The organism is Arthrobacter sp. TJ-170 (assembly GCF_058269305.1).
Genome location: NZ_JBZCNL010000003.1, coordinates 168088 through 376788, shown reverse-complemented (window position 1 = coordinate 376788; position 208701 = coordinate 168088). Strand labels below are relative to the sequence as shown.

General features: G+C 63.5%; 189 protein-coding genes, 6 tRNA genes, 1 other RNA gene, 2 pseudogenes and 1 riboswitch. Of the genes and pseudogenes, 103 read left to right on the top strand and 95 right to left on the bottom strand.

Going from position 1 to position 208701, the window contains the following annotated elements:
- Nucleotides 1-182: hypothetical protein (locus AC4D1W_RS08715; protein WP_490898482.1), on the top strand; the 182-nt coding region annotated here is incomplete at its 5' end.
- Between the two features lie 184 nt (nucleotides 183-366).
- On the opposite strand, the gene glgB is transcribed toward AC4D1W_RS08715, so the two are convergent.
- The 3 genes from glgB to AC4D1W_RS08700 are packed head-to-tail and all read right to left on the bottom strand — an operon-like array spanning nucleotide 367 to nucleotide 7813.
- The gene (glgB, locus tag AC4D1W_RS08710) at nucleotides 367-4032 is read right to left on the bottom strand and encodes a 1,4-alpha-glucan branching protein GlgB (RefSeq protein ID WP_490898481.1); all 3666 of its coding nucleotides are present in this window, start codon (nucleotides 4030-4032) and stop codon (nucleotides 367-369) included.
- Complete coding sequence (gene treS, locus AC4D1W_RS08705) at nucleotides 4032-5798, bottom strand: maltose alpha-D-glucosyltransferase (RefSeq protein WP_490892620.1); 1767 nt, start codon at nucleotides 5796-5798, stop codon at nucleotides 4032-4034. Before treS ends, glgB begins: the two co-directional genes overlap by 1 nt.
- Entirely contained in the window at nucleotides 5798-7813 is a 2016-nt protein-coding gene (locus AC4D1W_RS08700) for an alpha-1,4-glucan--maltose-1-phosphate maltosyltransferase (RefSeq protein ID WP_490898498.1), read from the bottom strand. The genes treS and AC4D1W_RS08700 overlap by 1 nt, the downstream gene beginning before the upstream one ends.
- A gap of 189 nt (nucleotides 7814-8002) precedes the next feature.
- Here AC4D1W_RS08700 and glgP point away from each other — a divergent pair, with 189 nt between their 5' ends.
- Entirely contained in the window at nucleotides 8003-10615 is a 2613-nt protein-coding gene (glgP, locus tag AC4D1W_RS08695) for an alpha-glucan family phosphorylase (protein WP_490898480.1), read from the top strand.
- Here the strand turns inward: glgP and glgX are convergent.
- From glgX to AC4D1W_RS08665, 6 genes are all read right to left on the bottom strand, one after another.
- Nucleotides 10612-12690, bottom strand: a complete 2079-nt coding sequence (gene glgX / locus AC4D1W_RS08690; RefSeq protein ID WP_490898479.1) for a glycogen debranching protein GlgX — start codon at nucleotides 12688-12690, stop codon at nucleotides 10612-10614. The two genes, glgP and glgX, sit on opposite strands and share 4 nt — an antisense overlap.
- 16 nt (nucleotides 12691-12706) lie before the next feature.
- Nucleotides 12707-13699, bottom strand: a complete 993-nt coding sequence (rlmB, locus tag AC4D1W_RS08685; protein ID WP_490892617.1) for a 23S rRNA (guanosine(2251)-2'-O)-methyltransferase RlmB — start codon at nucleotides 13697-13699, stop codon at nucleotides 12707-12709.
- 88 nt (nucleotides 13700-13787) lie between these two features.
- Complete coding sequence (gene cysS / locus AC4D1W_RS08680; RefSeq protein WP_490898478.1) at nucleotides 13788-15236, bottom strand: cysteine--tRNA ligase; 1449 nt, start codon at nucleotides 15234-15236, stop codon at nucleotides 13788-13790.
- 52 nt (nucleotides 15237-15288) lie between these two features.
- Nucleotides 15289-15777, bottom strand: coding sequence for a 2-C-methyl-D-erythritol 2,4-cyclodiphosphate synthase (ispF, locus tag AC4D1W_RS08675; RefSeq protein WP_490892615.1), 489 nt, complete (start codon nucleotides 15775-15777; stop codon nucleotides 15289-15291).
- Entirely contained in the window at nucleotides 15774-16493 is a 720-nt protein-coding gene (ispD, locus tag AC4D1W_RS08670; protein ID WP_490898477.1) for a 2-C-methyl-D-erythritol 4-phosphate cytidylyltransferase, read from the bottom strand. Before ispD ends, ispF begins: the two co-directional genes overlap by 4 nt.
- Nucleotides 16494-16598: 105 nt before the next feature.
- Nucleotides 16599-17081, bottom strand: coding sequence for a CarD family transcriptional regulator (locus AC4D1W_RS08665; protein WP_056546372.1), 483 nt, complete (start codon nucleotides 17079-17081; stop codon nucleotides 16599-16601).
- Between the two features lie 258 nt (nucleotides 17082-17339).
- Here AC4D1W_RS08665 and AC4D1W_RS08660 point away from each other — a divergent pair, with 258 nt between their 5' ends.
- Nucleotides 17340-17882: a hypothetical protein gene (locus AC4D1W_RS08660; RefSeq protein ID WP_490898476.1), complete on the top strand. Its 543-nt coding sequence runs from the start codon at nucleotides 17340-17342 to the stop codon at nucleotides 17880-17882.
- 66 nt (nucleotides 17883-17948) lie between these two features.
- Here AC4D1W_RS08660 and AC4D1W_RS08655 read toward each other — a convergent pair whose 3' ends face one another.
- Together AC4D1W_RS08655 and AC4D1W_RS08650 are read right to left on the bottom strand one after the other, a co-directional pair.
- Nucleotides 17949-18629, bottom strand: coding sequence for a response regulator (locus AC4D1W_RS08655; protein ID WP_490892612.1), 681 nt, complete (start codon nucleotides 18627-18629; stop codon nucleotides 17949-17951).
- Nucleotides 18626-19885: a sensor histidine kinase gene (locus AC4D1W_RS08650; protein WP_490892611.1), complete on the bottom strand. Its 1260-nt coding sequence runs from the start codon at nucleotides 19883-19885 to the stop codon at nucleotides 18626-18628. The genes AC4D1W_RS08655 and AC4D1W_RS08650 overlap by 4 nt, the downstream gene beginning before the upstream one ends.
- Nucleotides 19886-20057: 172 nt before the next feature.
- Between AC4D1W_RS08650 and phoU the strand changes: the two genes are divergently transcribed.
- Nucleotides 20058-20717 (top strand): phosphate signaling complex protein PhoU, encoded by a 660-nt coding sequence (phoU, locus tag AC4D1W_RS08645; RefSeq protein ID WP_490892610.1) that lies wholly within the window; start codon nucleotides 20058-20060, stop codon nucleotides 20715-20717.
- Nucleotides 20718-20795: 78 nt separating this feature from the next.
- Here phoU and AC4D1W_RS08640 read toward each other — a convergent pair whose 3' ends face one another.
- Nucleotides 20796-21551, bottom strand: a complete 756-nt coding sequence (locus AC4D1W_RS08640; RefSeq protein WP_490892609.1) for a phosphoglyceromutase — start codon at nucleotides 21549-21551, stop codon at nucleotides 20796-20798.
- Between the two features lie 80 nt (nucleotides 21552-21631).
- Here AC4D1W_RS08640 and AC4D1W_RS08635 point away from each other — a divergent pair, with 80 nt between their 5' ends.
- Nucleotides 21632-22429, top strand: a complete 798-nt coding sequence (locus AC4D1W_RS08635) for a class I SAM-dependent methyltransferase (RefSeq protein ID WP_490892608.1) — start codon at nucleotides 21632-21634, stop codon at nucleotides 22427-22429.
- A 36-nt stretch (nucleotides 22430-22465) separates the two neighbouring features.
- Here AC4D1W_RS08635 and AC4D1W_RS08630 read toward each other — a convergent pair whose 3' ends face one another.
- Together AC4D1W_RS08630 and AC4D1W_RS08625 are read right to left on the bottom strand one after the other, a co-directional pair.
- On the bottom strand, nucleotides 22466-22786 hold the full coding sequence (locus tag AC4D1W_RS08630; RefSeq protein WP_490892607.1) for a DUF2516 family protein: 321 nt from the start codon (nucleotides 22784-22786) through the stop codon (nucleotides 22466-22468).
- 9 nt (nucleotides 22787-22795) lie between these two features.
- Nucleotides 22796-23944, bottom strand: coding sequence for a trans-sulfuration enzyme family protein (locus AC4D1W_RS08625; RefSeq protein ID WP_490898475.1), 1149 nt, complete (start codon nucleotides 23942-23944; stop codon nucleotides 22796-22798).
- A gap of 165 nt (nucleotides 23945-24109) precedes the next feature.
- Between AC4D1W_RS08625 and tmk the strand changes: the two genes are divergently transcribed.
- The 4 genes from tmk to AC4D1W_RS08605 all read left to right on the top strand — a co-directional run bounded on the left by tmk (nucleotide 24110) and on the right by AC4D1W_RS08605 (nucleotide 27614).
- On the top strand, nucleotides 24110-24757 hold the full coding sequence (tmk, locus tag AC4D1W_RS08620; RefSeq protein ID WP_490898474.1) for a dTMP kinase: 648 nt from the start codon (nucleotides 24110-24112) through the stop codon (nucleotides 24755-24757).
- Entirely contained in the window at nucleotides 24754-25917 is a 1164-nt protein-coding gene (locus AC4D1W_RS08615) for a DNA polymerase III subunit delta' (protein WP_490892605.1), read from the top strand. The genes tmk and AC4D1W_RS08615 overlap by 4 nt, the downstream gene beginning before the upstream one ends.
- On the top strand, nucleotides 25914-27461 hold the full coding sequence (locus tag AC4D1W_RS08610; RefSeq protein ID WP_490892604.1) for an alpha/beta hydrolase: 1548 nt from the start codon (nucleotides 25914-25916) through the stop codon (nucleotides 27459-27461). The genes AC4D1W_RS08615 and AC4D1W_RS08610 overlap by 4 nt, the downstream gene beginning before the upstream one ends.
- An 80-nt stretch (nucleotides 27462-27541) precedes the next feature.
- Nucleotides 27542-27614: transfer RNA gene (locus AC4D1W_RS08605), tRNA-Thr, on the top strand.
- Between the two features lie 42 nt (nucleotides 27615-27656).
- Here the strand turns inward: AC4D1W_RS08605 and AC4D1W_RS08600 are convergent.
- The 12 genes from AC4D1W_RS08600 to AC4D1W_RS08545 all read right to left on the bottom strand — a co-directional run bounded on the left by AC4D1W_RS08600 (nucleotide 27657) and on the right by AC4D1W_RS08545 (nucleotide 38911).
- Nucleotides 27657-28235, bottom strand: a complete 579-nt coding sequence (locus AC4D1W_RS08600; protein ID WP_490898473.1) for a hypothetical protein — start codon at nucleotides 28233-28235, stop codon at nucleotides 27657-27659.
- A 9-nt stretch (nucleotides 28236-28244) separates the two neighbouring features.
- Complete coding sequence (locus AC4D1W_RS08595) at nucleotides 28245-29393, bottom strand: zinc-dependent alcohol dehydrogenase (protein ID WP_490898472.1); 1149 nt, start codon at nucleotides 29391-29393, stop codon at nucleotides 28245-28247.
- 88 nt (nucleotides 29394-29481) lie between these two features.
- A complete protein-coding gene (locus AC4D1W_RS08590; protein WP_490898471.1) occupies nucleotides 29482-31383 on the bottom strand; it encodes an amylosucrase in 1902 nt (633 codons plus the stop codon).
- A 55-nt stretch (nucleotides 31384-31438) separates the two neighbouring features.
- Nucleotides 31439-32482 (bottom strand): lactonase family protein, encoded by a 1044-nt coding sequence (locus tag AC4D1W_RS08585; protein ID WP_490898470.1) that lies wholly within the window; start codon nucleotides 32480-32482, stop codon nucleotides 31439-31441.
- A gap of 115 nt (nucleotides 32483-32597) precedes the next feature.
- Nucleotides 32598-33437, bottom strand: coding sequence for an aldo/keto reductase (locus tag AC4D1W_RS08580; protein ID WP_490898469.1), 840 nt, complete (start codon nucleotides 33435-33437; stop codon nucleotides 32598-32600).
- Between the two features lie 65 nt (nucleotides 33438-33502).
- Complete coding sequence (locus AC4D1W_RS08575) at nucleotides 33503-33961, bottom strand: hypothetical protein (protein WP_490892598.1); 459 nt, start codon at nucleotides 33959-33961, stop codon at nucleotides 33503-33505.
- A 15-nt stretch (nucleotides 33962-33976) separates the two neighbouring features.
- A complete protein-coding gene (locus AC4D1W_RS08570) occupies nucleotides 33977-34624 on the bottom strand; it encodes a bacterial proteasome activator family protein (protein ID WP_490898468.1) in 648 nt (215 codons plus the stop codon).
- A 51-nt stretch (nucleotides 34625-34675) separates the two neighbouring features.
- Nucleotides 34676-34918, bottom strand: coding sequence for a hypothetical protein (locus tag AC4D1W_RS08565; protein ID WP_490892596.1), 243 nt, complete (start codon nucleotides 34916-34918; stop codon nucleotides 34676-34678).
- A 103-nt stretch (nucleotides 34919-35021) separates the two neighbouring features.
- Nucleotides 35022-35198 (bottom strand): YbdD/YjiX family protein, encoded by a 177-nt coding sequence (locus tag AC4D1W_RS08560; RefSeq protein ID WP_490892595.1) that lies wholly within the window; start codon nucleotides 35196-35198, stop codon nucleotides 35022-35024.
- Nucleotides 35198-37495, bottom strand: a complete 2298-nt coding sequence (locus tag AC4D1W_RS08555; RefSeq protein ID WP_490898467.1) for a carbon starvation CstA family protein — start codon at nucleotides 37493-37495, stop codon at nucleotides 35198-35200. The genes AC4D1W_RS08560 and AC4D1W_RS08555 overlap by 1 nt, the downstream gene beginning before the upstream one ends.
- A 131-nt stretch (nucleotides 37496-37626) precedes the next feature.
- A complete protein-coding gene (locus AC4D1W_RS08550) occupies nucleotides 37627-37866 on the bottom strand; it encodes a hypothetical protein (RefSeq protein WP_490892593.1) in 240 nt (79 codons plus the stop codon).
- A gap of 70 nt (nucleotides 37867-37936) precedes the next feature.
- On the bottom strand, nucleotides 37937-38911 hold the full coding sequence (locus AC4D1W_RS08545; protein ID WP_490898466.1) for an NAD(P)H-quinone oxidoreductase: 975 nt from the start codon (nucleotides 38909-38911) through the stop codon (nucleotides 37937-37939).
- A gap of 75 nt (nucleotides 38912-38986) precedes the next feature.
- Between AC4D1W_RS08545 and AC4D1W_RS08540 the strand changes: the two genes are divergently transcribed.
- Nucleotides 38987-39074: transfer RNA gene (locus tag AC4D1W_RS08540), tRNA-Ser, on the top strand.
- A gap of 260 nt (nucleotides 39075-39334) precedes the next feature.
- Nucleotides 39335-43810, top strand: a complete 4476-nt coding sequence (locus tag AC4D1W_RS08535) for an ExeM/NucH family extracellular endonuclease (RefSeq protein ID WP_490898464.1) — start codon at nucleotides 39335-39337, stop codon at nucleotides 43808-43810.
- Between the two features lie 139 nt (nucleotides 43811-43949).
- Here AC4D1W_RS08535 and AC4D1W_RS08530 read toward each other — a convergent pair whose 3' ends face one another.
- Complete coding sequence (locus AC4D1W_RS08530; protein WP_490898463.1) at nucleotides 43950-45866, bottom strand: FAD/NAD(P)-binding protein; 1917 nt, start codon at nucleotides 45864-45866, stop codon at nucleotides 43950-43952.
- Between the two features lie 63 nt (nucleotides 45867-45929).
- Nucleotides 45930-48296, bottom strand: coding sequence for an ATP-binding cassette domain-containing protein (locus tag AC4D1W_RS08525; RefSeq protein ID WP_490898462.1), 2367 nt, complete (start codon nucleotides 48294-48296; stop codon nucleotides 45930-45932).
- A gap of 93 nt (nucleotides 48297-48389) precedes the next feature.
- Here AC4D1W_RS08525 and AC4D1W_RS08520 point away from each other — a divergent pair, with 93 nt between their 5' ends.
- Both AC4D1W_RS08520 and AC4D1W_RS08515 read left to right on the top strand, forming a co-directional pair.
- Nucleotides 48390-50480, top strand: coding sequence for a prolyl oligopeptidase family serine peptidase (locus AC4D1W_RS08520; protein ID WP_490898461.1), 2091 nt, complete (start codon nucleotides 48390-48392; stop codon nucleotides 50478-50480).
- A 64-nt stretch (nucleotides 50481-50544) separates the two neighbouring features.
- Nucleotides 50545-50632: transfer RNA gene (locus tag AC4D1W_RS08515), tRNA-Ser, on the top strand.
- A 98-nt stretch (nucleotides 50633-50730) separates the two neighbouring features.
- Here the strand turns inward: AC4D1W_RS08515 and AC4D1W_RS08510 are convergent.
- Nucleotides 50731-52845, bottom strand: coding sequence for a RecQ family ATP-dependent DNA helicase (locus AC4D1W_RS08510; RefSeq protein ID WP_490898460.1), 2115 nt, complete (start codon nucleotides 52843-52845; stop codon nucleotides 50731-50733).
- Nucleotides 52846-52968: 123 nt separating this feature from the next.
- Here AC4D1W_RS08510 and AC4D1W_RS08505 point away from each other — a divergent pair, with 123 nt between their 5' ends.
- A complete protein-coding gene (locus AC4D1W_RS08505; protein ID WP_490898459.1) occupies nucleotides 52969-54375 on the top strand; it encodes a phosphomannomutase/phosphoglucomutase in 1407 nt (468 codons plus the stop codon).
- Nucleotides 54376-54455: 80 nt separating this feature from the next.
- Here AC4D1W_RS08505 and AC4D1W_RS08500 read toward each other — a convergent pair whose 3' ends face one another.
- The gene (locus AC4D1W_RS08500) at nucleotides 54456-56315 is read right to left on the bottom strand and encodes a phosphoenolpyruvate carboxykinase (GTP) (RefSeq protein WP_490892585.1); all 1860 of its coding nucleotides are present in this window, start codon (nucleotides 56313-56315) and stop codon (nucleotides 54456-54458) included.
- A gap of 293 nt (nucleotides 56316-56608) precedes the next feature.
- On the opposite strand from AC4D1W_RS08500, the gene AC4D1W_RS08495 reads away from it, so the two are divergent.
- Together AC4D1W_RS08495 and AC4D1W_RS08490 are read left to right on the top strand one after the other, a co-directional pair.
- Nucleotides 56609-56684: transfer RNA gene (locus tag AC4D1W_RS08495), tRNA-Arg, on the top strand.
- Between the two features lie 103 nt (nucleotides 56685-56787).
- Nucleotides 56788-58200, top strand: coding sequence for a dihydrolipoyl dehydrogenase family protein (locus AC4D1W_RS08490; RefSeq protein ID WP_490898458.1), 1413 nt, complete (start codon nucleotides 56788-56790; stop codon nucleotides 58198-58200).
- Here AC4D1W_RS08490 and AC4D1W_RS08485 read toward each other — a convergent pair.
- The 3 genes from AC4D1W_RS08485 to upp all read right to left on the bottom strand — a co-directional run bounded on the left by AC4D1W_RS08485 (nucleotide 58197) and on the right by upp (nucleotide 60679).
- A complete protein-coding gene (locus tag AC4D1W_RS08485; protein ID WP_490898457.1) occupies nucleotides 58197-58721 on the bottom strand; it encodes a SixA phosphatase family protein in 525 nt (174 codons plus the stop codon). The genes AC4D1W_RS08490 and AC4D1W_RS08485 overlap by 4 nt on opposite strands.
- A 31-nt stretch (nucleotides 58722-58752) precedes the next feature.
- Nucleotides 58753-59595, bottom strand: a complete 843-nt coding sequence (locus tag AC4D1W_RS08480) for a winged helix-turn-helix domain-containing protein (RefSeq protein ID WP_490898456.1) — start codon at nucleotides 59593-59595, stop codon at nucleotides 58753-58755.
- 448 nt (nucleotides 59596-60043) lie between these two features.
- Nucleotides 60044-60679: a uracil phosphoribosyltransferase gene (gene upp / locus AC4D1W_RS08475; RefSeq protein ID WP_490892581.1), complete on the bottom strand. Its 636-nt coding sequence runs from the start codon at nucleotides 60677-60679 to the stop codon at nucleotides 60044-60046.
- Between the two features lie 22 nt (nucleotides 60680-60701).
- Here upp and tadA point away from each other — a divergent pair, with 22 nt between their 5' ends.
- The 4 genes from tadA (at nucleotide 60702) to AC4D1W_RS08455 (ending at nucleotide 63377) form a co-directional block, all read left to right on the top strand.
- On the top strand, nucleotides 60702-61181 hold the full coding sequence (tadA, locus tag AC4D1W_RS08470) for a tRNA adenosine(34) deaminase TadA (RefSeq protein WP_490898455.1): 480 nt from the start codon (nucleotides 60702-60704) through the stop codon (nucleotides 61179-61181).
- A 96-nt stretch (nucleotides 61182-61277) separates the two neighbouring features.
- Complete coding sequence (locus AC4D1W_RS08465) at nucleotides 61278-61781, top strand: DUF1440 domain-containing protein (protein WP_490898454.1); 504 nt, start codon at nucleotides 61278-61280, stop codon at nucleotides 61779-61781.
- Nucleotides 61771-63237: an SDR family NAD(P)-dependent oxidoreductase gene (locus AC4D1W_RS08460; RefSeq protein WP_490898453.1), complete on the top strand. Its 1467-nt coding sequence runs from the start codon at nucleotides 61771-61773 to the stop codon at nucleotides 63235-63237. Before AC4D1W_RS08465 ends, AC4D1W_RS08460 begins: the two co-directional genes overlap by 11 nt.
- A 50-nt stretch (nucleotides 63238-63287) precedes the next feature.
- Nucleotides 63288-63377: transfer RNA gene (locus AC4D1W_RS08455), tRNA-Ser, on the top strand.
- A 73-nt stretch (nucleotides 63378-63450) separates the two neighbouring features.
- On the opposite strand, the gene AC4D1W_RS08450 is transcribed toward AC4D1W_RS08455, so the two are convergent.
- The 3 genes from AC4D1W_RS08450 to ectB all read right to left on the bottom strand — a co-directional run bounded on the left by AC4D1W_RS08450 (nucleotide 63451) and on the right by ectB (nucleotide 70230).
- Nucleotides 63451-67407 (bottom strand): Pls/PosA family non-ribosomal peptide synthetase, encoded by a 3957-nt coding sequence (locus AC4D1W_RS08450; protein ID WP_490898452.1) that lies wholly within the window; start codon nucleotides 67405-67407, stop codon nucleotides 63451-63453.
- Between the two features lie 133 nt (nucleotides 67408-67540).
- Nucleotides 67541-68962, bottom strand: coding sequence for an aspartate kinase (locus AC4D1W_RS08445; protein WP_490892576.1), 1422 nt, complete (start codon nucleotides 68960-68962; stop codon nucleotides 67541-67543).
- Nucleotides 68959-70230 carry a diaminobutyrate--2-oxoglutarate transaminase gene (gene ectB / locus AC4D1W_RS08440; RefSeq protein WP_490898451.1) on the bottom strand — a complete coding sequence of 424 codons (1272 nt, stop codon included), beginning with the start codon at nucleotides 70228-70230 and terminating at the stop codon, nucleotides 68959-68961. Before ectB ends, AC4D1W_RS08445 begins: the two co-directional genes overlap by 4 nt.
- A 212-nt stretch (nucleotides 70231-70442) precedes the next feature.
- On the opposite strand from ectB, the gene AC4D1W_RS08435 reads away from it, so the two are divergent.
- From AC4D1W_RS08435 to AC4D1W_RS08390, 10 genes are all read left to right on the top strand, one after another.
- Nucleotides 70443-70910 carry a 23S rRNA (pseudouridine(1915)-N(3))-methyltransferase RlmH gene (locus AC4D1W_RS08435; RefSeq protein ID WP_490898450.1) on the top strand — a complete coding sequence of 156 codons (468 nt, stop codon included), beginning with the start codon at nucleotides 70443-70445 and terminating at the stop codon, nucleotides 70908-70910.
- A 104-nt stretch (nucleotides 70911-71014) separates the two neighbouring features.
- Nucleotides 71015-71614, top strand: coding sequence for a hypothetical protein (locus AC4D1W_RS08430; RefSeq protein WP_490898449.1), 600 nt, complete (start codon nucleotides 71015-71017; stop codon nucleotides 71612-71614).
- 81 nt (nucleotides 71615-71695) lie between these two features.
- On the top strand, nucleotides 71696-72424 hold the full coding sequence (locus AC4D1W_RS08425) for a YcnI family copper-binding membrane protein (RefSeq protein ID WP_490898448.1): 729 nt from the start codon (nucleotides 71696-71698) through the stop codon (nucleotides 72422-72424).
- An 83-nt stretch (nucleotides 72425-72507) separates the two neighbouring features.
- Nucleotides 72508-73200, top strand: a complete 693-nt coding sequence (locus tag AC4D1W_RS08420) for a DUF4232 domain-containing protein (protein ID WP_490898447.1) — start codon at nucleotides 72508-72510, stop codon at nucleotides 73198-73200.
- An 84-nt stretch (nucleotides 73201-73284) separates the two neighbouring features.
- On the top strand, nucleotides 73285-77955 hold the full coding sequence (locus tag AC4D1W_RS08415) for an ATP-dependent helicase (RefSeq protein ID WP_490898446.1): 4671 nt from the start codon (nucleotides 73285-73287) through the stop codon (nucleotides 77953-77955).
- Nucleotides 77948-78742, top strand: coding sequence for an Fpg/Nei family DNA glycosylase (locus AC4D1W_RS08410; protein WP_490898445.1), 795 nt, complete (start codon nucleotides 77948-77950; stop codon nucleotides 78740-78742). The genes AC4D1W_RS08415 and AC4D1W_RS08410 overlap by 8 nt, the downstream gene beginning before the upstream one ends.
- 73 nt (nucleotides 78743-78815) lie before the next feature.
- On the top strand, nucleotides 78816-80738 hold the full coding sequence (locus tag AC4D1W_RS08405; RefSeq protein ID WP_490898444.1) for a DUF6541 family protein: 1923 nt from the start codon (nucleotides 78816-78818) through the stop codon (nucleotides 80736-80738).
- A gap of 60 nt (nucleotides 80739-80798) precedes the next feature.
- Nucleotides 80799-81707 carry an RluA family pseudouridine synthase gene (locus AC4D1W_RS08400; protein WP_490892627.1) on the top strand — a complete coding sequence of 303 codons (909 nt, stop codon included), beginning with the start codon at nucleotides 80799-80801 and terminating at the stop codon, nucleotides 81705-81707.
- Between the two features lie 52 nt (nucleotides 81708-81759).
- Entirely contained in the window at nucleotides 81760-82473 is a 714-nt protein-coding gene (locus AC4D1W_RS08395; protein WP_490892567.1) for a DedA family protein, read from the top strand.
- The gene (locus AC4D1W_RS08390) at nucleotides 82364-83722 is read left to right on the top strand and encodes a TspO-related membrane protein (protein WP_490898443.1); all 1359 of its coding nucleotides are present in this window, start codon (nucleotides 82364-82366) and stop codon (nucleotides 83720-83722) included. The genes AC4D1W_RS08395 and AC4D1W_RS08390 overlap by 110 nt, the downstream gene beginning before the upstream one ends.
- Before the next feature lie 49 nt (nucleotides 83723-83771).
- Here AC4D1W_RS08390 and AC4D1W_RS08385 read toward each other — a convergent pair whose 3' ends face one another.
- Entirely contained in the window at nucleotides 83772-84701 is a 930-nt protein-coding gene (locus AC4D1W_RS08385; protein ID WP_490898442.1) for an NADP-dependent oxidoreductase, read from the bottom strand.
- A 147-nt stretch (nucleotides 84702-84848) separates the two neighbouring features.
- Between AC4D1W_RS08385 and AC4D1W_RS08380 the strand changes: the two genes are divergently transcribed.
- Nucleotides 84849-86006 carry a calcium/sodium antiporter gene (locus AC4D1W_RS08380; protein WP_490898441.1) on the top strand — a complete coding sequence of 386 codons (1158 nt, stop codon included), beginning with the start codon at nucleotides 84849-84851 and terminating at the stop codon, nucleotides 86004-86006.
- Here the strand turns inward: AC4D1W_RS08380 and AC4D1W_RS08375 are convergent.
- Nucleotides 85992-87194: an acyl-CoA dehydrogenase family protein gene (locus AC4D1W_RS08375; protein ID WP_490898440.1), complete on the bottom strand. Its 1203-nt coding sequence runs from the start codon at nucleotides 87192-87194 to the stop codon at nucleotides 85992-85994. The two genes, AC4D1W_RS08380 and AC4D1W_RS08375, sit on opposite strands and share 15 nt — an antisense overlap.
- A 41-nt stretch (nucleotides 87195-87235) precedes the next feature.
- Nucleotides 87236-88012 (bottom strand): 3-hydroxyacyl-CoA dehydrogenase, encoded by a 777-nt coding sequence (locus tag AC4D1W_RS08370; protein WP_490898439.1) that lies wholly within the window; start codon nucleotides 88010-88012, stop codon nucleotides 87236-87238.
- A gap of 157 nt (nucleotides 88013-88169) precedes the next feature.
- Here AC4D1W_RS08370 and AC4D1W_RS08365 point away from each other — a divergent pair, with 157 nt between their 5' ends.
- Nucleotides 88170-89261, top strand: coding sequence for a glycoside hydrolase family 76 protein (locus tag AC4D1W_RS08365; protein ID WP_490898438.1), 1092 nt, complete (start codon nucleotides 88170-88172; stop codon nucleotides 89259-89261).
- Here the strand turns inward: AC4D1W_RS08365 and AC4D1W_RS08360 are convergent.
- Nucleotides 89230-89814 carry a DUF2238 domain-containing protein gene (locus AC4D1W_RS08360; RefSeq protein ID WP_490898437.1) on the bottom strand — a complete coding sequence of 195 codons (585 nt, stop codon included), beginning with the start codon at nucleotides 89812-89814 and terminating at the stop codon, nucleotides 89230-89232. The two genes, AC4D1W_RS08365 and AC4D1W_RS08360, sit on opposite strands and share 32 nt — an antisense overlap.
- 42 nt (nucleotides 89815-89856) lie before the next feature.
- Between AC4D1W_RS08360 and AC4D1W_RS08355 the strand changes: the two genes are divergently transcribed.
- Nucleotides 89857-90615 carry a glycosyltransferase family 2 protein gene (locus tag AC4D1W_RS08355; protein ID WP_490898436.1) on the top strand — a complete coding sequence of 253 codons (759 nt, stop codon included), beginning with the start codon at nucleotides 89857-89859 and terminating at the stop codon, nucleotides 90613-90615.
- A gap of 7 nt (nucleotides 90616-90622) precedes the next feature.
- On the opposite strand, the gene idi is transcribed toward AC4D1W_RS08355, so the two are convergent.
- Nucleotides 90623-91165: an isopentenyl-diphosphate Delta-isomerase gene (gene idi / locus AC4D1W_RS08350; protein ID WP_490892558.1), complete on the bottom strand. Its 543-nt coding sequence runs from the start codon at nucleotides 91163-91165 to the stop codon at nucleotides 90623-90625.
- A gap of 35 nt (nucleotides 91166-91200) precedes the next feature.
- Here idi and AC4D1W_RS08345 point away from each other — a divergent pair, with 35 nt between their 5' ends.
- The 15 genes from AC4D1W_RS08345 (at nucleotide 91201) to AC4D1W_RS08275 (ending at nucleotide 104116) form a co-directional block, all read left to right on the top strand.
- Nucleotides 91201-92271 carry a polyprenyl synthetase family protein gene (locus AC4D1W_RS08345; protein ID WP_490898435.1) on the top strand — a complete coding sequence of 357 codons (1071 nt, stop codon included), beginning with the start codon at nucleotides 91201-91203 and terminating at the stop codon, nucleotides 92269-92271.
- A complete protein-coding gene (locus tag AC4D1W_RS08340; protein WP_490898434.1) occupies nucleotides 92268-93182 on the top strand; it encodes a phytoene/squalene synthase family protein in 915 nt (304 codons plus the stop codon). Before AC4D1W_RS08345 ends, AC4D1W_RS08340 begins: the two co-directional genes overlap by 4 nt.
- Nucleotides 93179-94786, top strand: coding sequence for a phytoene desaturase family protein (gene crtI, locus AC4D1W_RS08335; protein WP_490898433.1), 1608 nt, complete (start codon nucleotides 93179-93181; stop codon nucleotides 94784-94786). Before AC4D1W_RS08340 ends, crtI begins: the two co-directional genes overlap by 4 nt.
- On the top strand, nucleotides 94786-95148 hold the full coding sequence (locus tag AC4D1W_RS08330; protein WP_490898432.1) for a lycopene cyclase domain-containing protein: 363 nt from the start codon (nucleotides 94786-94788) through the stop codon (nucleotides 95146-95148). The genes crtI and AC4D1W_RS08330 overlap by 1 nt, the downstream gene beginning before the upstream one ends.
- Nucleotides 95145-95468 carry a lycopene cyclase domain-containing protein gene (locus AC4D1W_RS08325; RefSeq protein ID WP_490898431.1) on the top strand — a complete coding sequence of 108 codons (324 nt, stop codon included), beginning with the start codon at nucleotides 95145-95147 and terminating at the stop codon, nucleotides 95466-95468. The genes AC4D1W_RS08330 and AC4D1W_RS08325 overlap by 4 nt, the downstream gene beginning before the upstream one ends.
- On the top strand, nucleotides 95465-96328 hold the full coding sequence (locus AC4D1W_RS08320) for a prenyltransferase (RefSeq protein WP_490898430.1): 864 nt from the start codon (nucleotides 95465-95467) through the stop codon (nucleotides 96326-96328). The genes AC4D1W_RS08325 and AC4D1W_RS08320 overlap by 4 nt, the downstream gene beginning before the upstream one ends.
- 97 nt (nucleotides 96329-96425) lie before the next feature.
- Nucleotides 96426-97274, top strand: coding sequence for an ABC transporter ATP-binding protein (locus AC4D1W_RS08315; RefSeq protein ID WP_490898497.1), 849 nt, complete (start codon nucleotides 96426-96428; stop codon nucleotides 97272-97274).
- Between the two features lie 49 nt (nucleotides 97275-97323).
- The gene (locus tag AC4D1W_RS08310; RefSeq protein WP_490898429.1) at nucleotides 97324-98322 is read left to right on the top strand and encodes an iron-siderophore ABC transporter substrate-binding protein; all 999 of its coding nucleotides are present in this window, start codon (nucleotides 97324-97326) and stop codon (nucleotides 98320-98322) included.
- 8 nt (nucleotides 98323-98330) lie between these two features.
- Complete coding sequence (locus AC4D1W_RS08305) at nucleotides 98331-100421, top strand: iron ABC transporter permease (RefSeq protein WP_490898428.1); 2091 nt, start codon at nucleotides 98331-98333, stop codon at nucleotides 100419-100421.
- 96 nt (nucleotides 100422-100517) lie between these two features.
- On the top strand, nucleotides 100518-101390 hold the full coding sequence (locus AC4D1W_RS08300) for a VanW family protein (RefSeq protein ID WP_490898427.1): 873 nt from the start codon (nucleotides 100518-100520) through the stop codon (nucleotides 101388-101390).
- Between the two features lie 107 nt (nucleotides 101391-101497).
- Nucleotides 101498-101773 carry a VOC family protein gene (locus tag AC4D1W_RS08295; RefSeq protein ID WP_490898426.1) on the top strand — a complete coding sequence of 92 codons (276 nt, stop codon included), beginning with the start codon at nucleotides 101498-101500 and terminating at the stop codon, nucleotides 101771-101773.
- Nucleotides 101718-102122, top strand: coding sequence for a VOC family protein (locus AC4D1W_RS08290; protein ID WP_490898425.1), 405 nt, complete (start codon nucleotides 101718-101720; stop codon nucleotides 102120-102122). Before AC4D1W_RS08295 ends, AC4D1W_RS08290 begins: the two co-directional genes overlap by 56 nt.
- A gap of 231 nt (nucleotides 102123-102353) precedes the next feature.
- Nucleotides 102354-102605 (top strand): hypothetical protein, encoded by a 252-nt coding sequence (locus tag AC4D1W_RS08285; RefSeq protein WP_490892546.1) that lies wholly within the window; start codon nucleotides 102354-102356, stop codon nucleotides 102603-102605.
- A gap of 73 nt (nucleotides 102606-102678) precedes the next feature.
- Nucleotides 102679-103500: a TspO-related membrane protein gene (locus AC4D1W_RS08280; RefSeq protein WP_490898424.1), complete on the top strand. Its 822-nt coding sequence runs from the start codon at nucleotides 102679-102681 to the stop codon at nucleotides 103498-103500.
- Between the two features lie 382 nt (nucleotides 103501-103882).
- The gene (locus AC4D1W_RS08275) at nucleotides 103883-104116 is read left to right on the top strand and encodes a hypothetical protein (protein WP_490892544.1); all 234 of its coding nucleotides are present in this window, start codon (nucleotides 103883-103885) and stop codon (nucleotides 104114-104116) included.
- A 57-nt stretch (nucleotides 104117-104173) separates the two neighbouring features.
- On the opposite strand, the gene AC4D1W_RS08270 is transcribed toward AC4D1W_RS08275, so the two are convergent.
- Nucleotides 104174-104764: a YdeI/OmpD-associated family protein gene (locus tag AC4D1W_RS08270; RefSeq protein ID WP_490898423.1), complete on the bottom strand. Its 591-nt coding sequence runs from the start codon at nucleotides 104762-104764 to the stop codon at nucleotides 104174-104176.
- A 98-nt stretch (nucleotides 104765-104862) separates the two neighbouring features.
- Between AC4D1W_RS08270 and AC4D1W_RS08265 the strand changes: the two genes are divergently transcribed.
- The 6 genes from AC4D1W_RS08265 (at nucleotide 104863) to AC4D1W_RS08240 (ending at nucleotide 109603) form a co-directional block, all read left to right on the top strand.
- Entirely contained in the window at nucleotides 104863-105402 is a 540-nt protein-coding gene (locus tag AC4D1W_RS08265; protein WP_490892542.1) for an NUDIX hydrolase family protein, read from the top strand.
- 72 nt (nucleotides 105403-105474) lie between these two features.
- Nucleotides 105475-106335: a DUF6707 family protein gene (locus tag AC4D1W_RS08260; protein ID WP_490898422.1), complete on the top strand. Its 861-nt coding sequence runs from the start codon at nucleotides 105475-105477 to the stop codon at nucleotides 106333-106335.
- Nucleotides 106336-106364: 29 nt separating this feature from the next.
- Complete coding sequence (locus tag AC4D1W_RS08255; RefSeq protein WP_490892540.1) at nucleotides 106365-107147, top strand: SRPBCC domain-containing protein; 783 nt, start codon at nucleotides 106365-106367, stop codon at nucleotides 107145-107147.
- A gap of 65 nt (nucleotides 107148-107212) precedes the next feature.
- On the top strand, nucleotides 107213-108466 hold the full coding sequence (gene tgt, locus AC4D1W_RS08250) for a tRNA guanosine(34) transglycosylase Tgt (protein WP_490898496.1): 1254 nt from the start codon (nucleotides 107213-107215) through the stop codon (nucleotides 108464-108466).
- Between the two features lie 200 nt (nucleotides 108467-108666).
- Nucleotides 108667-108909 (top strand): hypothetical protein, encoded by a 243-nt coding sequence (locus tag AC4D1W_RS08245; protein ID WP_490898421.1) that lies wholly within the window; start codon nucleotides 108667-108669, stop codon nucleotides 108907-108909.
- Between the two features lie 160 nt (nucleotides 108910-109069).
- Nucleotides 109070-109603 carry a hypothetical protein gene (locus tag AC4D1W_RS08240; protein ID WP_490898420.1) on the top strand — a complete coding sequence of 178 codons (534 nt, stop codon included), beginning with the start codon at nucleotides 109070-109072 and terminating at the stop codon, nucleotides 109601-109603.
- A 56-nt stretch (nucleotides 109604-109659) separates the two neighbouring features.
- On the opposite strand, the gene AC4D1W_RS08235 is transcribed toward AC4D1W_RS08240, so the two are convergent.
- On the bottom strand, nucleotides 109660-110367 hold the full coding sequence (locus AC4D1W_RS08235) for a queuosine precursor transporter (protein ID WP_490898419.1): 708 nt from the start codon (nucleotides 110365-110367) through the stop codon (nucleotides 109660-109662).
- Nucleotides 110368-110571: 204 nt separating this feature from the next.
- On the opposite strand from AC4D1W_RS08235, the gene AC4D1W_RS08230 reads away from it, so the two are divergent.
- Both AC4D1W_RS08230 and AC4D1W_RS08225 read left to right on the top strand, forming a co-directional pair.
- Complete coding sequence (locus AC4D1W_RS08230; protein ID WP_490898418.1) at nucleotides 110572-111384, top strand: hydroxymethylpyrimidine/phosphomethylpyrimidine kinase; 813 nt, start codon at nucleotides 110572-110574, stop codon at nucleotides 111382-111384.
- A 264-nt stretch (nucleotides 111385-111648) separates the two neighbouring features.
- Nucleotides 111649-115728, top strand: coding sequence for a S8 family serine peptidase (locus AC4D1W_RS08225; RefSeq protein WP_490898417.1), 4080 nt, complete (start codon nucleotides 111649-111651; stop codon nucleotides 115726-115728).
- 95 nt (nucleotides 115729-115823) lie between these two features.
- Here the strand turns inward: AC4D1W_RS08225 and AC4D1W_RS08220 are convergent, their stop codons facing one another.
- Both AC4D1W_RS08220 and AC4D1W_RS08215 read right to left on the bottom strand, forming a co-directional pair.
- On the bottom strand, nucleotides 115824-116369 hold the full coding sequence (locus AC4D1W_RS08220) for a CGNR zinc finger domain-containing protein (protein WP_490898416.1): 546 nt from the start codon (nucleotides 116367-116369) through the stop codon (nucleotides 115824-115826).
- A 35-nt stretch (nucleotides 116370-116404) separates the two neighbouring features.
- Nucleotides 116405-117886 carry a helix-turn-helix domain-containing protein gene (locus tag AC4D1W_RS08215; protein ID WP_490898415.1) on the bottom strand — a complete coding sequence of 494 codons (1482 nt, stop codon included), beginning with the start codon at nucleotides 117884-117886 and terminating at the stop codon, nucleotides 116405-116407.
- Nucleotides 117887-118018: 132 nt separating this feature from the next.
- Between AC4D1W_RS08215 and aceA the strand changes: the two genes are divergently transcribed.
- The 3 genes from aceA (at nucleotide 118019) to AC4D1W_RS08200 (ending at nucleotide 121891) form a co-directional block, all read left to right on the top strand.
- Nucleotides 118019-119341: an isocitrate lyase gene (gene aceA, locus AC4D1W_RS08210; protein ID WP_490898414.1), complete on the top strand. Its 1323-nt coding sequence runs from the start codon at nucleotides 118019-118021 to the stop codon at nucleotides 119339-119341.
- A gap of 100 nt (nucleotides 119342-119441) precedes the next feature.
- Entirely contained in the window at nucleotides 119442-121058 is a 1617-nt protein-coding gene (aceB, locus tag AC4D1W_RS08205; RefSeq protein ID WP_490898413.1) for a malate synthase A, read from the top strand.
- A gap of 137 nt (nucleotides 121059-121195) precedes the next feature.
- Nucleotides 121196-121891 (top strand): DsbA family oxidoreductase, encoded by a 696-nt coding sequence (locus tag AC4D1W_RS08200; RefSeq protein ID WP_490892532.1) that lies wholly within the window; start codon nucleotides 121196-121198, stop codon nucleotides 121889-121891.
- Nucleotides 121892-121945: 54 nt separating this feature from the next.
- Here the strand turns inward: AC4D1W_RS08200 and AC4D1W_RS08195 are convergent, their stop codons facing one another.
- From AC4D1W_RS08195 to AC4D1W_RS08175, 5 genes are all read right to left on the bottom strand, one after another.
- Nucleotides 121946-122620, bottom strand: a complete 675-nt coding sequence (locus tag AC4D1W_RS08195; protein WP_490898412.1) for a LytR C-terminal domain-containing protein — start codon at nucleotides 122618-122620, stop codon at nucleotides 121946-121948.
- On the bottom strand, nucleotides 122613-122912 hold the full coding sequence (locus tag AC4D1W_RS08190) for a type II toxin-antitoxin system VapB family antitoxin (RefSeq protein ID WP_490892530.1): 300 nt from the start codon (nucleotides 122910-122912) through the stop codon (nucleotides 122613-122615). Before AC4D1W_RS08190 ends, AC4D1W_RS08195 begins: the two co-directional genes overlap by 8 nt.
- A 96-nt stretch (nucleotides 122913-123008) precedes the next feature.
- Nucleotides 123009-124085 (bottom strand): multicopper oxidase domain-containing protein, encoded by a 1077-nt coding sequence (locus AC4D1W_RS08185; RefSeq protein WP_490898411.1) that lies wholly within the window; start codon nucleotides 124083-124085, stop codon nucleotides 123009-123011.
- Nucleotides 124086-124342: 257 nt separating this feature from the next.
- Complete coding sequence (locus tag AC4D1W_RS08180; protein WP_490898410.1) at nucleotides 124343-125731, bottom strand: multicopper oxidase domain-containing protein; 1389 nt, start codon at nucleotides 125729-125731, stop codon at nucleotides 124343-124345.
- Nucleotides 125724-126356, bottom strand: a complete 633-nt coding sequence (locus AC4D1W_RS08175; RefSeq protein WP_490892527.1) for a DUF4352 domain-containing protein — start codon at nucleotides 126354-126356, stop codon at nucleotides 125724-125726. The genes AC4D1W_RS08180 and AC4D1W_RS08175 overlap by 8 nt, the downstream gene beginning before the upstream one ends.
- 126 nt (nucleotides 126357-126482) lie before the next feature.
- On the opposite strand from AC4D1W_RS08175, the gene AC4D1W_RS08170 reads away from it, so the two are divergent.
- Nucleotides 126483-127361: a Cof-type HAD-IIB family hydrolase gene (locus AC4D1W_RS08170; RefSeq protein WP_490898409.1), complete on the top strand. Its 879-nt coding sequence runs from the start codon at nucleotides 126483-126485 to the stop codon at nucleotides 127359-127361.
- A 13-nt stretch (nucleotides 127362-127374) separates the two neighbouring features.
- On the opposite strand, the gene AC4D1W_RS08165 is transcribed toward AC4D1W_RS08170, so the two are convergent.
- Nucleotides 127375-127863, bottom strand: a complete 489-nt coding sequence (locus tag AC4D1W_RS08165) for a glutathione peroxidase (protein WP_490898495.1) — start codon at nucleotides 127861-127863, stop codon at nucleotides 127375-127377.
- Between the two features lie 113 nt (nucleotides 127864-127976).
- Between AC4D1W_RS08165 and AC4D1W_RS08160 the strand changes: the two genes are divergently transcribed.
- On the top strand, nucleotides 127977-128897 hold the full coding sequence (locus AC4D1W_RS08160) for an oxygenase MpaB family protein (protein WP_490898408.1): 921 nt from the start codon (nucleotides 127977-127979) through the stop codon (nucleotides 128895-128897).
- A 12-nt stretch (nucleotides 128898-128909) separates the two neighbouring features.
- On the opposite strand, the gene AC4D1W_RS08155 is transcribed toward AC4D1W_RS08160, so the two are convergent.
- Both AC4D1W_RS08155 and AC4D1W_RS08150 read right to left on the bottom strand, forming a co-directional pair.
- The gene (locus AC4D1W_RS08155) at nucleotides 128910-130094 is read right to left on the bottom strand and encodes a fatty acid desaturase family protein (RefSeq protein ID WP_490898407.1); all 1185 of its coding nucleotides are present in this window, start codon (nucleotides 130092-130094) and stop codon (nucleotides 128910-128912) included.
- A gap of 11 nt (nucleotides 130095-130105) precedes the next feature.
- A complete protein-coding gene (locus AC4D1W_RS08150; protein WP_490892624.1) occupies nucleotides 130106-131167 on the bottom strand; it encodes a ferredoxin reductase in 1062 nt (353 codons plus the stop codon).
- 201 nt (nucleotides 131168-131368) lie between these two features.
- On the opposite strand from AC4D1W_RS08150, the gene AC4D1W_RS08145 reads away from it, so the two are divergent.
- Nucleotides 131369-132268 carry a diacylglycerol/lipid kinase family protein gene (locus AC4D1W_RS08145; protein WP_490892523.1) on the top strand — a complete coding sequence of 300 codons (900 nt, stop codon included), beginning with the start codon at nucleotides 131369-131371 and terminating at the stop codon, nucleotides 132266-132268.
- 60 nt (nucleotides 132269-132328) lie between these two features.
- Here AC4D1W_RS08145 and AC4D1W_RS08140 read toward each other — a convergent pair.
- Nucleotides 132329-132413, bottom strand: a tRNA-Ser gene (locus tag AC4D1W_RS08140).
- A gap of 103 nt (nucleotides 132414-132516) precedes the next feature.
- Here AC4D1W_RS08140 and ffs point away from each other — a divergent pair.
- The 4 genes from ffs to recR all read left to right on the top strand — a co-directional run bounded on the left by ffs (nucleotide 132517) and on the right by recR (nucleotide 136961).
- Nucleotides 132517-132613, top strand: an RNA gene (ffs, locus tag AC4D1W_RS08135) — signal recognition particle sRNA small type.
- Nucleotides 132614-132660: 47 nt separating this feature from the next.
- Nucleotides 132661-133581 (top strand): tRNA glutamyl-Q(34) synthetase GluQRS, encoded by a 921-nt coding sequence (gluQRS, locus tag AC4D1W_RS08130; RefSeq protein WP_490898406.1) that lies wholly within the window; start codon nucleotides 132661-132663, stop codon nucleotides 133579-133581.
- A 9-nt stretch (nucleotides 133582-133590) separates the two neighbouring features.
- Nucleotides 133591-136308, top strand: a complete 2718-nt coding sequence (locus tag AC4D1W_RS08125) for a DNA polymerase III subunit gamma and tau (RefSeq protein ID WP_490898405.1) — start codon at nucleotides 133591-133593, stop codon at nucleotides 136306-136308.
- 56 nt (nucleotides 136309-136364) lie between these two features.
- Nucleotides 136365-136961 carry a recombination mediator RecR gene (gene recR, locus AC4D1W_RS08120; protein ID WP_490892520.1) on the top strand — a complete coding sequence of 199 codons (597 nt, stop codon included), beginning with the start codon at nucleotides 136365-136367 and terminating at the stop codon, nucleotides 136959-136961.
- 28 nt (nucleotides 136962-136989) lie between these two features.
- Here recR and AC4D1W_RS08115 read toward each other — a convergent pair whose 3' ends face one another.
- From AC4D1W_RS08115 to AC4D1W_RS08095, 5 genes are all read right to left on the bottom strand, one after another.
- Nucleotides 136990-137640, bottom strand: a complete 651-nt coding sequence (locus AC4D1W_RS08115) for a cyclase family protein (protein WP_490898404.1) — start codon at nucleotides 137638-137640, stop codon at nucleotides 136990-136992.
- On the bottom strand, nucleotides 137624-139006 hold the full coding sequence (locus AC4D1W_RS08110) for a purine-cytosine permease family protein (protein WP_490898403.1): 1383 nt from the start codon (nucleotides 139004-139006) through the stop codon (nucleotides 137624-137626). Before AC4D1W_RS08110 ends, AC4D1W_RS08115 begins: the two co-directional genes overlap by 17 nt.
- A gap of 27 nt (nucleotides 139007-139033) precedes the next feature.
- Nucleotides 139034-139453 (bottom strand): YybH family protein, encoded by a 420-nt coding sequence (locus AC4D1W_RS08105; RefSeq protein WP_490898402.1) that lies wholly within the window; start codon nucleotides 139451-139453, stop codon nucleotides 139034-139036.
- Between the two features lie 153 nt (nucleotides 139454-139606).
- Nucleotides 139607-140728, bottom strand: a complete 1122-nt coding sequence (locus tag AC4D1W_RS08100) for an ABC transporter permease (RefSeq protein WP_490898401.1) — start codon at nucleotides 140726-140728, stop codon at nucleotides 139607-139609.
- Nucleotides 140725-141657: an ABC transporter ATP-binding protein gene (locus AC4D1W_RS08095; RefSeq protein ID WP_490892515.1), complete on the bottom strand. Its 933-nt coding sequence runs from the start codon at nucleotides 141655-141657 to the stop codon at nucleotides 140725-140727. The genes AC4D1W_RS08100 and AC4D1W_RS08095 overlap by 4 nt, the downstream gene beginning before the upstream one ends.
- A gap of 196 nt (nucleotides 141658-141853) precedes the next feature.
- Between AC4D1W_RS08095 and AC4D1W_RS08090 the strand changes: the two genes are divergently transcribed.
- Nucleotides 141854-143140, top strand: a complete 1287-nt coding sequence (locus tag AC4D1W_RS08090; RefSeq protein WP_490892514.1) for an aspartate kinase — start codon at nucleotides 141854-141856, stop codon at nucleotides 143138-143140.
- Between the two features lie 84 nt (nucleotides 143141-143224).
- Here AC4D1W_RS08090 and AC4D1W_RS08085 read toward each other — a convergent pair whose 3' ends face one another.
- Together AC4D1W_RS08085 and AC4D1W_RS08080 are read right to left on the bottom strand one after the other, a co-directional pair.
- Entirely contained in the window at nucleotides 143225-143503 is a 279-nt protein-coding gene (locus AC4D1W_RS08085) for a hypothetical protein (RefSeq protein WP_490898400.1), read from the bottom strand.
- 136 nt (nucleotides 143504-143639) lie between these two features.
- A complete protein-coding gene (locus AC4D1W_RS08080) occupies nucleotides 143640-146696 on the bottom strand; it encodes a S8 family serine peptidase (protein WP_490898399.1) in 3057 nt (1018 codons plus the stop codon).
- Nucleotides 146697-147044: 348 nt separating this feature from the next.
- On the opposite strand from AC4D1W_RS08080, the gene AC4D1W_RS08075 reads away from it, so the two are divergent.
- The 7 genes from AC4D1W_RS08075 to AC4D1W_RS08045 all read left to right on the top strand — a co-directional run bounded on the left by AC4D1W_RS08075 (nucleotide 147045) and on the right by AC4D1W_RS08045 (nucleotide 153253).
- Nucleotides 147045-147965, top strand: coding sequence for a 3-methyladenine DNA glycosylase (locus tag AC4D1W_RS08075; protein ID WP_490898398.1), 921 nt, complete (start codon nucleotides 147045-147047; stop codon nucleotides 147963-147965).
- A 53-nt stretch (nucleotides 147966-148018) separates the two neighbouring features.
- Entirely contained in the window at nucleotides 148019-148600 is a 582-nt protein-coding gene (locus tag AC4D1W_RS08070) for an SSI family serine proteinase inhibitor (protein ID WP_490898397.1), read from the top strand.
- Nucleotides 148601-148793: 193 nt separating this feature from the next.
- A complete protein-coding gene (gene purS / locus AC4D1W_RS08065) occupies nucleotides 148794-149051 on the top strand; it encodes a phosphoribosylformylglycinamidine synthase subunit PurS (protein WP_490892510.1) in 258 nt (85 codons plus the stop codon).
- A complete protein-coding gene (gene purQ / locus AC4D1W_RS08060; RefSeq protein WP_490898396.1) occupies nucleotides 149048-149824 on the top strand; it encodes a phosphoribosylformylglycinamidine synthase subunit PurQ in 777 nt (258 codons plus the stop codon). The genes purS and purQ overlap by 4 nt, the downstream gene beginning before the upstream one ends.
- Nucleotides 149821-152118, top strand: a complete 2298-nt coding sequence (gene purL, locus AC4D1W_RS08055) for a phosphoribosylformylglycinamidine synthase subunit PurL (RefSeq protein WP_490898395.1) — start codon at nucleotides 149821-149823, stop codon at nucleotides 152116-152118. The genes purQ and purL overlap by 4 nt, the downstream gene beginning before the upstream one ends.
- A gap of 102 nt (nucleotides 152119-152220) precedes the next feature.
- Nucleotides 152221-152604, top strand: coding sequence for a DUF1304 domain-containing protein (locus AC4D1W_RS08050; protein ID WP_490892507.1), 384 nt, complete (start codon nucleotides 152221-152223; stop codon nucleotides 152602-152604).
- A 64-nt stretch (nucleotides 152605-152668) separates the two neighbouring features.
- Nucleotides 152669-153253 (top strand): GNAT family N-acetyltransferase, encoded by a 585-nt coding sequence (locus AC4D1W_RS08045; RefSeq protein WP_490898394.1) that lies wholly within the window; start codon nucleotides 152669-152671, stop codon nucleotides 153251-153253.
- Here the strand turns inward: AC4D1W_RS08045 and AC4D1W_RS08040 are convergent.
- On the bottom strand, nucleotides 153199-153765 hold the full coding sequence (locus AC4D1W_RS08040; RefSeq protein ID WP_490898393.1) for a DUF1990 domain-containing protein: 567 nt from the start codon (nucleotides 153763-153765) through the stop codon (nucleotides 153199-153201). The genes AC4D1W_RS08045 and AC4D1W_RS08040 overlap by 55 nt on opposite strands.
- Nucleotides 153758-154153, bottom strand: a complete 396-nt coding sequence (locus AC4D1W_RS08035; protein WP_490898392.1) for an MmcQ/YjbR family DNA-binding protein — start codon at nucleotides 154151-154153, stop codon at nucleotides 153758-153760. The genes AC4D1W_RS08040 and AC4D1W_RS08035 overlap by 8 nt, the downstream gene beginning before the upstream one ends.
- A gap of 61 nt (nucleotides 154154-154214) precedes the next feature.
- Between AC4D1W_RS08035 and AC4D1W_RS08030 the strand changes: the two genes are divergently transcribed.
- A complete protein-coding gene (locus AC4D1W_RS08030) occupies nucleotides 154215-155039 on the top strand; it encodes a DUF1206 domain-containing protein (protein WP_490892503.1) in 825 nt (274 codons plus the stop codon).
- A gap of 28 nt (nucleotides 155040-155067) precedes the next feature.
- On the opposite strand, the gene AC4D1W_RS08025 is transcribed toward AC4D1W_RS08030, so the two are convergent.
- From AC4D1W_RS08025 to AC4D1W_RS08000, 6 genes are all read right to left on the bottom strand, one after another.
- Complete coding sequence (locus AC4D1W_RS08025) at nucleotides 155068-155484, bottom strand: CoA-binding protein (RefSeq protein WP_490892502.1); 417 nt, start codon at nucleotides 155482-155484, stop codon at nucleotides 155068-155070.
- Between the two features lie 13 nt (nucleotides 155485-155497).
- Nucleotides 155498-156517, bottom strand: a complete 1020-nt coding sequence (locus AC4D1W_RS08020) for a helix-turn-helix domain-containing protein (protein WP_490898391.1) — start codon at nucleotides 156515-156517, stop codon at nucleotides 155498-155500.
- A gap of 47 nt (nucleotides 156518-156564) precedes the next feature.
- The gene (locus tag AC4D1W_RS08015; RefSeq protein WP_490898390.1) at nucleotides 156565-157344 is read right to left on the bottom strand and encodes an alpha/beta fold hydrolase; all 780 of its coding nucleotides are present in this window, start codon (nucleotides 157342-157344) and stop codon (nucleotides 156565-156567) included.
- Nucleotides 157345-157356: 12 nt separating this feature from the next.
- Nucleotides 157357-158310, bottom strand: a complete 954-nt coding sequence (locus AC4D1W_RS08010; RefSeq protein WP_490898389.1) for an aldo/keto reductase — start codon at nucleotides 158308-158310, stop codon at nucleotides 157357-157359.
- A 162-nt stretch (nucleotides 158311-158472) separates the two neighbouring features.
- Nucleotides 158473-159969: an HNH endonuclease signature motif containing protein gene (locus tag AC4D1W_RS08005; protein ID WP_490898388.1), complete on the bottom strand. Its 1497-nt coding sequence runs from the start codon at nucleotides 159967-159969 to the stop codon at nucleotides 158473-158475.
- Nucleotides 159954-160211 carry a hypothetical protein gene (locus tag AC4D1W_RS08000; protein WP_490898387.1) on the bottom strand — a complete coding sequence of 86 codons (258 nt, stop codon included), beginning with the start codon at nucleotides 160209-160211 and terminating at the stop codon, nucleotides 159954-159956. Before AC4D1W_RS08000 ends, AC4D1W_RS08005 begins: the two co-directional genes overlap by 16 nt.
- Before the next feature lie 128 nt (nucleotides 160212-160339).
- Here AC4D1W_RS08000 and AC4D1W_RS07995 point away from each other — a divergent pair, with 128 nt between their 5' ends.
- Nucleotides 160340-161386 (top strand): D-2-hydroxyacid dehydrogenase, encoded by a 1047-nt coding sequence (locus AC4D1W_RS07995; protein WP_490898386.1) that lies wholly within the window; start codon nucleotides 160340-160342, stop codon nucleotides 161384-161386.
- Nucleotides 161387-161429: 43 nt separating this feature from the next.
- Here the strand turns inward: AC4D1W_RS07995 and AC4D1W_RS07990 are convergent, their stop codons facing one another.
- From AC4D1W_RS07990 to AC4D1W_RS07965, 6 genes and pseudogenes are all read right to left on the bottom strand, one after another.
- A complete protein-coding gene (locus AC4D1W_RS07990) occupies nucleotides 161430-162446 on the bottom strand; it encodes a magnesium and cobalt transport protein CorA (RefSeq protein ID WP_490892495.1) in 1017 nt (338 codons plus the stop codon).
- 96 nt (nucleotides 162447-162542) lie between these two features.
- Complete coding sequence (locus tag AC4D1W_RS07985) at nucleotides 162543-163223, bottom strand: ANTAR domain-containing protein (protein ID WP_490898385.1); 681 nt, start codon at nucleotides 163221-163223, stop codon at nucleotides 162543-162545.
- An 84-nt stretch (nucleotides 163224-163307) separates the two neighbouring features.
- Complete coding sequence (locus AC4D1W_RS07980) at nucleotides 163308-163559, bottom strand: helix-turn-helix domain-containing protein (protein WP_490898384.1); 252 nt, start codon at nucleotides 163557-163559, stop codon at nucleotides 163308-163310.
- On the bottom strand, nucleotides 163559-164050 hold the full coding sequence (locus AC4D1W_RS07975; protein ID WP_490898383.1) for a DUF2975 domain-containing protein: 492 nt from the start codon (nucleotides 164048-164050) through the stop codon (nucleotides 163559-163561). Before AC4D1W_RS07975 ends, AC4D1W_RS07980 begins: the two co-directional genes overlap by 1 nt.
- A gap of 104 nt (nucleotides 164051-164154) precedes the next feature.
- Complete coding sequence (locus tag AC4D1W_RS07970; RefSeq protein ID WP_490898494.1) at nucleotides 164155-164790, bottom strand: nucleoside/nucleotide kinase family protein; 636 nt, start codon at nucleotides 164788-164790, stop codon at nucleotides 164155-164157.
- Nucleotides 164791-164857: 67 nt separating this feature from the next.
- Nucleotides 164858-166643 (bottom strand): annotated as a pseudogene (locus tag AC4D1W_RS07965) (DUF2264 domain-containing protein).
- A gap of 204 nt (nucleotides 166644-166847) precedes the next feature.
- On the opposite strand from AC4D1W_RS07965, the gene AC4D1W_RS07960 reads away from it, so the two are divergent.
- The 8 genes from AC4D1W_RS07960 (at nucleotide 166848) to AC4D1W_RS07925 (ending at nucleotide 174814) form a co-directional block, all read left to right on the top strand.
- Nucleotides 166848-167270, top strand: a complete 423-nt coding sequence (locus AC4D1W_RS07960; RefSeq protein WP_490898382.1) for a substrate-binding domain-containing protein — start codon at nucleotides 166848-166850, stop codon at nucleotides 167268-167270.
- Nucleotides 167267-167962, top strand: a complete 696-nt coding sequence (locus AC4D1W_RS07955) for a ThuA domain-containing protein (protein ID WP_490898381.1) — start codon at nucleotides 167267-167269, stop codon at nucleotides 167960-167962. Before AC4D1W_RS07960 ends, AC4D1W_RS07955 begins: the two co-directional genes overlap by 4 nt.
- Before the next feature lie 69 nt (nucleotides 167963-168031).
- A riboswitch (SAM riboswitch) is annotated at nucleotides 168032-168129 on the top strand.
- A 5-nt stretch (nucleotides 168130-168134) separates the two neighbouring features.
- A complete protein-coding gene (locus tag AC4D1W_RS07950) occupies nucleotides 168135-168965 on the top strand; it encodes an ABC transporter ATP-binding protein (RefSeq protein WP_490898380.1) in 831 nt (276 codons plus the stop codon).
- 68 nt (nucleotides 168966-169033) lie between these two features.
- Nucleotides 169034-170074, top strand: a complete 1041-nt coding sequence (locus AC4D1W_RS07945) for an aliphatic sulfonate ABC transporter substrate-binding protein (protein WP_490898379.1) — start codon at nucleotides 169034-169036, stop codon at nucleotides 170072-170074.
- Complete coding sequence (locus tag AC4D1W_RS07940) at nucleotides 170074-170976, top strand: ABC transporter permease (protein WP_490898378.1); 903 nt, start codon at nucleotides 170074-170076, stop codon at nucleotides 170974-170976. The genes AC4D1W_RS07945 and AC4D1W_RS07940 overlap by 1 nt, the downstream gene beginning before the upstream one ends.
- Before the next feature lie 11 nt (nucleotides 170977-170987).
- Nucleotides 170988-172928 carry an acetate--CoA ligase gene (gene acs, locus AC4D1W_RS07935; RefSeq protein ID WP_490898493.1) on the top strand — a complete coding sequence of 647 codons (1941 nt, stop codon included), beginning with the start codon at nucleotides 170988-170990 and terminating at the stop codon, nucleotides 172926-172928.
- Nucleotides 172929-172979: 51 nt separating this feature from the next.
- Nucleotides 172980-174323 carry an O-acetylhomoserine aminocarboxypropyltransferase/cysteine synthase family protein gene (locus tag AC4D1W_RS07930; RefSeq protein WP_490898377.1) on the top strand — a complete coding sequence of 448 codons (1344 nt, stop codon included), beginning with the start codon at nucleotides 172980-172982 and terminating at the stop codon, nucleotides 174321-174323.
- Entirely contained in the window at nucleotides 174320-174814 is a 495-nt protein-coding gene (locus tag AC4D1W_RS07925; RefSeq protein ID WP_490898376.1) for a CoA-binding protein, read from the top strand. The genes AC4D1W_RS07930 and AC4D1W_RS07925 overlap by 4 nt, the downstream gene beginning before the upstream one ends.
- Before the next feature lie 13 nt (nucleotides 174815-174827).
- Here AC4D1W_RS07925 and AC4D1W_RS07920 read toward each other — a convergent pair whose 3' ends face one another.
- Nucleotides 174828-175784 (bottom strand): IS481 family transposase, encoded by a 957-nt coding sequence (locus tag AC4D1W_RS07920; protein ID WP_490898492.1) that lies wholly within the window; start codon nucleotides 175782-175784, stop codon nucleotides 174828-174830.
- Nucleotides 175785-176536: 752 nt separating this feature from the next.
- Here AC4D1W_RS07920 and AC4D1W_RS07915 point away from each other — a divergent pair.
- A pseudogene (locus AC4D1W_RS07915) lies at nucleotides 176537-176701 on the top strand (DUF4193 family protein); the annotation flags it as partial.
- 14 nt (nucleotides 176702-176715) lie between these two features.
- On the opposite strand, the gene AC4D1W_RS07910 reads toward AC4D1W_RS07915, so the two are convergent.
- The 12 genes from AC4D1W_RS07910 to AC4D1W_RS07855 all read right to left on the bottom strand — a co-directional run bounded on the left by AC4D1W_RS07910 (nucleotide 176716) and on the right by AC4D1W_RS07855 (nucleotide 187342).
- Nucleotides 176716-176919, bottom strand: coding sequence for a hypothetical protein (locus AC4D1W_RS07910; RefSeq protein ID WP_490898375.1), 204 nt, complete (start codon nucleotides 176917-176919; stop codon nucleotides 176716-176718).
- Between the two features lie 277 nt (nucleotides 176920-177196).
- Nucleotides 177197-177949, bottom strand: a complete 753-nt coding sequence (locus AC4D1W_RS07905; protein ID WP_490898374.1) for an SDR family NAD(P)-dependent oxidoreductase — start codon at nucleotides 177947-177949, stop codon at nucleotides 177197-177199.
- A 22-nt stretch (nucleotides 177950-177971) separates the two neighbouring features.
- On the bottom strand, nucleotides 177972-178958 hold the full coding sequence (locus AC4D1W_RS07900; RefSeq protein WP_490898373.1) for a Gfo/Idh/MocA family protein: 987 nt from the start codon (nucleotides 178956-178958) through the stop codon (nucleotides 177972-177974).
- Entirely contained in the window at nucleotides 178948-179847 is a 900-nt protein-coding gene (locus AC4D1W_RS07895) for a sugar phosphate isomerase/epimerase family protein (protein WP_490898372.1), read from the bottom strand. Before AC4D1W_RS07895 ends, AC4D1W_RS07900 begins: the two co-directional genes overlap by 11 nt.
- On the bottom strand, nucleotides 179844-180395 hold the full coding sequence (locus tag AC4D1W_RS07890) for a VOC family protein (protein ID WP_490898371.1): 552 nt from the start codon (nucleotides 180393-180395) through the stop codon (nucleotides 179844-179846). The genes AC4D1W_RS07895 and AC4D1W_RS07890 overlap by 4 nt, the downstream gene beginning before the upstream one ends.
- The gene (locus AC4D1W_RS07885; protein WP_490898370.1) at nucleotides 180392-181384 is read right to left on the bottom strand and encodes a LacI family DNA-binding transcriptional regulator; all 993 of its coding nucleotides are present in this window, start codon (nucleotides 181382-181384) and stop codon (nucleotides 180392-180394) included. The genes AC4D1W_RS07890 and AC4D1W_RS07885 overlap by 4 nt, the downstream gene beginning before the upstream one ends.
- Nucleotides 181362-182360, bottom strand: a complete 999-nt coding sequence (locus tag AC4D1W_RS07880; protein ID WP_490898369.1) for a Gfo/Idh/MocA family protein — start codon at nucleotides 182358-182360, stop codon at nucleotides 181362-181364. The genes AC4D1W_RS07885 and AC4D1W_RS07880 overlap by 23 nt, the downstream gene beginning before the upstream one ends.
- Complete coding sequence (locus tag AC4D1W_RS07875) at nucleotides 182357-183316, bottom strand: Gfo/Idh/MocA family protein (RefSeq protein ID WP_490898368.1); 960 nt, start codon at nucleotides 183314-183316, stop codon at nucleotides 182357-182359. Before AC4D1W_RS07875 ends, AC4D1W_RS07880 begins: the two co-directional genes overlap by 4 nt.
- On the bottom strand, nucleotides 183313-184173 hold the full coding sequence (locus tag AC4D1W_RS07870) for a carbohydrate ABC transporter permease (RefSeq protein ID WP_490898367.1): 861 nt from the start codon (nucleotides 184171-184173) through the stop codon (nucleotides 183313-183315). Before AC4D1W_RS07870 ends, AC4D1W_RS07875 begins: the two co-directional genes overlap by 4 nt.
- Entirely contained in the window at nucleotides 184170-185105 is a 936-nt protein-coding gene (locus tag AC4D1W_RS07865) for a carbohydrate ABC transporter permease (RefSeq protein WP_490898366.1), read from the bottom strand. The genes AC4D1W_RS07870 and AC4D1W_RS07865 overlap by 4 nt, the downstream gene beginning before the upstream one ends.
- Nucleotides 185106-185178: 73 nt before the next feature.
- Nucleotides 185179-186513, bottom strand: a complete 1335-nt coding sequence (locus tag AC4D1W_RS07860) for an ABC transporter substrate-binding protein (RefSeq protein ID WP_490898365.1) — start codon at nucleotides 186511-186513, stop codon at nucleotides 185179-185181.
- A 40-nt stretch (nucleotides 186514-186553) separates the two neighbouring features.
- Nucleotides 186554-187342 (bottom strand): DeoR/GlpR family DNA-binding transcription regulator, encoded by a 789-nt coding sequence (locus tag AC4D1W_RS07855; protein WP_490898364.1) that lies wholly within the window; start codon nucleotides 187340-187342, stop codon nucleotides 186554-186556.
- 52 nt (nucleotides 187343-187394) lie between these two features.
- Between AC4D1W_RS07855 and AC4D1W_RS07850 the strand changes: the two genes are divergently transcribed.
- Both AC4D1W_RS07850 and AC4D1W_RS07845 read left to right on the top strand, forming a co-directional pair.
- Nucleotides 187395-188036, top strand: a complete 642-nt coding sequence (locus AC4D1W_RS07850; protein WP_490898363.1) for a bifunctional 4-hydroxy-2-oxoglutarate aldolase/2-dehydro-3-deoxy-phosphogluconate aldolase — start codon at nucleotides 187395-187397, stop codon at nucleotides 188034-188036.
- Between the two features lies 1 nt (nucleotide 188037).
- Complete coding sequence (locus AC4D1W_RS07845) at nucleotides 188038-188595, top strand: P-loop nucleotide/nucleoside kinase family protein (protein WP_490898362.1); 558 nt, start codon at nucleotides 188038-188040, stop codon at nucleotides 188593-188595.
- Between the two features lie 545 nt (nucleotides 188596-189140).
- On the opposite strand, the gene AC4D1W_RS07840 is transcribed toward AC4D1W_RS07845, so the two are convergent.
- The 4 genes from AC4D1W_RS07840 to AC4D1W_RS07825 all read right to left on the bottom strand — a co-directional run bounded on the left by AC4D1W_RS07840 (nucleotide 189141) and on the right by AC4D1W_RS07825 (nucleotide 193517).
- Nucleotides 189141-190415: a TRAP transporter large permease gene (locus tag AC4D1W_RS07840; protein WP_490898361.1), complete on the bottom strand. Its 1275-nt coding sequence runs from the start codon at nucleotides 190413-190415 to the stop codon at nucleotides 189141-189143.
- A complete protein-coding gene (locus tag AC4D1W_RS07835) occupies nucleotides 190412-190999 on the bottom strand; it encodes a TRAP transporter small permease (protein WP_490898360.1) in 588 nt (195 codons plus the stop codon). The genes AC4D1W_RS07840 and AC4D1W_RS07835 overlap by 4 nt, the downstream gene beginning before the upstream one ends.
- Nucleotides 191000-191002: 3 nt before the next feature.
- Nucleotides 191003-192034, bottom strand: coding sequence for a DctP family TRAP transporter solute-binding subunit (locus AC4D1W_RS07830; protein WP_490898359.1), 1032 nt, complete (start codon nucleotides 192032-192034; stop codon nucleotides 191003-191005).
- Between the two features lie 127 nt (nucleotides 192035-192161).
- Complete coding sequence (locus tag AC4D1W_RS07825; protein WP_490898358.1) at nucleotides 192162-193517, bottom strand: NAD(P)H-dependent oxidoreductase; 1356 nt, start codon at nucleotides 193515-193517, stop codon at nucleotides 192162-192164.
- A gap of 167 nt (nucleotides 193518-193684) precedes the next feature.
- Between AC4D1W_RS07825 and AC4D1W_RS07820 the strand changes: the two genes are divergently transcribed.
- The gene (locus AC4D1W_RS07820) at nucleotides 193685-194722 is read left to right on the top strand and encodes a LacI family DNA-binding transcriptional regulator (protein ID WP_490898357.1); all 1038 of its coding nucleotides are present in this window, start codon (nucleotides 193685-193687) and stop codon (nucleotides 194720-194722) included.
- On the opposite strand, the gene AC4D1W_RS07815 is transcribed toward AC4D1W_RS07820, so the two are convergent.
- Nucleotides 194719-195039, bottom strand: coding sequence for a putative quinol monooxygenase (locus tag AC4D1W_RS07815; protein WP_490898356.1), 321 nt, complete (start codon nucleotides 195037-195039; stop codon nucleotides 194719-194721). The two genes, AC4D1W_RS07820 and AC4D1W_RS07815, sit on opposite strands and share 4 nt — an antisense overlap.
- 94 nt (nucleotides 195040-195133) lie before the next feature.
- On the opposite strand from AC4D1W_RS07815, the gene AC4D1W_RS07810 reads away from it, so the two are divergent.
- The 7 genes from AC4D1W_RS07810 to AC4D1W_RS07780 all read left to right on the top strand — a co-directional run bounded on the left by AC4D1W_RS07810 (nucleotide 195134) and on the right by AC4D1W_RS07780 (nucleotide 200403).
- Nucleotides 195134-196063 carry an NAD(P)-dependent oxidoreductase gene (locus AC4D1W_RS07810; RefSeq protein ID WP_490898355.1) on the top strand — a complete coding sequence of 310 codons (930 nt, stop codon included), beginning with the start codon at nucleotides 195134-195136 and terminating at the stop codon, nucleotides 196061-196063.
- A 65-nt stretch (nucleotides 196064-196128) separates the two neighbouring features.
- Nucleotides 196129-196701, top strand: coding sequence for a gluconokinase (locus tag AC4D1W_RS07805; protein WP_490898354.1), 573 nt, complete (start codon nucleotides 196129-196131; stop codon nucleotides 196699-196701).
- Nucleotides 196702-197071: 370 nt separating this feature from the next.
- Nucleotides 197072-197524 carry an SRPBCC family protein gene (locus AC4D1W_RS07800; protein ID WP_490898353.1) on the top strand — a complete coding sequence of 151 codons (453 nt, stop codon included), beginning with the start codon at nucleotides 197072-197074 and terminating at the stop codon, nucleotides 197522-197524.
- A 228-nt stretch (nucleotides 197525-197752) separates the two neighbouring features.
- The gene (locus AC4D1W_RS07795; protein WP_490898352.1) at nucleotides 197753-197905 is read left to right on the top strand and encodes a cold shock domain-containing protein; all 153 of its coding nucleotides are present in this window, start codon (nucleotides 197753-197755) and stop codon (nucleotides 197903-197905) included.
- Nucleotides 197906-198023: 118 nt separating this feature from the next.
- Nucleotides 198024-198233, top strand: coding sequence for a hypothetical protein (locus AC4D1W_RS07790; RefSeq protein WP_490898500.1), 210 nt, complete (start codon nucleotides 198024-198026; stop codon nucleotides 198231-198233).
- Complete coding sequence (locus tag AC4D1W_RS07785; protein WP_490898491.1) at nucleotides 198152-198415, top strand: DUF1294 domain-containing protein; 264 nt, start codon at nucleotides 198152-198154, stop codon at nucleotides 198413-198415. Before AC4D1W_RS07790 ends, AC4D1W_RS07785 begins: the two co-directional genes overlap by 82 nt.
- A gap of 668 nt (nucleotides 198416-199083) precedes the next feature.
- Complete coding sequence (locus AC4D1W_RS07780; RefSeq protein ID WP_490898351.1) at nucleotides 199084-200403, top strand: PucR family transcriptional regulator; 1320 nt, start codon at nucleotides 199084-199086, stop codon at nucleotides 200401-200403.
- 81 nt (nucleotides 200404-200484) lie between these two features.
- On the opposite strand, the gene AC4D1W_RS07775 is transcribed toward AC4D1W_RS07780, so the two are convergent.
- On the bottom strand, nucleotides 200485-201696 hold the full coding sequence (locus tag AC4D1W_RS07775) for an acyl-CoA dehydrogenase family protein (protein WP_490898350.1): 1212 nt from the start codon (nucleotides 201694-201696) through the stop codon (nucleotides 200485-200487).
- A gap of 275 nt (nucleotides 201697-201971) precedes the next feature.
- On the opposite strand from AC4D1W_RS07775, the gene AC4D1W_RS07770 reads away from it, so the two are divergent.
- The 8 genes from AC4D1W_RS07770 to AC4D1W_RS07735 are packed head-to-tail and all read left to right on the top strand — an operon-like array spanning nucleotide 201972 to nucleotide 208381.
- Nucleotides 201972-202517, top strand: a complete 546-nt coding sequence (locus AC4D1W_RS07770) for a flavin reductase family protein (RefSeq protein WP_490898349.1) — start codon at nucleotides 201972-201974, stop codon at nucleotides 202515-202517.
- Nucleotides 202517-202909, top strand: a complete 393-nt coding sequence (locus AC4D1W_RS07765; protein ID WP_490898348.1) for a nuclear transport factor 2 family protein — start codon at nucleotides 202517-202519, stop codon at nucleotides 202907-202909. The genes AC4D1W_RS07770 and AC4D1W_RS07765 overlap by 1 nt, the downstream gene beginning before the upstream one ends.
- A gap of 60 nt (nucleotides 202910-202969) precedes the next feature.
- Nucleotides 202970-204184, top strand: coding sequence for a CaiB/BaiF CoA transferase family protein (locus AC4D1W_RS07760; RefSeq protein ID WP_490898347.1), 1215 nt, complete (start codon nucleotides 202970-202972; stop codon nucleotides 204182-204184).
- Nucleotides 204181-204993, top strand: a complete 813-nt coding sequence (locus tag AC4D1W_RS07755) for a citryl-CoA lyase (RefSeq protein ID WP_490898346.1) — start codon at nucleotides 204181-204183, stop codon at nucleotides 204991-204993. Before AC4D1W_RS07760 ends, AC4D1W_RS07755 begins: the two co-directional genes overlap by 4 nt.
- A gap of 51 nt (nucleotides 204994-205044) precedes the next feature.
- On the top strand, nucleotides 205045-205986 hold the full coding sequence (locus AC4D1W_RS07750) for a DODA-type extradiol aromatic ring-opening family dioxygenase (protein WP_490898345.1): 942 nt from the start codon (nucleotides 205045-205047) through the stop codon (nucleotides 205984-205986).
- Entirely contained in the window at nucleotides 205983-206348 is a 366-nt protein-coding gene (locus tag AC4D1W_RS07745) for a hypothetical protein (protein ID WP_490898344.1), read from the top strand. The genes AC4D1W_RS07750 and AC4D1W_RS07745 overlap by 4 nt, the downstream gene beginning before the upstream one ends.
- Before the next feature lie 48 nt (nucleotides 206349-206396).
- The gene (locus tag AC4D1W_RS07740) at nucleotides 206397-206687 is read left to right on the top strand and encodes an antibiotic biosynthesis monooxygenase family protein (protein ID WP_490898343.1); all 291 of its coding nucleotides are present in this window, start codon (nucleotides 206397-206399) and stop codon (nucleotides 206685-206687) included.
- Nucleotides 206688-206734: 47 nt separating this feature from the next.
- The gene (locus tag AC4D1W_RS07735; protein ID WP_490898342.1) at nucleotides 206735-208381 is read left to right on the top strand and encodes a CocE/NonD family hydrolase; all 1647 of its coding nucleotides are present in this window, start codon (nucleotides 206735-206737) and stop codon (nucleotides 208379-208381) included.
- Nucleotides 208382-208445: 64 nt separating this feature from the next.
- On the opposite strand, the gene AC4D1W_RS07730 is transcribed toward AC4D1W_RS07735, so the two are convergent.
- Nucleotides 208446-208676 (bottom strand): integrase core domain-containing protein, encoded by a 231-nt coding sequence (locus tag AC4D1W_RS07730; RefSeq protein ID WP_490898490.1) that lies wholly within the window; start codon nucleotides 208674-208676, stop codon nucleotides 208446-208448.
- Nucleotides 208677-208701: the final 25 nt, after the last annotated feature.

Below are 208701 nucleotides of genomic sequence, written 5' to 3'. Positions count from 1 at the left end.
CAAAATTCGAAACCAGCCAAAAAACCAGCCACCACAAAAAAGCAATGACCAGCAAATCAACCAATCAAAAAACAATCGGTATCAACAAACATGGCACACTATTGAGTTCTCAAACAACAGAAGCACCCGGCACCAAACACAACCCTCAAGGCCGCATCATCGCTCCGGAGCAACTTTTCTAACTTACCCACCAAACCCCACCCCGTCAAATCCACCCTTCACCCACACTGTGTGCCCACCAGAACGAAGCTGGTTTTCGCTAGATGTGGATGTCGGCCGGATCCGAAGTGTTCGTCGGCGCGGATATAAACTGTAGCACCCCGGCGGCCCACTTGTAAATCGGCTGCCGGGGTGACGTTTGCGGGGCTAAACCTGCGTCGGCGTGAGGTACAGGACGCCCAACGGCGGCACCCGCAACTCCGCGTATGCGGGCAGGCCGTTGTGTGCCCCCTCCATCGCCTCGATGGCGCCCATGTTCCCTACTCCCGAGCCGCCGAACTCTTCGGCGTCTGTATTGAGCAGTTCGGTCCACTGCCCTGCCCACGGCATACCTACCCGGTAGCCCTCGTGCGGAGAACCGGAGAAGTTCGCGATGCAGACAACGGGATTCCCCTGAGTATCCCAGCGAATGAAGGACAGAGCGTTGTGAGCGCCGTCGTTCTCGTCGATCCATTGGAACCCGGACGGGTCATTGTCCCGCGCATACAGTGCCGGCGTATTCCGATAGATGGAGTTGAGCGACTGCACCATCTTCTGCACGCCCTTATGCGGGATCGTGTCGGACAGCCACCAGTCCAGGCCATGCTGCTCAGACCACTCCGATTCCTGCGCAAACTCAGTGCCCATAAAGATCAGCTGCTTGCCCGGATGCGCCCACTGGAACGCGAGGTACGCCCGCACGTTGGCCAGTTGCTGCCATCGGTCGCCGGGCATCTTACGAAGCAGCGACCCCTTGCCATGGACCACCTCGTCATGGCTGATCGGAAGCAGGAAATTCTCGGTGTACGCGTACACCATGGAGAACGTCGCCTTGCCGTGATGGTGCACCCGGTTGATCGGATCTTCAGAGATGTACTGGAGCGAGTCGTGCATCCAGCCCATGTTCCATTTGATCCCGAAGCCCAATCCACCCTGCGACGTGGGTCGGGTGACGCCGTCGAACGCTGTTGATTCCTCGGCGATCATCACAATGCCGGGCACGCGCTTGTAGGCGGTGGCATTGACCTCCTGGAGAAAGGAAATCGCCTCGAGATTCTGGTTCCCGCCGAACCGGTTCGGCTGCCACTGACCGTCCTCGCGGGAATAGTCCAAGTACAACATCGAGGCCACCGCGTCCACGCGCAGCCCGTCGATGTGGAATTCCTCGAGCCAGTACAGCGCGTTGGCAACCAGGAAGTTGCGCACTTCGCGTCGGCCGAAGTCGAAGATCAGGGTGCCCCAGTCAGGGTGTTCACCGAGCTGCGGATTGCCGTGCTCGTACAGAGTGTCGCCGTCGAACCGGGCAAGAGCCCATTCGTCCTTGGGGAAATGGGCCGGAACCCAGTCCATGATGACGCCGATACCCGCCTGATGCAGTTTGTCCACAAGATACTTGAAATCATCCGGATGGCCGAATCGGGCTGTCGGCGCGAAGTAGGACGTCACCTGGTAACCCCAGGAACCGCCGAAGGGGTGCTCAGCGACCGGCATGAGTTCAACATGGGTGAACCCCTGCCACCGGACGTACTCGACCAGTTCTTCGGCGAGCTGCTTGTAGTCCAGGCCCAGACGCCATGATCCGAGATGCACCTCGTACACGCTCATCGGACCATTGTGCGGGTCCTTGGCACCGCGTTCCTGGATCCAGGCTTCGTCGCCGAACACGTAGCGGGACTCGACCACCCGGGACCCGGTGAGCGGCGGCACCTCAGTACCGCGGGCCATCGGGTCAGCCTTCTCGCGCCACTGACCGTCTCGACCCAGGATTTCGAACTTGTAGCAGGCACCGGCCTCGGCGCCCGGGACGAAGAGCTCCCAGATCCCGGAGCTACCCAGCGACCGCATGGCATGAACTGATCCGTCCCAGCCGTTGAAATCTGCCTTCACGCGAACCGACTGGGCATTTGGCGCCCATACCGCGAAGCTGACTCCGGAAATATCGCCCAGCGACGACGCATAGCGGCGGACATGTGCGCCGAGCGCGGTCCACAGCGTCTCATGCCGCCCCTCCGCGATGAGGTGCATGTCGATCTCGCCGAGGGTCGGCAGGAAACGGTAAGCGTCGTCCGCCACTTGCGGCGCGCCGTCGTACACCACTTCCAAGCGGTAGTCAGGGACGTGCCCGGGGCGCTCGGGCTCAACAGTGCCGACCCAGATTCCGTTGTGCTCGTGGCTCAGCTCGACCCGGCCGCTGCCCGTCACCACAGTCACGCTTTCCGCGAGTCGGCGAAGGGTACGGATCGTCACATGCCCGTGCTGGTCGAGATGCGCGCCGAGCACAGCGTGCGGCTGGTAGTAACAGCCCTCAGAGACCTGCTGAAGGACGCCGGGATCCACTGGGATAGGACCTCCGAGAGGTGTCTTGGGGTTTGCCTGGTCCTGTGTCACTGCGGTTCCATCCTCCTGCCCATCGGCGTCCTGGCCGGTTGTCTTTTCCTCGGCGGAACCGCCGCCCTTGAGCATCCTTCGAACTGCGGAAACGGGTACATCCACCCAATCTGGTCGGTTTCTCAATTCGTACACCACCTCATAAAGTGCCTTGTCAAGCCACAATGCGCGGAACAGGGCGCTCGCGCGGTCGACCGTCGTTCCGGCTTCAGCCGAATAGCCTTCGAGGAAAGCCGACACCGATTCCACGGCCCAACCCTCGGCGCCCTTCGGCGCAACTGACGCGTCATGGACACCCACGCCGGCCGCGTACTCAAGAGAACGCACAAGCCCGACGACGTCACGGACCGGCACATCCGGCACACTGCGTTCGGCTGCTGGGCGCAGCGGCTCGCCTTCAAAGTCGAGGACCAGCCAGGCGCCGTCCTTCGTTGCAAGGATCTGGCCCAGATGCAGATCTGCATGGATCCGCTGCAGCTCGGGGAGCTTCTTCAGTCCCTTAACTTCACCGATGACCGCCTGGATCTCCGCATCAAACGGACCAACGGCGGTACCTGCTTCACGCCAGGCCCACTCAATGCGGCTGGTCAGGGACTCCCGGAACTCGGCCGCCTCCTGCTTGGTCGCCGGGCGGCTACCGAAAGCTTCAGCGAGCTGAGTATGGACTCGCGCAATGACTCGACCCAGCTCCCCAGCCTCAGTGGCGAAGGAGTCCCCTCTCTCCAGCGCGGTCATGGCCTGCCGCCAGGCATCCTTGCTGCCCGGAAGGAATTCACGGAGCACACTGAGGTGCCCGGTGACCCACTCGCTATCGGACCGCCCGCCGAGCCAGCTGCCCATCACCCAACCGAACGTCTGGGGGACATCCGTAGATCCGGCGTCGGTGAGCTTCGCGCTTACCAGCACGTCCGGACTCTCCCCTGCCGCAAGGACCCTGAAGAATTTCAGGATCATCGGGGTCTCCCCTGTGGAGACAACGACTGAGGTATTCGACTGTTCTCCCCCCAGCACCGAGATGTCCGCCGACGGAGTGATCCCGGCAGTGGATGCAAAACCACCGATCGCCGTGGCTGCGGTTCGGCCGTCTGCCGTCGTGCCCTCGGTCCGGATGAGCTCGAGCCAAGCGGAAACGAACGCCGGGTCATGCGTGCCGTCGTAGACGTATCGACGTCCGAGTTCGGCGTGCTCGATTTCGCCCAGGAGCCCGGCTTCGGCCCCGGGGAGAAGCTCGGAGCGGAAGGAAAGCGGCACATTGACGACGTCGAGTCTTCGTCCCGATTCGACCGAGACCAGGTGGACCTCCAGGCCCGCTTCACCCGTTGGATCCTCAAGCCGGATACCGCCGACGCGGCTCAGGGAGATTTCCCTGCCTTTCGAGGGGAACCAGCGCTGGCTCGGCATCCAGGCTGTGAGCAGGTCTGGAAGGGATGACGTCGATGTGTCCATTACTGTACTGCCTCCGAAATAGGAATTACGGGGATGGCTTCGGTATGTGGAGACGCGACATTGGAGCTCGCCGAACGCAGGCGCAGCCAGTAGAAGTCGTGGCTGCCCAACGTCAAGGTGAGGTTGCCGTCCTCGGCGAAGGCCGGGAACGGTGTACCGCCGAAGAGATCGCGCAGCCCTCTGCCGGAGTACTCGGGCAGGTGCAGACGTGCCGCTACCGGGTGCTGGGAGAGGTTGAACACGCAGAGAATGACTTCCGGCTGCTCGCCCTCGGGGTTCCCCGCCGGGACTTCTCGAATGAAGGCCAATACGGGCTCGGCCTCGGTGGGCACATTTCGATAGGAGCCAAGACCGAAAGCAGGGTGCGATCGGCGTACCGCAAGCATCTGCCGCATCCAGTGCAACAGCGAGCTCGAACTTGCAAGCTGCGCTTCAACGTTGACGTGGTTGTAGTGATACACGAGCGACTGAACCACGGGCAGATACAGCTTTCCGGGATCAGCCGTGGAAAACCCGGCATTCCTGTCGGGGTTCCACTGCATCGGAGTACGTGAGGCATCACGATCCTCAAGCCAGATGTTGTCACCCATGCCGATTTCGTCGCCGTAGTACAGGAACGGGCTTCCAGGCAGCGACAGGAGCAGGGCATGGATCAGTTCCACCTCCGCCCGGGAGTTATCCAGCAGCGGTGAAAGCCTACGCCGGATACCGATATTGGCGCGCATCCTCGAGTCGGGCGCGTACCACCCCAGCATGGCCTCGCGCTCCTCGTTGGTAACCATTTCGAGGGTGAGTTCGTCGTGGTTACGGAGGAAGGTCCCCCACTGGGCACCGGATGGGATGTCCGGCGTCTCTGCCATGGTTTCGATAATCGGTGCAGCCTTCTGGTCACGCAGCGCGTAGAAGAGCCGCGGCATGATCGGGAAGTGGAAGCACATGTGGCACTCGGCGCCGTCCTCATCGCCGAAGTACTCCACCACTTGGTCCGGCATCTGGTTCGCTTCGGCGATGATGACGCGTCCGGGGTAGTTTTCGTCAACCATCGCCCGCAGGTCCTTGAGGAACGTGTGCGTAGCGGGCAGGTTTTCGCAGTTCGTGCCCTCTTCCTCGAAGAGGTACGGGATGGCGTCTGCCCGGAAGCCGTCGATTCCCTGGTCCAGCCAGAACCGCACGACGTCGAACAGCGCCTCGATCACCTTCGGGTTCTCGAAGTTCAGGTCCGGCTGGTGGCTGAAGAACCGATGCCAGAAGAACTGGCGGCGAACCGGATCGAATGTCCAGTTGGACTCTTCAGTATCAACGAAGATGATCCGGGCGTCCTGGTACTTTTCGTCAGTATCGCTCCAGACGTAGAAGTCGCCGTACGGTCCGTCCGGATCAGTGCGCGATTCCTCGAACCACTGATGCTTGTCCGAGGTGTGGTTCAGCGGGAGGTCGATGATGACCCGCACGCCGCGCGCATGCGCTTCGGCGACCAGGCGCTTGAAGTCGCTCAGGCTGCCGAACTCGTCCAGCACATCGTAGTAATCGGCGATGTCATAGCCGCCGTCACGCAGGGGTGACTTGAAGAACGGAGGAAGCCACAGGCAGTCGACCCCAAGCCACTGCAGGTAGTCGAGCTTGTCGATCAGTCCCGTGAAGTCGCCGGAGCCGTCACCGTTGGCGTCCGCGAAACCGCGCACCAACACTTCGTAGAACACTGCCTTGCGGTACCAGTGCGGGTCATGGGCAAGGCCCGGGGCATGCAGCTGAAACGGGTTCGCCACTAATGCGTCCTCCTGACGGAAAGGATGTGTGCCGGTTCCACATGGGCATCCAGCCTGACATAGTTGTGGGCTCCCCACTGCCAACCTTGACCGGTGATGAGGTCATCCACCCAGAAGGTGCCGTCCTCATTCCAGTCGCCCTCACCAAGGCCAAGAGCCTCGAGATTGAGGGATACGGTGCACTCCCGCGCGCTATGGGGATCGACATTGACGACGACGATCAACGTGTCCTTCCCCTGTCCGTCCTCGCCGAGGCCCTCCTTGTGCTTGGAGAAGACCACAGTGGCTTCATCGGTACTGTGGTGGACGGTGAGGTTCTCGAGGTCGCCGAGTGCCGGATGGGAGCGACGAATCTCGTTCAGCCGGGTGATAAAGGGGGCGAGGCTTCGCCCCTGGGCCTCAGCGCCCTCGTAGTCGCGCGGGCGGTACTCAAACTTCTCGTTGTCGATGTACTCCTCGGCGCCGGGGCGGGCCACGTGCTCGTACAGCTCGTACCCGGAGTAAACGCCCCACAGCGGGCTCGCCATGGAGGCCAGGACTGCCCTCACCTTGAACGCCGCAGGTCCGCCGTACTGGAGGTACTCAGTCAGGATGTCCGGAGTGTTCACGAAGAAGTTGGGACGGAAGAACGCGGCAGTTTCCCGGCTGACCTCTGTGAAGTACTCCTCCAACTCCTTCTTGGTGTTCCGCCAGGTGAAGTAGGTGTAGGACTGCTGGAATCCGGCGCGGCCGAGGGCGTGCATCATGGCAGGGCGCGTAAACGCCTCTGCCAGGAAGACGACATCGGGGTGCTGCTTGTTAACCTGTCCAATGAGCCATTCCCAGAACTGGATGGGTTTGGTGTGCGGGTTGTCCACCCGGAAGATGCGTACGCCGTGGCTCACCCACAGCAGGACAATCCGAAGGACTTCGTTGTAAATGCCCTCAGGATCATTGTCGAAGTTGATCGGATAGATGTCCTGGTACTTTTTCGGCGGGTTTTCGGCATACGCGATTGAACCGTCTACCCGCGTAGTGAACCACTCCGGGTGCTCCGTGACCCATGGATGGTCCGGGGAAGCCTGCAGTGCAAGGTCCAGTGCTACCTCGAGGTCCAGTTCCTGCGCCCGTTGCACGAAGGCATCAAAATCCTCGAATGTACCGAGGTCCGGGTGGATTGCATCGTGGCCGCCCTCGGATGCACCAATCGCCCAAGGCGAACCGGGATCTCCCGGGCCGGCGTTCAGCGTGTTGTTGGGACCTTTGCGGTGCGCCGTACCAATGGGGTGGATCGGCGGGAAGTAGACGACGTCGAAACCCATCCGCGCGACTGCGGGCAGCCTCTTGGCTGCGGTGGTGAAGTTGCCCGAGGTCCATTGCCCGTTGGCGGGGTTGTAGGTGGCACCTGCCGACCGCGGGAAGAATTCGTACCAGGAGCCGCGGCCCGCTGCCTCACGCTCCACAAGGATGGGGTACGGGCGCGAAGGCGTCACCAACGCCCGCATGGGCTCACGCTCGATGGCTGCGCGGATGCCGGCCGAGTGCCCGGCGGCGAGGCGCTCGTCAATCGGCAGTTCCCGGTTGCGCAGACGCTCCGCGGTGGCGAGGAACAGATCCCGCTCTTCAGGCGGCCGCGAAGAGGACTGGTTCGCGAAGAGCTCCGCGCCCTCTTCGAGCATCAGCTCGACATCGACTCCGGCGTCGATTTTCACGGTCGCATTGTGGTGCCAGGTCTCATACAGGTCACCCCACCCCTCGATCAGGAAGGAGTGAAGGCCGACGCCGGAAGGTCGGAGAGTGCCCTCGTAGCGGTCTGTTCCCATTCCCAGCGGAGTGAGCCGAACGCGCTGTACTTCCGCCCCTTCGGGATCGAGCAGCACGGCTGATACGCCGAGTTGGTCGTGTCCCTCCCGGAATACCGTGGCCCCCACCACGATGTCCGACCCTGGAATTGCTTTCGCGGGAAAGGTTCCGCCCTCAACCACAGGCGAAACCTTGGTGATGGGAATCCGTCCGAACCGCAAATCTTCATCCATGGATGCGCCTGCCCTTGTACGTGTCGCCTCGCTTGAAGTGGTCACGGGTTAGACGTTATCCATTATTCGCCCAGATTGCTAAGGCGACTTCCTAAAGCGCAGGAGTGTTGCGCTTCACAATGCAAGCGTTTACGGCGATATGAGCACCAGACATACTCCAGCGCTAAAATGTACGCTAACCTACCCAACGTGAAGGCAATCCGTAGGTTTACTGTCCGTACCGTTCTTCCGCCGAGCATCGCTCCCCTAGGCAGGTTGGCCGGCAACCTACGCTGGTCGTGGCACCTGCCCACTGCCCGGCTCTTCCATGACATCAATCCGGAAGCCTGGGAAGCCAGCGGCCACGACCCTGTACAGTTTCTCGGTTCCGTGACCCGGGAGCAGCTGCAGCGCATCGCGGCCAACCAAGAGTTGGTGACGCGCATCCAGGATCTCGGTGATGACCTTGAGAGATATCTCTCCGCACCCCGCTGGTACCAGACACTCGGAGAAGACGCACCGCAGTCCATCGCCTACTTCTCCCCCGAGTACGGCATCAGCGCCGTACTGCCCCAATACTCCGGCGGCCTCGGCATCCTGGCCGGCGATCATCTCAAGGCGGCATCCGACCTCGGAGTGCCGCTGGTCGGCGTAGGCCTGCTTTACCAGGCCGGGTACTTCAAGCAGTCGCTGTCCCGGGACGCCTGGCAGCAGGAAACGTACCCCGTCCTTGACCCCGACGGGCTTCCGCTCACCCTCCTGCGCGAAGATGACGGAACCGCCGCAACCGTAGTGTTGCCGCTACCCAACGGCCGTGAGCTTCGCGCCCACATATGGCGGGCCGACGTCGGACGCGTTCCGCTGCTGCTGCTGGACTCCAATGTCCCGGGCAATGATGAGGCGGCGCGGAACGTCACTGACCGCCTGTACGGCGGCGGCGGTGACCAGCGGCTGCAGCAGGAACTCCTGCTCGGCATGGGCGGCGTGAAGGCACTGCGCATCTTCCAGCGACTTACCGGGATGCCCGCCCCCGAGGTGTTCCACACCAACGAGGGACACGCCGGCTTCCTGGGCATCGAGCGCATCCGTGAGCTCATGGACTCCTCCAGGGACCAGCCGATGTCCTGGGAGGAAGCCCTCACCGCAGGACGCGCGTCCACCGTTTTCACCACTCACACGCCGGTTCCTGCCGGGATCGACCGCTTCGAGCGCGTACAGATCCAGCACTTCTTCGACGCCGGCCTCGCGCCGTCCGTTCCTACAGAGCGGGTTCTGGAACTCGGCGCGGAGAATTACGAGGGCGGTGACGCATCGAAATTCAATATGGCGGTCATGGGGCTGCGACTCGCGCAACGGGCCAACGGCGTCGCGAAGCTGCATGGCGAGGTCTCACGCGAGATGTTCTCCGGACTGTGGCCCGGATTCGATGCCCGCGAGGTGCCCATCACCTCGGTCACGAACGGTGTCCACGTTCCCACCTGGGTGGACCCGCTCATCGCAGACTTCGCCCGGGAAAGCTTCGGAGCGGAGTCGGTACTCGACCCGCAGTGGGCCCGTGTGTATGACGTCGAGGACGCCGACATCTGGCGGCTGCGGCGGATCATGCGATCGAACCTCATCGACGACGTCCGCGCCCGGTTGAGGTCCTCCTGGAAGCAGCGTGGTGCAGCCGACGCCGAGCTGGCGTGGACAGATCACGTGCTGGACCCGGACGTATTGACCATCGGGTTTGCGCGCCGTGTGCCCACCTACAAGCGGCTCACACTGATGCTCCGCGACCCCGACCGGCTCAAGGCGCTTCTGCTCCACCCCACGAATCCCATCCAGCTTGTCATCGCCGGAAAGTCGCACCCCGCCGATGAGCAGGGAAAGCGCATGATCCAGGACCTGGTCCGGTTCACCGACGACCCCGAAGTTCGCCACCGGATCGTCTTCTTGCCGAACTATGACATTGCGATGGCTCGCACTCTTTTCCCGGGCTGCGATGTGTGGCTCAACAATCCGCTCAGGCCGCTCGAGGCGTGTGGCACCTCCGGCATGAAGTCGGCCATCAACGGCGGGCTCAACTTGTCCGTCCTGGACGGCTGGTGGGACGAGATGTACGACGGCGATAACGGCTGGGCGATCCCGACCGCCAACAACGGTGCCTCAGCTGACGAGCGCGATGATATTGAGGCAGCAGCGCTGTACGACCTCATCGAGGAGCAGGTGGCGCCGCGCTTCTACAGCACCGTCCGCCCGACCGCAGCCGGAGCGGCCGGTCCGTCCACCACATCGAACGACGGCGTCCCCCACCAGTGGGTGGCGATGATCAAACACACCATGGCCAAGCTTGGACCGGCGGTCTCCGCCGAACGCATGCTGCAGGACTACGTGGGTCAGCTGTACCAGCCAGCGGCCCGCTCGGCACGGCTAGCGATCCGGGACGGCTACAGCTCCGCCCGGCAGGTGGCGTCATGGCGTTCGAAGATCAAGGACGGCTGGTCCGCTGTGCAGGTTGAGCACGTCGACTCGGTCGGGGTCTCGGAGGAGCCGCAGATCGGTGACTCGCTCACCGTCAACGCGTATGTCTCGCTGGGGAGCCTGAGTCCGAACGACGTGACCGTGGAAGTGGTTCACGGCCGCGCGTCAGAGAACGACGACCTCAGCGAGGTAGCGGTAGCCGAGTTGAAGGTGGAGGAAGACCTCGGCCGGGGCCGGTTCCTCTTCGGCGGTGAGATCCTCATCGACCACTCCGGATCTTTCGGATACACCGTTCGCGTTCTTCCGCAGCACGAGAGCCTCGCGTCCAAGGCCGAACTTGGCCTCGTGGTGAACGCCTAGGCGCGGTAGACAGAAATCGAGTTCGACGCCGCGGTGTCCGTTTCTCCTGCACGGAGACGGGCACCGCGGCGTTTCCCATTGGCGACCGCGGTACTGAAGCGCAGCTCGAACATCTGGTTCTGGCTGTCCGTCGCGCCGAATCCCTGGAGTGCTGACGCGGTGGGGAGGACCACGCGACGGTCCTCCGGATGGCCGTTGACGACGATCAGTCCGTCGATAGCACCGTTCGGCGACCCAAGCAGCAGCTGAACAGTCCGGCTCTCAGGGTCCGACCACTGATCCTGCGACATCGGTTCGCCGTCCGCGTTGAACCACAGCAGATAGGAGGTCTCCTCCCGCGCAGGATAGCCGGCCGGTTGCTCGCTCAGGAACTCCCGCCGAATCCGCAGCAGCTCACCTGTGGCCGTGAGCATGGTGCGGGCCTCATTGTCGTGGTTCCAATGCACCCAGGCCAGCTCGTTGTCCTGGCAGTAGGCGTTGTTGTTGCCATGCTGGGTGCGCCCGAACTCATCACCGGCAGTGATCATCGGGACACCGAGCGCAAGGAGCTGCGTGGCCATCAGGTTGCGGGCGGTCAGGGAGCGGGCTGCGAGAATCTTTTCCTGCTCGGTCGGGCCTTCCACACCGTGGTTATAGCTGCGGTTGTCATTGTGACCGTCACGGTTGGCTTCGCCGTTGTCCTCGTTGTGTTTTCGGTTATATGCCGTGAGATCTGCAAGCGTGAACCCGTCGTGGGCCGTGACGAAGTTGATCGAAGAAATCGCCGTGCGTCCGGAACGGGCAAATACGTCTGCCGAGCCGGCGAGGGAACTTGCGAGCCGTGCCACTGTACCGGCGCGATGCCCTTCGGCCAGGGCGGCCTGGTCGCACAGCCAGAAGTCACGGGCCGTATCCCGGAAACGGTCGTTCCAGTCCGCCCAGCCCTGCGGGAAATTGCCCGTCTGCCAGCCGTTATAGCCTACATCCCACGGTTCGGCTATAAGTTTCACGCCGCTCAGGACGGTGTCTGCGGCGATCGCGATCAGCAGGGGGTGCCGCGGGGTGAACTGATGGCTCTCGTCCCGGCACAGCGCGACGGCCAGATCGAAGCGGAATCCGTCGATCCCGAACTCGTCCACCCAGTAGCGCAGGGAATCCAGTGCGAACTGGATGACGCGCGGTTCTGTGAAGTTGACCGTGTTTCCGCAGCCGGTGGTGTCAAGGTACCGGCCGTCGTCGTTATGGCGGTAGTACTTCATCTCACTCAGGCCGCGCCAGCAGAGCGCGGGTCCGCCCTGCGGGCCTTCGGCGGTGTGGTTGTAGACCACGTCGAGAATGACCTCGATCCCCGCATCATGCAGGAGCCGCACCATGCCCTTCAGCTCGTCCTGCACGGCCTTCGGACCGGCCTCGCGGGCGGACTCGGTGGCGTACTCGGGGTGGGGTGCGAAGAACCCGAGGGTGTTGTAGCCCCAGTAGTTGCTCAGCCCGAGAGGTGCCAGATGCGGCTCGTCAATATGAAAATGGATAGGCAGGAGCTCGACGGCGGTGACCCCCAACTCCGTGAGGTGTCTGATCATCGCCGGGTGGGCAAGCCCTGCGTAGGTACCGCGCAGCTCCTCCGGCACGTCTGGGTGCAGCTTCGTGAGTCCCTTGACGTGCGCCTCGTAGATGACGGTGTCGCGCCATCGTGTATCCGGCCGGCGGGACGAACCCCAGTCGAACGCCGGGTCTACGACGACGGAGAAGTAGAGCGGCTTTTCGCCGGACTGCAAGGTGTCGATGGCGCGTCCGTAGGGATCCAGAAACAGCTGAGACGTACCGGGCCCACCGGATAGCGGCCTGTCCGCAGGCCAGAACGCGTACCGCGACGACTCGTGCATCCCACCTATCAGGCCGTGGTGAACGCCGTCCGTGAAGTCGGGCAGCACGGCGGAGTTCCAGTCGCCGTGGGCGTCCTGGTAGTGGAGGGTTACTGCATCCAGATCGGGGGCGTAGACGGCAACGTTGAAGAGGTCCGGCTGGTTGCCGGTACACCGACTGACCCCCAGCGGAAAGGCCTGGGAACGTTGGGCGATCTCGGTGGTGAGGCTCATGAAGGGGGTTCGCTTCCTAACGGGCTTCGGCTGCCCGCTGACGCGAAATCTCATACAGGCTGATTCCCACAGCCATCGACGCGTTCAGCGATTCCATCGCGGAATCGATCGGGATAGACACAATTTGGTCGCAGTTCTCCCGTACCAGCCGCGACAGGCCCTTGCCCTCCGAGCCGACCACCAGGCACACCGGTTCGACGCCGAGGGTGATCTCGGGCAGGGAAACGTCGCCGTCGCCGTCGAGCCCGAGCACGAAGATGCCGAGGTCCTTGAAGGACTTCAGGGTTGAGTTCAGGTTGCCCACACGTGCTACGGGAACGCGCACAGCTGCTCCCGCGCTGGTCTTCCATGCGGACGCGGTGACGCCGACCGAGCGTCGCTCAGGCACGATGACGCCGTGGCCGCTGAAGGCTGAAACGGACCGGATAATAGCACCCAGGTTGCGCGGATCCGTGATGCCGTCCAGTGCTACGAAGAGCGGCGCCTGAGAAATGTACCCCTTCTTCCATTTGTCTATCGCCTCGCGGGCGAGGTCCAGGCCGTCCGAATACTCGTAGGGTGGGATCTGCAGCATCAGTCCCTGGTGGACAGATCCGTCAGCCAGGCGGTCGAGTTCCGGTTTGCCGGTCTCCATGAGCGGGATGCCCCGCTCCGTGGCGAGCTTGAGGGATTCGCGGACACGGTCATCCACGTCGATGCGGATGGCAACGTGCAGCGCCTTCGCGGGGATACCCGCCCGGAGAGCCTCAACGACGGCGTTGCGCCCGGTCACATATTCCTCGCCGGACTTGGGCTTGGACCGGCCTGATGCAGCCTTGCCCGCGAGCCGCTTTGCAGCGGACCGTTCCGCCAGTTGCTTGCTCTTGTGCGCCTTGTGATAGGGGCGATCTTCAGCCTTCGGCGTTGGCCCCTTGCCCTCGAGCGACTTCCGTCCGTGTCCGCCCGTGCCGATGGTGGGACCCTTCTTGGTCTTGCGGATAGCACCAGGACGTCCGTGGGGGTTGGCCATGGGGAAACACCTTTAGATAGAGGACTTGCGTGAGTCCAGTTTACGCGGGCAAACGCCCTGTCCTTCCCGCTGCCGCTTTCCCAAGCCGTCAGTCGCGCGACAGACTCCAGCGCGCGCCGTCCGCGGAGTCTTCAACGACGACGCCGGCTCCCGTCAGCGCGTCACGGATGGCATCCGCGCGGGCCCAGTCCTTTCCCGAGCGGGCAGCCGCACGCTCAGCCAGCTGGGACCGGATCAGTGCATCGAGGGCAGCATATTCGGGGCTTTCCCCGCCACCCTGAGCCGAACGGGTGTCGTCCAGTCCCAGCGCGCCGGTCATGGCGGTCACTGCGGCGGCTGCGGCGGCCGCGCCGTCGTCGTCCTCGTTAGCCAGTGCGGAGTTGCCGGCACGCACCGTCTCGTGGAGCGCTGCGAGCGCCCGTGGGACGTTCAGGTCATCATCCATGGCCTCGACGAAAGCGGTGGGAAGATTCTGCCAGTCAGCTGCGCCGCCGGCGTAGCCGGACTTGGCGAGGAACCCGTCAATGCGTTCGACGGCGGCGGCCGCCTCCTGGAGAGACGTCGGCCGATAGTCCAGAACTGATCGATAGTGTGCCTGCCCAAGGTAGTAGCGGACTACCCGGGCACTTGCGAGCTGCAGCATCTCGGCGGGGCTGACCGTGTTGCCCACCGATTTGGACATCTTCTCGCCCTCGTAGGTCACCATCCCGTTGTGCATCCAGAACCTGGCGAACGGGTGACCGGCAGCCTGGGACTGCGCCATCTCGTTCTCGTGGTGAGGAAAGCGCAGGTCAAGTCCGCCGCCGTGGATGTCAAACTCGGCACCGAGGTACTTGGTGACCATTGCGGAGCACTCGAGATGCCATCCGGGCCGGCCGGCGCCCCACGGGCTGGGCCAGGCCGCCGTCGTCGGCTCCCCTTCCTTCCAGCCTTTCCAGAGAGCGAAGTCCCGGGGGTCCCGCTTACGGTTGCTGAACTGCGCTTCGACATCCGGCGCCGCCTGCATGTCATCAACGCTTTGGCGGGTCAGGCTTCCATAGGCAGGCCAGGAGCGTACGTCGAAGTAGACGTCCCCGGAACCGTCCGCCGCCGGGTAGGCGTGTCCGCGGTCGATGAGCTGCGCAATGAGCTGGTGCATCTCGGGAATGTGGCCGGTAGCGCGCGGCTCATAGGTAGGCCGCTGCACGCCCAGGGTGTCATAGGCCTTGAGGAATTCCTGCTCGTAGCGGTAGGCCAAAGCCCACCACTCCTCGTTGGGCACGACATCCGGATCCGCCGGCGCTTCCTCGAAGGACGCCTTGGACTTGGCAAGAATTTTGTCGTCGATATCCGTCACGTTGCGGACAACCGTGACGGCGTAACCGCGTACCCGCAGCCAGCGGGTGAGCTGATCGAAGGCGATGGCCGAGCGCACATGGCCCACGTGCGGCATTCCCTGCACGGTTGCCCCGCAGTAGTACACCCGCGCTGCCCCGGGCGTGAGGGGCGTGAACTCACGGACTTCTGCGGTTGCGGTGTCATAGAATCTCAGGCTCACCGACCCAGACTACCCAATCCGGGTTCGCGAACCAGCAGCCGTTACCGGAGGCTTAGGCAACGACGACGACGGCGGTCGCGATCGCCGCGATTCCCTCGCCCCGCCCGGTGAAACCCAGTCCGTCGCTGGTGGTCGCCGACACGGTAACGGGCGCCCCGACCGCCTCCGACAGTACGGCTTCCGCTTCGACGCGACGCGGGGTGAACCTCGGACGGTTCCCCACGAGCTGGACGGCGACATTGCCGACCTCGAAGCCTGCCGCACGCACGATGCGAGCGGCCTCGGCCAGGAGGGTTATGCCGGAAGCGCCCTCGTATTCGGGCCTGTCCGTGCCGAAGTTGCTGCCGAGATCGCCTGTCCCGGAGGCCGAGAACAGGGCGTCCGCTGCGGCGTGGGCTACGGCGTCGCCGTCGGAATGGCCGGCAAGGCCGCGTTCCTGCGGCCATTCCAGGCCGGCGAGCCAAAGGGTTCGCGGCTGGTCCTCAGGCGCAAACGCGTGAACGTCTATACCGATGCCGGTGCGCGGGAGATTGGTGGTCACTGTAGCTCCTGTACGTGTTCGCGTGCCTGAAGAACGAGGGCTTCAGCGAGCATCAGGTCATTGGGTGTGGTCACTTTGAAGGCCAGTGGATCACCCGGGGCAATTGTCACCGGTATGCCGAGGGCCTCGACCAGCATTGCGTCGTCGGTGACGGAAGTGTCGTCCCGCGAGGCCGCATGCGCCGCCCGCAGAGTTGCCGCGTCGAAGCCCTGGGGGGTCTGGATGGCACGCAGTGACATCCTGTCCGGAGTAGCTGTCACCGTGTTTCCTTCCACCACCTTGATGGTGTCGGACACCGGAATTCCCGGTACTACGGCGGCAGCCCCTTGGCGCACGGCCTTCACCACCGCATGAAAGACGTGCGGCGGGGTGAGGGCGCGGGCAGCATCATGAACGAGAACGATGTTCACACTGTCAGGGAGAGCGCTCAGTCCGGCGCGTACGGATTCCGGGCGGCTTGCTCCGCCATCAACGGCGCTGAGGGTGACGTTCGGGTGAACCCGGGCCTCGACAATTGGACGGAGGTTCATGTCGCCGCGGGGGACAACCACCCTGACGTGGCCGGCAGCTGCCGAGGCAAGGACACCGTCCAGCGCGTGCTCAAGCAACGTGCGGCCGGCACACTGGACGAGGGCCTTGGGCATACCGCGGCCGAGACGCGCCCCGGCACCTGCGGCGACCACTATTACGCCAACACATGACGGATCTTCAGACACAGCTTCACCCTACGCGAAGCGTGCAACTGAGTGCGTGCTCGTGACCGGCTCTCGTGAGCAGGCCCAAAAAGGAAAAGGACCGCGATAACGCGGTCCTTTTTCTTCCTAGGAAGCCAGTACTTCGTCGAGTACCGTGGCTGCCTTCTCTTCGTCAGTCTTCTCTGCCAGAGCGAGTTCAGAGATCAGGATCTGGCGAGCTTTCGCCAACATCCGCTTCTCACCGGCAGACAGACCCCGATCGTGATCACGACGCCAGAGGTCCCGAACTACTTCGGCAACCTTGATGACGTCTCCCGATGCGAGCTTCTCCAGGTTGGCCTTGTACCGGCGTGACCAGTTGGTGGGCTCCTCGGTGAATTCAGCCCGAAGTACGTCAAAAACGTGCTCAAGGCCTTCCTTGCCCACAACATCGCGCACCCCTACGAGGTCAACGTTTTCTGCTGGAACTTCAATGGTCAGATCACCCTGCGCCACCTTGAGCTTGAGATACATCTTCTCTTCGCCCTTGATGACGCGCATCTTGATCTCTTCGATCTTCGCTGCGCCGTGGTGAGGGTAAACAACTGTTTCGCCGACCTCAAAAACCATGTGGATAAACCCCTTTCCCGCAGATCAGTTTATCACGGAAACGACACGCCGATTACGCGTTTTCGCAGGTCAGCGGGGCGAATGGCGATCAATTAGCTATCATTCCGCTCTTGACGCAGAGCAGATTTGGTGTATGCAGGGGCGCTGCGGACGGTCATCACCGCACCACCAAGTCCAATAATCGCCGTCATTGCCGATAGGCTGTTCCGTAGCGTTGTCCGTCGGTCCGTGTGACCAGCTACCCCAGGAGTAAGTGCCGTGAAGAGTGCCCCGAAGAAACGAGTACAGCTGGCAGTAGCTGCCGGAAGCGCTGTACTGGCTCTCCTTGGAGCAACCGGTTGTTCCGCCACCAGCCTGCAGGCCACCACCCTCGAGTACGCTGCCTCGGACGGAATTGTGGAAAACGTGGGGCCGGTCCAGCTGCGCAACATCCTCATCATCACCTCCGGTGAGGGCGAACCGGGCACATTACTGGGCACCATGTTCAATGAATCCGATTCCCCGGTCCAGGTCACCATCGACGCTGGGAACGAGAGCTCGCAGATCACCATCGAGGCCAACGGCAAGTACGTCTTCGAAGACGAGGTGGATGATGACGGAACCCTTCGAGACGTCAGTGAAATCCCCGGTGCACTGGTTGACCTCGAAATCACTGTGGACTCGGAGAGCGAGACCTTCCGCGTGCCGGTCCTGGACGGAACGCTTGAGGAGTACCGCGAATTTGTCCCCGGTGGTTTCACCCCGGAGCCTTCGCCCGCTACGGAAGCCCCTGAAGAAGAGGGCGCTGAAGCAGACCACTAGAACTACAACGAAAGGCGCCGGTCAGGGACCGGTGCCTTTCGCGTTTCTACTGCACTTCCACGTTATTTACGGCTCGTACTTGTAACCCAGACCCCGCACAGTAACCAGGTGGCGTGGAACCGAGGGGTCGGGTTCGATCTTCCCTCGAAGCCGCTTGACGTGAACATCGAGAGTTTTGGTATCACCGACGTAGTCAGATCCCCACACCCGGTCAATGAGCTGGCCTCGGGTGAGCACCCTGCCGGAATTGCGCAGCAGCATCTCGAGCAGCTCAAACTCCTTCAGCGGCAACGAAACCTGCGCGCCGTTGACGCTCACCACGTGCCTCTCCACGTCCATGCGCACCGGGCCGGCAGCGACAGTGCTGGAGATCAGCTCTTCCGGCTCGGCCTGCCTGCGCAGGACCGCGCGGACCCGTGCGACCAGTTCCCGTGAAGAGTAGGGCTTGGTGACGTAATCGTCGGCCCCCAGTTCCAGACCCACCACCTTGTCGATTTCCGAGTCCTTGGCCGTAAGCATGATGACCGGGACGCTTGAGCGCTGCCGCAGCTGGCGGCACACTTCCGTGCCGGACAGGCCCGGAAGCTGAAGGTCGAGCAGAACCAGGTCCGCTCCGGCGCGGTCGAACTCAGTGAGCGCATCAAGTCCGTTATCGACGACGACGGCGTCAAAGCCCTCCTTGCCCAGCAGGTAGGACAGGGGGTCGCTGAAAGACTCCTCGTCCTCAACGATCAGGATGCGGCTCACGCTTTCACTCCTTGATTCTGGGCACTGCTGCCCTTGTCGCTCTGCGCACTCTCGTGCTTCTTGCCAACCGGCGACGCGCTTCCGGTGATGCCGGCGGCCGGTCCGGTGTCGGCGTCGTCGTGGTTGTCCTCTGTGGGTTCCATCTCGGGCAGGCGCACCGTGAAGGTGCTGCCCTGGCCCTGCTGCGACCACACTGTCACTTCGCCGCCGTGGTTCGAGACCACATGCTTGACGATGCTGAGGCCGAGCCCTGTGCCGCCGGTCTGACGTGAGCGTGCCGCATCGATGCGGTAGAAGCGCTCAAAGATTCGTTCCTGTTCTTCGGGTGTGATGCCAAGGCCCTGGTCCGTGACGGAAATCTGCGCCAGGCCGTCGCGTGAGCGCAGGCCGACGCCCACCCTGGTTCCTTCCGGCGAGTACCGGATGGCGTTGTCGATGAGGTTTCGAAAGGCAGTCATCAGCAGATCGGGGTCCCCGTACACGGGCGCGTCAACCTTGCCGCCGACCACGATGTCGATGTGTTTGCTTTCGGCGGGGAGTTTGTTGCGGTCCACTGCCTCGGCGAGCACGGCATTGATATTGACCGGCTTCCCCCGGCGTACGACGTCCGTCCCCTGCAGCCGGGAAAGTTCAATGATGTCCTGGACCAGCGCCGAGAGACGGCCCGATTCCTTGTGCATCCGCTGGGCGAATCTGCGCACCGCCACCTCGTCTGACGCGGCGTCATCCAGCGCCTCGGCGAGCAGGGAGATGGCACCGACGGGAGTTTTGAGTTCATGGGACACGTTGGCGACGAAATCGTTGCGAATCTCCTCGGTGCGGGTGATCTCCGTACGGTCATCCGCCAGGATGAGAATATATTCCTCACCGAGCGCGGCAACGCGGGCCTGCACGATGATGGTGCCCTGCCCCAACGGACCGCGCGGCAGTTCCAGCTGACGCTCCTCGATGACTCCGTCACGGCGAACGCGCGCGGTCAGTTCGAGGAGTTCACTATGCACGATTGTGTGGCCCCGAACGAGCCCGAAAGCGTAGGCGGCAGGACTGGCGCGGACCACGCCGTCGATCGCATCCACGATGACGTAGGCGCGTCCGACAACGGAGAGGACATCCGCCGCCCCTTTGGGGAGGACGGGTTCATCGGAGTCGAGACGCGCGCGGCGCTGCACCTCGCTGGCCCGGAACGCGAGGATGCCCGCCACGCCGATGGCGAGGCCGACCAGCCCGGCAACGAGACTCAGCAGTACAGGATCCACGAATCTAGCTTAGGCCGTGGTTGTGACGCCCCTTGCTGATCCGGTGGCTTTGGACCAGTGGTTCAACTAACGTTCACCTAAAGGCGCGTAACAGTTAAGCGGGAGCTGAAAACGTGCTGGACAGGACTGCGCATTTGCGCCCGTTCAGCACCTCAAAGGGAAAGGACGCCACGTGCGTAAGGTTTTTCAGGCGGAGCTTCACCATATCGGCGAAGAACTCATCGAGATCTCGAAGCTGGTTTCAGAGGCCATGCAGAAGGCCACTACAGCGATTGAGGGAGCGGATACCGAGCTGGCGCAGGAAGTCATCGCCGCGGATGCACGCATCGACTTCCTTCAGAACGACCTCGACGAGCGTGCCATCGACGTGCTCGCCCTCCAGGGACCGGTTGCCAGTGATCTGCGCATGATCGTGGGCGCCCTGCGGATGAGCGCGTCACTCGAGCGGATGGGCGACCTCGCCCGACACATCGCCCAGCTCGCCCGTCTTCGTTTCCCGGAGAATGTGATCCCCGAGAGCATCCGGCCCACGTTCAATGAGATGGCTCAACTGGACATCGCGATTGCAAACAAGGTCACCGAACTGCTCGAAACCCGCAATCTTGAGCTGAGCAATGAGATTTACGCGCACAACTCGCGGATCAATGAGCTGCACGCAGGAGTATTCAAGGCTGTTGCCGCCGCCGATTGGAATGCGTCCGCCCCGACCACCGTCGACGTCACGCTTGCCAGCCGCTACTTCGAGCGTTTCGCGGACCACGGCGTTTCCGTTGCCCGGAAGGTCACCTACCTTGTGACCGGGGAATGGCAGCCCAGCGCCCCACTCAACTGACACAACTGATCACCTACGACGACGGCCCGCCTCCTTCCCAGGAGGCGGGCCGTCGTCGTACGGATGTCTGCCTGGCTGTTAGTGCTTGGCTTTGCCCTGGTTGGCGACCGCTTCGATGGCGGCAGCAGCGGCGTCGGCGTCGAGGTAGGTACCACCGGCCTTGACGGGCTTGAGGTCCTCGTCCAGTTCGTACACGAGCGGGATGCCGGTAGGAATGTTGAGTGAGGCGATGTCAGCGTCGCTGATGCCGTCAAGGTGCTTGACGAGCGCGCGGAGGGAGTTACCGTGCGCAGCAATGAGCACCGTCTTGCCGGACTTGATGTCCGCGCTGATGTCGGATTCCCAGTACGGCAGGAACCGGTCAAGCACGTCCTTCAGGCACTCGGTGCGCGGCAGTTTGTCGCCGAGGTCCGCGTAGCGCGGGTCATTGGCCTGGGAGTACTCGCTGGAATCATCGAGGGGCGGCGGGGGCGTGTCATACGAGCGACGCCACTCCATGAACTGTTCCTCACCGAACTCGGCAAGCGTCTGGGCCTTGTCCTTGCCCTGCAGCGCACCGTAGTGCCGCTCGTTGAGGCGCCAGTCGCGCTTCACGTCGATCCAGCTCCGGTCAGCCGCTTCCAGCGCAAGGTTTGCGGTGATGATGGCCCGCTTCTGCCGTGAGGTGTAGACGATGTCCGGCAGGATGTCATGCTCCACCAGAAGTTCGCCGCCGCGTACGGCTTCCTTTCGGCCCAGCTCCGTCAGTGCCACGTCCACCCAGCCTGTGAAAAGGTTCTTTTCATTCCACTCACTCTGGCCATGGCGCAGCAGGATCACTTTGTAAGAAGTCATGGCCCAAGTCTGCCGTATTTGGCCATGAGGGGCACGTAGCCGGCTCCGGAAGGCGGTTTCATTACCCGTAACCTTGAACGGTGCCATTACGAAAGCCCGGAAAGCCGGTGGGAGCCATCACCCGTGGCACCACCAATCCGAACAGGCTGCGGCGCATGGACCGTTGGTTGGCCGGCCCGCAGGCATGGCGTATCCGGGGAGCTGATGACCCCCTCGTTGTGGATCTGGGTTACGGCGCGACGCCGGTCACCGCCGTTGAACTCTCCACTCGCCTGGGTGCAGTGCGTAACGACGTTGAGGTTGTAGGCATAGAGATAGACCCCGAGCGCGTCCGCGCGGCCCGTGCGCTTGAACGGCCTGGCCTGAGCTTCGTGCAGGGCGGCTTCGAGTTGCCGCTGAACGGGCGACGGCCCGTCGTGGTGCGCGCATTCAATGTGCTGCGGCAGTACGGTGAGGACGAATATCTGGCGCACTGGGATCGTGTGCGCGGCGGGCTGTCGAAGAACGGGCTGTTCATTGACGGGACCTGTGACGAGATCGGGCGGCGCTCTACCTGGGCGGCAATCACCGTGGCGGGGCCGCTGTCGCTGAGTATCTCGCTGCGCTTTGGAGGGTTCGAGGTGCCCTCGGATGTGGCCGAGCGGTTGCCGAAGGCGCTGATCCACCGCAATGTTCCCGGTGAGCGGGTGTTCAATTACCTGCAGGCGCTCGACCGGGCCTGGCTTGACGCGGCACCGCTCGGCTCCTTCGGTAACCGGCAGCGCTGGATTCGCATGTGTTCTTCAATGGCCGACGCCGGGTGGCCGCTCCTCGACGGCCCTTCCCGGTGGCGTCTCGGCGAAATCACCGTCGGCTGGGAGGCAGTTTCTCCCGGGTGATTTGAACGGCCCGTATGAGTAACCAGGCTCTTTTGATTACCAGGAGCCGTAAGGTCCGCTGCCCTGCACTTCGCTGACCGCGGGCTTCACGTCCGCGAGGTAGACGCAGGCCGCGATGACGGCCGCGAGCTGCAGCAGGCCGAACAATCCCGCGGCGCCCACCAGGGCGGTGAGAGCGCCGATACCGGCAGCCCCGGCGGTCATGCCCAGCCAAAAACCCTTGGTGCGCTTGAACGTTGCTTCGAAGGACGCGGGCTTGCGCTGCACGCAGTCAGCCAGCGCCCACAGTTCAATACCAAGCGCGAGAAAAGCGAGGCCCTTGAACAGCCAAAACTCGGTCCACAGCACAATTTCCACGGAATCAGCCTAACCGTTATCCGGCGTGGATGAGAGTGCCGCTTCGAGATCCGCCCAGAGATCCTCAACGTTTTCGATGCCGACGGACAGCCGGACCAGCGCCTCCGGAACCGTCTTGGGCTCGCCGGGCTGGCGCCGTCGTCGTTCGATCAGAGACTCGACGCCGCCCAGGGAAGTGGCTGGAAGCCACAGGCGGACGGCTTCAACGAGTGCGTCGGCGGCGTCCCGCCCGCCGGTCGGCTCGATGCTGATGATGCCGCCGTAACCCTTGAGCTGTGCGGTGGCGCGCTCGTGGCCGGGATCTGCGGGCAGCCCGGGGTACCGGACGCGGGCGACAGACGGATGCGCCTCAAGTCGCCGCGCAAGCTCCAGCGCGTTGGCCTGGCTGCGTTCCATCCTCAGCGCGAGGGTACGCAGTCCGCGGAGCGCGAGCCACACTTCGAACGGTCCGGCGATCGCGCCGTGCAGGGTTCTGTAGGAGGCCAACTGGTCGCGCAGTTCGGTGTTGGAGGTGACCAGCGCGCCGAGGACGACGTCGGAATGACCGGCGAGATACTTGGTGACGGAGTGCAGGACGACGTCGGCGCCGTAGTCCAGCGGCCGACACACCAGCGGTGTGTTGAAGGTGCTGTCGACCACGACGACGGCGCCCGCTGCGTGGGCAGCGTCCGTGAGGACCGCTGTCTCGGCGACTTCAAGCATGGGGTTGGTGGGACTTTCCAGCCAGAGCATGTCGGCACCGTCGAGCTGTTCCAAAACCTGGTCAGTGTCGGCGATATCCACCTGTCTGACCGTCAGGCGGGCGCGGGCCTCCTCGGCGAGCGCCAGCGAAACCGACCCACCGTATGCGTGGCGGGGGATGACCACCGCTCCCCCGGTCGGTACCAGCGACAGGGCTGCGGCCGCTGCTCCGAGTCCGGAGGCGAAAGCGAGCGCCGGCAGCGCGGCACCCTCAAGTTGGGCAAGTGCTTCCTCGAAGGGATCCCACGTGGGGTTCGACATACGCGCATAGATGCGGTCGCTCCCGGTGGGCGGTGCGGTCTCGTGGAAGGTGGATGACAGCACAATCGGCACATTGACCGGTGAGTCGTGCTCACGGGACGGGCGGCCTGCGGCCACAGTGAGCGTATCCGGGGCAAGGTGCGCGTGCTGGGTCATTCGATCAGGTTAGTTGGTCCGGGTGGAGGTCTTTCACATCGTGCGGACAGTTATTACAGACTCCTGAACGAAAAACGGCCTCTTGTGGTCCTCTCGAATGCGGGGTGGTCCACAGGCATGAGCTTTGGGGAACGGGTAGGCAATTCAAGTCGGTAGGCTGATTCAGTGACATCTCAGAGCCCCCGCCGCACTGCTGGCATGTTCATTGCCTTTGAAGGCGGAGACAGCGCCGGCAAGTCCACACAGGCTGCGCGGCTCGCTGAGGCGCTTGAGGCCGACGGCCACAGGGTGGTGCGCACCCGCGAACCCGGCGGCACCGAGATCGGCGAGAAGTTGCGCTCCCTCGTGCTTGAGCACGGGCACGGCCACATCGACGCCCGCACAGAGGCCCTGATCTTCGCCGCCGACCGTGCCGCCCATGTGCACCAGGTGATTCTGCCTGCGCTGGAGCGCGGCGACGTCGTGATCTGCGACCGCTACATTGACTCGTCCGTGGCCTACCAGGGCGTGGGCAGGGGTCTGGGTACGGACAGCGTGCTGGACATCAACATCTGGGCCGTTGAGGGGCTGCGCCCCGATCTCACCGTGCTGCTGGACGTTGACCACGTAGAAGGGCGAGGACGTCGAAATTCGACTGCCGCGCCGGAAGACCGCATGGAATCGGAACCCGACTCCTTCCATGAGCAGATTCGGGCCGCGTTCCGGGAGCAGGCGTCGTCGAGCCCCGATCAGTACCTGGTGCTGAACGCCTCCGATCCCCGCGATGAGCTGGCACAGACTATCGCAAGCGCTGCACGGGAACGCCTCACATGAGCGTCTGGACATTCCTGACCGGCCAGGCCGCGGCCGTGGAACAGCTGCGCCGCGCCGCAGCAGCTGAGCAGCCCAACCATGCCTGGTTGTTCACCGGGCCTCCCGGCTCGGGACGTTCGAACGCCGCGCGTGCCTTCGCCGCCGCACTGCTTTGCGACCGTCCGCTGCTGGAGGAGCGCGGCTGTGGTGAGTGCAAGGCCTGCAGGACGGCGTTGGCGGGCTCGCACGCGGACGTCACCAACGTGACCACCGAGAAGGTCACCATCAGCATCGACGAGGCCCGCGAGCTGGTACGAAAGGCACAGGACAAGCCGTCGACCGGCCGCTGGCGGGTCATCATTGTCGAAGACGCCGACCGCATGCAGGAACGCAGCACCAACGTTCTCCTGAAAGCGATCGAGGAGCCTCCTCCGCGCACCATCTGGCTGCTCTGTGCGCCGAGTCCCGGCGACGTACTGGTGACCATCCGTTCCCGGTGCCGCTCCGTCAGCCTCCGCGTTCCACCGGTCGAGGCTGTGACGGACCTGCTGGTGCAGCGGGACGGAATCGACCCGGTCATTGCCGAAGCGGCCGCCCGTGCCGCCCAGAGCCACATCGGCGTGGCGAAGAGGCTCGCCACCGATGTTGACGCCCGAGAACGGCGCAACCAGATCGTGCGGCTGCCACTGAACCTGCGCAACATAGCCGGCGCCATGAAGGCTGCCGCGGATCTGGTGAAGCTTGCCGAGGCCGAAGCGCAGAGCTCCTTCGAGCAGCGGGACGCGCAGGAGAAAGCCGCGCTGCTGACCTCCCTCGGTGCCCCGGAAACCGGAACACTCCCCCCGGCCATCCGTGCACAGGTCAAGCGGCTGGAGGAGGACCAGAACCGGCGGGCCAAGCGTTCCAAGAACGATTACTTCGACCGGGCGCTCACCGACCTCACCTCGTTCTACCGGGATGTCCTCATGCTCCAGCTCGGCACGGGCGGTTATCTGGTGAACGAGCCGTTGCGGCCTGAGCTCGAGCGCTATGCACAGCACGGCACACCGGAACAGACTCTAGGCCGGATCGAGGCCATCAACAAAGTGCGTACCCGGATCGTTGGAACGAATATCGCCCCGCTGCTGGCCATCGAAGCAATGGCTGTCAGTCTCCTGCCAGAGAAGGACCTCTCCGCGTGACTCACTTCCATCCCGTGCGCCGCTCACCCCTGCGCGCGCTGGCAGGTGCTGCCGCCGTCGTTGTCGGCTTGGTGCTTTCAGGCTGTACGGCGGGTCCGGAGACCGGCGCAGTGACCGCGCCCCCTGAAGTGATCGGCGACGTCCCCGAGGATCTTCAGGAGTTCTACTCCCAGGAAGTGAGCTGGGCTGAATGCGAGGACGAACTGGCGTGCGCCACCGTGAAGGTTCCCCTGGACTACAGCGATCCCGACCGGGCATCCATTGACATCGCCGCGATCCGGCTCGATGCCTCCGGTGACGCACAGGGCTCCCTGCTGGTGAACCCCGGCGGGCCCGGCGGTTCCGGTTACAACCTGGTTCGTGATTCGGCGGACTTTCTTCTCAGCGACCGCTTGCGCCAGTCCTACGACGTAGTGGGTTTCGATCCGCGCGGCGTCAATCGGTCGTCCGCCGTGGAATGCCTGACGGACGAGGAACGCGACGAAGCGCGCACTGAGACGATTCCTCCCGAGGCCACCGACGCGGAGGCGCTGGAGATACTCGAGGCGGACTCGGCGGAGTACGCGGACCTGTGCGCCGAGCGAACCGGTGAACTGCTGGGCTACGTCGACACAATCAGCGCGGCGAAAGACATGGACATCCTGCGCGCCGTGGTGGGCGACGAGCAGCTGAACTACCTGGGCTTTTCCTACGGGACGCAGCTGGGCGCGGCCTACGCCGGACTGTTTCCTGAAAATGTGGGGCGCTTTGTGCTCGACGGAGCCGTGGACCCCTCGTTGAGTTCAGCCGAGATCACCGCGGGCCAGGTTGCCGCGTTCGACGAGGCGCTACGGAATTACGTCGCCGATTGCCAGTCGAAGAGTGACTGCCCGCTTCCCGGCGATGTGGAGGAGGGCCTGGCGGTCATCGACGGCCTCTTCGAGTCGGTTGAGGAGAGCCCGATGACCGCGGCCGACGGCCGGATGGTCACGATCGGAACCTTCTTCCAGGGCTTTGTGCTTCCGATGTACGACAGCGCGAGTTGGCCCGCTCTCACAGCCGCGATTGACAAGGCGCTGCAGGGCGATCCGTCTGAATTCCTCCGGTTCGCCGACCTCAGCGCGGAACGCCAGCCCGACGGCGAATACCTCACCAATGCGTCTGCCGCGTTCACGGCGGTGACGTGCCTCGACTACCCGCTGTCAGCAGACCCGGTGGTGATGGAGGAAGAGGCGAAAGCGCTCGAGGCGTCGTCGGCCGTGTTCGGTGAGTACCTCAGCTACGGCGCCCTGGCCTGCAAGGACTGGGCATACGAGCCGGTGCTCGAGCCCTCCCCTGCCAGTGCACCCGGCGCGCCACCCATGGTCGTCATCGGAACCACCGGTGATCCCGCGACGCCCTACGAGTGGTCGCTCTCCCTCGCCGACCAACTGGAATCGGCAGTCCACGTCACGTGGGAAGGGCAGGGTCATACCGCCTACGGTCGCGCCGGCGAATGCATCGAATCGCTCGTCGATGACTTCCTGATCAACGGCACCGTGCCCGCCGACGGCGTCCGCTGCTGATTTTGACCGGTGAGCGCATGCTCTTATAGAGTTGTTCCTTGTGGAATGAGCCTTTGGGTTTGAAGACTTTTCCGCAACCAGCCTCCTTAGCTCAGTCGGTAGAGCGTCTCACTCGTAATGAGAAGGTCGCCAGTTCGACTCTGGCAGGAGGCTCTTTTTGTGCCCTGCTCCCGGCCGCTAAGGGTCCTTCTTCGCCTATCGGCGCCGCGCCAGCTTCCTCGCAACGAGAACGGCCGCGCCGCCCGCCGCTACCCACGGGCCCCCTACGATCAACGGATCCATCCACTGGTGGTTGATGTCCGACCGTTTCACCCCGAAGCGCGATGCGATGCCGTGTTGGCGCTTCTCCGAGAGGATTCCCGTCTGGGTTACGGGATTGTCCGGCCGCGCTGAGGCGAAGGAGCGGAGATGACTCTCCCACGCGTCGACGCGGTCGCCGAGGATCAGGAGCAGCCAGTGGGCAGCACGCCCCTCACCGTAGGACGCATACGCATGGCGTCGAATCATCCCCGAGAGACCCTTGAGCGGGACGGACGTGCCGAAGACCGGCGGAACGATCTCATGTTCAATCGAGCGCTCACGGCCATCCCCGCCGGATTGTTGTTCGGGGAAGTCCCAGTGCGCCCCAGTGGAGAACGGGTCCAACCGCTCCTTCGGATAGGACGGCCGGTCCGCCGGGTCCAGGTCTGCGCCCCACCCAGGAATGCGCGCCCTCAGTTCCTCGCGGGTCTCACGGTCCTTGGGCTTGTTGGCGACGTAAGGCGTTGAGTGCACGGAACTCTCCTAGCTTGCGTTCGGAACGATCAGCGGCTTGATGCAGTTATCCAGCTTGGCTGAGAAGATGTGATACCCCTCCGCGATGTGCTCAAGCGGTATGCGATGGGTGACTATGTCGTTCGGCTTCAGGTAGCCGTTACGAATATGCTCCAGAAGCCTGGGCCACTGCCGTTTGACCGGGCACTGGTTCATCCGCAGCGTGAGCCCCTTGTTGACGGCGTCGCCGAACTTCACAGCACTGAAGACGGGCCCGTAGGCGCCGACTACGGAGACGTTGCCGCCCTTGCGTGCCGAATCGATGGCCCAGTTGAGCGCGATGGGAGACCCGCCTTGGAGCTTGAGCTTTGACGCGGTCACGTGCTGCAGGAAGTTGCCGTCCGCCTCGGCGCCAACGGCGTCGATGACAACATCTGCACCCAGATAGTCGGTAGTCTTCTTCATCTCGACCACAATGTCGTCATATTCGTTGTAGTTGAACGTCTCGGCGTGCGCGAACGTCCGCGCCTTTTCCAGGCGGTACTCCAGTTGATCGATGACGATCACCCTGCCCGCTCCCATCAGCCACGCGGACTTCGCTGCGTAGAGTCCCACCGGCCCCGCACCGAAGACGACGACGGTGTCCCCTTCCACGATGTCGCCCAGTTGGGCACCGAAATAGCCGGTGGCGAGGGCGTCGGTCATGAGGAGGGCGTCCTCATCATCCAGCCACTCCGGAATGAGCGAGGGTCCCACGTCGGCGAAGGGGACGCGGACATACTCGGCCTGGCCGCCGTCGTAACCGCCGCTGGTGTGCGAGTAACCGTAGATGCCTCCCACCGCCGTCGCATTGGGATTGACGTTGTGGCAGTTCGAGAAGAGGCCACGGGCACAGAAGTAGCAGGATCCACAGTAGACATTGAACGGAACCATTACCCGGTCACCCGGGCTGAGGCTCTGCACCGAACTGCCCACCTTCTCAACGACGCCGATGAACTCGTGCCCGAACGTTGTCCCGACACGGGTGTCCGGGATCATGCCGTGGTACAGATGCAGATCCGAACCGCAGATCGCGGCTCTGGTAACCCGAATGATGGCATCGTTCGGGTGCTCGATTGCAGGGATGTCTTTTTCCTCGACGCGGATTTTGTAAGGACCGCGGTAAACCATCGCTCGCATAGTCGCCTCACTGTGGGCTGCTCATCGGAATAGTAAGCATACTGTCGATTGAGTGAGGCCGGTAGCACCGGATGCCGTAAGCGCAGGTTCAGCTCGCCCGGGAAGCCCTCAGCCAAAGGAAACTGCGGGCAGCTAGTTCAAGGCCGGCATCAAGGTGGACCTGGACACCGGCGAGCAGGTTCGCGGCTGTGCCATGGAACCCTGACAGCGTCTCTGCCGAGACCGTCTGGGGATCATCCGCGAAGTTGGCGAGCACAAGGATCACTGTGCCGGCACCCGGCCGCTGGTACCCGAGCACATGCCGGTTTCCGGTGTGGAAGTCCACCAACCGTGTGCCCGTGAACTCCGGTGTGGTTGACCGGACAGCGATGAGCTCCTTCAATCCCGAGTACACCGCACCCTGCGGCGTGTCCGCATCCGTTCGCTTCGCATAATCCTCCGACGGATACTGCGGCCGGTGAACCCAGCGACTGTCCGCCTCATGCCCGGCTTCCGCGGTATATGCGTAGTCGTTTTCCTGGGCCACTTCATCACCGAGGTAGATCAGCGGCAGGCCGCCCGTGCTCAGGATGATGGAATGCGCGAGGAGGATCCGCTCGACAGCAGCGGCTGGTTCCTGCTCCACTCCCAGGAGCGACGCCGTTGTCCCAGAGATGCGGCAGTCGCCCGTCTTGGGGCTGTCCTGGAACGGAACGCCGTGCGCAAAACTGCCCGGGAAGCGGTTGACGTAAAAGGAGTTCAGGAACCGGCGGTGTTCAAACCCGTCGATCCCCAGCTCGGCGGCGTCTTCATCGGCGAAGGTCCAGCCGATGTCGTCATGGCTGCGCACATAGTTCACCCAGGTTGTGCCCTCGGGAAGGTCATGACGGCGTTCGAGCGCCTGCGACAGGAGCGAGGCGTCCCGCGTGGCCAGGGCGTCCCAGATCAACGCCATCTGGAGCGGGTTGTAGGAGAGCTGGCATTCCCCCGGGTCGATGTACTCCGCCACCTGGTCCGGATGCACGATCGCCTCGGACTTGAAAAGCAGCGACGGCGCGGCCAGCCGGCATACCGCGTTGAAGGCCTGCAGGAGCAGGTGCGCCTCAGGCAGGTTCTCACAGGAGGTACCGAGCTGTTTCCAGACGAAAGCAACCGCGTCCATGCGCAGAATGCTGATCCCCTGGTTTGCCAGGAAGAGCATTTCCTCCGCCATCGCCCGGAAGACCTCGGGGTTCGAATAGTTCAGGTCCCACTGGAAGCTGTGGAAGGTGGCCCAGATCCAGCGGCCGTCGTCGAGCTGGACGAAGGACCCCGGGTGATCATCGGGGAAGATCTCCCGGGTGTGGGCCTCGAACGCGTCCGGCATGGTGCGGTCGGGGAAAATCCAGTAGTAGTCGCTGTAGCGGGGATCCCCCTCCGCCGCCTTGCGGGCCCAGCTGTGCTCGTTCGAGGTGTGATTGAAGATGAAGTCGACAACCAGCTTGATGCCTTCACCGCGAAGCTCCGCGGCGAGTTCACGGAGCTCCTCCATGGTTCCCAGTTGCGGGTTCACCTCGCGGTAGCTCGACACGGCATAGCCGCCGTCGGAGTTCGGCTCCGGGGCCAGGAACAGCGGCATCAGGTGCAGGTACGTGAGTCCGAGCTCCTTGAAGTACGGGATGCGGTTCCGCACGCCGTCGAGGTTCTCCGCGTATCTGTCGACGTAGCAAACCCCACCCAGCCTTGTGTTGGACAGGAACGAGGCGGTGTCCTGTTCCTCCTCGCGGTCAAGCAGTTTCAGTTCGGGCGGACGGGTAGCCCAGGAGCGGGCGGCCGACAGGACCAGTTGGGTGAGCTGGTCCAGCCAGTCGCTTCGGTTTCCGTAGAGGGACTCGAAGAGCCGGTACAGTCTCGGGAAGTGGGCGTCGAACCGCCGGTTGAAGTCCAGCCAGTTCTGCTCATCGGACTCGGCATCCGAGCGCACAACCTCCCGTATATGGGTAAACGCGCCATACAGATCCTGATCATCCATGAATGCTCCTCCAGCCGCGGGCAACTGTGCGCTCCATCCTGTCAGACGAGACCCCTTAGCTGCTCAGGATGACGCAGGCCGGAACCGGCAGCGGGAGTGAGTGGACCTTCTCGGCGTGACCGGCGCCGTCGACACGCAGCACATCGAGAGTGGACGAGTACTGGTTCGCTAAGATCACCAAGTCCGCGGCGTCATCACTCGCGGGCACGACCGCGAAATGCCGCGGCCAGGCTCCTCCGACCGGTGTGTCCGACAGGTGAGTCAGCGTCTGCCCGTCCTCCACGGCAAAGACGGCGAGGACGTCCGGGCCCCGGGTTGCGGCGTAGAGCAGGTGGCGCGTTGCCGCAGACGCGCCCACGTCGATGTGGGACGGTTGGCTCGGCTGCCCGTCCGGCACGGAAGTGCCGAGCGCGGGCTGGCTTGAGAGGATCGCCCCGCTTCCGTCAGCGGTGACCACGTGTAGGCGCGAGTCCAGTTCGCCGATAACGACGGCGGCACCTCCCAGCGCTGCCACGTGCCGCGGCCCTGTGCCCGGCGGCAGCACCGCCGCGAGGCCGTCAGGACCGGAATAGGTGAATCTGCGCAACTCGTCAGTGCCGAGGTCGCTTACCCACACCTCGCCGTTCCCGGCGTCATGAATGTAATGCGCATGCGGACCCTCCTGCCGCTCAGTATTGGGACCCGTTCCGACATTGCCGCACACCGCCGGCGCTTCGGCGGGCTCGCCGTCGTCGCTGAGTTCCAGCCGGGTGACGACGCCGTCGCCATAGTTCGCGACCCAGAGCGCTTCCTGCGTAGCCAGAAGGTGGCAGGGGAAGGCGCCGCCGGTAGGCACTGAGCGCAGGCGGGTCAGATCGTGGCCGTCGACGCTGAAGGCGCTCACTTCTCCCTGCTCCGTCTCCCCCACCGCGTACAGCACACGGCCGGAAGGGTGGAGCGCCAGGAAGGAGGGCGCCGTCGTCGTGATAGCGAGCTCCTCGCCGCTGAGCGCACCGCTGCGGCGGTCCAGGTTCACCCGCCAGATACCCTCCCCGGAACCGGGCTCTGCGCCGTCGACGGGGTAGGTGCCGATCATGAGCTGTACGGTGTCGTTGTCCATGGGAACCATTGTTCACACAAAAAAGCGCAGACACCGCATACGTTGAGTACAACGAATGCGGCGCCTGCGCCTTTGGGGAAGAGCTACCGTGCGGCTATGCGCACGCTACCGACGATCAGGCGAAATCCGCGGTCGCAGGGTTGGCGCCCATACGGCCGGCCTCTCCCTTGTCGAGCCCGTTGATCGCTTCGATGTCAGCCTCAGTCAGTGAGACCTCAAGCGCACCCCAGTTCTCGATGATGCGGGACTCAGTCACCGACTTGGGGATGACAACAGAACCGAGCGCGAGGTGCCACGCCAGCACAACCTGTGCGGGAGTGGCGTTGCGCTCCTCAGCGATCCTGGCGAGAACCGGGTCTTCGAGCAGGCCCTTGCCCGATCCAAGCGGCGACCACGACTCGTGGAGGATCCCCTTGTCCGCTTCAAAGGCGCGCAATTCAGCCTGGTTGAAGTACGGGTGGGTCTCGACCTGGTTGATCGCGGGCACGACGCCGGTCTCGTCGATGATTTCCTGCAGCGCTTCGACCGTGAAGTTCGAGACGCCGATGGAGTGGACACGTCCGCGCTTCTGGAGTTCAATCAGTGCCTTCCACGTGTCCACGTACTTGCCCTGCTTCGGCTGAAGCCAGTGGATGAGGTAGAGGTCGAGGGTTTCGAGACCGAGCCGCTGCATGGACTCCTCAAAGGCCTCGAGCGTGCTCTCATAGCCTTGATCGGCATTCCACAGCTTGGTCGTGATGAACAGCTCTTCGGGACTCAGGCCGGAGGCGTCAATTGCGCGGCCTACACCAGCCTCGTTGCCGTAGATCTTCGCCGTGTCGATGTGGCGGTAACCGGCCTTGAAGGCGCGCCCGACGACATCCTCTGCGGTAGCGTCGTCGACCTGCCACACGCCGTAGCCCAGCTGGGGAATGGTTTGGCCGTCGTTGAACGTCAGGTTGGGTGAGGTGCTCATGTATCCCTTTCGATGACTGATTGCTTCGTCGAACAATGCCAACTCATGCCCGGTCCCAAGTATTCCTACTGACCGGATCCTGAGAGCAAACGTTCAGCTTCGGTCACGTCCTCGGCGACTACTTCCGCCCGCCGTCGGACGTTGTCCAGCCCTGCCGAAGCGATGCCCCACCGTTCACCGTCGAGGCGGGCCATGGCCGCAGCTTCTGCTGTGGTTGCAAGCGCATTGCCGGCGCGGGACAGCGCCCGGTGCACCGCGAGAAGGGCACCCGGGATATCCAGTCCCTCGCTCGGGTGCTGTGCTTGTGCTGCCACACAGCACTCGCGCACACGTGGCAGCAACTGGGCCAGCTCGTTGGCGAGACCGGCCAGCTCGTTGTAGACGGCGTCGTCCTCCACACCTTCGAGGATCTGGTGGTAGCGGTCAAGACCGCGCCGGAAACGGTCGTGGGCGCGGCGCCATACCCCTGTGCCGAGCTCGGCATCATCCTTGCGGCCCTGCCGGGCCGCCGCAAAAAGAGCCACCTGCCCTACCTGCGCCTACAGGTATTGGCCCGGGCCGTGGGTGTCCGGTTTCTGGGCCGGACCAGGCCGTGCCCCGGGGGCACGTTTCGGTTCACCGTCTTCGCCCACGACGATGCCTGGAGCAATGACCGTGCCCGCCGGCAACTGCCGCAACTGAAGCTGCGCTGCGAGCTGCTGGTTGGCCATCTGCTGTGCTGCCAGGGCGGTCTGAATACCGTGGAAAAGTCCCTCGAGCCATCCAACCAACTGCGCCTGGGCAACGCGTAGTTCGGCGTCGGTGGGAACGGAGTCGTCGGTGAACGGCAGGTTGATCCGGTGCAGTTCCTGGACCAGCTCGGGGGCAAGTCCATCCTCGAGTTCCTGCACGGACCGCTCGTGGATCTCGGCGAGACGGCTTCGCCCGGCGTCATCCAGCGGGGCGCTGCGCACTTCCTCAAGCAACTGCTTGAGCATGGTGCCGATGCGCATGACCTTGGCGGGCTCGTCCACCAGTTCGGTCAGCTTCGTGGGCTGGCTTTTTTCACTCTGGGAGCCGCCGTCGTCCTTCTGTTCCGGGAGCCCGCGCCCTGCATCCAGTTTTCCGAGGAGGACTGGGCTCTCCTGGCGTTCCTTTGCCGCTTGCTCGGGCGTGACGGTGAAGTGCTCGGGCTGCTGTTCGGTCATAGGTTTATGCTCTCACGCCGGACTGACGCTTCGAGCGGAGCGACCTCAGCGTCAGCCCTCCTCGAGCTCCTCCGCGCGGCGGTCTGCGTACTCACCGGCCGGGCTCAGGCCCGGGACCTGCTGCCCGGCGTTGAGCTGCCCGGACGTGAAGTGGTCCTCGGAGAACTCGGGGCCGCCGTCGTTCTCTTCGGTGGGTACATTGACGTCCTCACGGAGATGTTCGTCGTCGGATGTGTCCGCCGGGGCGGGAACGCTGACGTCTTCGCGGAGATGTTCTGGCAGATTCTCAGTCATTCCTCCAGCAAACCACGCCGGCGTTCGGGGCGCTAGGGACATTGAGCGCAGACAAGGCGGGTCCGACCGCAGTCGAACCCGCCTTATCTTCCGTGTTTCGGCCCTAGCAGCAGCGGCCCTCCGGATTGGCGTCCTGGCGATCAGTCTTGTCACGCCAGAACTGACGCTCCGTCATAGGGGGCTCGCCGCTGTGGGTGGCCGCGTGGTGGTCGAGATACTGCTGGTACGCGTTCTCTCCCATCACACCCTTGAAGAGCCAGATCAGCTCCTTGACGCTCATCAGTGACCTGCCCGTGCCGGTTTCTTGTCCTCCGGCAGCCTTGCCCACTGCGCTTCGAGTTCCTTCTCCGCCGGCGTCGCAATCAGGCTCGCCGGAGCGAAGATGCGCGAGGGGACCGCAGGATCCTCGGCGCTCGGCCCTCCGCCCGCGCGGTACGCCCTGATGGTGGCCATAACCGCCGTAACGATGACGATGATCGCCAGGGTCACGAAGAAGATGGACAGTGTCCCCTGGATGAAGGTGTTGCGGACGACCTTTTCCATCGCCTCGACCGTAGGCGCATTGCCGAAGCTCTCCTCTCCTGCGGCCAGGGCGTTCCGGAACGCCATGTGGTTGGCCCAGTAGCCCACGGCGGGAACCGGCGAGAAGATCTTGAGGAATGACGCCGAAATGGTCACCACTGCCGCAAAGGTCAGCGGCAGCGCCGGGATCCACAGGTACTTGAAGGCGCCCTTCTTCGCACAGATCGCCATGCAGACGGCCAAGGCAATGGCCGCAAGGAGTTGGTTCGCGATACCGAAGAGCGGGAACAGGGTATTGATACCGCCCAACGGGTCCGTAACTCCCATGATCAGAATCGCGCCCCAACCGGCCACCATGATGGCCGTACAGACCCAGGCGCCCACCCGCCACGAGGTGTCCTTGAACTTCGGGACGAAGTTGCCGATGCTGTCCTGCAGCATGAACCGTGCAACCCGGGTGCCGGCGTCGACCGCTGTCAGGATGAACAGTGCCTCGAACATGATTGCGAAGTGGTACCAGAACGCCATCATGCCTGCGCCGCCGATGAGTCCCTGCATGATCTGTGCGATGCCGACGGCCAGGGTCGGCGCACCGCCGGTGCGGGACACGACCGATTCCTCGCCGACGTTGGCGGCAAGGGTGCTCAGCGCCTCAGGGGTGAGGTTCACACCGGTCAGTCCCAGTCCGTTGACGAACGCCACGGCGCCCTCAATGGTGCCCCCGGTTGCTGCGGCGGACGAGTTCATCGCGAAGTAGATGCCGCGGTCGATCGACAGCGCCGCAACGAGGGCCATGATCGCCACGAAGGACTCCATGAGCATTCCGCCGTAGCCGATGAAACGGGTCTGGCGTTCCTTCTCGATCATCTTCGGGGTGGTTCCGGACGCAATCAATGCGTGGAATCCGGAAAGCGCACCACAGGCGATGGTCACGAACAGGAAGGGGAACAGCGTTCCCGGCACAACGGGGCCGTCTGCACGGGTGGCGAACTCGCTCACCGCCGGGACGTTGATCTCCGGACGGATGATCACGATCGCCACAGCCAGCATGACGATCGTGCCGATCTTCATGAAGGTGGAAAGGTAATCCCGGGGAGCGAGCAGCAGCCATACCGGCAGGACAGCCGCGATGAAGCCGTAGATGATGATGCCCCAGGCAATGGTGACGCGATCGAGCGTGAAGAGGGCGACGCCCCACTCGGTCTCGGCAATCCAACCACCGGAGATGATCGCCAGCATCAGCAACGCGAACCCGATAAGGGATACTTCGGACACCTTGCCTGGCCGGATATAGCGCAGGTAAACGCCCATGAACAGCGCGATGGGGATGGTCATCGATACGGAGAACACTCCCCACGGGCTTTCACCGAGCGCATTGACGACGACGAGCGCCAGAATCGCGACGATGATGATCATGATGGTGAGGGTTGCGATCAGGGCTGCGGTGCCGCCGATCAGGCCGAGTTCCTCGCGTGCCATCTGCCCCAGCGAACGTCCGCCGCGGCGCATTGAGAAGAACATGACCAGGTAGTCCTGGACTGCGCCGGCGAAAATCACTCCAAGGATGATCCACATGGTGCCGGGCAGGTAACCCATCTGCGCGGCGAGTACGGGGCCGACCAGCGGGCCGGCACCTGCGATTGCGGCGAAGTGGTGACCGTAGAGCACCCGGCGGTCAGTGGCCGCGTAGTCCTTGCCGTCCGCCTTGTACTCGGCGGGGGTGGCGCGGCGGTCGTTGGGTTGCAGGAGCTTTCGCTCGATGAACTTGGAGTAGAAACGGTAGGCGATGAGGTAGGTGCAGACCGCCGCGAACACGAACCAGATCGCGTTGACCGTCTCACCACGGACGATGGCCAGCATTGTCCAGCTCACGCCACCGAGTAGGGCGATGCCTACCCAAATGGCGATTTTCAACGGCGTCCAGCCGCGATCTTCCTTATCCGGGTCTACCGCGGTAGGCGGTAGGGTCGGATCCTGGACGAGGACCTCTGTGTCCCCGCTCCGTTGGACGCGGCTCGCCCCCGCCTGCCCGCGACCAAACTTGCTCTCACTCATGGTGCTCCCTTGAAGTCGAGTGGATTAACTTCTCGAAGGTAGCAGCGGGGTGAGGTCTACGTCACAGCTTGTTGACGCGTCAGATCGGGGAAGCGCCGAACGGCGCTAACTATGAGGTGAGCGGCGTGCCGTCAGTGAGAGGGGTCATCCCGACCGTCACGGGAGTTGGAACCCTCGCTGAGGCTGGCATGGGTTTCCGTCCGTGGATCGGGCCCTTCTTCGGCGGTGTCACGGGGGCTGCTCTCGACGCCGTCATTCACCTGGTCGGCGAAATTTTCCGCCCAACCCTCGGCGGCGCGTTCCAGGCCCGACTCTTCGTCCTTGCCGTCAGGTGCGCGGTCCGGTTCGCCTTCTGCCCTGTGCTTTGCCATGGTTCCTCCTTGGAATTCCGGTGGGTGCTAGCTTGTCATATCGTCCGGAATCTACAAAGCAGCCTTAGTGTCACTGAAGCGTCAGAAGTATCTTGCCCGTGTGCTCACCCGAGTCGAAGTACTCGTGCGCCTGCGCCACGTCGACGAGGGAAAACGTCCGGTCGACGGGCACGGAAATCGACCCGTCGGCGATAAGGGGCCAGATGTGCTTGTACACGCCGGCCATGATGGCCGACTTTTCCTCCACAGGCCGCGCACGCAGCGTTGTCCCGGTCACGGACGCGCGCTTGGCCATGAGGGTGCCCAGGTTCAGCTCAGCCTTCGCGCCGCCCTGCAACCCGATGACCACGAGCCGGCCCCCGGTCGCCAGCGCCTCAACGTTGCGGCCGAGATATTTGGCTCCCACGACGTCGAGAATCACGTCCGCACCGCGGCCGGCTGTGGCCGAGTCCACCTCCGCGACGAAGTCCTGTTCCCGGTAGTTCACGCAGACCTCCGCGCCCAGGGAACGCGCGAAGTCAAGCTTTTCCGGGGTTCCCGCAGTCACGATGGTCCTGGCGCCCAGCGCGCGTGCAAGCTGGATGGCCATTGTGCCGATTCCACCGGACGCGCCGTGAATGAGGACCGTCTCCCCACTGCATAGTCCTGCAGTCAGGACCAGGTTGGAGTACACCGTCGCCGAAACCTCGGGCAGCCCTGCGGCGGACACCAGGTCCACGCCGTCGGGCACGGGAAGAACCTGCCCGGCGGGGACCGCAACCTGCTCGGCATAGCCACCGCCGGCGAGAAGCGCGACGACCGCGTCGCCGGGTTGAAGATCCGAGGAACCTGCGTCGGCAATTCGCCCCGACACCTCCAGGCCGGGGTACTCGGACGCCCCGGAGGGCGGCGGGTATAAGCCCCTGCGTTGCTGTACGTCCGCCCGGTTCAGCCCGGCCGCAACTACGTCGATCAGCACTTCATCGGCTTGCGGGCGAGGTGGTTCTACAGCCGACACTTCAAGGACGCTCGGTTCACCGAACTCGCGCAGCACTACGGCTTTCATCGTTGCCCTTCCGGATCTACCCAGCTGGTCAGGAGTTTTGTACAGCCTGCTCTGCATGAAACACTATTGCCTTGAGGAAGGTTGTCCGAGCGGCCGAAGGAGCTGGTCTTGAAAACCAGTGGACGGTAACCCCGTCTCAAGGGTTCGAATCCCTTACCTTCCGCATCGAGCTGAGCCGAGCTCACCAGTTGCACCCCGGTCCTTCAGGGCCGGGGTGCTTCTGCGTTATGGGGGCTGCGTCGGTGAGATATGTTCCCCGCGAGGTAACCGCGCGTTCACTGCGGCGTGATTGGCTTGCCGCGGCCGGAATGTCAGCGGCAGTTCCTATAGTCACTTTCGTGGCCAGCTCCGCCGAAGCTCAGCGCCGAAAGCGGGCATCACTCGCGGCCGTAACCCGGCCAAAGCCAAGGAGAAACAGAACGAATGAAAAATTCGTGGAGGGGCGCGCTGTGTTCAGCGCTTTCGGTGGGGCTGCTTGCCTCGCCGATGGCGTTTTCGCCAGCCAGCGCAGAGAAAATCGTCGACGCGCAAGCCGGTGCCGGCGTCGTTATCAATGAGGCATACGTCAACGGGGGCAGTGCCAACGCACCGTTCACCCACAAGTTCGTTGAGCTGATCAACACCACTGACGCGCCAGTGAGCCTCGATGGCTGGTCGCTGCAGTATCGCTCAGCGTCGGGGGCTGCAGCACCGACCGGTGTCGCGCCGTTGAAGGGGACCATCCCGGCGAACGGGCACTTCCTTGTGCAGGGCGGCAGCAACAGCAGCAACGGCGTAGCGTTGCCGATGCCGGACGTATCCAGCGGTGCACTCAACCCGAGTGGTTCCAGCGGAACGATCGTGCTGTCCAACCAGGCCACCGCGCTCAATGAGCTGGCGATGGGCTCCGTTGTGGGAGCGCCGGGCGTCATAGACCTGCTGGGCTATGGCACATCCAACTCTTACGAGACAGCGCGTGAGGAAGGTCCAGCCGGTACGGCGACCCTTTCAATGAACCGCGCGAATGGCGTGGACACCGACAACAATCAAGTGGACTTCACCGCTCTCGACGCCGTAACGCCCACCAACACCGCTGGTGAGACGGCCGGAAGCGAACCCGAGCCACAGCCCGAACCTGAACCGCCGGCTCCCGGTCAGGTCATTCCGATCGACCAGATTCAGGGAACCGGTGACACAACCCCCTACGCGGGCCAGGTTATGACCACCCGCGGCGTTGTGACCGCCGCCTACCCTTCCGGCGGATTCGACGGCTACTACATCCAGACTGCGGGAACCGGCGGAGACCTCGGGCCCGATCATGCAGCATCGGACGGTATCTTCATCTACTCCCCTGCGACGGTTGCTGACGTCGCTGTCGGCGACTTCGTTGAGGTAACGGGCACAGCAGGCGAGTTCTTCAGTCTCTCGCAGATCACGGTGCTCGCCGGCGGAATGAGCAAGCCGGCCGAGGCCGCCGAAGCGGTCAAGGCAGCCTCAGTCGCCTACCCGGCCGATGACGCCGGGCGGGAAGCGTTGGAGGGAATGCTTGTCCAACCGCCCACCGGCTTCACCGTCACCGACAACTATGCGCTGAACCAGTACGGTGAGGTCACTCTCGCCGCAGGAGAAACTCCCCTTGTCCAGCCGACGGAAGTTGCACCGCCGGGAACCGCCGAGAACGCTGCCGTTGCTGCTGACAACGCCGCACGCCGCGTCAAGCTCGACGACGGCGCCACCACCAATTTCCTCCGCGGCGCCATGGATCAGCCGCTGCCCTACCTCACACCGGAGCAACCGGTGCGGGTCAATTCGTCGGCAACCTTCACGGCGCCGGTCGTACTGGATTTCCGCAACAGCTCCTGGAAGTTCCAGCCGCTGACCGCCCTCACCGCCTCAAACGCGGCGGAAGTACAGCCCGTCACGTTTGAGGGAGCGCGTCCGGACGCGCCGGAGAACGTGGGCGGCAACGTCAAGATCGCATCCTTCAACGTGCTGAACTACTTCACCACCACCGGTGACCAGCTCAACGGGTGCACCTATTACGAGGACCGCGCCGGCAACCCCATCACGGTCCGCAGCGGGTGTGACGCCCGCGGTGCAGCAAACGCGGAAAACCTTGAGCGCCAGGAAGCGAAGATTGTTGCGGCAATCAACAGCCTCGGAGCCGACGTCGTGTCCCTTGAAGAAATTGAGAACTCGGCGAAATTCGGCAAAGACCGGGACGGTGCCCTCGCCACGCTAACCGCCGCATTGAATGAGGCTACTCCGGGCGTCTGGGACTACGTTCGTTCACCGGCCCAGCTGCCCGCTATCGAGAATGAGGACGTCATACGCACCGCCTTCATCTATAAGAAGGCAGTCGTCGAGCCGGTAGGCGAGTCGATCATTCTCGATGACAATGTGGCGTTCTCGAACGCCCGCAAGCCGCTGGCCCAGTCCTTCAACGTCGTCGCCGGCGAGGATTCCACCAAGTTCCTCGTGATCGCGAACCATTTCAAGTCCAAGGGGTCGGGCTCCGGGGAGAACGCCGATCAGGGTGACGGTCAGGGTGCATCCAACGCTGACCGTATTGAGCAGGCAACGGCTCTCGTGGCCTTCGCTGACCAGCTGAAGACGGACGCCGGAACCGACAAGGTCTTCCTTGCCGGTGACTTCAACTCCTACTCGGCTGAGGATCCCATGCAGGTCCTGTACGACGCCGGCTACATCAACCAGGGCACCAAGACCGACGGATACTCCTACGTCTTCTCGGGACTCGTCGGGTCCCTGGACCACATTCTTGCCTCTCCCGCAGCTGACGCGACGGTCTCCGGTGTGGACGTGTGGAACATCAATGCGGTGGAGTCTGTCGCGCTGGAGTACAGCCGCTACAACTACAACGCAACCAACTTCTACGAGCCCAACCAGTTCCGGGCGAGTGATCACGATCCCGTGATTGTCGGCTTGAATCTTGCGCCCGCTGACAGCACAACTGAGCTCAACCTCATGGGCATCAATGACTTCCACGGCCGAATCGATTCGAACACCGTGAAGTTCGCTGGAACCATCGAGGAACTGCGCGCCCAGTACGGCGAGGAGAACTCCCTGTTCCTCTCCGCCGGAGACAACATCGGAGCTTCGCTCTTCGCCTCCTCAGTCGCGAACGATCAGCCTACGATCGACGTCCTCAACGCGCTCGACCTCAGGGCTTCGGCTGTAGGCAACCACGAGTTCGACGGTGGTTTCGCTGATCTGAGCGGCCGTGTAGCCAACGCCGCAGAGTTCCCCTACCTTGGCGCCAACGTATATCAGAAAGGCACCACAACTCCCGCCCTTCAGGAGTACGAGATCGTCAACGTGGGTGGGATCGATGTCGCTGTCATCGGTGCCGTCACCCAGGAAACACCGTCACTGGTGAGCCCGGGTGGGATCTCCGATCTTGATTTCGGTGATCCGGTCGAGGCCGTGAACCGTATTGCCCAGAGGATCGAGGACCAGGAACTCGCTGACGTCATCATCGCCGGATACCACGAAGGAGCCGGAGACGGCGCCAGCGGTTCCTCGATCGAAGAGGAAATCGCCGCCGGCGGAGCGTTCGCGAACATTGTCACCGGCACCTCGCCGCTGGTGGATGCCATCTACACAGGTCACACGCACAAGCAGTACGCGTGGGATGCCCCGGTACCAGGCGTTGAGGGTGAAACCCGTCCGATCGTCCAGACCGGCTCCTACGGTGAGTTCATCGGTCAGATCACGCTCACCGTGGACAACGCCACGGGCGATGTTGAGTCGTATACCGCGCAGAACATCGCGCGCACGGCCACCGATCCGGCAACTCTGGTAGCCACGTACCCCCGGATCGCCGAAGTGAAGTCGATAGTGGATGCCGCGCTCGCTGAAGCGAAGGTTATCGGCAGCCGCCCGGTTGGCTCCGTGACCGCCGACATCACCACCGCTTTCGCCGACGGCGCCCGAGACGACCGCAGTTCCGAGTCGACGCTCGGTAACCTGGTCGCCGATTCTCTGCGTGCATCGCTTTCATCTGCTGAGCGGGGTGGAGCGGACATCGGCGTCATCAATCCGGGTGGGCTCCGCAACGAGCTCTACTACGGCGAGGACGGCGTCATCACCTACGCGGAAGCGAACGCGGTCCTGCCGTTCGTCAACAATCTTTGGACTGTCACACTGACCGGCGAGCAGTTCAAGACCGTGCTGGAGCAGCAGTGGCAGCCCGAAGGTGCTTCCAGATCCTTCCTGGCCCTCGGGCTGTCGGACAACGTTTCCTACACCTACAACCCGGATCTCGCAGCGGGCTCCCGCATCACGTCGGTCACCATCGACGGCGCGCCCCTGGACCCTGCCAAGGAGTACCGGGTCGGGACGGTCAGCTTCCTGGCTCAGGGCGGTGACAACTTCACTGTCTTCCAGCAGGGCACCGACGTCCGCGACTCAGGGCTCGTGGACCGCGACGCCTGGATCAGCTACATCGGGCAGAACAGCCCCCTGTCGCCGAGCTTCGACCGTCGGGGAGTGATCGTGAAGGATGCACCGACCACAGTCAAGGCGGGCGACTCCGTCACCTTCAGTGTTGCAAACCTGAACCTGTCCTCGCTGGGCAGCCCGGCAAACACCAGCTTGTCGGCGAGTTTCATTGACGGCGCCGGAAACGTCACCGAACTAGGCACCATGTCCGTCACCGACGGCGCAGCTGAGGTCACCGTTGCAGTTCCCGAGGCAACGCCGGGGGCGGGAAAGATCGTCCTGGTTGCGAAGGAATCCGGCACTACGGTGAATGTTCCAGTCACCGTAGAAGCGGCCGCCGGAACCGAGTGCGTCGCCCCGGTCAAGCCCGAGCGTGGATCCAATGCCGAGAAGCCGAACAGCTTCGGGCAGGCAATGGCCGAGTACCGAAAGTGCCTCGCGGACGCTCGCCGCGGCTAGAACGCAACGGCGGCTTATGTAAAAACTCCCGAACAGAGAAAAGCGCTCCTCCCAATCAGCGGAAGGGGCGCTTTTCTTTTCTCGTGCGCCGGTTGCGGGCCAGCCCGCCGGCCAAGTCGCCAGGGTGACCAGCGGAACGTCAGGAGAGGATCGCCCGTGCGATGTCGTCAGCGTCGCGTAGGGTCCGGCTTCCTGCGTCAAGGGAGGCGCCCGCCTCGGCGGCGATCGCGGTCCCCCACTGGACAGAGGTGAGCTGCAAACCCAGGACGAAGAGATTTTCGTGCGCCAAACCGTTCGCACCCACCGCCCGGTACGGCGGCTTGGTAACGTCGAGGCCGGGGGAAACCTCCGGCACGCCACCCTCGGACATTGTGGTTCGCGCACGCACCAGCCCATCCTCGAGCAGCCGGCGGAGCAGGACCGAACGGTTCTGATCCACCCGGTTGGCCGGCATCATCGCCTCGACGAGCACGCCGGCGTCGTACTTGGTTCCCACCACCCATGGGGAGGACACAGCGAACCTTCCGAGCTCCTTGTTCAGCTCGTACCGCGGCGCCGGACCGGCGAAACGCACGACGCCGGCGCGTGCCAGTGCGGCAAGCTGCTCAATCCGCAGGGCGGGCGGACCACTCGCAAGGCCCTCGACGAGCGGCTCGAACCAGCCCCGTAGTTCCGCGGTCCATGACGCCTGCGTGATACCACCGTCGGAGACGACCTGTTTGATCACTGTACGTCCCGCGTTCATGGCACCGATAGCCATCTTGAGGGGATCATCTTCGCCGCGGTCGGACCCGGCGGCATCCTCTTCGAGATAGTGCAGCACGGCCCGGTTGTATTCCTCCGCTGAGGCAAACCGGTGCCGTCCGAACGGCCGGGCGAGCGCTTCGAGATCCAGCCGATCGGCGAAGGGTACCGCCGCGTCGAGGAGTTGCTCCAGCCGGCCGGGCCATGCAGTGTCGGAGTCCTCGAGCACGTCCTGGAGCGATGTAAGGAAGGTATCCGTCAATCCCGATGTGCGGGCGAGCGTGCTGTAGTAGGCCCAGATGGCGTCACGGTGCAGCAGCGGCCAGAGGTCGTGGTCGAAACCGGGCTGGATCCCGTTCGCCGCGAAACTGCAGGCCCGCTCCAGAGTGCAGTAGCGGAGGCGGACGCTACGCGGAACGTAACTGTCCAGTTTGGCCTTCGCCCGGTACGGCGTACCCCGCCGGGACCCCGCGATGACCAGCGGCTCCCTCCCCGAAGGCCGGTATGTCAGCGCCCGGCCGGCCGGTTCGCCGCTGGGAACAAACGTCCCGCCCCGACCTTCGGTTAGGTGGGTGATGATGTCGAAGAAGTTCAGGCCAAGCCCGCGCACCAACACAGGCTTGCGCGCCGGAAGCCGGTTCCAGTCAGCGTCAGCCGGCACATTCGGCGGCCAGTACTGCAGCCCGAAGCGGGCTGCGCCGTCACGCAGCGCTTCCTGCTCCGGATTCAGTTGCGCGGGGAGATGGCCCAGTGCAAGCACGACGGCGTCACTCATCACCATGCCCCCGTCGCCGAGCTCGACCCGGAAGCCCTCTGACAATGACTCGACGTGCTGTGCCTCGGCGCGGTGCTCGACGACGGAAAATCCGTCACCAAAGCGCTCGGTGAGCGACGCGTAAACCCATTCGAGGTAGCGGCCGTACAGCGGCCGGCTGGCGAAGTCCGCGAAGCTGAGCGACTCAAGCTCTTTCCGGTCCTCATCACCGAGCCGGTCATCCGGTACCGCGGTCATCATCTGCCGCCAGTCGTCAAAGGACCAGGGAACAAGCGACTGCGCGCGCTCCGCGGCAGCCTCTCCGACGGGAACCACGGTGGGAAAGAGCGCCGGGGTGTTCATGAGGAAATGCCGCGACTGGTCAGTACGCCACACGTGCCCCGAACCGGGGTTATAGGGGTCGATCAAGTGCACCGTGGTACGTGGCCGGTGTGCCTTGGGGCGGGCAGCCCAGTTCGCAGCGAGGCGTTCAAGGACGGAAGTGCCGCGCGGACCGGCGCCGATGATGGCTACCTGTACTGTCCGCGTCGCTTCCATCCATCTAGGTTATCGGCCGCACAGGGCGGTCCCGTTCAGCGAAGTCCGCACAGCGGAGCGCGCTCAGCTGCCGCCCACATAAGCTGCCAGATGCTCACCCGTCAGGGTGGGACGGTCACGCTTGTGCCCGTCCACGAGCTCTACCGGCGTTCCCTCGAAAACGATACTGCCGCCGTCGTGCCCGGCCCCCGGACCGAGATCGATGATCCAGTCAGCGTGGGCCATCACTGCCTGGTGGTGCTCAATAACCAGAACCGATTTACCGGAGTCCACCAGGCGGTCCAGCAGTCCGAGCAACTGCTCGACGTCGGCGAGGTGCAGGCCGGTGGTCGGCTCGTCGAGGACGTAGATATCACCCTTCTCCCCCATCTGCGTGGCGAGCTTGAGGCGTTGCCGCTCGCCTCCCGAGAGTGTGGTGAGCGGCTGGCCGAGGCTGAGGTAACCCAGACCTACGTCGGCCATACGCTCCAGAATCTTGTAGGCGGCCGGGGTGCGCGCATCACCGTCACCGAAGAACGCCGTCGCTTCGGACACCGGCATGGCGAGAACCTCGGAGATGTTCTTCCCACTGAGCGTGTACTCGAGCACGGCGGCCTGGAAGCGCTTGCCTTCACAGTCCTCACAGGTGGATTCCATGGTTGCCATGACACCAAGGTCCGTGTAGATGACACCGGCACCGTTGCAGGTGGGACAAGCGCCCTCGGAGTTGGAACTGAAGAGGGCGGGTTTGACGCCGTTTTCCTTGGCGAAGGCCTTGCGGATCGGCTCGAGCAGCCCGGTATAGGTGGCAGGGTTGCTTCGCCGTGAGCCGCGGATGGCAGCCTGGTCGATGACCACAACGCCGTCGCGCTGTGCAACGGATCCGTGGATAAGTGAGCTCTTGCCGGACCCGGCCACACCGGTGACGACGCACAGCACCCCGAGCGGGATGTCGACGTCGACGTTCTGGAGATTGTGCATCGATGCTCCCCGCACTTCCAGAGACTTCCGGGAAGGACGTACAGCCTCCTTGAGCTTCGCACGGTCGTCGAGGTGACGGCCGGTGATAGTGTCGCTCTTCCGCAGCCCTTCCACGGTTCCCTCGAAGCAGACCGTTCCGCCTCCGGTGCCGGCTCCCGGTCCGAGGTCGATGACGTGGTCGGCGATGGTGATCGTTTCAGGTTTGTGTTCCACGACGAGCACGGTGTTGCCCTTGTCCCGCAACTGCAGCAGCAGTTTATTCATGCGCTCGATATCGTGGGGATGGAGACCGATGCTGGGTTCGTCGAAGACATACGTCACGTCGGTAAGAGAGGAGCCGAGATGCCGGATCATCTTGGTTCGCTGCGCCTCACCGCCGGAAAGCGTACCTGCGGGCCGGTCAAGTGAAAGGTAACCCAAACCGATTTCCGCGAAGGAGTCCAGGAGGTGCTGCAGGCCCTTCAGCAGCGGAGCCACCGACGGCTCCTTGAGGTCCCGCAGCCAGTACGCGAGGTCGCTGATCTGCATGGCGCAGACCTCGGCGATGTTCTTTCCCGCGATCTTCGAGGACAGCGACTCCTTCGTGAGCCTTGTCCCCTTGCAGTCCGGGCAGGTCTGGAAGGTCACCGCGCGCTCCACGAATCGCCGCACATGCGGTTGCATGGCTTCCGGGTCCTTGGACAGCATCGACTTCTGGATCTTGGGGATGATGCCTTCGAACGTGAGGTTTATGCCCTCGACCTTGATCTTCGTCGGCTCCGCATAGAGCATCGTGTCGAGCTGCTTCTTGGTGAACTTCGCGATGGGTCTGTCCATCGGCAGGCTCATGCCCTCGAACAGCCTGCCGTACCACCCGTCCATCGAATATCCGGGCACAGTCAGTGCGCCGTCGGAGAGTGATTTGGTCTCGTCGTACAGGGCGGAACGGTCGATGTCGCTGACGTTGCCCATACCCTCGCACCTCGGACACATACCCCCCAGATAGACAGCCTCGCTGACCACGCTCTTCTCCACGCGGCCGCCCTTGTCAGTGGACATGACGCCGCTGGCCTTGCGGGTCGGGACGTTGAAGGAGTACGCGGTGGGTGGACCGACGTAGGGCGATCCGAGCCGGCTGAAGAGGATGCGGAGCATCGCGTTGGCATCGGTGGCCGTACCAACGGTGGAGCGCGGGTTGGCGCCCATTCGCTCCTGGTCAACGATGATCGCCGTGGTGATCCCTTCAAGCAGGTCGACGTCGGGCCGCGCGAGCGTCGGCATGAACCCCTGTACGAAGGCACTGTACGTTTCATTGATCATCCGCTGGGATTCCGCTGCGATTGTGGCGAAGACGAGGGAACTTTTGCCCGAACCTGAAACCCCGGTGAACACCGTCAAGCGCCGCTTTGGAATCTCGACGCTGATGTCCTTCAGGTTGTTTTCCCGGGCGCCCTGCACACGGATCAGGTCGTGGGTATCCGCAAGATGCATAGCCTCATCTAATCAGTTTGTCCCTTCGATGGGCAGACCCTTGTGTAGGGGGCAAGAAAGACGTCCGACCGGCAGGTTGCCTAAGATAACGGTATGACGTCCACCACACAGCGGCATGACCCGGTAATCGACGACGAGTTCCTTTGGCTTGAGGACATCCGCGGGGACAAACCCCTGGAGTGGGTGCGCGACCAGAACGCGGTCACTGAGGGGGTCCTCGTCAACGAGGCGTTCCTGGCCGGGGAACAGCGTCTGCTTGAAGTGCTCGACTCCACGGATCGCATTCCCATGGTGGGCAAGCGCGGCGAGCACTACTACAACTTCTGGCGCGACAAGGATCACCCCAAAGGGCTGTGGCGGCGGACCACCTGGGACAGCTACCTGACCGATGCCCCGGAGTGGGACGTCCTTCTCGACGTCGATGCCCTGGCGGCAGCCGAGGGCCAGGAGTGGGTATGGGGCGGCGCGCTCTTCCTTCGCCCACCTGCCGGCGAGCCATATCGGCGTGCGCTGATTGCCCTCTCCCCCGATGGCGGCGACGCACAGCGCTACCGCGAGTACGACGTCGTCGACCGCTCCTTTGCGGAGGTCGGCTTCGACATCCCGGTGGCGAAGAGCAGAATCAGTTGGGCCGGGCCGGATGCACTGCATGTCGGCACCGACTTCGGGCCGGGGTCCATGACCACGAGCTCCTATCCGCGGACGGTGCGGACCCTGCGCCGCGGTGAGCCGCTGGAAGCTGCGCAGCTGTACTTCGAGATCCCCGAAAACTCGATGATGGCTGCCGTCATGCATGACCAGACGCCGGGTTTCGAACGCGACGTCGCTTCGCACATTGTCGACTTCTACTCCAGCCGAACCTATCTGCGCCGCGAGAACGAGTGGGTGCGCATCGACGTCCCCGACGACGTCAACGTGTCGCTGCACAGGGAATGGCTGTTGCTCCGTCCCCGAACTGATCTCGAACTCGATGGCGTGACCTACCGCGGCGGTTCGCTCCAGGCTGCGCTGTTGGAGGATTTCCTCGCCGGAAACCGCGCGCTGACTCCACTGTTCGAGCCGGATGCGCACACCGCCCTGCAGTCCTGGAGCTGGACGCGCGATTACCTTCTACTCAACCTTCTCAAGGACGTCTCCTCGGAGATCCGCGTGCTCAACCCGGCCGACTCCTGGTCGGCTGAGCTGCTGGACGCCTGCCCGCCCCTGCACTCAGTGGATGCTTACGCGGTGGATGACGAGGATGATGACGCCGGCAACGACTACTGGCTCATCGCGACCGGCTTCCTCACACCGACCACGGTGGTGCGGGGCACCATTGGTGGGGTGCATGAGGAAGTGAAGGCGTCGCCGTCGTACTTTGACGAGTCGTCCTTCACCGTCGAACAGCACTTTGCGGTGTCCAGTGACGGCACCCGGGTGCCCTACTTCCAGGTGGCGTCGAAAGAGCTGGTGCTCGACGGCGGCAACCCGACCCTGCTCTCCGGGTACGGCGGATTCGAGCACGCCATGACGCCGGTGTACAGCGGGGTCACCGGCAGGGGCTGGCTGGAGCGCCGGACCGCTGATGGCCGCCCCGGAGTGTATGTGCTCGCCAATATTCGGGGTGGTGGCGAATACGGACCTGCCTGGCATCAGGCAGCGCTGCATGCCAACCGGCATCGGGCGTACGAGGATTTCGCGGCCATAGCGCAGGATCTGGTGGACCGCGGCATTACGCGCCCGGAGCTGCTGGGCTGCACGGGCAGGAGCAACGGCGGGCTGCTGGTGGGCAACATGCTGACGCAGTATCCGCATCTGTTCGGGGCAATCTCGTGCGGCGTACCGCTGCTGGATATGAAGCGGTACACCAAGCTCTCCGCCGGGTATTCGTGGATCGCCGAGTACGGTGATCCGGACAAGCCGGAGCAGTGGGAATACGTCCGGACGTTCTCGCCGTACCACCGGTTGCAGGAAGGTGTGGCATATCCGAAGACGCTGATCTGGACCGCGACCAGTGACGACCGTGTCGGCCCCGTCCAGGCACGCAAGATGGCGGCGCGGATGAAGGCGCTTGGGGTCGACAACGTGTGGTTCCACGAAGCGCTTGAGGGTGGCCATGCCGGTGCATCGGATAACCGCCAGGCGGCGCGCATGCACGCCATGTCCTACGAATTCCTGTGGAAGGCGCTCACCGGCCAGCTGTAGGGCGGGCTTATTTTGCTCTTGCCCGGAGGTTCTGGGTAGTCTTGGGTGGCTAGTAATAGCTGCTGGAGACGTGCCAGAGCGGCCGAATGGGCTTCACTGCTAATGAAGTGTGGGCCTAAAGCCTACCGGGGGTTCAAATCCCCCCGTCTCCGCGTTGTGAAAAGGCGCCCCGGTTTGGTTACCGGGGCGCCTTTCCTTTTGTCGTCAGCCGGATGTCTAAGGCCGGTTCAGGCTCCACCAGGCCTGCACGTCAGGCCTTCAGCGCCAGCACAAAGGGAAGTACTTCCTTGGCACCGACCTGGCGGAGCGCCCGTCCGGCTACCGTGAGGCTCCAGCGGCTGTCTGCGAAGTCATCGACGAGCAGTACCGGCCCCGGGTTTGCCCCGAACCAGGCACGGCCTTCTTCAGGCACCGCGAACCTGTCCCACACCGAGGCAAGACGGAACGCACTGTTGCCGCCGGAGCTCCCGCTCGGCCACCCCTGGGGCAACTGCAGGGTCCCGAGGTACGGAATGCGGCCGACACCAGCCAGTCCCTCGGCGAGCGAACGGATGAGAAGGGGCCGCCGTCGTGATGGCATGCCGACGACCCCGACCGGCCGGGCGTCCCATTGCCACTCGGACAACACACGAACACAGGCCTGCAGGGTAGCCGGATCCAGGGGTGCGTCCTGGGATGAGTCCGCGAGGAGTTCACGCACCCGGTTTCCCCAGCCGAGGTCCGTCATACGTGCGAGCGCGCGCCCGGCGGAAACCTGCCGGTCTCCAGCGATGCGCCCCTTGACCGGGACGCTGAGCTTGTCCATCCCGGAAGGCCACTGCCCTCTGGGTTCAACGAGAACGCCGACCCGCCCGAGTGCGCTGCCGGCGCTTTCGGACGCGTCGTGGGACACCTCATCCGAGTACCACGGCCCTGCGCAGTTGTCGCATCTGCCGCACGGCGCCGCAGCAGGATCATCCAGTGCTGCGGCGAGGAACTCCATGCGGCAGCCGCCGGTGTTCTCGTAATCGAGCATTGAGTTCTGTTCCTGTACACGGGCCTTGGATATCCGCGCGTAGCGCTCGCGATCATAGGTCCAGGGTTTTCCGGTGGCCTGCCAGCCTCCTGTGACCTTTTGCACGGCGCCGTCCACATCAAGCACCTTCAGAAGGAGTTCGAGCGGCGAGCGCCTCACGTCCACCCGGGTTTCCAATGCCGGTGTGGAAAGAACCGCGCCACCGGCCAGCTCTTCGAGGATGCGCTGGGCTTTGTCTTCAGCGGGCATCGACGACGTGGCGAAGTATTCCCAGATCTCCCGGTCCTCGTTCCCGGGAAGCAGAAGCACATCAGCATTAGGGGTCCCACGGCCGGCCCTTCCCACCTGCTGGTAGTAGGCAACCGGGGAAGATGGCGCGCCGAGGTGAACCACGAAGCCGAGGTCCGGCTTGTCGAAGCCCATACCGAGCGCGCTGGTGGCGACCAGTGCCTTGACCTCGTTGTTCTTCAGGGCCTTCTCTGCCGATTCCCGGTCTGCCGGGTCGGTACGCCCTGTATAGGCCAGCACCGCGTGCCCGCTTTCACGCAGAAGGCGTGCCGTGTCTTCCGCCGCGGAGACTGTGAGGGTATAGATGATTCCGCTCCCGGGAAGATCTCCGAGGTGAGTCAGCAACCATGCGAGCCTGGAACGTGGGCTGGGAAGGCGGAGCACACCGAGCCGCAGTGACTTGCGGGCAAGCTCGCCGCGCAGCGTATAGACGGCAGTGCCGTCTGTGCCGAGTTGATCCTCAACGTCCTTCACCACCCGCGAGTTCGCGGTAGCCGTTGTCGCGAGCACAGGGACGCCCTGCGGCAGCGTAGTAATGAGATCGCGGAGGCGGCGGTAATCGGGCCGGAAATCGTGGCCCCAGTCAGAGATGCAGTGGGCCTCGTCGATCACCAGCAGCCCTGTGCGTCGGACAAGTTCGGGCAGCTGATTCTCCCGGAAGGCCGGGTTGTTGAGCCGTTCGGGGGATACAAGCAGAACATCGAGCTGGTCGGCGTCAAGCAGGGCAGTGATCTCCTGCCACTCCGCCTGGTTCGCCGAATTGATAGCCGCGGCTCGCACGCCCGCCCGTTCAGCCGCCGCAACCTGGTCCCGCATGAGGGCGAGCAACGGGGACACGATGAGGGTTGGCCCAGCGCCTGCAGCACGCAGCAGAAGGCTCGCAACGAAGTACACCGCTGACTTTCCCCACCCTGTGCGCTGGACCACCAGGGCGCGGCGGCCGCCGTTGACCAGCGCCTCGATAGCCTCGAACTGTCCCTCGTGGAAGGCGGCGTCCTTAAGCCCCACGAGCGTTTGAAGAATCGAAAGTGCCTGCTGGTGGAGCGTGGTTGTTTCAGCCATGCGCCCCAGTATGGCAGTTGCTCCTGACGCATTCGCCGCCCGTTTGCGCAGTGTGGAGATCCGCCGTCATCCATTACTCCCCCGCCCATGGAAGGACCGGCCTGAGCAGTTAGACTTTCCAGCGTGAACACAACCATCGACCTTTCCGCATCGTTCAAGGCCTACGACGTACGAGGGATCGTTGGTGAGACCATCACCGTGGAGTCCGTCCGGGCGGTCGGCGCGGCTTTCGTCGATGTGCTGCAGCTCTCCGGGAAAACGGTTCTGGTGGGTGGAGACATGCGCCCCTCCTCCCCCGAGTTCTCCGAGGCGTTCGCTGAAGGAGCGACCACCCGCGGTGCGGATGTCGTGTTCCTTGGCCTGATTTCTACCGACGAGCTCTACTACGCCAGCGGAACCTATAACGCAGCGGGCGTCACCTTCACCGCCAGCCACAATCCTGCTCAGTACAACGGCATGAAGATGTCCCGTCCCGGCGCGGTTCCGACGTCTTCGGAGACGGGCCTCGCCGAAGTGCAGGAACTGGCCGAACGGTATCTGGCGGAAGGCACCATTCCCGTGGCCGACCGGCGAGGCTCCACGTCCTCGCGGGACGTCCTGAAGGACTACGCCGAGTACCTGCGTTCACTCGTGGACCTCTCTGGGAGCCGTCCGTTGAAGGTGGTCGTGGATGCAGGCAACGGCATGGCCGGGCTCACCACTCCCGCAGTACTGGGCGCCGAGTACCTGGACGCGCTTCCGCTGGACATCGTTCCGCTCTATTTCGAGCTTGATGGCACCTTCCCCAACCACCCCGCGAACCCGCTCGAGCCGGAGAACCTGCGCGACCTGCAGCGGGCTGTAGTCAGCAACGGGGCGGACATAGGCCTGGCGTTCGACGGCGACGCCGACCGGTGCTTCGTCATCGACGAGCAGGGCAACCCGGTATCGCCCAGCGCCATCACCGGCATGGTCGCGAGGCGGGAGATCCGCCGGGCGCAGGCGGCCGGGGAGCGGAAACCGGTCATCATCCACAACCTCATCACCTCGCGCGCCGTGCCTGAACTCGTCCGGGCCGAGGGCGCGCAGCCGGTGCGCACCCGGGTTGGCCACTCATTCATCAAGGCCGTCATGGCAGAGGAAGGCGCAGTCTTCGGCGGAGAGCACTCGGCCCACTACTACTTCCGTGAATTCTGGAATGCTGACACTGGAATGCTGGCGGCGATGCATGTACTCGCCGCGCTCGGCGAGCAGGATCAGCCGCTGTCAGAACTCGGCCGGGAATACGAGCCCTACTTCGCGTCCGGTGAGATCAATAGCCGGCTCGATGACGTCGGTTCCGCCACCGCGCGGGTGCGGCAGGAATTCGAAAACGACGGCGTCACGGTGGATGAATTGGACGGTCTCACGTTCACTGCCGAGGACGGCTCCTGGTGGTTCAACCTCCGTGCATCCAACACCGAACCGTTCCTGAGGCTCAACGCCGAAGCCGAAGACCCCCAGACCCTCGAAACCCTCACTGCCGCTGTACTCGAGCAGATCCGCCAGTAGCAGCCGGTCCGGAGAATGCAGTGTGGCCGGCTCCGCGTTCATCGCAGAACCGGCCACACAAGTCACTCAGCACGCGTCCGCTAAACGGCGAATCGCGCCTTGAGCCGCTGCAGCTCACTGGAAAGCTCGTCCGGCAGCGAATCGCCGAACTGCTGGTACCACTGCTCGATTCCTTCGAGTTCCGCTGCCCATTCCTCCCTGTCGACGCGAACCGCCTGCTCGACGTCAGCAGGCCTGAGGTCCAGACCGGTCAGGTCGAGGGAATCCGGCGCGGGCACGTACCCGATCGGCGTTTCGACTGCATCGGCTTCGCCTTCGAGCCGCTCAATGATCCACTTGAGTACGCGGGAGTTGTCGCCGAAGCCCGGCCACGCGAAACCGCCGTCCGCCGTGCGGCGGAACCAGTTCACAAGGAAGATCTTCGGCAATCGGGCCTGGTTCGCCTTCCCGCTGACCTTCAGCCAGTGGCTCAGGTAATCACCGGCGTCGTACCCGATAAAGGGAAGCATAGCCATCGGGTCGCGGCGGACCCTGCCGACCGCGCCGGCAGCGGCGGCCGTAGTCTCCGACGACAGTGTGGAGCCCATGAAGATTCCGTTGGTCCAGTCTCGCGACTCGGTGACCAGCGGGACCGTGGTCTTGCGCCGGCCGCCGAACAGGATGGCCGACAGCTCAACACCCTCCGGATCGTTGAACTCCTCGGCGAGCATGTCAATCTGGTCAATCGGCGTGCAGAACCGGGCGTTGGGGTGCGCGGCAGTTGCGCCCGAGGAAGGCGTCCACTCCTCACCCTTCCAGTCCGTCAGGTGCGCAGGCACTTCCTCGGTCATGCCCTCCCACCAGACACCGCCGTCGTCGGTCAGTGCCACATTGGTGAAGATTGAGTTCCCCTTGGCGATAGCGCGCATGGCATTGGGGTTGGTTCCCCAACCGGTGCCGGGCGCTACGCCGAACAGACCTGCTTCGGGATTGATCGCGCGGAGTTCGCCTTCTTCACCGAAGCGCATCCAGGTGATGTCGTCACCGAGTGTTTCGACTTTCCACCCCTCAATGGTCGGGTCAAGGAGAGCTAGGTTCGTCTTGCCGCAAGCGGAAGGGAAAGCTGCGGAGACGTAGTAGGTCTTGTTCTGCGGCGAGGTGAGCTTCAGGATGAGCATGTGCTCCGCCAGCCAGCCCTCGTCGCGGGCCATCACGGAGGCGATGCGCAGCGCGTAGCACTTCTTGCCGAGCAGCGCGTTTCCGCCGTATCCGGAGCCGAAGGACCAGATGGAGCGTTCCTCAGGGAAGTGCACGATCCACTTCTCGTCGTTGCACGGCCATGGGACGTCCTGCTGCCCGGGTTCGAGCGGCGCACCGAGGGAATGCAGGGCTGGAACGAATTCGGCGTCGAGCTCCGTCAACCGGTCGAGGACCCTTGTGCCGATGGTTGCCATGATGCGCATGGACGTGACGACGTACGCGCTGTCAGTGATCTCCACGCCGAATTTAGGGCTCGAGGCGTCAAGGTGGCCCATGACGAACGGGATCACGTACATGGTCCGGCCGCGCATGGAACCGGCGAACAGGCCGCGAAGCTTCTCCTTCATCGCGTCCGGGTCCATCCAGTTGTTGGTGAACCCTGCGGCACGCTCGTCACGGGAGCAGATGAACGTCTGCTCTTCGACGCGGGCAACATCGGCCGGGTCGGAGAACGCCGCAAAAGAATTGGGGAAGATCTCAGGGTTGAGGCGTGTGAACGTACCTGCGGAGACCAGCTCGTCGGTGAGTTGGTTGTTCTCCTCTTCGGATCCGTTGACCCAATACACCCGATCCGGCTGGGTCAGCGCGGCAGTTTCCTCAACCCAGGCCAGCAGTCCCTGGTGGGTTGTCGGTGCGGATGTTGCTGCATCCCGGTCAGTCGCTCGGTCCGCGAGCAGCGGCTGTCGCGCAAAATCGCCCATTTCTCTTCCCTTCGTTGGGTGGATGGTGTGTATTGATGCTAGGGGTGGGGTCCCGGGCAACTTCCGCGACCGCTCGCTTTTACTTCCGCCCGGATTCGTGGTGATCCGCGAGTTTCTGCGGAATTTGATGGAGCACTGGAACACCTGGTGTGACAAAGGTCACATAGACCGGTCTATACTACCTGCGGGTAGAAAACGCACATCAACGCCAATTAGCATTAGGTTCAGAATGGCTGTAAAGTTATCTACGGCCAAACGGCCATGAAGAAGTCACTAAAATCGGCTTTTGAATTGCGTGCGTAGCTCAACGGATAGAGCATCTGACTACGGATCAGAAGGTTGGGGGTTCGAATCCCTTCGCGCGCACCAGACCAACCGCCCCGGGCAACCGGGGCGGTTCTGCGTTAACCTTCCTGAACAGACTCAAGCCAACTGCTTGCCCAGCCGCGGGTCGGGTGGAAAGCTCAGGACCATGAGCGCTGAGCGAACCACCGACGTCGTCGTTATTGGAGCAGGCGCGGTCGGCGAAAACGCTGCCGCCCGCATAGTCCGGGGTGGGCTCTCCGCCGTGCTCGTGGAGGCCGAACTGGTGGGCGGAGAGTGTTCCTACTGGGCGTGCATGCCGTCCAAGGCACTGCTGCGGCCCGGATCCGCCCTGCAGGCTGCACGTGCTGTGGCCGGCTCACGCGAGGCCGTCACCGGCACGCTGGACGCACAACAAGTGCTCTCCCGACGCAACGAGTTCACGTCCCACTGGGACGATTCATCGCAGGCCGACTGGGTCAACAACACCGGCATCACGCTGATCCGCGGACGTGCGCGCCTGACCGGCGAGCGTCAGGTCGAGGTAACCACCGACGACGGCGCCACCACCCTGGTTGCCCGCCACGCCGTCGTGCTCGCGACCGGATCCACCCAGTTCATCCCACCCATCGACGGGCTTGACGGCCTGAACTACTGGGGCACACGTGAAGCCACGTCCGCCAAGGAGATTCCGGAGAGCCTCACCGTATTGGGAGGCGGCGTCGCGGGAACCGAGCTGGCGCAGGCGTACGCCCGGCTCGGTTCAACGGTCACCCTGGTGGCGCGGAGCGGGCTGCTCGGTAATTATCCGGAACCTGCAGCACGCCTGGTGCAGCAGGGACTGGAGCGCGACGGCGTCACCCTCCATCTGCACACCGACACCGACTCCGTTGCCTACGATGCTGCCCGGTTCCGGGTGAGCCTGGCGGGCGGTGCCGTTGTGGAGTCGGAGAAGCTGCTGGTTTCCACGGGCCGCCATCCGGCACTGGCAGATCTGGGCATCGAGCAATTCGGGCTGGAGCCCAAGGGGATCGATACGGACGATTCCGGGCAGGTCAGGAGTCATCCGTGGCTTTACGCTGTCGGCGACGCCGCCGGGAAGGTTCTCCTCACCCATCAGGGGAAGTACGAGGCGCGGATGACCGGCGACGCCATCGTCGCGCGGGCCAACGGCTTACTCAAGCGAGAGCCGGAACCATGGAGCCCCTTCGCAGCAACCGCGGACGCGTACGCAGTTCCCCAGGTCGTCTTCACCGATCCGGAAATAGCCATGGTCGGCAGAACCCTTGAGGCTGCGAGGACGGACGGGCTGAACGTCAGCGAGACGTCGCTGGATCTTGCGGTCGCCGGATCCTCGCTCCACGCCGACGGGTATGAGGGCTGGGCGCAGATGGTCGTCGACGAGGACCGGAACGTACTGGTGGGCATGACCTTCGCCGGCTCCGACGTCGCCGAGCTGCTGCATGCTGCGACCATCGCAATCACCGGGGAGGTGCCGCTGGACCGCCTCTGGCACGCGGTGCCCGCCTATCCGACGATCAGTGAGGTGTGGCTGCGCCTGCTGGAGAAGTACGGGCTTTAGGCGCGGCGGACTACGAAATCGGTCACGTCGGCATCACGACCGTCCAGCTCCGCCCAGTGGCCGGCATGGTCAAGGACGGTGAGTCCCGCCGTCGGGTAGTGGGTGGCAAGGTCGACGACGGAGTCCTCGTCCGAGTCGACTGACGCGAGCCGCATGGCGAGGTTCTGGATGCCGGGCAGGTGCGCAATAACCAGGACGCTTGTCGCCGTTTCCGGTACGTGGTTGATGACGGCCAGCATTTCGGTAGCGCTCGCCGCATAGAGTTTCGGCTCGAGCCTGGGTGTCGGTGCCTTCTCCCCCAGTTCCTGGCATATCCAGATGCAGGTCTGGCGCGCGCGCAGTGCCGTTGACGTGATGATGAGGTCAGGAAGGGCGTCGTTATCCACCATCCAGCGCCCGATCAGGGGCGCATCCCGATGCCCGCGGGCACTCAGGGGACGCTCATGGTCGCCCACATCGCCATGCCAGTCAGACTTGGCATGGCGCATGAGCATCAGGCGCTTCAGATGGTGCGAGGACATCCCCTCACCCTACTTCGTGCGAAGCGGCAGATTAGATCGAGTACTCCGGAGCGGCCCAGACAACAACCTCGGGGTGCTCGTAGAAGCGGTAACCCTGTCCCCGAACTGTGCGTACGGTGTTGGCCAGCCGACCGAGCTTCGAGCGCAGGCGGCGGATATGCACATCGATGGTGCGCTCATTCGGCACCTCGTCGGCATTGCGCCACAGTCCGCAGAGGAGTTCCTCGCGCCCAACAGTCCGCGACGCATTCTCGACCAGGTAGTTGAGGAGTTCGAATTCCTTGAACGTCAGGTTCAGGATGTCCCCGTCCAGGTGCACTTCGCGCCGCGAAAGGTCGATCAGTACGCCGGTGGGGCGTGGGGCCGGCGGCGGCGTGGGCTGCTGGTCGGTGCGTGGACGGCGATTCACCGTCGGGTCTCCCAGCGCCTGCCGGACAACGTCGATATCAGTGCCGACAGCGTCTGCCGGAGCGAGGGCGACAGCGGCGTGGCTCTGTGCGCCGGGGACAAGGGTGCGGACATATGCCCTCACGTCCTGCGCAAGCTTGCTCAGCGTGGTGTCATGCTCAGCGGCGGTATCCTCATCCAGCGCAACGTAGAGCACGAAGCCGCGTGCGGTTGTGTCACCGGTAACCGGCTGCGGTCCGGGAATCCCGTTGGGAGTGACCACCGGGAGAGGTGCGGTGATGGGCTGCGCATTGTCAGCAGATGATGGTACGGGCTGCAGCTGTCCGTAAGCCGGAGCATATGCGGCAGCAGCCGGCTGACTGTAGGCCGGAAGACCTGGGCGCTGACCGTAGGCCTGCCGTTGAGCGCTGGCCCGGTTCTGGGCGTTGCGGAGGGAAATGTGGACGTATCCGGAAGAAAGGGTCATGTCTAAACAACCTCATGGTGAATCGCCGTCATCACGGCTCGAATGCAGGGGTGTGCCCGGTCGAGATGGAGCTTCTGTGGAGCCCGCCGTTGGGCTAGAAAATGCGTAACAGTGTGGGGTAAGCGGTTACGCGCACATTCGACAACAGCGCGATCCCTGCGCGGACATGATGCCCGAGGAATATGCTGCGGCTGCAGATGCTGCTGAGTTGGTGTTCACAATCCGAATTATTGCACGTAACAATCCGCTACGCACAAGTAACAATGGTAAAGCGTCCGCATTCTGGACTGCGGCTGAAGTAGAGAATTCGTCAACGGCGGCGCGCCGACACCCCACATTCGTGGACGAATCGGGTTCCCTTCCTCACGCAGGAAACAAATGGTCCAAGAAGTGAACCGGTTGCACTGCAGGGTCTCACCCCGTTGCCCGAATGGTGGACAGGGGTGGCCTAGCCCACGACGCCGTACAGGCGGTCCCCCGCATCCCCCAGGCCGGGGACGATGTAGGCGTTCTCGTTCAGCTTCTCGTCAATCGATGCCAGAACTATGGTGACGTTGGCGCCCTCCAGTTCCTGCTTGAGGGCCTCCAGGCCCTCGGGCGCAGCAAGAAGGCAGATGCAGGTTACATCGGCTGCGCCGCGACGGAACAGGAACTTGATTGCTTCACGGAGGGTGCCTCCCGTGGCAAGCATCGGGTCAAGAACGAACACCTGACGGCCGGTCAGGTCATCCGGCAGCCGCTCGGCGTAGGTGATAGCTTCGAGGGTTTCCTCGTTGCGGGCCATACCAAGGAAGCCCACTTCCGCGGTGGGCACCAGGCGCGTCATCCCCTCGAGCATGCCCAGTCCGGCGCGCAGAATAGGAACCACGAGCGGCGTAGGTTTGACCAGACCGGTTCCGACGGCGGTAGTCACCGGTGTCTCGATCTGCACCGGTTCAACACGCACATCCCGGGTTGCCTCATAGGCGAGCAGGGTCACCAGCTCCTCCGTAAGCAGCCGGAAAACCGGTGACGAAGTGTTCTTGTCCCTCAGGACCGTCAGTTTGTGGGACACCAGGGGATGGTCGACAACCAGAACGCGCATTGCTCAAAAGTATCATTGGCACATGCCCGCCCATTCTGCCCCCGCACAGCGGGATCACGCCGCGTGGATGGAGTTGGCTCTGCAGGCGGCCCGGCGCACAGGTGAGACGGCGGATGTGCCGATTGGCGCCGTCGTCGTTGGTCCGGACCGCACGGTACTGGCCACCGGCTGGAACGAACGCGAGGCGACCGGTGATCCCACCGCCCACGCCGAGGTACTCGCGATTCGCCGGGCAGCCGCTGCCCTCGGGGCATGGCGGCTGGAAGGCTGCACGCTCGTGGTGACTTTGGAGCCGTGCTCGATGTGTGCGGGAGCCAGCGTTCTCGCGCGGATCCCCCGGGTTGTCTTCGGGGCATTGGATGAGAAGGCCGGCGCAGCCGGGTCGGTCTTCGACGTTCTGCGTGAACGCCGCCTGAACCACTGGACTGAGGTGTTTCCCGGCGTCCTTGAGGACGAGTGTGCTGCCCTGTTGAAGGAGTTCTTCGCTGTTCGCAGACGCTGACGGCGGTAGCGGCTGCCATCCTGGAAGCTTCCCTTCCATCCTCGTGGCCAACATACTGGAGTGATAAGCCTGCTTATCAACCCGCGGAGGCTCGAAGTGAAGCGACAGAAAAACACGTCCGGTGAAATGATGCGCGGAGCGGTGGCTGGGGCTGCCGGCGTATGGGTGATGGATAAGCTCGGCTGGTTCATGTACAACCGTGAGAATTCGACGGCGCTCAACCGCGAGCACCTCGCACGGATCGGCAACAGGGACGTGGCACATGCAGCGGTGAGGAAAATCGCTCAGCTCACCGGCGCCAACCTGCCCACCCAGCAGCCCAGCGCTCCAGGCATGCTGGTGCACTACGCTCTCGGAGTGCTTCCCGCCGCGCTCTACTGTGTAGCCCGCCATGGGGTCCCGGCGCTGCGTGCGGGCAATGGATCCCTCTACGGATTGGGCCTGTTCGTGCTAATGGATGAAATTCTGGCGCCGAGTCTCGGACTGGCATCGGGGCCAAACAAATACCCTTGGCAGGCACACGCGCGGGGCCTCGTGTCCCATGTTGCGCAAGGCGTGGTGACCGACAGCCTTCTGCGCGTTTTCGACCGTGTCCGCTGACCTCAGTGGCGCCGTCGTCGTCATCACCGGCGCCAGCAGCGGGATTGGCCGGGCCACTGCGCGGGGTTTCGCGAAAGAGGGCGCCCACCTGGTTCTCGCTGCGCGCGGGAACGACAACCTGCAGGAAGTAGGGAACGAGTGCCGTGAGCGCGGGGCCCGCGTGATCTGCCTCCCGACGGACGTCGGTGACGAAGCTCAGGTGGCGGCGCTGATGCAGGCCGCCGTTGATGAATTCGGCCGAATCGATGTCTGCGTGGTGAACGCCTCGGTGTTCGCCTATGGAACTTTCGAGGCCACTCCGTCGGAGGTGTTCAGGAACGTCATCGACACCAACCTTGTAGGCGCTGCCAACACTGCCAGGCAGGCGCTCCCGCAGATGCGGCAACAGGGCACCGGAACCCTGATCTTCATCGGATCCGTCTATTCGAGAATCACCTCTCCGTACGTATCCGCATATGTAGCGGGCAAGTTTGGGCTGCACGGCTTTGTCCGCGTGCTCCGTCAGGAATTGCGCAAGGCCCGCGGCATCCACGTCTGCCTGGTGCTCCCCGCCACAATCGATACGCCCGTTTATCAGCACGCCGCGAACTACACCGGGCATCACGTCCACCCCCTGCCGCCGGTGGTCCATCCCGAGCGGGTGGCGCAGGCGATTCTTCGCAGTGTCAAAACTCCGCGGGCAGTCACCATTGTGGGAGCAGTGCAGCGAACCCTCATACCCGTGCACGCCCTGCTTCCGCGGTTGTATGACCTGTGCGTAGGCCCAGTGATGAACCTCGTTGCCCTTCGCCGTGGCCGCGTAGCTCCGCACCCGGGAACGGTGTTCACACCTGCCCGTGGGGCAAACTCCGTCACCGGCGGGTGGGGCAGGCTGGGACGCCTCCATCGAAGCGCTCCGCCGAAACCGAAAGATCACTCCTCCTCAACGAATCAGCCGCCAACTCATCACACAACTCATCACGAAGGAGCAGCAATGAACTCGCAGCAGGACGGCATGAAGGAACTGGTCAAGATCGTGAAGGATGCGGACATCGCCATCCTGACGACGGTAAACGCTCACGGTCAGCTCGTCAGCCGACCGCTTGCGGTGCAGGACGCCGACTTCGACGGCGACCTGTGGTTCTTCACGGACGACCCCTCCCCGAAGGCGGACGAGATCCGAGCCAACCCTCAGGTGAACGTGTCCATCAGCAGCGGCAAGGGATATGTCTCGATCGCCGGCACGGCCACGCTGACAAAGGACCGTGCCAAGATCGATGAGCTGTGGAGCGCATCCGTGAAGCCCTGGTTTGACGGAAAGAATGACCCGTCAATTGCCCTCATCAAGGTCGACGGCGACACGGCCGAGTACTGGTCTCTGGACACTCCCCGAGTGGTCGCCGCTATCAAGATCGCCAAGGGCATGGTCTCGGGCGATCGCCCCGATCCGCGCAGGAACGACGTCGTAGACCTGTAGTTCCGCTCATTTTGGGAGTGGAGCACCTCAGCCGGTAAAGTGGCACCGTTGGTGACGTGTCCGAGCGGCCGAAGGTGCAACACTCGAAATGTTGTTTGGTGTAAAAGCCAACGTGGGTTCAAATCCCACCGTCACCGCCACGCGCGGATTTTCATCCGCTGAACTGCAGTAACGGGTTCCCCTTCTCGTTGAGCGAGGAGGGGAACCCATTGTTTAAGCGTTGGTCGCTGCCTGAACGCGTAGCTCGTGCCCCGGATTCCCGCCGTACACCGTCCCCGCGGGAACTGTCTGGCCTTTCATCAGGAAGGTGTCCGCCTCAAGTACTGCAGAATCTTTCAGTGTCACCCCGTAATGGACAAAGGCGTTCACCCCGATTGTGCACCCATCACCGATATCGATGCCTTCGACTTTGAAGGCGCCGTCTTCCATTGAGTGGCATTGGAGCGTACTCAGCGTGTTCAGGGTGCAGTCATCGCCAATCGAGACGATTGTCTTCTCGGGGATGGAGCACCCGTCGTCGAACAGTCGTTTACCAACGCGCACTCCAAGGAGCTTCCAGATGAGGTTCTTGAACGGTGTCCCGTTGAACAGATCAAGATAGGTGATGGCGCTGAGCTTCCAGAATCGTTCATGACGCCAAAAGCGCTGGTCATAGATGGAGCAGAACAGCGGTTCCAGACGTCGGAACAACAGTGATGCCCGCTCGATGAAAATAAAATACACAGTGGTGAATATGAGCAGCCCGATGAAGGCCGCTGTTACGACCAGGACGTCGAAGATGTTGTGTAACGCGACGGCGAAAGAGCCCACCAGCAGCGTTACATACGTGAGGATCCACCGGGTCATCAGGAAGATCGCGATGGTCACGCCATTGTGGCGGTTCTTGGCGCCGAGCCGGGTTTTGAACTGCGCCGGTTCGATCCTTTTGAACTCGCTGTCGCGCTGCACCGAGCGGGGAATCTCGAAAGGCGGGGAGCCGAGCAATCCGATACCTTGTTTCTCCGGGCCGTCGATAGGCACCATGACCTTTGTCGCGAGCAGGCAGTTTTCGCCGGTACTTGCGCCAGGGGGATAGACGATGTTGTTGCCGAAGAAGCTGCGTGCCGCGATCGTCGTCGGAGAGACCCTGAAAGAGCTGCTCGAAAAGTCCGCATTCATGATCGAGAGTCCGTCGGCGACCATCGTGCCGCTGCCGATGGTGACGGTGAAGGGATTCTCGTGTTTGAGGGCAACCCCGAAGTTCGAGCCTGTCTGAACCAGGTCGGGTTGCTTGTACCCGATCAGCCGCAGGTAATGCACTATGAGGGAACTGTCTCCAGTGAGCTCCATGTAGAAGCGAAGATTCGTCAATCCCGCGATCATGCCGTGCAGAACGTACGGCAAGCTGTACAGGGGATACACCTTGCCCGGTTTCAGTGCGAGGTTGAGCAGGCGCGGAAGCGTGGACACGACGACAAGTCCGGTGATGACGGCCCCGAAGAAGAGGATGAAGGATATGCCGAGGGCTTCCAGATAGAAGAGCGAGTTTGAGTGGTTCAGGTGGCCGGTGTCCAGGTATGCCGGCAGCAACAACGATATGGCGCCGAGCCCGATCGGACCGATGAGCAGCACACGGTTGATCACCGTGAAAATACTGTATGTAACCCGCCGCCTGGTGCTGCAGCGCACCGGGTTCACGAGCCGGAAGTCGCTGCCGCCTGGGCGGGCCGGGGAACCGCACCAGGATTCGCCCGGCGGGATCGCCTGGGAAGCATGGAGGGAAGATGCGTGCCCGAGTTGCGCCGAGTCTCCGACGGACGACCCGATATCCAGGATTGACGCTTCCCCAACGACGGCGTTTGCCCCTATGGTCACCGGACCAGTTTGAATTTTCCCGCGGTAAGCGCGGTAGCAGGCGAAAGCCGAGTCCTTCCTGATGACTGTTCCTTCACCGATACTCAGAAGATCGGGGCATGCCGGCACGGAGCCGGCGAAGATTGCGACGTTCCGCCCGACTTTCGCACCTAGTGCCCGCAGGTAGACGACGTAGACGGGTGTGCCGATGAACATCACCATGGGGTTGGCCCGGATCAGGGTCTTGACGACCCAGAACCGAAGGTAGCGCAGTGACCAGACGGGGATCTCCTGGACGGTCCACCGTCCCACCAAGAGCCATTTCGTGGCGATGGGCAGGAGAGACAGGACAATGAGAATCCCGATGCTGTAGACCGTAGAGCGCACCAGCACATCAATAGGCGTTTCACCGGCGGACGCATATAGGTACCCCCTGAGCAGGATGAAAGATGCTGCGAAGGTGACCCCCACAAAACAGAGCGCCTGCACGATCCCGCAGATGACGTACTGGGCGGTGGTCGCTGTGGCCACCGGGGTGTCATCGTAGGGCGAACCGTCTGCAGACTCCGCCGGCTCGTCGCCCATCGTGTCGGCTAAAGCGGTGATCGTCGGGTTCAGGTAAATCTCGCGCATGGACACAGGGGGCAACAACGCATTGCGGCGCAGGCGCGCGCAGAAGTGTGCCAACAGAAGGGAGTTGGCACCGAGGTCGTTGAAGAAATGGTCATCAACGGACACCTTCTCGACATGAAGAACCTCGGCGAGCGATTCGGCGAGGGCCTTCTCCATGTCAGTTGCAGGCGCCACATAGTTGTTTTTTCCCGTTACGGTGCGCTCTCCCTTAGGCACCGGAAGGCTCTTCCGGTCCGCTTTGCCGCTTGGCAGCATCGGGATTACGTCAAGCCGGTCCACGTATGCCGGGACCATATACCCCGGAAGGCGCTCCCGCAGAAACTCCCGCAGATCCGCTTCATCCACCGTCGGTGTGTCACGACGCAGACTGTAGTGGGCTGCGAGCTCCACGTAGCCCGGCTCGGGTTCGTAGGTGCTGACGACCGCTTGCGCGATGCCCGGGAACTGCAGCAGAACCGATTCGATCTCAGAAAGTTCGATGCGATAGCCCCGAACCTTGACCTGGGTATCGATCCGACCGAGATATTCGATCTGGCCCTCGTCATTGATCCTGCCCAGATCACCGGTGCGATAGATGCGTCCTGACGGGTTGTCGCTCAGGCTGAGGAAGTCCGGGATGAAGGCCCGCTCGGTGAGATCTGCCCTGTTGACATAGCCACGGGCAAGTCCGATCCCTGCCAGTGCAATCTCTCCGATCTGGCCTTGCGGGACCTCCTGCGGACTCTCGGGCTCAAGGATCACAGCGGAATAGGTAGGCAGGGGTTTGCCAAGAGTTACGGGCCTGTCCGGATCCGCAATAGCCAAGGTGGCGGTCACCGTGGCTTCCGTGGGTCCATACACGTTGAGGAAGCGCCTGCCTGGTTTGTGCCAGCGCACTATGAGGTCACGTGGGCAGGCCTCGCCCGAAACGAGCAGGAACCTTAGATTGGGCAGATCCTCGTCGATTGTGGCCAGCAGGGTTGGCACACAGCACACCGCGGTGATGGAATTCTCACGGATGAATGCCGCCAGGTCGACCCCTAGGAGGCTCGCCCCTTGCGGCTTGGGCACCAGTGTGGCCCCCACCATCCACGGCACCCAGATTTCCTCGACGGAGAAATCGAAGGCGATAGTCATCCCCTGGTAGACGCGATCATCATTCTGCAGGCCATAGACGTTGGAAGCGACCTGCACGAAGTTGCAGATGCTCGCGTGTTGAATCTCGACGCCTTTGGGACGGCCCGTTGATCCAGACGTATAGATGATGTATGCCAGATCATCTAGGTCGCCCACCGAGTGATTCCCGGTCAGACGCGAGGGTTCTTGTTCCTCGATCTGCGAGTCTTCCAGGTCCAGGCAAACGAGCGGGCTGTCCTGCGGTAGCAACTCAGCGAGGTGGGACAACGTCAGGGTCATCGTCACACCAGCGTCATCGATGATGTACTTCAGCCGGTCAGGAGGGAAACCCGGGTCGAGCGGAACATAGGTGGCGTGGACTTTGAGGATTGCAAGCATTGCCGCGTAGGTGCGCCATGGAGCGTCGAACATCAGCGCTACTCGGGACCCGGGGGCAACTCCATGCGCGAGTAGGTACCGCCCGAGCCTGTTGGCGGCCCGGTCGAGGTCTCCGTATGTCAGGGTCATCTCGCCGGCGTCGACTGCCAGGTGTGATTCGCCCAGTGTCCTGGTGATCTGGTCGCATCGGGCTTCGAAGAGAGTATCCAACCGCGCATGCCCGGCTTGTCCGTCCGGACTTGGTGGAAGGGGTGGCAGGACCGGGCGTCGTTTGGAGCCTGTCCTCCACCGGTCAATCGCGGACTGTTGACCGTGGATCGTCGGCTGGCGCCGTGTTGTCGGTTCAGGGGTGCTTGAGCCCACGTGTCTCTCCTGTCTGGGCAACCTGCCCGTATGCCGCAGACAATTGTGCGTGCGCCTTCCCGAGCCCGAATGCCGCTTCAACCTTGCTCACCGCGTCCTCAAGCCGATCGGCCGGGATAACTGCTGAGAGAGACAGCTCCGATGTCTCCACGAGCTGGACCGGGATGCCGGCATCTGAGAGAACTCTCAGAAACGCATAAAGCACGTCCGAGGAGGAACGCAGCCCGAGCCCGGAAACCGTGATCTCGCCCATATGATCCTGAATCAGCACGCGCCGGAAACCGACCGTTGCCTTCATCGCGGTGAGCGTCGCGAGCGCTGCGGGCACGTCGGCGCCCGGAATTATGAACACAACGTCCGAGCTGGAGTGGTTCGCCGTATGGAGAGATTGAGTGATCGTATTGACGACCAGCCCCGATTTAGCCAGGTCCTCAAAAATCCGCGCGGTAACGTCAGGCTTGGCCGGCACCTCCGTAAGCGTCACGGTGGCAGCCGAATTGTTGCTTGTTACGGTGGAAATGACGGGCCGTTCCCTTGCGGACGTGTCGCGGTGGCCGTCGAGGCAGGGTAGGACGAGAGTGCCGGCGGCTTGCGTGAACGATGACCGCACGTGAATGGGAACATCGAACCGGCGAGCGTACTCAACACACCTTAGGTGCAGGATTTTGGCGCCCGAGGCTGCGAATTCGAGCATCTCCTCGCTGGAGAGAACGTCGATCTTGCGGGCAGTCGGCACAATCCGCGGATCAGCCGTGTGGACGCCGTCGACGTCGGTGTAGATCTCACAGAGGCTTGCTTCCAGTGCCGCGGCGAGCGCAACAGCAGTCAGGTCCGATCCTCCCCTTCCGAGGGTGGTGAGCTTCCTCTTCTTCTTGCGGATGCGCCCCTGAAAGCCCGCCACGATGGCGATCCCTCCCTGTTCAACGCAGGCTCGGACGCGGTGCGGTTTGACGTCAACGATGTGCGCATGTCCATAGACATGGTCCGTGATCAGGCCGGCCTGTTCCCCCGTGAAGGTGCGCGCCTTAACCCCCAGGTCAGCAAGAGCAATGGCCAGCAGTGTCATCGGGACAAGCTCACCCGTAGTAAGCAGCGCATCCAGATGCCGCTGCTGCGGATGTTGAGACACACTATGAGCCAGTTCCAGCAACTCATCCGTGGTGTCGCCCATTGCGGAAACGACGCCCACCACCTTGTAGCCAGCCAGGTGCGCGCCTGCAAGCCGCTGAGCTGCGTTGAGGATGCAGGCGGCATCCTTAACTGACGAACCACCGAACTTCTGCACGATCAGGCTGCCGTGCGGAGGGAGATACCTTGACGGCCCCACGTACGGAGGACAGAGAGGCTCCCCGGGATCGTCCGGCGTGCTGATCGGAGCCGACAGATCGATGTCCGTAGTCATCGGAGATCAGCTTTGGCAATCGAGTCACCGGTCACCGACATTGCCGCTTCCGCGAGGATATCCAGTCCGCGCGAGAGGTCCTCGGCAGTGATGGTCAATGGCGGCATTACCTTGACAACTTCATTCTGCGGACCGGAGGTTTCCACGAGCAGACCCGCGTTGAAGGCCTCGGCGGAAACCTTCCGCGCCGTTTCCGGGTCTGGGTAGAAGATACCGGCGACCATTCCGCGCCCGCGGACCTTTGCCCCCTCGGTGCGGGCCGCGATGCCCCCGAGCCGCTCATGCAGTTCTCCTGTACGAGTGGCTATCTCCTCCTGAAGTCTTCCGTCGGCCCAATATTCTTCGAGCGCCGCTGCTCCGGTGACAAAGGCTGGGTTGTGGCCGCGGAAGGTTCCGTTGTGCTCTCCCGGGTGCCAGATGTCCAGCTCCGGCCTGAATAATGTCAGCGCCATGGGGAGCCCGAAGCCGGAGATGCTTTTCGATAGACAGACGATGTCGGGGGTGATGCCGGCAGGTTCGAAGCTGAAGAAGGACCCGGTTCGTCCGCAACCAGCCTGCACGTCGTCGACGATTAACAGGACACCGTGCGCGTGGCATAGTTCCGACAGGCTCTTGAGCCACGTTGCTCGTGCTGCTCTTAGTCCGCCCTCGCCCTGGACGGTCTCGACGATGACGGCAGCCGGCTTGTCCACGCCCGAACCACTGTCCTCCAGGGCCCGGCGCAACCAGATGAGGTCGTCCGCCTGGTCGGGAAGATACCCGTCATACGGGATGCTCGAGGTGTTGTTCAACGGGATGCCGGCGCCCCCACGCTTCATGGAGTTACCGGTTACGGACAGGGAGCCGAGCGTCATCCCATGAAATGCGTTGGTGAAGCTGAGGACGTGGTGCCTGCCTGTGTTCTTGCGCGCAAGTTTCAGGGCGGCTTCCACGGCGTTGGTGCCCGTCGGGCCCGTGAACATCACCTTGTAGTCCAGCCTGCGCGGAGTGAGTATGAGGTCTCGGAAGACTTCCAGGAACCTCCGCTTGGCAGGAGTCTTCATATCGAGTGAGTGCACAATCGCGCCGGACTGCAGGTACTGAATGAGCGGCGCGAGCAGAGCAGGATTATTGTGGCCGTAGTTCAGGGCTCCAGCCCCGGAGAAGAAATCCACATACTCGCCCCCGTCCTCGGTGCGTAAATGGCTTCCCTCCCCATGGGAGAAGACAGTGTCCCAGCTCCGGCAATAGGAACGAACGTTTGATTCCAGGCTTTCGAATATGTCCATCTCGGGTCCCCTTGGTTCGTCAAACAACCTCAAAGTCGCGGTTGATGAGCGATATGTAGGCTCCGGAGAGCCGGTATGCGGCAACAGGCGATGGACCTGCTGTTCGAGGGTGCACGTTCACACTTGTACTGAGAGTGGTGCTTTAATTCTGCGCGCCGGACCTTGGGAAAAGCTTCGATTCGGGCACCCCGCGCCGGCGCTAGCGTTGTCCTATGGCATTACGCGCGCTGGCTGTCGGCCGGAAACATGAGTCCTGGGTGGCTGAGGGCATCGCCCGTTACGAGAAGCGGCTCAAAAAGCCCTTCGACCTCACCTGGCAGCTCATCCCTCATTCCGCTCGCGAGGGCGACGCCGCACGGGATGAGGAATCGACACGCCTCCTCGAACGGCTCAGGGGGAAGGGCGCCACTGACTATGTCATCCTCCTCGATGAGCGTGGCAAGGCCGTCGACTCTCCGACGCTCGCTGCCCGGCTTCAACAACCTCTCGACAGCTCCCGCAACATCACGCTGATCATTGGAGGCGCCTACGGCGTCAACACTGAAGTGCATCAGCGAGCAGACTTTGTCTGGTCCCTCTCGCCCCTTGTCTTCCCGCACCAACTGGTCCGGCTCATTCTGGCCGAACAGCTCTACCGGTCCCAGGAAATCGCGGGGCGCCGCCCCTACCATCACGAGTAGGCATACGACCGAGCCAAACCGTCGGCGGCAGCGAATAGAGTAGGACTGCAACACCACTTCTACGTGAAGTAGAAAGAGGTAGGAAGTCCCGGGAGGGGGAACTGATGGCCGGCACACACCTGCGCATGATGCGCGCCGCAGCGACCGCCGTCGTCGTCTTCTTCCTCGCCGCAGGCGCACACCTCGCCGGTGGGGCGGCGCTTCCCAGCCCCCTGATCCTCAGCACGCTGGCCGTCACCACGCTGCTTGCTGTCACCATCCTTTCGCGGGGAAAACTCCCGCTCCCCTCCGTCCTTGGCATCCTGGGTGCCGGCCAGGTGCTCCTGCATGAAGCGTTCACAACGCTTACGACGACGGCGGCGTGCGTCCCTGCCCCGCGCAGCCACTTTGGTCCGCAGCAGGTGCACTGCGCGCCGACGGGCGGACTGGAGCATGCGCACGCCTTTTCGATGTTTGACAGTCCGCTGATGCTGGGGGCCCATGCTGCCGCCGTCGTCGTCACCGCATTGATGCTGTATCACGGGGAAGCGGCGCTGGAACTGGCTGCGCAGTGGATGCAGCCTCTCGTCGCGCTGCCGCAGCCTGTCATCTATCCGCCGCTGGCCAACCTGCCGCTTCTTCCCGAGGCTCCCGCCCGCAACTACCTCGAGCCGCTGCTGCGCACCAGACCGCTGCGCGGCCCGCCCCTGCGTACCTCTCACTGATCACCACAGACGCTTCTGCTCCCGGTTGCGTCACTTCCACACTTCAGCTGTCCCCTGGGCAGCACCTTGAGAGGTAACACCATGAAGAGTTCACTTCGCCGTACCCTGATCGCCGCTGCAGCAACGACGGGCCTGATGGGCCTCGGCGCCGCGGGCGCCGCCGCCCACGTCACCATTACTCCCAATACAACGGCAGCCGGGGCGTACGCCCTGCTCACCGTTGGATTTTCCCACGGTTGCGACGGATCAGCGACCAACAAGCTCACCATTTCGCTGCCGGAACCACTGGTGGACGCAAAGCCGGAGATCGTGCCCGGCTGGACAGTGGAAAAGGTCACGGAAACACTCGATGAGCCACTGACCCTGGACAACGGCAGCAGTGTCACCGAGCGCATCGGACAGATCGTGTACACGGCCGACACTCCTGTGGAGGACGGCTACCTGCAGCAATTCGACATCTCCGTTCAGCTTCCGGAGAGCGAGGGCGAAACCATCGCGTTCCCCGTCCTCCAGACCTGCGAGAAGGGCGAAACCGATTGGGCGGAGGTTCCCGCCGAGGGCGAGGACCCGCACAGCCTCGATGCTCCCGCACCGACCATCACGCTGACCGGGGCGGACGAGCACGGTCATGCAGAGGACGAGGTTACCGAACCCGGAACCGCCGCTGAGGCCACCGGTCTGGAGAGCGCGTCCGCCAGCAGTGACACATCGGGCGCAGCGGCAGCCGGCTACGTGGGACTGGGGGCAGGCCTTCTTGGCCTGATCGCCGGCGTCGCGGCCCTCCTGCGCACGCGCAAGGCCAGGGCGTAGGAAAATAACGATCCCTGCGTCAATCAGCCCCCGCGCCGTCGAGGCTGATTGACGCAGGGATCCTTGCCCATAAGGGTGGTCCTATGACTCCCCGCGCATACGCTGCCCGCCTGCTCGCTGCCTCCGTCGCCGTTGGAACGCTCGCCCTTACCGGGTGCGCTCCCAGCGATCCGGCCGAGGAGGGGACACCGCCGGCATCGTCGGCCAGTGTCGAGCCGACGACAGCGGAAGCCGAGCCGACGCCCGAACCCACCGAATCCGAATCAGCATCGGCCGAGGCATCGGCGGAACCCCCTGAGAGCAGTGAGCCGGCCCCGTCGGAGACATCCAGCCCGACGGCGGCGCCCGCGGAGAGCGTGTGCACCGCCGACATGCTCAGCGCTGTCCTCGAAACGGAAATGGGCGGCGGAGCAGCGGGAAGCGTCTACCGGCAGATCATCTTCACCAACCTGGCCGACGAGGAGTGCGAGATCACCGGCTACCCCGGGGTTTCCTACGTCGACGCTGCGGGCAACCAGGTGGGCGCGCCCGCCGACCGGGATCCGGGTGAGTCCACTGAGGTGACTCTGGCACCGGGCGAGTCCGCTATAGCACCCGTGAAGCAGACCAACGCCGAAAACTACGGAGCGGAGTGCCGGCTGACGGAGACCGTGGGGCTGCTCGTGTACCCGCCGAATGACACCGCTGCGCTGATCGTCGACCAGGCAGGCACCGCGTGCGCCTCCGAGGACATCGTGCTGATGACGGTGGCCCCCACCAAGCCGTTGGCACCCTAGCGGCGCACCGCACCGCCGCACTCCTCACCGCCGCGCTCCTCACCCACCTGACAGAATGTCGGAGGGGTAGGAGATGATGAATCGATGACATCGGTGCTTGAGAAATTCACGCCCGCCACCCGCCAGTGGTTCGAGGGCGCTTTCTCCGCACCCACCCCCGCCCAGGAGGGCGCGTGGAACGCCGTATCTGCCGGTTCTCACGCACTCGTTGTCGCACCAACGGGCTCAGGCAAAACCCTCGCCGCGTTCCTCTGGGCGCTGGACAGCTTCATTGCACGGCCGGTCGAGGGCAAACGGTCAACCCGTGTCCTGTACATCTCGCCGCTGAAAGCACTCGGCGTCGACGTGGAGCGGAACCTGCGCGCTCCGCTCATCGGCATCACGCAGACCGCCAAGAGGCTCGAGCTGCCGGCACCGTCCGTCACGGTGGGCGTGCGCTCCGGCGACACTCCGCAGGCCGAGCGGCGCGCCCTGCTGACGCGTCCGCCGGACATCCTGATCACCACACCTGAATCGCTCTTCCTCATGCTCACGTCCCGGGCGAGGGAAACCCTGATGAACCTGGACACGGTCATCGTCGATGAGGTCCACGCCGTCGCCGGCACAAAGCGCGGCGCGCACCTCGCCCTTTCCCTCGCGCGTCTTGATGCAATGCTCGACAGGCCCGTGCAGCGCATCGGCCTGTCGGCGACGGTTGAACCGAAGGAGACGGTCGCCCGTTTCCTCGCCGGCGATGCGCCCGTGGAAATCGTGTCCCCGCCCTCGAAGAAGTCGTGGGACCTGACGGTCACCGTCCCTGTGGAGGACATGACGGAACTCGGCGGCGCCCCCACCAATGACGACGACGGCGGCCCCAGCCCCTCGCCGAGCATCTGGCCTCATGTGGAGGAAAAGATCGTCGACCTGATCGAGACCAAGCGGTCCACGATCGTCTTCGCCAACTCCCGGCGGCTGGCTGAACGACTGACCGCCCGCCTGAACGAGATCCACGCCGAGCGCCTCGAAGCGGCCACGTTCTGGGATCCGCCGAGTGACGCGCCTCCGACCGAAAAAGCGGAGCCGAAGCGCACCCCGGCCGAGTTGATGGCCCAGGCCGGTCAAACCGACGGCGCGGAGCCGCTGCTCGCGAGGGCGCACCACGGTTCCGTGTCAAAGGACCAACGCGCGCTCATCGAGGATGACCTGAAGTCCGGCCGCCTTCGCTGCGTGGTGGCGACGTCGTCGTTGGAGCTGGGCATCGACATGGGCGCCGTGGACCTCGTGATCCAGGTCGAATCCCCGCACTCGGTGGCCAGCGGGCTTCAGCGCGTGGGCCGTGCGGGGCACCAGGTGGGTGAAATTTCCGAAGGCGTGCTCTTCCCGAAGCACCGCGGAGACCTCGTGAACACCGCAGTCACTGTCGAGCGGATGCTGGCGGGGCGGATCGAGCCCCTTTACATTCCCACCAACCCGCTGGACATCCTCGCCCAGCAGACCGTTGCAGCCGCCGCCCTGGGCACCATTGACGTCGAGGAATGGTTCGACGTCGTCCGTAAGTCGGCGCCCTTCGCGACCCTGCCTCGCTCCGCCTTCGAAGCTACCCTCGACCTCCTCGCCGGCCGGTATCCGTCGGACGAGTTCGCTGAACTGAGGCCCCGCATCATCTGGGACCGGGTTGAAGGGACCATCACGGGAAGGCCGGGCGCCCAACGCCTGGCTGTCACCTCCGGCGGCACCATCCCCGACCGCGGACTGTTCGGCGTCTACCTCGTCGGATCGGAAGATGCGGGTTCGAACCGCGGCGGCCGGCGGGTTGGCGAGCTCGACGAGGAGATGGTCTACGAGTCCCGGGTGGGGGACGTCTTTGCTCTGGGGGCAACCAGCTGGCGTATCGAGGACATCACCCACGACCGGGTGCTGGTCTCCCCCGCCTTCGGGCAGCCCGGCAAGCTTCCGTTCTGGAAAGGTGATTCGCTCGGCCGTCCGGTGGATCTCGGCCGGGCACTCGGGAAATTCGTCCGGGAGCTTTCCAGTGCGTCGGATGACGACGCCGTCGCCCGGTGCCGCGCGAGCGGCCTGGACGAGTGGGCGGCCGGCAACCTCCTGGCCTACCTCCGGGAACAGCAGCAGTCCACGGAAGTCGTGCCGAGCGACCGCACGCTGGTAGTCGAGCGCTTCCACGACGAGCTCGGAGACTGGCGGGTTGTCCTCCACAGCCCGTTCGGCATGCCGGTGCACGCACCGTGGGCGCTCGCCGTCGGCGCCCGGCTGGAGCAGCGGTACGGGATGGACGGCTCCGCCATGGCCTCCGACGACGGCATCGTGCTGCGGGTGCCCCTGATGGAAGACGAGCCGCCCGGAGCGGATCTGTTCCTGTTCGATGCAGAGGAACTGGACGGCATCGTCACCGCGCAGGTGGGCGGCTCGGCGCTCTTCGCTTCCCGGTTCCGCGAGTGCGCGGCGCGCGCGCTGCTGCTGCCGCGCCAGAACCCGTCCAGGCGCAGCCCGCTCTGGCAGCAGCGGCAACGCTCCGCCCAGCTGTTGGATGTGGCGCGCAAGTTCCCTACCTTCCCGATCATCCTTGAGACGGTCCGCGAGTGCCTGCAGGACGTCTACGATCTTCCCGCGCTGAAGGACATCGCCGGGCAGATCGACCGCCGTGAACTGCGGATCGTCGAGACCACCACGGCACAACCCTCTCCGTTCGCGCGCACCATGCTGTTCGGCTACGTCGCATCCTTCCTTTACGAAGGTGATTCCCCGCTGGCGGAGCGCCGCGCCGCCGCGCTCTCCCTCGACCCCACGCTCCTTAACGAGCTGCTCGGGCGCGCGGAACTGCGGGAACTGCTCGACGCCGGCGTAATCACCGACACCGAAAAGGAACTGCAACGCCTCGCTCCAGACAGGAAGACGCGAGGGCTCGAAGGCGTCGCCGATCTGCTGCGTCTCCTCGGACCGCTCACGACCGCCGAGATCGCCGAACGGTCCGAAGAGCCCGAAGAAGCCGCCACCCACATTGACGCGCTCGTCAGAGCCAACCGGGCGCTGCGGGTCAACGTCGCCGGCGCCGAACGCATCGCCGCGGTGGAAGATGCCGCCCGGCTGCGCGATGCACTCGGAGTGCCGCTGCCCATGGGCGTTCCCCTGGCCTTCATTGAACCCGTCCCGGACCCGCTGGGTGACCTCGTAGGCCGCTACGCCCGCACCCATGGCCCCTTCACCGCAGCCGAAGCCGCTGCCCGGCTGGGACTGGGCGTCGCCGTCGTCGTCACTGCCCTGCAGCGATTGTCCGCTGACGGGCGCGTGGTGGAAGGCGAGTTCCGGCCCACCGAGTCCGCCCCCGGGCACGAGGCTGCGTCGAGCGAATGGTGCGACTCCGAGGTTCTCCGGCGGCTCCGGCGTCGTTCGCTCGCTGCGCTGCGGCACGAGGTGGAGCCGGTGGACCCGGCAGCGTATGGGCGGTTCCTGCCCGCGTGGCAGCACGTCGGTTCGGGGCTTCGCGGGCTCGACGGCGTGGCCACGGTCATCGACCAACTGTCCGGGGTGCCTATTCCGGCGTCGGCCTGGGAGCCGCTGATCCTGCGCTCACGGGTGTCGAACTACAGTCCCGCGATGCTCGATGAGCTTGCCGCGACCGGCGAGGTTGTGTGGTCCGGCGCGGGATCGCTGCCGGGCAACGACGGTTGGATCTCGCTCCACCTCGCCGAGAACGCACCGCTGACCCTGCGGCCTGATCCCGAGTTCGAGCCCACGGCCCTGCAGCAGGAACTCCTGGAACTGCTCGCCGGCGGTGGCGCGTACTTCTTCCGTCAGCTCGTTCAGGGACTTGCCAACGGCGATCAACCCGGCGACCCAGCGGTGACTGCCGCACTGTGGGACCTGGTCTGGGCCGGCCGAATCGGCAACGATACGTTCACCCCCGTGCGGTCCCTGCTCGCCGGCGGGAAAACGGCCCACAAGCAGCGCGCCCCCACACCGCGGGCACGGACGGCGCGGATGGGAAGGCTCGGCAGGGCGCCGTCGCTGACCGGCAGCAACCCGCGCGCGTCCGGGATGTCGGCAGGGAACGACGGCGGCTCCGGCTACCAGCGCAGCACTCCTCCCCAGGTGGCCGGCCGGTGGTCGCTGCTTCCCGCGGTCGAGGCTGATACCACCATCCAGGCGCATGCCACCGCGGAGCTACTCATGGACCGTTACGGCGTCCTTACCCGCGGCTCCGTTGCCGGCGAAGGCATCCCCGGCGGGTTTGGGCTCATGTACAAGATGCTGTCCCGGCTGGAGGAAATGGGGCGCTGCCGCCGAGGATACTTCATCGAGCACCTCGGCGCCGCCCAGTTCGCGGTGCCGGCCACCGTCGACCGTCTCCGCTCGTTCAGCGCTGACGCCCGTCCGGACGCCGCCGTCGCGAAGAAGCCCACCGCCGTCGCGCTCGCCGCCACGGACCCGGCGAATCCCTTCGGCGCGGCCCTGGGCTGGCCCCAGCACGACGGCGGGCACCGGCCCGGGCGAAAAGCAGGTGCCCTGGTGGTGCTCGTCGACGGGCAGCTCGCGCTGTACGTTGAACGCGGCGGAAAAACGATGCTGACCTACACCGGGGAAACAGATTCGATGACAGCTGCGGCAACTGCGCTGGTGGCCGTAATCCGCCAGGGGGCGGCGGACAAGATGGCCGTCGAGAAGATCAACGGTGAGTCGGCGCTCGATTCCGCGGCCGGCCGGGCGCTTGCCGACGCCGGCTTCTACAGCACGCCGCGTGGATTGAGGATCCGTGCCTGAGGGAGATACCGTCTGGCGCGCCGCGCGCGACCTCAACGGGGCACTGCACGGCAAGGAGCTCACCCGCTGCGACATCCGGGTACCGCGCTTTGCCACGGTGAACTTCACCGGGCGTACGGTGCGCGACGTCGTCGCTCGCGGCAAGCACCTCCTCATCCGTGTAGAGGACGAGTGGAGCATCCACTCGCACCTGAAGATGGAGGGCCTCTGGCACGTCTATGCCAAGGGTGGAAAGTGGCGGCGCCCGGCCTTCAAGGCACGCTGCATCCTGGAAACCGAAACGTCCACGGTTGTGGGCTATGAGCTCGGCTTCCTCCGTGTGATTCCGCAGGATCAGGAGAACGACGCCGTCGGGTACCTGGGACCCGATCTACTCGGACCTGACTGGGACCCTGAAGAAGCGCTGCGTCGATTGCGCGCTGACCCGGATCGACCAATCGGCCTGGCACTGCTTGATCAGCGGAACCTCGCAGGCATTGGTAATGTTTACCGGTGCGAGCTGTGTTTCCTGGCTGGTGAGCATCCGCTCACCCCGGTGGGTGAGGTGAAGAACCTTCCCCGCATGGTGGAGCTCGCGCACCGGCTGCTTGACGTGAACAAGGAGCGGTCCAACCGGGTCACTACCGGTTCGATGCTGCGTGACCCGCTGTGGGTGTACGGAAGAAGCGACCGGGGTTGTCTCCGGTGTGGAGCGCGGGTGGTCCGCAGCGAGCTCGGCGACAACGAACTCGAGCAGCGGGTGCTTTACCACTGCCCGCACTGCCAGCCCGCACGCGTTTCCGCGTGATCCTGAAGCCCGCCCGCACCCGTCCAACCGTCCGTACCGCCCGCGCCATCCGAATTACCGACCGAGGGAGACCATGAGCTGGCTCAGCACGCTCCCCGGGTTCCTCATTGCGGTGCTGGTGCTGGTCGGCCCCGGCCTGCTCTGGGGCGCGCTCTTCGGGCTGCGTCGTCTCACCCTGCTTGCCCTGGCCGGCCCGCTCAGTGTGAGCGCCGTCGTCGTCGCCTCGGAAACCGCAGCGCTGGCGGGCGTTCGCTGGTCGCTTGTCCCGCTGATCGGTGTGACAGCCGCCGTCGGTGTGGTGCTCTGGCTGGTCCGTCGACGCTTCGGCGACGCCTTAGCCACCGATCCCGGCGGGCCGTTGCGGCCGAACCTGCTCGCGTGGGCGGTGGCCGCGGTCCCCATCGGCCTGATCACCCTGTGGATCTTCGGGAATCCGGAAAACATCGCCCAGTCACACGACAACATCTTCCACCTCAACGCCATCCGTTACATCGCCGAGAGCGGCAACGCGTCCTCCCCTGACCTTGGGTATCTGGGTACGCGGGCCCCCGTCTTCTACCCGGCTGGCTGGCATGCGCTCGTTTCCGTAGTTCTGATGTCCTCCGGGTTGTCCATACCGGCGGCCATCAACGTGGTGAACCTCACGATTGTCCTGACGATCTGGTGCGTCGGCTGCCTCTTCCTCGTCACCCGCGTAACCGGCGAGCGCCGCAGGGCCCTGTTCAGCGCCGCCGTGCTGTCCGGCGCCTACAGCAGCTTCCCGTACCTCCTGTACGAGTTCGGCGTGGTTTACCCGTTCATGCTCTCCGTCGCCATGCTGCCCGCGGTGCTCGGCCTGGTGGTGCAGCTGATGCGCGTCGGTGCACCACTGCGTACGACGACGGCCGCGAACCTCCTGCTGCTGCTCGGCCTGCTCCCGGGACTGGCGCTGGCACACCCGTCATCACTGGTCGGCGCAATGGGTCTCAGCCTTCCGGTCGTTCTGGCGTCCGCGTACGGCAGCCTTCGCAGAGGCGGCGGACCAGCGTGGCGCACGCTTGTTCCCACTGGTGTTTACCTGCTGGTCCTCGCGTCCGCATGGATGCTGCTTCGGCCCGCCCGCACCAGCTCCGATAACTGGGATGAGCTCGGCAACGCGGGCTTCGCCCTGCTGGAGGTAATGCTGCAGTCCCCGCTCTACCGACCCCCCGCCTTCCTCGCAGCTTTCCTGATGTTGGTCGGTGCGGTCGTGGTCATCCGACGGAAGCGGCACCGCTGGACGCTGGCCCTGTACGCGCTGGCTGCGATGCTGTTTGTGATCGGGAACTGGAAAGAGGCGCCTGACCTACGGTGGCTCGTGGCCGGCGTTTGGTACAACGACTACTTCCGGATCAGCGCCATGTTGCCGGTCGCCGGGATCATCATCGCGTCGATCGGAGCGGTGGCACTCATCGACGTCGTAGCTCGGCACCCGAAAGTGCGTTCCTTCCGCCGTAACCGGAGCGGCAGGCAGGTGACGGCTGCCGCCGTCGTGCTGGTTCTTCTGGGTGTGGCGTTGGCGCCGCTGGGCGCGGTGCAGCGCGGAGTGGCAGAAGCCGCCTCGAAATACCGGTTCACGGACAACTCGGACCTGCTGACCGCCGATGAACTCGCACTGATCGAGCGGCTGCCGGACGCTGTAGAGGAGGGTTCAGCCGTTGTGGGGGTTCCGCTGACCGGGGCATCGCTTTCCTACTCCTACACCGGGATTCCCACGCTGCTGCCTTATGGAACCCTCCCTGCCCTGCCTTCCGGCAAGATCATCTACGAATCCCTGGACGATCTCACCACCAACCCCGAGGTCTGCCCTGCCGTCGAGGAAACGGGGGTGCGCTATGTGCTCGACTTCGGGATCAGCTCGGTGCACCGGGGAGAAACAGAAGTGGCGCCGGGGCTGCAGGACCTGACGCGTGAGAACGGGTTCGAACGCGTGGACAGTGAGGGGACGGCCGCGCTCTACCGGGTCGCCGGGTGCTGACCGTGGGCGCGGACTGGTAAATGCAGGCTGCAGTGCGTTCTTCGCTACCCTTGATAGGTGATGCAATCCCCGCTCCCGGTCCGCAATGGTGTCAACGCCACGCGGCTTCGGCTCCCCTCGGAGGGCCCGTGGAGCACTGCGTTGGAGTACATCCTCGACCGGTGGAACCATGTGGACCCGGACGGAATCGCCGAGCGCTTCGACCGCGGTGAGGTGGTTGCGCTCGGTGGCGAGCGGCTGACCCGCCGGACTCCCCTGACCGCACACACCTTCATCTGGTACTACCGCGAGCTGCCCGTGGAGAAGCGTCTTCCTGTCGAGCTGAGCATCCTGCACCAGGACGGGAACCTCCTGGTGGTGGACAAGCCCCACTTCCTGCCCACCACGCCGGGCGGAATGTACGTCGCGGAGTCGGCGCTCGTGCGGTTACGCGTCCAGCTCGACCTGCCGGACCTGATTCCCATGCACCGCCTGGACCGCATGACCGCCGGGATTCTCATGTTCTCGACCAATCCCGCTACGCGCGGCGCCTACCAGTTGCTCTTCGAGAACCGCCGCATCCGCAAGGAGTACGAGGCCGCTGCCCCCATCGACCCGTCGCTGGAGCTCGACTCGCATCCGCGGACTGTCCATAGCCGCATCGTGAAGTCCCGGGACTATCTTCTGGCGCAGGAGATACCCGGTGAGCCGAACGCCGAGACGCGCGTGCAGCTTCTCGAAGAACGGAACGGGGTGGGCCGTTACCGGCTCCAGCCACACACCGGCAAGACGCACCAGTTGCGGCTCCACATGGCGGGCCTTGGCCTCGGCATTCTGAATGATCCGTTCTACCCCGTCCTGCAGCCCCAGCAAGAGGACGACTACTCAACGCCGCTGCAGCTCCTGGCCCGGCACATTGAGTTCGTGGATCCGCTGTCGTCCCGGCCGGCGTCGTTCACGAGCGGCCTGGAACTCTCCACGCTCGCCTGATGCCCCCTCGAGGGGCAAGTCATGAAGGGTGTTGCGCTGTAAATTGGTGCAGGTGGACCTGTCAACGCTCTCGGAGTGGTCCCTGATGATCCACCCACTCACGCTGCTGGTTGTGGTGGCTGACGTTTTCGCGCCCATCATGCCGTCCGAGTTTCTGGTCATCGCCTCCGGCTCGCTGGCCTCCGAAGGTTCGGTGCTGCTTCCCGTGTCCCTCCTGGTCGCCGCCACCGGCAGTCTGTTGGGAGACATGGCGCTGTACCTGCTTTTCCGTAAGAGACTCACCCACTGGCTGGACCGCTTCCGCTGGGGCCGCAAAGTTCACCATGGAATCCGGAGCGCCGTCGAGAAGGCGGGAAAATCCCCCACTTACGCAGGTCTGGTTGCGCTGCGTTTCCTTCCGGGTGGGCGGACCGCCGGGGTCGCCGCCGCCGGGATTGCCGGGCTACCCCTCCGTCCCTTCCTGGCTTTCGCGGCGTTGGGAGGGGTGCTGTGGTCATGCTGGCTGGTGGGTCTCGGCTATGTTTCGGACGTCACAACGGGGTTCCCGATGTGGGCCAGTGCACTCCTGGGAATGGGGGTGGGTACTCTGGTGGGACTGATCATTGCAGCGTTCTTTGCGCTGAAACAGCGCCGGGAGGTCCGAAAGACACATGAGCATGCCGACTCCGTCCAACCACCGGCTGCCCCAACCCCCGCACGAGCCACCCCGGAAGAGCACCGAAGCCTCCCCTCCGAATCCACCGACCGAGACGAGCAGCGTCCTTGAACGGCTGAGGGCGGCCAGGCCCAAGGCGGCGGTTTCTTCCGGCGAGGAAACCCATGGAAAAACGACGTCGGCCGCCCAGTCCGCACCGACCGAGGCGCCCGGACAATCGCCTCCCGGACCTGCAGATTCCGGATCCGGCATCGACGGAAGCCCTCATTCGGCCTCAACTGATGCGGGATCGAGGGAGGAAGCCCACAGAGAGAAGCTGAGGGCAGCACGTGCGGAGAAGCTGAGGGCAGCGTCTGCCGCCGCCTCCACGTGGGCCGTCGATTCAGGAAAACGAACTGCCGCCTGGACAGCGACCGCATCCCGAGGTGCTGCCAGAAACGTCCGCTCCTGGAGGGCCAACCTGGTTCGGCAGATCCTGGTCACCCTTACTGTCATCGGCGCACTTGCGGCAACAGCCTACGCGGCCGGACTCCTCGGCGAAGGTCCCGGGATCTGGACCGCAGACCTGCTTGCGCCGGACCTCACACTGGTCTCCCCCAACTCCTTCGCCTTGTACATCTGGGTCCTGATCGGACTCGGCATGGTGGGGTACTTGGTCCATCAGTGGCTGCCGAGCCAGGCGCACAGCCCCAGGCATCGCCGCCTTGGTTGGGTGGTGATGGCCACGCTGCCGCTGAACCTCGCGCTGGCCCTGGTGATTCAGGCGGAACTCCACGCCGCCAGTGTGGTGCTGCACGGTGTCCTGCTGATCCTGCTTATGGTGTCCCTGCGCTGGCTGAACCGGTGGTCGGCGGCCACGCGCCTGGAGGGAGCGCTCGTCGACGTGCCTATCGGGCTATTCCTTGGCTGGACCGGGTTCACGGCGTTGAGCCACACCGCCGCGGCCCTGTCCCTGAACGGTTTCTCCTTGCTCACGGAGGATGAGTTCGTCTGGGCGCTCGTTGGCCTCGGCATCGTCGTCATTGTCGGAAGCGTCGTCTGCTCGACGGACCGCGGGCGCATCGCCGTCGCGCTGGCGCTGGTATGGGGCATGGCCTGGGTCATGGTCGAGCGGGTGTTCGGACAGCCGGCATCTCTGCCGACCGCCGCCGCGACGGCGCTGGCCGTATTCATTGTGCTTATCACTGCCGGTTCGCGCCGCCACCGCGTCGATCATTCGTACCGCCGGGCGTTGCGCCGACGCCAGACGGCTAACCTGCCCCCGATCAACCTGGCAGATGAGGACGACGACGAATACTACGAGGACGAGGACGACCTGCCCGAGGACCCTGGTACCGAACGCAAAGGCCAGCAGGAATGACGGGCTCTCTTCGAGCGTGCAGCCATTCCCGCTGACTCGGCCTGACTCGTTAGTCGGAGCCGACCGTAATCGCGATCTTCCCGCGCGTGTGGCCGTCCATGTTCGCTGAGAACGCATCGGCAGCCTTCTCCAGCGGGTAGGTTTCGGCGAGTACGGGCTTCACCTTGCCTGCTTCGATAAGGTCCGCGAGGGTGGACAGATCCTCTGCGACCGGCCGCACAAAGATGTACTGCCCGCCGTGCTCCTTCACTGCCGCATCGGCAATCGAGGCCACGCGCCCCGGCTGCGTCAGCACGTCGAGGGACGCCTGCCAGTCCTCGCCTCCCACGAAGTCGGCGATGGCGCTGACACCGTCCGGGGCGATCTCGCGGACACTGTCGGCGACGCCCTCACCGTAGGCGACGGGTTCGGCGCCGAGTTCCCTGAGGAAGTCATGGTTCCGCTCGGATGCGGTAGCGATCACGCGGGCCCCACGGGCACGTGCAATCTGGATGCCGAAGGTTCCCACGCCACCGGCACCGTTGTGGATCAGCACGGTATCGCCGTCAGTCACGTCCAGCGCGTCCAGGGTCTGTAGCGCGGTAAGGCCGGTCAAGGGAACCGTCGCCGCCTCAGCCCAGGAAAGGTTGGAGGGCTTGCGCGAGAGCGTACGCACCGGGGCGGAGACCCGCTCCGCGAAAGTGCCCTGGCCCACGGTATCCATCCGCACGTAACCCATCACCTCGTCACCGGCAGAGAACTCGGGGACCGCGGGCCCCGGCTGAATGACGACACCGGCAACATCCCAGCCCGGAATGACCGGGAAGTGCGCGGCAATCGCGCCGTCCAGGTAGCCGGCCATGACCTTCCAGTCGACAGGATTGACCGATGTTGCCTTCACCTCGATGAGGACCGTGTCCGGACCGACCTTGGGCTCCGGCTGATCGCCATACTGGAGGACTCCCGGGTCACCATACTCTGAATAGAACGCTGCTTTCACTGCTGTTTCCTCTCATCGGCACTATGGTCTCTCTCGGTGGAACCCCGAGACCCCGCCGCAACATTCCGCGCGCAGCCGTGTGACGGGTCACAGCGGCTGTGCGTGGATGAACGGGCCCTTCAATGTGTGGTCCGTACACTCGTGTTCATGGACCTCTTGGACACGGGAAGGATCCTCGTCGGGCTGGCGCTGCTGGTACTGGGCGGGGAATTCCTGGTGCGAGGGGCGTCAGCCCTGGCTCGGCGAGTGGGCATTTCCTCTTTGGTGGTGGGACTGACGGTGGTTTCGGCCGCCACCTCGGCCCCGGAACTCGCGGTCACCATCGGCGCTGTTCTGCGCGACGAGCCCGGATTGGCAGTGGGCAACGTGGTCGGCAGCAATATCGTCAACATCCTGCTCATACTCGGACTCTCCGCCCTTGTCATCCCCCTGGCGGTCAAGCAGCGGCTGGTGCGCTTCGATCTGCCCCTGATGGTGATTCTGTCGGTCGGGCTACTGCTCGTGTGCCTCGATGGGCGGATCAGTTCGATTGACGGGTTGATTCTGTTCTGCGCGGTGATGGCACATACGGTGCTGACCGTGGTCATCAGCCGCCGTGACACCAGCGAGACTGTCCATGCAGCGGGAACGATCGGGAACCCGCCCGGTGCTGACACCGCCGGCGTAGATACCGCCGGCGTAGATGAAGAGCCGCCTCCGGCTTCTGTCGGAAAATCCGTTCTGCTGGTGGTGCTCGGGGTGGGCCTGCTGGTCACCGGCGCCACGCTGCTCGTCGAAGGCGCGGTGAACATTGCCACCACCCTGGGGGTGAGCAGCCTCGTCGTGGGTTTGACCGTGGTGGCCGTCGGGACCTCGCTGCCCGAGCTGGCGACCTCGATCATCGCGGTGCGCCGAGGCGAACGCGATCTGGCCGTGGGCAACGTGGTCGGCAGCAACATCTTCAACATCGGAGTGGTACTCGGCCTGCCCGCGCTGATCGCTTCGGGCGGCATCCCGGTCTCGGCCGCTGCGGTGGCCTTCGACATCCCGGTGATGCTGGCCGCGGCCCTGGCCCTGCTGCCCATCGCGTTCACCGGGTTCGCAGTCGCCCGATGGGAGGGCGGCCTGTTCGTGGCCCTGTATCTGGCCTACACCGGCTATGTTCTTTTGGCTGCCACCGCCCACGACGCGCTCGAAGGGTTCCCCGCTGTCATGGCGTGGTTCGTCCTGCCGCTGATCGTAGTGACCCTGATCGCCTTCACCTCCTATGAGATCGGATTGCACAAGGGGCGTCGGGCCGCAACGGGCACCCTAGAGGATCGCTGAAACTCCCGTAACGGCCCGGCCGACAATGAGCGTGTTGATTTCGAAGGAACCCTCATAGGTGTAGATGGCCTCGGCATCCGCGAAGATCTTCGCGATCCTGTAGTCAGTCACAATTCCGTTGCCGCCGAAGATCGATCTGCCCAACGCCACGGTTTCCCGCATCCGGGATGAGGTGTAGGACTTGGCGAGCGCTGCCTGGGCCATGTCGGCTCCACCGTGCTCGAGGTCGTTCTGCATTCCATGCAGACGGTCTTCGTCCTGCTGCAGTTGGGCCACACGCGTCATCATGCCGAGGCTGGCAGTGGTGTTGCCGAGCATGCGAACCAGCTGTTCCTGGATGAGTTGGAAACCAGCGAGCGGACGGCCGAACTGGTGGCGTTCCACGGCGTATGCCCGGGCCGCATCAAACGCGGCGAGTTGCTGTCCGACCGCCTGCCAGCCCACCAGGATGCGGGATCCCCGCAACAGGCGCTTGGTGTCATTGAAACTGCTGATTCCGGCGAATCGGTCGGTTTCGGACACCCGGACATTGTCCAGCAGGATGTCCGCGTTCTGCACGGTCCGCAGCGCGATCTTGTTCTCGATTGCCGTCCGGGTCACACCGGGAAGTGTGGCATCCAGGATGAAGCCGCGCACCGAGCCGTCCGCTGTGTCACGCGCCCACAGCAGCATGTAGTCACAGAACGTTCCGTTTCCGATCCAGCGCTTTGTGCCGTTGAGGAGCCAGGTGTCGCCGTCGCGGGTTGCTGTGGTTGCCATGCCTCCGGCGACATCGGAACCGTGGTCGGGCTCGGTGAGGGCGAACGCGCCGGTGGTGGTGAGATTCATGGCGTCGCGCAGCAGCCGCGCCTTCTGTTCCTCAGTTCCAAACTCGTGCAGGGCCTCGACGAAGAGGTCGTGGTGCACCATGAAGAAGGTCGCCAGCGACGTGTCGGCACGGGTGAGCTCAGCGATGACCATGCCGCTGAACAGGTGGCTGTACCCCTGCTGGACCGGAGTGCTGAGGTTGAGGGCGGCGAGTTTCGGCAGCACCTCAAGCGGGAATTCAGCCCGATTCCACCAGTCGGTCGCGTAGGGAGCCACTTCCTTGGCGAGGAAGTCGCGAACGTCCTGAAGCTTCGCCCGTTCGGCGTCGCTGAGCAGGGACTCGAATCCGTAGAAGTCCGCGGAGGGGAGGCCGCTCTCCATTGAGCTGTCCTTTCGCCAGGGGTATGAGTAGTGAGAACGATCTATTTCGGGCCCATACGGATGGCACCGTCGAGGCGGATCGTTTCACCGTTGAGCATCTGGTTCTCCACAATGTGTGCAACGAGCGACGCGTATTCGGAGGCCTTACCGAGTCTGGACGGGTGCGGCACCTGCTTCCCAAGCGAGTCCTGCGCTTCCTGGGGTAAACCGGCCATCATGGGCGTCTCGAAGATGCCAGGGGCGATTGTCATGACCCGGATGAAGGAGCGCGCAAGCTCACGCGCAATCGGCAGGGTCATCGCTGCGACGGCGCCCTTCGAGGCGGAGTAGGCGGGCTGCCCGATCTGCCCGTCGAATGCAGCAACCGATGCCGTGTTGATGATGACGCCGCGCTCCGGCGTTCCGGTCTCGGTCTGCACCGGGTCTGTGGCCGCCATTGCCGCAGCCGCGAGCCGCAGCACGTTGAACGTGCCGATCAGGTTGATGTTGATGACCTTGCTGAACTGCTCCAGCGGCAGTACGCCGTCGCGGCCCAGCACCTTGCCGGGCGTCGCCACTCCTGCGCAGTTCACAACGATCCGCAGCGGGCCAAATTCGGACGCCGCATCGACCGCTGCCTGGACCTGCTCCTCGCTGGTCACGTCAGCCGGCACGAAGCGCGCCCGCTCTCCCAGCGCGTCCGCGAAGCCGGCCCCTTCCGACTGCGGCAGGTCAAGAATTACCACCGCCGCGCCGTCCTCATGCAGTCGCTGTGCCGTTGCCCGGCCGAGCCCGGACGCTCCACCGGTCACCAGGGCCACCGTTCCTGCACAGTCCATGACATCTCCTTTGCGTCGAGGGTTGAACCGAAGCGTAATGCGACGAGCACGCTCTCCTGCGAGCCTACTGTGATGCAGAGCACTGCAACATCCATCCGCTGCGCCACTGTGCATTGTGCTCAAACCACACGACGCCGGCGCGGTTTAGGGTGGCTCTATGCCCACCACTGAGCCCGCCGGAGAACCAGCCGACGCAGGTACCGCAGCAGCCGCAGCCGCTAGCGCTGCTGCTTCTATACCTACTGCGTTCGGCCACCGACTGTTCGGCCTGCCCGGAACGCATCTCGCGAGGGTCAGCTTCCCCGCCCGCACCGGGGAGCCGTGGCACTACTGGTGGCAGGCACACTACCTCGATTGCCTGCTCGACGCCGCGGAACGGGAAGGCGCCAACAACGACGGCGCCGCGCACCGAATGCGCGCCCGCCGGCTCCTGCGCACGATCCGCCTCCGCAACGGCGGCCGCTGGGCCAACGCCTACTACGACGACATGGCCTGGCTTGCCCTCGCAGCCTCACGCTCAGCCGACATCGCGGGCACCAGGCCACTTTCCACGCTGACACCGGTCCTGGCTTCGGCGCAGACTCCGGACCTTGGCGGAGGCATGTTCTGGAACACGTCCCGCAGCTTCAAGAACACGGCAGCCACTGGTCCAGCGGCCCTGTACTTCGCCCGCATCGGGCGCCTTGAGGAAGCGGCCCGCCTGATTGACTGGCTCTTCGACCGCCTCCAGGACCCGGAAACCGGCCTCCTGCTTGACGGCATCCGCATACCCGGCGGGCGCGTTGTTACCGACATCTACACGTACAACCAGGGCCCCGCCCTCGGGGCTCTCCTGACCCTCGGTGATTCACGAAGCCTTTCGCGTGCGGAGGAGCTCGTCACCGCGGTGGCGACCCACCTTGTGCATCCGAGCGGTGCGCTGCGCACGCACGGCGGCGGCGACGGCGGACTCTTCACCGGGATCCTCGTCCGCTACCTCGCACTCGCTGCCGCAACACCCGCGCTCCCGGAACCTACGCGCGGCACCGCACACAGGCTGATAACGACGATGGCGCACGCCCTGTGGGAGGGTCGCGGTGAGCGGGAGGCCGGCGAGCGCCGTCGTCCTGTCCTGGTCTTTCCTTCTGTGCCCGGGGAATCAGTCGGCGAGGGACCGGTGGATCTATCTACCCAGCTCCAGGCATGGATGATACTCGAGGCTGCTTCCCGGGTAGCCGTCAGGACCGCGACCGCGCACGGGGCCGCGTAAGCCAAGCGAGAAGGATACCCGCGGCCAATGACCCCAGGGTCGCGACAGCGAGGTCGCCCAAAGTGTCCGTATAGGTGACGTAGATGTCATCATCCACCCACGCGTTACCGGCCCACTCTGCGAACTCCCACAGGACACTGAGGGCCATGCCGAGGAGCACCACCTGAAGCACTACACCCACCCGATCCCGTCGTGAGTGCCCTGCCGCGGGCAGCAGCCGCACATGCGCTGCCAGGACGTATGTCATTCCAGCCACTGGCCCCGTGCAGAGGCAGTGCACCAGCAGGTCCCACCAGGGAACAACGTCGTACAGGTTCAGAACGCTACTCCAGCACGCGAAAAGCAGCGCGCACCCGTAAACGGTGTCGAATACGGGGTGGGGACGCGCGTAGCGGGACAGGGTGAGTCCGCCGAGTGCCAGGAAGAACACCGCCACGTCGACCGGACCCCACCAGATCATCATGGCAACTGTGCTGAGTACGGCGACGGCCCGTACGCCGTCCGCGGCGACCTCGGCAGGCGTGGTGGGCCTGCGGATAAGGTCGGTGATCATGAAATCCAAGCCTACTGGCCGAATCCAGCTACGATCGGGGGCATGCCGTCCCTGTCCGTGGTGATTCCCTGCAAGGACGACGCCGGTCCCCTGGCGCGCTGCCTCGAAGCACTCTCCGAACAGACTGCGGCTCCGCTGGAGGTCATCGTGGTCGACAACAACTCCACTGACAACAGCGCAGACATCGCAACGAGGTGGGGAGCAAGGGTGATCGCGGAAGCGGCCCCCGGGATCGCCGCCGCCGCCTCAACCGGCTACGATGCCGCCCGGGGTGACATCATTGTCCGGTGCGACGCCGACTCCATCCCGCCGTCCGACTGGATTCAGCGCATCGCCGACCGTTTCACCCGCGAACCCGATCTGGCCGTCCTCACCGGCCCCGGTGACTTTTACGATGCCGGCCCCATCCGCGCGAAATTCGCCGGACTCGTCTACATGCAGGCCTACTTCGTCTCCATGGGTCTGGCGATGGCCCACTGGCCGCCGTTCGGTTCCAACTGCGCCTTCCCGCGCGCGGAGTGGGCGAAGGTCCGAGACCGGATCCACCGCTATGACCCGAACGTGCACGACGACATCGACCTCGGCTTCGCGCTCGATCCCACCCAGCGCACAGCCTATGACCCCTCGCTCCGGGTCGGCATTTCGGCCCGTGCGCTGGCCGGAGGCGCGGCCGGGCGCCTGCGTGTTCAACGGGCGTTCCACACCCTCGCGCTGCACTGGTGCCAGGCGCCTCCGTGGCAGCGCTGGAGGCGGACAATCAGCGCACGCCGGGAGCGCCGTCGTCGGGCGTTGCTGTCCTGATTTCCTGCTACGCGGGTGAGGGGAACCGGTCCGGGTAGAGCAGGGGCAACTGCAGGGTCAGCCACGGACTGAAGGCCCACGGAGCCGCGGCGACTGCCGTGCTGAGCTGCAGCGGGTCGGCCCACTGCCACTCCATCACTTCGTCCTCGCGCGGAGCCACCGGGGAAGCCGCCCTCGCGGTGTAGACGGGGCAGATCTCGTTCTCCACCACACCGGAAGCGTCCACGGCCCGGTAACGGAAGTCCGGCAGCCGAAGTTCCACCAGCTCCAGCCGAAGCCCTAGCTCGCGCCCGGCCCGGCGCACCACGGCGTCCTCGGTAGCCTCGCCCGGTCCCGGATGCCCGCAGAAAGAATTGGTCCAGACCCCGGGCCACGTGCGCTTGGACAGTGCACGGCGCGTGATGAGAATGCGGCCGGCGTCGTCATAGACATGCGCCGAAAAGGCCAGGTGAAGCGGCGTCGAGGTGGAGTGAACCGTAGCTTTGTCCTCCGTGCCGACAGGCGTTCCGTCGTCGGCCGCCAGGACAACCAGCTCTGGCATCCGGTTCATTTCCCTCCTATGAGTTGCGAGTGTTTACTTTACCTATGGACAAGGAGACCACACTGGCTGGTTCCATCGACAACCAGCTGGTGAACGATGTCCTCACGTCCTTCTTCTCCCGGTCCAAGAACCGGGCGGAAGCGATGCACCCCGACTACCGCACCATGTGGGAGCACCTTGAAGCCTCCACGGCGGGCGGGAAGCGCTTCCGTCCCCGCCTCGTCATGACCGTTTACGGGCTGCTCGGCGGCACCGACCGCACGACGGCGGCCACCGTCGCGGCGTCGTTCGAACTCCTCCACACCGCGCTGATTGTGCACGACGACGTCGTGGACCGGGATTTCGCCCGCCGCGGCGTCCCGAACGTCTCCGGCGCCTACCGCAACCGCGCTGCTGCGAAGGGAAACAGCCCGGAGCGTGCCGAGCACGCGGGCCTGTCAGTCGGAGTGATCGCCGGTGATCTCGCGCTGTCCAACGCATACCGGATTCTGGGCGAGGTGGACGCCGACCTCGCTACCCGCCAGCGATTGGGCGATCTTCTCGACGAAGCCGTCTTTGCCTCCGCCGCCGGCGAACTACTTGATGTGCTTGCTCCCCTCGACCCCACTCCCCAACCCGTCAACGAAGTGCTCGACATGGCACGGTTGAAGACGGCCGTCTATTCCTTCGAAGCGCCGCTGCAGGCCGGAGCCGTTCTTGCAGGCGCTGAGGACCGGCTGGTGAAGGCGCTCGGAGAGTTTGGCCGCTGCCTCGGAACGGCCTACCAGGTGGCCGATGACCTGATCGGCGTCTTCGGCGATGAAAGCCGGACCGGCAAAGTCGGCTGGGGTGACCTCCGGGAGGGCAAGCGAACCGCACTGATCTCCCACGCCGCTGATCAGCCGCAGTGGCCGCGGATCGCCGAGCTCCTGGCTAACCGGGACCTGACAGCCTCAGGCGCAGGGGAGGTCCGGGAGCTGCTGATTGAATGCGGCGCCCGGGACCGGTCCATGCAGCTCGTCACCGACCTTGTCGAGCGGTCCCTGCAGTCGCTGCTCGACCCCTCTGTACCGCAGGCCCTCCGCGACGGCCTGACGCCCCTTTCCGATGTCGTGACCGAGCGGGTACGCGCGTGAGCCGGGACCGCGACGCGCTCGCCGACTATACGAACGCAGCGTTGAAATCCTCCGCGGTGGTGCTGCACTCCTACTCCACCTCGTTTGGGCTGGCGTCGCGTCTCTTCGAGGGCGGTGTGCGACGCCAGGTCGAGGCTGTCTACGCACTGGTGCGCGTCGCGGATGAGATTGTCGACGGCGTCACCTACGCCGCGGGCCTGGCACCCGACGAAACCCGGCAGCAGCTCGATGAGTTCGAGCGCGAGACCGAGCGTGCCATGGCCCTCGGGTACAGCACCAACCTGGTTGTTCATGCCTTCGCAGACACCGCCCGCCGCACCGGTATCGGTACTGATCTGACCAGGCCGTTCTTCGCTTCGATGCGCGCCGACCTCGACCAGGTGGAACACACACCCGAGTCTTTCGCGCGGTACGTCTACGGCTCCGCGGAGGTAGTGGGCCTGATGTGCCTGAAGTGCTTCCTGTACGGGCAGAACGTCAGCAAGGAGGAAACGGAGCGGCTCGAACAAGGGGCACGCCACCTAGGCGCCGCCTTCCAGAAGGTCAACTTCCTCCGTGACCTCGCCGAAGACTTCACCTCGTTGGGCCGCAGTTACTTTCCGGACGTGTCCCCCGCCAACTTCGATGAGACGCACAAGAGGATACTGCTCGAGGACATTGAGAACGACCTGCACGAGTCCCGCGCTGTGCTCCACCGCCTGCCGGCGTCCAGCCGCAGGGCCGTCGCCCTCGCCCAGGAGCTCTTCGCCGAGCTTGCTGCGAGGATCCGCGCGACCCCGGCATCCGAGCTGATCCGGACCCGGATAAGCGTTCCCAACACCGTGAAGATGCGGATCGCGGCCGCTGTCCTCACCGGTAGGCGGGGACTGGCCCCCGCCAGCCCCGACCCGTCCCAAGTGGAGGCACAGTGAAGGCACCCATTCCGTCCGGGCGCACCGTCGTCGTCATCGGAGGCGGTATCAGCGGTCTGGCGACCGCCGCGTTGCTGGCCACCGAGGGTCACCACGTCACCGTGCTTGAGAAGCAGGATGCCGTGGGCGGGCGCGCCCACTCCTGGAGCGAAGACGGCTTCACATTCGACGCCGGACCCTCGTGGTACCTGATGCCGGAGGTGATCGACCATTTCTTCCAACTGCTCGGAACCTCCGCCGACGAACAACTGGACCTGGTGAAACTCGACCCGGGCTACCGGCTGCTGTCCGAGGGCTTCAGCGAACCGGTGGACGTTCCCGCTGAACGACGCCGGGTGGTGGAACTCTTCGAGCGGCTGGAACCCGGTTCGGGCGCGAAGCTGGAGGCTTACCTCGATTCCGCGGCCGAGACGTACACCATGGCCACCCGCCGATTCCTCTACTCCACCTTCGAGTCTTTCGCCTCGCTGCTGACGCCGGACATCCTGGCACGCCTGCCGCGCCTTGGCCGCCTGCTACTGCAACCGCTGCACAGCTACGCACGGCGCTACGTCTCCGACCCGAGGCTGCAGCAGATCCTCGAGTATCCGGCCGTGTTCCTGGGAACCTCCCCCTTCACCGCGCCGAGCATGTACCACCTCATGAGCCACCTGGACCTAGACGACGGGGTGCTCTACCCCATGGGCGGTTTCACCCGGCTTGTGGAATCTCTGGAGCGGCTCACGCGGAACGCCGGAGTCACCATCTCCACGGGAGCCGAGGTACTGGCTATCGACACCACCTCCACGGCCTCGCGGAGGCGTCCCGCGGCGGTGCGGGGCGTTCGCTACCGTTCCGGTGACGGAACCGAACACAGCCTGGCTGCCGACGTCGTCGTCTCCGCCGCCGATCTTCACCACACCGAGACTTCGCTGCTGCCTGCGCGCCTGCAGACCTACCCCGAACAGTACTGGTCCCGCAGCACTGCCGGCCCGAGCGCCCTGCTGCTCTATCTGGGTATCCGGGGTGAACTCCCCCAGCTCCGACACCACACCCTGCTGTTCACCGGCGACTGGGAAGAAAACTTCCGGGCGATCTTCGGCCGGACTCCGTTCATCCCCACACCCGCATCCATGTACGTATGCAAGCCCAGCGCCACCGACCCCACCGTGGCGCCAGAGGGCCACGAGAACGTCTTCGTCCTGGTCCCCATCCCCGCGGACCCAAGCCTCGGCGGCAGCGGCGGTGAGCGCATGGAGCGCGTGGCGGACGCCGTCATCGATCAGCTCAGCGAATGGGCAGGGATCCCGGACCTCGCCGACCGCATCGTGCTGAGGCGCAGCTACGGCCCCGCCGACTTCGAACGCGACTACCACTCGTGGAAAGGTACCTCGCTGGGTCCCGCGCATACCCTCCGGCAGAGCGCGTTCTTCCGCGCGGGTAACGTCAGCCGGAAAGTCCAGGGCCTGTACTACGTGGGCGGCTCCACTATCCCGGGCATCGGCATCCCGATGTGCCTGATCAGCGCCGAACTCGTCATCAAACGGCTGCGCCGGGACGTGAGCACCGGACCGCTGCCGGTACCGTTGCGCCCGGACAAGGTCCGGGAAAACACGGTTGCGTGATGGGCGCTGCCTATTTGCTTTTCCTGCTGGCGTCGCTGGGCTGCATGGTGCTTCTTGACCAGCGGCTGCGCCTGTTTTTCTGGCACGACGCCGGCCGTGCCGCTGCCGTGCTGATCACCGGTGTGCTGTTCTTTCTTGCCTGGGACCTCGCCGGAATCGGGTTGGGCATCTTCTACCGGGGGCAGACGGAGATCATGCTCGGGATCACGCTTGCTCCTGAACTGCCGCTCGAGGAAGTGGTTTTCCTGACCTTCCTCAGCTACCTCGTCATGAACCTGTTCCTGATGTTCCGGCGCGCCCTCGAGGTGCGGGGCCGGCACCTCCCGCGGCAGCGCACGGGCGATGCGGGGGAACGCTCATGACGTACTGGGCGCTCAACGCCGGGTTCCTCATCCCGGCGCTAGGCTTCGGGATTGCCGCCGCGCTCGTGCTGGAGGGCCGCCGGCGCAAGGTTGCGCTGGCGGCAGCGGGGGGTGCCGCCGTCGTCGTGCTGATACTGACTGCCGTGTTCGACAACATCATGATCGCCGCCGGCCTGTTCAGCTACGCGCCCGGCCTCATCTCCGGAGTCACGGTGGGGCTGGCCCCGCTGGAGGATTTCGCTTACCCGGTAGCTGCGGTTCTCCTGCTGCCGGCACTCTGGATCCTCCTTGGCGAACGTCGACGGAAGCGGCACCCATGAAAACCGTTCGCACGCTGCTGGTGTCCTCCCGGCCCCTGTCCTGGGTGAACACTGCCTTCCCCTTTGCGGCCGCCTACCTGCTGACCGCCGGGCAGATCGACCTCGCCTGGGTGATCGGCACCGTGTACTTCCTGATCCCCTACAACCTGGCCATGTACGGGATCAACGACGTATTCGACTATGAGTCCGATCTCCGCAACCCCCGGAAGGGCGGCGTTGAGGGTGCGGTGCTCGACCGGACCATGCACGCGGCCACCCTCCGTGCGGCGATCGCCACGAACGTGCCGTTCCTCGCGGTACTGGTTCTGCTCGGCGGGCCCTTGTCATGGCTGGTGCTGGCCGTCAGCGTCTTCGCGGTGATCGCCTACAGTGCCCCGAAACTCCGGTTCAAGGAGCGCCCGTTCCTGGACTCCGTCACCTCGAGCACGCACTTCGTGAGTCCTGCGGTCTACGGCCTGGTGCTGGCGCAGGCCGAGTTCACGCCGGCGCTCTGGGCACTGCTGGGATCGTTCTTCCTGTGGGGTGTGGCGAGCCAGGCGTTCGGTGCTGTGCAGGACGTCGGGGCTGACCGTGCCGGCGGCATCGCCTCCATAGCAACGGTCATCGGCGGCCGTGCGGCCGTGCGGTTCGCGATCGCCGCCTATCTGGTCAGTGGTGCGCTCATGCTGTTCACCCCGTGGCCGGGACCGCTGGCATCGTTCCTCGTCCTGCCGTACGTCATCAATATCGTTCCGTTCGCATCCCTGGAGGACGACGACGCCGAACTCGCCCACCGCGGCTGGGGACGGTTCCTGTGGCTGAACTACATGACCGGATTCTTCGTGACTATGCTGCTGATCTGGTACGCGGCCATCCGCTGATCCCTTCATTTTCGATTTACGGCACACTTCTCTTGCGTAATGTTTTACAACTCGCTAAGGCTCGCCTTACCTTAGTGGAGTGACCCTCGCCGAACCCATGTTCCGCACAGCGCCCTGCACCTCACCTGTAGGGCTCGACGTTGCCGACATCAGCATCTCCTACGGGCGCCAGCCGGCGGTTCGGGATGTGTCCTTCCTGCTCAAACCCGGAACCGTCACTGCACTGATCGGCCCGAACGGCAGCGGAAAGTCGACACTGCTCAGGACCATTGCCCGCCTGCACACGGCCGACACTGGAAGCGTCACTACCTCCGACGGCACCGACGTCTTAGCGCTCTCCCCGAAGGAATTCGCCCGCAGGGTGACCCTCCTCGCCCAGAGCCGACCGGTGCCAGCCGGGATCACCGTGCGTGAGGTTGTCGACTTCGGCCGTCACCCGCACCGCAGCCGCTGGACCGGCAGTGATGCGCAGGGGGCCGCCGTCGTGGCGCATGCGATGGAGTTGACACGCACGGCTGAACTTTCGGACCGCCCGGTCGCGGCCCTGTCCGGTGGACAACTGCAGCGCGTCTGGCTCGCGAGCTGCCTTGCGCAGGACACGGGTGTCCTGCTGCTCGATGAGCCCACCACCTATCTGGACCTCCGGTATCAGGTGGAAATTCTCGACGTCGTGCGCGACCTGGCGAGCCATCACGGGGTGACTGTCGGCGTCGTGCTGCATGATTTGGACCAGGCAGCGGCCATCGCCGACCACGTGGTGCTGCTCGAAGACGGCGCTGTCCGCGCGCAGGGTTCTCCCGTTGAGGTGCTGACCGCCGAACACCTTTCGGCCGCGTACGGAGTGCGCGTCGATGTCACGGTCTCCGGAGGCACCGTCCACACCCGTGCCGTCGGGCGGCACAACGCCGTCGGTAACTCCACCGAAACGGTTCTTCAAGCTTCCTGATTCACCTTTCCCCCAGTTGCGCGCCCGCGCCCTCACAGAAATGACCCTGATGAAACAACCGAAGATTTTTGCTGCCCTCGCGGCGGCAGCCCTGCTCACGTTGTCGGCCTGCGGCACTACCGAGGAAGCGGCAGGCACCGCGGAAGAGACGGCCGGCGCAACCGGCGAGTCCATCACCATCACGGACGCCCGGGGCAAAGAGGTTGTGCTCGACGGACCTGCCGAACGGATCGCCGGGACCGAGTGGAACGTCGTCGAGAACGTTGTGTCGCTGGGCATCATGCCGGTGGGCGTTGCGGATATTGAGGGCTATAACACCTGGGTGAGCTCAGCACCGCTCGATGACAGCGTGACCGACATCGGCGTCCGCGGTGAACCGAGCATCGACACCCTCGTCTCCCTCGAACCGGACCTCGTCCTCGTCACCGACCAACTGGTTGAGGGTGCCATCGAGCAGATCGAGGAGACCGTCCCCGTGATCGTGGTTCCGGGCGGTGATTCGTCCGACAACATCGGGCAGATGTTCGAGAACCTCGACCTGATCGCCAAGGCCACTGGAACCGAAGACAAGGCAGCCGAACTGAAGACAAACTTCGAGGCCAAGGTCGAAGAGGGACGCGCGGCCATCGAGGAAGCGGGAGGCGCCGGAACGCCGGTTGCCTTCTCCGACGGCTACGTCGACGCCGGCAGCGTCTCCATCCGTCCTTTCGCTACCGGGTCGCTGGTGTCCGATGTGCTCACGGAACTCGGCTTCGAGAACGCCTGGGAGATGGAAGGTGATCCCGTCTACGGCCTCGCGCAGACCGACGTTGAAGGCCTCACCGCGCTCCCTGAAGACACCCGCTTCTGGTACATCGCCAATGACAGCTTCGGCGACCCCTACCAGGACGAGCTCGCCGACAACGCCATCTGGAAGTCGCTGCCGTTCGTCGAGGCCAATAATGTCCAGCGTTTCCCGGACTCCATCTGGATGTTCGGCGGTCCCACCTCGATGGAGCAAATCATAGACAGCGCAGTCTCCGCTGTTGCCCCGGTAACTGAGAAGTAGAACGCAACATGACGCCGGAAACCCTGACTCGCGCCGCCGCCTCAGCACAGGGAGCTGACGCGAGGCCAGGGTTCCGGCTCGCGGTGTTCGGCCTTCTCCTTGGCACGGCCACCGCTCTCCTCGCCCTGATGCACATCACCCAGGGCACATCTGCGGTCAACGCGGCGGACATTGTTGGCCTGCTGTTGGGGAACGACGACGCTGAGACGGCCGCCATTGTCGGCGCCAGCCGGGTTCCGCGGCTGGTAGCCGGGGTACTGGTGGGTGTGGCACTCGGTGTTGCGGGCGTGATCATGCAGTCCGTCTCGCGTAACGCGCTGGCCTCCCCCGACACCCTCGCGGTCAACGCCGGCGCCCATTTGGCCATCGTCGCGGTTGCGGCGCTCGGGCTGCAGGTTCCGCTGCTCGGCGCCGTCGGAGTTTCATTCCTCGGAGGGATCGGCGCCGCGGCCCTGGTTCTCGCGCTGGCGGGAACGGGTCAGTCCGGGAGCGTGCGGCTTGTTCTTGCGGGGTCAGCGATCGCGCTGGCGTTCGCCGCCCTGACCCAGACCCTCATCATCCTCTTCGCGCAGGAGACCCGCGGGTTGTTCGCCTGGGGCGCCGGCTCCCTGGGGCAGAGCGGGATGGACAAGTTTGTTGTGCTTGCCCCGCTGATCGGGCTCGTGCTGATCGTCCTGCTGTTGAAATCCCGCTCGCTGGACATGCTCACCCTCGGGGACGATCAGGCCCGCGTGCTGGGCATCAACGTCCGCGGCACGCAGGTGCTGGCCATTGTGCTTGCCGTCCTGCTGTCGGCCGCGGCGGTGACCATCTCCGGGCCGATCGGTTTCGTCGGTCTCGCCGCTCCCGCCGTCGTTCGATTGGCCGCAGCCAGGATTCCCGGGCTGCACCGGCACATCGCGCTGATCCTCGCGTCCGCCCTGACCGGCATCTTCCTCGTACTGGGAGCGGACGTCCTGCTGCGCGCCCTGGTCGGGGCACAAAGCGCGGTAGAGGTCCCGACCGGTGTGGTGACCACCATGTTCGGCGCAGTCTTCCTGGTGATCCTCGCGCACCGGATGCGGACTTCAGGTCCCACGCGGGAGGCGCGTGCAGTGTCCCTGCGGGGAACACGCCCCGGAGCCGGCGCCGTCGTCGTTGGAGTTCTTGCGGTGCTGCTGCTCGCCGCAATGGTTGCAGGACTGCTTCTCGGCGACGCGAAGCTGCTGCTCGGCGACGTGGCGAACTGGCTATCCGGTCAGGCCGGGCCGGTGGTGTCCAGCGTGATGGACGCACGCTTCCCGCGTGTTGCCGCGGCGCTGCTTGCCGGCGCCTCACTGGCCCTGGCCGGAACGGCAATCCAGGCGGTGAGCCGCAACCCGCTGGCCGAGCCCTCGATCATTGGTGTGTCCGGTGGTGCGGGAATCGGTGCAGTCGCGGTCATCACCTTCGTTCCGCTGGCCGGGTTCTGGGTCATTGCCGGAGCGGCGGGCATCGGCGCGGCGGTGGCTGCCGCCGTCGTCTTCGGTCTGGCGTTTCGTGGCGGGTTGCAGACCGACCGCTTTGTGCTCGTGGGAATCGGAGTCTCGGCGGCGGCGATGGCCGCGATCACCCTGCTCATCGTGCTGACCGACCCGTGGAATGAAGCCAAGGCGCTGACCTGGCTGTCCGGCTCCACCTACGGGCGTTCCATGGATCACCTGATCCCGATGACCGTTGCACTGCTGCTGACGGTGCCGATTATCGGAGCGCTGCACCGAACCCAGGATCTACTGGCGCTCGATGAGGACACTCCGAAGCTGCTCGGCATTGCGGTACCGCGAGCGCGTCTGATCCTGCTGGTCTGTGCGGTGGTGCTGACCGGATCTTCTGTGGCCGGGATCGGTGTCATCGGTTTCGTGGGGCTCGTAGCGCCACATGCCGCGCGGGCCCTGGTGGGGGCGCGGCACAGGCTCGCGATCCCCACCGCCATGCTGCTCGGTGCGTTGCTGGTCTGTGTGGGCGACCTGATCGGCCGGACGATGATCGCGCCGGCGCAACTGCCGGCAGGCCTGCTGACCGCCCTGCTCGGCGCACCGTACTTCGTGTATCTGCTGTTCCGGAGCCGGCTCTCGCGGTAGGAAGATTTTCATTTCCAGCAGAGCGCTTGGAACAATGTCTGTGACGACGGCCACGCGTCGTTTCAGGCCTCATCAGGCCGACTCACTGGGGGAAAAATGAAACGAAAACTGTTCTGCGAGCTCTCGCCTCTGGCCTACCGCATCTCCGTTCAGCGGATGATTCTTACCCGAAAGTGGCGGGACTTTCTTTCGCCGACCACCTTCGCGTTGCAGCGGTCGGAAAATCCTCTGCCGGCTGTGGTGTACCGCCATAACTCGCTGATACGCCGCAAGTTGGGAAACGTCGACCTCCATCTACAGGAAAACAAGGCTGTCAGCCTGGGGATCGCCGCACCGCTGGTGAATGGCATCATCATCCAACCGGGGGAAACCTTCTCATTCTGGAACCTGGTGGGCAGATGCACTGAGGCCAAGGGTTACCGCGAGGGCCTCGTGATCAGCAATGGCAAAGCCGACTCAGGCATCGGCGGAGGCCTGTGCCAGTTCACCAACCTGCTGCACTGGATGGTCCTGCACAGCGAACTGACGATAGTAGAACACCACCATCACGGCGAAGTGGATCTGTTCCCGGACTTCAACCGCCAGATCCCCTTCGGAACGGGCACATCGATCATCTACAACTACCTCGACTACCGCGTCCGTAACGATACAGACCAGGCCTACCAGGTTATGGTGAGCACCACCGATGAGCACCTCTGTGGGGAACTCCGCGCTGAACGAGTCCCGTCGGTGAAGTTTCATATCCGCGAAGAGGGCGCCCACTTTCAGGAGATCGACGGGCGTGTGTACCGGCGCAACAGAATCATCCGTCTGACCAGAGACAAGCGCAGCGGCCTTGTCACCTCACGGGAACAAATCATCGAGAACAACGCGCTTGTCACCTACGACCGTGAATTGATCACAGCACCCGTTCTCCCCGACCCGGCACCGTCAAGCCACGAGGCAGCACCGTCATCTTCCCCCGCCTGAAGTACTGCCTTGCTCGGGGCCCGACGGCGCCTGATGTCGTAAGGCCGCTGCAGGTAGGTGTCGTCAGGGCTTGAGACGCCGGCACCTACCGGCCTACGGTGTGGTCCATGTATCTGGAGAACCTCGTCTTTGACGCCCTCGAGCCGCAACGGCTGGGTCGGTTTTGGGAGGCTGTGATTGGAGGTGAGCGGCTCACAGACGACGTTGATGGCTTCGAAACCCGGCTCACCATCGAGGGCGGACCGGTGCTCGACCTATGCTTCCAGCGACTCAGCCGACCCCGATCACGACGCGAAGTTCTGGTCATGGTTGACCGGCTGGACGCATGTGGCAGGGGCCACCCCGACTCTTCGCCATCCATCATTGCGAGGCCCCCTTCTTGAGTTGTGCCCTGAGCCGGCCCCAAAGGGCACTGCGAAGAACCGACTGCACCTCGACCTCCGTCTTGAGGAGGGAGACGATCCCGATGAAGTCGCGGCGGGCATCGCCGAGCGCGGTGGCCGCGAGCTGCGGCCGGACTGGGGTGATCTGCCATGGCGCATCTACACCGACCCGTCGGGCAACGAGCTGTGTACTCCCGGTGCGGTCCTGAGACTCGCCCCCAGAACCCACGTACAAGTTCTTGCTGTACCGTGTGGAAGGAGGGGAGTCGAGTTACCCTCTTGCATCAACGCTTCACAAGTCCCGTCTGACCGCACGATGAGCAACCGCAAAGGCCTCCCGTCCGCTTAGACCCTGTACTTCAACGAATCTTCAGCCAGCAGGATCCGTTGCCATGCGCGCCACAGCCGAGCTGTGGCTGCCCACCAACCTGATCCGCCTCGCTGGCCCTACGCCGGCCCGGCTCCTGAAAATTCTCCGGGTATTACCCGGTGCGTTCTCGCGACCCTCATGCCTTCTTCTTCTCGATGCTCAGCCTCGAAGAGCCCAGGGCGCAAGACCGAAAGACAAGGACTGAAAATCGTGAGTTACAACAGCAGAATCCACCCCACAGAGTCGTTCCCGGCGAATCTTAGCGAACTGGATGACTCCGCCCTGCACGCGCTCAACAGCAAAGTACATCGTGAGCTGGACGCGGAGTACTTGGGCGGAGCCCCAGAACCGGAGACTGAATTCCGCAGGGAAGAACTCACTGAGGAGTTGGATCGGCGCGAGAGCAACGAACAGTCCCGCCTGATGTCGGACTCCCGTCTCACGCTTGTGCGCGCCATCTGATCGGTGAACCGAGCACCTCAGGTGGGAAGTAGGGGACTTCACCAGCCCCCCTTATGTCTCTATCGTAGAGATAATGACATGGACATCAGACCGGTTTCGGCAGATCGGCGTGACAATTGCCTTCGCCCTGTGCATCATCGGCACGGCTATCGGCTCGGGCTCCCTCGGCGGCACTCCGATCGATGAAGCCGCCGGAGGAGCGTTGAGCGCGGACGCCACACTTCTGGCCCCGGCCGGCGCTGCATTCAGCATCTGGAGTGTCATCTACGCAGGCCTCGGGGCCTACACCGTGTATCAGTGGTTTCCGTCGCAGCGGTCCTCGCGTCGCCAGCGCCGCCTCGGCTGGTGGGTTGCCGCGTCAATGCTGTTGAACGCGGCCTGGATCCTGTCCGTTCAAGCGGGTTTACTCACGGGCAGCGTGGCGGTCATCTGCGCCCTGCTCCTAGTGCTCGCCGTCAGCTTCACGATTTTCACGTCCGAAAAGCCCACCTCCGCCGTCGACGGAATAGTCACCGACGGTACGCTCGGCCTCTACCTGGGCTGGGTGTGTGTGGCCGTCTGTGCAAACATCGCGGCAGCACTGGTCGCGGGAAGTTTTGGCGGTTTCGGATTGGCCCCGGAAGTTTGGACGGGAACCGTGCTCATGATTGTCGCGGCGATTGGCGTACTCCTCGCGTTATCCGGCAACGGCCGCCTTGCCGTCGCAGCCGCCATCGGTTGGGGCCTTGCCTGGATCGCGGTGGGCCGCGCCGCCGGCGCACCGGAATCACCGACGACGGCGGTTCTCGCCGGCCTTACCGCGGCAATTATCGTCATCGCCACAGTCGCGATCAGGCTCCGGAGGCGATCACATCCGGCAGCGTCTCTGGACCGTCGGGCGGTTGCCCAACCGTAACGACCAGTCTTTCGCGCGGGCTTTGTGCGCGTTCACTGTACCGGGCGGGCCTGAGCCCGACCAGCTTCGCGTGTTAGTTCCGCCACGATACTGGGCAGTTATTATGAGTGACTCAAAATAACTGTTAGCGTTGAGAACACGGCCGGAAAGTCAGCATCCGATTCTCCCGCAGGGAGACGCACAGCCGCCTCCAGCGGCGCCCGGTCATCAAGGACCGCAGCGCTCCTCCCCTTCAGCCGGCAACGTCGCCACACCGGTCGCCCTCCAGGCTTGAGTTAGCCGTTGCCCCGCAAGACTTTCTTACCGGGTCCAGCCACCCGACTCACAGTTTTCCTGGGTTGACGCGCCCAGACAGACCTACCCATATCGACAAGGACATCACATGACACTTCTCGCGAACCGACCTATCCAGACAACCGAAAGCCGACCCGCCGAATACCGTGCACCGCAGGGCGGCACCTACGTCACGACGCATTCACGCCCGGCAACCGCCGGCAGCTACGTCACCACCGAGGGCAGCGGAACTGTGCCCGCCGGAGTTATCGGCGGCCGGTATGTTTCCCTTGGCTACGTTCCCGCGGAGCAGACGGAGGGCCGTTACACGGGACGCGCCTGAAACACAGCCCAGAGAACAGGAGGTTCCAGGCCCTGCGCCCGGAACCTCCTGTTTCCGTTAAGGCCTCCGCTTCTGCGGGTAGGGCGCCTCATGACGGGCGAGCATGTCCGCGAAAGAGGCAATCCTCTTTTCCCGTCCCGCCGCCGTCTTTAACTGGCTGAGTCGGAAGATGAGCGCATACCGGTTCTGTGCGGTGAGCACGTCGAACATTGCCTGTGCGTCCGGGTTCGCTGCAATCGCGGCCGCAAGATCCTCGGGCACGACGGCTGTCGCCGACCCCGCGTAGGCCCGCTCCCACCGCCCATCCACCCTCGCTTGCTCGACGGCGGCGCGGCCTGCGTCATGCATCCTGCCTTCCGCTTCCAGCCGCTCAATGTGCCCGACGTTGCGAAGGGACCAGATGCTGCGCTGGCCGCGAGGCGTGAAGCGCTGGAAGCTGCTTTCGCCGTCGCGCCTTTTGGCCTGGCCGTCTATCCAGCCGAAGCACAGCGCCTCGTCCAGGGCCGCGGCGTAGGTCAGGGCTGTCACCGTGCCGCCCTTCTTGTGGAGGACGAGCCACACCCCGGAGGACGACGCGTGGTTTTCCTCCAGCCACAGTCTCCATTGATGCGCATCGGGCAGCAGCAGTTCGGGCAGTTCGACGGCCATGCTTTTCAGGGTACTGCTGCCGGATGGCGATTCAGCCGATGGCCGAAGTACAGCGCGTCAGAGTTGCTCGGGCCTGCGTCTGCTATAAAACAGAGGGTATGAACCTGCGCACCCCAGACCCTAACCCCGGCTGGCTCAACGAGGACGATCTCTACGAGGCACGCCGCCGATTGCCCATGGTCTATGTGGAGGCCATTCCGGTCCGGTGCGATTCGCTCGGGTATGTCACCGAAGTAGGGCTGTTGCTGCAGGCCAGCGACCAGGGCGAGATGGTGCGCACCTTCGTCTCCGGACGCGTAATGTACCGCGAAACCATCCGTGCGGCCCTGCTGCGGCATCTTGAGAAGGACCTCGGTCCCTTCGCGCTCCCCCAGTTGCCACCGTGCCCGGTGCCGTTCACCATCGCCGAGTACTTCCCCTCTCCTTCGGAGACCGGGCTGACCGACGACCGGCAGCACGCCGTCGCACTTGCCTACCTCATTCCTGTGACCGGCGAATGCAACCCGCGGCAGGACGCACTGGAGTTGACCTGGCTCACGCCGGAAGAGGCTCTGAGCCCGGGAGTCAGCTCTGAGTTCTCCGGCGGCCGCGACAGTCTGCTGCGCCAGGCGCTCGCCTACGCCGGTTGGGGCCGCTGAGGCGTTACCGTTCTTATAGACCGGTTTTGTTTACGGACCCGGGGGCAACACGCAGTGAGGTAGGACTTTCCAATGATCGACAGCGATGTGGACGCGCGGGTACAACCGCTTGCCGCGGAGGCAGTGAGCGCGGGCCGCAAGCTCCTCCTCCCGGGAGGCAAGCGCACCAGCGAAGTGGTGGACACCGTCGTCGAACACGATGATTTCGGTGTCCCGGCCATTGTCGTGGCCACGCTGGAATCCGGTGAGACGGTGCGTATTGCAACCGGATCCACGGTTCAGGCCGAGGCACCCGAGGAACTCGCCCAGATCGCCGCTGACGAGGGATCGCCGGAAGCGTTGATCGCCCACGTCGCTGCTATCCACGCTGGAAGCCCGCGAGTGCATGAGCTTGCCGAACGACTCATCCGCGGCGTCAACTTCAAGTCCGGCAGCAGCCTGCAGGACATTCGCGACCTGGCGATGACCCTCTACGTCGATCTCTCCGACCCAGCGAGCGCGCTCAAGGTTTGTGATCTGCTCACGGACCAACCGTTCGACGGGAACTTCGGCCGCTGGAATCTCATCGAGGGCTGCCTGGCGCTGGCCGTCCACCTCACCCAGAACGACGGCGACGGCTCCCGTGCCGCCGGCTACTCCGCTGCTCTGCGAACGGCCGAGGAGGCCGAAACAGACCCGTTGAAGGCGAAGGTGGCCGCAACGGTGCGCCAGCGCCAGCTCAACGAGCCGAACCTATATGACCGGGAAATCGCGCGGTCGGCCAATAACCCTGCCGCAGAGAAGGACTGGCGCGGGTTACGTCTGGCGGCACTCCTGTATCTGCGGGCACATGGCGGATCGGAGACCCTGAGTGCTGAAGCGCTTGACCGGCGCATCGGCCACGAACTGCTCGCCATCCGGGCACTCAACGGAAGAACAGCCACCTCTGGTTAGCTCGCAGTGGCGGGAGTAGAGTGGCGCGCATGAGTGACTCGACAGGTCCCTTCACACAGTCCAGCACCGAACAGCACCCCGCCCGCGATGTGCCGGTTGCAGATCCAAACCCGCTCCGCGTTCACATCAACGCGGACGCACGTCAGCTGTGGCTCATGCTCCGTGAACCGCGGCTGATCCGGCAGTGGCACGGGTGGGATGCCGAAACCCTCGACGAGGAAATCCGCTCCATCTACTTCGCTCCGTCGGTGGTTGAAGGGCCGGACCACACCTTCCTGACCGTCGACGGCGGTGACACCTTCCAGATTGAACCGGTCAGCGACGGCTGCGTTGTCACGGTTGAACGGGTGGAGGGCGAATCCGACGAGATAACCGAAGGCTGGATCACCTTCCTCCAGCAGCTGCGCTTTGCCCTTGAACGCCACCCCTCAACGAACCGGCGCACGGCGTTCTTCTCGGGTGAATCAGACGATGGCGAGTCCATCATCGAAAAGCTGCATGCCGAACAGCTGCAGCAGCCCGGCGACTCCTACTCGCTCAGCCTCCCGAACGGGCATGAACTGACCGGCACTGTCTGGTTCCGCACCGAAAACCAGCTCGGCCTGACAGTGTCCGAGTACGCAGAGCACGGTGAGGGACTGGTGATCGTCGCCGATCAACCGTCGCTCCAGAACCGGTCCAGCCTCGCCATAATCACCACCTACGAGCTGGGAGCGAACCTGTTACGGTCGGCCTGGGACAGCTGGGACGCCTTCCGCCGGCAGCATTATCCTTCCTCGAAGCCGTTGGAGACCTCGAGCCTCGAAGGCTAGCTCCGGTCCTGCTCGGCGTTCGTGAGTACCAGGCAGGGCCAGCGCCTGATTCCTGAGAAGATGGGCTGGTGCCACAATCAGACTTTTCGTTCTCCATTGGTAAACGCCTCAGCGAGACCACCACGGCAGGCGAGGGCCTGCACGGCCGGACCGGGACCATCACCACCCCCCACGGCGAGATCCAGACTCCGGCGTTCATCGCCGTCGGAACCAAGGCCACGGTGAAGGCTGTGCTGCCGGAGTCTATGAAGGACGCCGGCGCGCAGGCGCTCCTCGCGAACGCCTACCACCTCTACCTGCAGCCCGGGGCGGACATCCTCGACGAAGCCGGCGGCCTTGGGAATTTCATGAACTGGGACGGGCCCACGTTCACTGACTCCGGCGGCTTCCAGGTGATGAGCCTGGGTTCCGGGTTCAAGAAGGTCATCACCATGGACTCCGCTGCCGCGTCCAAGCACGCCGGTGACGACGACCGCGTTGCGGTGGGCAAGGAACGCCTGGCCCACATTGACGACGACGGCGTGTGGTTCGTGTCCCACCTCAACGGCGACCGCCATCGGTTCACCCCGGAGATCTCGATGCAGGTCCAGCACCAGCTCGGGGCGGACATCATGTTCGCGTTCGATGAGCTGACCACCCTGATGAATTCGCGCGGATACCAGGAGGAGTCACTGGAGCGGACCCGTTTGTGGGCCGAGCGATGCATCACCGAGCACGAGCGGCTGACGATTTCGCGCGCCGACAAGCCGTATCAGGCGCTGTTCGGCGTAATTCAGGGCGCGCAATACGAGGACCTCCGACGGAAGGCCTCGCAGGATCTCGGGGCGATGAACTTTGACGGGTTTGGTGTGGGAGGTGCGCTGGAGAAGGAGAACCTCGGAACCATCCTTGGCTGGTGCGCCGATGAGCTGCCGGAGGACAAGCCGCGCCATCTTCTTGGTATCTCCGAACCCGACGACCTGTTCACGGGTATCGAGAACGGGGCGGATACCTTCGACTGTGTCTCCCCCACCCGCGTTGCGCGAAACTCTGCGTTCTACACGCCGGACGGTCGGTGGAACCTCTCCAATGCCCGGTTCAAGCGTGACTTCACCCCGCTCATGGAGGGCTGCGACTGCTACACCTGCACCCACTACACCCGGGCGTACATCCACCACCTGTTCAAGGCGAAGGAGATGATTTCGGCGACGCTCATCTCGATCCACAACGAACGCTTCGTGATCCGGATGGTCGACGACGCCCGCGCCGCCATCGAGGACGGGACGTACTTCGATCTCAAGGCCGAGGTGCTGGGGCGCTACTACGCCGCGTCCACGTAGCCCCGCCCGCCATCGTCGTCCGCCCCAGCTCCGCTCCCGCCACCCCTTCCTAGCAAAAGTGCCGCAAAGTGGCGGGACCGTGGGCAAAGTTCCACGATCCTGCCACTTTCCGGCGGCTCTGGCCCCGGCGGGCACCCCACTTATCCACAAAACTACCGATGACGGCGGCGCTTGCGCAGCCAACGCGGAATGCTTTGGCCATGGGACCGAACACCTACGAATGGCTGACCTCTTCAACCTGCTGTTGGCGTACCGCCGAACTCGAGGAGATGGGGCTGAACCGCCGCACGATCAGACAGCTCGTGGAGCATGGGGTCATCGTGCGAATCGTGTTCAACGGCTATGTTTCGGCCAAGCACTGGTCAGGCCTGGGTGATTCCGCGAAGGCGGTTCTCCTGTTAAGGGCGCAGCCGTGCCAGTCGGTCGGATACCTGCACCTATAGCCATACGTCAGCGGCCCGCATGCATCAGCTCAGCCTGTGGCGTGTTGATTCGAAGATTCACATCACGCAACCATTCCCCGGGTCCTCCCGTGATCACTCACCCTTAGTGGTTAGACACAGTACGCCCCTGCCCCGGGAGGACGCGGTGACGCTGCACGGGATGCGCACTACGTCCCTCGCCCGGACAACGGTCGACTGTGCTCGACTGTTGTCCTACAGGCAGGGGCTGATCCTGGCGGACCATGCCCGGCGATTGGGTGCCAGCCGCGCGGATCTGGAGCACATTGTGCAGCGACAGGCGGGCTTCAAGGGCGTGCAGGTAGCGCGGCGGGTGGTTGCTGATTCGAGCCCCTTGTCCGAATCCGCCGGCGAGACGCTGACGAGGCATTTGCTCACGCGCCTGCCGATCCCGCAGCCCGAACAGCAGGTGGTCGTACAGACGGCCTACGGTGAGCACCGCCTCGACTTCGGCTGGAGGGAGCACAAGCTGGGGCTCGAGTTTGACGGGAAAACCAAGTACTTCGACTTCGCACCCACCTCGGAGGTGGTCTTTCAGGAGCGCCGCAGGGAGAAGGCGCTGAGGGAAGACGGCTGGGAGTTTGTGAGGTTGGAGTGGAGCGACCTCTTCAAGGAAGAAGCCACCCAGGCGCGGATCCTCAAGGCCTGGTCGGGACGCCACAGAAGTGCCGCATAGTGGCAGGATTGTGGGCAAAGTTCCACGATCCTACCACTTTCCGGCAGGTTTGAGCCCTAAGCCGCGGCGTAGCTCGGCTCCCGGCGCTTCACCCAGCGGATGGCCGCCGTCGTGATCGGCAGGAAGAGTACCTCCACCAGCGTCTTGTAAAAGAAGCCAAAGAGGAGGTAGTTCAGGAACGTCGGGAAGTCCGTAATGCCGATGACCGACGCGGCGATGGCGCAAAAGATGAGCGTGTCAGCGAACTGGCCCACGCCAGTCGACGCAACGAGACGCGCCACCATGCTCCGCTCCCCGAACCGGGCCTTCATGCGCACCAGAACCAGCGAGTTGAGCAGCTGGCCCACTAGGAACCCGAGCAGTGACGCGAACACGATCAGCGGAACCGGGCCGAGCGCGAGTTCCAGTGCCTCCTGCTTTGCGACGCCGAATTCGTCGTCGAACCCGGGCAACGCGATGATGACGGCGTACGCCAGCGACGCAAAGGCGGAGAGCACAAATGTCACAACAATCCCGAGCCGCGCAGCCTTGAACCCGTATACCTCACTGATTACGTCGCCAAGGATGTACGCGAGTGGGAAGAGGAAGAATCCGCCGTCGGTGATGATACTGAAATCGCCAACGATCGGCCCGATGACTACCCCCTTCGAGGCACCGATGTTGGAGAGGATGACGACGACGGCGAGCACCGCCAGCATGATCGAAAAGATGGGGCTGCCCAGGGTTGCGTATCGGGCGCGGGCATGTTCCTGCAGTTGAGTCATGGTTCTCATTCATAGAAGTGGTTCGCGCAGCCCGGAAGGCTCGCTGTATTAGCACTGTTACCCGGCTGTCCCGGACCATCAATTGTCCCACGCTCGGCTTCAGCGGATCGGCCCTCCCCGCAGTTCCAGCACGACGACGGCGCGCGGCTTGCGTAGGCAGCCAGGCGTTGGCGCAAGCCGCGAGGCGTCGGGCACACTGGTGCAATGGTTACTGAAGCACCAGAAATCACCCTGACCATCGCCGGATCCGAGGCTACCGGCGGCGCCGGTGCACAGGTGGATCTGAAGACATTCCAGGAACTGGGCACGTACGGCATCGCGGCGCTCACCTGCATAGTCTCGTTCGATCCGAAGGACAGCTGGAACCACCGGTTCGTCCCTGTGGACGCGAATGTCATTGCGGACCAGCTCGAGGCTATCCAGTCCTGCTACTCGATCGGCACCGTCAAGATCGGCATGCTCGGCACGCCCCAGACCATCGACACCGTAGCGGGAGCACTTGGGTCCCAGAAGTGGCTGAACGTGGTGCTGGATCCGGTCCTCATCTGCAAGGGCCAGGAGCCCGGCGCCGCGCTGGACACTGACCAGGCGCTCAAGGCCAATATCCTCCCGCTGGCCACGTTCGTCACTCCGAATCATTTCGAGGCAGAGTCACTCTCGGGGATCGAGATTCGTTCGGTCGAGGACCTCAAGGACGCCGCCCTGCGCATCCATGAGGCAAGTGGCGCCGTCGTGCTCGCAAAGGGTGGCGTGAGGCTGGAAGGTAGCGACGCCGTCGACGTCTACTACGACGGCGAGACGCTGGAAGTACTCAGAGCGCCCAAGGCGGGCGATGTCGCGGTCAGCGGTGCGGGTTGCACGCTGGCAGCGGCGGTCGCGGCGGAGCTGGCCAAGGGTGCGGCACCGCTCGAAGCGGCCCGGACTGCGAAGGCTTTTGTCACCGAAGGGATCAGGAACAGGGTCTCCTCGAACGCGCCCTTCGACGCCGTCTGGCAGGGCGGCGCAGCAGGGGTTTGAGGCCTTGAACCACCCGGCTGCATTCGTTTCAGTTGTTTGCCCGCATTAACTGCTCCGTTAACTACTCCGGATTCGTTGACTTGTGAGATAGAACGCATAAAGCTGTAACCGTGAAGCTCAAGGGAGATTCACATTGCTGCTGGCCACCCGTCGCTACACAGGGAATCTCACTCACACCGGTCTGAGGCCGAGCCAGCAGTACTGCGGGGGGCTAGCGATGGACTCAAGCGGTATGGCCTTGACTCTTCCTTCTTAAGGAGAAGCATGAGCAAGTCATACCGCCGGGGATCAGGAAGGGCTGTGTTGGCGTCGCTGACCGGCCTCGTCCTGGCCTCCAGCATGTGGGCACCAGCGTCAGCAGTGGAGGCGCCGGATTCCGGGAACCCTACTGCCGAAGGCATCGCACTTCAACCGGCATTCGACGCCAAGGTCAGTCGGGAACTCGCCGAGAAAACGGGCCCGACGGCGGCCTTCGTCCAGTTCGCGGGCAAGGGAGCCTTCGAACAGACGCAGCCGGCCACAGTCCGCAGTAATGGGTTCACCACCCCGATCCAAAGGACCGCGCGGGTTTTGGAGATTCGCGCCGGTATCCAGGCCAAGGCGGCTGAAGTCGCGGCCCAAGCTTCTGCCTCGCAGTTGTACACCACCACGAACACTATCCCCGGCGTCGCGATTCAGGGCGATGCTGAGGCAATCAGGGCACTCGCTGCACGTCCGGATGTCGTCAAGATCACCGGAATCGTGCCGAAGACCATCGGCAACAAGGGCGCGGTCATCGACACCCGCGCACTGGAGGCGTGGAACGCCCGAGAAAACACCGGTGAGGGAATCACCATCGCCGTGTTGGATACCGGGCTCGACTACACCCATGCGGGCTTCGGCGGCCCGGGCACCATCGAAGCGTTCGAGCTGGCAAAGGCAGATACCGTACCTGATCCTGCGCTCTACGATCCGGCCAAGTTCCGCGGCGGCTATGACCTGGTGGGAGACGCCTACAACGCCGACGACCCGGTGCGCTCAACGCCCCAGCCGGACCTGAACCCCCTCGATTGCGAAGGTCACGGTTCCCACGTTGCGGGCACGTCCTCCGGTTACGGCGTCACCGCCGAAGGCACCACGTTCGAAGGTGACTACAGCACGTTGAGCGAGGACGACGTCAACGCGATGCGCATCGGCCCGGGATCTGCTCCCGAGTCCGGCATCGTTGCCCTCCGCGTTTTCGGTTGCGAAGGTTCAAGCCTCGTTGTGGGGCAGGCACTGGACTACGTCCTCGACCCCAACCGTGACGGCAACTTCGACGATCGCGCGCAGATCGTCAACATGTCGCTCGGATCCTCCTTCCCCGCGTACGACGACCCGGAAAACGACATCGTCAATTCGCTGACCGCGCAGGGTGTCCTCTCGGTTGTATCTTCCGGTAACGACGGCGATGTCTACGACATCGGCGGCTCCCCCGGCAGCGCCGAATCCGCACTCACCGTTGCAGCCAGCGTAGGTTCCCAGGTCACTCTGGACCGCGTCGATGTGCTGGCGCCCGAGGAGGGAACCGCGGCTGGTCAGTACAGCGTGAACTTCAACTACGTCGAGGCGACGGAAGCCCAGTTGACCGGAACGGTTGTGAAGCCGCCGTCCGGCCTGGACCCCTTCGGCTGTGAGGCATTCCCGGCCGGCACCTTCGACGGGGAATGGGTCTGGCTGGAGTGGGAAATTCTCGAGGCTCCCTTCCCCTGCGGTTCCACCGCCAGGTTCGACAATGTCGAGGCCGCAGGTGGAGCAGGCGTGGTCCTGAGCTCACCACGCGATGTCTTCGAGTCGGGCATCGCGGGAAACAGCACCATCCCCGGTGTGCAGCTCAACCGCGCGTCCTCGGAGGCACTTGAGCCTGCCGCGGAGCAGGGCACTCTCCAGATCCGTCTCGATGCCACCTACCAGGCAACAGCCACTGGCCCCTCGATCGCACAGGACACCCTTGCCGGGTTCTCCTCGCGGGGTGTCCACGGCTCCAACGGCGTGGTCAAGCCTGACGTCACTGCTCCCGGAGTCTCCATAGGTTCGGTCCAGGTGGGGTCCGGCGACGGTGCCTCCGTGAAGAGCGGCACCTCCATGGCAGCGCCGCACGTTGCCGGCATCGCCGCACTGGTCCTTTCCGGGAATGAGTACAACCCGTACCAGGCCAAGAGCGTCATCATGAACACCGCGACGCACGATCTGCTGACCAACGGCGGAATCCCCTACGCACCGAACCGTGTTGGTTCCGGCCGCGTGGACGCCATCCAGGCTCTGGATACGTCCGTTCTGGCGTACGCGACGGAGCAGCCCGCGCTCACGTCGGTGAACTTCGGTGTGCTGGAGCTCGGGACCGAAGCTCTGACTGTGACCAAGCAGGTCACAGTCCAGAACAGGTCGAATGCTCCAATCACCTACAACACCAGTTACCTCGAGGCATCGACCATGCCCGGCGTTGTCATCTCGGTGTCCCCCGCGGTAATCACGGTTCCGGCCAACAATCCCGCCGTCCTGGACGTCACCCTGACCATCCAGGATCCGACGGCGCTGGCCAAGACCATCGATCCCGCTGCGGAACCGACCCAGGCCGGAATCCCGCGCCAGTACCTCGCTGACGTCTCCGGCCGTGTGCAGCTGGCTGGTCCGGACGGGCAGGAACTCCGTGTTCCCGTCTACTCGGCTCCGAAGCCCACGTCCGACATCTCTGCCGGTCCGGAGATTGTCTTCGATGATCCCTCGGATCTGGTGAGCACCATCGCGCTGTCCGGTCGCGGACTCGACCAGGGAGTTCCGGGCGAATCTGCCTACCAGTCGATTATCTCTCCGCTCGTTCTCGGTGCTGAAAGCCCGAAGGCGGCCGAGCGTCCGCTCGAGTCCCTGTACTCGTTCGACCTGCGCGCAGTCGGTGCCGCTTCAACGGTTCCGGCACTTGTCGATGCAGCCGGGGATCCGGCTGTGGGCGTCCTGAACTTCGGTATCAGTACGTGGCAGAACTGGGCTCAGCTCGGGGGCAACAACGGTGTATCGATTGATATCGACACCGACGGCGACGACACCGTGGACTACATAGTTCAGACCCTGCGGGCCGGCGACCTTGGGCCTGCGGCTCCGACGCTGGACCTCATACTGTTCGAAGTGGTGACCATCGACGATGCGGGTAACCCCGTCTTCGACACCGACCTCTACTTCGCTAACGGGGTGGACGGCAGTGTGGACACCAACACGTTCGATACGAACGTCATCACCCTGCCGGTTCCTGTCGCGGAGCTGGGCATGGACGCTGCGGCGCTGGGTGCCTCGGCGCCGATCAAGTACCGCGTCTCGACCTCGAGTGCGTTCAATGTCGATGAGAATGGTGTCTCGAATGGGCCGGTGGACACCACCGCCTGGATCAACTTCAACGTCACGGAACCTGCCCTGTGGTTCGAGGGTGGGGAGCCGGCATCGGCGTCGTTCGTTGCGGCTGATGGAGTAACGCTCAACGTCAACCGTCAGGAGACCGTCACCGACGCGAAGGCGCTCTTCATCCACCACCACAATGCGACGGGCGAGAAGGACGAGATTGTTCCGATCTCCGTCGTCGGTGCCGCTGTCAACAAGGATATGGACGGTGACGGCAATCCTGACGTCGTGGTCCGCAACTCCGCGGGACAGCTGCTGCTCTACCCGGGCAACGGTTCCGGCGGCTTCCTTGCCAGCCGTGTGATCGGTACGGGCTGGAACAGCATGAACGCGATCCTGATCCCCGGTGACTTCAACGGCGACAGCATCTCCGATGTTGTCGCCCGGGACAGCGCGGGCGGACTCTGGCTGTACACGGGAACCGGTAACGGGTCCCTCAAGCGGGGCACCCAGATCGGTAACGGTTGGAGCGGTCTCGGAATCGTCACACCCGGTGATTTCGACGATGACGGCAATGTGGACCTGATTGCCCGGGCCAGTAACGGAACGCTGAACCTTTACCCGGGCAACGGCTCCGGCGGCTTCAAGACGCGGTCGCAGATCGGGTCCGGCTGGAACGGTTACACCATCGTTGGCCCCGGCGACTTCAACAGTGACGGCACCACGGACCTGCTGGGACGCGACTCCACCGGGAAGCTCTTCCTCTACCCGGGCAACGGTACGGGTGGCTTCGGCTCTCGTACCCAGGCCGGTACCGGGTGGAACGGTTTCACTCTCGTGGGCCCCGGTGACTTCAGCGGTGACGGCAGTGCCGACGTGGTGGCCCGCGACTCCGCAGGACGTCTCTTCCTCTACTCGGGGAACGGCACCGGCGGTTTCGCAGGCAAGGCCCAGATCGGCAAGGGTTGGGGCGGATTCACCTGGATGGTTCCGTAACACCCCTCGCGAGCTGAGGTGTGAAGTAAGAACGACAGAAGCCCCCGGTGAACTGGACACCGGGGGCTTCTGCGCGTTCGATTCGCGGGGAGACGCTAGGCCGACTCCGCGCGTTCAGCCAGCCGCGCACGGTACGCCGCGACGGCCGCCCGGTTCCCGCATCCCGATTCGCAGAACCGCCGGGACCGGTTCTTCGACAGATCCACCAGCACGTTCCCACAGTCCGGCGATGCGCAGGTCCGAAGCCGGCCCAACTCCTTGCTGCGCACCAGGTCGACGAAGGCCATTGCCGCCTCGACCGCCATCCGGGCAGACAGCGGTGCCTCACGTGGGGTCGCGTGAATGTGGTAGTCCCAGGAGTCGTGGCGGACCAGCTGCGGCAGCGCGTTGAACTCGCGCAGCAGCGCGTTCACCGATTCCACGACGAAGTCTTCATCCCCGCTCCACAGCTCGCGCAAACGCGGGCGAAGGCGGCGGACGGCGTCGAGCTCGGCATCATCAAGTGTCAGGTTGCCGGTCCAGTTCCAGTCACGGGTGAAGCGGACGAGGGTTTCGACGTCGGGAAGCTGTTCGCCGTCCTCGGTGTTCACGAGCGCGGCGGCACTCCGCAATCCCTCTTCGGTGTCATTGGCAAAAAGCATGTGGCTCCTGTTCGAGTGGCTCCACTTTACAACCGCTAGCCCGAGTGCGTCTGAAGGAACGAATAGACCTCGGTCTCGTCCACGCCCGGGAAGGCACCCGGAGGCATGGCCGCGAGCAGATGCGAATGCGCCCGTGCGCTCGGCCAGGCAAAGCCGGACCATTCTCGCGCCAACGACGACGGCGGCAGCTTGCAACACGATTCCTCCGGACAGCGGGACTCACCACGGATGGTGGTCTCCCGTCCCCTGAACCACTTCACGTGCGCATAGGGCACTCCGACGCTGAGGGAGAACTCACCGGCCGCTGCCCGCTCGGTCCGGGCGGTGCACCAGTAGGTGCCGCTGGGTGTATCGGTGTACTGGCTGTAGGCCGAAAACCTGTCGGGTACGTCGAACACCACCCGTGAGGTCCACTTCCGGCACGAAGGCTGGCCCTCGATGGCGCCGGTATGGTCCTGCGGGAAAGTCACGCCGTCATTCTCGTAGGCCTTGTAGATGATCCCGCTCTGGTGGGTCTTCTGGAAATGGGTGGGGATGCCGAGGTGCTCGGTTGCGAGGTTGGTGAAGCGGTGGGCTGCGGTCTCGTAGGAGACGGCGAAGGCGTCCCGGATGTCCTCGACGGCTATTTCCTTGTCGGCTTTCGCCGTCTGGAGGAACTTGACGGTGGCCTTCTCGGGCAGCAGCAGCGCCGCCGCGAAGTAGTTGGTCGCCACGCGTTGCCGGAGGAACTCCCGATAGTTCTCGGGCGTCTCATGCTTCAGGACGTAATGGCCCAGCGCCTGGAGGAGCACGGACCGCGGGTCATGGTCGGTGCGCTGGGACTGTGTGAGGTAAATGCGCCGGTTCTTCAGGTCGGTCACTGAGCGGGTGGAGTGCGGCAGGTCGCTCACGTGGTGCAGCGAGAACCCGAGATGGGCTGCGATGTCGGCGATGAGATGCTGCGAGAGCGGCCCGCTGGTGTGGCCGACTGACTCCAGAACCTTCTGCGCCTCGGCCTCGATATCGGAGAAGTAGTTGTTCTGCCGACGCATGGTGCCGCGCAGTTCGGCATTGGCGCGGCGGGCCTCCTCCGGGGTGGCGACCTGCTCATTCATGCGACGCTCGAGCTCCGCCTGCAGCCCTACGAGCGCCTCGAGCGCCTCCATCGGCAGACGCGCCGATGTCCGCACCTTCGGCAATCCCAGCGATTCATACAGCGGCCCGCGTTGGGCCCGCTCCAGCGCAATCTCCAGCGCGGCGCGCCGGCTCGGCGGCTCAGCACCCAGCAGCTGGTCGACGCTCACGTCGAGCGCCTTCGCCAGCGACTGCAGCATGCCCAGCCGCGGCTCCCTCTTCCCGTTCTCCATGAGCGAGAGCTGGGACGGCGCGGTCCCGACGACGGCGCCCAGATCCTCCAACGTCATGCGCCGGCTCTTGCGCAGGTGCCGCAGGCGGCGGCCCAGGCTGATGGCGTCCTCACCCTCGGGGGCTTGCTCACCTTCCGGGGGCCGGGTCCGAGTCCAACTCGAAGTCGTCATTTCTTGACGATACGCGAAGAAATGCGTTTCTTTCCAGAGGTTAGCTCTAGTCCGGGTGCGCAGGTTGGCGAATTGTTGATTCCATCAGCAGTTACCGCAGAGGCAAAGTCGCCTCACGGAAGGAGAAAAGCAATGACGCAGGACGCCGACAACCCGATCGACAATGATGCACGCACCGAGGCCACTCGGGAGCTCGAGCTCGAGTGGGCAGCCGATCCGCGCTGGGAAGGGATCCAGCGTGATTATTCGGCCGCCGACGTCGTACGCCTGCGGGGCCGCGTACAGGAGGAGCACACGCTCGCCCGCCGCGGAGCAGAGAAGTTGTGGCAGCAGCTCACCACCCAGGCGCAGCATGGTGAGTACACGCACGCCCTCGGTGCCCTGACCGGTAACCAGGCTGTGCAGCAGGTGAAGGCAGGACTGAAAGCCATTTACCTGTCCGGCTGGCAGGTGGCCGCGGATGCCAACCTGTCCGGCCAGACCTATCCCGACCAGTCGCTGTACCCGGCGAACTCGGTTCCACAGGTTGTACGGCGGATCAACAACGCATTGCAGCGTGCGGACCAGATCGAATGGGCTGAGGGCGTGCGTTCCGTTGAAGACTGGCTGGTGCCCATCGTCGCCGATGCGGAGGCTGGTTTCGGTGGGCCGCTGAACGCCTTCGAACTGATGAAGTCGATGATTGCCGCCGGCGCCTCGGGGGTTCATTGGGAGGACCAGCTCGCGTCCGAGAAGAAGTGCGGACACCTCGGCGGCAAGGTCCTCATCCCCACGCAGCAGCACGTCCGGACACTGAACGCGGCGAGGCTCGCGGCCGACGTCGCCGGTGTCCCATCGGTGATCGTGGCCCGGACCGACGCCGAGGCAGCCACCCTGATTACCTCCGACGTCGATGAACGGGACCGGCCCTTCCTGACCGGCGGTCGCACGCCCGAGGGGTTCTACGAGGTACGCAACGGGATTGAGCCGTGCATCGCCCGCGCTCACGCCTACGCCCCCTATGCGGACCTGATCTGGATGGAGACCGGCACTCCCGACCTCGAACTGGCCCGGCGCTTCGCTGAAGCAGTCAAGGACGAGTTCCCCGACCAGATGCTCGCATATAACTGCTCGCCGTCGTTCAACTGGCGCAAGCACCTCGACGACGCGACTATCGCGAAGTTCCAGCGAGAGCTCGGCGCCATGGGCTTCACGTTCCAGTTCATCACCCTGGCCGGGTTCCACGCCCTGAACTACTCGATGTTCGACCTCGCCCACGGCTACGCCCGGGAAGGCATGAGCGCCTACGTCGAGCTCCAGGAGAAAGAGTTCGCCTCCGAATCCCGCGGCTACACCGCCACCCGGCATCAGCGCGAGGTCGGCACCGGCTACTTCGACCAGGTAGCCAGTGCCCTCAACCCGACCGGCAGCACACTCGCCCTGGCTGGCTCCACCGAGACCCAGCAGTTCTCCTAACCCCTCGCTCTCTCCCGTGAGTCGGCAGGACACACCCCTTATGGGCGCCCATTCGGGGTGTGTCCTGCCAACTCAACGCAGCTCTTAAAGGAGTTTTCCCATGAACATCAACGGCATCACCCTCACCGCCCTGCCGATTCCCCGGCAGAACGAAATCCTCACCTCCGAAGCGCTGGACTTCCTCCGGGAAATTCACTTGTTCGCCGAGCCGCGCCGGCAGGAGCTGCTGCAGCGCCGGCGGGAGGCCCGTAACCGCATCGCCCGCGGCGAAGACCCGCGTTTCCTCCCGGAAACCGCACACATAAGGAACGACGACGGCTGGCGGGTCGCGCCCCCGGCTCCCGGCCTGGAGGACCGCCGCGTGGAAATCACCGGTCCCGTGGACCGCAAAATGACGGTCAACGCCCTGAACTCCGGCGCAAACGTGTGGCTGGCAGACCTCGAGGACTCGCTGACCCCCACCTGGTCCAACGTCATCAACGGACAGCTGAACCTCCACGACGCCCTGCGGCGCCGGATCGACTTCACCACCGAGGATGGCAAGGACTACCGCCTCGGGGAGAAGCTGCCCACCGTCGTCGTACGTCCCCGCGGGTGGCACCTGCCCGAGCAGCACATTCTGATCGACGGCGAACGCATCTCGGGCGGTATCGCCGACTTCGGCCTCTACCTCTTCCACAACGCCTACCGGCTCATTGACTCCGGCCGCGGACCCTACTTCTACCTGCCCAAGCTCGAGAATCATCTTGAGGCCCGGCTGTGGAACGACGTGTTCATCCGGGCCCAGCAACTGCTCGGCATTCCGCGCGGGACCATCCGCGCAACCGTGCTGATCGAGACCATCACCGCGGCCTTCGAAATGGAGGAAATCCTCTACGAACTCCGCGAGCACTCCTCCGGCCTGAACGCCGGCCGGTGGGACTACATCTTCTCGATGATCAAGAACTTCCGGCTGCGCGGCCCCCGGTTCGTCCTGCCTGACCGCGCCATGGTCACCATGACCGCACCGTTCATGCGCGCCTACACCGAGCAGCTGGTACGTGCGTGCCACCGCCGCGGCGCACACGCCATCGGCGGCCCGGCCGCTTTCGTCCCCAGCCGGCGCGACGAGGCCGTCAACGCCGTCGCACTTGAACGAGCCCACACGGAGAAGACGCGGGAGGCCGGTGACGGTTTCGACGGCTCGTGGGTGGCCCATCCGGACCTCGTTCCGGTTGCGCGGGCGGTGTTCGACGTCGTACTGGGCGAGCAGCCCAACCAGCTGGACCGTCAGCGCACCGACGTGGTGCCCGATGCCCGCGCGCTCATCGACCTCACCGGCACGCAGGGCCTCATCACGGAGGCGGGAATCCGCACCAACCTTGAGGTGGGGGTCCGCTATCTTGAGGCTTGGCTGCGCGGCAACGGCGCGGTGACGCTGAAGAACCTGATGGAGGACGCTGCCACCGCCGAGATCTCCCGCTCGCAGATCTGGCAGTGGATCCACGTCCACGCGGTCACCGACACCGGCGAAATCATCACCCGCGAATGGGTTTCGGAACTGCTGGAGGAGGAATTCGAGCGGCTCCCCCGCTTCGACGATGACCGGTACGACGACGCCCGCCAACTGTTCGAGGAAGTGGCCCTCGGCGAGGACTTCCCTGAATTCCTCACGCTTCCCGCCTACAGCCGGCATCTCTGCACCGGACGGCGTCCTTCGCCGGCCCTCCAACGGTAGCGCCTCCCCTCGAGTTGGCAGGACACACCGCGAAAACCCGGGGTAACGGGGTGTGTCCTGCCAACTCAACGCGGCGTGTAACGGCACGACGGCGGTGCGCGGGAATAGCACGCCGCCGTCGTTCCGTTGCGAAAGGTATGCACATTGAAATCTGGTCAGACGTCAAATGCCCGTGGTGCTTCGTCGGCAAGCGCCGCTTCGAGAAGGCCCTCGCTGAATTTCCGCACCGTGACAAGGTGGAGGTCACGTGGAAGAGCTTCCAGCTTGATCCCAACCTCCCCGACCACTACGACGGCACGGAACAGCAGTACCTTTCGGAACGCAAGGGCATCGCTCCGGAGCAGGTCCGCCAGATGTGGAACCAGCTCACGTCCTCAGCCGACGACGTCGGGGTGAACTTCGACTTCGACTCCGTTGTTGTCGGTAACAGCTTCACCGCCCACCGTTTCCTGCATCTCGCCAAGTCGCTGGGTCTGGGCAACGAAGCCAAGGAAGCGATCCTCTCGGCGCACTTCGAACAGGGACTGAACACCTCCGATATCGATGTCCTCGTGAAGCTGGGACAGGACCTTGGCATCGATGAGCAGTCGGTCCGCGACACCATGGCCGGCGACCGATTCGCCGACGACGTACGGCGGGACATCAGCGAAGCGCAGACCCTGGGCGTCAGCGGCGTGCCGTTCTTCGTCATCGACCGGAAATACGGCATCTCCGGCGCGCAGCCGGTTGAGCTGTTCCGGCAGGCGTTGGATCAGGCGTGGCAGGAAGCCCACCCTCTGATCCCCGTCTCTGCCACAGCCGACGGCGAGGCGTGCGGTCCGGACGGCTGCTAGCGAAGCGGCCGCGACCGTCGTCGGTCGTCCGATCCGGCTGGCCTCAGGCGCCGGTCAGGGAGCGGACGGCGACGGCGTGGCGCTAGCCGTGGACGGCAGCTCACAGGTGAGGGCACCCGGTTCGGTGTTGACTTCTTCTGCCGGCACCAGGGCCTCGAACTCGGACCCGAGGACCACGTCCACGGTGTCGTCCGGCCGCTCGTCCTCGACGTAGGTTGTACCCGGGATGACGCGCTGCAATGTGAATGCCTGCTCATACCCGGACGGCCCGGAAACGATGATTGCGGTCATGTTGGTCTGGCCGACCGAGCGGTTGCCGATGGCCCCCAACACGAACCCGCGTTCCTCGAGGGCGGCCGCCGCGTTGCCGGCCAGACCGGCGATGCTGGTGCTGTTGAGAATATTCACGGTGACGGTGGCTGGATCAACGAGCTCGAACGGGCCGGCAGGGCACGCGCTCACGGGGCTGGGCGTCGGCTCGCTTGCAGCGAGCTTGATGTCTCCCCTTGCCAGGGCGAGCGCGAAAAGCACTGCCGCTGCCAACAGTGCGACGAGCAGCACCAGGACCACGCCGTGTCGCAGCCTGCGCATGTAGACGTGGGGCCGCTCAACATTGCCGTCGTCAGCGAAGACCGTTTCGAGATCGTTCTCGGTAACAATGCGGTGACCGTGCCACTCGATCGGGTTCTTCTTGGACCGGATGGGCTTTCGTCTGGGAGGCCTATTCATCGATGACCAGGACGCGTGCATGGAGGATGGTGCGCTGATGAAGCGCCGTACGCACGGCCCGGTGCAGTCCGTCCTCGAGATACAGCGTGTCGTTCCACTGCACCACGTGCGGGAACAGATCGCCGAAGAATGTGGAGTCTTCTGCCAGCAGCGCCTCAAGGTCGAGGGTGGTTTTGGTGGTGACGAGTTCGTCCAGCCGGACCTGGCGCGGTGCTACGCCTGCCCAGTCCTTGGGCGTCACGTGTCCGTGGTCGGGATATGGGCGTCCATCACTCACTGCTTTGAAGATCACCAATACAGCCTAGGCAAGATATCGCCCCAAGGGAATGTGACGCTCTGGAGGCGCCCCCGTCGCCACCGAATTGGTTATCAGTCTTTTCCGGAGAGGTCAGGTCGCGTCTATTGGAACCGACCGCTTTCCAACGACAGCCCCGGTGATCCAGTCCTCCCACTTGATGTGAAGGTAATACCTGCCGGGCGCCGGCGGGTGAAGCAGCATATCGAAGCGTTCAGCGGCACCATAGGCCAGCCTGCTGGTTGTGAGTGGATAGCCTGAATCTCTGCAGCTCAGCGCGGGTGCGCCGGGCACGGAGGTATCCCGGAACGGGCGCCCGTCATGGGAAATCAACTCGGCAATAGGAACTTCCACCCCTGCTGCGTCGGTGAAGGTCACCAGATTTGGCAGATAGTTGGCATTCACCGTTCGCAGCAGGGTCGGCTTCTTCGGCCCTCCCTTGACGTTGGCCCGCAGTTTGGACAGGCTCCACACACGCTCCTGACCAGCGGGACGCCGCGCCAGTTCGCCGCCCAGTAGGTAGAAATGCCGGGGTTCGAACCGGTTGAGGCCGGTGTCTTCCCCGGACAGTCCGTCCGCATGGTTCATCTGGTGCCAGCGCGGATCCAGGCAATAGGGAGCGAAGAGTGCCTCGGTGTCGATGTCGTACTCCGGCCCGTCCACGAAGGCACGGCGGGCTCCAGGACTCACCGGATAGTCGGGGTGCACTACGGGGTCGATCACGAGCGGACCGAACATCCCCATCTGAACGTGCAGCGGAGTATTGACGTGGCAGTGGTAAAAGTAGGTTCCGGCTGCCCCGTAGTTGGGGTCACCGGGACGGCCGGCTTCCGGCTGCATCTGGTAGGTGTACTGTCCGTCCACCTCGAAGGATGTGTGCCCGACGCCGTCGTTCCGGGGATCCGGCTCCATGCCGTGCCAGTGGATGGTGTGCGGGCCCTTGCTCGGATGCACCGTGGCGTGGAACACCTTGCCCTCCTGAACCCGGAGGGTCGGCCCGGGGAACCCGCGCTTGTACCGGTCATCCTCGAAGCTCCACATCTCGAACTCCGCGCGGTCGTCCATGCGCAGATCCCGGCTGTGGAATGCGAAGTCGACGGCGACTGCCGGGGTTTGTCGGAACTCGGTGACCGGGTTCAGCACCTCCAGTTGCGCAGAACTGAAGTCCACCTGGCTCTCGAACCGGTGATGCAGCGTCGGTTCCGTCTCAGGTGCAGCTGCGGCCGTTGGAGTAGGTGACGGGGCCGCCGTCGCGCTGGCTGATGCGGAAGCGGATGACGAGGCGCTGGTGCTTGCGCTGGGAGAAGGGCTGGTTGTCGCGCTCGGACTGGTCGTCGCACTTGGTGACGGGGAGGCTGTGGGCTGACGGGTCGGTTTGGCTGTTTTGCGCGCCGAGCGACGGTCAGAGCGCTTCCGGCGGGAGATTTTCACTGCGTGGCTCCTGGATTGGGGCCCTTGAGGGTCCAGTGGGCAACAAGGCCGCCGGGATAAAGGCCGCCGGCTGCGGTCTGTGACGGTTCCGCATGGCAGTGCATGGGGTAAACCCAGTCGCCGGTGCGGGCAAACCAGACCGGATCGATGGCGTCCGGCGGTCGCTTGATCGGGATGATGCAGTCCTTGCGGTCCATCGGCTCCAGTTCAACGACGTCCTCCCACTGCTGTAGGACCACGTGGCCGTCCCTGTCGACGAATCCCTCATGACGGGGCCAGTCCGCATTGTTCCGGCGAACCGTCCAGATATGGTTTCCATGGAAGTGCATCTGGTGGAAAACAATCCCGGGGTTAACCAACCGCACCAGCTGCCCGCCGCGCAGGGTTCCCAGCTCGGTCCCCTCGCCGAACTGACGTACATCGAGCTGTCGCGGATATCCTGAAATCAGGGTTTCCTCCTCCGTGGCCAGGTTGACCGCGTCGTCGTACGTGATGCCGAGGGATTCGAACCCGCTGCGACCGTTGAGGGTGAAATACCGGGGAACCGCCCGGGTTTGCGCAGGATTTACGGTCTGGCCCGAGGCCTCCATGGACGCCCACCGCGGTTCAACTGCGTGGGAGATCCAGAGCCACTGGCGCTCGAACGTTGCGCCGTCCGCCGCGATGTCCCACTGGTGCGCCGGGTCCGTGACCACGAGCACCCCATAGAGGCCCAGGACCCGTTCCACCGGGGCGTTCGTCGGATCGGCGAAGATGTAGGTCCCGGGCCCGGGGCAATCGAACTCCAGGAGGGCCACCGAGTCGGGGGCAATGGGACCGGTGGTGAGGTCGCCGCCGTCGGGCCCTGCCCCATGCACCGTAAGGGTGTGCGGCTTGTTCAGCCGGTTCTGCACGCGCAGCCGGACAGTACTGCCCAACTCGGCGATGATGGTCCGCTGCGGGAGATAGCTTGCCCAGTAGTTGCGGCGGATGAAGTATTGGCCCGGGTTGGCAGGGTCGGGGCCGACCGGGGTTGGTGTGCCGCGCGGGGGCAGGGGTGCCCCGAGCGGATAACTGCGGCTCGGTATTACCTCGCCGGCCACCGTGATGACCGTCGGGTCCATCCCAAGACTCGGACTGGCGTCATCAATGTCGGTGGGCCTGCTGCCGAAGCCGCGGTGGTAGACGAGCGTGTCGTCGACCATCTTGAGGTAGCCCTCATTGATGTAGAGGTCCAGCACGCCCGGCAACGGCGCCAACGCCAGTGGAATGGACGTGCGGGCCGTCCGCGACGGTGGGGTGCCGGGTCGCACCAGCGGCAGGGCAGCAAATCCCATGCCGGCGGCCGCACCCAGTTTCAGGAGGTCCGCGCGGGCGAGTATTTCCGGAGGCAGCTGCTCAGCCATGGTTGTCCTCCAGGGAGCCGGGTCGAACGGAGATTCGAGGAAGCGCAAGCACCAGCGGAGCCGGGCCGCCCCAGGGGTCCGTGAACTGTGCCGCGAGGCTTGATGCGCCGCTCGGGACGAGGAAGCTGATCCACAGGCTGCGATGTGAGCCGGCGGGCAGCAGGATCTTTGATACGTCGGCTGCACGGTTGGTCACCGTCGTCGTTTTCGTGACGATGAGGCGCAGCTGCCCTGGTGCAAACAACACGTTGCGCTCGGAGGTGTTGTGCACATTGAGCTTCACTGCCAGGTGTTCGCCCCAGGTGTGGTTGAACGGTTGGGCGGCGCCTGCTGATGAAGCGGTCCCGTGTGGGGAATGTGCGCTGGTTGTGGGTGCACCGGTTGCCCCGATCAGCCGGGACTGCCGCTCGGCGGCTGCGATCCGGACGGAACCGAACGACGTCGGAACCTCCTCGGTGCCCCCGGCGGCGGAGATTATGCCCCAGCCTGCTGCGGTGCCCAGTGCACCGGCGCCTATCAGAATGCCAAATACTCTTCGCGTGATACCGTCGGGACGATCGGCTGCCTCCCCAGGCATCAGGTCAGCCGCATCCTGCCCGGCCAGCGCGAATCTTTCGATCGCCATTACTCGCCTCTATGTCATGCGTGGATGCTGCAGGTCCTAAGTTTTATCTCCATACCTTGGAGAAACCCTTGGCCCTGAGACGTCATCGATTTCCCAGGGGTGACCGGTTCCGCCGATACTTGGGCGGTGACTTCTTCGCTGACCGGACCTGCCCCCATCGGCCTCCTGCTCGACGTCGACGGGCCGGTTGCCAGCCCCGTCACGCGGACTGTACGGCCCGAAATCATTGACGCGCTCATCAGTCTGGCGGGAGCTGGCTGGCCCGTCATCTTCAACACCGGCCGGTCGGATGAGTTCATCCGCGAAGAGGTCATGAAGCCGATGGTTGCCACCTGCATTCCCGAGGGCATCACCTTCCACGCCATCTGCGAAAAGGGTGCCACCTGGTTCAGCTTCGGCAGCAATGGAGCAACCGAGGTGCAGGTGGACGAGACCCTCGCGTTGTCGCAGGAGTTTGGAAACGAGGTGCGCCGCCTCGTCGAAGACGAGTTTGCCGACCACATGTTCTTCGACGAAACCAAGCGCGCCATGGTGTCGATCGAGCAGCGCCTCGACGTCGAAAACGTGGACTACCTCGACCGGCAGGGGCCGTTCGACGCCGCGGTCCTCAAGCTCATGCAGCGCTTCGACATGGGCGTCTGCCGCCTGTCACACCACCTTCCGGACAGCGACGACAGCGTGGACTACCGGGTGGACCCGACCATCATCTCCACCGACATCGAATCGGTGCGTGTGGGCAAGGACCTAGGCGCCGAGCGTGCGCTGCGGCTGCTCGACGGGAACATCCCACACACCTGGCGGACCATCGGCGATTCACGCACCGACTACGCCATGGCCGACTACCTCCACGAACACGGCTACAGCGTCGCCCACGTCGACGTCCGGCCCGCCGACGGAGTGCCGGAGAAGCCCTACCCCGTCCTCACCGAGGGCGAACTGACCAATGACGACGCCGGTGCCGCCTTCCTGCTGCGCTGCGCTGACATCGCGGTCTCCTCCGTCTAGGACTGCAACTCCCTTAGGACTGCAGCGCCTTCTCGATCGCTGCGACGACCTCCTCGGAGTCGGGTTCCACTGTGGGTGCGAACCGCGCAACCACAGTGCCGGCGTCGTTCACCAGGAACTTCTCGAAGTTCCACTTCACCAGTCCCGGCAAGGGTCCGGTCTTGAACTTCGTGAGCTCGGCGTAGAGGGGATGCTGGTCGCGGCCCCGGACGTCGCTCTTCTTCGTCAGCGGGAAGGTGACGTCGAAGGTACTGGAGCAGAAGGCCTGGATGTCCTCCTCCGTACCGGGTTCCTGTCCCATGAACTGGTTACTCGGTACCCCCAGAACCATCAGGCCCTGGTCCGCGTACTTCCGGTAGAGTGCCTCCAGCGCAATGTACTGCGGAGTGAATCCGCACTGGGAGGCAACGTTCACCACCAGAACGGTCTTCCCTTTGAAGTCGCCGAAGCTGCGTTCGGTGCCGTCGATCATGGTCAGCGGGATGTCGTGAAGGTTCTGCAGTGGCACTGATGCTCCTTGGTATTAGGAATTTCGCTTGAATGCGTTGCTGATTGAGGTTCGTCAGCGATGCCTGTCCGGATGTAGCCGCCCGGTTGACCGCGCATACTGGTGCAATGGCGTCACCTTTCACCCGTCTTCGAATCGAACTCAAGAACACCTTCACCGGCACGGGCGCTGCACCGCCGGCCTGGACCGAAGAACTGGCTGAGGGCGACGACGTCGGCTACTTCGCTCCCGGGTCCGCCGTCTGGGCGGTCCACAGTTCCATGACCCCGACCGTGGGCGGCATTCGTGCGCTTTTGCTGCAGGCGCTGCACCCCGGCGCGATGGCCGGCGTGTACGCCCACTCCGACTTCCGCGAAGACCCGCTTGGCCGGCTCGCCAACACGATCCGCTGGATCTTTACCGTCACCTACGGGTCCACCGAGGCCGCACGCAACGCTTCCGGATGGGTGCGCCGCCTGCATGAGAAAGTGACCGGTACATACGAGGACGCGAACGGCGTCGAACATTCCTACAGCGCCAACGATCCGCACCTGCTGCGCTGGGTCCATCTGGCCTTCACGGACTCTTTCCTCAGCGCGCACCAGAAGTACGGGCTCAGCTTCCCGGGCGGTCCCGATGAGTACGTCGGGCAGTGGGCAGTAGCCGGTGAACTGATGGGTCTGACCGATCCGCCGCGCAACGTCGCCGAGCTGCGCGCGCAGCTTGCCGCGTACGACGGCGAGCTCACCTCCAGCCACCAGGTGCAGGACGCGCTGGCCTACATCAAGCGCCCGCCCCTTCCGCGGTCACAGCGGCCGGGCTACCGGGTTCTCTTTGCCGGTGCAGTGGCCACCCTCACTCCGCGGCAACGAGAGCTGCTCGGGCTTTCGCTGCCGCATATCGGTCCCTTGCCTCTGCCTGTGAAGCCTGCGGTCCTGCTGGTGCTCGGGGTACTCAAGCTCGGGCTGGGCCGCCAGGGACCGAGCGAGGCCGCGGCGCTTCGCCGGATCAGGCGGGTGCAATCCCCGCACCCGCCTACCGGCAGCTGAGCTCCGAGCGTCCTAGGCGGCCGCGGGCTTGCGGTCAGGCACCGCGAGCCGGAAGACCTTCGCCCAGGCAGAGCCGACCTGCTTGAGCAGCGGCCCCGTGGTGTACGGCAGTCCGTAGCGATCGCAGATTTCCCGGACCTTGGGGGCAATCTCGTGATAGCGGTTCGACGGCAGGTCCGGGAACAGGTGGTGCTCGATCTGGTGCGAGAGGTTGCCTGTCATCAGGTGCATGAACTTCGAGCCGGAGATGTTCGCCGACCCGATCATCTGCCGGACATACCAGTCGCCGCGGGTCTCGCCGTCGACCATCTCTTCCGTGAAGGTGTCGGTGCCGGCGGGGAAGTGCCCGCAGAAAATCACCGCGTGGGCCCAGACGTTTCGCACAGCGTTAGCGGTGAGCGTTCCGAACAGCGCGCGCCGGCCCGACCCAGTGAGCATGGCCACCGCAGGTGTCGCAAGGTAGTCCTTGCCGAACTGCTTGGCGGCCTTGCGGCCGAGAGCCTGGAGGTCTCTACTCATAGCCTCTTTGGACTTGAGGCCCTCCTTGTACTCCGGGATCTCCAGGTCGTAGAGGGCAATTCCCCACTCGAAGAGCGGCGCAAGTACGGCGTTATACACGGGGTTGCCCAGGTTGAAGGGCTTCCAGGGCTGGTCATCATCCATGCGCAGGAGGTTGTAGCCGACGTCACGGTCCTTGCCCACGACGTTGGTCCAGCGGTGGTGCAGGTCATTGTGGGTGTGCTGCCAGGACCGCGTCGGGGTAACGAAATCCCAGTCCCAGGTGGTCGAGTGGATGTCCGGGTCCCGCATCCAGTCCCACTGGCCGTGCAGGATGTTGTGGCCGAGCTCCATGTTCTCGAGGATTTTGGCGAAGCTCAGCATCGTGGTGCCGGCCACCCAGGCCGTCTTGTTCCGGCCGAAGAGCAGCGCTGCGCGTCCGCCGAACTCGAGGGCGCGCTGGGCCTTGATCACCCGTCGGATATAGTTCGCGTCGTGCTGCCCGCGGCGTCCGAGTACTTCGTCCCGGATGGCGTCGAGTTCACGGGCCAGCTCCGCGACCTGCTCGTCCGAGAGATGCGCGGCCGCGGGCGGACGAACGAGCGGATGCCCGGTTTCGGCGAGCGCTCCGGGCCGTCGGCGGGGTGCGGATTTCTCTACTGCTGTGTCCTCTGACACTTGTTCTACGAGGTTTGTCATACCCTCACTCCTTAGATATCGAGGTTCACCGGTCCGGCTGCCGCCGAAACGCACGTTTGGATTAACTGGCCTGGGTCCCCATGTATTTCGTTGGTGCGGAGGTCCCGGACTTGTCCCGCGCGGAGCGGAAGCAAACAACTGTGGCAAATGCCCATGCGGCAGCCGCTCGGCATGAGCAGGCCCGCATCCTCCCCCACCTCCAAAAGCGGGGTATCACCGTCGGCTTCCACTTCGCGGTCGGAGGCCTCAAAGGTGACCAGACCGCCGTCGTTCCCACTCCCGCCCGCGAGCGTTGTGGTGAACCGTTCGATGGTCAGGCTCCCTCCAGGCAGTCTTGCCTGGCCTTCCCACAGCGACTCGGCACTTTGAAGGAACTCCTCCGGACCGCACGCGTAGGCTGCCCTCTCCCGCCAGTCCTCGCAGAGCTCGTCCAGAGTGTCCGGGGTTGTGAAGTCGATACGGCCGTGCTCGGCAGTGAACCACAACTTCACCCGGAACTGGCGGAACTGGTCTGCAAGCTCACGAAGCTCCTCCACAAAGAGGCTCTTCAAGGGCGTTCTCGCCGAATGGATCAGGACAACGTCCGCATCGGGACGTCGCGGAACCAGGGTACGGATCATGGACATCACCGGCGTGATACCGCTGCCTGCGGTCAGCATCAGGAGCGGGCGGGGCCTGTCGGGAAGCACGAAGCTGCCCTGCGGTGGAGCGAGGAACAGGACGTCCCCCGGCTTGGTTTCGCGCACCAAGACCCCGGACACCGCACCCATGTCCGTGACGGTAATCGCTGGATCCTGGCCCGCTGCGGCGCTCAGGGAATACGAGCGCCAATGGCGGACGCCGTCCAGTTCAACTCCGATACGCGCCCACTGCCCTGCGCGATGAGCTTTCCACCCGCGGCCGGGGTGAAAATAGATGGTGACTGAGTCATCCGTCTCCGGCACCACTTTGGTGACGATTCCGCGCAACTGGCGGGAGGAGAATACCGGGTTGAACAGCGCCATGAAATCTTCCGGCGCCAGCGGAGTTGTCAGTGCGGAAACAGCATGTTTCAGCCTCGGTCGCCGGATCATCATCCCTGCAGGTCCAATCGAAACTCCTCACAGGTGGGCACATGGCCGAAAGCTGTCAGATCACGGCTGGTGCCGTGTCCGTGTGAACTCAATACTCCACCGTTAGTACGGTTCACTCAAGAATACTTTACTCAGCAGGCTTACGATTACTTCAGAGCCCGTCGCGGAGGCGGCCTCGAAGAACGCCCGGAGGCGCCCAGCATGAACACATCGCAATCATTCGACACCATCTCAATTATCTTCAACCCCAACAGCACTGGAGACGCTCCGAAGCTGGCAGCGGAGCTGCAGCAACAACTCAAGGATTCCCTGCATTACCCGGCAAGGGTGGAACTGCACCCAACCGCTCACGCGGGTCACGCCGTCGAACTGGCCCGTAACGCTGCCGACAGCGGAGGCAAGGTGCTCGTTGTGTCGGTGAGTGGCGACGGCGGCTATAACGAAGTGGTGAACGGTGTGATGGCGAGCTCAAACGCGAATGCTGCCAGCGCCGTCCTCGCGGCCGGAAATGCCAATGACCATCATCGCACCATCAACCGGCAGCCGCTTGCGGACGCCATCCTTGAAGGCTCGGTCCGCAGGATCGACCTGTTGGAAATCAGTGTTGAGGCAGGTTCTGATGCCCACTCGGTCTATGCCCACTCCTATATAGGGTTCGGACTGACCCCCATCGTTGCCATCGATCTTGAGAAAGGCAGCAAGGGTGCCTTCAAGGAAATGTTCACTGTGGTCCGCACCTTCGCAAAGTTCCGCCCGTTCGAGATCCGCCAGAACGACGGCAAGCGCCGCCGCTTCGACAGTCTGGTCTTCGCCAACATCTCGCAAATGGCGAAGTACGCCACGCTCAGCGAAGCCGACGACGACGCCTCTGACGGCAAGTTCGAGGTCATCACCTTCGCCCACCAGGCAAAGTGGCGAATCCTGCTGCGGGCGCTTCGGGCGACAACCAAGGGACTCGGTGACCAGCCCAGCATGGGATATTACGAGTTCACGACGCTGAAGCCGATTCCCTACCAGATCGACGGGGAAGTCCGGTCTGCCCCGGCGCACACGTCGGTGAAGATCAGGAGCGTGCCGCGTGCGCTGGCGGTAGTGGGCTAGCTCGACCTCAGGCACAAAACAAAGCACCCCGGCCGTGTGGACCGGGGTGCTTGTTTACTGCGGAGGATGGGGGATTTGAACCCCCGAGGGCGTTAACCCAACACGCGTTCCAGGCGTGCGCCATAGGCCGCTAGGCGAATCCTCCTCATTTGGAGCAGGTTCCAGAATACCCGTACATGCCAGATGTGCCGAATCGGGAGGTAACTGCCGGAGCAGGCGACCCTCCCGGCAGTTTGTGTAGACTATTACGCGGCCCCTCATGTGGTGTCATCCTGTTGAACTCCCCCAGGACCGGAAGGTAGCAAGGGTAGGCGGGCTCTGGCAGGTGCATGAGGGGTCTTTACGTTCCCTGACAACACGTTTCGTTCCAGCGACTTCCATCAGGAGAATCAGTGACCGCCGGCCGCTTCGCGCCAAGCCCCACGGGCGAACTTCACGTGGGGAACCTTCGGACTGCGGTCCTCGCCTGGCTCTTCGCCCGCTCCACCGGCCGCCGGTTCCTGCTGCGCGTCGAGGACCTTGACCGCGTCCGCGCCGGAGCGGAGGAGGAGCAGCTTGCTGAGCTCGCCGCCGTCGGGCTTTCCTGGGATGGCGAGGTCGCCCGGCAGAGCGAGCGGCAGTACCATTACGACGACGCCGTCAGCCGCCTCCAGCGCGACGGGCGCCTTTTCGAGTGCTTCTGCACGCGCCGCGACATCGCCGAGGCTGCGTCCGCTCCGCATGTTCTTCCCGGCCACTACCCAGGCACCTGCCGGAACCTCCCGGAATCAGAGCGGGAAGCGGCCCGTCGGGTGCGACCGGCCGCGCTGAGGTTGCGCACCGACGTCGAGCATTATGAGATTCGCGACGTCCTCCACGGTCCGTACACCGGTGCCGTGGACGACTTCGTGGTGGTTCGCAATGACGGGGTGCCCGCCTACAACCTTGCCGTCGTGGTTGACGATGCCGAGCAAGGCATCGACCAGGTGGTCCGCGGCGATGACCTGCTGAGTTCAGCACCGCGCCAGGCCTATCTCGGGTTACTGCTCGGCCTGCCTCCCGTCGAATACGCGCACGTTCCCCTGGCGCTCAGCCCCGAACGACGCCGGCTGGCCAAGCGGGACGGCGCCGTCACTCTCGAAGCACTCACCGCGGAGGGCTGGGAAGTCGCGGAAATCCGGGCGCTTATCCTGCGATCGGTCGGCTTGCCGGACAGCTCACTGGAGGCTGCGTTGAGTGCATTTGATCCGCAGGCGCTGCCCCGTGAACCATGGATTGTGAACCCTGCCCACCTGTCCTCCACCGATGCCGCCGCGACCCCACCCAACCGATAGAGTTCTTCTGTGAGTACAGCCCTTTACCGCCGGTACCGTCCGGAGACCTTCTCCGACGTGATCGGTCAGGAGCACGTCACCGAACCACTGATGACGGCAATCTCCAAGGACAGGGTCAATCACGCCTACCTCTTTTCCGGCCCGCGCGGCTGCGGCAAGACCACCTCTGCCCGCATTCTCGCGCGCTGCCTCAACTGCGCACAGGGCCCCACTCCGGTCCCTTGCGGCACCTGCGACAGCTGTGTTGAACTCGCCCGTAACGGCTCGGGCAGCCTGGATGTCATCGAGATCGACGCTGCGTCACACGGTGGTGTCGACGACGCCCGTGACCTCCGTGAGCGTGCCACTTTCGCTCCGGTCCGTGACCGCTTCAAGATCTTCATCATCGATGAGGCGCACATGGTCACCAGCGCGGGCTTCAACGCGCTGCTGAAGATCGTCGAAGAGCCGCCGGAACACATCAAGTTCATCTTCGCCACCACCGAGCCGGACAAGGTGATCGGGACCATCCGTTCCCGTACGCACCACTATCCGTTCCGGCTGGTGCCGCCGGAGCCGTTGATGGCCTACCTGGAGCTCCTGTGCAACCAGGAGAACATCCCGGTGGCACCCGGCGTCCTCTCCCTCGTGGTTCGTGCGGGCGGCGGGTCTGTGCGGGATTCCCTGTCGGTGCTGGATCAGCTGATGGCCGGCGCGGGGGCGTCCGGGCTGGATTATGAGCTGGCCGTGTCGCTCCTCGGTTACACCCACGCATCACTGCTGGACGATGTGGTCGATGCCATTGCGGCGGATGATTCCGCTACCGTCTTCGGCGCTGTTGACCGTGTCATCCAAACCGGTCATGATCCCCGGCGCTTCGTCGAGGACCTTCTCGAACGGTTCCGCGACCTGATCATCGTGAACGCCGTACCCGATGCCGCAGCGTCTATCCTGCGCGGCATCCCTGACGATCAACTGAACCGCATGCGAACCCAGGCGCAGCAGTTTGGGCGGGCTGAGCTGTCGCGCGCCGCAGACATCACCAACACGGCACTGACCGAGATGACCGGAGCCACCTCTCCGCGCCTCCATCTTGAACTGCTGTGCGCCCGGGTCCTGCTGCCCGCTGCCGACCAGTCGGAACAGGGGACTCTCGCCCGGGTTGACCGCATTGAACGCCGCCTCAGTTACGCCAGCGGCCTTCCGGATGCGAGCACCGCGATGGCGGCACCCGTCCCGTCTGAGTCCCAGTCAGCCCCCTCCCAGCCGGATTCCTCACGACAGGCTGCTGCCGCAAAGCAGCCTGCCTCTGCGCAAGCCACGCCCCCGCAGCCGGCTGCCGCACCGCCGGCTGCGCCTCAGGCGCCCGCATCACAGCCCTCTGCGTCGCAGCCTGCACCCTCCCAGCCCTCTCCCGCTCAGCCTGCCTCTGCGCAGGCCGCACCCGTTCAGCAGGAAGCCCCGGCTCCTGCGGAGAAGCTGGAGCGGGCAACCCCATCGACACAGGAACCTGCTGCTGCGGATTGGGGTGGCGGATGGGGAATGCCGCCTGAACCGCGCAAGTCCGAGGAAGGCAGTTCGAAAGACGCGCGCACGCCGCAGCCGTCGGAACCACCCGCACCTCAGCAGCAACCGGCGGCCCCCGGGCGTCCAACCTCGGAGAATGAGTCGCAGGCTCCGCGCGGGTCGCTACCGCAGCCGTCTGGCCCTCCCCAAACATCTCCCCAGGCGCCGCAGCCTTCGGCTGGGGCACCGGCAGGACAGGGATCCGGGCAGATCGAAATGATCCGCAGAGCCTGGCCAGAAATCATGGATGAGCTTGCCCGCATCAAGCGCAGTACCTGGTTGAACGTCAACGCGGACGCAAAGCCGCGATCCTTCAGCGACAACCAACTCACACTGGCTTTCGCGTCGCAAGGGAACGCGCTCGGCTTCCAGCGTGGCCAGCACACGGACAACCTCAAGCAGGCAATCAACAGGGTGCTTGGCCTGACCTGCTCGATCGAAGCTATCCACGACGGCGCCGCGGCAGCGGGTGAACCCGACCCAAAAGTACCTACTAGCCGGAACGAGCCGGCAAAGGCGCAGGGACACCCTGGCGCCAACAAGTCCGTTTCACCAGCCTCGAATGGTGAAGCATCCGCAACGGCGGCCGATGATGCCTGGGGGGTCCCCAGCCATGCCGACCCGGCAGAGGGCGTGCCCGCGCATCAGAACAACGCAGAGGGCGTGCCCGCGCAGCAGAACCCCGTGCAGCGCCCCACCGCACAGCAGGTCACGCAACAGCCCGATTCCCGGCAAGAACCGGCACAGCAAGAACCGGCACAGCAAGCCCAGACCCCGCAGGTTCCCGGGCGACAAACCTCTGTCCAGAACCCTCCGCGTAGCGAGCGCGTGCAGCAGCCTCAAGCACAACAGAGCCCCAGCGCACCAGCAGCAACCGACGACTGGCTCAGAGTCGAACCGCCACAGGACCCTGAGGACCCGGGTCCCGAGGAGCCCCCCTTCGAGGAGGAGCCCTCGGTGCGTCCAAGCCGCTACCAGCAGCTGCTCGATGAAGCCGCGCGGGCTGAAGCAGCCCGGCCGCAGCCGCAGGGACGTCAGACCGGAGCCGTAGACTTGAAATACGTCGAGGACATTCCCAGTGCGGATGACGAAACCATCGAACAGTCCGGGCTGGTTGGACGTCAGGCGATCGAACGAATCCTCAACGGTCGGCTGATCGAAGAACGCAGCCTCGACCAGTAAGGGACCGGTCAGTCCAGCCCGGCCAACTCAGCACCACCTACAGCTAAGGCAACCCCGTGTACGAAGGCGCAGTTCAGGAGCTCATCGATGAGCTGGGACGCCTGCCCGGCGTGGGCCCCAAGTCGGCACAGCGCATCGCGTTCCACATTCTTGAAGCCGATGGGGACGACATGAAACGTCTCGTCAACGCGATTGTCACCGTCAAGGAGAAGGTCAAGTTCTGCACAATCTGCGGCAACGTCGCAGAGCAGGAGACCTGTGGCATCTGCCGTGACCCCCGGCGTGATCCCTCTGCGATCTGCGTGGTCGAAGAGTCCAAGGACGTTATCGCCGTCGAACGTACGCGTTCCTTCCGCGGGAAGTACCACGTGCTCGGGGGGTCCATCAATCCGATTGCCGGGATCGGCCCCGAGCAATTGCGAATCCGAGAGTTGCTGAACCGTCTCTCCGATGACCAGGTTCAGGAAATCATCATCGCCACTGACCCCAACCTCGAGGGCGAAGCAACGGCCACATACCTGGTGCGCATGCTGAAAACCATCGGCATCAAGGTCACCCGCCTGGCTTCCGGCCTTCCCGTGGGCGGCGATCTTGAGTACGCCGACGAGATCACCCTCGGCCGCGCCTTCGAGGGCCGCCGCACCGTCTCCTGATCGGGCGGAGGTCAGTCTTTTCCTGTCGCTACGCTTCAGTCCCGGCCACGGCGCGGACAGGAGCACCGTCCGCGTCCCGCAGCGGCAACGGGAACATACCTACCCAGCAGCGGGCAGGGAGCTCGCTAACACCGCGCAGATTCTCAACGATCAAACCGTCGCGGCCCAGAATCAGGTCATGAACCGGTAGCTGGAAAGAGTCGTCCTCCTGCAACGTGGGGTCCGGGCTCAGAGTGTCAATTCCCAGGACGCGCATGCCGCGGTCCGAGAGTTCCGCGGCCGCGTCAGGGGCAAGGTACGGGTGGTTGAGGTAGGCCTCTGTCCCGAACATGCGGTCCCAACCAGTTGCCAGAATAACTATGGGCGGCACGACCTCATCAACCTGACCCGCAAACCGCGAAAAGGCGATCTCCTCTCCGGGCGCAAGCCCGCTTACCTGCACGATGGCAGCAGCTCCTGCCAATTCGTCCAAACCGACATCGCTGATCGTACGACCACTCTCAATACTGTGGGACGGCGCGTCGATATGTGTTCCGGAGTGGGAGCCGAGGTGTACGGCCATAACAGACACGCCATTTTCGCTGACGGTCAACGAAGGCGCGAGGGCGACCTGAGGATCACCGGGGAAGACCTGCATCCCTGAGGTGATCGGGTGGCTGAGGTCAACGTACCTTCCCAAGCCGGGCCTCCTCCGCCAGATGACCGGCGGGTTCCTCCTCGACACGTCGGCCTCGGAAAGAGAGCGCGAGATACAGGATGAAACTGAGAACAAAGGCCGGGATGGTGGCACCGATGGGGCTCGGCCACAGGTAGGTGAGTACGTAGGAGACCGCCGCACCGACTACCCATACGGCGATTGCCGCCCGGTTCACCCCTGCCGTGTACCAGTAGCGCCCTGGGCCCTCACGCAGGATGTCGAGCGTGTAGCTACCGCGCTTGATGATGTAGTAATCAACGATCATGATGGCGAACACCGGTATGAAAAACGCACCGATCATTACGAGGAAGTCCGTGAACTGGTTCAGAAGGGCGAGCCAGGTGGAACCGATGATCGAGATCACTCCGACCACGAGCGCGGTAGGCAGGAAGCGGAAATTCCAATGCGCCTGCGCGTTGACGACCGACGTCACCATTCCATACACCACCATGGTGTTGGTGGCCATGACCGACATGAAGATGACAATGGCCAGCGGGGTGCCGAAAGCTGCGACGATAACAGTCGGGTCGAACGGCGCAGCGGGACCCCCGGACAGGATGACATAGCCGATGGCGGTGGCACCAAGCGTCATGGCGAGCACAGTGGAGACGACGTAACCAATACCGGAGCCAAGAATGCCTGCGCGGCTTGACCTTGCCAGCCGGTTGAAGTCGGCTGAGAGCACCGTCCAGGAGATGGCTGTGGCAATCACAATGTCCAGCACCACGAAATTGGTGAACCCAAGGGACTCGTCCACTTCAATGGCGGCGAATTCTGCCGGATTGAAAGCGGTGAATGCAGTGACGAAGACATAACCCATGATTGCCAGGATGATGACGGCGAGCCACGGCTCGACTTTGGCGATGCCCTCATGTCCGAGGATGGCCAATGCGACCACCAGGGTTTGGGCCAGGACTGCGAAGAGGATCGGGTTGGAGAATCCGGTCGCCGACTCGACGAGATAGTTGACCGTCACACCGGCCAGCATCGCCTGCACCCAGCTCCAGCCCATCAGGATGATGACATTCGCGGCCACCGGCAGGAGGGTTCCTCGCGTACCGAACGCTCCACGGGTGATCGCCATGGTCGGCAGTCCCGTGCGCGTACCAATGTTGCCGACCAGGGTAAGCACGACGGCGCCGCCGACCGTACCGATGACGATCATGAGGAGGGCGTCGGTGAAGCTGACCGCTGGCACGAACAGGGTTCCGGTCAGCAGCGTAGTGACAACAAAATTGGCCGCCAGCCATATCATTCCAATGCGGCCCAGGGGCAGCGTGCCCCGGAGTGGACCGAAACCATCCGCATTTTCCTGCAGACGCGTATCGAGACGCTTGTAGAGATTCATGACGCTCCTGGAAGTGGGGGCCGGGAACTACTCCGCAGAAGCGGGAGACGGCGAGAGATGTTCGTGAATTGCGATGAGCCTGTCGTTGTCATCCCAGCGGAAGACGATGGTTTCCCGCTCTCGGAATGACTCCTCACCGTCGCGGGTCCGCGCGGTAGTGGCCACTTCGTGGCTGAAAACTGCTCCTCCGTGGAAAACGGTGACTTGTTGATTGCTTGAAGCGCAGGAAACGACGGACCACCCGCTCGAGACCCACCCCGACCACAACTCCTCGTATGCCGCCCGGCTGGCAAGCTGATGCTGCTCCGTGTGGAAGATGAAGCTCGATTCCGGCGCGAAGGCAGAGAAATACCTTTCCGTATCCGTCGCCGCAAATGCGTCCACGATGCGTGCTGCCGCTTCCAAGACTTCGCGCTCGGAGGGTTGGCGGAGCTCGAAGCTGTCCATGAATTCCTTTTTGAAAGGTCAGAAGCAGCGGAGGTGTCACCGATGCAATGAAAGTTGACCTTAGGTAATCTAAACACCCGTGTCAAGAGTCACATCGGATGTCGAGCCTCTCGCGCTGGCCTTTGTGAAACGAGGAAGGCTGCCGGATGGAGATCAGGCGATACGGGTGCCCCGCGCCAGACGGCGAACCGGAGTCACTAGTTTGCGTCGGCCGGCCCACTGCACCAAAGCCGCCAGGAGGCCCTGCAGGCCAAGGCCCAGCGGCCAGATGGGCAGAGGCTCGGAGTCAATTTCACGCGAACCCGGTCCGAACATTTGCGCTTCCTCGCAGGTGACCTCGTAGTCGGGGCCGGCCTGTGCAAGGCGGACCTGTTGGCTGATACTTTCCATCACTCCGGGCGCGCGGTAGTTCTCACCGAACTGACCTGTGGAGGGTGCATCAGCATCCCGGTCATAAGGGACCGCGTCCGCAACAATCACGAACGGGTTGGCAGCAAGCAGCCAGGTTGTGCGCTCGGTGTGCCAGACCGACGTGAACACCTCATTCGTCACGCACTCGAGCTCATCCTGGGTGGGTACCCGCCCGTTCGCAAACGCCTCGGGAGGATAGTCGTAGAAGGACTGGGTGACGCGCACGTCTTCCTCCATGACCAGGCTCATGCTGAGCCCGAACGCGATCAGCGTTCCGAGTCCCAGCAGTGCAACCACCATGTAGGTGGTGACAATCGAAAACAGGGGCCTGCCCGCCAGGGCGGAAATACCGACCCCGAGGGCACACACCAGACCCAGTTCAACCGCCAGCAATACCAGCGAGACGATAGCCTCGAGCGGATTGACTCCTCCCAGTGCCAATGCCCAGAGAATGAACGGGGAGCTCAGCGCAAGGAATGCCAGCGACGCCACCCAGGAGGCTAGCCATTTGCCCCACAGAATCTGCCCGGGTGTCAGCAGAGTGACCTGGAGGATGGCCAATGTGCCACCGGCCCGGTCGCCGTTGATCGCGTTCGCAGACAGGCCCGGCGCAACCAGCAGTCCAAAGAACAGGACGAAGCCCACCACAAGGTCGAACAGGAACGGACCGGTGCCGTCCGTAGCCGCCATCGTGAGCGCCGCCAGCAGGAAAACCAGGCCGACTACGAGGAACCAGACGGCCATCATGATGTACCAGGCGCGGCCCCGCAGCCGTTGCTTCATCTCCAGACCAAAGATGGTGCGCACGCCTGAAACATAACCGAGCTCGTGTGTACGGCCCTCGTCCACTATCTGCGTGCTCATTCCTGCTCCGTATCCAGGCTCATGTAGGTCTCTTCAAGGGCACCGCCTGCAGGCGCAAAAGCGGTGACGACGACGTCGGCGAGAATGAGCGTACGCAGAAGCCACGCCGCCTGCTCCGTGCTGCTGAGCAGTACCTGATACTCGGTCCGCCTGGAATCCCCGCGTTCCTCGAAAGCGACACCGTGGCTCGCGAGCGCGTCGGCAAGCGCCCGCATCGGAGCTGCCTGGATGCAGTACCTGCGCAGTTGCGTACCCGCTTCATCCAGGGTCTGACTCTTGACCGATTCACCCCTGTTAACGAACACGGCGCGATCAGCGATCTCGTCCAGTTCCGACAGGACATGGCTGGACACCACAATGGTTCTACCCTCCGCTGCAAGCCTCCGGAGCATGACGCGGAGCTCAACCCGGGATCCTGGATCCAGTCCGGATGCCGGCTCATCCAGTAGGAGCACCTCCGGATTGTGGATCAACGCTCTAGCCAGGCTGAGCCGCTGCTGCTGTCCGCGGGAGAGTATTCCTGCCGGCGCGTCGGCGTAGTCGCTCAGCCGAACCTCGGCGAGCAGTTCAGCGGCGCGGCGCGAGGCCGCCGTCGTCGTCAGTCCGTACAGTGCACCCACGGTGGTGAGGATTTCGCGGGTCTTGAGGGATTCCCAGACACCAAGTGTGTCCGGCATCCAGCCGACCTTGCGGCGCACCGCGGCGGCATCGATTGCCGGGTCCGACCCTCCCACGGAAAGGGTGCCTGAATCCGGCGCCAGCAGCGAAGCCAGGATCAGCAGCAGTGTGGTCTTGCCGGACCCATTCGGGCCGATCAGCGCTGTCACTTCCCCCGGCGGCGCCTCGAAGTCGATGTTGCGGACAGCAGCAACAGACCCGAAACTTCGTCTGATACCTCTGGCAATGATTCCCCCATACCCATTGGTCATGAGGCGACAGTAGCAAGGAGGCCGGATTCCCGGCATAATTCGACTCACGATTGGGTGAGCCGATATGCAGCGGTTAACATGGTGTGCGGTTATCGGCCGTTGATCGTCCGTTTTCCAATGTCCCAATAATCGACCTTGTTCCGGGCGCCGACGACGCCGCCACAGAGCATCTCCCAAGTTTCAGCGAGCGTGGCGCATGGCTTTAATTGTTCAGAAGTTCGGTGGCTCGTCCGTGGCCGACGCGGAAGGCATCAAGCGTGTCGCCAAGCGCGTCGTGGAGACGCAGCTTGCCGGCAATCAGGTCGTCGTCGTTGTTTCCGCTATGGGCGACAGCACGGATGAACTGCTCGATCTCGCCGGGCAGGTCAGCACCTCCTCGAACCCGCGCGAGATGGACATGCTCCTCAGTGCCGGTGAACGCATTTCCATGGCGCTGCTCGCGATGGCCATCCATGAGGCAGGGTCCAACGCGCAGTCTTTCACCGGTAGCCAGGCCGGCATGATCACCGACGCTATCCATGGCAAGGCCAGGATCATCGCCGTCTCGCCCTATCGGATCAAGGCTTCCATCGACAAGGGCGACATCGCGATCGTGGCCGGTTTCCAGGGAATGAGCCAGGACAGCAACGACATCACCACCCTGGGCAGGGGCGGTTCCGACACAACCGCCGTGGCCCTCGCCGCAGCCCTCAAAGCTGACGTCTGTGAGATTTACACCGACGTCGACGGCGTGTACACCGCTGATCCGCGGGTTGTCTCGTCCGCGAAGAAACTCGCGGCGATTTCCAGCGAAGAAATGCTCGAGATGGCCGCCTCAGGCGCCAAGATCCTCCACCTTCGCTGCGTGGAATACGCTCGGCGCTTCGGCGTTCCCCTGCATGTCCGCTCATCCTTCAGCCAGCTCGAGGGGACCTGGGTGCTTCCCAACCCCGACGACACCATCAAGATTCAAGAGGGAGAACCCTTGGAACAGCCCATCATTTCCGGTGTTGCACATGACCGTTCAGAAGCGAAGGTCACCGTAGTCGGCGTACCCGACATCCCAGGCAAGGCCGCTGAGATCTTCGGCATTGTCGCGGGCGCCCACTCGAACATCGACATGATTGTGCAGAACGTCTCCACGCACGGCTCCGAACACACGGACATCTCCTTCACCCTGCCCATCGTCGAGGGCGCGGAGGCGCTCGCCGCGCTCAAGGCCGCGCAGCAGACCGTTGGTTACGAGAGCATCGAGTACGACGAGCAGATCGGCAAGCTGTCACTGATCGGCGCCGGGATGCGCTCGAACCCAGGTGTGTCCTACAAGTTCTTCCGGGCGCTGTCCGACGCCGGGGTGAACATCGACATGATCTCCACCTCGGAAATCCGTATTTCCGTGGTCACCAGCGCAGACCTGCTCGACACCGCGGTGCGCGCTGTGCACGCAGCGTTCGACCTCGACGGCGACGCCGTAGCGACCGTGTACGCGGGAACCGGCCGCTAGGCTCCGCACTTCTCTCAGCGTTGAGTTGGCAGGACACACCCCGAATGCACTGCCAAACGGGGTGTGTCCTGCTGAATCAACGCACTATTCCTCCGTGTGGAGCACCGGTTTGCTGAAGTAGTCCTTGTACTTCTGGACAGGCTCCGTGCGGCGGGCTGTCTGATGGTCCGGGTGCCTCCGGACGGCGTAGTGATGGCCGTCTGAATCCACCTCAATGTTGAGTTCGGCGAGTTCGGCCTCAGAGGCGACTTCGAACTCATCATGCCGGTGCACTACCGGCTCATCCAGGGCGTCCCGCTCGGGCGGTCCCAGGAAGATGGTGGCGGGGTTTTTGATCCAGCGGCGCCGGGGTCTCTCAGCCATGGGTATCGCCTTCTTTCTGCGGCTGTTCGAGTATCCACATCTTAAGTCTGTGCGGGTGAAAAAGATCCGGCAGCACGCAAAAATCCCCCGCACCGATACTGGTGCAGGGGATCTCTGCGTCTGCTGTTGGCGTCTGTTACTTGCCGTTTGCTGGACTGGTGCCCTCACTGGGAGCAGTGGGTAGCTTGTCAGCGCCACCGGTCTCCGGGACTACTGCCGCTGAGGCTTCGCCCGAACCGTTCACGACAACCGAAATGAACGTGACCGAAGTGGATCCCTCGTAGGTCACGCGGCCAACATAGGAGCCCGGCTCCAGGCCAGTCCAGTTCAGGGTGACTTCTCCGGACTCACCGTTCGCCAACTCCAGCGGATTCGGCGCAATGGAGGCGTTGCCTTCGTCTGCGCCGAGGATCGCGGCGTCGAAGGTCGCCGCAGTCGCCTGACCATTGGGGCTCGCATAGAGATTGACGACTGCTGTGTAGGTGCCCGGGATCGGGTCCTGCAGGTTCAGCGTCTCACTCGCCGACGCGGTCGCCACCTGGTAGAGGCGGCCACTCGGGTCGAACACGAAGAGGTCGAAATCAGCGCCGGGATCAGAGGAGAACACCGACATGCTGGCGAACGGGGTCCCCTCTGGAACGGCCACTTCGGTCATGTAGTTCGACGCGTTGTTCTCGACAGCTACCGGACCCGGGGTGAGGGACAGCGGAGAGCTGCTGGCCTTGGAGAGGCCCTGAAGAGTCAGGTTGACCGGAGCGTCCGTACCGGAAGTCACGGGGATCGTTGCGCTGCCGTTCGGCCCTTCAGAGGTGAAGGACACTTCAGACGGAGCGACCACGGACTGCGGACGAACGGCGATCGGCGAAGCGACAACCTTGTTCTGTCCTTCCCAGACGAGGGATCCCTTGGCGAACTCGGCCAGGGGCGCACCAGCGTTCTCGAAGGTCACTTCGAAGGTGCGGGTCTCACCGGCGGAGGTGAAGTTCAGCACCGAGGGGGTGACCGTGACATTCACACCGGGCACGTTGGCAGTTGCGGTGTAGATTCCCGGGGTGAGCGCGGTGACCGTACGGGTGACGGTCACATTGCCGGTCAGGTTGCCTACCGCGAAGGACGGCACATTCATGTCCTTGGCGTCGATGCCCTCGAGTCCGTTGACGTCCGCGTAGCCGGTTCCCTCTACGAACTGGAGGTATTCGTAGCGTCCAGCGTCGTAAATCAGGCCCGGGCTCAGCACGTTCGTGGGATCGACCTGACCCGCGCCGGTTCCGAAGACGTCGCCGTCAACGCCGCCGTCCGCGTTCTTCACCGGATCGGCGGTGGTCATCATGGCGGACTTGACCGCAGCAGGCGACCACTTGGGGTTCTTGGCAAGGATGAGTGCGCCGACCCCGGCGACATGAGGGGAAGCCATCGAAGTCCCGGAGAGGAATCCGTATTCATCGCCGCCGGTACCAATCGGAGATACACCCGCGAGGACCGCAACACCGGGTGCCGCGATATCCGGCTTCAGCAGATCGGAGCCCGTGGCGAGCAGCGGGCCGCGTGAGGAGAAGCCTGCGATCTGCGGAACAGGAGGCAGTGCCTCACCGGTTGTGTCTTCGGGCACCAGTGCAACCTTGATGTCCGGGTCGGCTGCAACCTTCTCCTTGAGCGCAAGGCTCTGCGGAGCGTTGACGTGCACGGTCGGGACCGAGTGCTTGTCGGTGTCCATCGATGAATCGGTGAGGTTGACCAGGATCATGCCCAGACCGCCGGCGCGTGAAACTTCAGCGGACTTCGCAACGCGGTCATACACGCCGCGGTCGCAGACAACGATCTTGCCCGTTACCGCCGCCGGGTCCAGAGAGTTCGGTGCGCACAGGGCAGCTTCGGTCGCTCCTGCCGCGGCGGCGTTGCCGCTCAGAACCACCGGGCTTGCGGGGACACCGGCATTCATGATGCTCGCTCCCCGGAATTTCGTTCCATCGGAGAATTCAGCGGTGCCCTGAAGTGCGTGGCTGAAGGTGCTCGCGGCAACGGTGGTCACCCAGGGAGCTCCATGGTTGACGGTGCTGGCAGTCGGGCCGGAGTTACCGGCCGAAGCTGCCACGAAGACACCCGCGGATGCCGCACCCAGGAAGGCGAGCGAGACGGGGTCTGTGGTGGTCGTTGCGCTGCCCGAGATCGAATAGTTCAGCACGTCCACGCCGTCGAGAACCGCCTGGTTGATGGCAGCGATCGAAGCCGAGGAGTAGCAACCGCCGGTATTGGGGTCGGTGTCGGCCCAGCACACCTTGTAAATCGACAGCTTGGCGGCCGGGGCTACACCGGAAGACTTGCCGAAGTCGCGCCCGTCAACCGTCTGGGTAACGTTGCTGTTGCCCGCAGCCGTGCTGGCGGTGTGCGTCCCATGGCTATCGACATCGACGGGCGAGAGGACCTCTTCAGGCGCGCGGTCCGCCTTCGGTACGAACTCTTCGAAGTCCGCGAAGTACTGGGCCGCCAGCACCTTCGAATTGCACTCTGTGCCGGAGAAGCGGACGCCGACCTGGCACTCACCGACGAACGTCGTGCCGTCGGACTTCAGCATCGCTATGCCGTCCTTGGCCCGGTATGGCTGGCCGACCTTCGGCTCTTGGCCCTTCTTCAGCTTGACGACCTTGTCGCCCTGGAAGAAGGGGTTGCTCGGTGTGTAACCGGTGTCGATGACGCCGACGACGGTTCCCGCTCCCGCGTTCTTTTCGCCGCCGAACTGGGAGTTCCACGCGCCGTCCCCGCCGCGGAGGTTGAGGATGTCCAGGCTTGAGTAGTCATCCGGTGCGTTTTCGACGTCCGGAGCAACCAGGCGGACGTTCGGATCCTTGGCGAGTTCAACCGCCTGGTCCGAAGTGAGCTTGGCGCTGAAGCCGTTGAGTGCAGCGGTGTAGGCGCGGTTGATCTCCACACCTTCCTCGGCCGCTACGGCCTGCTGCTTCCGCTCCAGATGACTCTTGTACTTCTGGAAGTCCTTCTTTTCGCTGAGCTTTTCGCCCTTCTCCGGCTTGGTGGCCGCAATCCCGGGCACGCCGCCGTCGTACGTCGCCGCAGGCTCTTCATTGAGCACCACTATGTAGCGGCCGTCGGGATAGTCCTGGGAGTCCACTTTCTCAACCGGGATTTGCTGGGTAGCAGTAGAACCAGCCGGGGCAGCAGCGGCGGGAACCGCTGTCATTGAACCAAGGATCAGCGGGAGGCCAAGCATGAGAGCTGTAGCTCTGCGCAGCCCACCTGCCCGCGAATTCCTGTTGTGGGGGTCTTTCACGCGAGGTTACCTTTCATTGAAAAAGCGGCCGTCCTCGGCCGGACAGAAAGCAGCCGGTGTGGGGTCTGTGCCCTGAATCACGACCGAACTTTCCATAGGCTACCCCCGAGTAGGGTGGCCCTGGGTCGGTCCTGAGGAGAACCTGCCGGTAAACAGAGCTTTCGGGCAACAAATCGTTTTCAGAACGCTCGTTCATTCACTTCGCGGGCCCGAAATGGTACAAGACCGTTGCCTGAGGCCATCAGGGATAATGGGACGGTGCCTGTAACAGTCCTCGCTCCGGAAGTGTGGGAGCCCCGAGCCCTCGCCCATGCCGAGCGGGTGCGCGCCTACACCGAGCCCTACCTCCGTCGCCGCGCCGAGCAGCGCAAGCACCCGGTCGAGGACTTCCTTTTCACCTACTACACCCAGAAGCCCGCACAGCTGCTGAAGTGGCACCCGGGTGCGCATTCCGTACTGACCGGTCCCGGCGCCGTCGAGCGTGTTGACTGGAAGTTCTACCGCGCGCTGACCGCCGAAGAGCGGCAGCAGTTGGGACTGAACGACGACGACGCCGCCGTCACCCTCGATCTCGCCGCTTTCCTGAGTGCGCGGCGCGAGGCAGTGGATTTCGCCGGAATGATCCTTTCCGGCACGGCCGCCCGCCCGGCGCAGTTCGGCTGCTTTGGTCTGCATGAATGGGCGATGGCGTACAAGTCGGAGGAGAACTCGATCCGCCACGAATACCTGGGCCTCCGGCTGGGTGCCGGCGGGACCGACGAGGTGGTGGAAGCGAACCGCATCCGGTGCACCCACTTTGACGCTTTCCGTTTTTACGCCCCGCAGGCGGCTCCGCTGAATGAACTTCAGCCCACCCGCGCGGCACAACGGGAACTTGAGCAACCGGGGTGTCTGCACGCGAACATGGACCTCTACAAATGGGCGTACAAGCTCACGCCCGCCCTTCCCAGCGAGGTGGTGATGGATTGCTTTGAACTCGCCTGGCAGATCCGCATCATGGACATGCAGGCTTCCCCGTACGACCTCGCCGAGTGGGGCTATCCGCCGATCGCCATCGAGACACCGGCCGGCAGGGCAGACTATGTGCGGGCTCAGCGCGCGTTCTCGGCTGAATCCCAGCTAAAGCGTGCAGAGTTGCATGAGTACATCAAACAACTGCAGCTCGGTTCCGAGCGCTGATTCAGGTCGGAACCGTGCAGAGAGAAACATCGAGGGCGACAAGGAGGTTCCCCATGGGATTCGCACATGGCGTTGCAGTCAGGAGCGCCTCCATTCTTACCGGCATCATTCTGGCCGTGTCGCTGGGCGGATGCGGGGCAACAGGTGATCCCGGCACCGAACTGACCGCCGCCCCTCCCAGTTCACCCATTACCGATTCCGCCGAACCGTCCCCATCGCCAACCGCCTCGGAGAGCAGCATGTCACCGGAGTCGCCGAAGCCGACGCCCAGCCTCCCGTCCGACCCCGCGGCAGTCGGGACCGCAATGCTGACCATTAGCATAAAGCTGAGTCCCGAATCGCAGCCCACCGAGTACTTCCTTGAATGCACTCCGGACGGAATCGGCGAAAATACGACCGTGCCTCAACCCGAGGCCGCCTGCGAGGCCGTCAAACGTCTCGGCGCCTCCTTTTTCAATGCCCAGCCGGACCCCAACCGGATGTGCACCCAGCAGTACGGCGGCCCCCAAACAGCCACAGTCAAGGGCACCGTCGATGGGCACCGCGTCTACGCGTCCTTCTCCGCCACCGACGGCTGTGAGATTGCACGGTGGAACGCTTTGGAATCCATTCTGGGCCCGGCCGGCGCGAGCTGACGCCCTCCTGCAGGGCCCGGGTCACAGGCCGCTGTATTCGGCCGGTAGAATGGAACAGCAAGCTCGCGGAGCGCTGGATCTCGCTTCAGGATCATCCTTGAACACACACAACATCCGAGCGTGAGACGGCACCCGTCGGGCAACCGCATTTAACCGCATTTTCGCCGTGTTTATACTTCACAGGAGTTGCCGGATGCCCCGGATCGTTGTTGACGTCATGCCCAAACCTGAAATCCTCGATCCGCAGGGCAAGGCTATCGCCGGCGCCCTCCCCCGTCTCGGGTTCACCGGATTCGCTGAGGTGCGCCAGGGCAAGCGGTTCGAGCTGACCGTCGAGGGTGATGTAACCGAGGAAGTGCTGGACCACGCCCGCAGCGCAGCTGCCACGCTGCTCTCAAACCCCGTGATCGAGGACGTGACCCGGGTCGAGGTCATCGAGGACGCACAGTGACTGTCGAAACTCCCCTGATCGGCCACTCCGCGGCTGAGACCGTGGATGCGACCCTGTCCGGCGTCCGTGTCGGCGTCGTCACCTTCCCCGGTTCGCTCGATGACCGCGATGCCCTGCGTGCTGTCCGCCTCGCAGGCGGCACCGGCGTCCAGCTCTGGCATGGTGACCACGATCTCAAGGACGTCGACGCCATCATCATCCCGGGCGGCTTCTCCTACGGTGACTACCTGCGTGCCGGCGCCATCTCCCGCTTCGCACCGTTGATGGAGCAGATCACGGCAGCCGCTTCCGGCGGCTCGCTGCCCGTGCTCGGTATCTGCAACGGCTTCCAGGTCCTCACCGAAGCGCACCTGCTTCCGGGCTCCATGGTGAAGAACAACCACCTCCACTTCCTGTGCAAGGACCAGCGGCTGAAGGTCGAGAACACTTCGACTTTCTGGACCTCCGTGTATGAACAGGGCAGCGAAATTGTGGTGCCGCTGAAGAACCAGGACGGCCAGTTTGTTGCCGACGAGCGCACCCTCGACGAGCTCGAGGGTGAGGGCCGAGTGGTCTTCCGCTACGTGGGCGGCAACCCGAACGGATCCCGCCGGGACATCGCAGGCATCACCAACGAGCACGGCAACGTCGTGGGCCTCATGCCCCACCCGGAACACGCCGTCGAGGCGGGTTTCGGCCCTGACTCCTCAGCATTCGGCGAGGTCGAGGTCCGCGGCGGCGTGGACGGACTCGGCATTTTCACCTCGGTACTGCAGAAACTGGTTAATAAGTGACTACAGAGACAACCTCCAAGAAGTTCAATATCGACACGGTCGCGCACGCCGAGCAGACTCCTGAGCAGCTCCTCCCCTGGGCCGAACTGGGCCTGAAGGAAAACGAGTACGAGCGCGTCGTCGAAATCCTCGGACGCCGGCCAACCGCTGCCGAACTCGCCATGTACTCGGTCATGTGGAGCGAGCACTGCTCTTACAAGTCCTCCAAGGTGCACCTGCGCCAGTTCGGCGACAAGGTCACCGACGCCATGAAGGAACACCTCCTCGTGGGAATCGGCGAGAACGCCGGCGTCGTTGACATCGGTGACGGCTGGGCGGTGACTTTCAAGGTCGAGTCCCATAACCACCCGTCCTTCGTTGAGCCGTACCAGGGCGCCGCGACCGGCGTCGGCGGTATTGTGCGCGACATCATCTCAATGGGTGCGCGTCCGGTCGCGGTCATGGACCCGCTGCGCTTCGGTGCGATCGACCACCCCGACACCCCTCGTCTGGTTCACGGCATCGTGTCCGGCATCGGCGGATACGGGAACTCCCTCGGGCTGCCGAACATCGGCGGTGAAGTAGTGTTTGACTCGGTGTACCAGGGCAACCCGTTGGTCAATGCGCTGGCTGTCGGCGTCCTTCGCCACGAAGATATCCGGCTGGCCAACGCGTCCGGCGTCGGCAACAGGGTCGTGCTCTTTGGTGCTCGGACCGGCGGCGACGGCATCGGCGGCGCCTCGGTACTGGCCTCGGAATCCTTCGACGACGCCAAACCCTCCAAGCGCCCAGCCGTCCAGGTCGGCGACCCCTTCGCCGAGAAGGTGCTCATCGAGTGCTGCCTCGAACTGTTCAAGGCCTCCGTTGTGGAAGGCATCCAGGACCTCGGCGCAGCCGGCATCTCCTGTGCAACCTCCGAACTTGCCTCGAACGGCGACGGCGGCATGCACGTCGAGCTCACTGACGTCCTCCTGCGCGATCCGTCGCTGACTCCGGGCGAGATCCTGATGTCGGAATCGCAGGAACGCATGATGGCCGTGGTTACGCCGGAGAACGTCGCGGCGTTCGAGGCCATCATGGACAAGTGGAACGTCGAGTACTCCTGGCTGGGTGAGGTCACGGACACCGGCCGCCTGATCATCGAGTGGGACGGCGAGAAGATCGTTGACGTCGACCCCCGCACGGTCGCCCATGACGGCCCGGTCTACGAGCGCCCGTACCACCGCCCCGAGTGGCTGGACAGTGTGCAGGCTGACTCCTTCGCGGGGGACCGCCCGGCTGACGGTGAGCAACTCAGGTCGGCGGTGCTGGAGCTCATGGCTTCACCGAACATGTGCTCGAAAGACTGGATCACCAACCAGTACGACCGCTACGTCCAGGGCAACACTGCCCTCGCCATGCCGGATGACGCCGGAGTGGTGCGCGTTGACGAGGAAACGGGCCTTGGGATCGCGCTCTCGACGGACGCGAACGGACGCTACTCCTACCTCAACCCGTACGACGGCGCCCGCCTGGCTCTGACCGAGGCGTACCGAAACGTCGCTACCTCGGGTGCACAGCCGATGGCCGTCACCGACTGCCTCAACTTTGGTTCTCCCGAGGATCCCGAGGTCATGTGGCAGTTCGCGGAGTCCGTACGCGGCCTTGCCGACGCCTGCCAGGAGCTCGGCGTTCCGGTCACGGGCGGCAATGTATCGCTGTACAACCAGACCGGCGGAGTGGCCATCCACCCGACGCCGGTTGTGGGTGTGTTGGGAGTGTTCGACGACGTCGCACGCCGCACGCCGTCGGGCTGGCGGGAGGACGGACAGGCCATCTACCTGCTCGGAACCACCCGGGATGAGCTTGACGGATCCGAGTGGGCCAACCTGCGCGGACACCTCGGCGGGCAGCCCCCGGCGCTGGATCTGCAGGCGGAGAAGACCCTTGCGGCGATCCTCATCAACTCCTCACGTGACGGAATGATCGACGCCGCGCACGACCTCTCCGAGGGCGGCCTTGCCGCGGCTCTCGCCGAAGCTGCTCTGCGCTTTGGAGTCGGTGCCCGCATCGCAATCGACGAGCTCTGCGAGCGTGACGGTATCGATCCGTTCACTGCGCTGTTCTCTGAATCGCAGGCACGCGCCGTCGTCTCCGTCCCGCGTTCGGAGGAGGTGCGGTTCAACGACATGTGCACTGCAAGGAACTTCCCGCGCACCCGAATCGGTGTGGTCGACGTGGAGAACCAGGCCCTCGATGTCCAGGGCCACTTCACCCTCCCGCTGTCGGAACTGAAGGAAGCACACGAAGCCACGCTTCCGAAGCACTTCGCATAAGCACACGACCCGGCAGAGCACCGGTGCTATGGCGCCGGTGCTCTGCCATATCGTTACGTTCACAACCCATGGGTAAAGCGACCCAACAGATAGGGTTAATTCATGACATTTCCGCTTTTGAGCGCGCTTTTCGCCATGATCGCGGGTTTGTTGCACGTGTACATCTTTGTTCTCGAGAGTGTCCGGTGGCGCCATCCGTCCGCGTGGCGGAAGTTCGGTATCGCCTCCCAGGAACACGCCAACATCATCAGCCCGATGGCGTTCAACCAGGGCTTCTACAACCTTTTTCTTGCTGCCGGTGTGATCGTTGGGCTGGCCCTGTCCGGCACGCTGGTCGGGTACGGCATGATCGTTCTCGCGCTGGCAATCATGGTGCTCGCCGCCGTCGTTCTGGTGGTGACCAACAGATCGCTCTGGATTGCGGCCCTGGTGCAGGGGCTCCCCCCGTTGCTTGCGCTGGTCACCGTACCGATGATGCAGGCCTGATCGCTTCGCTCCCCTCGTTGGTTCCCCCCCCACGACGGTGTGCCCGAATAATGAGCGTGCCTGAATGACGAGTGGAATGTCGCTCAGCGCGGAACGGCTGCAGCTGGTGCCGATGAGGGCAGCGCACTCCGATCTGCTCGCACGGTGGGAGCGGGAGCCCGGTTGGGCGCCGGACTACCCGCAGCCAACCGATATGGACGCGGCGCGCAACCTCTTCGAATCCGGACTGCTCTATGCCGACGACGGTGACCGCTTCGGTGTTTGGCTGATCATTGAGCGGACAACGGGCTCAGTCATCGGAACAATCGGCTTCGACGGCCTGCCCCAAGACGGAGCACTCCAGGTTTCCTACGGGATTGTGCCGTCACGACGGGGATCCGGCATGGCGTTGGAAGCACTGCATTGCCTGACCGAGTATGCAAGCACCCGCCCGGAGGTGGACTTCATTGAGGCCTATGCGCAGTCCGATGCGTCGGCTGCGGTGCTAAGGAAAGCGGGCTACGGTCGGGTGAACGCGTCGGCCGGTTCAGTCGAAACGCCGCTTTATGTCTGGCGCGTTGCGCGGGACGTGAACCCGGATGTGGTGGTTCCTGCCTACCCGGTTGCTGTCTCTACTGCTGCTGTCGGTCCCGTTCCGGCCGCCAACTGACGGGCTGCTTCGAGGTAGCGGCGGGTGACCAGTTCCTGGCAGAACCGTGCCACTGGGGCGCCTGCGCGGTAGAACCAGTTCGCATGACGGCTGTAGGCGTGAAGTTCAAAGAAAACAGAACCATCAGCCTCGCATACCGCAGCGAAACTCTCCTCGCCGCATTCCGGGTGACCCGGCAGGGTGGCGTAGCCGAAACCGGCGCGGCGGACACCGCCGTCGTCGTTGTTTTTGTGTTTGTGCTCTTCAACCCACACCACTTCGCACGGGATGCTCAACCTCAAGTCCCCTATCCCGAAGCCCACCACGACGGTGCCGCCGACGGCGGCTCGCGGTGCGGCCTGGATGCGCAGTCTGGCGTGGCGATGGAGTTCGAAGGTGAGGATCCCCTCGGCCAGCCGGCGGAAGGCGGCCTCGCCGGCACCGACGCGGATGCGGTGATGTAGAGGCCGGAACCCGGTCGGCCAGGCGCCCGATTGCGTCCAGCCGACTGCGGTGTGGGTGATGTCAGGCATCGCTGCCCTGCGAGAGCCGGGACCACCCGAGCGACTCACGATCCTTTTTCGGAAGTGCTGCCACCACAAGGTCATAGGAGTCCTCAATCATGTCGCGGAGCATACCGTCCGGCAACGCGCCCGTGCAGTCCACACCGTTCCAGTGGGTCTTGTTCATGTGCCATGCGCCCGTGATTTCGGGGTGTGCTGTCCGCAATTGCCGGGCGAGATCGGGATCGCATTTGAGGCTGATTGACAGGGACGGCGAACCGAGATCCGAGAGCGCGAACATCTTCGCCGTTCCGCCCGGCGCGCGCACCTTGAAGACCGACGCTTCCGGGCCGAAAGGGAAGTCCTCGAACGTGCCTGGGAAGGAGAGACAGGTCTCGCGAAGCTGTGCCGGATCCACATAGTGAGCGTACAGCCAAGCGGTGGCACACTATAAGAACTCACGATCAAGGAGCGCACATATGGGAGACCTCGGCCGACAGGCGCGCAAGGTTGCCGATGGGGCAGAAGAAGCCACTGATTCCAAGCCATTCCTGATCGCCGCGCGCGCAGGGTACGTGGCAGCCGGGATCCTGCACGTCCTGATCGGCGTCATTGCTGTGAGGATCGCCGCAGGAGGATCGGGCAGTCCCGACCAGGATGGTGCCATGGCATCCCTTGCCGGCACCCCTGGCGGCGGCATACTCCTGTGGGCGTGTTTCATCGGGTGTAGCGCCCTGGCGCTGTTCCTGCTCAGCGAGGTGTTTTTCCCCCCGAAGCGGCTCCACGGTAAGGAGGAGCTCAAGCACCGCCTCAAGGACGGCGCGAAGGCTGTGGTGTACGCGGTGATCGGGTTGGCCTTCGCGCAGTACGCGATGGGCGGAGGGGGCAGCGGATCGTCCCCCCAGATCACCAGTGCTGCCCTGATGTCCAACCCGGCTGGAGCGGCGCTGTTGCTTGCCATCGGAGTGGGCATCCTCGCGGTGGGCGCCTACTTCATCTACAGCGGCGCTACCCGCAAGTTCGAAGAGAACCTGAAGGGCAAACCCTCCGGTTCCGCAGGCAAGGCCCTCACCGCACTCGGCACTTTAGGGTATATCGCCAAGGGCGTTGCGCTCGGCGTACTTGGACTCTTGGTGGTCATCGCGACCGTAACGCACAACCCGGAGAGATCAAGTGGTTTCGACGGTGCGCTGAAGTCGCTGCAGGAACAGCCCTTCGGGTTCTGGATCCTCGGAGCTGTTGCGTTGGGGTTGATTGCATACGGCGTCTTCATGATTGTGCGATCCCGGTACCAGCGCATGTGAGTGCGGGTTGAGACTGGTTCCCGCCCCGCTAGAGACCCAGCCGCGGCGCCTCAATCGCGGGGCAGGTGTTCATCACTACCTCAAGTCCGGCATCGGAAGCCCGCTGAGCGGCCGCCTCGTCAATCACGCCGAGCTGCAGCCAGACTGCCTTGGCGCCTACGGCTATTGCGTCGTCCACAACCGCGCCGACCTTCCGGCTGTTCACGAAGCAGTCAACGACGTCGATTTCCCCCGGCACGTCGGCAAGCCGTTTGTAGCCTGTCCGGCCATAGACGTCGTCACCCTTCAGGCTGACGGGAATCACGTCCATTCCAAGCTGATCGATGAGGAATCGCGATACTCCCATCGCTGCACGCCGGGGATTGTTAGAGAGTCCGACGACGGCCCAACGCGCCGGCGTGGTCAGGAGCCGTTTGATCGTGGCTGGATCGTTGTGGTGTGGCATGAATGCCTCCTGTTCAGGCGGGCTGCAGGTTGGCGTGGGCGGCATCGACGTGCTGTGAATGACCATCCTTCGTGGGGGCGGGGTGCCCCCGGAAGGTTCTCCGGTAGGCGGCCGGAGACGTGCCCAGTGCTCGCTGGAAGTGATGGCGCAGGAGCACTGCCTGCCCGAACCCTGCCTCGCGGGCGATGGTTTCGATGCTGAGGTCAGATTCCTCCAGCAGGGTCTGCGCGCGGAGGATGCGCTGGGCTGTGAGCCAGGCGGCCGGCGTCGTGCCGGTTTCTGCTTTGAAGCGCCTGGCGAAGGTCCGTTCCGACATGTGTGCTCGGGCTGCGAGAGCGCTGACGGAGTGCTCTTCGTCGAGGTGTTCATCCATCCAGACGAGGATGTCCTCGAGTGTGTCGCATTGCGCGACCGAGATGGGCCGGTCGATGTATTGCGCCTGGCCGCCGGCGCGGTGTGGCGGAACGACCATGGATCGGGCGATGCTCGTGGCCGCAGCGGCACCCAGTTCGGTGCGCACCAGATGGAGGCAGGCATCGATTCCCGCTGCAGTACCGGCGCTGGTGACGATGTTACCGTCCTGGACGTAGAGCACGTTTTCGTCCACGTGGACTTCGGGGTACTGCTCGGCAAGCTGACGTGCGTGGAGCCAGTGCGTTGTCGCCCGGCGTCCATCGAGAAGGCCGGCCGCTGCCAGCGCAAAGGCTCCGCTGCAGACTGACAGCACCCACGCTCCGCGCTGATGAGCGGCTCGCAGTGCCCGGTGGACTTCCGGTTGTCCCTCGGCCTCGATGCCGAACGGCGGCATGATGATCAGGTCCGCCGTTTCCGTGGCGGTCAGGTCCTCCTCCACGGCGATCGAGAATCGCAGATTGGTGGGTATGAGACCTGGTGAGGGCGTACAGATGGAGAAGTCAAAGGCAGGGATGCCGACACCCCGGGCGGAGCGGTCAACACCGAACACCTCACACGCAACACCGAACTCGAAGGGCGTTACGCCAGGCAGGGCCACGACGGCGACTTTTCTGAGCATGCCCCCAGTTTGGCAGGTACATGGCGGATAGTTAAGATCCAGCCACGCTAAATATCTGATGCCCTCCGTGCGATGAACCGTCGGATCCAGTCGACTGTTTCCGGGTGGTCGAGATGGAAGCCGTGCCGCGCGTCCGCGACTTTCACCAGCATCGAACGCGGGATCAGTTCGCGCAGTACAAGTGCGTTTTCGAGCGGCGTCAGCGGGTCCGCCGTGCCGTGAAGGATGAGTGTCGGTGCACGAATCGAGCCGAGGTGGTTTCGCGCGTCGTGTTCTTTGCTTGCCCGGAAGTGCCGGAGTTTGGCCTGGCGGGACGCGTGGGACGTGAAGAAGGTCCGGACGGCGGCGCTGTGTGCAGCCGCCCAGTCGGCGTCGAAGAACAGTGGCTGGAGCCGCGCGGGATCGCCGCTGGTGAGCGCGCGGGTAACGTCGGGGTCTCTGTCCTTGCCAAGGAAACCGCCTGCCGAGGTGCCGGCAAGGATGAGGGCACCGGTCCTGTCCTGGTAGTCGACGGCGAGCCACTGCGCTACCCGGCCTCCCATCGAGTGGCCGTAGATGTGTGCCCGCTGTACACCGGCGGCGTCGAGTACGGCTATGGCATCGGCGGCGAATTCCCTGGTGCTGAGGTGTTTGGTCGGCCCGTCCTCACTGTTGTCGATTCCCCGATGGTCGAAGCGGATAACCCGGAAGGTTTTGGCCAGTTCAGGGACCATGGGCCCCCAACCGGTCAGCCCGGTAGCCTGACCGGCGATCAGCAGCATGGGGCTACCGGTCCCGTCCGACCGCCAGACAAGGCGTGTTCCGTCCGCAGCTACAGCGAAGTGCATGGGTTACCCCAGTCAGTCAGTGATGTTCGACGGTGGAGTGCCAAAGGCGTCGAGATCCTGCCAGAACGACGACGGCACTTCGGTTTGGCGCATGCGCTCGAGTTGATCGATGCGTTCGACCGAGGAAATGCCGACAATTGTGGAATCGACGAGAGACGAGCCCAGGGAGAAGTGGAGCGCAGCCGTCGGGAGGTCGATTCCTTGGTCGGCGCAAAGTTTTTCGACCCGGGCGACCCACTCAAGCAGTTCCGGTGGGGAGTTCTTGTAGGCGTAGGTTGCACCGCTGGCAGAGCCGCGGGCGAGCAGGCCACCACCGAAGGGAGCGGCGTTGAATACACCCATGCCCTGGCCTACTGCATCTTCGATCAGCGGGAGTGCGCTCCGGTCTACGAGGGTGAATCGATTGTGGGTGAGGAGGACGTCGAAGGCTCCGGTCGCGACGTACTGCCGCATCAGGCTGACAGTTCCTGCGGCGATGCCGATGGCGTCGACCAGGCCCTCATTTTTGAGCTCAAGCATCCCGGAGATTGCGCCGCCGGGTGCTGCTGCTTCCTCAAAGGTGACGGAGTACGGGTCATGCAGATGTAGTAGCCCGAGCCGGTCCACCCCCAGCCGTTGGCAGCTTTCCTCGAAGGAACGCCGGACGCGGTCCCGATCGAACGCGCCTGTTTCTGGATCCTGATCGGCCTTGGTGACGATTGACCGGCCCTCCGCTATACCGCCTGAGGAGAGGGCGAGACCGAGAACCGCCTCGCTTCTGCCTTTTGCGTAGTTGTTGGAGGTATCGATCAGTGCGTACGGTCCGTGAAGCATTGCCTGGGCGAGTTCCACGGCGGCTGCCTCCTCAGGATCGCCAGACCCTGTTCCTGCCCCGAGGAATGAGGTGCCTAGCGTGATCGGGCTTGCAAGAATTCCTGAAGCACCCAGAGCGCGTGGGTCAATGGGGTGGCTGGGTTGGTCTGGCATGGGCGTCTCCGTTCACTGGTCAGGCTTGAGGATCGGGTTCATGAGTCGGGGTCACGGCCGGGTCTACGGGCGGCGTGTTGTCATCGGGCTCTGATCAGAAACTTACCCTGCGCCCGCCTTCGGTGCTCGGTGATGCTGGTGCCCGGTATGGGACATAGCGCCTCAAAAAGGAGGCTCAGGGGTCGACGTGTGAACTGTTCCGGCGCGGGTTCGCACAACGATGGTTCCGGGCGACGGTTGGCGGTATCCAAAGATCCCCTCCGACTTGTACAGGTGGTGCTTAGGGCAGAGACAAGCCAGGTTGCGGTGGCTCGTTGTCCCTCCTCTGGCCCAGGGGACCGTATGGTCAATCTCGCAACCGATCGCGGATCGGTTGCAGCCGGGATGTCTGCAGGTTCGGTCACGGGCTCGTACCCAGTCCTGCAGATGTTTGGGAGGACGGTACGTTTCTCGCCCGACGTCCAACACCGATCCGTTAACCGGATGGGTAAGAATTCGCGTGAACGACGGTGCGTGCGCTGCGAGCCTGGCCGCGGTGTCTGAGTCGATTGGGCCATATCCTTCGAGTTCTGCGAACTGATTGTGCCCGCGAGCATCGGGCGGTGATTCAGCCGCAGGAAGAGCCAACCCCGGGCCGTTGTCCTTGCCGCTTGTGCCTGCGCCGCTAGTTCCGAAGCCGGCACCCGTAGAGCTGTTGTCGCTTGTAGCAAGGACATCCAGCAGCGTCAGGACAGGCACCGTGACGTTCACCTGCGCGGTTACCCCTTGCCAGGCCGGTTCCTCGCGCGACCCCGATGCCTCAGGTGCTTCGTCCGCGTTGGCGCTGCCCGCGAAGCCGCCGCCTGGAAGCATCTGCGGCTTACCCGGGGTGCAACTGTGCGTGAGCAAGTCCGCGAATACGTCTGCTCGAAGTTGGCTGAGGTTGCGTGGTTCTTCAGGTGTTCGGAGTTTCTGTGCCGTCGCGGTCAGCCGCTGGTAGATGCCACATGCCTGTTCCGCCGGAAGGTAGGCGTGCAGCCATGCCATGCCGTCGTCATCCGGCCGAAGCTCAACGTGCCGCTCTGCAACCGCCTTAGCCTTGCGAAAGGGAAGGGTTTCCGGGTGGTGCACCTCGCGAAACCGGCGGGCACGTCGAGCGAGCTTGGCAACAGTCAGCCCGGTTGCCTCATCCAGCAGGGCGCGCTCGAATTCGGCCACAGCCTCAGGCGGCATTCCGAGCGACTCGTCGGCAATAAGAACAGCATGACGACGCGAAATCTGACCCGATTCCAGCGCCTCCAGGGTGGCGCGATGTTTCACCGTCAGGTGCGTGGACTCGTCAACCAGACGGCTTGCAGTGCGTTCCGGGATGTTCAAGGTGAGGGCAACTTCCGACGCCGCAACCGACCGCGCCAACTCCTCCCGACGGCTACCACTCGGGAAGCGTGGCGAAACCTCGTCCCGACTGAGATCCGCAACTCTGGAGACGATACGTACTTCCATTGCATCGACCCACGATCGCAGTCCGGCCAAGCTCTCCAAGGCAACAGTGGCGTCATTGAGGGTCAGATTCTCGAGCCCGGTCAGGACCACCCTTCCGTTGAGGCCAGCCGCCATGTCCGTGTGAGCACCGTCGTCGGCGCTGGGGTCCTGCGTGGGCGCGATTAGCTCCCATACCAACTGAGAAGGCCCCGACCCGTCCTCACCTCCGCCGATGGTGTCTCCGAGTGCCGTGAGTTATGGGACCAGCTACGGAAGGAGCCTGAGGGGTCCACAGAAGGACCGGCAATTCCCTCGGACAGGGCTTCACAGTCGAACTCCCACAGGTCCTCAGGCCGGAAGTCGAGTTCGGTGAGGAAGTCATGCCAGGCATAGTCATCAGGCTGCGCCAATGAGCTCTCGAACACCGCCTCCAACGTCATGAATACAGTCAAACAACCACCACCGACAATTCTGGGAGAGCGCACCCGACCGCCTGAACGCCAGGGAGAGATGTCTGTCCGAGGTGTCCCATATGCTTCGGTGAGAACACCTACTTGACTGGAGAACCATGCCGGAACTTCGCGTATTTGTACCCACTCCCCTACCCGAGCCCCTGTGCGAGCTCATTGAGCAACTGGAGCCGCGCATCGAACTGATCAGGAATCAATCCCTGTTGCCGCCACAGCTTTACGCGGGCGACCACCAGGGGGACGGGGATTTCCGGCGCACGCCCCGGCAACAGAGCGAATACGAGCACCTCATCGACAGCGCCGACGCTCTGTACGGTGTTCCGGGCCAGTCAGGAACAGAACTGCGCCGGGCTGTCCGTGCCAACTTCAACCTTCGCTGGGTCCACACCACTCCAGCCGGCGGCGGCAGCCAGGTCAAGGCGGCACAGCTGACTGCCGATGAACTGGACCGCATCACCTTCACCACCTCGGGCGGCGTTCATGCCGAACCACTCGCCGAATTCGCGGTGTTCGGCGTACTCGCCGGGGCGCAGGGCCTGCCACAACTTCTAGAGGATCAGCGAGGGAACGTCTGGGGAGCTCGGCGGCCGGTGCCGCAGGTAGCGAACCAGCGTGTCGCCGTCGTCGGTCTGGGTGGCATTGGACGTGCCGTTGCGCGCAAGCTGAGAGCGTTAGGGGCCGAGGTTATTGGTGTACATCGGCGGGACATTGGGGCAGAGGGCGTCTCTGGCATCCTCCCCCCTGGGCGCCTTGGCGAGCTTCTACCGGAGGTGGACGCCGTGGTGCTGTGCCTCCCCGCCACCGAGCACACACGGCACATGCTCAGCCGAGAACTGCTTCAGCGGGTGAAGAAGGGCATCACCGTCGTCAATGTCGGGCGCGGCACCACCGTTGATGAGGACGCACTGATCGAGGCGCTGAGCGACGGGCGTGTGGGATTCGCAGCGCTCGACGTATTCGAACAGGAGCCCCTCCCGAAGGACAGCGCGCTGTGGGAGCTGCCGAACGTCGTCGTAAGCCCTCACAACGCCGGAACCTACGAGGAGGAGGAGCGGAAGATCGCGGAGCTGTTCGCAGAGAATGCCCGGCGTCTACTGGACGGCGAACCGCTGCTCAACGTTGTCGACACTGTGGAGTTTTACTGAGCGGAGTTCTACCGAGCAAGTTCACGGAGGTGGCAGGAGCTAGCTAAAGCCACTTCTTGTACTTGAACGTTAGGTAGAGGCCAACGCCCATCAGCAACATTAGAGCGAGCGAGAAGGGGTAGCCCAGCGTCCATTCGAGTTCCGGCATGTGTTCGAAGTTCATGCCATAGACGGTGCCCACGAGGGTCGGAGCGAAGATGATTGCGGCCCAGCCGGAGATCTTCTTGACCTCTTCGCTTTGCGCGAGACTGGCTTCGGAGAGGTGGCGCATCTCCTCGTTCTGGCGCTGGGCGACAAGAGTCGTGTGAACCGACAGCGCGTTCTCCAGCAGGATGCGGAAGGAATCGACGCGTTCAACCACCCGGAACACGTGATCCAGCACATCGCGCAGCCTGCGTTGCAGCTCGACTTCCAGGTCATACTTTTCGGCTCCGCGCAGCAGGGCTTCAAGCATGGGCCGCAGCGGATGCGTGGCCCTTTGAAAGCCGATGACCTCACGTGAAAGTTCGTAGATGCGGCGTGCAACGTCAGGGGCAGAATTGAAGAGTTCGTCCTCGATCTCGTCTATATCGTTCTCAAGTCCTGCCACGACGGGTGCGTACTGGTCCACCACTTCGTCCAGGATGGCGTAAAGCACTGCCTGAGGCCCCAGCGCAAGAAATTCAGGATCAGCCTCGAGCCGCCGTCGTACTTTCCCAAGGTCGGGTGACTCGGCCTGACGGATGGTCACGATGAAGTCGGGACCAATGAAAACATGGAGCTCCCCGAACTCGACCATTTCCTCGGCGTCGATATAACGGGCAGGACGGAGCACCGCAAAAAGCGTCTCTCCGTAGCGCTCAAGCTTGGACCGCTGGTGACCGTGGAGAGCATCCTCGACGGCAAGTTCGTGGAGCGAGAACTCCTCGGCCACCCTGTGGATCTCTGCGTCGTCAGGGCGGTAGAGCCCGATCCAGGCCATTCCTCCGCGATCACGTTTCAACTCAAACGTTTCATCCAGATTCACCGGGTCGGCGCTCCGGTGACCATTCACGTACACGCCGTTGTCAACGATGGCCACCGTGTTGTCCCTACTGTTTGTCCGTCCAAGGCTTACGCGAGTTTCTCATACAGTGCCTCTGTGAATGCCCCAACGTGGCGGCGGCACCAGGGCGCGTCAGTTCTCCGTCTGCAGATGGTAGACCAGCGCCGCGGCGACGTCGGCAAGACGAACGTTTGTGTTCTGGGACAGCCCTCGCAGGATGTCGAATGCTTCCTCTGCGGAGCATCGCCGGCTGACCATGAGCATGCCTTTTGCCTGCTCGATCGTGGCGCGTGTGGTGAGCGCCTCCCGCAACTGCGCCACTTCCACTGCCAGGTCTTTGTAGTAGGTAACGCCTTCCGTAAAGGCATTGACCATGTTCTGGTGATTCTCGACTTCCTGGGAAGTCACTTTGCGGCTGTTCATGATGTCCCGGTAGTGCTCCATCACCTGAAGAGCATCGGCCCTCAGCACCGTCACATCTTTGACCTGTTGGCGAATGCCGATGACGCGTCCCTCATGGAAGACAGGCGTGTTGATCGGAATCCAGTGCCTTTGAAGATACTTCCCGGACCGCGGATCAGCGATGTCGTACCTCTGAATAACCATGTTGTCGGCAATCCCCGAGCTGAAGACCTGTTCAAAGGACGCGCCCATTCGCGCTACGCCGTCCGCCTCGGGATCATCCGGATTATCCGGAAAAGCCTCGAATGCGTTCAGGGACAGCAGCGCGTCTGCGGGTCGTCCGATTGTCTTGCTGAACGATGGATTGACCGCTCGAATGACGGAATTGCGGTCCATCAATACCGTCGGCACCGGGTCCGCCCTAAATGCTTCATCTCCCGTAAGGACCCTGGTTGTCGCGGCACTTTCTGGCCTGAACCCACTCACCCGGCGATTTTATCGTGCTTCGGACTCGTGTTCTCCTTCGGATGATTGCGCAGCCCCGTCAGGTTCCCAACGCAACACATCACCGGGCTGGCAGTCCAACACCTCGCAGATGGCTTCGAGAGTGGTGAAGCGGACAGCCTTGGCGCGCCCGTTCTTCAGGACCGCCAGGTTGGCCGGTGTGATCCCGATCCGGTCAGCCAGAACACCGACCGGCATCTTGCGCCTGGCCAGCATGACGTCAATGTCGACGATGATGGGCATCAGATCACCTCGTCGAGCTCGTCGCGCAGGTGTTTGGCTTCGGCGACGCGGGCAACCGCCTGCGCCAGCAGCATCCTCAGGACCAGCACGATCAGCGCTACGCCGCCGATGAGGAGCGATGCACCGCAGATGAGCAGGATGATCCCCGGAGCAATCTCGCCCGGCGCAAGGAGAACCGCAAGGCCGAACACCAGTACGGAAGCGGCCGCGATTGCACCAAAGATGATGTCGACGTAGCGGAATGCGCCGTGGGAGAACACGGTGCCGCTGCGGACCATGGTGAGAAGCTTCCAGACACAGACGGCACTCACCTGCACGGTCAGGATGCCGAAGACCACGATGGCGTTGAAAGTGATGCGCAACCCGGTGGGCACGCCCGCTTCTTCCAGGTCCGTCGATATCAGAGGCACCATCCAGAGCTGGACGAACAGCGAACCGGCAATCACCATCGCGATGACGATCTGCAACGCGAGGATGGTCAACTTTCCCATCGGGATTCCCTTCGATTGTTTTACAGATGAAACATATCGAAGAACGATAGGTAGGTCAATCTTGTGGAACTGGTCGTAAGCCAACTCGTCCGATCGCTCATGCCCTACCCGAGACGAATAACCAGATCCGCCCGCTCTCTTGTGGCCGCGATCTGCCGCGCGTTCGGCTCGTCGACCCGCTCAACCCAGTCCCGCGCCGCAGCCCGGCTTTTACCGAAAGTGACATGGCGCTGAACCAGGCGCTCAATACGCAGGCGGTCCTCCTGCTCGCAGTACCAGATCTCTGTGCACTGGCTGCGCACCTCCCGCCAACCCGGTGTATCGAGGAGGAGGTAGTTGCCTTCCGTCAGAATGGTCCGCGCTGACGGATACACGGGAACGACGCCGGCAATCGGCTGTTCAATCGTCCGCTCGAAACCGGGCGCGTAGACCACTGAATCACGAGCTCCGCGAAGTCGCTGCAGAAGGGCAGCATACCCGTAGGCATCAAAGGTCTCGGGCGCACCTTTCCGCTCCAATAGACCCAGCCGCAGCAGTTCCCGGTCCGACAGGTGGAAGCCGTCCATGGGCACGTGCGCGTAGCGCTGTCGTTCCGGATTCGGTTCAACATGGTTCAGCAGGGCCATCAGCTGCCCGGCCAGGGTGGTCTTACCCGCTCCCGGCGCGCCGACTATCCCGATTACGACGGCGGTCTCGTGCGCCGAGATGCGCTCTATTCGGTCGACCAGTTCGGCAAGCATCACGGTGCCATCCTGACACGGGTAATGCGACGAGGGCTTCACGCCGGAGGGAGTGGGTGAGTGGGGTTTATTCGGATGGTTCGGGCAGGATGAGCGTTGTGATGCTCCGGCTGGGCCACTGCACCGTTGCGGTGTCCTGCCCAAGTTCGAGGCGCGGTTGCTCAGCAAGAGAATCGGGTGTGCCGAGGCCGACTGCCGCGGCGTACCAGGCTCCGGGAACCGGTTTCGTTGCCCTCACGTACGGAACTGTGGTGTCCTCTGCTAACGGGGTGGCGTCGCGGTATAGACGGCTCTGCGCTTGGTCGAAGCCGTCGGAACGGTCACAGCCCTGAAGAGGAACTATGACGGAGTCAAGCTCCGAGGTTGCGGGCAGCGCCCACCCGCCCACGGTGAGCGCGCCGAGGGGTGCCTCGTTCGGAGTGGGCTCACGGTCCACTCGAACCAGCCGCACCTCCCACGGCCCGTGTACCAGGGAAACCGTGGTGACGGGCGCTCCATGGCGCACGGTTCCGGCTTGCCCGTATCCGTGGTTCGCATCCGTGGGTTCTGGGTCAACCCAGTGCGTGACCGCGCGGGAGGCCCCAATAAGGGCACCGGCGTCGTCATCGGTTGCCTGGATGTCAAGCGTGGTGAAGCCGGTGCGGTGACTCGGCCGGCCGTTCTCGTCCGCGAGGGTGACGGACATGTCGAGAGGGTGGGTCTCGCCGTCGTCGTCCATGATCGGCGCGGTAGCGGTCGAGTAGCCAAGCCGCGCGTACAGCGGAGAGTCGGCAACCTCAGCTCCCTCCTGGGCATGGTCGGTGCCGTGGTTGATCACACGTACGACGCCGTCAGCCCTGGTGCCGCTGACAGCCCAGCCGGGTGCCGCAGCAGTAAAGGCGAAGTCGCCTTCTTCAATGGGCAGGGGCTTCTCGACGGCCGTCCAGACCTCGTGATCTGCCGGAAGCGCGAGCCCCAGCAGCCCCTTCGATGCCCAGTAGGGTGACCCCGGCCCGGAATAGGACTGGGCCATTTTCGGCCACTCGTGGTGCCAGCCGAGTGAGAGCAGTCCGTCGCTGTCGGGGGCCCCGCGGTCGGCGAAGTGCCGCAGAATCCCACTTGCAGCGCGGCGCAGGAGACCAGACTCGACGGCGGTGCAGCCGGCGAGCGCTCCACCCCAGAACGGCCCCGCGGCAGAGAAGCGGTAAATCAGGCTCCGGCCCTGGATGAGCGGGGAACCATCCGCGCCGACTAGGCGGACGGCGTCAAGCAGGAACCGGTCGAGGTGCGCGGTATCGCGGTCGCGGCGGGTGGGGCCGGGACCGTCGTCGTCGTGGCCGGCCATCCGGTGCCACAGCGCCGGGTATAGATGGAGTGCCCAGCCTGCGTAGTGGTCATAGGCGCGCTGGCTGCCGTCGCTGTACCAGCCGGCGTCACGCACGAAAGTGTCATGGAGCGCGAGGTCCTCGTCGATGTTGTCCTGGCTGTAGTCCGCACCAACGGACTTCAGGAACTGCTGGACGACGATGCGGAACCAGACCCAGTTGATGGGCGGGTACTCCGCGTCGGTGGTCAGGGAGAACCAGTCGACGAGCTGTTCCTGGACGGTGGCGTCCAGTCCGTCCCACAGCCAGGGGCGCGTCATGTCGAGCACGATGGCCAGGGCCGCAGCCTCGACCTTTGCCCTCGGCATACCACTCGGCAAGTCCTAGCGGATCGTCGCCGCGCTCGCCTGTGAGCCGGAAGCCCGCGGTGAGGAAGGTGCGCGCGAAGCCTTCGAGGCCGTCGATGGCCCGGCCGTAGCCGCCTTCGCGTCCGGGCGGTGTGATGCGGGCATGGCTGGGACTGGCCCACTTGCGGACGCCGAGCAGCATCGAGTAGGCCTGGGCCGCGTGGTGCTCGCGCGTCCATCCCGTATAGGGCGAGAGTTCCCGGTCCAGGGTCGGAAGTGTCAGCTTGTTCATGCGCTCATGAGCCCTTCACCCGGCGCCACCCATCCCAACCGCTCCGGCCCTGCGGCGACGATCCGTTCGGCGAAGGTTCCATAACCCATCGCAGCTACTGCCTCCGGCTTATTCATGGAGCGGTCCTTTCCTGTGGCTGATACTCGATCGGTGTGCCTTGCATCACGTTCGGGACCAGTACATACTCAGAGTCGGCATGAAGCAATCACGTTTTCCGCCTCTCCACGGACGCAGCACTCGACGAGACGGCTGGAAAGCAGGGCAGTCCGCGGGCCGAGCACTTCGATAAATCCTAAGGATGACCTGGCGGTCGTAGCGTACGACGACGAGGTCGCCTACCTTGCCGAGCCCGCCATCTCCGCGGTGCGGCCACCGAAGCACTACGTCGGCCGGGTGGCGGTGCAGATGCTCGCCGCCCGGATCGCCGAGGGCCGGCGACGGCCCGTCCACCGCCTGGAGCTGAATCCGGACCTAATCGTGAGGGACTCCTCGCTTGGAACGCCTCACCCGTCACCTACAGAGATGAGCTCCCCATGACAACAGCACTGCTCCTGAGCGGCACCGGACGGTACGCGGACCCCTGGCACCCCTTCGCCGAGACATCCGCTGCGGTTGCAGGCCTACTTCAAGACCACGGTCTCACCGTGGAAACCGCGGACGACGTCGACTGCGCTCTCGAAGGCCTCCAGGACTCCGCCTCCTGGCCGGACCTGCTGGTGGTGAACGTCGGTCTCCCCCGCGACGACGACGGCACGTCCCCCGGATCAGAGGCCGCCTCCGCGGGGTTGGACGCCTGGATTGCCGGCGGGCGGCCGTTGCTGGCCCTGCACTCCAGCTCCACCAGCTTTTTGGATTCGGAATCGTGGGAGAAGGCACTCGGCGGTCGGTGGGTGCGGGGCGTGTCCATGCATCCGGAGTACGGCCGGGCACACATTGTGCTGGAGGGCTCCTTTCCGGTGGGCGTCCCTGACTTCACGGTGGACGACGAACGCTACAGCTGGCTGCGCACGTCACCGGAGGTCGTCGTCCATGCCCGCCACGAACACGAGGGGCACCTCCACCCATTGATTTGGTCGCTGGAGCGACCGCTTGAACGCACTGCGAAACGGGGAGCGGGAACCACTACAGCGCGAAGCTTCTACGACGCTCTCGGCCACGACGCGGTGTCGTACGCGTCACCGGAGCGCCGGGAGTTGCTGGAGCGCGCGGTGGACTGGCTGCTCGCCTGACCGCAGCGTGGGCCTGCTTTGTTACGACATATATTGCAAAGGCACGTCAGAAAGTCGTTTAGTGGAAGTCCACCATCCCGAGCGGCCGAGAGACCTGGATCGTTGACGCCGCAGCAACCCTTACCTGCATGCAGGAGAACGGGTGCTACTGCCAGGAGCGATGGAGTTATACATGAGCACCGTTCTCAGCGCGCAGCAGCAGGCACAGGCCACTAACAACGCCACACACAAGCTGGCCCTTCCCCTGACCTTTTCCTCCCTCACGCGGTCCTTCGGCGGCGGAACCAGCGAGCATGTAGTCCTCCGCGACATCACCCTCGATGTCCGCGCCGGTGAGGTACTCGCCATCGTCGGTGCCAGCGGCTGCGGGAAGTCCACGCTCCTGCGGGCCGCAGCGGGCCTCGACGCACCAACATCCGGTGCCGTCCTCATCGACGGAACCGCGGTCAACGGCATCGATGACCGCTGCGCCGTCGCCTTCCAGGAACCGCGTCTCCTCCCCTGGCTGTCGCTCCGGGCCAACGTCGCAATCGGCCTGCCCAGGGGAACCGGCGCGGCCGCCGGCAAGGCGAAGGTCACCGAACTGCTGGGACTCGTGGAGCTCGCGGACTTCGCCGGGCACCGGCCCCGTGAAGTGTCCGGCGGCATGGCCCAGCGGGCATCCCTGGCCCGGGCACTAGCCCGGAACCCGGGCGTATTGCTCCTCGATGAGCCGTTCGGCGCCCTCGACGCCCTCACCCGGCTGAAGATGCAGGACCTCCTTCTGGATATCCACGCAGCCCAGCCCACTACGGTGCTGCTGGTGACGCACGACGTCGACGAGGCCCTCCAGCTCGCAGACCGCATCATCGTGCTCGGCAAGTCCGCCGATCCGTCACGCCCCGGCGCCTCCGTCACCGAGGTGCTCACCGTCCCGGGCGACCGCCCGCGGGACCGCAATGCCGCCGACCTCGGCCGAATGCGCAGCTCCCTGCTCACCACCCTCGGCGTCAAAGGCCACTAGACCACACACAGCTTGTTCCGTCGTCGTGCCCGTCTGCACGGCGACTGCTACCCCTCGCAAAGGAAACCATGAACCGCACCCGCTCGCCCTTCACCCGCCGCGCCGTCCTGTCCGTAGCGCTCGCCGCCACCGGCACGCTCGCCCTGACCGGCTGCCTCGCCGGTGAGAACGCCGCGTCCACCGAAGAGGCTTCCACGGCCACCGAGCTCAACATTGACTTCGCCACTTACAACCCGCTCAGCCTGGTCATCAAGGACCAGGGTTGGCTCGAAGCGGAGCTTGAGGACGAAGGCGTGACCGTCAACTGGGTCCAGTCCGCCGGTTCCAACAAGGCCAATGAAGCCCTCCGCGCCGGAGCGGTCGACGTCGGATCCACCGCCGGGTCCGCTGCTCTCCTCGCCCGTTCCAACGGGTCACCGATCAAGACGATCGACATCTACTCCCAGCCCGAGTGGTCCGCCATGGTCACCGTCGAGGGCACCGGCATCGAGACCCTTGAGGACCTGCGCGGCAAGTCGATCGCGGCAACCAAGGGCACCGACCCCTACTTCTTCCTGATCCAGTCGCTCGAGTCCGCTGGCATCGACCCCTCCGAGGTCACCGTGCAGAACCTGCAGCACGCCGACGGCTGGGCAGCACTGAACAACGGATCCGTTGACGCCTGGGCGGGTCTGGACCCGATCATGGCTTCGGCTGAGCAGGAGGGCGCCGAGCTCTTCTTCCGCAACATCGACTTCAACACCTACGGCTTCCTCAACGCCAACGAGGAATTCCTCTCCGAGAGCCCCGAGCTTGCCCAGACCGTGGTGAATGCCTACGAGAAGGCGCGCGAGTGGGCGAAGGAAAACCCGGAGGAGACGGCACAGATCCTCGCCGATGTTGCCGGCATCGACGTCGAGATCGCCAACGCCGTCATCATCGAACGCACCAACCTGGACGTCGACCCCGCACCGGGCGAGGCACAGCGGAAGGTTCTCGAGAAGGTCGGCCCGGTATTCGTGGAAACCGGTGATGTCTCCTCGCAGGAGCAGATCGATGAAGCCCTCGACACCCTCTTCGACGACTCCTTCGTCACCAACGCCGATCCTGACGCCATCCAGGGTTCCTAATGACTCAGATGGGTAATCCCGGTAATACCGGGGCCAGCGTCTACCCCACCAGCAAGGAAGGCCTGGAAGCCACCGGCCATACCGTGACAACAGCGGACGACGACGGCGGCTCACCTCTTGAGCCCACAGAGACCTCCGGGGGGCTGCTGAGCCGGCGACCGGTCCGTCTCCTGCTGGGGCTGGTGGTTCCCGCCCTCATCCTCGTCGCCTGGCAGTTGAACTCGGTCGTGGGCGTGTTCAGCGCCGTGCAGCTGCCGCCGCCCTCCGCTGTGCTGACCGCCGCCGTCGAACTGATTGAGCGCGGCGAACTGTGGATCCACATCGCCATCTCCACGCAGCGCGTGCTCATCGGCTTCGCGCTGGGTGCCACGCTCGGACTGGCGCTGGGCGCCCTGCTCGGGTTGTCCCGGCTGGCCGACGCGCTGCTCGCACCGACCATCGGCGCGCTGCGCGCGGTTCCGTCGCTTGCCTGGGTCCCGTTGCTCATTCTGTGGATGAAGATCGGTGAGGACTCGAAGGTAACGCTGATCCTCATCGGAGCGTTCTTCCCCGTCTTCACCACACTCTTTTTGGCATTGCGCCACGTTGACCGGAACCTCGTTGAAGCGGCACGGGCGTTCGGATTGAAGGGGATCAGGCTGCTGACCACGGTGCAGCTGCCCGCCGTCGTGCCCGCTGTGTTCTCGGGGCTGCGGCTGGCGCTGGCGCAGGCCTGGCTGTTCCTGGTGGCTGCCGAGCTCATCGCGTCGTCGCTGGGACTCGGGTTCCTGTTGACCGATTCGACCAACAACGGCCGCACAGACCGGATCTTCCTGGCGATCATCCTGCTCGCTGTTATCGGCAAGACGACCGACGCCCTGCTTGGCATCGCCGAAAGGTGGGCGGTTCGACGGTGGACGTAAGCGCGGTCGACGTGAGCGCCGCTGGAACCTGGGTCGATCCGACTCTGACCACGGAGGAGGAGCGGATCGCTTTCTGGGAGGAACAGGCGCGCAGGCTTCACTGGTCCTCCCCGTGGCACACGACGCACAGGTTCCACCCGGCACGCCCGGACCAAAACGGCGAGCTCTCGGTCCCCCGCATCGAATGGTTCTCCGGCGGCACACTCAACGCTGCCTACAACTGCGTAGACCGGCACGTCGAGGCCGGGCTCGCCGACAAGCCCGCCCTGTTCTTCGAGGGTGAGCCGGGAGACCGCCGCACCGTCACCTACGCCCAGCTTCAGGAGGAGGTCAGCCGGGCCGCGAATGCCCTGACAGACCTGGGCGTCGGCAAGGGTGACCGGGTGGTCATCTACCTTCCCGTGCTGGTGGAGACCGTCGTCGTGACCCTGGCATGTGCGCGTATCGGCGCGGTGCACTCGCTCGTTTTCGGCGGGTTCTCCGCGGAGGCGCTGCGCTTCCGCGTCGAAGACACCGGCGCCAAACTGCTCGTGACCACGGACGGGCAGTACCGTCGCGGCATTGCGGTGCCGGTCAAGGACAACGCCGATGCCGCCGTCGCCGGCGAGAACTCGATTGAGCACGTCCTGGTGATCCGGCGGACGGGCAGCGACATCGCCTGGCAGGAGGGACGCGATGTGTGGTGGCACGACGCCGTCGCAACCGCCTCCCCCGTGCACGAGGCTCCGGCCCTCGACGCTGAGACGCCGCTGTTCATCATGTACACCTCCGGCACCACCGGCAAGCCCAAGGGGCTGGTGCACACCACGGGCGGCTACCTCACGCAGGCGTCCTGGAGTTACGAGTACCTCTTCAGCGATCCCGACCCGGCGAAGCGGACCGATGACGTTCACTGGTGCACCGCCGACCTGGCCTGGGTCACGGCCCACACCTACGAGATTTACGGCCCGCTCTCCAACGGGGCTACCCAGGTGATCTTCGAGGGCACGCCGAACATCCCGCATCCGGGACGGCACTTCGAGATCATCGAGCGGTACGGCGTGACCAGCTACTACACCGCACCCACGCTCATCCGCTCGCTGATGGGCTGGTTCCCGGACGGCGTTCCCGACTCCTACGACCGCTCCTCCATCAAGGTCCTCGGCACCGTGGGCGAAGCCACCAACCCGGAGGCATGGCGCTGGTTCCGCGAGAACGTCGGCTCCGGCAGCGCACCCATGGTGGACACGTGGTGGCAGTCGGAAACGGGCGCGACCGTCCTCAGCCCCCGGCCCACCGACGCTTCCTTCAAGCCCGGCTGCGCCTCGCGCGCACTTCCGGGTGTGAGCACCCGGATCGTGAACGACGACGGTGCACCCGTGGCTTCAGGCGAGCCGGGCTTGATCGTGGTTGACCGCCACGGTCCGGCGATGGCCCGCACCGTGTGGGGCAACCCGCAGCGCTACCTCGATTCCTACTGGCGGAAGTTTGCGAGCCAGGGCTGGTTCCTTGCCGGCGACGGGGCGAGGTACGACGACGACGGCGACACCTGGATCCTCGGACGCGTCGATGACGTCATCAACATCTCCGGCCACCGGCTCTCGACGATCGAGATCGAGTCCGCGCTCGTCTCGCACCCGCGGGTGGTCGAGGCCGGAGTCTGCCCGGTGGCTCATGCGGTGACCGGCCATGCCATCGCTGCGTTCGTCGTCGTGCACGGTGGTGCCGTTCAAGATAAGGCGCTGCAGACTGAGCTACAAACAGAGTTGCGAAACCACGTGGCGAAGGCGATCGGGCCGATTGCCAAGCCGTCCGCCGTCGTCGTCGTGGAGGACGTCCCCAAGACGCGCTCCGGCAAAATCATGCGGCGGTTGCTGACCCAGCTGTACGAAGGAGCGCCGCTGGGTGACACCACGAGCCTGCAAAACGAGGCCTGCGTTCCCCGGATCGCTGAAGTGCTCGCCGCCCGATAGGGCGATACTTGAGAAGAACCAGATATAACCTCCAGGAAAGGTGGCTGTTCAATGGCTGACCGCACTTTCGGCTTCCGTACCCGCGCGCTGCACGCCGGCGGAACACCCGATGCCACGCATGGCGCCCGGGCAGTGCCGATCTATCAGACCACGTCCTTCGTTTTCAAGGACACCGACGACGCCGCCAACCTCTTCGCGCTGCAGAAGTACGGCAACATCTACTCGCGCATCGGAAACCCGACCGTCGCAGCATTCGAGGAGCGGATCGCTTCCCTTGAGGGCGGCATCGGGGCGGTAGCGACGGCGTCGGGCATGAGCGCCGAATTCATCACCTTCGCAGCCCTGTGCCAGGCCGGCGACCACATCGTCGCGGCCTCCCAGCTCTACGGCGGCACTGTGACGCAACTCGACGTGACACTGCGCCGCTTCGGGATTGAGACCACCTTTGTGCCGGGCACCGACCCGGCCGACTACGCCGCGGCGATCCAGGAGAACACCAAGGTGGTCTACGCCGAGGTGATCGCCAACCCCAGCGGTGAAATCTCCGATATTGCCGGGCTGGCGAAGGTAGCGCACGACGCCGGTGTCCCCTTGATCATCGACTCCACCCTGAGCACGCCCTACCTCATTCGGCCGCTCGAGCACGGCGCGGACATCGTGATCCACTCGGCCACCAAGTTCATTGGCGGCCACGGCACCACACTCGGCGGCGTCGTCGTCGAAAGCGGACGCTTCAACTGGGGCAACGGCAAGTTCCCCACCATGACCGAGCCCGTCCCGTCCTACGGGAACATCCAGTGGTGGGCCAACTTCGGCGAATACGGTTTCCTCACCAAGCTGCGGACGGAACAGTTGCGGGACATCGGGCCGTCGCTGTCGCCGTCGTCGGCCTTCCAGCTCCTGCAGGGAGTGGAGACGCTGGCGCAGCGCGTTGATGAACACGTCGCCAACGCCCAGGCCGTCGCCGAGTGGCTTGAGAAGGACCGCCGCGTTGAGTACGTGAACTACGCGGGTCTGCCTTCCCACGTTCACCATGAGCGTGCCAAGCAGTACCTGCCGCAGGGTCCCGGCTCGGTCTTCAGCTTCGGAGTCCAGGGCGGCCGCGAAGCCGGTCAGAGGTTCATCGAGGCCCTACAGCTGGCGTCCCATCTCGCGAACGTCGGAGACGCCAGGACCCTCGTCATCCACCCGGGGTCCACGACCCACCAACAGCTCTCCGCCGAACAGCTCGCGGCCGCGGGTATCCCGGAGGATCTCATCCGCATCTCGGTAGGGCTTGAGGACCTGGAGGACATCCTCTGGGACCTCGACCAGGCGCTGGACATGGCGGTGGCCGGGACACCCGCACACCTGGAGGAAGCGCTCGGATTCAAGAATGAGGGAGTGAAGGCATGAGCATGCAGGAACGTACCTGGGAAGGCCCATCCGCACCGGAGCGCCTGAACATCCTCCGTAACGCCGGGTCAATTGCCATCGTCGGGGCTTCGGACAAGCCGTCCCGTGCGTCCTACTTCGTAGCGACCTATCTGCAGTCCTCGGCGCCGTACCGGCTGTACTTCGTGAACCCGACGGCCACCGAGATCCTAGGGCAGCCGGTCTACAAGTCGCTGGCGGACCTGCCGGAACAGCCTGACATTGTGGATGTCTTCCGTAAGCACGACGATCTCCCCTCGGTCCTCGAGGAAGCCAAAGCCGCCGGAGCACAGACGCTGTGGCTGCAGCTGGGCTCATGGCACGAAGACGTCGCCCGCGACGCCGAAGCCGCCGGCATGAACGTGGTGATGGATCGCTGCGTCAAGATTGAACACGCGCGCTTCCACGGCGGCCTCAACCTGGCAGGTTTCAATACCGGAGTGATTTCCTCGAAACGCCAGGTCACCGCCTAGCTGTACCCGGCCATCAGGTTGGTGCCAGTCGGCTGATCGGTGGTTTGCCTCCGAGTGCGCTGTGACTGCGTTCAGTGTTGTAGTGCTCGAGCCATGGCGCAAGCGCGGCTGTTCGTTGGTTGTTGCTGGTGTAGGCCTGGCGGTAGGCCCACTCGGTGGCCAGGGTGCGGTTCAGCCTCTCGACCTTGCCGTTCTGCCATGGGCAGTGGGGTCTGATGAACTTTTGGGTGATGCCGTGCTCGGCGCACAGCGCCCGCAGGGAGTATCGGTAGGCCCAGGCGTCGTCGGTCATCAACCGCTCGATCCGGGTGATCCCGCGAGCGGCGAAGTAGGTGATCGCGCGCTCGAGGAAGCCCGCGCAGCTGGAGCCCTTCTCGTCGGGCAGCACCTCGCTGTAGGCGAGGCGGGAGTGATCATCGACCAGGGAATGGATGTAGTCGTATCCGGGTCCGCTGACACGGTCGCGTGGAATCGCCCGGCCGTGAACGCGCCAGCCCCCGCCGTCGGGGATCCGGCCGAGCTTCTTGACGTCCATGTGGACCAGCTCGCCGGGCCGGGCGCGCTCGTAGCGGACCGCGGTGGACTTCGAGGAACGGATGACATCACCGGTCATCGGGTCGCACTCGCGCAGGCGGGGCACCGCGTGCCGGCGCAGTATCCGGGAAACCGTCCTGGCCGGGACACCGGTCTTCGGTCCGAGCAGGTCCGGGCCCTGCCGGTGTTCGGCCCGGGCAGCCAGGACCTTCTGCTCCACCTCGGGCGCAGTCCGGGTGGGCACCGTGTGCGGCCGTGAAGACCGAGTTTCCAGACCGGTCTCGCCCTCGGCCCCGTACCGGAGGATCCAGGTCCTGACACACTTGCGGGAGATGCCCATCGCCGCGGCGATGTGGGCCTGCTTCCATCCGGCCTGGTGCCGCTCGATGATCAGCTTGCGGCCATGGACAGTCAGACGGGCGTTACGGTGGAACACGAGAACCTCCGAGTTGGAGTGGGCCTTAGACAAGCCACATCCCACTCGGAGGTTCTCCCTAGTTCAACCAGACTCGCCGCTACCAATGTCCTGGCCGGGTACACCTAGCGCGGCGAAAACCTCGGGGGAAACCACTTCTGCCTCTGCGGCATGGAAGGCGCCAGTGCATCCGCCGATGGAGTGGGAGCAGGCAACTCGGTGACCGGGGGTGCTTCCGGTGCAGGAACCGACTCGGGCTGCACCGAGGCGGGCTGTTCGTCGGAAACTGGTTCAGTGTGCTCCGTCGGTGTGATGCCAGCCAGTTGGCAGCCCCGACACTCAAGCCAATTGTCCAGACACCGTCTGGACAATTGGCTGGTGCGCTGTACCTAGGTGGTTTTATCCGAGTCCCGATTCTCACCTTGGCCCACCTCGATGTCGGTTCACTGCCCGAGCCGTAAGAACGGTTGAACGGATAGCTCTGAAGTTGTACCGCTGACAAACTGATCGGTATGGGCTGCACGCACCTTGCGGGCGGGGGGGGCCGATTTTTGCGGGGCGAGGATGGTCACCAAACCACCACCGGACATAATCTCAACTATCGGTGCCAGTTGGTAGCACAGAGTCTGGAAGTAACAGAGTCTCCCAAGTGCAATAGGTGTGGCCACCCTCAATGGGGAAGGTTCCGCTCAATGTAGGAACACGGGCACGCAGATGTGCGTTGCATAGGTGTGTAGTGATACCCGTATGCGCCAGAGAGAAGAACATCTAAAGTGGCAACCGATTACGATGAAGTCCGATCCGACGTCAAGGAATCTCAGGACCGCTCCTTGGAGGCATTGCAAGCCGCCAACGCCCCGGATGCGCGCAGCGTCGTAACTGAGTTGGACGAAGCTGACGTCTTTGATGCGGGGCTTACCCCCGGCGGAGAAATCATCTGACCTGTCGTGTTCTAGTGGCGTGCGACCTGGTTGATGTTGTTCGCAGCTGTAGCAACCAGGTATCGGAGCTCGAGAAGTGTCGCAAGCTCCTGCTTACGCAGCTGCAAGGAAGCCGGATCGCCAGTACCCAAGGCCGCATCAACCAGAATCGCCGACGGTGACAAACCCGTTTGTGCCTCAAGTTTGAACAACTGCGCGCGCTCCATCTCCGACATGGAGACACGCACGTACTGGGTCTTACCTTCAATGCGCTTGCGCCGCGAAGACCAAACACGGCGCGACGGCTTGTCAGCGACGATTCTCCAGACGCTCGTACTTGGACTGGGGACCTTGCACGGTCAGTGCTTTCGCTCGCGGCGAGCAACGTTGAAGACATCGCCGAAATCAATACAGCGCGGAACGCAAGAGCAAGTTCATTGATCAGATCATGCGCGCTTCTGTGCACTGCTCTTGCGGTGTGCAAGGGCCGCCTGGTTCCGGTGCCACGCCATATCAGGATCCCATCCCGAGGTGTGCACCTCCAGCGACGTCAAGGCTGACGCCGGTGATGTAACGATTTTTTGGGTCCGTCAGGAAAATGGCTGCACTGGCGACCTCGTTGGGGCGAGCAAACCGTTGCATGGGCAGTTGTGCGGCGCGTTCCGCGCGCGCCCGGGATGCAGCATCAATGGTGTCTCCTGATGCCTCCGCCAGTTGGGCCCACATGTTCGTCTCCACCGGCCCCGGAGTGATCGCGTTGACTGAGATTCCCGATGGTCCAAGGATCTGAGCCATGGACCACATGATGTGCAGCACCGCGATCTTGCTCGCGTTGTAGGGAAGGTACGTGCGCCGCGCTTCCTTCGCCGCCACGGAGGAGAACAGCAGGATCGTCCCCTTGATGCCGTGGTCGAGCATGGCCTGCGCCGTCTCTCGCACGATGGTGAACGTCCCGGTGGCGTTGATCGTCATGATGCGTTCGAACTCTGCGGTGCTGGTTTTCAGCGGGTCGGGGGTTTCACCGAGGGCTCCTGCCGCATGTACGAGCACGTCGATCCGGCCGTACTTCAAGACAATGTCCGCAACGGCGGCGGCGGTGGCAGCCTCATCGGTGACGTCGAGTTGGTAGTACGCCGTAGCAACAGCCGACCCACTGTCGTCCCGATCGGCGCCGATGACGGTAGCGCCCGTCTCGGCGTAGGCGTCGATCATGGAGGCACCGATTCCTCCGTTCGCCCCGGTGACAAAGACGACTTGGTCGGTCATAGTCGGCTCCCGTTCATTGCTGTCATTTCTTTGCATGGCTAGCCCATTCTCTGCCCGGCTGTTCCTCGGTCGGCAACCCGGCGGCGGAGAGGATACGGTCCAGCAACTGTTGTGTCTTCGCTGCTTCGGATCCTGACGTAAGCGGCTGTTGACGATCTCGCACACGGTCGAGGAAGTGGTGGACCGCTCCCGCGAAGCCAAACGTCTGCGTCGCGGTAGCCCATCCGAAGGCTTCGGGTGACATTTCACGGACGGTAGTGCCGCTCTCGCGACTGACGGCGATGCGGTCGGGTGCCGTAATGGCTGCGCTCACACCCCCGCCGTACGCGTCGAGCTTCTCCCCCCAGGTTCCGGCGTTTCGGGCAGCCATAAGGACACCGGTGTTGCCGTTGTCGAAACGGATCAAGGCGCTCACCCCGTCTTCCTGCCAGGGGTCCTCGCCGGCGGCATGCGCGCTAACGTCGATGGGCTCACCCCCGCAGTACCAACGGAGGAGGTCGACCATGTGGATCGCGTTCTCGAAGGTGGCCCGGTACTCCGACCCTGCGCGGTTCTTCTGTGCGATACAGAAGCTCGCCCCGTTCTCTCCAAAGGCGGCGCGTCCGGCTTCGTAGACCGGAGCGAACCGACGGTTGAACCCAACCATGAGCACCCGGCTTCCTGCCTCAGCCAGCCGGCCGAGGGCCTCTGCGTCTGCTGTGCTCGTCGCGAGCGGCTTCTCGCAAAAGACGTCAACGCCCGCCTCCAACGCAATACGGGTGGCGTGAACGTGCTCGGACCGAGGCGTGAGCACGAAGATCGCGTCCAGGTCCTCTTCCCCAAGCATCGCTTCGACGCTCGGGTAGGCGATGGCGAAGCCCCAACGGCGCATCAACGGGTGGGGGTCCGCTTGCCGAGTGACCAGAGCGCGCAGCTCCACGTCGTCGCGCGCAACAAGCGTCGGGAGTTGAGCGATGCTGGCGATATTCCCGGCACCAGCCACACCGATGCGCAGGACCCTACCGTTCATGGGTCGACACCATGGAGGAGAGTATGGCGCGGATGGCCAGCGCGGACTCCTTGAAACCGATAGCGGGATCAGGAAGATCTTGTGGATGCCAGCGGTACTCATACTCCAACGCGAGCACGTCGTCGTAGCCGCGCCTGACGAGCTCCTCGATAATCTGAGGCCATGGTAGGACACCGGTACCTACGACGCGGGAACTGATCGCCCGTTCTTCGGCTTTCACGCGTGCAGTGTCCGAGGCGCGGAAGGGAGCATGCGGATCCTTGAACACGAGATCCTTCACGTGCACGTGGCTGATGAGGTGGCCCTGCACGGCGAGGGCTTCCTGCCAGTTCTCGTCGTGTGTGAAAGTCAGGTTTGCCTGATCGTAGAGCACACGTACGGCGGGCGAGGCGACTTCCTCCACGAGGCGAGTGGTGTCTGCGGCCGTCTGAGTCATCGTGCCGAAGTGGTTCTCAACGCAGAGAACTACGTTGGCTTGCTCAGCATCGCGAGCGAGGATATCGAGCGCTGTCCGAAGCCGGTCCCAATGAGCGCTGTGGTCGGCACTGCCTGGCTGCCAGGCACCTGCATAGACACGGACTCGTTTTGCGCCGACTTCGTGCGCGGCTTCGATGCAGCCCCGAAACTCATCGACGCCTTGCTGCCAGCTCTTGTCCGCCACGCTGTTGATGGCTGTGGTGTACGGGGTGAGCGCCAGGATGGGGATACCTTCGGCGGAGGCGGCTGCGGCTGCCTGTTGCGCGGACTTTTTGTCGGATGGTCTGATGGCAGCCGGGTAATTCTCCTGATAGATGACTTCAGCGGCGTCCAGGCCTGCCGTTTTGAAGAGGTGCAGCGCCTCTGGGAGGGTGTGGTTCGGGGTTCCGAGCGTGTGTCCGGCGATGATCATGAGACGGTGGTACTCCTTTTGTCGGGGCGGGTCCATTCCGCCGGGCCGACCAGGTTCGGCGGGTTCTGTACCCGGGAACGGTCGACCAGTTCCATCAGTAATCCCCAGGGCGTTAGGAAGTAGGTCCAGCGGTTGCCTGCGACAGTGGGGCTGTCAGCGGCGACCTCTTTACGTTCACCGAGGATACGGACGCCCGGAATGTGTTTGAGGTGAGCGACGGCGTCGTCGACGTCATCGACGATGAAGCAGAGGTGATGGCCGCCGCGGTCACTGTGTCTTGGGTGTTCTGATCTCTGGTCTGTGGTTTGCCACTGGAACAGTTCGATATTCAGGTTTGGCGGCATCCGCAACATCGACAGTTCCAGGGCTGCGTCTGAGGGCACGTCGAAGTTAATGGGCATGAATGACTCGTCGGGGCCTCGGCGGGAACGGTACAGTTCCTCTGCTCCGAGGACCTCGACGAAGAAGTTCACGGCTTCATCCAGGTTTGGAACGGTGAATGCCGCGTGGTCGACGTGTTGAAGCCCTGGCAATTTCTGTGTCTTCATTTGGCCGGTCCCGTCGACGAACGAACGAGCAGCCGCGGCTGGAGCACCACGTGGTCCACGTCCCCGTTTTGAGCTGTGCGTTCGGCGAGCGTGATCGCAATGCGGCCCATCTCGGTTATGGGTTGCTGCACCGAGGTTAACGGCGGGTTGCTGCGCGCACCGAGCGGCAGGCCGTCGAACCCTACTACCGAGACGTCCTGCGGAACGGACAGTCCGTGTGAACCGAAGGAGCTGATGAGACCGAATGCAACCATGTCGTTCGCAGCGATCACTGCGGTCGGCCGGTCCGCCATGCCGATGATCTCTTTTGCAGCGCGTTCGCCGGCTTCAGCACCGATGCCGCTGTTGAACTCGATCGGGGTCATCCGATGCAGTCCAGCGAGAGCGTGGTATGCCTCTCGCCGGTCGGCGGCTGTGTGTGTTCCGGCGATTCCGGATACGTAGGCTATTTGCTTGTGCCCAAGTTCGACGAGGTGGTCGAATGCCAACTGGATGCCTTTTGCGCTGTCGACGGTCACGGTGGGCACCTGGTGGTTGGATTCGATGCGGTCGATGACAACGAGACGGCTTCCATATCCGAACTGTTCAAAGTCGGCTGGATCCACACGGTTGAAGGGCGCGATGATTCCGAAGGGCGCGTACATGGACCGCATCGCCTGGAGGTACCCGGCGGTTGCTCCAGCATCGTTTTCGGTGACGCACAGCACCAGCTGATATCCGCGCTCTCCCGCTGCTGCGGTCATGGTTTTCGCGAGTTCGGCGAAGAATGGGTTGGTGATATCGGGGACGATGAGTGGCACCAGTGTGCTGGTCTTGGTACGGAGCGCCTGCGCAAGGGGATTCATCGTGTATCCCATCGAGGCAGCCACTTTCAGGACGTGGTCCCGGGTTTCATGCTTCACAGATTCCGGGCGCGAGAAGGCTCTCGACACGGTCGATCTGTGGACACCGGCTGCCTCTGCCACTTCATCGATACTGGGGGTGGACACGGTTTCTCCCTTGTCGAGCATTTGAGTACGCGTCCCAAATGACGGTCATTGTTGCTTCCAGGTCGCGGAGTCCGGGCAGTTCGTCGAATCCCCGATCTAGCTGATCGGCCACTTCATCGACGAAAGGGCCGTATAAGGGGTCGCTATCCACATTGATCTGCGCGGTTTCCGTGACGCCGGCGGTGGAGGTGAAGGATGCGCTCCCATCTGACCACACGGTGGCCGTCCCCGCGGAGCCGATGCGCATGAAGGAGCAGTGCCGCTTCAGCGGTGATCCCGGAAATGCGTAGCCCACTTCGATGGTTCCCACGCGCCCGTCAAGGGTGGTAAGCGTCAGTGAGGCGAAATCTTCGATGCTCTCATTGTGCAGCGCCGAGGACAGGGCTGCAGTCACCGTTACCGTGTCTGCACCGGTTGAGCGGAGGAACAGATCCACAAAGTGCGGGGCGAGGTTGATCATGCATCCACCACCGGCGTGTTTCGATTCCACCATCCATGGGCTGCCGTTTGTGAGGTAGCGGTCCGGGGGGCCAGCAATGAACTGGACGCTCTCGTAGAGAGAGCTTCCCGCCTTCGCGAGCCACTTTTCGGTGGGTCCGCCTCGCTGCACGAGGGGAACCGCGACCGGCACTCCTGTAGCCGCTGCAGCTTTTCTGATTTCCGTCAGCTCGTACAAGGACACCCCCGCCGGTTTCTCGACGACAAGCGGTATCCGCTCAGCGATCAGGGCGAGACAGGCGTCGCGCATGGCGTCATGCGGCACGAAGACATACGCGAGTTCAGCATCGTGATGCTTGGCGATGAGATCCTGCCAGGACGGATAAAGGGGGGCGTCCCACAAGTGGGAGTATTCAGTTCCACGGGTTGGGTCTGGATCACTGATCCCAACTACGTCATGCCGAGCCGCAATCCTCTCCGCGTAGAGCGGCGTGTGCCAGTGTGAGGGGTTCAGGACAATCGTTCTGGCTCTTCTCATACTCGTTCACGCGCCTTGCCGGTTACCTGATCGGCGAGATCGGTGGCACGGAGGGCCTGGCGATATCCGACCGTGGGCTGTTCTCCACGGGCAAAGCGCAGAGCGACCTTTGCTTGTTCATGGAAGAGGTCGACCTCGGGCAGATGATGCACCGTCTCGAAGCCCAGGCGATCCCATTCATGGAACGTCCAGTTCGACCACAATCGGCGCCCTTCGTGCGCGATGACATCGATTTCCAGGGACCAGTCGTTTCGGTTGAGCCCGGTCGTGTGGTTCCACGGGTTCCAATAGGTCTCAAGCCGAAAGAGCGGGCCATCCGCGAACGAGAGCGACGCGGCCGTGTAATCCGGGATGGAAGCATAGTGCAACTGATCGCTTGCATATGTGCTGTGAACTGTCGCTTCACCAGGGAACAGGGAGGCCACGTACTCAATTGCGTGGATCCCGTTAACGACAGCGACCCCGCCTTCTTCAGGTTTCACCCGCCATGAACCGAGTGCCAGCTTCCGCGCGGCCGAACGAACGCTAACACTGATCACGGTTGAGGAAGAGACCCATTCCGCCAGCATCCTCGCGGCAGGGTGATGGTGCAAGGTGTAACCCACCATCAGGGCATCATCGATATTCGGGAGTTCCGCGAGGACCGCGGCGTTGTCGACGGAGGACCCGATCGGCTTCTCCACGAGGACACGGAAGCCACGGCGCAGCAGATCCGCGGACACGCCGGGCTGCGCGCTGCTTGGCAAGGACACGACCACCAGGTCAACGTCATCGGTGCCGAGTCGGTCCGGCGAGTCGAGAACTTGCGCTCCCACTGTCCGTGCCAGCTCATGGACGCGAGTGCTGGGATCGATCAGGGCAACGATTCGAGCGTTCAGGGAAAGGAATGCCTCCACGTGGCGGCTCCCAGCCCACCCAGCAGCACCAATGACAGCCACGCGCACGGCGTTAGTCATCCCTTCACTCCCCCGGAGGTCAGGCCCGCGATGAACCACCGCTGGAAGGCCGTGAAGATTGCCAGGACGGGGATGAACGCGACGACTACGAAAGCGGCGAACAGCCCCCAGAAATTGCCGAAGCCTGTCGTGATGTATCGGACGATGCCGTTCTGGACGGTCTTCATGTCCTCTGTGGTAGCCAGTACTGTGCCCACGAGGAAGTCGTTCCAGACAAACACGAAGATGAAGATTGCGATGGCTGCGATTCCGGGTCGGATGAGGGGGAGCACGATTCGCCAGAGAATTTGCAGGCGCGAGCACCCGTCGATGGCGGCGGCCTCCTCGATTTCTACCGGGATGTTCTCGATGAAGTTGCGCAAGAATAGGATGGTTTGCCCGCAGATGATTGCTGTGTAGACGACGATCAGCATGGGATAGGTGTTGATCAGTGCGGTCTTCACAAACATGGAGTACAGCGCGACGAAGACGACGATCGCGGGAACCATCGACAGAACGAGGATGCCCGTCATGAGAGTTTCCATGCGGCGGCTACGGTAGCGCGTGGCGACATACGCCGCGGGGATACAGATCGCCAGTGCGAGCACAATGGATCCCCCGGCATAGATCAGAGAGTTCACGAAGAATCGAACATTCGTCGAGGTTAAGAGTCCGCCGTAGCCCTCGAGCGAGACCGGATCCGGGATCCATTTCGGTGGAAACGCGATCGTGTCCGCTCCTACCTTGAACGACGTGGAAATTATCCAAGCGACGGGCGGGAGGACGACAAGCGCAGAGAGAACGATGTAGATCCAGGCAGGTATTTCGCGGATGGTCTTGCCGACGCGACGACGACGGCTCGTTGCAACGGTAGTCACAGGCTTTCCTTACGGCGGAAGCGGATGGCGGCCAGGGTGAGGACAATATTGACGGCAAAGAGCAGGATGGCCGTCGCCGACGCCCCAGATAGATCGAACTCGTTGAAAGTCTGGTTGTACACGCGCATCGACAATGTCTCGGTCGCGCCGAGCGGCCCGCCTCGGGTGGTCACCAGAATGATAGTGACCATCTGCACGTAGAGCATCAGCAGAACCACGACGACCGAGACGATGGTGTTTCGCAGGAAAGGCAGCGTTATGTTGACGAATCCCTGCCAAATTCCGCCTCCATCGACTTTCAGGCTCTCGCGTAGTTCCTCGGGAATGGTCTGAAGTGCACCGAGGAACAGCAGCATTGCCTGCGGGTACGACCACCAGGCAGTGATGAGGGTCACGGCTATGAGGGCTGTCGCTGGCGTGGAGAACACGTCCGTGGGGCCGAAGCCGAGTGACGTGGTGATGGCTGAAGCAGGACCGAAGTTGGGGTTCAGGAACCAAAGCCAGATAGTTCCTGCAGTAGCCTGCGACATCAGCCACGGCAGGAGGAAAAGGCCTCGGACCGTGCGCTTGAATCGGTGAACGCTGTTCAGCACGATCGCTGATAACAACCCGGCGGGCAGCGCGATAACCAGCGCTCCCACCGAGAAAACTAGGGTGCTTCCGAGCCGGCTGAACAGGCTCGGGTCGGAGAATAGCTGGACGAAGGAGTTGAGGCCGGAGAATTCGCCGATCTCGTAAAAGTTCGTCTCGTGCAGCGCCGTCCATGCCGTGTAGAAAAGCGGCCCTACGAAGACGAACAGGAATACAGCGCTGACTGGGATGACGTAGAGCCAGATGCGATGATCTTCAGGGGGACGTCGAAGCATCGGAACGTCGTTACGGGTGGAAGACTTGTCGGAGTCGAGGCCGTGCAGTGCGCTGGTCGTTGGCATAATGTTTCGCGGCATAATGTTTCGCTTCCCCGGGGAGCCCGACTGACGGGCTCCCCGGATAGTAAAGCCGAAGTTACTGGTTGGCCGCGCTTTGCGCGGAATTGATGAACTCGCTGCCTGAGGAACCGTTTAGGTAGAGTTCCTGCCCAGCCTGTGAGAGGCCGGAGGCCACACCTATCCAGTCGTTCGAGTAGGAGTGAGGTTCGCTGTTGCTTTCGACATAGTCAGCGACGGAGTTCACAGCCTCCGCTTCCGGCGTCGAGAAATACGGTTCGTCGTAAGTTGCGGCGCGTGTGGGGATCTCGCCACCTGTTGCCATTAGTGCACCGGCTTCGGGCCCCGTCATGTATTCGATAAACTTCCAAGCCGCGTCTACATTCTGGCTGTCTGCACCGATTCCAAGCGTCCACCCCAAGGTGGCACCGGTCTGATCTCCGGTCGAGGCCATTGGCAGGGGTGCCCATTTCACATCGGGGTTCTGGGCTGCCAGAGTGATGACTCGCTCACTGCCCAGCACAGCCATGGCAACCGTTCCATTACTCAAGCCGTCGGTGACGGTCGAGTAGCTGTCCGAGACAACGCTGCTTCCGAGCGCGTTGGCGTCGCGAAGGTCGGCGAGGAAATCTCCAAACTCCTCACCCTTTTCTGTTGCGAAGACGGCTTCACCGTCTTCATTTGATATTTCCTGGCCGACCTGGCTCATGAAACAGTCGAAAAAGGTGGCGATGATCGCTGAGTTGTCAGTGTCCGAAAATCCTGTACCGAACCCTGTGTAACCCGCCTCTGCAGCTTTCGCCGCAACATCGACGACCTCGTCATAGGTGGTGGGTACGGAGGCCCCAATTTCATCCAAGATCGCCTGGTTGTAGTAGAACGCACAGGTACGGTACTCGTAAGGAACAGCTACCTGCTGGCCGTCCGGGCCGGAAAGAGTATCGATCGGGCGAAGCCAATCGGTAATCTCGGACGCCGCCTCCGGGAGGGGCGAATACGCGCCCGCCGATGCCATCTGCGGAACGGTCGGCGTAAACATCTTGAACACATCAGGGGCTTCTCCGGCAGCTGCCGCCTGAGGCAGGCGGTTCAGCATGTCACCAAGAGAGACTACCGAGAGCTCGACGTTGATATCGGGGTTGGCCGCCTCGAAGTTCGCGATATTTTCCTCCAGCGCCGCCGAGCGCGGGTTGTCTTGACTTGGGTCCAGGAAGTCCCAATATCTCAGTGTCACCGGGCCCTGAGGATCACCGGACTCGGAAGAGGGAGCGCACCCAGCGAGCAGAATACTTGCTGCGGCTGCACTCGCCATTACTAAGCGCCATTGCTTCTTAATCATCATCTCTCCGTAAGTTCTAGTCTGTTGCGATCGGTTGCAGTGGAGGCTGAGATCGATTGCTGAGATCGATTGCAAAGTACTCTAGATCACTCCCAAGTGAGTGTCAACGAGTTTTTTACGGCTCCGCTACGAGGAGACGTACTCCCGCCTCGAGTACGGCATGGCGGTGAACGCGGGCCAGCGCGGCATCAGAGATGACGGCATCAAACTCCTCCAACCGCCGGACCACATGCGCCTCCGTTGCGCCGTATTTACTGGAGTCCGCGAGGAGGAATGCCCTCTTGGCGTGGGTTAGTACAGATCTTTTTGCTGCGGCATAGGCCATGCCACCCGTGGTCGCCCCTGTTCCGCAATCCCAGGCACTTGCGCTGACGAACACTGCGTCAAAGACAAAGTTCGCAAATACCCCCGCGAGCAGTTCTCCCACTGCCGAGAACGTCGCGCTGTCTACGAGGCCGGCGGCGATAACAACGGATAGCTGCGGAGCAGAGGAGGCGAGATCGACCGCGGTATTGAGATCGTTGGTAACGACGGTGAGTCGCTCGATACTGGCCAGCGCTGGCACCATGGCAGCACACGTCGTCCCGGAATCTAGATAAATGACATCCCCGGCATGTAATTGGCCGGCTGCTACACGCGCGATTGCCTTCTTGGCCTCAGATTCGACACCTGAGCGCTCGCGACGATCGGCGGGTGGAACGCGCCCTGCAGCGAGCCGGGCGCCGCCGTATACCAGTTCGGCGACACCAAGCCTCTGCAGATCCACGAGGTCGCGCCTGATGGTGACGTTGGAAACGCGAAATTCGAGGGCCAAATCGGCAGTGCGGACCGCCCCTTCGTCCGTCAGCCGCGCGCGAATTCGTTTCTGCCGCTGATCGGCGAGCAGCGGTGGTGGATTGATCAACTTTGTCGCTTTCTGTAGCTTTCTGTCGCTCTATGTTGTAGTCTAAGGCGTCATGCGCCCTAAACTGCTGACCCTAAGCCATATCATCGATGACGGAACGGTTGTTATTGTTCGTTTGGACGACCCGGAAGAAGCCTTTCGAGCTTCCGAGGCGGCGATCGCCGGCGGCGTGCGAGCAATCGAAGTCACGTTGTCCACGCCGGGTGCCTTACGCGTAATCGAGCGTCTCGTGGAGGCTTACGGCTCGACGGTTTCGATCGGAGCAGGAACGGTCCTGGATGGCCCGAGCGCCTACGCCTCAATTTCCGCCGGCGCATCGTTCCTCGTCAGTCCTCATCTCAGCCGCGAGATGATCCGCACCGCCAACCGATACCAAATTCCGACAATCAGCGGGGCGTACACCCCCACCGAGATCGTGGAGTCCGTCGAAGAAGGAGCAGACATCGTGAAGCTGTTCCCGGCTGAAATCGGGCCCGAATACGCACGAGCGGTCCTCGCCCCTCTTGCCCACGTATCACTGATGCCCGCCGGCGGCGTCACTGCAACCAACGTGAAAAACTGGTTCGACGCCGGTGTCAGTGCAGTGGGTGTTGGAAGCACAATCACTAAGGCCGCCCGTCCGGATGGCGACTACTCCCGCGTGACGGAAGCAGCCGCAGCCTTCCTGGGCGCCGTGCGCGAAGCTCGGCTCTGACATGCCCTTCGCTGTAGCAGTAGTAGGTACAGCCGGCTCCGGCAAATCGACTATCGCTCGCGAGATCGCCCGTCGATCCGGGGCCGCCTACTTGGACAAGGACAGTCTTGCCAGCCCTCTCGTGGAAGCGGCCATGGAAGCTCAGGGCCAGTCGCAGAACGAGCGCGAAAGCAACTTCTTCTATCGAGAACGCGTAATGCCGGCCGAGTATGCAGCCCTGTTCTCGGTCGCCGGTGACAACTTACGGCTGGGTCTCTCCGTCGTCATGGACGCGCCGTTCGCAGGATACCTGGATCAACCGGACTTCTTCGGCCGATCGGCACGAAATGCAGGGTGGCCGCCGGCGACCCATACCGTTCTGCGTGTAATCGCCTCCGAAGCGGAGACCCGGAGGCGACTACAAACCCGTGGACTCGCCCGCGACCACGCGAAGCTCAGCAACTGGCAAGAATTTTGGTCGAAATGGGGCCGATCCAGCATTACCTGGACCGGAGTCCGCCTGCTCGAGCTCGACAACGATGCACCAGCAGACCTTGAGAGCGTCCTGCTCCAACTGTGAAGGAGGGGCTACCCCAGCCACGTCAAGGGCAAAGTCTGACCTGGGAGTGAGTAGCGGGATGAGGTCTAGTGGTGGGTACTGGAGCAGACGCGACACTCAGCAAAACGACATGGTCTGATGCGCGGCTCTGCTGTTGACGTTCCACCTATGCACCGTTCAGGCCATAGTCGATACCCGAGAATGAGTTGCCTGAACGGTATCCGGGGGCTTCTAGCATCCCTACGAATTTGCTCATATCCATGCCAGGCCCTTCGGCTCGCATGAACGCAGTCCATTATCGCAGTCACGGCTATGAAGGCTCATAGTGCCCGATTGTCCAGACGTCGTCGGGACGAATCGGTCGGCGCCCGCCAGGCAATCAAGATATCGCAGCTGCCGCACGACTCGCTCACGAGCGGCAGCCCAAGTAGAGCCATACAATTACCTGACAGAATCTCGACTACCAGTTGATCACAACAGCGTCGAGGGGAGTGGGTGGTGGCACGCCACGCGGTGGCTAACCTCGAGCCCTTTCAAAGAATCGCGTGTGTAGAGCCGGTAGGATTTCAATCCATCAACAGCTCGGCTGGCCAGGTGATCAGGGGCGGAAATATCGCCAGTACCACGATCGCGACGAGCATAACTATGTAGTGCGGCACGGCGGCCTTCACGATCTTCTCCATTGGGAGTTTGCTCACATAGGACGTGGCAAACAGCGATACTCCAACCGGTGGCGTTACTAAACCAATGGAGAGAGCAGCAACCAGAAACACCACGAAGTGGATGGGGTCGATGCCGGCAGAGATTGCAGCAGGCATCAGCACTGGAAGGGTCAGCAGAATTGCTGCGACGATGTCCATAACGGTGCCGATGATGATCAGGATCAGTCCGATGAGCAGCATCACTGCGATGGGATCGGTGGTGATGGAAAGCATTAAGTTACTCACCCTCGCGGGCAGTCCGTCGATGGTGAAGATATAGGTTGCGACGTTGGCGATCATGGCGATGAAGAGGATCGTTCCCGACGTCAGCCCGGCATCGACAACCATCTTCGGCATCTGCGTCCACTTCATGTCGCGGTAGACGAAAACTCCGACGAGCAGGCTGTAGATGACCGCGATAGCTGCTGCTTCTGTTGGGGTGAAGGTGCCTCCGAACATGCCAAGCAAGATCACGACAGGTCCGCCCAATGCTGGAATGCTCTTCACGACGACTAGGAGCCCCTTTTTGAAGGGGGTACGCGTGACTTCGCCGTAGCCTCTACGAACGGAGACGACATAATTGACGATCATCAGCACCACGATTAGCACTGCTGCTGGGCCTAAGCCGCCAGCCAACGCGGCGCCTACGGAGACGCCTGCTGTTGATGCGGCGATTATGACCAGGATGCTCGGAGGCATCACTGACGACAGGGTTGACGTGACCATAGTGGTTGCGGCCGCGTAGGCCCGCGGATACTTGTGGTCGGTCATGGCCTTGATTTCAATCTTTCCGAGGCTCACGACATCGGCCACCGAAGAGCCTGAAATTCCGCCGAACACGGCACTGGCGGCGATGTTTACCTGTCCCAGGCCTCCACGGAAGCGGCCGAAGAAGACTTCTGCTCCTGCGAAGATTCGGTCTGAGATACCTCCACCGGCCATCACATTGCCGGCCAGGACGAAAAGCGGCACGGCGACGAGCAGAAAGCTGTTCATTGAACTGAGCATCGTCGATGCCAGGAGATCGAGCGGAATGTCATAGACAAGCAGCGTGACGATTACGCCAATCCCCAGCGATATAGCCAGTGGAACGCCGAGCAGGAGCAGAACAAGAAAGATTGCTAGCAATGTCAGACTCATGCCGTGAGCTCTCCATCTTCAATGGTCTTGCGCATCTCTTTGGAGAAATACACGGTTTGAATATGCGCGAGGATCGCCAGGACGGCGCTGAGCACGAGCGGAATGGTGACCAAGTACATGCTTACCCCTAAGGCTGGGCTCGATTCACCGGTGCCGGCTTGCTGGAGCAGGAGTTGCCACGACATGACGAGCAGCACCAGGAAGAATGCGATTCCTGCGACCGCGTAGATGTGCACACTTGTAGTTTTCAGCCAAGCCGGCCCTCGGGTCACCAGCAGGGCGACCCGAGGGTGGGCTACGGTCCGAAAGCCTGCGGCCATGCCGAGGAACATCACGTCCTGAAACGTCATTCGTGTAAGTTCCTCGGTCCAGGTCAAGGAGACGCCGATCAACCTGCTCACGACTTGGGCGCTCACACTCCCGAGCATCACAGTGACCCCGATGAAGAGCAGCACGTTGACTGCGTTCCAGACCCATCCCAACCGCTCCGGGGACTCATTTGGGACGGCCTCGCCAGTCGCTTCCTCAAAATCTCGTTCATCAAGTTTTGGGTCATTGATGCCGATCCGGGGAAAGATCCTCATGATTTATTGTCCGACGAAGTCTAGGGTCGTCTCGAAGAATTCGTCTCCGACCAAGGACTTGAATTCAGGATAGACAGCCTGCGCTGCTTCCTGGAAGGCGCTCCGGGCTTCTTCTGAAAGCTCGTTGATCTGTACGCCTTGCTCCTCCAGAGTTGCGAGAGTCTTCTCTGCATCTTCTTGGTCATACTGGGCCTTGAAATCCGCAGTTGCGGCCGCAGCTTCCGTTAGAGCACCCTGCTGCTCCTCACTCAAGGAGTCCCAAAGTTCCTGGTTGCAACCAAGGATGAAGCCGTCGCGAATGTGACCGGTAAGCGAGAGGTAGTCCTGGACTTCGAAGAACTGGTTGTTCACCGGCACTTCGAGCGGATTCTCCTGAGCATCGATGGTTCCCGTCTGAAGTGCTGTGTACACCTCGGAGAAGTCCATCGGGGTGGGGTTCGCACCGAGCGAGCCGAAGAACTCCACCCAAAGGGCATTCTGCGGAACTCGAATCGTTATGCCTTCCAAATCACTCGGTTCAGCAATCGGGCGGACCGAGTTGGTGATATGCCGTGGCGTCCGGGGAAGGATTTCAATGCCCTTGATTCCCTGGCTTTCGAGCGAATCAAGGAGTTGCTGGCCCGGCTCGCCTTGAAGGTACTCGGTGAACTGTTCTGCATCATCGAAGAGATACGGCAGGCTGAGCGCATTCATCTCTGGATTGAATGACGCGTACACGGAGGTGGAGATGATCGTGCAATCGAGGGTTCCATTTCCCAACAGGTTCACCGCAGCGTTTTGGTCCCCGGCGAAAAGCGTCCCGTCAGGGAAGGTCTCGACACTGATACTGCCGCCGCTGAGGTCCGCGACTTGCTCGACGAAGTGTTCGCCCGCCACTCCGACAGATGAAGCCGCCGGATCGCCCAGGGCCAGCCGGATGGATTGGCTCTCTTCGGCACTTCCTGCATCAGAACTGCCTGAGTCGCTCCCACAACCGGTGAGAAGTGCAGCGAATGCGACGGTAGCAGTTGCGGCAGTTAGCTTGTATTTAGGCATCTGTTTCTCCTTTGAAATGATTCCTACTAGTCCGGTCCCTGTAGAACGGGTAGTTAGGTTCTGAAATGCGTTCGGGTGTGTTAGTACAGGTGGTACTTCGAAATAGTGGGCTAGGTTCCGCCGGCGCCTACTGCGCCGAGCTCATCGGAACGTCTACAAGAGCCTCGGTTTCGCGGCGGACGAGCAGTGCTTCTTCGAGGGAGGTGTCGATTTCGACGTCGCTCCATCGCACGATGTCGCCTTCCGCGACATCATTGACGAGCTTCACATGGTGAGCCATGGCCACCGGCAGCGCCTGGTCCCTGACCGACTTTTCGGCTGAGATGAGTTTTCCCCAGACAGTGAATCCACCTTCGCCGTCAAGGATCTCACCGGCGCGCAGACCCTTTTTGGCGCATGCCACCACGTCGGCGTGGAATCCCTCCGGCGTTCCGGTCGCAACGCCACGCAGGACAGCATTGGCGATGGACACGTTGAGTTCGAGGCCCACGTAGTGATACGGACGGTATAGGGCTGCGTACTGACCGGTGGGGTCCGGGTGCCATGGGTACTCCTGGAAGCATCCGGAGACGTACGCATTTGTGGCCTTGACCACCACGAAGACCCCCTCTTGAGTGTTGAAGGGAATCCAGTCCCCGGCTCGGTTGACGCTCGACATGACGTCGACGCTTCCCTCGTTGCTCAGGACGCCGCCCGCCGCTTCCGGCCTACAGATGGATGCGATCTCCTCGACATTTCCTGGCGTGAATGTGAGGCCTTCATCAGATGGCCGCAGGCCGGCGGCGTTGGCTACCGCGGCCATTTCGATGGCGGCCTTGGTGCCGTCACGGAAGGATGTATGCATGTTGGGGTTGAGCTGACCGGAATCCGTGAGCTCTTTCGAGAACTCCCAGTTTTCCCAGACATTGTCCGGATTCATCTGGTGGTAGTGCGGGAGATACTTCGCTCCCTTGCCGGCGCACACCACGTCGAACCCGGAGGTACGCGCCCAGTCGACCAGTTCCCATATGAGGGCCGGCTGGTCCCCGTAAGCGAGTGAGTAGACGACGCCGGCCTCAGTCGCGCGTTTGGCTAGCGCGGGGCCGGCGAGGGCGTCGGCTTCAACGGTGACCATGATGATGTGTTGGCGTGCTTCGATTGCCCGCAGCGCATGGTTGATTCCTACGATCGGGTTGCCGGTAGCCTCCACGATCACATCGATGTCGGAGCCAAAGAGCGCAGAAGCGTCCGCCACGATCGTTGTTGTTCGGTTTGCCAGAGCGCCTGCGATGTCATCTGCGAATGCTTCTTCGGGCCAGTCGACCAGCTTTAGGGCGCCCCGGGCTCGGTCAATATTGATATCTGCGATGGCCACGACGTGGATACCTGGAATGTTGCGGGCTTGCGCGAGGTACATCGTGCCATAGCGGCCGGCACCAATGAGACCTACCCGGATGGGCTTGCCAGAGGTCTCACGTTCGGTGAGGAGTTTGTGCAGATTCATTGCTGCCTTTCGAAGTTTTGCTGGGTGGGTGGACGTCAACCCGAGGAGTGGAACATAATGGTACCGGTTCCACTTTTATGTCACATCCCCCCGTACAGGTCAATACCCATAGTGTTGAATTTCACTTTGAGACGTGTGCACGCCGAATGAGCACAGTAGGAGTACAAGTGCAGAAGCAGCCAACCATCCGCGATGTCGCATCGGCCGCTGGGGTGTCCGTGGCTGTCGTGTCCCGAGTCATCAACCCGGGTTCAGGACCGGTCGCTCCGGCAACCCGCAGTCACGTCAATGAAGTGATCGCGGCGCTGGGCTACCATCCGAGAACAGCCGCAAGGGAACTCAAGCACGCGCCGGCCACAACCTTGGGCCTCTTACTCGCGGACGTGTCCAATCCCTTCTTCGCCCGCCTCGCCGACCAGGTTGTCCGCGAAGCCCATTCACGCGGCATCCAGGTGCTACTCATGACGACGCAGGAAGATGACCGATTGGAAGCGGAACGTCTGTCGACTCTCATCGAACGGCGCGTCAGCGGCATCATCGCAACGCCAACGGGAGGGAATGTCTCGGTGTGGGCTCACCTGCAGGATCTCGGTACCGCAGTCGTCTTCGTAGATCGATCCATTCCGTCCCTGCCAGAAGTTGATGTGGTCAGTATCGACAATGTCGAGTCCGCACGTGCTGCAACCGCCCATCTCCTCGCGCATGGACACAGGCGCATTGCGATCATCTCCGGGCCACACATGTCGACAACGGGCCGCGATCGCATCGCCGGCTATCAGCAGGCACTCGAAGATGCCGGCGTGGCGGTTGACCCGAGCCTGATCAAGTCCGCCGCGTTTCGCGGTCCGGCTGGAGAAGATGCCGCCACTGCGCTACTCAACCTCGAAGAGCCGCCGACAGGGCTGGTCGTGGGAAATACGGCACAGGTAACCAATGTGCTTCGCCGGCTTCATTACGCTGGAGCCGTCTCCCGCAAGGCGCTCTCGGTTATTGTCTTCGAGGATTCTCCCTGGACGGAGTTGATGACCCCGCCACTGACCATCATTCGCCAACCCATTGACCTCCTGGCGAGCCATTCGGTGAATCTTGCGCTGGCGAATGTATCGGGCAACAAACCGGAAGGGCCAACGCTCGTGAAAGTTCGAGCCGAATTGGTCGAGCGTTCAAGCGTCAGCAGCATAGATGCCAAGTCACGGGTGCACTAAAGCAACCCTTGAGTCGATGATCCGACCGGAATCGGAGTCATACGCGTTACGCGGACTGGCTCACTGATCAGATCGGAGATCAGGCCGTCCAAACGGGCTACCGCCTCGCCTGCCGCATGCAAATCCAAGAATGCAACAGATTCCCACTTCTCGATCATGAAGACCGCACCGTTCGGCGCTTCGTGGATGGCATACAGCAGACAGCCGGGCTCTTCATGGACAGCCGGAATCGCATCACTAAGCGCCCTACAAAGCTCAGCGAAGCGACCCTCAACCGGTATGAATTCAGCGGTTACTACTACGGGTGAAGTTGTCATCTGACCTTATCTCTACATCATTGGAACGTCTTATGGTACAAAAGTGTAACCGATACCACTTTGTTAACTACCCCAAGTTCATTGGAGAACTGACATGACTGCTCACGTGCCGCAGGACCATTCGCTGTCACTCATCGGGGTAGGTCCCATGGGCGATCCCATGGCCCGACGGCTTTTGGCCGAGTATGGCGGCCTCACCGTCTGGAATCGGACGCAGGCGAAGGCGCTCGATCTCGTCCAGCTGGGTGCGCACGTCGCTGATACACCGGCCGCCGCTGCCTCGAAAGTCGTCTTGACCGTTCTCCCGAATCTGCACCACGTCGAATCACTTTTGCCGGCACTCTTGGACGGCTGGTCCCAGAGAGCGATCGACGAGCCGATACTCGTCGTTCACGGAACAGTGTCCCCGGTAGGCATCAGAACTTTGGCTGAGTCGTTGTGGCGGGATCATTCGGTCCGAGTGATCGATGCTCCGTTGAGTGGCGGCACAGCGGGCGCCAGGGACGGAACTCTGAGCATCATGGTGGGTGGACATGAGGAAACCGCCCGGTGGCTGGAACCCATATTCTCCGTACTCGGCACCACCGTCCGCTACATGGGGGGCAGCGGCTCTGGGGAGCTCGCAAAAGCGTGCAACCAGGTTGTGGTCGCCGCCACTGTCACGGCCATTTCCGAAGCCCTACTCCTGGCACGCTCCGGTAATTTGGACCCCACTGTGCTAGTCGAACTGCTACAAGGCGGCCTCGCAGACTCCACGGTGCTGCGTCAAAAGAGCACCAAATGGCTCACCAACGACTTTGCCGAGGGTGGGAGCGCCAGCAATCAGCTCAAGGATCTGGGTTTCATTCAGGAAGCGGCTGGATCCGCGGGCATTCAGCTTCCGCTGACCGGAACGGTCACAGAACTTTTCGCCGAGATGGTGGACCAAGGGGACGGGATGCTGGATCACACCGGCATCTACCGCACCTTGGCCCGCCGCGCCGCGGGTACTCGGTCGACCGCTCTTGGACACCCCCATTCGTAGACGCATCTCGCACCAAAAAGTCGGCCGTCCCATCACCAGTTTCGGTTACTAAGACAATCGCTTCAATGAACCACCCACAACGCAAGGAAATCGACATGCGCCATTGCACCCACTTCATTCTTATGGGCGTATCCGGATCCGGTAAAACGACCATCGCCACCGCCCTGTCGGAGCGGCTGGGATGGTCCTATGCCGAGGCCGATGACTTCCACTCGACGGACAACATCGCCAAGATGGCTCAGGGCATCGCCCTCACTGACGAGGACCGACAACCTTGGTTAACAGCCATCAGAGATTGGATGACCGCGAAATCATCCGCCGGTGAATCGACAGTTGTAACCTGCTCCGCGCTCAAACGGAGTTATCGGACCTTGCTCGCCTCGGCCGGCGGTGACGTTGTCTTTATTCACCTTCAGAACGATCCGGAAGTCATACGGGCCAGAATGAAGCTACGCAGTGGGCACTTCATGCCTACATCGCTCCTCGACAGTCAGATGGAGACGCTCGAAGCCCTAGCGATCGGTGAGAACGGCTTCGCTATTCCCAACATCGGATCTCCCGCCGAAATCGTAGAAGTCATCCTAGGACAGCTCCCATCAATCCCACGAGGAGGAGCAGCACGTTGGACCGCCCGATAGCCGATCGCCGTCTCGAAACCCATGGGATGCGAGACGTCTCGTCGAACTTTTTTGCGCCCCGCAAGTGTGAACAGCAGCGATAAGTAGCGGTGGTCTTGCGGAGCAAAATGGCAGCATGGAGGCCCTGTGGCGCGATCGGAGTCGTCGGGCGGGCCGAGCTCGGGGTGATCAAGGGTTTGACTAGGCATTGGTGCCCGTCCCACTTTCTGGTAGTGGGACGGCCGACGCGGCAGTCATCGCGCAAGTCATGGAGTCGGCGAGTAGTTGCATCCGGCGGGAGGGGATCAAACTCGTCGGTCGCTGCGGCCTGCGGGCCACCCGGGCACCGTTGAGTCTTTCGCGCGGCCCCTGGGTGTGCCACAGTGACGGCATGAGGAAGCATGACCGCGGGTTGCTCCTGACGCTCAGCAACACGCTGGAGGTACCACAGGATCGGGTCTTTCGTGCGTTGACCGATCCGGCCGAACTGGCGAAATGGTGGGGCCCGCACGGGTTCACAATGCCCCAAGCCGAACTCGACCTCCGAGTGGGAGGAAAATACCGGTTCTTCATGCAGCCGCCCGAGGGCGAGCCTTTCCACCTCGCCGGTGACTTCCTCGAGATCGATCCTCCGATGCGCCTGGTCTACACCTTCCGCTGGGAGGAGCCCACGGCGGACGACCAGGAGACGGTCGTCACTTTCTCCCTGCACGTCCAGGGCGGTGTGACGGAGGTTTCTTTGTCCCAAGGGCCCTTCGCGACCGAGGAAAGGCTGGAATTGCACCGCCGTGGATGGACGGACAGCTTCCAGCGACTGCGCGGGTTCCTCGGGTCCAACTCTTGAAATCATCCGAGTGGCAGAACTTGCAGCCCAAAGGGGTATTACGGCGTCTTGCAGGCCATGGGATTCGAGACAGTCACTTCAGTGGCATCAATCGCGGTTATCGATGGCGGTTTGGCCACCGGGCGGGTGTCCGTAAGTGGAACCTTGAGCGCGAGGGCAAGGCGTTTGTAGTCCGACACTTACCGGTGGCACGCATGCGGCTCTAACATCGATCAGTAACATGTAGAAATGGGGATCGGGACCGAGCATGTATCTGGAACGCTGACTTCGTGGAACGACGACCGCGGTTTCGGGTTCATCTCCCGAATGGACACCACCCAGAAGACGTTCGTGCATATCTCAGTGTTCCCGCCTCGGGCACGCCGACCTCAGCTTGGCTGAGGCTCTCACATTTGAGGTTGAGCTCTCCCGAGACGGAAAACAGCGCGCAACGCGCGTGCAGCCGGTTGTCAATGCGCCAGCGCTAACGTCACCGATTAGGCAAACGCCTGGAGCAGGAATGCGGCACAGACCGGGCACCCTGGCTTATCTCGCAATCCTCGGCTTCGTCATCGCCTACTTGCTTGTCCACGCCATGTGGCCCATCCCGCTGTGGGTCCCAGCACTGTATCTGTTGGCAAGCGGCCTCTGCTTTCTCCTGTACGCGGCCGACAAGGCCGCCGCAGTCTCCGGGGGTGGCGGACTTCGGAGAGGGCGCTGCTCCTCTTAGGCGCCGTCGGTGGGTGGCCGGGTGGTATCGTCGCGCAGCAGGCGCTTCGCCACAAGACGCGCAAGGCGAGCTTTCGCTTTGCTTTTTGGAACAGTGTTGTCGTGAATCTGCTCGCCTTCGCCCTGTTCACTACGCCCCTATTCACGGTGTTTGCTCGGTGGGCCAGCGCAGTAGTTGGGTAAATCGTCTACTGAGCATCATTGACGACGTTGCACTGAGTCGCTGACCCCACGCTGACCCCTGAACTCACAGAGAATCTTCCGCCACGAACGCCACTACGGATTACGCGACTGACGATCTGATCACTCGTGATCTGTCCAAATCACAGCGCCGAGACTTCGCCTTGCGCAACCTCCTAGCACTGGACATACAGAACGGACACAATTCGAGTCGGTCAGGTACAAAATTCCGCTCCAGAAATGCCCCTTGCTGAAGTGGTGAATGAGGCGCCCTCATTTGTGATCTGGAAGTTTTCAGCGATCGTGCCTAGCCCAACTTCGCGGTGATCCCACCGACTCACAGATTTCCGCTGCATGCATTAACCGACGCCGCCGGCCTTCTGAACTGGAATGCATGAATGCAGCTGACGTCTCGCAACCCCTAGCGTTTTGAGACGGAGAGGTTATGAGACACATCAATCCTTGGAGAAGGGCTCAGCCGCCGCAAGGCACGTGGATCGCCGCCGTTTGCCCGTTTGCCCGCTTGCCCGCTTGCCCGCTTGCCCGCTTGCACAAGCATGTCTGTCATGGTCAGTAGCGCTAAGCTTCTGCCTTGTTACCCGATCTCCCCGATGTGTGATGAAGCAGGTCGTGGGTGAAGCCAGCATTTGATTGTGAAGAGGGTGTGGGACGTGTCCGGCGATGATGCTGATGTCACTGATGCTGATCTGTGGCTGCAACGGTTGCACCCCAATCCGGATGTGGCTGTTCCAGCACCTGCCAGCCGGCCGGTGACGATTGCGGACGCTGTTGAGCGGCTGGGCAAGGGCCCGGTGGAGTGGGCTTGCCAGGTTGGGTATGCCATGACAGAGCGAATCATCGCAGAGATCCCCGATTTTGGAGGAGGTCCTGAGCAGTTTGAGTCGTTGCGGATGGGGCCTGAATCGTCGGTTATCCGTTCGCTGATATGGATTAGCAGCAAAGGGGAGGATCTGCCGGCCATCACCGAGGAAGCGCTGCGCGGTGACGTTGATTTTGTTCGCCGCGGGATCTCCTTGGACAAGGTCTTGCGGGGTGTCCGTCTGGGGCACGCCCAGATGACCAAGGCATTTCTGGATTCTTGCCGGGAACTGGTTCCCGAAGCAGAGCGCGTCGAGCAGATGCAGATTATTTCGGAGAGCTTGTTCCGCTATATTGACGATTTTTCCGGCGAGATGGCCGCAACGTATCTGGCGGAGCGGGAGCGTTGGACCGTCAGCGCAGCCGCGGCGAAGGCTGAAATTATCCGTCACGTGCTGGACGGCAGCCACGCGGACAGGGTTAAGGCGAGCCGGGATCTGGGCTATGACCTCTCGCGAGAGCATGTGGCCCTGACGCTGTGGTTTGACCCGGTGCGCAACAGCGCCGACACCCCAGAACTGGAAGCCATCGCTATGGATGCCCTTGCCCGAATGGGTGCTACAAAGACACTGGTCATGCCGGTCGGTGGCGGCAGGGTGTGGGCATGGGGAAGCCGTAGCAGTTTTCCCGCGCGGCCGAACGCAGGTGATTACCGGCCAGCCAAACCGGATGTTCGCATGGCAGTTGGAACACCCGGGGCAGACATTGCCGGGTTCCAGCGGTCCCACAAGGAAGCCCAGGCCGCCGAGCGAACCTCGAGGCTTCGCCGCGACGCCTCAGCATGGGATGCCTACTACTCTGACATTGCGATTGCCAGCCTCTTATCGGCTGACTTGGATTTGGCCAGGGACCTTGTGGTGCGGGAGCTGGGGCCGCTTGCCAGGGACAATAACAACGCCGCCGACCTTCGTTCCACGTTGCTGTCTTACTTGCAGGAGGAAAGTTCTCCGCATGCTGCCGCGCAACGTCTTTTTGTCTCCCGCAATACGGTGGCATACCGGGTGAAGCGCGCGAGTGAATTGCTGGGGTACGACGTCGCTGAACGCCGGTTTGAACTTCAGACAGCTCTGGTCCTGGCGGATACCTTCGGTTCTCAAGTACTGGCGCCTTAAGGAAGGTAAGAGGTCGGGGCGCAGACGGTAGGAGGGGCAGTGCCGTTTGGCCCTGCCCCTCCTACATTGAGATTGCTGGCTCTAGATTAGGGGGGTGACTTGCTCCTTCACCCCAAGCAGCGCCCGTCCGTAGGCCTCACTTGCGATGGCCGGATTGACGACCGCGTGCCGGGAGCCGGTCTCGAGGTCACGCCACTTTTGCTGCAGCGGGCTGGCCTCTGCGAAGGAGCCCGCGCCCTGGACGCTCAGGAGCAGGTCCATAGCCTCTCGGGAGCGGGTAGCGACGGTACCGACGTCCATGCGGACACGGGCGCGGGTTTCGAAGTCAAGGTAGTCGGGTCCTTTGGCGGCGGTGTCTATGTCTGATGCTGCCCGGAGCATGTGCAGTTCGGCGGTATCGACCAAGGATGCTGCGGCGGCGATGTTGATCTGTGTCGATCCGGCATCTGTAGCGCGGTCATAGAAGGTATAAGCGATGCCCTTGCCCTTAGCGAGGGAAGCTTTCACGAACTCCAGTGCTCCCTTGGCCAGGCCCAGCTGGGGTCCCACGAGAATGAGGGAGGCGGCGGGGACGAACGCGGAGCGGTAGAGAGCTTCTTCGGTATGTTCCGTAGGGTAGCTGCCTTCGACGGCCTGCATAAGAGACATGATCCTGTGGGAAGGCACGAAGACGTCTTCCGCGACAAGGGTGTTGCTGCCGGTGCCCCGCATCCCGGCGACGTACCAGGTGTCTTCCATGCTCAATTCACTCATCGGAATCAAGGCCAGGCCCTGGTCAATCTGGGCGCCGGTTGCATCCACAACAGGTATGCCGAGGATGGCCCACTGGGAGTGCAGGGACCCGGAGGCGAAGCCCCACTTGCCGGTGACTTTCAGGCCACCGTCCACAGCGACGGTGCTTGAGCTGGGCGCGAAAACGCCACAGACCCGGGCCTCGGGATTTTCCTCGTATACGTCACGCTGCGCCTGGTCCGGGTACAGGCCCATGATCCAGCCGCAGACGTTGATGAGGCTGGTGACCCATGCGGTGGAACCACACGCCTGGCCCAGGGTGGAGGTGACCTTCAAGTAGGTGGAGAAATCGGCTTCGTGTCCGCCGAAACGCTTGGGGACTGCGATCTTGAAGAGCCCTGCCGCGGCGAGGGCTTCGATGTTTTCCTCCACGACGCGGCGGTCTGTCTCGGTCTGGAACGCGTTCTTCCGGAGAAGGTCCAGTAGATTAGCGGCCCTGGCCACCAAGTCGCTGTCGGTGTCGGTAGTTGGAGAGGTCTGCTCCGCGGTAATGGTCATCATTGTCCTTCCAGGGGTCCTCAGGGATTGAGGCGAAAACGGTGTGCTTCCTTGAGAAGCTGTTCCACCATGGTTGCCCCCCGGTCCCCGGCAGCTCTTATGCTCAGCGACCAAAAATGATCCTGTGAGCTGCGCCACACGACAAGGGGAGCGCTCCAGCTTGGCTCTGAGCACAAACGGGTTCGTCGGAGTTGTCTGCGCAGCCCAAGAGGCCACGCCTGTGAGCTGCTTCACTGGCATCAGCTCAATATCTGCTTCACCACGACATAGGAGTCCTGATGACCGTCATGATTGAAAGGCCCCCAACCTTGGAAGCATCATCGCTACGCCGGGCCATGGGGCGCATCCCAACCTCCGTCGCCGTTGTCACCGGGCACGGGCCCGACGGCCCGGTGGGCATGACCGTTGGTTCACTGGCAATGGTTTCGCTGGACCCGCCCCTGGTGACCTTTTTCGCTATGAAGGAGTCACGCTCCTTCGCGGCCCTGCGCAGCCTGGACCGCATCTGCATCAACGTTCTGGACGAGGACCACGCCGACGTCTGTTTCGCCTTCGCCTCCTCATCCGGACCAAAGTTCGCCGTCGGCGACTGGGACATGAATGGCGCAGGGGCCCCCGTTCTCAAGACTGCCGCGGTCTCCATGCAGTGCGGGATCGATTCTGTGTATGAAGCCGGCGATCACTACGGGCTCATGGCCCGGCTGACAGACCTGCGGACCGCGGACACACGGCCCTTGGTCTTCTACCGCGGTCTGATCTCCCGGCTGCACCCCACCACCGCGCGGCATGCAAAGACGAACCGTCTTGACTGGTGGGCGCACTAATGTTCTCCCCCGCATCGGAGGTGCGGCATGCCGTCGAGAACCTTCTGGGCAGGTACGCCGAGTTTGCCGACGAACGCGATGCGGACGGCGTGACCACGCTGTTCGGCAATGCCGTCGTGCGTTTCGCCGGGACGACCCTGGCCACAACGGCAGAAATTTCTGACCACTACAGCCGGATCTTCGCCGCGGCACCGCCCAGCCGGCACCTGCTGACCAACTTCCTTGTCGATCCGGCAGGCGGCACGGCCGAAGCACGCTGCCGCTACAGCCGGTGGGCTATCACCCCAGACGCGAAACTGCTTGCCATTGGCGACTACCGGGCCACCTTTAGCGCCACGGATGGTGCCTGGAAGTTCACCTCATTTGAGGTAAATCGGTCCTGGCAGGCCTAAGGACCCGGGCCCCGCCTCGATTCACCACCCACATCCTGTTTCACAAAGAAGGAATCCAATATGTCGTTCCCCTTGGCCCAGCATCCGGAGACTATACCCGGGGCGCGGCCGCTCGACGGTGTCGTCATCGCCGACTTCTCCAGAGTTCTGGCCGGCCCCTACGCCACGATGCTCCTCGCGGACATGGGCGCTGAAGTCATCAAGGTTGAAAGCCCGGGCGGCGACGATACCCGGTCCTGGGTGCCGCCGGTCCGTCCCGACGGTGTTTCGACCTACTACGCAGCGATCAACCGCAACAAGAAGTCCGTCGTCTTGGATTTCAAGGACCCTGACGGTCTGGCTGCGGCGCAAGCCCTGGCAGCACGCGCGGACGTCGTTATCGAGAACTTCAAGCCCGGCGGCCTGAAGCGGTTCGGACTCGACTACGGGTCGGTAAAGGAGCGCAACGAGTCCGTCATCTACTGCTCCATCAGCGGCTTCGGCACCGCAGAGGGCTCCTCGCTGCCAGGCTATGACCTGATCGTTCAGGCGATGTCAGGGCTGATGAGCCTCACCGGCGGGCCCGAAGGCTCCCCATACCGGGCCGGGATCAGCATCTTTGACGTGATGGCCGGCCTGCACTCCACCATCGGTATCCTCGCGGCACTGCGCCACCGGGACCAAACCGGGCAGGGCCAAAACATCGAAACCTCGCTGATGGCATCAGCCATGAGCGGCCTAGTCAACCAGACGTCCGCCTACGTCGCCGGCGGCGTCACCCCGCACAGAATGGGAAACGCCCACCCGAGCCTCTTCCCCTACGAACCACTCCCCACAGCCGACGACGACCTCATCATCGCAGCCGGCAACAACGCCCAGTTCCGCAAACTGTGCGCGGTGCTGGGCGTCCCGGAACTGGCCGATGATCCACGGTTTGCCGAGAACAAAGACCGCACCGAACGTCGCGAAGAACTCCGCCCCCTGCTCGTAGACCGACTCCGCACCCAATCAGCCGGGTACTGGTTCGACAAGCTCAACGAAGCAGGGGTCCCCAACGGGCCGATCAACAGCATCAAACAAGGCGTGGAATACGCACAAAAGCTCGGCTTGGAGCCTGTCGTGCAGGTCGGCGCCGCCGGGAACCAGGTCCCCGGGGTGCGGAACCCGATCACTTTCTCCGGGACCCCGCCGCGTTACGACCTGGCACCCCCGAGGCTGGGCGAGCACACCGATGAAATCCTCACCTGGCTCGCTGCTCCCACCGCTGCCGGAACCTCAACGAAAGAACAAACATGACCGTCACCGCAGACACCCACGAACTGAACTTCCCCACCTCGCTGGGCACCTCCACCGCCACGGAAATCCGCCTGCTCGGACAGGACCTTGCCTCCGACCTGATGGGCAAGGTCGGGTTCGGGGAGCTCGCCTTCTGGCTCGTCGCCATGCGCCGTCCCAGCCCTGGTGAAGTGCGGGTCTTTGAATCAGTTCTCGTGGCCCTCGCTGATCACGGTTTCACCCCGACCGCGATTGCCGCTCGCCTGACCTATCTCAGCGCGCCGGACTCAATCCAGGGCGCCATGGCCGCCGGGCTCCTTGGCGGCGGCTCCCGCTTCCTCGGCGTCACCGAGGACTGCGGCAAATTCCTGGCCGCCGTCCTGGGCAGCCACGAAGGTTCGCTGCCGGAGACGGATGAGGAGTGGGACGACCTCGCCGTGCACGCCATCAAGGCCCAACGCGCCGAGGGCAAGTTCGTTCCGGGTCTGGGACACCCCAACCACAAGGACGGGGACCCCCGCACACCCGTGCTCATTGGCATCGCCGAGGAGGAAGGGCTGCGCGGACCCCACCTGCGGCTCTTCGAAGCCATCGGCAGGATGAGCGAGCAGGCACTGGGCCGGAAACTGCCGCTGAACGGTGCCGGGGTTTGCGGCGCAGCTCTGGCCGATCTGGGACTGCCCACCGATCTGCTGCGCGGCTTCGCGCTGCTGGCCCGCGCAGCGGGCCTGCTCGGACAGATCGCCGAAGAACGCCGCAACCCCATAGCGAACGACATCTACATGACGGTGGACCGCAACGCGGCCTACGTCAGCCCCGAGAACGACTAGCCACAGAACCATGTTGCCAACGACGGCAGCGAAAAGCACAGGGAGAAAACCATGGCAGAACTGACCGCCGTTTTGGCCAGTACACACCACCCCTTCTACCTCAAGGCGACCACCGCGCCGCCCAAGGAACGCATGCCCCAGGCAGACGAATGGAAACGGAAAGTCGAGTCCTACCGCGAAACCCTCACCGCCGCTGAGCCCGACATCCTAGTCATGGTAGGCGCCGACCATTTCCACCAGTTCTTCCTGGACAACTACCCGACATTCATGATCGGCAAGCAGGAAAAGTACGACGCAACGTTCTACAACGAAGAGCGCGAATTCGGCATCCCGAAGTACGTCCTGGACGGTGACCTGGCACTTTCAAACTTCATGCACCAGGGCCTGCTGGATGAAGGGTTTGATTTTTCCTTCAGTCACGAACTGAAGATTGACCACTCCATCATTTGCCCGATCATCACCGTGCGCCCTGACGCCGACCTGCCCGTCGTGCCGATCTACACGAACATCTTCGCCCCGCCGCTGCCCTCGCCCAAGAGGTTCTGGGACCTGGGCCGTGCGATCCGCAAAATCATCGACGCCTACCCCTCGGATAAGAAGATCGCGGCCATCGGCACCGGCCATCTGTCCCTGGAATTGGGCGGCCCCCTGATGTTCGGCGAACACGGCCCGGACCCGGAGTTCGACGCCCAGGCCATCGAATGGCTTTCCACCGGCAACATCGAAGCCATCCTGGAAAACGTCACCCATGAATCCATGGCCAGCTCCGGTAATGCCACCCACGGCTTCATGGACCTGATCCTCATGATGGGCATCGCCGGCCCCGAGAACGCAGACTACGTTGACCAACTGGACCTCTACCACACCCGTGAAATGTTCATGACCTGGTACCCGAACAAGAACGAAAAGATGGCCGAAGCGGCAGCCCCTTCGGCCGCCGAGTCAGGCGGCGTCACAGGACCCGTGTACGCAAAGGCAGGAGCGACAGCATGAGCAAGTACTACGTGAACAAATTCCTCTACACCATCGACCGTGACCCGGAATGGGTCGCCCGCTACAAAGCCGACCCGGAAGCGACGATCGACCGCTGGGAGAAGGAAGTCGGCATCTGGCTCAACAGCTCAGAAAAGACCTCCTGGCTGTCCTTCACCGAAGACGAACGCCGCGCGCTGATCAACTATGACTACGAATGGCTCTTCGCCTACGGCGCCCACTTCTTCCTCTACCTGACCCTGTTCATCGGCGTGTTCGCCGATGACTGGACCGAGGAAAAGGGACCGCTGTCCTACCAGTTGGAGTGGGCACGGCGTCTGGCACCGTGGACCGGTAAGCCCTACCCGTCCGTGGCACTGTAGCTGTCGCGCCCTACACCGGCACCCGGGCCGGAGAACCGAGTTGGAACCATGATTCTTGAACACGCAAGATTCACGATCCATCCTGGCCAGGAGCAGGCCTTCGAAGCCGCCTACCAGCGTCTTCGCGGCGTTCTTCTCCAGGCCCCGGGCTGCCGCTCGGCGCAATTGCACCGCAGTGCCGAACACCAGGGGGTTTACCTCCTCTGGGTCGGATGGGACACCGTTGCCCATCACACGGAGCATTTCCCGGAAACGGACCAGGGCAAGGAAGTCATTGCCACCTTCGCTCCTTTTCTTGCTGGTGCCGACGTGAACCACTTCGACGCCGAACCCCTCTGACCGTTCCACCCGTCCGTCAGTGAATCATCACGAGAGAAAGAAAAGCCATGACCCAGCACGCGGTTAACAATGATGTTGCCTTCCTTCCCGGGAACCCGCCCGAAAACGCCGGGTGGCCAGGAGGTGAGTACTCCCAGACCGTTGCAGATGGAATGCAGATCGATAACAACGTCCGGGTGCCCATGCGGGACGGCAAGAACCTCCTCGTGGACCTCTACCGACCAGCCGAGACCACGACAGATCTGCCCGTCCTCGTGGCCTGGGCGCCCTACGGCAAGCACGGCGCCCTCAGCTTCGCCGGCTGGCCCGGACACGACGTGGACCTCGAACAGCTGTCCACGTACGCAGCCTTTGAAACCCCCGACCCCCTCTTCTGGGCCCGCAACGGCTACGCCGTCATCATGGCCGACGCCCGTGGCGCCTGGGGATCCGAAGGTGATGTCACCATGTGCGCGCCCGAAGAAGCCGACGCCTGCTGTGACCTGATCGAATGGGCCGGCGAACAGGACTGGAGCAACGGCAAGGTCGGAATGGCCGGCGTCTCCTGGTACGCGGTCATCCAGTGGGCCGTCGCGGCCCGCCGCCCAGCACATCTGGCAGCCATCAACCCGTGGGAAGGCTGGACAGACCTCTACAAAGAAGTCCTGACCCACGGCGGGATCCCGGAAACGCAGTTCGGTGCAGCGCTAGGCCCCCTCATCGCCAACACCCATGGACGGGTCGAGGACATCCTGACCAACAGCATGAACCACCCGTTCTACGACGAATACTGGCAGTCCAAAGCCCCTGACCTGACAGCCATCGAAGTGCCCACCTACGTCGTAGCCAGCTGGTCCGACCACGGCCTGCACACCAGGGGAACCCTTGAAGGCTTCCGCCGCATCGCCTCGAAGCAGAAGTGGCTGGAAGTGCACGGCCGCAAGAAGTGGCAGAACTTCTACGACCAGGACAGCCTGGCGCGCCAACGGGAATTCTTCGACCACTTCCTCAAGGGCGAAGAAAACACCGTGGAATCCTGGCCCAAGGTCAGGATCGAAGTCCGCGACCGCGCCTACGTCGGCGAAAACCGGCCCGAAAACGAATGGCCACTGGCACGCACCGAATACACGCCCCTCTACCTCGATGCCGGCCGCGGAACCCTGAGCAAGGACCCCGCACCGAAACCGGAAACGATCTCTTACGATGCAGCAACCGGCAAGGCAGTTTTCGAGCACACCTTCGCCGACGACACAGAAATTACCGGCTACACAAAACTCCAGCTGTGGGTTGAAGCCCAAGGGTCCAATGACTTGGACCTCTTCGTAGCCCTGCAGAAACTGGACGCTGACGGCAACGAAGTAAACTTTCCGTTCTTCTCCACCTTCGACGACGGGAACGTCGCCCTTGGCTGGCTCCGGGTCAGCCGCAGGCAGCTCGCCGAGGATTCGCGCCCCGAACAACCCCGCTACACACACCAAAATGAAGAACTGCTCAACGAGGGCGACACCGTGCCGGTAGACATCGAAATCTGGCCCTCCAGCACCCTGTTCCACGCCGGGGAAACACTCCGACTCGTCATCCAGGGCCACGACGTGAACAGCTACGCACAAGGCCTCTTCGCACAAGGGCACACATACACCCGCAACAGCGGACAACACATCATCCACACCGGCGACGGACACGACTCACACCTGCTCCTGCCCATCATCCCCTAGCCGGAAGGGGTTGCCGCCGTCATCGGCAGCAACCCCTTCCGCCCGCCCTAGGTGTACCCGGCCATCAGGTTGGTGCCAGCCGACTGATCGGTGGTTTGCCTCCGAGCGCGCTATGACTGCGTTCAGTGTTGTAGTGCTCGAGAAAGCCCGCGCAGCTCATCCCTGCAGTTTCGAAACCGATGGGATGCAAGACGGAAGGCGCGTGCAGTTCTTGTACTGGTGGTTCGAACAACGAGCTCGAGAACTGCGGTGACGGTTCATCGAGGTCGCTGACGGTTTCATCGAGGTCGACCATTGGATCGTCGGAGGCTTCTGCATTC

Excerpts from the sequence above, each read along its gene's own strand:
- glgB (WP_490898481.1), bottom strand. The coding sequence starts at position 4,032 with ATGGACACATCGACGTCATCCCTTCCAGACCTGCTCACAGCCTGGATG.
- AC4D1W_RS08700 (WP_490898498.1), bottom strand. The coding sequence starts at position 7,813 with ATGGATGAAGATTTGCGGTTCGGACGGATTCCCATCACCAAGGTTTCG.
- glgX (WP_490898479.1), bottom strand. The coding sequence starts at position 12,690 with ATGAGCCTCACCACCGAGATCGCCCAACGTTCCCAGGCCTTTCCGCTG.
- rlmB (WP_490892617.1), bottom strand. The coding sequence starts at position 13,699 with ATGGCCAACCCCCACGGACGTCCTGGTGCTATCCGCAAGACCAAGAAG.
- AC4D1W_RS08665 (WP_056546372.1), bottom strand. The coding sequence starts at position 17,081 with ATGGTTTTTGAGGTCGGCGAAACAGTTGTTTACCCTCACCACGGCGCA.
- AC4D1W_RS08640 (WP_490892609.1), bottom strand. The coding sequence starts at position 21,551 with ATGACTTCTTACAAAGTGATCCTGCTGCGCCATGGCCAGAGTGAGTGG.
- AC4D1W_RS08625 (WP_490898475.1), bottom strand. The coding sequence starts at position 23,944 with ATGACCCAGCACGCGCACCTTGCCCCGGATACGCTCACTGTGGCCGCA.
- AC4D1W_RS08615 (WP_490892605.1), top strand. The coding sequence starts at position 24,754 with ATGAGCGTCTGGACATTCCTGACCGGCCAGGCCGCGGCCGTGGAACAG.
- AC4D1W_RS08595 (WP_490898472.1), bottom strand. The coding sequence starts at position 29,393 with ATGCGAGCGATGGTTTACCGCGGTCCTTACAAAATCCGCGTCGAGGAA.
- AC4D1W_RS08590 (WP_490898471.1), bottom strand. The coding sequence starts at position 31,383 with ATGGATGATCAGGATCTGTATGGCGCGTTTACCCATATACGGGAGGTT.
- AC4D1W_RS08585 (WP_490898470.1), bottom strand. The coding sequence starts at position 32,482 with ATGGACAACGACACCGTACAGCTCATGATCGGCACCTACCCCGTCGAC.
- AC4D1W_RS08580 (WP_490898469.1), bottom strand. The coding sequence starts at position 33,437 with ATGAGCACCTCACCCAACCTGACGTTCAACGACGGCCAAACCATTCCC.
- AC4D1W_RS08570 (WP_490898468.1), bottom strand. The coding sequence starts at position 34,624 with ATGACCGAACAGCAGCCCGAGCACTTCACCGTCACGCCCGAGCAAGCG.
- AC4D1W_RS08565 (WP_490892596.1), bottom strand. The coding sequence starts at position 34,918 with ATGACTGAGAATCTGCCAGAACATCTCCGCGAAGACGTCAGCGTTCCC.
- AC4D1W_RS08560 (WP_490892595.1), bottom strand. The coding sequence starts at position 35,198 with ATGAGCGTCAAGGAGCTGATCTGGCTCTTCAAGGGTGTGATGGGAGAG.
- AC4D1W_RS08555 (WP_490898467.1), bottom strand. The coding sequence starts at position 37,495 with ATGAGTGAGAGCAAGTTTGGTCGCGGGCAGGCGGGGGCGAGCCGCGTC.
- AC4D1W_RS08550 (WP_490892593.1), bottom strand. The coding sequence starts at position 37,866 with ATGGCAAAGCACAGGGCAGAAGGCGAACCGGACCGCGCACCTGACGGC.
- AC4D1W_RS08545 (WP_490898466.1), bottom strand. The coding sequence starts at position 38,911 with ATGAAAGCCGTAGTGCTGCGCGAGTTCGGTGAACCGAGCGTCCTTGAA.
- AC4D1W_RS08535 (WP_490898464.1), top strand. The coding sequence starts at position 39,335 with ATGAAAAATTCGTGGAGGGGCGCGCTGTGTTCAGCGCTTTCGGTGGGG.
- AC4D1W_RS08530 (WP_490898463.1), bottom strand. The coding sequence starts at position 45,866 with ATGGAAGCGACGCGGACAGTACAGGTAGCCATCATCGGCGCCGGTCCG.
- AC4D1W_RS08525 (WP_490898462.1), bottom strand. The coding sequence starts at position 48,296 with ATGCATCTTGCGGATACCCACGACCTGATCCGTGTGCAGGGCGCCCGG.
- AC4D1W_RS08520 (WP_490898461.1), top strand. The coding sequence starts at position 48,390 with ATGACGTCCACCACACAGCGGCATGACCCGGTAATCGACGACGAGTTC.
- AC4D1W_RS08510 (WP_490898460.1), bottom strand. The coding sequence starts at position 52,845 with ATGGCTGAAACAACCACGCTCCACCAGCAGGCACTTTCGATTCTTCAA.
- AC4D1W_RS08500 (WP_490892585.1), bottom strand. The coding sequence starts at position 56,315 with ATGGGCGATTTTGCGCGACAGCCGCTGCTCGCGGACCGAGCGACTGAC.
- AC4D1W_RS08490 (WP_490898458.1), top strand. The coding sequence starts at position 56,788 with ATGAGCGCTGAGCGAACCACCGACGTCGTCGTTATTGGAGCAGGCGCG.
- AC4D1W_RS08485 (WP_490898457.1), bottom strand. The coding sequence starts at position 58,721 with ATGTCCTCGCACCATCTGAAGCGCCTGATGCTCATGCGCCATGCCAAG.
- AC4D1W_RS08480 (WP_490898456.1), bottom strand. The coding sequence starts at position 59,595 with ATGACCCTTTCTTCCGGATACGTCCACATTTCCCTCCGCAACGCCCAG.
- upp (WP_490892581.1), bottom strand. The coding sequence starts at position 60,679 with ATGCGCGTTCTGGTTGTCGACCATCCCCTGGTGTCCCACAAACTGACG.
- tadA (WP_490898455.1), top strand. The coding sequence starts at position 60,702 with ATGCCCGCCCATTCTGCCCCCGCACAGCGGGATCACGCCGCGTGGATG.
- AC4D1W_RS08445 (WP_490892576.1), bottom strand. The coding sequence starts at position 68,962 with ATGACTACGGACATCGATCTGTCGGCTCCGATCAGCACGCCGGACGAT.
- ectB (WP_490898451.1), bottom strand. The coding sequence starts at position 70,230 with ATGGACATATTCGAAAGCCTGGAATCAAACGTTCGTTCCTATTGCCGG.
- AC4D1W_RS08435 (WP_490898450.1), top strand. The coding sequence starts at position 70,443 with ATGGCATTACGCGCGCTGGCTGTCGGCCGGAAACATGAGTCCTGGGTG.
- AC4D1W_RS08430 (WP_490898449.1), top strand. The coding sequence starts at position 71,015 with ATGGCCGGCACACACCTGCGCATGATGCGCGCCGCAGCGACCGCCGTC.
- AC4D1W_RS08425 (WP_490898448.1), top strand. The coding sequence starts at position 71,696 with ATGAAGAGTTCACTTCGCCGTACCCTGATCGCCGCTGCAGCAACGACG.
- AC4D1W_RS08420 (WP_490898447.1), top strand. The coding sequence starts at position 72,508 with ATGACTCCCCGCGCATACGCTGCCCGCCTGCTCGCTGCCTCCGTCGCC.
- AC4D1W_RS08415 (WP_490898446.1), top strand. The coding sequence starts at position 73,285 with ATGACATCGGTGCTTGAGAAATTCACGCCCGCCACCCGCCAGTGGTTC.
- AC4D1W_RS08405 (WP_490898444.1), top strand. The coding sequence starts at position 78,816 with ATGAGCTGGCTCAGCACGCTCCCCGGGTTCCTCATTGCGGTGCTGGTG.
- AC4D1W_RS08400 (WP_490892627.1), top strand. The coding sequence starts at position 80,799 with ATGCAATCCCCGCTCCCGGTCCGCAATGGTGTCAACGCCACGCGGCTT.
- AC4D1W_RS08390 (WP_490898443.1), top strand. The coding sequence starts at position 82,364 with ATGCCGACTCCGTCCAACCACCGGCTGCCCCAACCCCCGCACGAGCCA.
- AC4D1W_RS08380 (WP_490898441.1), top strand. The coding sequence starts at position 84,849 with ATGGACCTCTTGGACACGGGAAGGATCCTCGTCGGGCTGGCGCTGCTG.
- AC4D1W_RS08375 (WP_490898440.1), bottom strand. The coding sequence starts at position 87,194 with ATGGAGAGCGGCCTCCCCTCCGCGGACTTCTACGGATTCGAGTCCCTG.
- AC4D1W_RS08370 (WP_490898439.1), bottom strand. The coding sequence starts at position 88,012 with ATGGACTGTGCAGGAACGGTGGCCCTGGTGACCGGTGGAGCGTCCGGG.
- AC4D1W_RS08365 (WP_490898438.1), top strand. The coding sequence starts at position 88,170 with ATGCCCACCACTGAGCCCGCCGGAGAACCAGCCGACGCAGGTACCGCA.
- AC4D1W_RS08360 (WP_490898437.1), bottom strand. The coding sequence starts at position 89,814 with ATGATCACCGACCTTATCCGCAGGCCCACCACGCCTGCCGAGGTCGCC.
- AC4D1W_RS08355 (WP_490898436.1), top strand. The coding sequence starts at position 89,857 with ATGCCGTCCCTGTCCGTGGTGATTCCCTGCAAGGACGACGCCGGTCCC.
- idi (WP_490892558.1), bottom strand. The coding sequence starts at position 91,165 with ATGAACCGGATGCCAGAGCTGGTTGTCCTGGCGGCCGACGACGGAACG.
- AC4D1W_RS08345 (WP_490898435.1), top strand. The coding sequence starts at position 91,201 with ATGGACAAGGAGACCACACTGGCTGGTTCCATCGACAACCAGCTGGTG.
- AC4D1W_RS08330 (WP_490898432.1), top strand. The coding sequence starts at position 94,786 with ATGGGCGCTGCCTATTTGCTTTTCCTGCTGGCGTCGCTGGGCTGCATG.
- AC4D1W_RS08325 (WP_490898431.1), top strand. The coding sequence starts at position 95,145 with ATGACGTACTGGGCGCTCAACGCCGGGTTCCTCATCCCGGCGCTAGGC.
- AC4D1W_RS08320 (WP_490898430.1), top strand. The coding sequence starts at position 95,465 with ATGAAAACCGTTCGCACGCTGCTGGTGTCCTCCCGGCCCCTGTCCTGG.
- AC4D1W_RS08315 (WP_490898497.1), top strand. The coding sequence starts at position 96,426 with ATGTTCCGCACAGCGCCCTGCACCTCACCTGTAGGGCTCGACGTTGCC.
- AC4D1W_RS08310 (WP_490898429.1), top strand. The coding sequence starts at position 97,324 with ATGAAACAACCGAAGATTTTTGCTGCCCTCGCGGCGGCAGCCCTGCTC.
- AC4D1W_RS08305 (WP_490898428.1), top strand. The coding sequence starts at position 98,331 with ATGACGCCGGAAACCCTGACTCGCGCCGCCGCCTCAGCACAGGGAGCT.
- AC4D1W_RS08300 (WP_490898427.1), top strand. The coding sequence starts at position 100,518 with ATGAAACGAAAACTGTTCTGCGAGCTCTCGCCTCTGGCCTACCGCATC.
- AC4D1W_RS08295 (WP_490898426.1), top strand. The coding sequence starts at position 101,498 with ATGTATCTGGAGAACCTCGTCTTTGACGCCCTCGAGCCGCAACGGCTG.
- AC4D1W_RS08280 (WP_490898424.1), top strand. The coding sequence starts at position 102,679 with ATGACATGGACATCAGACCGGTTTCGGCAGATCGGCGTGACAATTGCC.
- AC4D1W_RS08275 (WP_490892544.1), top strand. The coding sequence starts at position 103,883 with ATGACACTTCTCGCGAACCGACCTATCCAGACAACCGAAAGCCGACCC.
- AC4D1W_RS08270 (WP_490898423.1), bottom strand. The coding sequence starts at position 104,764 with ATGGCCGTCGAACTGCCCGAACTGCTGCTGCCCGATGCGCATCAATGG.
- AC4D1W_RS08265 (WP_490892542.1), top strand. The coding sequence starts at position 104,863 with ATGAACCTGCGCACCCCAGACCCTAACCCCGGCTGGCTCAACGAGGAC.
- AC4D1W_RS08260 (WP_490898422.1), top strand. The coding sequence starts at position 105,475 with ATGATCGACAGCGATGTGGACGCGCGGGTACAACCGCTTGCCGCGGAG.
- AC4D1W_RS08255 (WP_490892540.1), top strand. The coding sequence starts at position 106,365 with ATGAGTGACTCGACAGGTCCCTTCACACAGTCCAGCACCGAACAGCAC.
- AC4D1W_RS08245 (WP_490898421.1), top strand. The coding sequence starts at position 108,667 with ATGGGACCGAACACCTACGAATGGCTGACCTCTTCAACCTGCTGTTGG.
- AC4D1W_RS08240 (WP_490898420.1), top strand. The coding sequence starts at position 109,070 with ATGCGCACTACGTCCCTCGCCCGGACAACGGTCGACTGTGCTCGACTG.
- AC4D1W_RS08235 (WP_490898419.1), bottom strand. The coding sequence starts at position 110,367 with ATGACTCAACTGCAGGAACATGCCCGCGCCCGATACGCAACCCTGGGC.
- AC4D1W_RS08230 (WP_490898418.1), top strand. The coding sequence starts at position 110,572 with ATGGTTACTGAAGCACCAGAAATCACCCTGACCATCGCCGGATCCGAG.
- AC4D1W_RS08225 (WP_490898417.1), top strand. The coding sequence starts at position 111,649 with ATGAGCAAGTCATACCGCCGGGGATCAGGAAGGGCTGTGTTGGCGTCG.
- AC4D1W_RS08220 (WP_490898416.1), bottom strand. The coding sequence starts at position 116,369 with ATGCTTTTTGCCAATGACACCGAAGAGGGATTGCGGAGTGCCGCCGCG.
- AC4D1W_RS08215 (WP_490898415.1), bottom strand. The coding sequence starts at position 117,886 with ATGACGACTTCGAGTTGGACTCGGACCCGGCCCCCGGAAGGTGAGCAA.
- aceA (WP_490898414.1), top strand. The coding sequence starts at position 118,019 with ATGACGCAGGACGCCGACAACCCGATCGACAATGATGCACGCACCGAG.
- aceB (WP_490898413.1), top strand. The coding sequence starts at position 119,442 with ATGAACATCAACGGCATCACCCTCACCGCCCTGCCGATTCCCCGGCAG.
- AC4D1W_RS08200 (WP_490892532.1), top strand. The coding sequence starts at position 121,196 with ATGCACATTGAAATCTGGTCAGACGTCAAATGCCCGTGGTGCTTCGTC.
- AC4D1W_RS08195 (WP_490898412.1), bottom strand. The coding sequence starts at position 122,620 with ATGAATAGGCCTCCCAGACGAAAGCCCATCCGGTCCAAGAAGAACCCG.
- AC4D1W_RS08180 (WP_490898410.1), bottom strand. The coding sequence starts at position 125,731 with ATGGCTGAGCAGCTGCCTCCGGAAATACTCGCCCGCGCGGACCTCCTG.
- AC4D1W_RS08175 (WP_490892527.1), bottom strand. The coding sequence starts at position 126,356 with ATGGCGATCGAAAGATTCGCGCTGGCCGGGCAGGATGCGGCTGACCTG.
- AC4D1W_RS08160 (WP_490898408.1), top strand. The coding sequence starts at position 127,977 with ATGGCGTCACCTTTCACCCGTCTTCGAATCGAACTCAAGAACACCTTC.
- AC4D1W_RS08155 (WP_490898407.1), bottom strand. The coding sequence starts at position 130,094 with ATGACAAACCTCGTAGAACAAGTGTCAGAGGACACAGCAGTAGAGAAA.
- AC4D1W_RS08150 (WP_490892624.1), bottom strand. The coding sequence starts at position 131,167 with ATGATCCGGCGACCGAGGCTGAAACATGCTGTTTCCGCACTGACAACT.
- AC4D1W_RS08145 (WP_490892523.1), top strand. The coding sequence starts at position 131,369 with ATGAACACATCGCAATCATTCGACACCATCTCAATTATCTTCAACCCC.
- AC4D1W_RS08110 (WP_490898403.1), bottom strand. The coding sequence starts at position 139,006 with ATGAATCTCTACAAGCGTCTCGATACGCGTCTGCAGGAAAATGCGGAT.
- AC4D1W_RS08105 (WP_490898402.1), bottom strand. The coding sequence starts at position 139,453 with ATGGACAGCTTCGAGCTCCGCCAACCCTCCGAGCGCGAAGTCTTGGAA.
- AC4D1W_RS08100 (WP_490898401.1), bottom strand. The coding sequence starts at position 140,728 with ATGAGCACGCAGATAGTGGACGAGGGCCGTACACACGAGCTCGGTTAT.
- AC4D1W_RS08095 (WP_490892515.1), bottom strand. The coding sequence starts at position 141,657 with ATGACCAATGGGTATGGGGGAATCATTGCCAGAGGTATCAGACGAAGT.
- AC4D1W_RS08090 (WP_490892514.1), top strand. The coding sequence starts at position 141,854 with ATGGCTTTAATTGTTCAGAAGTTCGGTGGCTCGTCCGTGGCCGACGCG.
- AC4D1W_RS08085 (WP_490898400.1), bottom strand. The coding sequence starts at position 143,503 with ATGGCTGAGAGACCCCGGCGCCGCTGGATCAAAAACCCCGCCACCATC.
- AC4D1W_RS08080 (WP_490898399.1), bottom strand. The coding sequence starts at position 146,696 with ATGACAGCGGTTCCCGCCGCTGCTGCCCCGGCTGGTTCTACTGCTACC.
- AC4D1W_RS08070 (WP_490898397.1), top strand. The coding sequence starts at position 148,019 with ATGGGATTCGCACATGGCGTTGCAGTCAGGAGCGCCTCCATTCTTACC.
- purS (WP_490892510.1), top strand. The coding sequence starts at position 148,794 with ATGCCCCGGATCGTTGTTGACGTCATGCCCAAACCTGAAATCCTCGAT.
- AC4D1W_RS08050 (WP_490892507.1), top strand. The coding sequence starts at position 152,221 with ATGACATTTCCGCTTTTGAGCGCGCTTTTCGCCATGATCGCGGGTTTG.
- AC4D1W_RS08045 (WP_490898394.1), top strand. The coding sequence starts at position 152,669 with ATGACGAGTGGAATGTCGCTCAGCGCGGAACGGCTGCAGCTGGTGCCG.
- AC4D1W_RS08040 (WP_490898393.1), bottom strand. The coding sequence starts at position 153,765 with ATGCCTGACATCACCCACACCGCAGTCGGCTGGACGCAATCGGGCGCC.
- AC4D1W_RS08030 (WP_490892503.1), top strand. The coding sequence starts at position 154,215 with ATGGGAGACCTCGGCCGACAGGCGCGCAAGGTTGCCGATGGGGCAGAA.
- AC4D1W_RS08025 (WP_490892502.1), bottom strand. The coding sequence starts at position 155,484 with ATGCCACACCACAACGATCCAGCCACGATCAAACGGCTCCTGACCACG.
- AC4D1W_RS08020 (WP_490898391.1), bottom strand. The coding sequence starts at position 156,517 with ATGCTCAGAAAAGTCGCCGTCGTGGCCCTGCCTGGCGTAACGCCCTTC.
- AC4D1W_RS08015 (WP_490898390.1), bottom strand. The coding sequence starts at position 157,344 with ATGCACTTCGCTGTAGCTGCGGACGGAACACGCCTTGTCTGGCGGTCG.
- AC4D1W_RS08010 (WP_490898389.1), bottom strand. The coding sequence starts at position 158,310 with ATGCCAGACCAACCCAGCCACCCCATTGACCCACGCGCTCTGGGTGCT.
- AC4D1W_RS08000 (WP_490898387.1), bottom strand. The coding sequence starts at position 160,211 with ATGACGTTGGAGGCGGTGTTCGAGAGCTCATTGGCGCAGCCTGATGAC.
- AC4D1W_RS07995 (WP_490898386.1), top strand. The coding sequence starts at position 160,340 with ATGCCGGAACTTCGCGTATTTGTACCCACTCCCCTACCCGAGCCCCTG.
- AC4D1W_RS07980 (WP_490898384.1), bottom strand. The coding sequence starts at position 163,559 with ATGCCCATCATCGTCGACATTGACGTCATGCTGGCCAGGCGCAAGATG.
- AC4D1W_RS07975 (WP_490898383.1), bottom strand. The coding sequence starts at position 164,050 with ATGGGAAAGTTGACCATCCTCGCGTTGCAGATCGTCATCGCGATGGTG.
- AC4D1W_RS07970 (WP_490898494.1), bottom strand. The coding sequence starts at position 164,790 with ATGCTTGCCGAACTGGTCGACCGAATAGAGCGCATCTCGGCGCACGAG.
- AC4D1W_RS07960 (WP_490898382.1), top strand. The coding sequence starts at position 166,848 with ATGGAGCGGTCCTTTCCTGTGGCTGATACTCGATCGGTGTGCCTTGCA.
- AC4D1W_RS07955 (WP_490898381.1), top strand. The coding sequence starts at position 167,267 with ATGACAACAGCACTGCTCCTGAGCGGCACCGGACGGTACGCGGACCCC.
- AC4D1W_RS07950 (WP_490898380.1), top strand. The coding sequence starts at position 168,135 with ATGAGCACCGTTCTCAGCGCGCAGCAGCAGGCACAGGCCACTAACAAC.
- AC4D1W_RS07945 (WP_490898379.1), top strand. The coding sequence starts at position 169,034 with ATGAACCGCACCCGCTCGCCCTTCACCCGCCGCGCCGTCCTGTCCGTA.
- AC4D1W_RS07940 (WP_490898378.1), top strand. The coding sequence starts at position 170,074 with ATGACTCAGATGGGTAATCCCGGTAATACCGGGGCCAGCGTCTACCCC.
- AC4D1W_RS07930 (WP_490898377.1), top strand. The coding sequence starts at position 172,980 with ATGGCTGACCGCACTTTCGGCTTCCGTACCCGCGCGCTGCACGCCGGC.
- AC4D1W_RS07925 (WP_490898376.1), top strand. The coding sequence starts at position 174,320 with ATGAGCATGCAGGAACGTACCTGGGAAGGCCCATCCGCACCGGAGCGC.
- AC4D1W_RS07910 (WP_490898375.1), bottom strand. The coding sequence starts at position 176,919 with ATGTCGGAGATGGAGCGCGCGCAGTTGTTCAAACTTGAGGCACAAACG.
- AC4D1W_RS07905 (WP_490898374.1), bottom strand. The coding sequence starts at position 177,949 with ATGACCGACCAAGTCGTCTTTGTCACCGGGGCGAACGGAGGAATCGGT.
- AC4D1W_RS07900 (WP_490898373.1), bottom strand. The coding sequence starts at position 178,958 with ATGAACGGTAGGGTCCTGCGCATCGGTGTGGCTGGTGCCGGGAATATC.
- AC4D1W_RS07895 (WP_490898372.1), bottom strand. The coding sequence starts at position 179,847 with ATGATCATCGCCGGACACACGCTCGGAACCCCGAACCACACCCTCCCA.
- AC4D1W_RS07890 (WP_490898371.1), bottom strand. The coding sequence starts at position 180,395 with ATGAAGACACAGAAATTGCCAGGGCTTCAACACGTCGACCACGCGGCA.
- AC4D1W_RS07880 (WP_490898369.1), bottom strand. The coding sequence starts at position 182,360 with ATGAGAAGAGCCAGAACGATTGTCCTGAACCCCTCACACTGGCACACG.
- AC4D1W_RS07875 (WP_490898368.1), bottom strand. The coding sequence starts at position 183,316 with ATGACTAACGCCGTGCGCGTGGCTGTCATTGGTGCTGCTGGGTGGGCT.
- AC4D1W_RS07865 (WP_490898366.1), bottom strand. The coding sequence starts at position 185,105 with ATGCCAACGACCAGCGCACTGCACGGCCTCGACTCCGACAAGTCTTCC.
- AC4D1W_RS07850 (WP_490898363.1), top strand. The coding sequence starts at position 187,395 with ATGCGCCCTAAACTGCTGACCCTAAGCCATATCATCGATGACGGAACG.
- AC4D1W_RS07845 (WP_490898362.1), top strand. The coding sequence starts at position 188,038 with ATGCCCTTCGCTGTAGCAGTAGTAGGTACAGCCGGCTCCGGCAAATCG.
- AC4D1W_RS07840 (WP_490898361.1), bottom strand. The coding sequence starts at position 190,415 with ATGAGTCTGACATTGCTAGCAATCTTTCTTGTTCTGCTCCTGCTCGGC.
- AC4D1W_RS07835 (WP_490898360.1), bottom strand. The coding sequence starts at position 190,999 with ATGAGGATCTTTCCCCGGATCGGCATCAATGACCCAAAACTTGATGAA.
- AC4D1W_RS07830 (WP_490898359.1), bottom strand. The coding sequence starts at position 192,034 with ATGCCTAAATACAAGCTAACTGCCGCAACTGCTACCGTCGCATTCGCT.
- AC4D1W_RS07825 (WP_490898358.1), bottom strand. The coding sequence starts at position 193,517 with ATGAATCTGCACAAACTCCTCACCGAACGTGAGACCTCTGGCAAGCCC.
- AC4D1W_RS07815 (WP_490898356.1), bottom strand. The coding sequence starts at position 195,039 with ATGACAACTTCACCCGTAGTAGTAACCGCTGAATTCATACCGGTTGAG.
- AC4D1W_RS07810 (WP_490898355.1), top strand. The coding sequence starts at position 195,134 with ATGACTGCTCACGTGCCGCAGGACCATTCGCTGTCACTCATCGGGGTA.
- AC4D1W_RS07805 (WP_490898354.1), top strand. The coding sequence starts at position 196,129 with ATGAACCACCCACAACGCAAGGAAATCGACATGCGCCATTGCACCCAC.
- AC4D1W_RS07800 (WP_490898353.1), top strand. The coding sequence starts at position 197,072 with ATGAGGAAGCATGACCGCGGGTTGCTCCTGACGCTCAGCAACACGCTG.
- AC4D1W_RS07795 (WP_490898352.1), top strand. The coding sequence starts at position 197,753 with ATGGGGATCGGGACCGAGCATGTATCTGGAACGCTGACTTCGTGGAAC.
- AC4D1W_RS07790 (WP_490898500.1), top strand. The coding sequence starts at position 198,024 with ATGCGGCACAGACCGGGCACCCTGGCTTATCTCGCAATCCTCGGCTTC.
- AC4D1W_RS07775 (WP_490898350.1), bottom strand. The coding sequence starts at position 201,696 with ATGATGACCATTACCGCGGAGCAGACCTCTCCAACTACCGACACCGAC.
- AC4D1W_RS07770 (WP_490898349.1), top strand. The coding sequence starts at position 201,972 with ATGACCGTCATGATTGAAAGGCCCCCAACCTTGGAAGCATCATCGCTA.
- AC4D1W_RS07765 (WP_490898348.1), top strand. The coding sequence starts at position 202,517 with ATGTTCTCCCCCGCATCGGAGGTGCGGCATGCCGTCGAGAACCTTCTG.
- AC4D1W_RS07760 (WP_490898347.1), top strand. The coding sequence starts at position 202,970 with ATGTCGTTCCCCTTGGCCCAGCATCCGGAGACTATACCCGGGGCGCGG.
- AC4D1W_RS07755 (WP_490898346.1), top strand. The coding sequence starts at position 204,181 with ATGACCGTCACCGCAGACACCCACGAACTGAACTTCCCCACCTCGCTG.
- AC4D1W_RS07750 (WP_490898345.1), top strand. The coding sequence starts at position 205,045 with ATGGCAGAACTGACCGCCGTTTTGGCCAGTACACACCACCCCTTCTAC.
- AC4D1W_RS07745 (WP_490898344.1), top strand. The coding sequence starts at position 205,983 with ATGAGCAAGTACTACGTGAACAAATTCCTCTACACCATCGACCGTGAC.
- AC4D1W_RS07740 (WP_490898343.1), top strand. The coding sequence starts at position 206,397 with ATGATTCTTGAACACGCAAGATTCACGATCCATCCTGGCCAGGAGCAG.
- AC4D1W_RS07735 (WP_490898342.1), top strand. The coding sequence starts at position 206,735 with ATGACCCAGCACGCGGTTAACAATGATGTTGCCTTCCTTCCCGGGAAC.
- AC4D1W_RS07730 (WP_490898490.1), bottom strand. The coding sequence starts at position 208,676 with ATGGTCGACCTCGATGAAACCGTCAGCGACCTCGATGAACCGTCACCG.